Origin of the sequence: Nonomuraea sp. CA-218870 (assembly GCF_050936535.1) — a bacterium.
Lineage (GTDB): Bacteria > Actinomycetota > Actinomycetes > Streptosporangiales > Streptosporangiaceae > Nonomuraea > Nonomuraea corallina.
Window position 1 is genome coordinate 723,174 of record NZ_JBNJMN010000001.1, and the last position, 220,138, is coordinate 943,311.

At 71.3% G+C, this 220,138-nt stretch carries 216 protein-coding genes, 4 tRNA genes, 4 pseudogenes and 1 riboswitch (1 of these 225 running past the window's edge); of the genes and pseudogenes, 108 read left to right on the forward strand and 116 right to left on the reverse strand.

Translation table 11 applies throughout. The annotated features are described in order from the left end of the window. Both ACQEUU_RS03590 and ACQEUU_RS03595 read right to left on the reverse strand, forming a co-directional pair. Positions 1-2,205 carry the 5' portion of an AfsR/SARP family transcriptional regulator gene (locus ACQEUU_RS03590; RefSeq protein ID WP_433060210.1) on the reverse strand. It extends 783 nt beyond the left edge of the window, so 2,205 of the gene's 2,988 nt are visible here — the first part of the coding sequence; its start codon is at positions 2,203-2,205; its stop codon lies beyond the left edge, outside the window. Between the two features lie 283 nt (positions 2,206-2,488). After that, entirely contained in the window at positions 2,489-3,745 is a 1,257-nt protein-coding gene (locus ACQEUU_RS03595) for a pyridoxal phosphate-dependent aminotransferase (protein ID WP_433060212.1), read from the reverse strand. Positions 3,746-3,824: 79 nt separating this feature from the next. On the opposite strand from ACQEUU_RS03595, the gene ACQEUU_RS03600 reads away from it, so the two are divergent. The 3 genes from ACQEUU_RS03600 to ACQEUU_RS03610 are packed head-to-tail and all read left to right on the forward strand — an operon-like array spanning position 3,825 to position 6,482. Next, positions 3,825-4,760: a LysR family transcriptional regulator gene (locus ACQEUU_RS03600; RefSeq protein WP_433060215.1), complete on the forward strand. Its 936-nt coding sequence runs from the start codon at positions 3,825-3,827 to the stop codon at positions 4,758-4,760. A gap of 11 nt (positions 4,761-4,771) precedes the next feature. After that, positions 4,772-5,488, forward strand: a complete 717-nt coding sequence (locus ACQEUU_RS03605; protein WP_433060218.1) for a ribonuclease HII — start codon at positions 4,772-4,774, stop codon at positions 5,486-5,488. A 13-nt stretch (positions 5,489-5,501) separates the two neighbouring features. Further along, positions 5,502-6,482 (forward strand): LLM class flavin-dependent oxidoreductase, encoded by a 981-nt coding sequence (locus tag ACQEUU_RS03610; protein ID WP_433060221.1) that lies wholly within the window; start codon positions 5,502-5,504, stop codon positions 6,480-6,482. 34 nt (positions 6,483-6,516) lie between these two features. Here the strand turns inward: ACQEUU_RS03610 and ACQEUU_RS03615 are convergent, their stop codons facing one another. Both ACQEUU_RS03615 and ACQEUU_RS03620 read right to left on the reverse strand, forming a co-directional pair. Next, positions 6,517-6,903, reverse strand: coding sequence for an SCO5389 family protein (locus tag ACQEUU_RS03615; protein WP_270159384.1), 387 nt, complete (start codon positions 6,901-6,903; stop codon positions 6,517-6,519). Between the two features lie 89 nt (positions 6,904-6,992). Beyond that, a complete protein-coding gene (locus ACQEUU_RS03620; RefSeq protein ID WP_433060224.1) occupies positions 6,993-7,922 on the reverse strand; it encodes an ATP-binding protein in 930 nt (309 codons plus the stop codon). Between the two features lie 323 nt (positions 7,923-8,245). Here ACQEUU_RS03620 and ACQEUU_RS03625 point away from each other — a divergent pair, with 323 nt between their 5' ends. After that, positions 8,246-8,707, forward strand: coding sequence for an ATP-binding protein (locus ACQEUU_RS03625; RefSeq protein ID WP_433060226.1), 462 nt, complete (start codon positions 8,246-8,248; stop codon positions 8,705-8,707). A 32-nt stretch (positions 8,708-8,739) separates the two neighbouring features. Here the strand turns inward: ACQEUU_RS03625 and ACQEUU_RS03630 are convergent, their stop codons facing one another. Continuing rightward, positions 8,740-9,993: an LCP family protein gene (locus ACQEUU_RS03630; RefSeq protein ID WP_433060229.1), complete on the reverse strand. Its 1,254-nt coding sequence runs from the start codon at positions 9,991-9,993 to the stop codon at positions 8,740-8,742. 247 nt (positions 9,994-10,240) lie between these two features. Here ACQEUU_RS03630 and ACQEUU_RS03635 point away from each other — a divergent pair, with 247 nt between their 5' ends. Together ACQEUU_RS03635 and ACQEUU_RS03640 are read left to right on the forward strand one after the other, a co-directional pair. Next, entirely contained in the window at positions 10,241-10,963 is a 723-nt protein-coding gene (locus ACQEUU_RS03635; RefSeq protein ID WP_433060232.1) for a class I SAM-dependent methyltransferase, read from the forward strand. 40 nt (positions 10,964-11,003) lie between these two features. After that, positions 11,004-12,455, forward strand: a complete 1,452-nt coding sequence (locus tag ACQEUU_RS03640; RefSeq protein ID WP_433060235.1) for an MFS transporter — start codon at positions 11,004-11,006, stop codon at positions 12,453-12,455. Positions 12,456-12,469: 14 nt separating this feature from the next. Here the strand turns inward: ACQEUU_RS03640 and ACQEUU_RS03645 are convergent, their stop codons facing one another. After that, complete coding sequence (locus tag ACQEUU_RS03645; protein WP_433060238.1) at positions 12,470-12,880, reverse strand: RidA family protein; 411 nt, start codon at positions 12,878-12,880, stop codon at positions 12,470-12,472. A gap of 146 nt (positions 12,881-13,026) precedes the next feature. Further along, entirely contained in the window at positions 13,027-13,935 is a 909-nt protein-coding gene (locus ACQEUU_RS03650) for an NADP-dependent oxidoreductase (protein ID WP_433060241.1), read from the reverse strand. 112 nt (positions 13,936-14,047) lie between these two features. Here ACQEUU_RS03650 and ACQEUU_RS03655 point away from each other — a divergent pair, with 112 nt between their 5' ends. Further along, the gene (locus ACQEUU_RS03655) at positions 14,048-14,491 is read left to right on the forward strand and encodes a winged helix-turn-helix transcriptional regulator (protein ID WP_433060244.1); all 444 of its coding nucleotides are present in this window, start codon (positions 14,048-14,050) and stop codon (positions 14,489-14,491) included. Here ACQEUU_RS03655 and ACQEUU_RS03660 read toward each other — a convergent pair. Together ACQEUU_RS03660 and ACQEUU_RS03665 are read right to left on the reverse strand one after the other, a co-directional pair. Next, on the reverse strand, positions 14,484-14,684 hold the full coding sequence (locus tag ACQEUU_RS03660) for a hypothetical protein (protein ID WP_433060246.1): 201 nt from the start codon (positions 14,682-14,684) through the stop codon (positions 14,484-14,486). The two genes, ACQEUU_RS03655 and ACQEUU_RS03660, sit on opposite strands and share 8 nt — an antisense overlap. A gap of 288 nt (positions 14,685-14,972) precedes the next feature. Next, positions 14,973-15,842: a LysR family transcriptional regulator gene (locus ACQEUU_RS03665; RefSeq protein WP_433060248.1), complete on the reverse strand. Its 870-nt coding sequence runs from the start codon at positions 15,840-15,842 to the stop codon at positions 14,973-14,975. Between the two features lie 71 nt (positions 15,843-15,913). On the opposite strand from ACQEUU_RS03665, the gene dapA reads away from it, so the two are divergent. Continuing rightward, positions 15,914-16,792, forward strand: coding sequence for a 4-hydroxy-tetrahydrodipicolinate synthase (gene dapA, locus ACQEUU_RS03670; RefSeq protein WP_433060250.1), 879 nt, complete (start codon positions 15,914-15,916; stop codon positions 16,790-16,792). Here the strand turns inward: dapA and ACQEUU_RS03675 are convergent. Further along, positions 16,754-17,899, reverse strand: coding sequence for an FAD-dependent monooxygenase (locus ACQEUU_RS03675; protein ID WP_433060252.1), 1,146 nt, complete (start codon positions 17,897-17,899; stop codon positions 16,754-16,756). The two genes, dapA and ACQEUU_RS03675, sit on opposite strands and share 39 nt — an antisense overlap. A gap of 84 nt (positions 17,900-17,983) precedes the next feature. On the opposite strand from ACQEUU_RS03675, the gene ACQEUU_RS03680 reads away from it, so the two are divergent. Further along, complete coding sequence (locus ACQEUU_RS03680) at positions 17,984-18,448, forward strand: MarR family winged helix-turn-helix transcriptional regulator (RefSeq protein ID WP_433060254.1); 465 nt, start codon at positions 17,984-17,986, stop codon at positions 18,446-18,448. On the opposite strand, the pseudogene ACQEUU_RS03685 reads toward ACQEUU_RS03680, so the two are convergent. Beyond that, positions 18,435-20,559, reverse strand: a pseudogene (locus tag ACQEUU_RS03685) (AAA family ATPase); the annotation flags it as partial. The gene ACQEUU_RS03680 and the pseudogene ACQEUU_RS03685 sit on opposite strands and share 14 nt — an antisense overlap. A gap of 146 nt (positions 20,560-20,705) precedes the next feature. On the opposite strand from ACQEUU_RS03685, the gene ACQEUU_RS03690 reads away from it, so the two are divergent. Continuing rightward, positions 20,706-21,617 (forward strand): NADP-dependent oxidoreductase, encoded by a 912-nt coding sequence (locus ACQEUU_RS03690; protein WP_433071730.1) that lies wholly within the window; start codon positions 20,706-20,708, stop codon positions 21,615-21,617. Here the strand turns inward: ACQEUU_RS03690 and ACQEUU_RS03695 are convergent. Beyond that, positions 21,614-22,135, reverse strand: a complete 522-nt coding sequence (locus ACQEUU_RS03695) for a CGNR zinc finger domain-containing protein (RefSeq protein WP_433060257.1) — start codon at positions 22,133-22,135, stop codon at positions 21,614-21,616. The two genes, ACQEUU_RS03690 and ACQEUU_RS03695, sit on opposite strands and share 4 nt — an antisense overlap. Positions 22,136-22,228: 93 nt before the next feature. Between ACQEUU_RS03695 and ACQEUU_RS03700 the strand changes: the two genes are divergently transcribed. Continuing rightward, a complete protein-coding gene (locus tag ACQEUU_RS03700; RefSeq protein ID WP_433060260.1) occupies positions 22,229-23,086 on the forward strand; it encodes an alpha/beta fold hydrolase in 858 nt (285 codons plus the stop codon). A 5-nt stretch (positions 23,087-23,091) separates the two neighbouring features. Then, entirely contained in the window at positions 23,092-23,607 is a 516-nt protein-coding gene (locus ACQEUU_RS03705) for an HPP family protein (protein ID WP_433060263.1), read from the forward strand. Here ACQEUU_RS03705 and ACQEUU_RS03710 read toward each other — a convergent pair. Further along, a complete protein-coding gene (locus ACQEUU_RS03710; protein WP_433060266.1) occupies positions 23,595-24,509 on the reverse strand; it encodes an aminoglycoside phosphotransferase family protein in 915 nt (304 codons plus the stop codon). The two genes, ACQEUU_RS03705 and ACQEUU_RS03710, sit on opposite strands and share 13 nt — an antisense overlap. A 32-nt stretch (positions 24,510-24,541) precedes the next feature. Next, the gene (locus tag ACQEUU_RS03715; RefSeq protein ID WP_433060269.1) at positions 24,542-25,096 is read right to left on the reverse strand and encodes a TetR family transcriptional regulator; all 555 of its coding nucleotides are present in this window, start codon (positions 25,094-25,096) and stop codon (positions 24,542-24,544) included. A gap of 74 nt (positions 25,097-25,170) precedes the next feature. On the opposite strand from ACQEUU_RS03715, the gene ACQEUU_RS03720 reads away from it, so the two are divergent. Continuing rightward, positions 25,171-26,892, forward strand: coding sequence for an ABC transporter ATP-binding protein (locus ACQEUU_RS03720; RefSeq protein WP_433060272.1), 1,722 nt, complete (start codon positions 25,171-25,173; stop codon positions 26,890-26,892). Here the strand turns inward: ACQEUU_RS03720 and ACQEUU_RS03725 are convergent, their stop codons facing one another. Next, entirely contained in the window at positions 26,893-27,771 is an 879-nt protein-coding gene (locus ACQEUU_RS03725; RefSeq protein WP_433060275.1) for a 1,4-dihydroxy-2-naphthoyl-CoA synthase, read from the reverse strand. A gap of 43 nt (positions 27,772-27,814) precedes the next feature. Beyond that, a complete protein-coding gene (locus ACQEUU_RS03730) occupies positions 27,815-28,147 on the reverse strand; it encodes an ArsR/SmtB family transcription factor (RefSeq protein WP_148036039.1) in 333 nt (110 codons plus the stop codon). A gap of 89 nt (positions 28,148-28,236) precedes the next feature. Here ACQEUU_RS03730 and ACQEUU_RS03735 point away from each other — a divergent pair, with 89 nt between their 5' ends. Then, a complete protein-coding gene (locus tag ACQEUU_RS03735; RefSeq protein WP_433060279.1) occupies positions 28,237-28,407 on the forward strand; it encodes a DUF3073 domain-containing protein in 171 nt (56 codons plus the stop codon). On the opposite strand, the gene ACQEUU_RS03740 is transcribed toward ACQEUU_RS03735, so the two are convergent. After that, on the reverse strand, positions 28,370-29,653 hold the full coding sequence (locus ACQEUU_RS03740) for a cytochrome P450 (protein ID WP_433060282.1): 1,284 nt from the start codon (positions 29,651-29,653) through the stop codon (positions 28,370-28,372). The genes ACQEUU_RS03735 and ACQEUU_RS03740 overlap by 38 nt on opposite strands. Before the next feature lie 62 nt (positions 29,654-29,715). Between ACQEUU_RS03740 and ACQEUU_RS03745 the strand changes: the two genes are divergently transcribed. After that, the gene (locus ACQEUU_RS03745; RefSeq protein WP_433060285.1) at positions 29,716-30,300 is read left to right on the forward strand and encodes a TetR/AcrR family transcriptional regulator; all 585 of its coding nucleotides are present in this window, start codon (positions 29,716-29,718) and stop codon (positions 30,298-30,300) included. A gap of 132 nt (positions 30,301-30,432) precedes the next feature. On the opposite strand, the gene ACQEUU_RS03750 is transcribed toward ACQEUU_RS03745, so the two are convergent. Then, positions 30,433-30,909: a hypothetical protein gene (locus tag ACQEUU_RS03750; protein ID WP_433060288.1), complete on the reverse strand. Its 477-nt coding sequence runs from the start codon at positions 30,907-30,909 to the stop codon at positions 30,433-30,435. Positions 30,910-31,111: 202 nt separating this feature from the next. Here ACQEUU_RS03750 and ACQEUU_RS03755 point away from each other — a divergent pair, with 202 nt between their 5' ends. After that, positions 31,112-31,648 (forward strand): peptidylprolyl isomerase, encoded by a 537-nt coding sequence (locus ACQEUU_RS03755; RefSeq protein WP_433060291.1) that lies wholly within the window; start codon positions 31,112-31,114, stop codon positions 31,646-31,648. Positions 31,649-31,828: 180 nt separating this feature from the next. Then, positions 31,829-32,689 carry a rhomboid family intramembrane serine protease gene (locus ACQEUU_RS03760; protein WP_433060294.1) on the forward strand — a complete coding sequence of 287 codons (861 nt, stop codon included), beginning with the start codon at positions 31,829-31,831 and terminating at the stop codon, positions 32,687-32,689. Between the two features lie 33 nt (positions 32,690-32,722). Here the strand turns inward: ACQEUU_RS03760 and ACQEUU_RS03765 are convergent, their stop codons facing one another. Then, complete coding sequence (locus ACQEUU_RS03765; RefSeq protein WP_270157698.1) at positions 32,723-32,968, reverse strand: cell division protein CrgA; 246 nt, start codon at positions 32,966-32,968, stop codon at positions 32,723-32,725. Between the two features lie 250 nt (positions 32,969-33,218). Here ACQEUU_RS03765 and ACQEUU_RS03770 point away from each other — a divergent pair, with 250 nt between their 5' ends. Then, positions 33,219-33,788, forward strand: coding sequence for an anthranilate synthase component II (locus tag ACQEUU_RS03770; protein ID WP_433060297.1), 570 nt, complete (start codon positions 33,219-33,221; stop codon positions 33,786-33,788). A gap of 314 nt (positions 33,789-34,102) precedes the next feature. Here ACQEUU_RS03770 and pknB read toward each other — a convergent pair whose 3' ends face one another. The 7 genes from pknB to ACQEUU_RS03805 form a co-directional block, all read right to left on the reverse strand. Further along, positions 34,103-35,962: a Stk1 family PASTA domain-containing Ser/Thr kinase gene (pknB, locus tag ACQEUU_RS03775; RefSeq protein ID WP_433060300.1), complete on the reverse strand. Its 1,860-nt coding sequence runs from the start codon at positions 35,960-35,962 to the stop codon at positions 34,103-34,105. Positions 35,963-36,047: 85 nt separating this feature from the next. After that, positions 36,048-37,418 (reverse strand): protein kinase domain-containing protein, encoded by a 1,371-nt coding sequence (locus ACQEUU_RS03780; protein WP_433060302.1) that lies wholly within the window; start codon positions 37,416-37,418, stop codon positions 36,048-36,050. Positions 37,419-37,439: 21 nt separating this feature from the next. Continuing rightward, positions 37,440-38,897 (reverse strand): peptidoglycan D,D-transpeptidase FtsI family protein, encoded by a 1,458-nt coding sequence (locus ACQEUU_RS03785; protein ID WP_433060305.1) that lies wholly within the window; start codon positions 38,895-38,897, stop codon positions 37,440-37,442. After that, entirely contained in the window at positions 38,894-40,288 is a 1,395-nt protein-coding gene (locus tag ACQEUU_RS03790) for an FtsW/RodA/SpoVE family cell cycle protein (protein ID WP_433060308.1), read from the reverse strand. The genes ACQEUU_RS03785 and ACQEUU_RS03790 overlap by 4 nt, the downstream gene beginning before the upstream one ends. Further along, positions 40,289-41,566 (reverse strand): Stp1/IreP family PP2C-type Ser/Thr phosphatase, encoded by a 1,278-nt coding sequence (locus ACQEUU_RS03795; RefSeq protein WP_433060311.1) that lies wholly within the window; start codon positions 41,564-41,566, stop codon positions 40,289-40,291. After that, positions 41,563-42,033 carry an FHA domain-containing protein FhaB/FipA gene (locus tag ACQEUU_RS03800; protein WP_270157066.1) on the reverse strand — a complete coding sequence of 157 codons (471 nt, stop codon included), beginning with the start codon at positions 42,031-42,033 and terminating at the stop codon, positions 41,563-41,565. The genes ACQEUU_RS03795 and ACQEUU_RS03800 overlap by 4 nt, the downstream gene beginning before the upstream one ends. A gap of 17 nt (positions 42,034-42,050) precedes the next feature. After that, entirely contained in the window at positions 42,051-42,791 is a 741-nt protein-coding gene (locus tag ACQEUU_RS03805) for an FhaA domain-containing protein (protein ID WP_270157067.1), read from the reverse strand. Positions 42,792-42,991: 200 nt separating this feature from the next. On the opposite strand from ACQEUU_RS03805, the gene ACQEUU_RS03810 reads away from it, so the two are divergent. Further along, positions 42,992-43,074: transfer RNA gene (locus ACQEUU_RS03810), tRNA-Leu, on the forward strand. A 198-nt stretch (positions 43,075-43,272) separates the two neighbouring features. Here the strand turns inward: ACQEUU_RS03810 and ACQEUU_RS03815 are convergent. Further along, the gene (locus tag ACQEUU_RS03815) at positions 43,273-44,289 is read right to left on the reverse strand and encodes a hemolysin family protein (RefSeq protein WP_433060315.1); all 1,017 of its coding nucleotides are present in this window, start codon (positions 44,287-44,289) and stop codon (positions 43,273-43,275) included. After that, positions 44,286-45,641 carry a hemolysin family protein gene (locus tag ACQEUU_RS03820; protein WP_433060317.1) on the reverse strand — a complete coding sequence of 452 codons (1,356 nt, stop codon included), beginning with the start codon at positions 45,639-45,641 and terminating at the stop codon, positions 44,286-44,288. The genes ACQEUU_RS03815 and ACQEUU_RS03820 overlap by 4 nt, the downstream gene beginning before the upstream one ends. Positions 45,642-45,889: 248 nt before the next feature. Between ACQEUU_RS03820 and ACQEUU_RS03825 the strand changes: the two genes are divergently transcribed. Then, a complete protein-coding gene (locus ACQEUU_RS03825; RefSeq protein WP_433060320.1) occupies positions 45,890-47,104 on the forward strand; it encodes an LCP family protein in 1,215 nt (404 codons plus the stop codon). Between the two features lie 12 nt (positions 47,105-47,116). On the opposite strand, the gene ACQEUU_RS03830 is transcribed toward ACQEUU_RS03825, so the two are convergent. Further along, the gene (locus ACQEUU_RS03830; protein WP_433060323.1) at positions 47,117-47,761 is read right to left on the reverse strand and encodes a GOLPH3/VPS74 family protein; all 645 of its coding nucleotides are present in this window, start codon (positions 47,759-47,761) and stop codon (positions 47,117-47,119) included. A 22-nt stretch (positions 47,762-47,783) separates the two neighbouring features. On the opposite strand from ACQEUU_RS03830, the gene ACQEUU_RS03835 reads away from it, so the two are divergent. The 4 genes from ACQEUU_RS03835 to ACQEUU_RS03850 all read left to right on the forward strand — a co-directional run bounded on the left by ACQEUU_RS03835 (position 47,784) and on the right by ACQEUU_RS03850 (position 51,180). Continuing rightward, positions 47,784-48,389, forward strand: coding sequence for a TenA family protein (locus ACQEUU_RS03835; protein ID WP_433060326.1), 606 nt, complete (start codon positions 47,784-47,786; stop codon positions 48,387-48,389). A 21-nt stretch (positions 48,390-48,410) separates the two neighbouring features. Beyond that, a complete protein-coding gene (locus ACQEUU_RS03840; RefSeq protein ID WP_433060329.1) occupies positions 48,411-49,289 on the forward strand; it encodes an Fpg/Nei family DNA glycosylase in 879 nt (292 codons plus the stop codon). A 48-nt stretch (positions 49,290-49,337) separates the two neighbouring features. Beyond that, complete coding sequence (locus ACQEUU_RS03845) at positions 49,338-49,661, forward strand: rhodanese-like domain-containing protein (RefSeq protein WP_433060332.1); 324 nt, start codon at positions 49,338-49,340, stop codon at positions 49,659-49,661. A 72-nt stretch (positions 49,662-49,733) separates the two neighbouring features. Beyond that, a riboswitch (TPP riboswitch) is annotated at positions 49,734-49,846 on the forward strand. Further along, positions 49,837-51,180, forward strand: a complete 1,344-nt coding sequence (locus ACQEUU_RS03850) for a purine-cytosine permease family protein (protein ID WP_433060335.1) — start codon at positions 49,837-49,839, stop codon at positions 51,178-51,180. (Overlaps the previous riboswitch by 10 nt.) On the opposite strand, the gene ACQEUU_RS03855 is transcribed toward ACQEUU_RS03850, so the two are convergent. Beyond that, entirely contained in the window at positions 51,155-51,715 is a 561-nt protein-coding gene (locus ACQEUU_RS03855; protein WP_433060338.1) for a methylated-DNA--[protein]-cysteine S-methyltransferase, read from the reverse strand. The two genes, ACQEUU_RS03850 and ACQEUU_RS03855, sit on opposite strands and share 26 nt — an antisense overlap. A gap of 124 nt (positions 51,716-51,839) precedes the next feature. Between ACQEUU_RS03855 and ACQEUU_RS03860 the strand changes: the two genes are divergently transcribed. Next, positions 51,840-53,675: a PAS domain S-box protein gene (locus ACQEUU_RS03860; RefSeq protein ID WP_433071732.1), complete on the forward strand. Its 1,836-nt coding sequence runs from the start codon at positions 51,840-51,842 to the stop codon at positions 53,673-53,675. Between the two features lie 142 nt (positions 53,676-53,817). Beyond that, positions 53,818-54,249 (forward strand): ATP-binding protein, encoded by a 432-nt coding sequence (locus tag ACQEUU_RS03865; RefSeq protein ID WP_433060341.1) that lies wholly within the window; start codon positions 53,818-53,820, stop codon positions 54,247-54,249. On the opposite strand, the gene yidC is transcribed toward ACQEUU_RS03865, so the two are convergent. From yidC to ACQEUU_RS03880, 3 genes are read right to left on the reverse strand one after another with little or no spacing between them, the layout of a single operon-like run. Continuing rightward, on the reverse strand, positions 54,233-54,880 hold the full coding sequence (gene yidC, locus ACQEUU_RS03870; protein ID WP_433060344.1) for a membrane protein insertase YidC: 648 nt from the start codon (positions 54,878-54,880) through the stop codon (positions 54,233-54,235). The two genes, ACQEUU_RS03865 and yidC, sit on opposite strands and share 17 nt — an antisense overlap. A 47-nt stretch (positions 54,881-54,927) precedes the next feature. Then, positions 54,928-55,149: a DUF6412 domain-containing protein gene (locus tag ACQEUU_RS03875; RefSeq protein ID WP_433060347.1), complete on the reverse strand. Its 222-nt coding sequence runs from the start codon at positions 55,147-55,149 to the stop codon at positions 54,928-54,930. After that, positions 55,146-55,319 carry a hypothetical protein gene (locus ACQEUU_RS03880; RefSeq protein ID WP_433060350.1) on the reverse strand — a complete coding sequence of 58 codons (174 nt, stop codon included), beginning with the start codon at positions 55,317-55,319 and terminating at the stop codon, positions 55,146-55,148. The genes ACQEUU_RS03875 and ACQEUU_RS03880 overlap by 4 nt, the downstream gene beginning before the upstream one ends. Positions 55,320-55,413: 94 nt before the next feature. Here ACQEUU_RS03880 and ACQEUU_RS03885 point away from each other — a divergent pair, with 94 nt between their 5' ends. Together ACQEUU_RS03885 and ACQEUU_RS03890 are read left to right on the forward strand one after the other, a co-directional pair. Beyond that, a complete protein-coding gene (locus ACQEUU_RS03885; protein ID WP_433060353.1) occupies positions 55,414-56,112 on the forward strand; it encodes a response regulator transcription factor in 699 nt (232 codons plus the stop codon). Continuing rightward, positions 56,109-57,188 (forward strand): sensor histidine kinase, encoded by a 1,080-nt coding sequence (locus ACQEUU_RS03890; protein WP_433060356.1) that lies wholly within the window; start codon positions 56,109-56,111, stop codon positions 57,186-57,188. Before ACQEUU_RS03885 ends, ACQEUU_RS03890 begins: the two co-directional genes overlap by 4 nt. A 99-nt stretch (positions 57,189-57,287) precedes the next feature. Here the strand turns inward: ACQEUU_RS03890 and ACQEUU_RS03895 are convergent, their stop codons facing one another. Then, entirely contained in the window at positions 57,288-57,704 is a 417-nt protein-coding gene (locus ACQEUU_RS03895; RefSeq protein WP_433060359.1) for a hypothetical protein, read from the reverse strand. 249 nt (positions 57,705-57,953) lie between these two features. On the opposite strand from ACQEUU_RS03895, the gene ACQEUU_RS03900 reads away from it, so the two are divergent. The 3 genes and pseudogenes from ACQEUU_RS03900 to mptB form a co-directional block, all read left to right on the forward strand. Then, on the forward strand, positions 57,954-58,301 hold the full coding sequence (locus ACQEUU_RS03900) for an STAS domain-containing protein (protein WP_433060362.1): 348 nt from the start codon (positions 57,954-57,956) through the stop codon (positions 58,299-58,301). Further along, the gene (locus tag ACQEUU_RS03905) at positions 58,298-59,026 is read left to right on the forward strand and encodes a glycosyltransferase family 2 protein (protein WP_433060365.1); all 729 of its coding nucleotides are present in this window, start codon (positions 58,298-58,300) and stop codon (positions 59,024-59,026) included. The genes ACQEUU_RS03900 and ACQEUU_RS03905 overlap by 4 nt, the downstream gene beginning before the upstream one ends. A gap of 380 nt (positions 59,027-59,406) precedes the next feature. After that, positions 59,407-60,333: pseudogene (gene mptB / locus ACQEUU_RS03910) on the forward strand (polyprenol phosphomannose-dependent alpha 1,6 mannosyltransferase MptB); the annotation flags it as partial. Positions 60,334-60,601: 268 nt separating this feature from the next. Here the strand turns inward: mptB and ACQEUU_RS03915 are convergent. Then, a complete protein-coding gene (locus ACQEUU_RS03915) occupies positions 60,602-62,962 on the reverse strand; it encodes a hypothetical protein (RefSeq protein WP_433060368.1) in 2,361 nt (786 codons plus the stop codon). Between the two features lie 82 nt (positions 62,963-63,044). On the opposite strand from ACQEUU_RS03915, the gene ACQEUU_RS03920 reads away from it, so the two are divergent. Genes ACQEUU_RS03920 through serS form a run of 3 tightly spaced genes read left to right on the forward strand, consistent with a single transcriptional unit; the run spans position 63,045 to position 66,502 of the window. Then, the gene (locus ACQEUU_RS03920) at positions 63,045-64,274 is read left to right on the forward strand and encodes a glycosyltransferase 87 family protein (RefSeq protein WP_433060371.1); all 1,230 of its coding nucleotides are present in this window, start codon (positions 63,045-63,047) and stop codon (positions 64,272-64,274) included. 2 nt (positions 64,275-64,276) lie between these two features. Beyond that, on the forward strand, positions 64,277-65,197 hold the full coding sequence (pheA, locus tag ACQEUU_RS03925; protein ID WP_433060374.1) for a prephenate dehydratase: 921 nt from the start codon (positions 64,277-64,279) through the stop codon (positions 65,195-65,197). Positions 65,198-65,239: 42 nt separating this feature from the next. Continuing rightward, the gene (gene serS, locus ACQEUU_RS03930; RefSeq protein ID WP_433060377.1) at positions 65,240-66,502 is read left to right on the forward strand and encodes a serine--tRNA ligase; all 1,263 of its coding nucleotides are present in this window, start codon (positions 65,240-65,242) and stop codon (positions 66,500-66,502) included. On the opposite strand, the gene ACQEUU_RS03935 is transcribed toward serS, so the two are convergent. Both ACQEUU_RS03935 and ACQEUU_RS03940 read right to left on the reverse strand, forming a co-directional pair. Then, positions 66,466-67,875, reverse strand: a complete 1,410-nt coding sequence (locus tag ACQEUU_RS03935) for a hypothetical protein (protein WP_433060380.1) — start codon at positions 67,873-67,875, stop codon at positions 66,466-66,468. The genes serS and ACQEUU_RS03935 overlap by 37 nt on opposite strands. 188 nt (positions 67,876-68,063) lie before the next feature. After that, on the reverse strand, positions 68,064-68,267 hold the full coding sequence (locus tag ACQEUU_RS03940) for a cold-shock protein (RefSeq protein WP_101787411.1): 204 nt from the start codon (positions 68,265-68,267) through the stop codon (positions 68,064-68,066). A 221-nt stretch (positions 68,268-68,488) separates the two neighbouring features. On the opposite strand from ACQEUU_RS03940, the gene ACQEUU_RS03945 reads away from it, so the two are divergent. Beyond that, positions 68,489-69,295 (forward strand): HAD family hydrolase, encoded by an 807-nt coding sequence (locus tag ACQEUU_RS03945; protein WP_433060383.1) that lies wholly within the window; start codon positions 68,489-68,491, stop codon positions 69,293-69,295. Here ACQEUU_RS03945 and ACQEUU_RS03950 read toward each other — a convergent pair. Then, a complete protein-coding gene (locus ACQEUU_RS03950) occupies positions 69,286-69,798 on the reverse strand; it encodes a bacterial proteasome activator family protein (protein WP_433060386.1) in 513 nt (170 codons plus the stop codon). The two genes, ACQEUU_RS03945 and ACQEUU_RS03950, sit on opposite strands and share 10 nt — an antisense overlap. Before the next feature lie 5 nt (positions 69,799-69,803). Next, entirely contained in the window at positions 69,804-70,760 is a 957-nt protein-coding gene (locus tag ACQEUU_RS03955; RefSeq protein ID WP_433060389.1) for an NAD(P)H-quinone oxidoreductase, read from the reverse strand. A 114-nt stretch (positions 70,761-70,874) separates the two neighbouring features. Between ACQEUU_RS03955 and ACQEUU_RS03960 the strand changes: the two genes are divergently transcribed. After that, on the forward strand, positions 70,875-72,770 hold the full coding sequence (locus ACQEUU_RS03960; protein WP_433060392.1) for an AAA family ATPase: 1,896 nt from the start codon (positions 70,875-70,877) through the stop codon (positions 72,768-72,770). Between the two features lie 2 nt (positions 72,771-72,772). Here the strand turns inward: ACQEUU_RS03960 and ACQEUU_RS03965 are convergent. After that, positions 72,773-72,859, reverse strand: a tRNA-Ser gene (locus tag ACQEUU_RS03965). A gap of 51 nt (positions 72,860-72,910) precedes the next feature. Between ACQEUU_RS03965 and ACQEUU_RS03970 the strand changes: the two genes are divergently transcribed. After that, on the forward strand, positions 72,911-73,237 hold the full coding sequence (locus tag ACQEUU_RS03970; protein ID WP_433060395.1) for an STAS domain-containing protein: 327 nt from the start codon (positions 72,911-72,913) through the stop codon (positions 73,235-73,237). Here the strand turns inward: ACQEUU_RS03970 and ACQEUU_RS03975 are convergent. The 5 genes from ACQEUU_RS03975 to ACQEUU_RS03995 are packed head-to-tail and all read right to left on the reverse strand — an operon-like array spanning position 73,220 to position 77,304. After that, positions 73,220-74,065, reverse strand: a complete 846-nt coding sequence (locus tag ACQEUU_RS03975; RefSeq protein ID WP_433060398.1) for an NUDIX domain-containing protein — start codon at positions 74,063-74,065, stop codon at positions 73,220-73,222. The genes ACQEUU_RS03970 and ACQEUU_RS03975 overlap by 18 nt on opposite strands. Positions 74,066-74,077: 12 nt before the next feature. Next, positions 74,078-74,830, reverse strand: a complete 753-nt coding sequence (locus tag ACQEUU_RS03980) for a M15 family metallopeptidase (protein WP_433060401.1) — start codon at positions 74,828-74,830, stop codon at positions 74,078-74,080. A gap of 43 nt (positions 74,831-74,873) precedes the next feature. Then, positions 74,874-75,113: a hypothetical protein gene (locus ACQEUU_RS03985; RefSeq protein ID WP_433060404.1), complete on the reverse strand. Its 240-nt coding sequence runs from the start codon at positions 75,111-75,113 to the stop codon at positions 74,874-74,876. Then, positions 75,110-75,523 (reverse strand): hypothetical protein, encoded by a 414-nt coding sequence (locus tag ACQEUU_RS03990; RefSeq protein ID WP_433060406.1) that lies wholly within the window; start codon positions 75,521-75,523, stop codon positions 75,110-75,112. Before ACQEUU_RS03990 ends, ACQEUU_RS03985 begins: the two co-directional genes overlap by 4 nt. Continuing rightward, positions 75,520-77,304, reverse strand: coding sequence for an MDR family MFS transporter (locus tag ACQEUU_RS03995; RefSeq protein WP_433060409.1), 1,785 nt, complete (start codon positions 77,302-77,304; stop codon positions 75,520-75,522). Before ACQEUU_RS03995 ends, ACQEUU_RS03990 begins: the two co-directional genes overlap by 4 nt. Positions 77,305-77,383: 79 nt before the next feature. Here ACQEUU_RS03995 and ACQEUU_RS04000 point away from each other — a divergent pair, with 79 nt between their 5' ends. The 6 genes from ACQEUU_RS04000 (at position 77,384) to ACQEUU_RS04025 (ending at position 82,789) form a co-directional block, all read left to right on the forward strand. After that, a complete protein-coding gene (locus ACQEUU_RS04000; RefSeq protein WP_433060412.1) occupies positions 77,384-77,953 on the forward strand; it encodes a TetR/AcrR family transcriptional regulator in 570 nt (189 codons plus the stop codon). Positions 77,954-78,074: 121 nt separating this feature from the next. Beyond that, positions 78,075-79,157 carry a S1 family peptidase gene (locus tag ACQEUU_RS04005; RefSeq protein ID WP_433060414.1) on the forward strand — a complete coding sequence of 361 codons (1,083 nt, stop codon included), beginning with the start codon at positions 78,075-78,077 and terminating at the stop codon, positions 79,155-79,157. A 136-nt stretch (positions 79,158-79,293) separates the two neighbouring features. Beyond that, positions 79,294-79,971, forward strand: a complete 678-nt coding sequence (locus ACQEUU_RS04010; RefSeq protein WP_433060417.1) for a response regulator transcription factor — start codon at positions 79,294-79,296, stop codon at positions 79,969-79,971. Then, positions 79,968-81,332, forward strand: coding sequence for a sensor histidine kinase (locus ACQEUU_RS04015; RefSeq protein WP_433060420.1), 1,365 nt, complete (start codon positions 79,968-79,970; stop codon positions 81,330-81,332). The genes ACQEUU_RS04010 and ACQEUU_RS04015 overlap by 4 nt, the downstream gene beginning before the upstream one ends. A 71-nt stretch (positions 81,333-81,403) precedes the next feature. Further along, positions 81,404-82,420: a serine hydrolase domain-containing protein gene (locus tag ACQEUU_RS04020; RefSeq protein ID WP_433060423.1), complete on the forward strand. Its 1,017-nt coding sequence runs from the start codon at positions 81,404-81,406 to the stop codon at positions 82,418-82,420. Positions 82,421-82,540: 120 nt separating this feature from the next. Beyond that, the gene (locus ACQEUU_RS04025) at positions 82,541-82,789 is read left to right on the forward strand and encodes an SCO4226 family nickel-binding protein (protein WP_270152607.1); all 249 of its coding nucleotides are present in this window, start codon (positions 82,541-82,543) and stop codon (positions 82,787-82,789) included. Between the two features lie 12 nt (positions 82,790-82,801). On the opposite strand, the gene ACQEUU_RS04030 is transcribed toward ACQEUU_RS04025, so the two are convergent. Further along, entirely contained in the window at positions 82,802-83,215 is a 414-nt protein-coding gene (locus ACQEUU_RS04030) for a TIGR03668 family PPOX class F420-dependent oxidoreductase (protein ID WP_433060425.1), read from the reverse strand. Between the two features lie 324 nt (positions 83,216-83,539). Between ACQEUU_RS04030 and ACQEUU_RS04035 the strand changes: the two genes are divergently transcribed. Together ACQEUU_RS04035 and ACQEUU_RS04040 are read left to right on the forward strand one after the other, a co-directional pair. Continuing rightward, positions 83,540-83,902, forward strand: coding sequence for a hypothetical protein (locus tag ACQEUU_RS04035; protein ID WP_433060427.1), 363 nt, complete (start codon positions 83,540-83,542; stop codon positions 83,900-83,902). Positions 83,903-83,994: 92 nt separating this feature from the next. After that, positions 83,995-85,236 (forward strand): class I SAM-dependent methyltransferase, encoded by a 1,242-nt coding sequence (locus ACQEUU_RS04040; RefSeq protein ID WP_433060429.1) that lies wholly within the window; start codon positions 83,995-83,997, stop codon positions 85,234-85,236. 2 nt (positions 85,237-85,238) lie between these two features. On the opposite strand, the gene ACQEUU_RS04045 is transcribed toward ACQEUU_RS04040, so the two are convergent. From ACQEUU_RS04045 to ACQEUU_RS04055, 3 genes are all read right to left on the reverse strand, one after another. Next, entirely contained in the window at positions 85,239-85,802 is a 564-nt protein-coding gene (locus ACQEUU_RS04045) for an NUDIX domain-containing protein (protein WP_433060432.1), read from the reverse strand. Positions 85,803-85,864: 62 nt separating this feature from the next. Next, positions 85,865-86,146, reverse strand: coding sequence for a hypothetical protein (locus ACQEUU_RS04050; RefSeq protein WP_433060435.1), 282 nt, complete (start codon positions 86,144-86,146; stop codon positions 85,865-85,867). A 45-nt stretch (positions 86,147-86,191) separates the two neighbouring features. After that, positions 86,192-86,971, reverse strand: a complete 780-nt coding sequence (locus ACQEUU_RS04055; protein WP_433060438.1) for a hypothetical protein — start codon at positions 86,969-86,971, stop codon at positions 86,192-86,194. Between the two features lie 209 nt (positions 86,972-87,180). Here ACQEUU_RS04055 and ACQEUU_RS04060 point away from each other — a divergent pair, with 209 nt between their 5' ends. Then, positions 87,181-87,807, forward strand: a complete 627-nt coding sequence (locus ACQEUU_RS04060) for an NTF2-like N-terminal transpeptidase domain-containing protein (protein ID WP_433060441.1) — start codon at positions 87,181-87,183, stop codon at positions 87,805-87,807. Between the two features lie 358 nt (positions 87,808-88,165). Beyond that, positions 88,166-88,729, forward strand: a complete 564-nt coding sequence (locus tag ACQEUU_RS04065; protein ID WP_433060443.1) for a dihydrofolate reductase family protein — start codon at positions 88,166-88,168, stop codon at positions 88,727-88,729. Positions 88,730-89,580: 851 nt separating this feature from the next. On the opposite strand, the gene ACQEUU_RS04070 is transcribed toward ACQEUU_RS04065, so the two are convergent. Next, positions 89,581-90,372, reverse strand: coding sequence for a helix-turn-helix domain-containing protein (locus tag ACQEUU_RS04070; RefSeq protein WP_433060446.1), 792 nt, complete (start codon positions 90,370-90,372; stop codon positions 89,581-89,583). Positions 90,373-90,458: 86 nt separating this feature from the next. Between ACQEUU_RS04070 and ACQEUU_RS04075 the strand changes: the two genes are divergently transcribed. Further along, positions 90,459-90,893: a hypothetical protein gene (locus ACQEUU_RS04075; RefSeq protein WP_433060449.1), complete on the forward strand. Its 435-nt coding sequence runs from the start codon at positions 90,459-90,461 to the stop codon at positions 90,891-90,893. A gap of 886 nt (positions 90,894-91,779) precedes the next feature. Here ACQEUU_RS04075 and ACQEUU_RS04080 read toward each other — a convergent pair. Beyond that, entirely contained in the window at positions 91,780-92,259 is a 480-nt protein-coding gene (locus ACQEUU_RS04080; RefSeq protein ID WP_433060451.1) for a hypothetical protein, read from the reverse strand. A gap of 263 nt (positions 92,260-92,522) precedes the next feature. Here ACQEUU_RS04080 and ACQEUU_RS04085 point away from each other — a divergent pair, with 263 nt between their 5' ends. Together ACQEUU_RS04085 and ACQEUU_RS04090 are read left to right on the forward strand one after the other, a co-directional pair. Then, on the forward strand, positions 92,523-92,768 hold the full coding sequence (locus tag ACQEUU_RS04085) for a hypothetical protein (protein WP_433060453.1): 246 nt from the start codon (positions 92,523-92,525) through the stop codon (positions 92,766-92,768). An 82-nt stretch (positions 92,769-92,850) separates the two neighbouring features. Continuing rightward, positions 92,851-93,054, forward strand: a pseudogene (locus ACQEUU_RS04090) (tyrosine-type recombinase/integrase); the annotation flags it as partial. 173 nt (positions 93,055-93,227) lie between these two features. On the opposite strand, the gene ACQEUU_RS04095 reads toward ACQEUU_RS04090, so the two are convergent. Continuing rightward, positions 93,228-93,317: transfer RNA gene (locus tag ACQEUU_RS04095), tRNA-Ser, on the reverse strand. Positions 93,318-93,485: 168 nt separating this feature from the next. Next, on the reverse strand, positions 93,486-94,049 hold the full coding sequence (locus ACQEUU_RS04100; protein ID WP_433060455.1) for a YceI family protein: 564 nt from the start codon (positions 94,047-94,049) through the stop codon (positions 93,486-93,488). Positions 94,050-94,148: 99 nt separating this feature from the next. Between ACQEUU_RS04100 and ACQEUU_RS04105 the strand changes: the two genes are divergently transcribed. Next, on the forward strand, positions 94,149-94,679 hold the full coding sequence (locus tag ACQEUU_RS04105; protein ID WP_433060458.1) for a MarR family winged helix-turn-helix transcriptional regulator: 531 nt from the start codon (positions 94,149-94,151) through the stop codon (positions 94,677-94,679). On the opposite strand, the gene ACQEUU_RS04110 is transcribed toward ACQEUU_RS04105, so the two are convergent. Continuing rightward, the gene (locus tag ACQEUU_RS04110) at positions 94,642-95,145 is read right to left on the reverse strand and encodes a SigE family RNA polymerase sigma factor (protein WP_270152584.1); all 504 of its coding nucleotides are present in this window, start codon (positions 95,143-95,145) and stop codon (positions 94,642-94,644) included. The genes ACQEUU_RS04105 and ACQEUU_RS04110 overlap by 38 nt on opposite strands. Before the next feature lie 200 nt (positions 95,146-95,345). Between ACQEUU_RS04110 and ACQEUU_RS04115 the strand changes: the two genes are divergently transcribed. Further along, complete coding sequence (locus tag ACQEUU_RS04115) at positions 95,346-96,287, forward strand: hypothetical protein (protein ID WP_433060462.1); 942 nt, start codon at positions 95,346-95,348, stop codon at positions 96,285-96,287. 5 nt (positions 96,288-96,292) lie between these two features. Next, positions 96,293-97,084: a MauE/DoxX family redox-associated membrane protein gene (locus tag ACQEUU_RS04120; protein WP_433060465.1), complete on the forward strand. Its 792-nt coding sequence runs from the start codon at positions 96,293-96,295 to the stop codon at positions 97,082-97,084. A gap of 103 nt (positions 97,085-97,187) precedes the next feature. Here the strand turns inward: ACQEUU_RS04120 and ACQEUU_RS04125 are convergent, their stop codons facing one another. Continuing rightward, positions 97,188-98,360, reverse strand: coding sequence for an AAA family ATPase (locus ACQEUU_RS04125; protein ID WP_433060468.1), 1,173 nt, complete (start codon positions 98,358-98,360; stop codon positions 97,188-97,190). A 239-nt stretch (positions 98,361-98,599) separates the two neighbouring features. Here ACQEUU_RS04125 and ACQEUU_RS04130 point away from each other — a divergent pair, with 239 nt between their 5' ends. After that, positions 98,600-99,058, forward strand: coding sequence for a MaoC family dehydratase (locus ACQEUU_RS04130; RefSeq protein ID WP_433060470.1), 459 nt, complete (start codon positions 98,600-98,602; stop codon positions 99,056-99,058). Positions 99,059-99,122: 64 nt separating this feature from the next. On the opposite strand, the gene ACQEUU_RS04135 is transcribed toward ACQEUU_RS04130, so the two are convergent. The 6 genes from ACQEUU_RS04135 to ACQEUU_RS04160 form a co-directional block, all read right to left on the reverse strand. Beyond that, the gene (locus tag ACQEUU_RS04135; RefSeq protein ID WP_433060473.1) at positions 99,123-99,398 is read right to left on the reverse strand and encodes a hypothetical protein; all 276 of its coding nucleotides are present in this window, start codon (positions 99,396-99,398) and stop codon (positions 99,123-99,125) included. Further along, positions 99,395-100,948 (reverse strand): radical SAM protein, encoded by a 1,554-nt coding sequence (locus tag ACQEUU_RS04140; protein ID WP_433060476.1) that lies wholly within the window; start codon positions 100,946-100,948, stop codon positions 99,395-99,397. Before ACQEUU_RS04140 ends, ACQEUU_RS04135 begins: the two co-directional genes overlap by 4 nt. Beyond that, entirely contained in the window at positions 100,945-101,688 is a 744-nt protein-coding gene (locus ACQEUU_RS04145; protein WP_433060479.1) for a prolipoprotein diacylglyceryl transferase, read from the reverse strand. Before ACQEUU_RS04145 ends, ACQEUU_RS04140 begins: the two co-directional genes overlap by 4 nt. A gap of 105 nt (positions 101,689-101,793) precedes the next feature. After that, the gene (locus ACQEUU_RS04150; protein ID WP_433060482.1) at positions 101,794-102,105 is read right to left on the reverse strand and encodes a hypothetical protein; all 312 of its coding nucleotides are present in this window, start codon (positions 102,103-102,105) and stop codon (positions 101,794-101,796) included. A 10-nt stretch (positions 102,106-102,115) separates the two neighbouring features. Further along, positions 102,116-102,751, reverse strand: a complete 636-nt coding sequence (locus ACQEUU_RS04155) for a response regulator (RefSeq protein ID WP_433060485.1) — start codon at positions 102,749-102,751, stop codon at positions 102,116-102,118. Positions 102,752-102,786: 35 nt separating this feature from the next. Continuing rightward, positions 102,787-103,920: a sensor histidine kinase gene (locus ACQEUU_RS04160; protein ID WP_433060488.1), complete on the reverse strand. Its 1,134-nt coding sequence runs from the start codon at positions 103,918-103,920 to the stop codon at positions 102,787-102,789. Between the two features lie 131 nt (positions 103,921-104,051). Here ACQEUU_RS04160 and ACQEUU_RS04165 point away from each other — a divergent pair, with 131 nt between their 5' ends. Together ACQEUU_RS04165 and ACQEUU_RS04170 are read left to right on the forward strand one after the other, a co-directional pair. Beyond that, entirely contained in the window at positions 104,052-104,597 is a 546-nt protein-coding gene (locus tag ACQEUU_RS04165; RefSeq protein WP_433060491.1) for a hypothetical protein, read from the forward strand. 57 nt (positions 104,598-104,654) lie between these two features. Continuing rightward, a tRNA-Arg gene (locus ACQEUU_RS04170) sits at positions 104,655-104,727 on the forward strand. 107 nt (positions 104,728-104,834) lie between these two features. Here the strand turns inward: ACQEUU_RS04170 and ACQEUU_RS04175 are convergent. Continuing rightward, entirely contained in the window at positions 104,835-105,257 is a 423-nt protein-coding gene (locus ACQEUU_RS04175) for a hypothetical protein (RefSeq protein ID WP_433060494.1), read from the reverse strand. A gap of 61 nt (positions 105,258-105,318) precedes the next feature. Here ACQEUU_RS04175 and ACQEUU_RS04180 point away from each other — a divergent pair. Next, positions 105,319-105,794: pseudogene (locus ACQEUU_RS04180) on the forward strand (NUDIX hydrolase). 22 nt (positions 105,795-105,816) lie between these two features. Here the strand turns inward: ACQEUU_RS04180 and ACQEUU_RS04185 are convergent. Together ACQEUU_RS04185 and ACQEUU_RS04190 are read right to left on the reverse strand one after the other, a co-directional pair. After that, positions 105,817-106,449, reverse strand: a complete 633-nt coding sequence (locus tag ACQEUU_RS04185; protein WP_433060497.1) for a DUF6461 domain-containing protein — start codon at positions 106,447-106,449, stop codon at positions 105,817-105,819. Positions 106,450-106,489: 40 nt separating this feature from the next. Beyond that, entirely contained in the window at positions 106,490-106,831 is a 342-nt protein-coding gene (locus ACQEUU_RS04190) for a phosphohydrolase (RefSeq protein ID WP_433060500.1), read from the reverse strand. A 999-nt stretch (positions 106,832-107,830) separates the two neighbouring features. On the opposite strand from ACQEUU_RS04190, the gene ACQEUU_RS04195 reads away from it, so the two are divergent. The 4 genes from ACQEUU_RS04195 to ACQEUU_RS04210 all read left to right on the forward strand — a co-directional run bounded on the left by ACQEUU_RS04195 (position 107,831) and on the right by ACQEUU_RS04210 (position 113,943). After that, positions 107,831-110,644, forward strand: coding sequence for a BTAD domain-containing putative transcriptional regulator (locus ACQEUU_RS04195; protein WP_433060502.1), 2,814 nt, complete (start codon positions 107,831-107,833; stop codon positions 110,642-110,644). A gap of 466 nt (positions 110,645-111,110) precedes the next feature. Then, positions 111,111-111,647 (forward strand): TlpA family protein disulfide reductase, encoded by a 537-nt coding sequence (locus ACQEUU_RS04200; RefSeq protein WP_433060504.1) that lies wholly within the window; start codon positions 111,111-111,113, stop codon positions 111,645-111,647. After that, entirely contained in the window at positions 111,644-113,488 is a 1,845-nt protein-coding gene (locus ACQEUU_RS04205; protein ID WP_433060507.1) for an ABC transporter ATP-binding protein, read from the forward strand. The genes ACQEUU_RS04200 and ACQEUU_RS04205 overlap by 4 nt, the downstream gene beginning before the upstream one ends. Then, positions 113,485-113,943: a S26 family signal peptidase gene (locus ACQEUU_RS04210; protein WP_433060510.1), complete on the forward strand. Its 459-nt coding sequence runs from the start codon at positions 113,485-113,487 to the stop codon at positions 113,941-113,943. The genes ACQEUU_RS04205 and ACQEUU_RS04210 overlap by 4 nt, the downstream gene beginning before the upstream one ends. Here ACQEUU_RS04210 and ACQEUU_RS04215 read toward each other — a convergent pair. The 4 genes from ACQEUU_RS04215 to ACQEUU_RS04230 all read right to left on the reverse strand — a co-directional run bounded on the left by ACQEUU_RS04215 (position 113,933) and on the right by ACQEUU_RS04230 (position 116,852). Further along, positions 113,933-114,469, reverse strand: coding sequence for a MauE/DoxX family redox-associated membrane protein (locus tag ACQEUU_RS04215; protein WP_433060513.1), 537 nt, complete (start codon positions 114,467-114,469; stop codon positions 113,933-113,935). The two genes, ACQEUU_RS04210 and ACQEUU_RS04215, sit on opposite strands and share 11 nt — an antisense overlap. A gap of 171 nt (positions 114,470-114,640) precedes the next feature. After that, a complete protein-coding gene (locus ACQEUU_RS04220; RefSeq protein WP_433060516.1) occupies positions 114,641-115,792 on the reverse strand; it encodes an alpha/beta fold hydrolase in 1,152 nt (383 codons plus the stop codon). Then, positions 115,789-116,094: a hypothetical protein gene (locus tag ACQEUU_RS04225; RefSeq protein ID WP_433060519.1), complete on the reverse strand. Its 306-nt coding sequence runs from the start codon at positions 116,092-116,094 to the stop codon at positions 115,789-115,791. Before ACQEUU_RS04225 ends, ACQEUU_RS04220 begins: the two co-directional genes overlap by 4 nt. Before the next feature lie 143 nt (positions 116,095-116,237). After that, positions 116,238-116,852, reverse strand: a complete 615-nt coding sequence (locus ACQEUU_RS04230; protein ID WP_433060522.1) for a hypothetical protein — start codon at positions 116,850-116,852, stop codon at positions 116,238-116,240. A 172-nt stretch (positions 116,853-117,024) separates the two neighbouring features. On the opposite strand from ACQEUU_RS04230, the gene ACQEUU_RS04235 reads away from it, so the two are divergent. Next, a complete protein-coding gene (locus tag ACQEUU_RS04235; RefSeq protein WP_433060525.1) occupies positions 117,025-117,846 on the forward strand; it encodes an inositol monophosphatase family protein in 822 nt (273 codons plus the stop codon). A 31-nt stretch (positions 117,847-117,877) separates the two neighbouring features. Here the strand turns inward: ACQEUU_RS04235 and ACQEUU_RS04240 are convergent, their stop codons facing one another. Beyond that, entirely contained in the window at positions 117,878-118,540 is a 663-nt protein-coding gene (locus ACQEUU_RS04240) for a class I SAM-dependent methyltransferase (RefSeq protein WP_433060528.1), read from the reverse strand. 54 nt (positions 118,541-118,594) lie between these two features. Between ACQEUU_RS04240 and ACQEUU_RS04245 the strand changes: the two genes are divergently transcribed. Next, the gene (locus ACQEUU_RS04245) at positions 118,595-118,771 is read left to right on the forward strand and encodes a hypothetical protein (RefSeq protein ID WP_433060530.1); all 177 of its coding nucleotides are present in this window, start codon (positions 118,595-118,597) and stop codon (positions 118,769-118,771) included. Here the strand turns inward: ACQEUU_RS04245 and ACQEUU_RS04250 are convergent. Continuing rightward, positions 118,737-118,931, reverse strand: a complete 195-nt coding sequence (locus ACQEUU_RS04250) for a hypothetical protein (RefSeq protein ID WP_433060533.1) — start codon at positions 118,929-118,931, stop codon at positions 118,737-118,739. The genes ACQEUU_RS04245 and ACQEUU_RS04250 overlap by 35 nt on opposite strands. 415 nt (positions 118,932-119,346) lie before the next feature. On the opposite strand from ACQEUU_RS04250, the gene ACQEUU_RS04255 reads away from it, so the two are divergent. Together ACQEUU_RS04255 and ACQEUU_RS04260 are read left to right on the forward strand one after the other, a co-directional pair. Further along, the gene (locus tag ACQEUU_RS04255) at positions 119,347-121,503 is read left to right on the forward strand and encodes a DEAD/DEAH box helicase (RefSeq protein ID WP_433060536.1); all 2,157 of its coding nucleotides are present in this window, start codon (positions 119,347-119,349) and stop codon (positions 121,501-121,503) included. Positions 121,504-121,924: 421 nt separating this feature from the next. After that, positions 121,925-122,215 carry a YiaA/YiaB family inner membrane protein gene (locus tag ACQEUU_RS04260; protein WP_433060538.1) on the forward strand — a complete coding sequence of 97 codons (291 nt, stop codon included), beginning with the start codon at positions 121,925-121,927 and terminating at the stop codon, positions 122,213-122,215. A gap of 6 nt (positions 122,216-122,221) precedes the next feature. Here ACQEUU_RS04260 and ACQEUU_RS04265 read toward each other — a convergent pair whose 3' ends face one another. From ACQEUU_RS04265 to ACQEUU_RS04275, 3 genes are read right to left on the reverse strand one after another with little or no spacing between them, the layout of a single operon-like run. After that, on the reverse strand, positions 122,222-122,872 hold the full coding sequence (locus ACQEUU_RS04265; protein ID WP_433060541.1) for a response regulator: 651 nt from the start codon (positions 122,870-122,872) through the stop codon (positions 122,222-122,224). Further along, entirely contained in the window at positions 122,869-123,999 is a 1,131-nt protein-coding gene (gene macS / locus ACQEUU_RS04270; RefSeq protein ID WP_433060544.1) for a MacS family sensor histidine kinase, read from the reverse strand. The genes ACQEUU_RS04265 and macS overlap by 4 nt, the downstream gene beginning before the upstream one ends. Before the next feature lie 53 nt (positions 124,000-124,052). Then, positions 124,053-125,309 carry an MFS transporter gene (locus tag ACQEUU_RS04275; RefSeq protein WP_433060547.1) on the reverse strand — a complete coding sequence of 419 codons (1,257 nt, stop codon included), beginning with the start codon at positions 125,307-125,309 and terminating at the stop codon, positions 124,053-124,055. An 85-nt stretch (positions 125,310-125,394) separates the two neighbouring features. On the opposite strand from ACQEUU_RS04275, the gene ACQEUU_RS04280 reads away from it, so the two are divergent. Both ACQEUU_RS04280 and ACQEUU_RS04285 read left to right on the forward strand, forming a co-directional pair. Beyond that, positions 125,395-125,934 carry a CGNR zinc finger domain-containing protein gene (locus tag ACQEUU_RS04280; RefSeq protein WP_433060550.1) on the forward strand — a complete coding sequence of 180 codons (540 nt, stop codon included), beginning with the start codon at positions 125,395-125,397 and terminating at the stop codon, positions 125,932-125,934. Between the two features lie 118 nt (positions 125,935-126,052). Continuing rightward, complete coding sequence (locus ACQEUU_RS04285; RefSeq protein WP_433060553.1) at positions 126,053-126,529, forward strand: nitroreductase family deazaflavin-dependent oxidoreductase; 477 nt, start codon at positions 126,053-126,055, stop codon at positions 126,527-126,529. Here ACQEUU_RS04285 and ACQEUU_RS04290 read toward each other — a convergent pair. Beyond that, positions 126,479-127,468 (reverse strand): LLM class flavin-dependent oxidoreductase, encoded by a 990-nt coding sequence (locus ACQEUU_RS04290; RefSeq protein ID WP_433060556.1) that lies wholly within the window; start codon positions 127,466-127,468, stop codon positions 126,479-126,481. The genes ACQEUU_RS04285 and ACQEUU_RS04290 overlap by 51 nt on opposite strands. A 54-nt stretch (positions 127,469-127,522) precedes the next feature. Continuing rightward, positions 127,523-128,107: a TetR/AcrR family transcriptional regulator gene (locus ACQEUU_RS04295; RefSeq protein WP_433060559.1), complete on the reverse strand. Its 585-nt coding sequence runs from the start codon at positions 128,105-128,107 to the stop codon at positions 127,523-127,525. A gap of 52 nt (positions 128,108-128,159) precedes the next feature. Between ACQEUU_RS04295 and ACQEUU_RS04300 the strand changes: the two genes are divergently transcribed. Together ACQEUU_RS04300 and ACQEUU_RS04305 are read left to right on the forward strand one after the other, a co-directional pair. Then, entirely contained in the window at positions 128,160-128,882 is a 723-nt protein-coding gene (locus tag ACQEUU_RS04300) for a CPBP family glutamic-type intramembrane protease (protein ID WP_433060562.1), read from the forward strand. Between the two features lie 171 nt (positions 128,883-129,053). Continuing rightward, on the forward strand, positions 129,054-131,069 hold the full coding sequence (locus ACQEUU_RS04305; RefSeq protein WP_433060565.1) for a CehA/McbA family metallohydrolase: 2,016 nt from the start codon (positions 129,054-129,056) through the stop codon (positions 131,067-131,069). Here the strand turns inward: ACQEUU_RS04305 and ACQEUU_RS04310 are convergent. Together ACQEUU_RS04310 and ACQEUU_RS04315 are read right to left on the reverse strand one after the other, a co-directional pair. Beyond that, positions 131,066-131,260, reverse strand: coding sequence for a hypothetical protein (locus ACQEUU_RS04310; RefSeq protein ID WP_433060568.1), 195 nt, complete (start codon positions 131,258-131,260; stop codon positions 131,066-131,068). The genes ACQEUU_RS04305 and ACQEUU_RS04310 overlap by 4 nt on opposite strands. A gap of 31 nt (positions 131,261-131,291) precedes the next feature. Then, positions 131,292-131,759, reverse strand: coding sequence for a MarR family winged helix-turn-helix transcriptional regulator (locus ACQEUU_RS04315; protein ID WP_433060571.1), 468 nt, complete (start codon positions 131,757-131,759; stop codon positions 131,292-131,294). Positions 131,760-131,890: 131 nt separating this feature from the next. Between ACQEUU_RS04315 and ACQEUU_RS04320 the strand changes: the two genes are divergently transcribed. Beyond that, entirely contained in the window at positions 131,891-132,436 is a 546-nt protein-coding gene (locus tag ACQEUU_RS04320) for a hypothetical protein (RefSeq protein WP_433060574.1), read from the forward strand. Between the two features lie 65 nt (positions 132,437-132,501). Next, positions 132,502-133,794, forward strand: coding sequence for a TIGR04013 family B12-binding domain/radical SAM domain-containing protein (locus ACQEUU_RS04325; protein WP_433060577.1), 1,293 nt, complete (start codon positions 132,502-132,504; stop codon positions 133,792-133,794). On the opposite strand, the gene ACQEUU_RS04330 is transcribed toward ACQEUU_RS04325, so the two are convergent. Both ACQEUU_RS04330 and ACQEUU_RS04335 read right to left on the reverse strand, forming a co-directional pair. Beyond that, positions 133,791-134,057 carry a hypothetical protein gene (locus tag ACQEUU_RS04330; protein WP_433060580.1) on the reverse strand — a complete coding sequence of 89 codons (267 nt, stop codon included), beginning with the start codon at positions 134,055-134,057 and terminating at the stop codon, positions 133,791-133,793. The two genes, ACQEUU_RS04325 and ACQEUU_RS04330, sit on opposite strands and share 4 nt — an antisense overlap. Before the next feature lie 60 nt (positions 134,058-134,117). Further along, a complete protein-coding gene (locus ACQEUU_RS04335; protein ID WP_433060583.1) occupies positions 134,118-134,654 on the reverse strand; it encodes a VOC family protein in 537 nt (178 codons plus the stop codon). 35 nt (positions 134,655-134,689) lie between these two features. Here ACQEUU_RS04335 and ACQEUU_RS04340 point away from each other — a divergent pair, with 35 nt between their 5' ends. Both ACQEUU_RS04340 and ACQEUU_RS04345 read left to right on the forward strand, forming a co-directional pair. After that, positions 134,690-135,139 (forward strand): MarR family winged helix-turn-helix transcriptional regulator, encoded by a 450-nt coding sequence (locus ACQEUU_RS04340; RefSeq protein ID WP_433060586.1) that lies wholly within the window; start codon positions 134,690-134,692, stop codon positions 135,137-135,139. A gap of 59 nt (positions 135,140-135,198) precedes the next feature. Next, positions 135,199-135,384 (forward strand): hypothetical protein, encoded by a 186-nt coding sequence (locus ACQEUU_RS04345; RefSeq protein WP_270152514.1) that lies wholly within the window; start codon positions 135,199-135,201, stop codon positions 135,382-135,384. 57 nt (positions 135,385-135,441) lie between these two features. On the opposite strand, the gene ACQEUU_RS04350 is transcribed toward ACQEUU_RS04345, so the two are convergent. After that, entirely contained in the window at positions 135,442-136,662 is a 1,221-nt protein-coding gene (locus tag ACQEUU_RS04350) for a saccharopine dehydrogenase family protein (RefSeq protein WP_433060590.1), read from the reverse strand. Between the two features lie 84 nt (positions 136,663-136,746). Between ACQEUU_RS04350 and ACQEUU_RS04355 the strand changes: the two genes are divergently transcribed. The 4 genes from ACQEUU_RS04355 (at position 136,747) to ACQEUU_RS04370 (ending at position 140,932) form a co-directional block, all read left to right on the forward strand. Then, a complete protein-coding gene (locus ACQEUU_RS04355) occupies positions 136,747-137,454 on the forward strand; it encodes a TetR/AcrR family transcriptional regulator (protein WP_433060593.1) in 708 nt (235 codons plus the stop codon). Positions 137,455-137,508: 54 nt separating this feature from the next. Next, positions 137,509-138,222: a DUF998 domain-containing protein gene (locus ACQEUU_RS04360; RefSeq protein WP_433060596.1), complete on the forward strand. Its 714-nt coding sequence runs from the start codon at positions 137,509-137,511 to the stop codon at positions 138,220-138,222. A 62-nt stretch (positions 138,223-138,284) separates the two neighbouring features. Continuing rightward, positions 138,285-140,549, forward strand: coding sequence for a sensor histidine kinase (locus ACQEUU_RS04365; RefSeq protein WP_433060599.1), 2,265 nt, complete (start codon positions 138,285-138,287; stop codon positions 140,547-140,549). Continuing rightward, complete coding sequence (locus ACQEUU_RS04370; RefSeq protein WP_433060602.1) at positions 140,546-140,932, forward strand: DUF742 domain-containing protein; 387 nt, start codon at positions 140,546-140,548, stop codon at positions 140,930-140,932. The genes ACQEUU_RS04365 and ACQEUU_RS04370 overlap by 4 nt, the downstream gene beginning before the upstream one ends. On the opposite strand, the gene ACQEUU_RS04375 is transcribed toward ACQEUU_RS04370, so the two are convergent. The 5 genes from ACQEUU_RS04375 to ACQEUU_RS04395 all read right to left on the reverse strand — a co-directional run bounded on the left by ACQEUU_RS04375 (position 140,929) and on the right by ACQEUU_RS04395 (position 146,329). Beyond that, the gene (locus ACQEUU_RS04375; protein WP_433060605.1) at positions 140,929-141,501 is read right to left on the reverse strand and encodes a GTP-binding protein; all 573 of its coding nucleotides are present in this window, start codon (positions 141,499-141,501) and stop codon (positions 140,929-140,931) included. The genes ACQEUU_RS04370 and ACQEUU_RS04375 overlap by 4 nt on opposite strands. After that, complete coding sequence (locus ACQEUU_RS04380; protein WP_433060608.1) at positions 141,482-141,844, reverse strand: DUF742 domain-containing protein; 363 nt, start codon at positions 141,842-141,844, stop codon at positions 141,482-141,484. Before ACQEUU_RS04380 ends, ACQEUU_RS04375 begins: the two co-directional genes overlap by 20 nt. Next, positions 141,841-142,245 carry a roadblock/LC7 domain-containing protein gene (locus ACQEUU_RS04385; protein WP_148036208.1) on the reverse strand — a complete coding sequence of 135 codons (405 nt, stop codon included), beginning with the start codon at positions 142,243-142,245 and terminating at the stop codon, positions 141,841-141,843. Before ACQEUU_RS04385 ends, ACQEUU_RS04380 begins: the two co-directional genes overlap by 4 nt. After that, positions 142,242-144,392, reverse strand: coding sequence for a sensor histidine kinase (locus ACQEUU_RS04390; RefSeq protein ID WP_433060611.1), 2,151 nt, complete (start codon positions 144,390-144,392; stop codon positions 142,242-142,244). Before ACQEUU_RS04390 ends, ACQEUU_RS04385 begins: the two co-directional genes overlap by 4 nt. Positions 144,393-144,607: 215 nt before the next feature. Further along, positions 144,608-146,329, reverse strand: a complete 1,722-nt coding sequence (locus tag ACQEUU_RS04395; RefSeq protein ID WP_433060614.1) for an NAD(P)-binding protein — start codon at positions 146,327-146,329, stop codon at positions 144,608-144,610. A gap of 305 nt (positions 146,330-146,634) precedes the next feature. Between ACQEUU_RS04395 and ACQEUU_RS04400 the strand changes: the two genes are divergently transcribed. After that, positions 146,635-147,282, forward strand: a complete 648-nt coding sequence (locus ACQEUU_RS04400) for a hypothetical protein (RefSeq protein WP_433060617.1) — start codon at positions 146,635-146,637, stop codon at positions 147,280-147,282. Positions 147,283-147,326: 44 nt separating this feature from the next. Here the strand turns inward: ACQEUU_RS04400 and ACQEUU_RS04405 are convergent, their stop codons facing one another. From ACQEUU_RS04405 to wecB, 3 genes are all read right to left on the reverse strand, one after another. Next, a complete protein-coding gene (locus ACQEUU_RS04405) occupies positions 147,327-147,737 on the reverse strand; it encodes a DUF302 domain-containing protein (protein ID WP_433060620.1) in 411 nt (136 codons plus the stop codon). Positions 147,738-147,819: 82 nt separating this feature from the next. Next, on the reverse strand, positions 147,820-149,856 hold the full coding sequence (locus ACQEUU_RS04410; RefSeq protein WP_433060622.1) for a glycosyltransferase family protein: 2,037 nt from the start codon (positions 149,854-149,856) through the stop codon (positions 147,820-147,822). A gap of 66 nt (positions 149,857-149,922) precedes the next feature. After that, the gene (wecB, locus tag ACQEUU_RS04415) at positions 149,923-151,053 is read right to left on the reverse strand and encodes a non-hydrolyzing UDP-N-acetylglucosamine 2-epimerase (protein WP_433060625.1); all 1,131 of its coding nucleotides are present in this window, start codon (positions 151,051-151,053) and stop codon (positions 149,923-149,925) included. A gap of 182 nt (positions 151,054-151,235) precedes the next feature. Between wecB and ACQEUU_RS04420 the strand changes: the two genes are divergently transcribed. From ACQEUU_RS04420 to hisC, 6 genes are all read left to right on the forward strand, one after another. Beyond that, on the forward strand, positions 151,236-152,795 hold the full coding sequence (locus tag ACQEUU_RS04420) for a glycosyltransferase family 4 protein (protein WP_433060628.1): 1,560 nt from the start codon (positions 151,236-151,238) through the stop codon (positions 152,793-152,795). A 130-nt stretch (positions 152,796-152,925) separates the two neighbouring features. Further along, the gene (locus tag ACQEUU_RS04425) at positions 152,926-154,173 is read left to right on the forward strand and encodes a nucleotide sugar dehydrogenase (protein WP_270152489.1); all 1,248 of its coding nucleotides are present in this window, start codon (positions 152,926-152,928) and stop codon (positions 154,171-154,173) included. An 18-nt stretch (positions 154,174-154,191) separates the two neighbouring features. Beyond that, positions 154,192-155,280, forward strand: a complete 1,089-nt coding sequence (locus ACQEUU_RS04430) for a glycosyltransferase (RefSeq protein WP_433060632.1) — start codon at positions 154,192-154,194, stop codon at positions 155,278-155,280. Positions 155,281-155,298: 18 nt separating this feature from the next. Beyond that, positions 155,299-157,113: a DUF4434 domain-containing protein gene (locus tag ACQEUU_RS04435; protein WP_433060635.1), complete on the forward strand. Its 1,815-nt coding sequence runs from the start codon at positions 155,299-155,301 to the stop codon at positions 157,111-157,113. A gap of 26 nt (positions 157,114-157,139) precedes the next feature. Then, complete coding sequence (locus ACQEUU_RS04440) at positions 157,140-157,805, forward strand: NUDIX hydrolase (RefSeq protein ID WP_433060638.1); 666 nt, start codon at positions 157,140-157,142, stop codon at positions 157,803-157,805. A 47-nt stretch (positions 157,806-157,852) separates the two neighbouring features. Beyond that, complete coding sequence (hisC, locus tag ACQEUU_RS04445) at positions 157,853-158,914, forward strand: histidinol-phosphate transaminase (RefSeq protein WP_433060641.1); 1,062 nt, start codon at positions 157,853-157,855, stop codon at positions 158,912-158,914. Here the strand turns inward: hisC and ACQEUU_RS04450 are convergent. The 5 genes from ACQEUU_RS04450 to purD all read right to left on the reverse strand — a co-directional run bounded on the left by ACQEUU_RS04450 (position 158,901) and on the right by purD (position 165,023). Next, entirely contained in the window at positions 158,901-159,842 is a 942-nt protein-coding gene (locus ACQEUU_RS04450) for an EamA family transporter (protein ID WP_433060643.1), read from the reverse strand. The genes hisC and ACQEUU_RS04450 overlap by 14 nt on opposite strands. A 299-nt stretch (positions 159,843-160,141) precedes the next feature. Continuing rightward, positions 160,142-161,431, reverse strand: coding sequence for a GTP cyclohydrolase IIa (locus ACQEUU_RS04455; protein ID WP_433060646.1), 1,290 nt, complete (start codon positions 161,429-161,431; stop codon positions 160,142-160,144). Between the two features lie 201 nt (positions 161,432-161,632). Continuing rightward, positions 161,633-162,898 carry a UDP-N-acetylglucosamine 1-carboxyvinyltransferase gene (gene murA, locus ACQEUU_RS04460; protein WP_433060649.1) on the reverse strand — a complete coding sequence of 422 codons (1,266 nt, stop codon included), beginning with the start codon at positions 162,896-162,898 and terminating at the stop codon, positions 161,633-161,635. Positions 162,899-162,975: 77 nt separating this feature from the next. Beyond that, positions 162,976-163,812 (reverse strand): phosphoribosylaminoimidazolesuccinocarboxamide synthase, encoded by an 837-nt coding sequence (locus ACQEUU_RS04465; RefSeq protein ID WP_433060651.1) that lies wholly within the window; start codon positions 163,810-163,812, stop codon positions 162,976-162,978. Next, a complete protein-coding gene (gene purD / locus ACQEUU_RS04470; RefSeq protein WP_433060653.1) occupies positions 163,809-165,023 on the reverse strand; it encodes a phosphoribosylamine--glycine ligase in 1,215 nt (404 codons plus the stop codon). Before purD ends, ACQEUU_RS04465 begins: the two co-directional genes overlap by 4 nt. 505 nt (positions 165,024-165,528) lie before the next feature. Between purD and corA the strand changes: the two genes are divergently transcribed. Beyond that, positions 165,529-166,554 (forward strand): magnesium/cobalt transporter CorA, encoded by a 1,026-nt coding sequence (gene corA, locus ACQEUU_RS04475; protein ID WP_433060655.1) that lies wholly within the window; start codon positions 165,529-165,531, stop codon positions 166,552-166,554. Between the two features lies 1 nt (position 166,555). On the opposite strand, the gene ACQEUU_RS04480 is transcribed toward corA, so the two are convergent. Further along, a complete protein-coding gene (locus ACQEUU_RS04480) occupies positions 166,556-167,461 on the reverse strand; it encodes a glycerophosphodiester phosphodiesterase family protein (protein ID WP_433060657.1) in 906 nt (301 codons plus the stop codon). A 273-nt stretch (positions 167,462-167,734) separates the two neighbouring features. On the opposite strand from ACQEUU_RS04480, the gene ACQEUU_RS04485 reads away from it, so the two are divergent. Then, positions 167,735-168,292 carry a GNAT family N-acetyltransferase gene (locus tag ACQEUU_RS04485; protein WP_433060660.1) on the forward strand — a complete coding sequence of 186 codons (558 nt, stop codon included), beginning with the start codon at positions 167,735-167,737 and terminating at the stop codon, positions 168,290-168,292. Positions 168,293-168,296: 4 nt separating this feature from the next. Here ACQEUU_RS04485 and ACQEUU_RS04490 read toward each other — a convergent pair whose 3' ends face one another. Then, positions 168,297-168,668: a MerR family transcriptional regulator gene (locus tag ACQEUU_RS04490; RefSeq protein WP_433060663.1), complete on the reverse strand. Its 372-nt coding sequence runs from the start codon at positions 168,666-168,668 to the stop codon at positions 168,297-168,299. 148 nt (positions 168,669-168,816) lie between these two features. Here ACQEUU_RS04490 and ACQEUU_RS04495 point away from each other — a divergent pair, with 148 nt between their 5' ends. Then, positions 168,817-169,722, forward strand: a complete 906-nt coding sequence (locus ACQEUU_RS04495; protein WP_433060666.1) for an NADP-dependent oxidoreductase — start codon at positions 168,817-168,819, stop codon at positions 169,720-169,722. 60 nt (positions 169,723-169,782) lie between these two features. Here ACQEUU_RS04495 and ACQEUU_RS04500 read toward each other — a convergent pair whose 3' ends face one another. The 3 genes from ACQEUU_RS04500 to fbaA form a co-directional block, all read right to left on the reverse strand. Then, a complete protein-coding gene (locus tag ACQEUU_RS04500; RefSeq protein ID WP_433060669.1) occupies positions 169,783-171,066 on the reverse strand; it encodes an adenylosuccinate synthase in 1,284 nt (427 codons plus the stop codon). A 98-nt stretch (positions 171,067-171,164) separates the two neighbouring features. Continuing rightward, positions 171,165-171,575, reverse strand: a complete 411-nt coding sequence (locus ACQEUU_RS04505; protein WP_433060672.1) for a DUF3151 domain-containing protein — start codon at positions 171,573-171,575, stop codon at positions 171,165-171,167. 34 nt (positions 171,576-171,609) lie between these two features. Further along, positions 171,610-172,632: a class II fructose-bisphosphate aldolase gene (gene fbaA, locus ACQEUU_RS04510; protein WP_433060674.1), complete on the reverse strand. Its 1,023-nt coding sequence runs from the start codon at positions 172,630-172,632 to the stop codon at positions 171,610-171,612. Positions 172,633-172,785: 153 nt separating this feature from the next. On the opposite strand from fbaA, the gene ACQEUU_RS04515 reads away from it, so the two are divergent. Then, complete coding sequence (locus ACQEUU_RS04515) at positions 172,786-173,205, forward strand: hypothetical protein (RefSeq protein ID WP_433060677.1); 420 nt, start codon at positions 172,786-172,788, stop codon at positions 173,203-173,205. Here ACQEUU_RS04515 and pyrE read toward each other — a convergent pair. Further along, positions 173,180-173,713, reverse strand: coding sequence for an orotate phosphoribosyltransferase (gene pyrE / locus ACQEUU_RS04520; RefSeq protein ID WP_433060679.1), 534 nt, complete (start codon positions 173,711-173,713; stop codon positions 173,180-173,182). The genes ACQEUU_RS04515 and pyrE overlap by 26 nt on opposite strands. 109 nt (positions 173,714-173,822) lie before the next feature. On the opposite strand from pyrE, the gene ACQEUU_RS04525 reads away from it, so the two are divergent. After that, positions 173,823-176,864: a zf-HC2 domain-containing protein gene (locus ACQEUU_RS04525; RefSeq protein WP_433060682.1), complete on the forward strand. Its 3,042-nt coding sequence runs from the start codon at positions 173,823-173,825 to the stop codon at positions 176,862-176,864. 178 nt (positions 176,865-177,042) lie between these two features. Next, positions 177,043-178,611, forward strand: a complete 1,569-nt coding sequence (locus tag ACQEUU_RS04530; protein WP_433060685.1) for an NYN domain-containing protein — start codon at positions 177,043-177,045, stop codon at positions 178,609-178,611. A gap of 79 nt (positions 178,612-178,690) precedes the next feature. On the opposite strand, the gene ACQEUU_RS04535 is transcribed toward ACQEUU_RS04530, so the two are convergent. After that, positions 178,691-179,320, reverse strand: coding sequence for a response regulator (locus ACQEUU_RS04535; RefSeq protein WP_433060688.1), 630 nt, complete (start codon positions 179,318-179,320; stop codon positions 178,691-178,693). Positions 179,321-179,322: 2 nt separating this feature from the next. Next, entirely contained in the window at positions 179,323-183,495 is a 4,173-nt protein-coding gene (locus tag ACQEUU_RS04540) for a HAMP domain-containing protein (protein WP_433060690.1), read from the reverse strand. A gap of 384 nt (positions 183,496-183,879) precedes the next feature. On the opposite strand from ACQEUU_RS04540, the gene ACQEUU_RS04545 reads away from it, so the two are divergent. Then, positions 183,880-185,160 carry a PP2C family protein-serine/threonine phosphatase gene (locus tag ACQEUU_RS04545; protein ID WP_433060693.1) on the forward strand — a complete coding sequence of 427 codons (1,281 nt, stop codon included), beginning with the start codon at positions 183,880-183,882 and terminating at the stop codon, positions 185,158-185,160. On the opposite strand, the gene ACQEUU_RS04550 is transcribed toward ACQEUU_RS04545, so the two are convergent. Continuing rightward, on the reverse strand, positions 185,157-186,923 hold the full coding sequence (locus tag ACQEUU_RS04550) for a S9 family peptidase (protein ID WP_433060696.1): 1,767 nt from the start codon (positions 186,921-186,923) through the stop codon (positions 185,157-185,159). The two genes, ACQEUU_RS04545 and ACQEUU_RS04550, sit on opposite strands and share 4 nt — an antisense overlap. A 160-nt stretch (positions 186,924-187,083) precedes the next feature. Beyond that, complete coding sequence (locus tag ACQEUU_RS04555; RefSeq protein WP_433060699.1) at positions 187,084-188,016, reverse strand: putative RNA methyltransferase; 933 nt, start codon at positions 188,014-188,016, stop codon at positions 187,084-187,086. Positions 188,017-188,104: 88 nt separating this feature from the next. Here ACQEUU_RS04555 and ACQEUU_RS04560 point away from each other — a divergent pair, with 88 nt between their 5' ends. Genes ACQEUU_RS04560 through ACQEUU_RS04570 form a run of 3 tightly spaced genes read left to right on the forward strand, consistent with a single transcriptional unit; the run spans position 188,105 to position 191,026 of the window. Beyond that, positions 188,105-189,325, forward strand: coding sequence for an ABC transporter substrate-binding protein (locus ACQEUU_RS04560; protein ID WP_433060702.1), 1,221 nt, complete (start codon positions 188,105-188,107; stop codon positions 189,323-189,325). Positions 189,326-189,338: 13 nt separating this feature from the next. After that, the gene (locus tag ACQEUU_RS04565; protein ID WP_433060705.1) at positions 189,339-190,202 is read left to right on the forward strand and encodes a carbohydrate ABC transporter permease; all 864 of its coding nucleotides are present in this window, start codon (positions 189,339-189,341) and stop codon (positions 190,200-190,202) included. Then, on the forward strand, positions 190,202-191,026 hold the full coding sequence (locus ACQEUU_RS04570) for a carbohydrate ABC transporter permease (RefSeq protein WP_433060708.1): 825 nt from the start codon (positions 190,202-190,204) through the stop codon (positions 191,024-191,026). The genes ACQEUU_RS04565 and ACQEUU_RS04570 overlap by 1 nt, the downstream gene beginning before the upstream one ends. A 21-nt stretch (positions 191,027-191,047) precedes the next feature. Here ACQEUU_RS04570 and rho read toward each other — a convergent pair whose 3' ends face one another. After that, positions 191,048-192,121 (reverse strand): transcription termination factor Rho, encoded by a 1,074-nt coding sequence (gene rho / locus ACQEUU_RS04575; protein WP_433060710.1) that lies wholly within the window; start codon positions 192,119-192,121, stop codon positions 191,048-191,050. A gap of 332 nt (positions 192,122-192,453) precedes the next feature. On the opposite strand from rho, the gene ACQEUU_RS04580 reads away from it, so the two are divergent. Both ACQEUU_RS04580 and ACQEUU_RS04585 read left to right on the forward strand, forming a co-directional pair. Further along, positions 192,454-192,600 carry a hypothetical protein gene (locus ACQEUU_RS04580; RefSeq protein ID WP_433060713.1) on the forward strand — a complete coding sequence of 49 codons (147 nt, stop codon included), beginning with the start codon at positions 192,454-192,456 and terminating at the stop codon, positions 192,598-192,600. A 34-nt stretch (positions 192,601-192,634) separates the two neighbouring features. Continuing rightward, positions 192,635-193,378: an MBL fold metallo-hydrolase gene (locus ACQEUU_RS04585; protein ID WP_433060715.1), complete on the forward strand. Its 744-nt coding sequence runs from the start codon at positions 192,635-192,637 to the stop codon at positions 193,376-193,378. Positions 193,379-193,392: 14 nt separating this feature from the next. Here the strand turns inward: ACQEUU_RS04585 and ACQEUU_RS04590 are convergent, their stop codons facing one another. Beyond that, positions 193,393-195,294, reverse strand: coding sequence for a sensor histidine kinase (locus ACQEUU_RS04590; RefSeq protein WP_433060718.1), 1,902 nt, complete (start codon positions 195,292-195,294; stop codon positions 193,393-193,395). A gap of 102 nt (positions 195,295-195,396) precedes the next feature. Then, positions 195,397-195,864, reverse strand: coding sequence for a hypothetical protein (locus tag ACQEUU_RS04595; protein WP_433060721.1), 468 nt, complete (start codon positions 195,862-195,864; stop codon positions 195,397-195,399). Between the two features lie 75 nt (positions 195,865-195,939). Between ACQEUU_RS04595 and ACQEUU_RS04600 the strand changes: the two genes are divergently transcribed. Then, positions 195,940-196,467, forward strand: a complete 528-nt coding sequence (locus tag ACQEUU_RS04600) for a DUF6886 family protein (protein WP_433060724.1) — start codon at positions 195,940-195,942, stop codon at positions 196,465-196,467. Here ACQEUU_RS04600 and ACQEUU_RS04605 read toward each other — a convergent pair. The 5 genes from ACQEUU_RS04605 to ACQEUU_RS04625 form a co-directional block, all read right to left on the reverse strand. Then, complete coding sequence (locus ACQEUU_RS04605) at positions 196,433-197,404, reverse strand: ketopantoate reductase family protein (protein ID WP_433060727.1); 972 nt, start codon at positions 197,402-197,404, stop codon at positions 196,433-196,435. The genes ACQEUU_RS04600 and ACQEUU_RS04605 overlap by 35 nt on opposite strands. 39 nt (positions 197,405-197,443) lie before the next feature. Then, positions 197,444-198,169 carry a glycosyltransferase family 2 protein gene (locus ACQEUU_RS04610; protein ID WP_433060730.1) on the reverse strand — a complete coding sequence of 242 codons (726 nt, stop codon included), beginning with the start codon at positions 198,167-198,169 and terminating at the stop codon, positions 197,444-197,446. A gap of 188 nt (positions 198,170-198,357) precedes the next feature. Further along, on the reverse strand, positions 198,358-199,983 hold the full coding sequence (lysS, locus tag ACQEUU_RS04615; protein WP_433060732.1) for a lysine--tRNA ligase: 1,626 nt from the start codon (positions 199,981-199,983) through the stop codon (positions 198,358-198,360). Continuing rightward, positions 199,980-200,339: a DinB family protein gene (locus ACQEUU_RS04620; RefSeq protein ID WP_433060734.1), complete on the reverse strand. Its 360-nt coding sequence runs from the start codon at positions 200,337-200,339 to the stop codon at positions 199,980-199,982. Before ACQEUU_RS04620 ends, lysS begins: the two co-directional genes overlap by 4 nt. Positions 200,340-200,348: 9 nt before the next feature. Next, entirely contained in the window at positions 200,349-202,004 is a 1,656-nt protein-coding gene (locus ACQEUU_RS04625; protein WP_433060737.1) for a PQQ-dependent sugar dehydrogenase, read from the reverse strand. 372 nt (positions 202,005-202,376) lie between these two features. Here ACQEUU_RS04625 and ACQEUU_RS04630 point away from each other — a divergent pair, with 372 nt between their 5' ends. Continuing rightward, positions 202,377-203,255 carry a sulfotransferase family protein gene (locus ACQEUU_RS04630; protein ID WP_433060739.1) on the forward strand — a complete coding sequence of 293 codons (879 nt, stop codon included), beginning with the start codon at positions 202,377-202,379 and terminating at the stop codon, positions 203,253-203,255. A gap of 142 nt (positions 203,256-203,397) precedes the next feature. Continuing rightward, positions 203,398-203,826, forward strand: coding sequence for a hypothetical protein (locus ACQEUU_RS04635; protein WP_433060742.1), 429 nt, complete (start codon positions 203,398-203,400; stop codon positions 203,824-203,826). Here the strand turns inward: ACQEUU_RS04635 and ACQEUU_RS04640 are convergent. After that, entirely contained in the window at positions 203,816-205,525 is a 1,710-nt protein-coding gene (locus ACQEUU_RS04640; protein WP_433060745.1) for a hypothetical protein, read from the reverse strand. The two genes, ACQEUU_RS04635 and ACQEUU_RS04640, sit on opposite strands and share 11 nt — an antisense overlap. Before the next feature lie 257 nt (positions 205,526-205,782). Between ACQEUU_RS04640 and ACQEUU_RS04645 the strand changes: the two genes are divergently transcribed. Continuing rightward, positions 205,783-206,220: a YkvA family protein gene (locus ACQEUU_RS04645; protein WP_433060748.1), complete on the forward strand. Its 438-nt coding sequence runs from the start codon at positions 205,783-205,785 to the stop codon at positions 206,218-206,220. A 144-nt stretch (positions 206,221-206,364) separates the two neighbouring features. After that, positions 206,365-207,696, forward strand: a complete 1,332-nt coding sequence (locus ACQEUU_RS04650; RefSeq protein ID WP_433060751.1) for a chloride channel protein — start codon at positions 206,365-206,367, stop codon at positions 207,694-207,696. A gap of 175 nt (positions 207,697-207,871) precedes the next feature. Here ACQEUU_RS04650 and ACQEUU_RS04655 read toward each other — a convergent pair whose 3' ends face one another. Next, positions 207,872-209,002, reverse strand: a complete 1,131-nt coding sequence (locus ACQEUU_RS04655; RefSeq protein ID WP_433060753.1) for a helix-turn-helix domain-containing protein — start codon at positions 209,000-209,002, stop codon at positions 207,872-207,874. A 184-nt stretch (positions 209,003-209,186) separates the two neighbouring features. On the opposite strand from ACQEUU_RS04655, the gene ACQEUU_RS04660 reads away from it, so the two are divergent. Beyond that, a complete protein-coding gene (locus ACQEUU_RS04660) occupies positions 209,187-211,223 on the forward strand; it encodes a SufS family cysteine desulfurase (protein WP_433060755.1) in 2,037 nt (678 codons plus the stop codon). A gap of 861 nt (positions 211,224-212,084) precedes the next feature. Here the strand turns inward: ACQEUU_RS04660 and ACQEUU_RS04665 are convergent. After that, entirely contained in the window at positions 212,085-212,939 is an 855-nt protein-coding gene (locus tag ACQEUU_RS04665) for an HARBI1 family protein (protein WP_433060758.1), read from the reverse strand. A gap of 62 nt (positions 212,940-213,001) precedes the next feature. Here ACQEUU_RS04665 and ACQEUU_RS04670 point away from each other — a divergent pair, with 62 nt between their 5' ends. The 4 genes from ACQEUU_RS04670 to ACQEUU_RS04685 all read left to right on the forward strand — a co-directional run bounded on the left by ACQEUU_RS04670 (position 213,002) and on the right by ACQEUU_RS04685 (position 217,336). Next, positions 213,002-213,718 carry a Crp/Fnr family transcriptional regulator gene (locus tag ACQEUU_RS04670; RefSeq protein ID WP_433060760.1) on the forward strand — a complete coding sequence of 239 codons (717 nt, stop codon included), beginning with the start codon at positions 213,002-213,004 and terminating at the stop codon, positions 213,716-213,718. A 62-nt stretch (positions 213,719-213,780) separates the two neighbouring features. Further along, positions 213,781-214,482: a hypothetical protein gene (locus tag ACQEUU_RS04675; RefSeq protein ID WP_433060763.1), complete on the forward strand. Its 702-nt coding sequence runs from the start codon at positions 213,781-213,783 to the stop codon at positions 214,480-214,482. Next, on the forward strand, positions 214,479-216,581 hold the full coding sequence (locus ACQEUU_RS04680; protein ID WP_433060766.1) for a hypothetical protein: 2,103 nt from the start codon (positions 214,479-214,481) through the stop codon (positions 216,579-216,581). The genes ACQEUU_RS04675 and ACQEUU_RS04680 overlap by 4 nt, the downstream gene beginning before the upstream one ends. Beyond that, a complete protein-coding gene (locus tag ACQEUU_RS04685; RefSeq protein ID WP_433060769.1) occupies positions 216,569-217,336 on the forward strand; it encodes a hypothetical protein in 768 nt (255 codons plus the stop codon). The genes ACQEUU_RS04680 and ACQEUU_RS04685 overlap by 13 nt, the downstream gene beginning before the upstream one ends. On the opposite strand, the gene ACQEUU_RS04690 is transcribed toward ACQEUU_RS04685, so the two are convergent. Beyond that, positions 217,337-217,861: a hypothetical protein gene (locus tag ACQEUU_RS04690; RefSeq protein ID WP_433060771.1), complete on the reverse strand. Its 525-nt coding sequence runs from the start codon at positions 217,859-217,861 to the stop codon at positions 217,337-217,339. 352 nt (positions 217,862-218,213) lie between these two features. Beyond that, on the reverse strand, positions 218,214-219,437 hold the full coding sequence (locus tag ACQEUU_RS04695; protein WP_433060774.1) for a helix-turn-helix domain-containing protein: 1,224 nt from the start codon (positions 219,435-219,437) through the stop codon (positions 218,214-218,216). Between the two features lie 103 nt (positions 219,438-219,540). Here ACQEUU_RS04695 and ACQEUU_RS04700 point away from each other — a divergent pair, with 103 nt between their 5' ends. Together ACQEUU_RS04700 and ACQEUU_RS04705 are read left to right on the forward strand one after the other, a co-directional pair. Next, positions 219,541-219,801 carry a hypothetical protein gene (locus ACQEUU_RS04700; RefSeq protein ID WP_433060777.1) on the forward strand — a complete coding sequence of 87 codons (261 nt, stop codon included), beginning with the start codon at positions 219,541-219,543 and terminating at the stop codon, positions 219,799-219,801. 3 nt (positions 219,802-219,804) lie between these two features. Then, positions 219,805-220,086, forward strand: a complete 282-nt coding sequence (locus tag ACQEUU_RS04705; RefSeq protein WP_433060779.1) for a hypothetical protein — start codon at positions 219,805-219,807, stop codon at positions 220,084-220,086. Positions 220,087-220,138: the final 52 nt, after the last annotated feature.

Below are 220,138 nucleotides of genomic sequence, written 5' to 3' on the forward strand. Positions count from 1 at the left end.
GCCCTGGTCGCCCAGGCGGAGCGCGGTGGCCAGCACGGCGCGGGTGGCGTGGTCGAACTCGCGGGTGTGGGTGCCCGACTCCAGCAGTGGCTCCATGGCCACGAGCAGGTCGCCGGCGGGCAGCAGCTGGTCGCCGGCCCGGGCGGACGCGGCGGCCTGGTTGATCGAGGCGAACAGCGCGTCACCCTCGACGATCAGCCAGGCGACGGCCTCGTCGGCGGTGGAGAAGGCGCGCCCGCTGCCGACCACGACCAGGTTGTCGGAGATCATGCTGCCCTCGTAGGCGAGCCGGTGCGCCGACTGGGCCGAGGCCAGGTAGAAGCCGAGCAGGCGGCTGAGCGCCATGGTGCGCGCCTGCTGCCGTTCGGCCTTCTCCAGCTCCCTGCGGGCGAACAGCTTGAGCAGGTCGTGGTAGCGGTAGCGGCCGGGCGCGGGCGCCTCCACCAGGCTGGCGTCGACCAGCGACTCCAGCAGGTCCTCCGCCTCGAAGACGCTCATCGACAGCAGCGCGGCCGCGGCCCCGAGCGAGATGTCCGGCCCGGTGGGCAGCGACAGCAGCCGGAAGGCGCGCTGCTGGGCCGGGTCGAGCTGGCCGTAGCCCAGCGCGAACGTGGCCTCCACGGCCAGGTTGCCGACCCGCAGCTCGTCCAGCCGGCGCTGCTCGTCGGCCAGGCGGGGGACCAGCGAGGCCACGGTCCACGACGGGCGGGCGGCCAGCCGGGCCGCCACGATCCGCACCGCCAGCGGCAGGAAGCCGCAGACGGCCACCACGTCCATGGCGGCGCCGTGCTCGGCCGCCACCCGCTCGGGCCCGGCCACCGCGGCGAACAGCTGCAGAGCCTCGTCGGGCTCCATCACGTCCAGGTCCACCAGCTTGGCCGAGGGCAGGTCGGCGAGCTTGGACCGGCTGGTCACCAGCGCCGCGCAGCCCGGCGAGCCCGGCAGCAGCGGGCTCACCTGGTCGGCGTCGCGGGCGTTGTCGAGCAGCACCAGGATGCGCCGGTCGGCCAGGATCGACCGGTAGAGCGCGGCCCGGTCGGCCGGCGCCTCGGGGATCACGTCGGCGGGGATGCCCAGCGCGCGCAGGAACGAGCCCAGCGTCGAGGCCGGGTCGGCCGCCTCGTCGGTGTAGCCGCGCAGGTCGGCGTAGAGCTGGCCGTCGGGGAACAGGTGCCCGGTGGTGTGCGCCACGTGCACCGCCAGCGCGGTCTTGCCCACGCCGCCGATCCCGCAGATCGCCGCGACCGGCACGCCCTCGGCCGGTGACTGGGCCGACACCAGCGAGCGCAGCCGACCGGCGATCTCCTTGCGCCCGGTGAAGTCGTTCACCGCGGCCGGGAGCTGCGCGGGCCTGGGCAGGTCGGGCGCCGGCTCCTCCTCGGGCTCCTTCGCCTCCTCCTGCTCGGCCCTGGGAGGCGCGGACAGGCCCGGGTCGGCGGCCAGGATCCGCTGGTGCAGGGCCGTCAGCTCCTGCCCCGGCTCGACGCCCAGCTCGTGGACGAGCGCCTGGCGGGTCTCGGTGAAGACCGCCAGGGCGTCGCCCTGCCGACCGCACCGGTAGTAGGCGAGCATGAGCTGGGCCCGCAGCCGCTCGCGCAGCGGGTGGTCGGCCGTGAGCGCGACCAGCTCGGCCACCACCGAGGCGTGGTCGCCCAGCTCCAGGTCGAGGTCCATGAGCGTCTCGATGACGCCGAGCCGCCGCTCGACGAGCCGGTCGCGCTGGTGCTCGGCGAACGGGCCGACGGCCCCGGCCAGCGGCTCACCCTCGAACAGGGCGAGCCCGGCCCGCAGGCGCTCGGCGGCGACGGGCAGCCTGCCCGCGCGGCGGGCGGTCTCGGCCTCGGTCACGGACCGTTCGAACCGGGTCAGGTCGAGCGAGTCCGCCGGCAGCCGCAGCGCATAGCCCTTGCCGACGGAGGTCAGCAGCTCCGGGCGCGAGCGGGCGGGCCGCTCCGGCTCCAGCACCGTACGGAGGCGGGAGACGTAGGTGCGCAGCGCGCCCAGCGCGCGCGGCGGCGACTCCTCGCCCCAGACGGCGTCGATCATCTCGGCCGGGGTGACCGCCCGGCCTTCCCTGAGCAGCAGCATGCCGAGGATGGAGCGCTGCAACGGAGTGCCCAGGTCGAGCTCGTGTCCGTGGCGCCACGCACGGACCGGACCCAGCACGGCGAACCGCAGCCCGCTCTCGACGTCCTGACCAGCCATGCCGCCTGTCCCCACAGCAATGGATCGATTTGGTACCAAATGATAGATCCATCCTCAGCTCCGACCTAGGAAGGAGCCGATTCGGTGACCGTTCTGTTGATCCGGCATTGATTCCCCGTTGAGCGCCGCAGGCCACTCTCCAAGAGGTACGAGGTGTGGTCCGCGGGGGCGGCCACACCCGGAGCGCATATGAGCCGAGACGGCGAAGGCCCCGCCCTGGGGGGACAGGGCGGGGCCTTCGAGCTTCTCGGGGAGCTTGGCGGGATCGGGGTTTCGGCGGGGGTCAGACCAGGGCGGGGCGCTGGTCGGGCATGCTCAGGGACAGCTCCGTCAGGCCCAGGGCCAGGTGGTCCAGGCTGTCCTTGATCCACGGCAGGCGGAGAGGGTCGTCGCTGTCCAGCGCGGCCGTCCGCTGCTCGCTCGTCTCCCCGTACAGCAGGCTGACCGCGACGCGGACCCGGGCGGCCGCGGGGTCGTCGCCGAACGCGTGGCCGGGCAGCACGCCGATGCCGTACCTGTCGAGCAGCGTCCGCGCGACCTCCGCCGAACCGCTGAACCCCAGGTGGCCCAGGTCGGGGTAGAGGTAGAAGCCGCCCTGCGGGGCCGGCACGGACCCGCCGATCGCGACGAACCGGTCGCGGACCGCGCGCGCGACCGCGCCGTGCAGGCGGTTGCTGCGCGCGATGCGATCGGCGAGCTCGGGCGGGTCGGTGAAGGCGTACGCGGCCGCCTCCTGCACCGGCGCGGCCGGCGCCGACCAGATCTCGCTGGCCACGGCGAGCAGGCGCGCGCGCAGGTCGTCCGCGCCGTCGGGGAGCCTGGCCACGCCGATCCGCCAGCCGCCCAGGGCCAGGCTCTTGCTGAGCCCCGTGGTGACCAGCGTGCGCTCGGGCGCGAGGTCGGCCGGCGAGGTGTAAGCCAGGGCGGGATCGTGCAGCAGGTCGCGGTAGATCTCGTCGGAGATGATGTACAGGTCCAGCTCGCGGGCGACCTCCACCAGGCGGCCGATGGTCCGCCGCGGCGCGAGCAGCCCGGTGGGGTTGTCGGGCAGCGTCACCAGCACGGAGCGCACGGTCCTGCCCCGCGCGCGGGCGTCGCGCACGGCCTCGGCCACCCGGCCGGGGTCCGGCACGCCCCCTTCACCCGGGGGAGCGGGCACCAGGATCGGGCTGGAGCCGATCAGATCGGCCTGCGCGGCGTAGCTGACCCAGCTGGGCATGGGCAGGACGACGTCACCGCCGATCGCCAGCAGCAGCCCGTACAGCAGCGACTTGCTGCCGGGGCCGCAGACGACCAGTCCGGGGTCGGTTTCGAGCCCTCGCCGGGTCCAATAGCCCGCCGCCGCGGCGCGGAGCTCGGCTGTCCCGGCGACGGGGCCGTAGCCGTTGCGGTCGGAGGCGGCGACCAGCTTCCCGCGCAGCGCCGGGTGCACGGGCAGACCGGCCTCACCGAAGGCCAGGTTCAGCACGCGTTCGCCGGCGCGCCGTCTCCGCTCGATGTCCTCGTTCGCCGCCAGAGTGGCGGAGAGTGTCACTGCCATGTTTGTCACGTTCCCAGGGTGGTTGGATGAAGGCATCAGTACAAGCGAGGCTTGTTGTGGGTAGGCATAAGGAAGTCCGATGCTTGATTTGCGCCGCCTGATGTTGATCAGCGAGTTCGCCCGCCGGGGCAGCATCGCCGCGGCCGCCGAGTCCCTCGGCTACAGCCCGTCGGCGGTCTCCCAGCAGCTCGCGACGCTGGAACGGGAGACGGGCACCGCCCTCATCGACCGGACGGCGCGAAGTGCGGAACTGACCGACGCCGGTCGGCGGCTCGTGGCCCACGCGGAACGCATCCTTTCGATGGTCGAAGAGGCGGAATCGGACCTTTCGGCCCACGCGGGCAGCCCCGCCGGGCGTGTCGTCGTGACCGCCTTCCCCACAGCGGCGGTGGCATTCGCCCCGGCGCTCGCCCGCTCCCTCCGCCGCCACACCGAACTCACCCTCCGCCTGCGGCAGAGCAGGTCCGGCCGGGGAATGCGGGAGGTGCAGTCGGGCGAGGTGGACATCGCGCTGATCGACGACTGGTACGGGCGCGCCGCCGACAGCGACAACCTGCGCGTCTTCCCGCTGCTGTCCGACCCGCTCGTGCTCGTGGTGCCGCGCCGGCATCGGCTCGCCGACCCAGAGGTGCCGCTCGACCTGCGCGAACTGCGGGACGAGCCGTGGATGGCCACCCCGGACGGTGAGCCGTCCCGGCTGGCCACGGACCGGCTGCTGGTGGACGTCGGCGGCCCCAAGCCCGTCCCGTGGGAGTTCGAGGGCCTGGGGACCATCCTGTCCCTGGTCGCCAAGGGCATCGGCATCGCGGCCGTGCCCGCGCTCGCCCTCGCGGCCGGGGTGCGCGGGCTGGCGGTGCGCCGGTTCCCCGGCGACCCGGTGGGCCGCGAGGTGCTCGCGGTGGCCCGCGCCTCCAGCGTCAACCGGCCCTCGGTCTCGGTGACGCTGCGCGCCGTGCACGTCGCCGCCCGCCTGATCTCCGCCGACCTCGCCCCCGTACGCCTCGCGGCCCGGTAGCGTTCCTGGCCATGCCGCCCTCGTACGCGATCGAGCACCTGCTGCTGTCCCAGCCGAGCGTCCGCACGGTCGCGGGCGTGGACGAGGTGGGCCGGGGCGCCTGGGCCGGCCCGGTCACCGTGTGCGCCGTGGTGCCGGGCGACGGCGAGCCGCCCGGCCGGCTGACCGACTCCAAGCGGCTCTCCGCGGACAGGCGTGAGACCGTGGCGGCGGAGCTGCGGGCGTGGGCGGCGGGGGTCGGGTTCGGGGAGGCGTCCCACCTGGAGATCGACGAGCTGGGCATGACCGAGGCGCTGCGCCGGGCGGCCAGACGGGCCCTGGAGGCGCTCCCGGTCAGGCCGGACGCGGTCATCCTCGACGGCAAGCACGACTACATCGGCCCGCCCTGGCGGGTGCGGCTGGAGGTGCGGGGCGACGCGGCCAGCGTGTCGGTGGCCGCCGCGTCGGTCCTGGCCAAGGTGCGCAGGGACGCGTACATGGCCGGCCTCGGGTGCGCGGATCACGGGTGCGCGGGTCATGAGTGCGCGGGTCACGAGTTCGCGGAGTACGGGTTCGCGGAGAACGCTGGTTACCCGTCACCGCGGCACCAGGAGGCGCTGGCCAGGCTGGGCCCGACGCCCTGCCACCGGCTCTCCTGGTCCTATCTCGACGACCTGCCCGCGTGGCGGCACCTGAAGCGACACCGGGATCCGGCCGTGGGGGAAGGCCAGGTCAGCCTCTTCGGGTGACATCATCTGTGGGGTGCGCATCGGCGTCTTCCTCATCGCGGCCGGCTTCCCCGGCCGGGAGCCGGGGCGGGTCCTGGCGGACACCGTCGAGTTGATCGTGGCCGCGGAGCGGGCCGGGTTCGACGAGGCGTGGATCGCCGAGCACCACTTCATGTCCTACGGCCTGTGCCCGTCGCCCACCACGCTGGCCGCGGTCGCGGCCGGCAGGACCTCCCGCATCGGGCTCGGCACGGCGGTGAGCGTGCTGTCCACCCAGCACCCGATCGCGCTGGCCGAGCAGGCGGCCATGCTGCACCACCTGTCGGGCGGCCGGTTCACGCTGGGGGTCGGCAGGGGCGGCCCGTGGGTGGACGTGGAGGTGTTCGGCACCGGGCTGGCGCGGTTCGAGCGCGGCTTCCCCGAGTCGCTGGATCTGCTGGTCGCAGCCCTGTCGGGCGGCCCGGTCAAGGCCGAAGGGGAGTTCTTCGCGTTCCGCGAGGTGAGCGTGGTGCCGCCCGCGCGGATGCGGCCGGTCGTGGCCTGCACCTCCGCCGGCACCGCCGCGCTGGCGGCCGACCGGGGCCTGCCGATGCTGCTCGGCCTGCACGTCGGCGACGCGGAGAAGGCCGCCATGGTGCGCGGCTACGCCGTACGCGCCGGAGGGGCCGTACCCGGACACGTGGCGGCGGCGGTGGCGCACGTCGCCGACAGCACCGCGGAGGCGGTCGGGGAGCTGAGACGGGCGATGCCCGCCTGGCTGGAGCCGGGGCTCGCCGGTCACGTCGCGGTGGACGGCCGGCCGCGCCCGCCCAGGGACGTCGGCGCGTACGTGGACCTGCTGACCCGCATCCACCCGGTCGGCTCGGCCGGCCTGTGCGCCGAACGGCTGGCCCGCACGGCGCGGGAGACCGGCATCGAGCGGTTCCTGCTCATGGTCGAGGGCGCGGGGGACCCGGAGCGGGTGCTGGAGAACGTGCGGCGGCTGGGTGCGGAGGTGCTGCCCCGCCTCCGGTAGGCCACCCGCCCGCGGCGGGTGGCCGGGAGCGGAGCTAGCAGTCGACGAGCTCCGGCTTCTGGTTGAGGATCTGCGCCCGCGGCGTGACGAACTCGCGCAGGGCCTCGCCGGCGGAGGGCGCGAACACCGCCACCCGGTGGCAGTTCTGGAAGGCGAGCCGCACGCCGAAGTGGCGCTCCAGGGCGCCGCGCATGGCGTCGCTGGCCAGGCAGCGCAGGAGCTCCCCGCGCGCCTGCTCGTCCGGCGGCGGCACCTGGTTGTCCGCGAACTCGGCCCCGGACTCGTCTCGCTGCTCGACCAGCTCGCTGATCACCGACCAGGCGTAGGGCAGGGACTCGCGCACGCAGGCCACGAAGGCCGCGTCGTCGACGTCACCCGCGCGGGCCTGGTCGAGCAGATCGTTCGGAACGGTCAGCGACATGCTGTCTCCTTTCAAGAGAACATCGCCTTTCGACGCTAGGTGGTCATCCGGGAACCCTCCAGATGACCGGAGGGGGACAGTCGCGTGGGTCACGGGCCGTAGACGAACCCGGGGTCGATCTGTTCGGTCAGGTCGACGCCGGTCCTGGCGTTGGCCCACGCCCTGGCGTTGCGCAGGTGGAACTCGGCCGCCTGCCTGCCGAACCGCGCCCAGTCCTTCTCCTGCTCGTCGAGGCGCTTGAGCAGCACGGCGAGCGCGTCGGCGTTGCCGGGCTCCAGGTCGTCGAGGGCGAACCGGTGGCCCTGCTCCATCGCCCGTACGGCGGCGGAGTGCTCCATCCAGGTGAGGAGGTCGGGGCCGACGTGGGCGCGCAGGAACTCGACGTCGGACGGGCCGTGCACCTTGTTGCCGACGACGGCCAGGGCCACGCCGTAGTCGGCGGCGTGGTCGCGGTACTGCCGGTAGACGCCCACGCCCTGGCGGGTCGGCTCGGCGACCAGGAAGGTCAGGTCGAAGCGGGTGAACAGGCCGGAGGCGAACGAGTCGGAGCCGGCCGTCATGTCGACCACGACGTACTCGCCGGGGCCGTCGACCAGGTGGTTGAGCAGCAGCTCGACCGCGCCGACCTTGGAGTGGTAGCAGGCGACGCCGAGGTCGCCCTCCTCGAACGGCCCGGTGGCCATGAGCCGGATGCCCTCGGAGGTGGTGACCGCGTGCTCGTAGGCGGCGAGGTCGGGGAAGCGCAGCAGCCGGGAGCCGCGGCCGGGCGGGGTCGTCTTGACCATGACGTCGGCCGAGGGGATGCGCGGGTTGTCGCCGCGCAGCAGGTCCTTGATCTCGGCGAGGTGGGCGCCCAGCGGCTCGGGCGGCCGGTCGAGGCCGAGCACCAGCGCAAGGTGCTGGTTGATGTCGGCGTCGACGGCGACCACCGGGGCGCCCCGGCTCGCCAGGTGTCTCGCGAACAGCGCCGACAGCGTGGTCTTGCCGCTGCCTCCCTTGCCGACGAACGCCACTCTCACGGTTTGTCCCTCCTGATCACGATTATGAAAACCGTTTCCATTTCTGTGGCCCATCATGCCACAGCGGACGCGGGAGGGAAGGGGGAATCGCGGCCGTGTCCAGGCCCCTGAGATGCGGAAATAGTGTCAATAAGGTCGCGTTATCCCTCAATGCGCACACAACTGCTACGAAAACGTGTAACTTCCGCTGTGGTCCGGACGTCGGGGTGGTTCCGGCGCGACCGCTTTCACGGGGCGAAGGGGCAGGTCACGATGGCCCCATGCATGCGTCCATGGGGAGCGGGCAGCAAGGCAGCCGGGCCGAATCATGCCGGGAGTTGAGCATGGGCGAGGAGACAGCGCTACGCTGCCCGATCACCGCCGATCTTGCCCTGCTGCGCGAACACGTCCGCGCCTTCGCGGCGGCGGCGGGGCTCTCGGGCTCCCGGCTCGACGATCTGGTGATCGCGGTCAACGAGGCGGCCGACAACGTGCTCGAACACGGCGGCGGAGCCGGCACGCTCGACGCCCGCGCCGACGACCGGGGCATCTGGATCGACATCGAGGACTCGTCCGGCTCGCTGACGGCCGGCCACCTCTACCGTCAGGGAGCCGACCCGCCCCCCGCCGCCTCGCGCGGCTACGGCCTGTGGATCATCCGCAGGCTCTGCGACGAGGTCCTCGTCGAGCAGGCCGGTGACCGCTCCCTGCTGCGCATGAACATCCGCTTCCCCGCCCCGGACAAGACCGACGGCGACATCACGGGCCGCGCCGCCGACGCCCCGCCGGGCGCGTACCTGACCTGACCCTTCGCCATCCTTCGACGCGCTCGCGCCGCTCAGCCGCAGGTCTTGTCGAGAGTGACCGGGCCCTGCGGGGAGGTGGTCGTGGCCGGCGCGCTCCTGGCCTGGTTCGCGGGCCTGCGGGCCGGGGAGAGCGCCTCGGCCGCCTGGTGCCGGATGAACCGCCAGTCCGGATTGCTGGTGCTGATCAGCGGCGGGACGAAGTTGAGACTGCGGATCGGCTTGTCGCGCACCTTCTGCGCCAGCTCGACCAGCGCCGGGAGCAGGTCCTGGGGGACGTCCGTGGAGATCGCCCGCTTGGTGGCCGTGGCCAGGTTCTCGAAGCTGTTGAGCAGGGTGATCGGGTCGGCCTGCCTGGCCACCGCGTTGATCAGGCACTTCTGGCGGCCCATGCGCACGTAGTCGTCGCTGTCGGTGCGGGAGCGGCCGTACCAGAGCGCCTCCTCGCCGCTCAGCCGGCGGGTGCCCGCCTGCAGCAGGCCCTCGCGGTACTTGCCGTACACGATCGGCTCCTCGACGGTGATCCGCACGCCGCCCACGGCGTCGATCATCTCGGCGAAGCCATGCATGTCGATCATGGCGTAGTACCGGATCGGGATGCCGAGCACGCCGCCGACCGTCTGCTTGAGCAGGGCGGGGCCACGCTGCCTGTCCGGCACGCCCGGCACCACCTCGGGATGGTTCTCGGCGTACTGGAAGACCTCGTTGAGCAGGCCGGGGGAGTCCACGCCGTCGCCGGTGAAGCCGTACGGGAACCGGGCGCGGGCCGGGCCTGGCGGCATCGGCACCTCCTCCAGGTTGCGCGGCAGGCCGAGCAGCGTGGTCGCGCCCGTGGCGGTGTCCACGCTGGCCACGGTCATGCTGTCGGTGCGCACGCCGGGCCGGTTCGGCGCCGAGTCGGCCCCGACGAGCAGGAAGTTGACCCGCCGCGCGCCGCTCCACGGGTCCTCGGCCACGATCGGGCCTCCCAGGTTGCCGGCGAACAGGTGGTGCACCAGGTCGCGCGACACGTACGCGAGCCGCGCCGCGTACGCGGTCGGGGCCAGGACCAGCGCGCACAGCGCGACGGTGAGGCCGGCGGTGAGGGCACGCCCGGCCACGCCCGCCGCGGCGGGACGCACCAGCATGTAGGACCAGATGATCACGGTCGTCCAGGCGGTCGCGATGACGGCCAGGATGAGGGCAAGGCCGGTCATCCAGCCCGGCTGCACGGCCAGCGACAGCAGTTGGGTGCTGAACGCGGTGACCACGGTGAGGATCCCGGCGATCAGCAGGATCTGCACCGACATGAGAACGAACGCGGTGCGATGGCGATGCGTCGCCAGATGGGCGGTCCCCCACAGCAGGGCGGAGCCCAATGTCAGTCCGAGGCTCAGGCCGAGGCCGAAGCCGCGATTCCTACCAGTCATCCCTGGTCAAACCCCCCGCAGTGCGCAGATCCCACCAACGCTAATCCGGTCACCGGCTGATTCACCGTGTCGTGGGTCGAAGGCGAGTCAACATGAGCCAAGAGACTCTTTGCGTTATAACGTGAATGTGGGTAATCGACGTGGAAAGTACGGGTTAGATGCCCCCTGGGCGCTGGCCGGTCTCGTCCTCGGCGCGCTGCTCCTGCTCGCGCTCATGCTCGTCTCCTTCGCCTCCGACGTCGTCATGGCGGGCGTCGTCTTCCTCGCCGGCGCCTGCTACACGCTCGCCAGCGCCGCCAGCCACCTCCACACCAGCGTGCGCGGCAGGTTCGCCGTCTGGAAGGAGGAACTGGCCCGGCTCGACGGCCACGAGAACGTGCTCGACCTCGGCTGCGGGCGCGGCGCGGTGCTCCTGCTCGCCGCCGGACGGCTGACCTCCGGACACGCCACCGGCGTCCACGCGGGCCGCACCAGGGGCCGGTCCCGCTCCGACGAAGCCGTCACCCGCGCCAACGCCGCGGCCGAAGGCGTCCGCGACCGCGTCCACCAGATCACCGCCGACCTGCGCGACCTGCCCTTCGGCGACGAGGAGTTCGACGTCGTCCTGTCCGCCCTGGCCCTGCGCGACCTCCCCGGCGCCGCCGCCCGCGAACAGGCCGTGCGCGAGGCGTACCGGGTCGTCCGCCCCGGCGGCCTGCTCCTCGTCGCGGACCTCCAGCACACGCCCGCGTACGAGGCCGCGCTGCGCGGCCTCGGAGCCCGTGACGTACGCGCCCGCGACCTCGGCTGGCGGTACTGGTACGGCGGGCCATGGCGCCGGACCTGCATGGTCGAGGCGCGCAAACCCTAGGCGGGTTTGGCGGCTCGGCAGGGGGTAACCAGAGGTGTTCATGAGCGATGTCGAGACCGGCACAGTCACCACCAAGGTGCCCGCACGGCTGGATCGCCTCCCGTGGTCGCGCTGGCACTGGATGATCGTCATCGGGCTCGGCACCGTCTGGATCCTCGACGGGCTCGAAGTCACCATAGTCGGCAACCTCTCCGCCCAGCTGGCCAAACCCGGCAGCGGTCTCGACATCACCCAGGAGCAGGTCGCCGGCCTCGCCGCCGCGCTCTACGTCGCCGGAGCCTGCTCGGGAGCGCTGTTCTTCGGCTGGCTCACCGACAGGTTCGGCCGCAAGAAGCTGTTCATCATCACGCTGATCGTCTACCTGGCGGCCACGCTCGCCACCGCGTTCTCGTTCAGCGTGTGGTGGTTCTTCCTGTTCCGCTTCCTGACGGGGTTCGGCATCGGCGGCGAGTACGCGGCCATCAACTCCGCCATCGACGAGCTCATCCCCAGCCGGCACCGCGGCCGCATCGACATCCTCATCAACGGCAGCTACTGGCTCGGCGCGGCCGGAGGCGCGCTGCTGACCGTGCCGCTGCTGAACAACCTGCCCGTCAACATCGGCTGGCGCGTCGCCTTCGGGCTCGGCGTGGTCCTCGGGCTCGCCATCCTGCTCGTCCGCAGGCACGTACCGGAGAGCCCGCGCTGGCTGTTCATCCACGGGCGGGGCGACGAGGCGGAGGAGATCGTCCGCGGCGTCGAGGAGGAGGTGCGCCGCGAGACCCGGCAGGAACTGCCCGAGCCCGGTCAGTCCATGACCATCCACACGCGCAAGTCGATCGGGTTCATCCGCATCGCGCACACGATGGTGGCCCTCTACCCCACCCGGACGGTGCTGGGGCTGTCGCTCTTCATCGGGCAGGCGTTCCTCTACAACGCGATCACCTTCGGGTACGCGCAGATCCTGTCGACGTTCTTCCAGATCGACACCCACACCGGCTACTACTTCGCCGTCATCGCCGTCGGCAACTTCCTCGGCCCGCTCGTCCTCGGTCCGCTCTTCGACACCGTCGGGCGGGTCCCGATGATCTCGGCCACCTACATCGGCTCAGGGCTGCTGCTGCTGGGCACCGCCTGGATGTTCAACGAGGGCATGCTCACGGCCGTCACCCTGACCGCCTGCTGGTCGGTGGTGCTCTTCGTCGCCTCGGCGGGGGCCGCGTCGGCCTACCTCACGGTCAGCGAGATCTTCCCGATGGAGACCAGGGCGATGGCCATCGCCTTCTTCTTCGCCATCGGCACCGCGGCGGGCGGCATCGCCGGGCCGCTGATCTTCGCGAACCTGGTGGCCAGCGGCGTTCCCGGGGACACGGCGGTGGCCTTCGCCATCGGGGCCGTGCTCATGATCCTCGCGGGCATCGTGGAGCTGGTCTTCGGGGTGAAGGCGGAACGGCGGGGCCTCGAAGACATCGCCACCCCGCTGTCCGCCGCACGCCCGGAGCAGGCCACCTGACGGCGTCGACGGTCTCAGCCGGGCAGCGCGACAGTGAGGTCCACTTCGACGAGCTGCCCGGCGAAGCCGAGCCGGGCGACGCCCAGGAGGGTGCTGGCGGTGGTGAACGCCGGCGCGATGGGCGAGTCGCCGAGCCGCCGCCAGGCGGAGCCCAGCACCGTGCTCTCGGCGCTGACCACGTAGATCACGGAACGGACGACCTGCTCCGGCCGGGCCCCGATCGCGGCCAGCGCGGCGAGGGCGTTGGCCGCGACCTGGTCGATCTGGGCGTCCAGGTCTCCGGGACCGACGAGGGCGCCGGTCGGGTCGAGCGGGCACTGACCGGCGAGGTACGCCGTCCGTCCGGCCTCCACGACCGTGACGTGGTGGTAGCCGGGTGTCGGGTGGAGCTCGTCGGGGTTGATACGGGTGATCTTCGTCGTCATGCCGTCGAGTCTGACCGGCCCACCCCCGCCCCCGCATCCCGATATCCGCCGCCCGCGACCCACGCGAAGACCGTTCCGGCCGGTCGCCCTGCCTTCCGGGAGGACAGGACCGGTCTCCCCGGTGTGGGTCTCCGGGCGGGTGCCGGTCAGGGGCGCAGGACGTACCTGCCGCGTACGCCGCCCTTGGCGAGCGCGCGGTGGGCGGAGGCGACCTCGTCGAGCGGCACCACGGCGTGCACGCGCGCCGGAAGCCGGCCCTCGGCCGTGGCCTGGAGGATGCCCGCCAGCCGGGCGCCGTCGGGCCGCGCGATCAGCGCCCGGACCGTGATGCCGCGCTCCCCGGCCGGCTCCGCGCCCGGTTGCACGCCGACGAACAGGCCGCCGTCGCGGACCAGCGGGACGCCCGCCTCCTGGAGGGCCGCGGCGTCGGCCACCGCGTCCCAGCCGGGCGCCGGGCGGTCGGTGAAGCCCGCGCCGAGGCCGCGCACGAACTCCTCGTCCTGGGTCCTGGCCAGCCCAGTGACCCGCCAGCCGCGCTCGGCCGCGAGCACGGCGACGTTCGCGCCGAGCGCGCCCGCGGCGCCGGTCACCAGCAGGCTCCGGCCCTCGCCGTCGCCGAGCAGGTCGACGAGCTGGGCCGCGCCCACGCCGTTGAGCGGCACCGCGGCCGCGGTGGTCAGGTCGAGGCCGTCGGGCACGAGCGCGACGTCGGCCGCCGTCACGACGAGCTGTTCGGCGTAGGTGCCGAAGTCGCGGTCGAACCCGTCGATCAGGCCCGCGACCCGGCTGCCGACCGGCAGGTCGACGCCGGGCCCCGCCGCGGCGACGGTCCCGGCGAAGTCCCAGCCCAGACCGGTGTGGTGCGGCTGGTGGACCAGCCCGCGCCGGTGGAACAGCCCGGCGGCGACCGCCACGTCGACGGGGTTGACGGCGGCCCCGGCGATCGCGACGCGGACCTGGCCCGGCCCGGGTTCGGTGACGGGCACGTCGATGATCTCGATCGAGTCCGGGCCCCCGGGGACGCGGACGACGGCGGTGCGGAACGTGGTGGACATGGGTTCCTCCTGTGGTGAGATCCACGCTGTTGCACCACAATGGATGGGTAACTCTCCAACAGGAAGTACGCACTTCGAAGTGCGTAGGCCACCGAGCGGTAAGGAGCCACCGATGCCGACCATGACGGCGGCCGAGCGCCGGGCCCAGGAGAAGCGGGAGTACGACGCGTTCCTGGCGGGCTGTCCCAGCCGCCTGCTCCTGGACCGCGTCTCCGACAAGTGGGTGGCCCTGGTGCTGGCCGCGCTGGGCGAGGGCGGCCAGCGCCCCGGCGACACCCGCGCCGGGGCGCCGATGCGCTACTCCGAGCTGGCCCGCCGGCTGGCCGGGGTCAGCCAGAAGATGCTGACCCAGACGCTGCGCACCCTCGAACGCGACGGCCTGCTCACCCGTACGGTGACGCCCACCGTGCCCGTCACCGTCACCTACGAGCTGACCGGCCTCGGCCACTCGCTCCAGGGCCTCATGCGTGAGGTCAAGGCCTGGGCCGAGCGGCACATGGACGACGTGCTGGCCAACCGGGAGGAGTACGACTCCCGCGCCGGCGAGGTCAGGTGATCGTACGGCGGAAGACGACGGTGGCCGTGAAGCGGTCGCCGTCCTCCGGGTCCGGCTGGACCTTGGCGCTGATCACGTGCACTTCGGCGCCGGCGCCGAAGAACCGCTCCGCCAGGGGGTAGGCCGCGGCCTCGATGGCCGCCGGGGTCCGCTCGCTGACCGTCACGGACAGTTCGAAGGGGAAGGGGTCCATTCTCTGCATGTCACCTGCCTGAATGCTCGCGCCCGCTTCGGATCCCGCTACCCAGGCGGCCGGCTCTGACACGGCGCGAGGAGATCGAGTTCCAGAAGATCGCGGAAGGCTCGTTCGAGAGAGAACTCATCCCCATCACGGGCTAGGCGTCACTGCAGGTAATCAGCGGTGCGTGGTCGTTCTGCCGGAGGTTACGTGAGCGTTCTGCCGCACTGTTGGCGCTGACGACGTGCCGCGACTACGACGTCTGCTACCGGCCCGGCACCGTGGCCGTGCCGGACGTCGTACTCAGAGACCGAGTCCGGCGAGGGTCTCGTGGAAGGCGGTGATGGCCGCCTGGATCGCCGGATGCTCCCCGTACCCGCGCCTGAAGGCCGCCAGGGTGCGGCGGTGCAGGGGGAGCGGGGTGAGCCGGACGCCGGACGGCGGGGTGAGGGCCGCGAGGCGGGGCACCAGCGCCACGCCCTGCCCGGCGGCGGCGAAGGACAGCACGGTGTCGAAGTCGTCGAGGTGGTGGCGCACGTCCGGCTCGAACCCGGCCGCCTGACAGGCTCTGATCGTCATCGTGTGGCACAGGGTGCCGGGCGTGCCGGCGATCCACGGGTCGTCTGCGGCGGCGGCGATGGCGGGCCGGTCGGTGAGGTACATGGGCTCGGCGAACAGCGGCTCGGTCTCCAGGGCCGCGTCGGTGACCGGGGGCACGAAGTCGTACTCGTGCACGAGCGCGATGTCGAGTTCGCCGGCGCGCAGGGCGGCGGAGACGTCGGCCGGGTCGATCTCGGAGATCATCGGCGTCAGCGCCGGGTGGGCGGCGGCGAGCCGGGCCAGCGCCGGGGGCAGCAGGACGCGGGCGGCGGTGGGGAACGCGCCGACCCGCAGCGGCCCGGCGGGGCCTCCGCGGGCGGCGGCGAGCGCGGCGGAGGCGCGTTCGAGCTGTTCGAGCACGGCCTGCGCGTGCCCGACGAGCAGCCACCCGGCCGGGGTGAGCGTCACGGTGCGGCCGGTGCGCTCCAGCAGCGGCACGCCCGCCTCGCGTTCGAGTGCGCTGAGTTGCTGGGAGACCGCCGAGGGGGTGAACGCGGCGGCCTCGGCGACGGCCGCGATGGTGCCGCGCCGGGACAACTCGCGCAGGAGGTGCAGCTTGCGCGGGTCGAGCATCAGTCCATCTTACGGTGCAGCTTAGAAATGGTCGCTGGACCTTACGGATCGATCCGGGCGAGGCTGGGAACATGTTCACCGGAATCCATGTACCTCTGATCACTCCCTATGACGCCGAGGGCGAGGTGTCCTTCGACGCGCTCGGCAAGCTCGCCGATCACGTGCTCGGCCAGGGCGCCTCCGGCCTGGTCGCGCTGGGCACGACCGGCGAGGTCGCGGCCCTGACGCCGGACGAGCGCGACCGGGTGATCGAGACGTGCGCGGCCGCGTGCCGGGAGCGCGGGCTGCCGCTGACCGTCGGCGTCACCGGCAACGACACCCGCTCGGTCGGCCGGGCGCTCAGGGAACTGCCGGAGGGGGTCGCGGCGGCGCTCGTCACTGTGCCGTATTTACTGCGGCCGTCGGAGCGCGGCGTGATCGCGCACTTCGAGGCGCTGGCCGAGGAGACCCCGGTGCCGTTGATGATCTACCACATCCCCTACCGCACCGGGCAGGCGGTGAGCGCGGCGACCCTGCGGCGGCTCGGCGCCCACCCGCGGATCGCCGCCGTCAAGTACGCGGCGGGCGGCGTCGACCAGGACGCGGTGGACCTGCTCGGTGACCTGCCTGACGGGTTCGACGTGCTGGGCGGGGACGACGCGTTCGTCTCGCCGCTGCTGGCCCTGGGCGCGTCCGGCGGCGTCCTGGCCTCGGCTCACCTGGCCACCGGCGCGTTCGCCGAGCTGGCCGCGGCCTGGCGGGCCGGCGACGTGGCCCGGGGCAGGACGCTGGGGCATCGGCTGGCCCGGCTGTCGGCCGCGCTGTTCGCCGAGCCGAACCCGACGGTGATCAAGGGCGTGCTGCACGCCCGCGGCCTCATCCCCACCCCCGACGTGCGGCTGCCGCTGCTGCCCGCGAGCCGGGAGGCGGTGTCACAGGCTGACCTGGTGGCGGTACATCCAGGCCAGTGACTCCTGGTTCGCCTGGCGCTTGAGGATGATCGGCAGCAGCGCGTCCCTGAAGATCCGGCCGACCGGCCCGGCGGCCTTGCTGTTGCTGATCCTCCTGGCGTAGGCGACCACCCGCTCGGCGCGCTCGCGCCGCTCGCTCTCGTACCGGCCGAACGCCTCCCGATGGCCGGCGGCGTCGCGCAGGCAGCGGGCGAGCACCACGGCGTCCTCGACGGCCTGCGACGCGCCCTGCCCGGAACTGGGGGAGGTGGCGTGCGCGGCGTCGCCGGTCAGCACCACCCTGCCGCGGTGCCACACGGGCACCGGCGGCAGGTCGTGGATGGGGAACACCTGGCCCAGGTCGGCACGCCGGACCAGAGCGGCGGCGATGCCGGCGTCGTCCGCGAACGCCTCCTCCAGCACCGGCCGCCAGTCCGCCGGCTCGTCGCCGAGCGCGCGAGGCAGGTTCGCGAACCACCACGTCTCGCCGTCAGCGGTCACCGTGTAGCCGAAGAACGCCCGCTTGCCGAACACCATGTGGTAGACGCCGGGTTCGCCCTTGATAGAGGAGTCCTTGTAGATGCCGCCACAGTTGTACAGGCCGGTGTAGCGCGGTTCTGGCGCCTCGGGGTCGAGCAGCCGCCGGGTGCGCGAGTGCACGCCGTCGGCCGCGATCAGCAGGTCGCCGGTCGCGCTCGTGCCGTCCTCGTACCGGGCCACCACCTGGGAGCCGGTGTCGTCGAAGGAGACCAGGCGCTTGCCGTAGGCGATCGGGACGCCCCGTGCGGTGGCCGCGTCCCGCATGATCCGGTAGAGGTCCGAGCGCAGGATCGTGTGGCTCACCGTGCCGTCGTCCAGCGTCATCCCGTTGGGCACCCGGCCCAGGCGCTTGCCCGTGCCGCTCGACATGACCATGTCGGGCGTGGGGATGCCGGCGCGCGCCACCTCGTGGTGCAGGCCGAGCACGCGCAGCGCGGCCATCCCGTTGGAGGCGACGTTGAGGAACGCGCCCACGCCCTCGGCGCCGGCGCCGTACGCCTCGTAGATCTCGGCGTCGATGCCCACCTCGCGCAGCGCCATGGCGATGGCGGGGCCGCCGATCCCGCACCCTGTGATGAGAGCCTTCACCGTGATAACCTTTCGTTCGGTCGAACGAAATATATGTCGAGGCAGGATCGCATGTCCAGAGATGTTTCGGGCCATCGAAAGAAATTGCTCGACGCGCTGACCACGGCCGGGCGGGAGAACAGCAACGCCGCCGTCATGTACCACACGGCCATGGGCGAGCGGCTGGGCCTCGGCATGACCGAGGAGAAGACCCTCGACCTGCTGCAACGCCTAGGCCCGCTGACGGCGGGGGAGATCTGCCGGCACACCGGTCTGGCCCCCGCCACCGTCAGCAACCAGATCGACCGGCTGGAGGCCAAAGGGCTGGCCCGGCGGGCCCGCCACCCCAAGGACCGGCGCCGCGTCATCGTGGAGATCGACCAGGAGCGGCTGGCCGGCTTCGAGGAGCTGTTCATGCCGCTGGTGACCGGCCTGGCGGGCCTCTACGAGCGCTACACCGACGAGCAGCTGGAGCTCATCCTCGACTTCCTCGGCCGGGCCACGGCCATCCAGCGCGCCGCCACCGCCACCCTGGCCCGGCAGGAGACCCGGCCCGTCAGCGGTCCCTGATCGCGGTGCCGACGTCGCGGACCTGGTCCGCCAGCAGCCCCAGTGCGCCGACGGCCCGGCTCATCGGGTCGTCGGCGTCCCCGCCCAGCGCCTTGTCCCGCAGGTAGGCGGCCCTGATCGCGGCCCAGCGCGCCGCCTGCTCCGGGCCGAGGCGGCCGCGCAGCTCCGCCAGCTTGAGCAGGTTCGCCTCGGCGTCCGCGGTGAGCGTCTGCGCCTCGCCCAGGTAATGGTCGTCGATGAGCGCCTCCAGCTCCTCGTCGTTCATCGCCGGGACGATCCGCTCGGCCAGCTTGTTCATGTTCCGGTACGAGCCCTGCAGCCGGTACGGCGGCTCGGTGCGCGAGGCGTCGGCCTGGGCGGCGGAGGCGATGTAGGCCCGGTTGTTGGCCGGCACCACCTCCTGGACCCGCACCAGCTTGCGCAGCACGCTCAGCACCTGGTCCAGCTCGGGCTTGGTGTACGGGTGCGTGAGCTGGTCCGGCCGCACCGACGCGTCACCCCTGGCCAGCCGGACCAGCAGCTCCACGTCCGACCGGTCGCGGGCCGACAGCGGGGCGAGCACCGGGTTCGCCCGCCATGCACACGGCGAAACCGCTTGCCGCGCAGGTCGTAGGTGCGGGTCCGGCCGTTCCAGACGCCCTCAATACGCCGTTGCGCGTCGCAGAGCGAGATGAACTTCTGCAGCAGCTCGGGCGAGGTGTGCTGGATGTCGTCCAGGTACAGCAGGGTGTTGTTGCCCGCCTCCAGCGCGAACGAGATCTTCTCCACCTCCTGCCTGGCGGTCGCGTTCGGCGCCTCGGCCGGATCGAGCGAGGTCACGTCGTGGCCCAGCGCCGGCCCGTTCACCTTGACGAACAGCAGCCCGAGCCGGCTGGCCACGTACTCCATCAGCGTCGTCTTGCCGTAGCCGGGCGGCGAGATGAGCAGCAGCAGCCCCATCTGGTCGGTGCGCCTGCCCTCGCCCGCCGCGCCGAGCTGCTTGGCCAGGTTGCCGCCGATGAGCGGCAGGTACACCTCTGGTACGCGCGAAAGCCCGGCACCCGCTCGGCCGCGAAGCGCCGGACCCTGGACAGCAGCTCGTCCAGCCGGAGCTCCAGTTTCCTGTCGGCGATCCGCGGGTGCGACCCGAGCAGGCCCTCCACGGTGGCGGTGACGGGGGCGCCGGAGTCGTGCCTGGGCAGGTCGCACAGCAGGACGGCGACGGCCTCGGCCAGCTCAGGCCCCTGCGCGTACGCGCCGAGCCAGGCGTGGGCGAGCTGCAGCCGTTCCGGCAGCGGGACGGACGCGAGGTCGGACTCGAACGCGTGGGTCCCGGCCGGCCCGAGCGCGTGGTGGAACCCGTCCAGCAGGTCGCGCGCGGCCTTGCCGGTGACGAACCCGGCGGGCGTGCCGGCCAGCTCCTCCACCAGGTAGTCACCGGCCGCCGCGGCGTCGGCGTCGGCCAGGCCGACCGTCGCCAGGAAGGCGGCGATCAGCGCGCCCAGCTCGGCGGCGAGCGCGGTCAGGGCCGGTCCCGGGCCGAAGACCTCGCGGGCGCGCACCAGCGACACGGCCCTGGTGGCCAATGTTTTACGTGAAACCTCGTCCACCCCGTGCGCCCAGAACAGCTGCGCCGCGGCCCGCGCCTCCGGCGGGTGGCGCAGCAGCCCGGCGCCTTCGCGGAGCCGGACCAGCGCGTCGAGGATCGCGGCGGCGTCGTGGTCGTGCACGCCCCGCTCGTAGCCCTCGTCGTAGCGGGCCTCGGCGGCCTCCCGGACCAGGCGGGCCAGGTCGTCGCCGGGGGCGGCCCGGTCCAGCAGCGAGGCCGCGAGGTACTCGCCCCGGTAGACCTCGGGCGTCTCGGACACCAGGAGCTGGTCCCAGAAGGGCCGGGTGTCGGCGAACGAGACCGGCACGGGCGAGCGGAAGTCGGTGCCGGTGATGGCCAGCCGCATGGTGTCGTCGTGCGGCACCAGCGTGAGGTCGACGGGCTGGGTGTTCACCGCGAACCGGTGACGGCGCTTCTCGGTCTCGACCTCCTTGTCCTTGGCGATGCGCGACAGCTCGGTCTCCCGCTCGCGGGCGATGACCTCCAGCAGGCGGTCCTTCTCGATGCGCTCGGACTCGATGGCGCCTCCTCGCGCGCCATGCTCCGTCCCCCGGTGCCGTTCTGTCGGACTCTATACATGTAAAGCGCGAGTAAGAGGTTGCGGCTGGTCCGCGCGGTTGACCTCAAGCGCGGTTGAGGAAGCACGCTGGCCGCATGAGTGAAGAGACGATGCGGGCCGCCGCCTTCGCCGAGTTCGGCGGCCCCGAGGTGCTGAAGGTGATGCGGCTGCCGGCCCCGCAGGCCGGCCCCGGCCAGGTCCGGGTACGGGTGAAGACCGCCGGCGTGCAGCCGTTCGACGCCGCCGTGCGGGCCGGGTGGACCCCGCCGGGGCTGCCGGGTGGCCTGCCGCGCGTCCCCGGCAACGAGTTCGCGGGCGTGGTGGACCAGGTGGGGGCGGGAGTGACGGGGGTGGAGCCGGGCGCCGAGGTGCTCGGGTTCTCGGTGCTCAACTGCTACGCCGAGTACGTCGTCGTCGGCGCGGGCGACGTGACGCCCAGACCCGCCTCGATGCCGTGGGAGGTGGCCGGCGGGCTCACCGCGGGCGCGCAGACGGCCGAGCTGGCGCTCGACGGGATCGCCGTCGGCGCGGGCGACACCCTGCTGGTGCACGCCGCCGCCGGCGCGGTCGGCACCGCCGCCGTGCAGATCGCCAGGATGCGCGGCGCCACCGTGATCGGCACCGCCCGCGAGGCGAACCACCCCTACCTGCGCGAGCTCGGCGCCATCCCGGTCGCCTACGGCCCGGGCCTGGCGGACCGGGTGCGCGCCCTCGCACCCGACGGCGTGGACGCCGCGCTCGACGGCGCGGGCGGCGACGCCCTGGACGTGTCGCTGGAACTGGTCAAGGACCGCGGCCGCATCCTGACGCTGGTCGAGCACGGCAAGGCCGCCGACCTCGGCATCCAGGTCACCCGGGGCACGCGCAGCGCCGAGCGCCTGGCCCGCTACGCCGCCCTGTACGCCGAGGGCCGGCTCATCTTCCCGGTACGGCGCACGTACCCGCTGGAGGGCGCGGCGGACGCGCACCGCGAGATCGAGGCCCGCCACGGCCGGGGCAAGATCGTCCTTCTGGTCGGCTAGGAACGGGCGCGCTGCCGCTGGTTGAACCGGCCGACCTTGGCCCGGTTGCCGCACACGTCCATCGAGCACCAGCGGCGGCCGCCGTTCTTGCTCACGTCGTAGAACCACAGCACACAACGCGGGTTGGCGCACTTGCGCACCCGCTCAGGGCGGTCGCCGAGCACGCGGACCAGGTCGGCGGCCGCCACCCAGGCCGCGTGCCAGGCGGGATCGTCCAGGACGACGACCTCGTACGGCTGCGCGCCGCGCACCTGCGGCCGGCGGGCGCCGTGCGCCAGCACCGCGTTCAGCGGGCCTTCCTCGCCCCGCTCCAGCAGCGCGCGCATCGCGTCGCGGGCCCGGACCAGCCGGTCGCGGGCGCGCTCCGGGTCGTCGCGGCCCGGCAGGCCGTGATCGGCCAGCCAGGCCCGTACGCCGTCGGGGTCGTCGAACTGGTCGACCAGCGTGGCGTCGTCGATCCACACGGTGTCGACCAGGTCCAGCCCCACGGGTTCGGTCCTGAGCGGGCGGAGTCTCACGCTGATTAACCTCTGAAGTCCATTTGACCGGTTGCAGATCACCATGCTATCACTTAACCGTCTAAACCATTTTCACCGGTTAAGAGGTTCGCCATGGCCATGCGTTACCGCACCGTCCGCGTCGACGGGCTCGACGTCTTCTACCGGGAGGCGGGCGACCCGTCCGCGCCCACGCTCGTCCTGCTGCACGGCTTCCCGACCTCGTCCATCGCCTACCAGGAGCTGATCGGCGAGCTGTCGGACGAGTTCCACCTGATCGCACCCGACTACCCCGGGTTCGGGCACAGCTCGGCGCCGGCCGCCGACGACTTCGGCTACACCTTCGACCGGCTCGCCGACGTGGTGGACCGGACGCTGGACGCGCTCGGGCTCCGCCGGTACGCGCTCTACGTGCACGACTACGGCGCGCCGATCGGCTTCCGGCTCGCCGAACGGCACCCCGAACGGATCACCGGCATCGTCACGCAGAACGGCAACGCCTACGAGGAAGGACTGACCCCGTTCTGGGACCCGTTCCGCAAGCTCTGGGCCGACCCGCACGCCGACCCCTCGGCGCTGCGCGCCTTCTTCACCCGGGAGGCCACCCACTGGCAGTACACGCACGGCGTGCCCGACGCCGCGCTGGTCAACCCGGACAAGGAGCTGTTCGACCAGGCGCTGCTCGACCGGCCGGGCAACGACGCCGTCCAGCTCGCGCTCTTCCTGGACTACGCGGCCAACGTCGCCCTCTACCCGCGGTGGCAGCAGTACCTGCGCACCCACCGCCCGCCGGTGCTGGCCGTGTGGGGCCGCAACGACGAGATCTTCGGCCCGGCCGGCGCGCGGGCCTTCGCCGGCGACGTGCCGGACGCCCGCATCCACCTGCTCGACGCGGGCCACTTCCCGCTGGAGACCAGGCTCACCCAGATCGCGGCCCTGACCCGCGACTTCCTGCACAGCCTGTCGGACTGACCCCGATGACCCACTCCACCCCCACCGGCCCCTACCCGACGCCCGGTCCGGGGTCCGGTGGGCGCCGGGTCAAGGACGCGATGGTCGCCACGGTGGCGGCGCTGGCCGGGCTGCTGCTGCTCGCCGCCGTGGCCGGCGCGGTCGAACCCGGCCTGTTCGCGGTGCCGTTCGTGGCCAGCGCGGGGATCGTGGCGCTGGCCCCGGCGGCGCCGTTCGCGCAGCCCCGCAGCATCGTGCTCGGCCACGCCGTCGCGGCGGCGATCGCCCTGGCCGCCACCGCCGTGGCCGGCCCGTCGGTGTGGACGGCGGCCGTGGCCGCCGCCCTGTCGATCGCGCCCATGCTTCTCCTGCGCGCCCCGCACCCGCCCGCCGCGGCCACCGCGGCGCTGATCGGGCTCACCGCGCCGGACCCGGTCTACCTGCTCAACCCGGTGCTCACCGCCAGCGCCCTGGTGATCGCCGGCGGAGTGGCACTGGGCAGGGTGCTCCCGGGCCAGAGGTACCCGGCCTACTGGCGGTGAGTCATCGCCTCGGCGATGGCGAGCTGGATCTCGTTCAGCCGGATCTCACCGTCCTCGACGTCCCACAGCGAGTTCTGCAGCACCCGGCCGAGCGTCCATCCGGCCGCCCGCGCCGGGTCCAGCTCCAGCGCCTCCACCAGCAGGTCGAAGCGGCGCAGTACGCTCCCGCGTACGTCGCCGGAGGCCACCACCTCGCCCCACCGGTTGTCCAGCGCGGGCATCAGGTCGAACCCGGGGTCGCCGGCCAGCGGCTTCGGGTCGATCGCCAGCCACGGCTCCCGCCCGGCGGCCAGCACGTTGTCGTAGTGGAGATCCCAGTGGAGCAGCCGGTCGCCGGGCTCGGGGACGAGTTCGGCGACCGCCGCCGCGCACCGGCGCAGCCACGCCCGGTCCTCCTCCCGGGACACCTTCGCCAGCGCCCCGGGCACGTCCTCCAGCATCCGCCCGGCGAGGTCGCCGAGCCGCCGCAGCCCTGCGGGCGCGGGCCGCGCCACCAGCCGGGCCAGCAGCTCGGCGAGGATCTCCAACGCCTTCACCTCGTCCGGCACCGCCGACAGCGACCGGCTCTCGTCCAGCCGCTCCAGCAGCATCGTCCCGGTGGCCGGGTCGTGCTCCAGCAGCAGCACCGACCCGTCGCCGGCCCAGGCGCGCAGCCCCACGGGCTCGGTCGCGTTCTCGTCGGTGACGGGCTGCAGCTTGAGCGCGGCGGGCATGCCGTCGGCCCGCACCACGGGCAGCACCAGAGAGACCACCCCGTGCATGGGCCGGCCGTCGAGGCGCAGCCCCCACTCCTCCAGATAGCGCCCGGCCAGCGCGGGCAGCCCCGCCGACCAGGCCCGCCCCGCCTCGCCCTCCCACTTGACATGCGACTCGGTCAACGCCGGCGGCACCACGATCTCCATGCCACCAGTCTGGCCGCCGGGACAACCGGTTTTCACGGGGTCACGGCCTTGCGCAGGGAGTGCAGGCACAGCCGCAACGCCGTGTGCTTGGGCACGCACTGCTCCCGGGTGTGCTGCCAGGCCGCGTACAGCATGGCCCACAGCAAGCTGCCCACCCAGGCTGTCGACAGCGCGGGGTCGATGGTGCCGTCGGCGTGCCCGCGCTCGATGAGCCGGGTCAGCGCCTGATCCGCCTCGGTCTCCGAGTCCCAGCTCTCCCAGTCGGCCAGCTGCGGGTTCTCGAAGGCGAACAGGAAGCCGTCGCCCAGCTCGAAGTACTCCTGGCAGAGCCGGTCGAGCGCCTCGACGGCGGGGCCGTCGTCGAGGCGGGCCCGCTCTGTGGTGGTCGCCACCAGCTCCATGAGGTGCGCGCCGATCGCGCTCAGCAGGTCGGAGCGCTCGCGGAAGTAGCGGTGGACGGTCGTGCGGCCGACTCCGGCGGCGGCCGCCACGTCGGCCAGCGAGGCGGACGGGTTTCTGGCGAGGGTCGACACGGCCGCGTCGAGGATGGCGCGTCGTGTGCGTGCCCGGGTGCCCGTCTCGTCCATGGGCTTACGGTACAGGGGCCACCAGAGAGAAACTCATTTGACCGATTATGGAACATTGATGTTCCATGATGGGTATGAAAATTCCGGAATCCTGGCGCATCCTGTGGTCCTTCGCCCGGCCGCACGTCCGCACGCTCGCGTCCGGGCTGCTCCTGGCGCTGGTGGGCTCGGCGCTGGCCCTCGCCACGCCGATGATCACCAAGTGGGTGCTCGACGCGCTCGGGACCGGAGCCTCGCTCGCGGCGCCCGTCGGCGCGCTGCTGGCGCTGCTCGTGGTGGGCATCGTGGTCGGGCGCTGGCAGTGGGTCATGCTCGGCTCCCTGGGCGAGCGGGTGGTCCTGGAGGCGCGCGACTCGGTGGTGCGCCGCTTCCTGAGGGCCACGGTGCCCGCCGTCACCCGTCACCCGGCAGGTGAGCTGGTCACCCGTGTGACCTCCGACACCGTGCTGCTCAGAGAGGCCGCGACCTCCAGCGTGATCGGCCTGGTCAACGGCACCGTCATGCTGGTCGGCACGCTCGTCCTGATGGGCGTGCTCGACCTGGTCCTGCTCGCGGTCACGGTGGTGGCCGTGCTCGTGGTGATCGTGCTGTTCGCGCTGCTCATGCCCACGATCTCCAAGGCCCAGGAACGGGCGCAGGAGCATGTCGGGCGGCTCGGCGGCGTGCTGGAGGGCACGCTGCGGGCCATCAGGACCGTGAAGGCCAGCCGCGCCGAGGACCGCCAGGCGGACCGCATCCTGGCCGAGGCGCACGCCTCACGGGAGCAGGGCGTGCGCGCCGTCCGGGCCCAGGCCACGGCCTGGACCGTCGCCTGGGCCGGCATCCAGTTCGCGATCATCCTGATCCTCGGCATCGGCGCCTGGCGGGTGGGCGCGGGCCACATGGAGGTGTCGAGCCTGATCGCGTTCCTGCTCTACGCGTTCGGGCTGATGGACCCGATCATGGAGCTCAGCCAGAACACCACGGCCCTGCAGTCCGGCATCGCCGCGGCCGAGCGGCTCCGGGCGGTGGAGGCGATGCCGGCGGAGCCCGCCGGCCCCCTCGCCCCGGCGGCCGGCGGCGACCCCGAGGGGCCGGTGATCGAGCTGCGCGGCGTCACCGCCGTGTACGCGCCGGGCGCCGGACCGGCCGTGCGCGACGTCGAGCTGGCCGTCCCCAGGCGCGGCCACCTGGCCGTCGTGGGCGGTTCCGGCGCGGGCAAGACGACGCTGTTCTCGCTGATCCTCGGCTTCCTCGAACCTCGGGAAGGGGAACTGCTGCTCGACGGCCGTCCGTACGCCGCGTACAGCAGGGAGGACATCAGGTCCAGGCTCGCGTACGTCGAGCAGGACACCCCGCTGGTGCCGGGCACGATCCGGGAGAACCTGCTGTTCTCCAACCCCGCCGCCACGGCCGAGGAGGTCGCCGAGGTCCTGCGCGAGGTCCGGCTGGACCTCGCCGACCTGGACCGGCCGGTGTCGTCGGGACAGGTGTCGGGCGGCGAGCGCCAGCGCATCGCGCTCGCGCGGGCGCTGCTCCGCGCGCCGGACGTGCTCCTGCTGGACGAGGCCACCGCGCAGCTCGACGGACTCACCGAGGCCGCGGTCCAGGAGTGCGTGCGCCGCCAGGCCGCCAGAGGCGCCGTCGTCACCATCGCGCACCGGCTGTCCACCGTGATCGACGCCGACCAGATCGTGGTGATGGACGGCGGCCGGATCCGCGCCCGCGGCACGCACGGGCAGCTGCTGGCGTCGGACGAGCTCTACGGCGCGTTCGTGGCCGCGCTGCGCATCGCCGAGCCGGCCGGCGCCCGGTGATCAGTAGTGATAGGGGTACGGCGACCAGTCGGGCTCGCGCTTCTCCAGGAATGAGTCGCGTCCTTCGGCGGCCTCGTCGGTCATGTAGGCCAGCCTGGTCGCCTCGCCGGCGAACACCTGCTGGCCCACCAGCCCGTCGTCGATCAGGTTGAAGGAGAACTTGAGCATCCGCTGCGCCGTCGGCGACTTGGCGTTGATCTTGCGGGCCCACTCCAGGGCCGTGGCCTCCAGCTCCTCGTGCGGGACGACGGCGTTGACCATGCCCATCCGGTGGGCGTCGGCCGCGCTGTAGGTGTCGCCGAGGAAGAAGATCTCGCGGGCGAACTTCTGGCCCACCTGGCGCGCGAGGTAGGCGGAGCCGAAGCCGCCGTCGAAGCTCGCCACGTCGGCGTCGGTCTGCTTGAACCGGGCGTGCTCGGCGCTGGCGAGTGTGAGATCGGCCACCACGTGCAGGCTGTGGCCGCCGCCGGCCGCCCAGCCGGGCACCACGCAGACGACCACCTTGGGCATGAACCGGATCAGCCGCTGCACCTCCAGGATGTGCAGCCGTCCCGTCGAGGCGGAGCCGTCGGCGTACTGGTAGCCGTCCTTGCCGCGGATGCGCTGGTCACCGCCGGAGCAGAACGCCCAGCCGCCGTCCTTGGGCGAGGGGCCGTTGCCGGTCAGCAGCACGCATCCGACGTCGGTGGTCTGCCGGGCGTGGTCGAGCGCGCGGTAGAGCTCGTCGACGGTCTGCGGCCGGAAGGCGTTGCGCACCTCCGGGCGGTCGAACGCGATGCGCACCGTGCCCTGGTCGACGGCCCTGTGGTAGGTGATGTCGGTGAAGTCGAACCCCTCGACTTCCTGCCACGCCTTGGGATCGAACAGCTCGGAGACCATGGGCCGAAGCCTACCCGGTGGCGGCTCCGGCCCACGGGGCCGGTCAGGGGACCTCCGCGCGGAGCTCGGCGAGCAGCTGGCCCTGGTCGGCGAGCATGTCGGTCAGGATGCGGCGTGCGATGCGCAGCAGGTCGGCGAGCTCGGGGGTGGCCAGCGTGTAGACCACGGTGCTGCCCTCACGGATGGCGGTGACGATGCCCGCTCTGCGCAGGACCGCCAGCTGCTGGGAGAGACTCGACGCCTCGATGTCGATCTGGGCCAGGAGATCCCTGACGGGTAGTGGCCCCTCCTGGAGTAGCTCCAACACTCTGATGCGAGCGGGGTGGCCAAGTGTCCGGAACAAATCCGCCTTGGCCTGGTTGACCTCCACGTGCATAGTGACAGACTAATCCAGCGCAGTTGCATAATTCTTCAAGTCGTAACGTTGTCGGCTAGCATGGGCACCGGGGACTAGGGAGTTGAGCCATGGGCCGAGGAAGAGCCAAGGCGAAGCAGACGAAGGTCGCTCGCCAGCTGAAGTACACCAGTCATCACATCGACTACGACCGCCTCCGTGAGGAACTGGGCGCCGACGACCGGCGGGACGACAGGCACCCCGCTAGCTCGTCCGATCAAGAGATCGAGCGCGCGCAATAACGCGGGTCAGTCGTGCGGGAGTGAAGGTGACGTTGGTGAGCCGCCTGGGCTCCGGCGCCGGGTCCGGTGCCGTGAGGTCCAGGCGGTGCAACACTTCCCGGATGATCACTCGCATCTCCAGCAGGGCGAGCTGAGCCCCGACGCAGAAGCGCCTGCCGCCACCGAAAGGCATCCACGCCCTGCTCTGCTGCCCGTCGAGGAAGCGCTCCGGACGGAACTCCCCGGGTGACGGGAAGGCGACCGGGTCGTGGTGCACGAGCGGGATGAACGGTCCCGCGTACACCCCGGCGGGGATCTCGTGGCCGCCCAGCCGCAGCGGGGCGTCGAGCAGCCGGGGAGCCTCGTAGACGGCGGGTCTGACGCGCATCACCTCCTTGACCACCGCGTCGAGATACGGCTCGTCGTCAGGCAGCCGCTCCAGCACGTGCGGCAGCCTCAGCAGGCGTTCGAACGCCCAGGCCAGGCTGGTCGCCGTGGTCTCGTGGCCGGCGATCAGCAGGGTGACCAGCTCGTCGCGGATCTCCTCGTCGGTCAGGCCCGAGGCGAGAAGCCTGCTCAGCACGTCCGTGCCGTCCGTCTCGTCCCGCCGCCTGCGGGCGATCTCCTCGTACAGGATCGCGTCGACGCCCGCGCGCAGTTTCAGGAAACGCGCGTACGGCAGGAACGGCGCCGCGGCGGCGCGCTCGCGCAGGCGGGCAGGCAGCATGGCGACCGACATCGACCCGCCGAGCTGGATCAGGCGGGGGAGCAGGGCGCGCAGCCGGCTGAGGCGTTCGGCGTCGCGGATGCCGAAGACCAGCCTGATGATCACCTCCAGGGTGATCTCCTGCATGTGGTCGCGCAGCGCGATCGGCACGCCGAGCGGCCAGGTCGCGATCTTCTCGGCGGCGATGCCGGCGATCTCGTCGTGGTAGCCGGCGACCTGCCGGGCGCGCAGCGGCGGGGTGAGCGCCTTGCGGTGGCGTGACCAGGCGTCGCCGTCCAGTGTCAGCACCGAGTGGGCGCCGACCAGGGGCTCCAGGAAGTCGCGCCTGGCGGCGCCGGCCAGTCCGCCGCCCTGATCCGTGCGGAAGACCTCCTCCGCCAGCTCCGCCGTGGTCACGTACACCTCGGGCGGGAACCCGAAGTAGCGCACCGTGAAGATCGGTCCGTACCTGCGGTGCAGCCGGTCGAACGCGCCCGCCGGGTCGAGCATGAACCAGGCGGTCTGGGCGGCTGACGGCAGCCGGGGGCCGGGTGGGAGCATCGCTTACCTCTCAATACATACGTATGTCATAGACGCTTGTATATATGGATAGCATGGATGCCGTGTCACGGAAAGAGGTTCGCGAGCGGTTGCTCGCCGGCGCGGTGAGCTGCCTGCAGGAGAAGGGCTACGCCCGCACGACCGCGCGCGACCTGGTCGCGGCGTCGGGCACCAACCTCGCCTCGATCGGCTACCACTTCGGCGGCAAGGACGCCCTGCTCAACGAGGCCATCATCGCGTGCTTCGAGGCGTGGACCGTGCGGACCGAGCAGGCCGTCTTCGCCGACACTCTCGGCACGCCCCGCGAGCTGCTGGAGCGGGCCATGGCGGCGCTGGTGGACGTGTTCGGGGAGATGCGGCCGACGTTGATGGGCTGCGTCGAGGGCTACCCCGCGGCCCTGCGCGAGGAGGCGCTGCGCGAGCGCCTCGCCGGGGCGTACGAGCAGGCCCGCGAGGCCGGGGTCGCCATCCTGCGGCGGGCCGCCGCCGAGTCGGGGATAGAGCTGCCGGTCGCGCCAGAGGTGCTGATCTCCGTGGTGATCGCCATCTCCGACGGGTTGATGATCCAGTGGCTGCTCGATCCGGAGAGCACGCCCGACTCCCGCCAGGTCGTCGACGCGCTCGCCGCACTCTCCGCCGTCCTCTGAGCCGTGCGGAGGCGGTGCGGGCTCGGGCCGGGATGGCTCGGGTGAAATGTCGTGATGAATGTCACGTACGGCTGAGTGTCCGAAAACGCGTAAGGCGCGCCCCCGAAAACCGGGAGCGCGCCCTACCGCGCGTCATGGCATCTTGCGTGACGCCTCATCGGCCCTGTCGGACACCGACGAGGCCGCCGAGTCCGCGGACTGCGAGACCCGGTCGGATCTCTCGTGAGCCCAGCGGGACGCGTCGGACGCGGAGTCCTTCATGTGCTCCGTCCATTGCTGGGCGTTGCGCCGGTAGAACAGGACGCCCGCCGCGCCGATGGCCAGGCCGGACACCAGGATGAACATCGGCCAGCGCCGCGACTTCGCCGTGCGCCCGGGGTGCACCCGGACGGCGGCGTCGTTCAGCATGGAGCTGACCGCCGGGGCGAGCTGGACCTCGACCCGGTGGGCGGCGTTCTCCAGCCTGGGCGCCGCCCATCTCCGGGCGTCGTCGACGCTCTTGTAGGCGACCAGCTTGGCCTGGTCGGCCATCGGCGACACGCGCTGACCGGTCTTCACGGCCTGGGCCTTCACCCGGCCGGTCCACGTGGTGGGAACTGCTATGGCCACGCGACGTCGTCTTCTCAGTGTCAGGGACACGCCAACCTCCCTATCGTCAAACCTCCCCTGTCGTTGGGGCCCCGCGCGTGACCTGCCCGGTACGAAGCGGCTCAATCATGGCCCCTCGTGGGAGGATGGCGGTGGAGGCGATTGTCCATAGCCCTCAAAACACCACAAATCCATTCCACGCATAGAGGAAGGCCGCTGTCTCGTGGCTGAGAAGCTGATCGCAAACCTGCAGACCAACCGCGGTCTGATCAAGGTCGAGCTCTTTCCCAACCAGGCTCCCAAGACGGTCCGCAACTTCGTGGAGCTGGCCGAAGGCTCCCGCGAGTGGACCCACCCCGGCACCGGCGACAAGAGCGCCGACCGCTACTACGACGGCACGATCTTCCACCGTGTCATCCCCAACTTCATGATCCAGGGCGGCGACCCGCTGGGCGAGGGCTTCGGCGGTCCCGGCTACGAGTTCGACGACGAGATCCACCCCGACCTCTACTTCAACCGGCCCTACCTGCTGGCCATGGCCAACGCCGGCAAGCGGATGGGGAAGGGCACCAACGGGTCGCAGTTCTTCATCACGACCGTGCCGACCCCGCACCTCAACGGCCGTCACACCATCTTCGGGGAGGTCATCGAGGGGCAGGACGTCGTCGACGCCATCTCCAAGACCAAGACCGGCCGCAACGACAAGCCGGTCGACGAGGTCGTCCTGGAGTCGGTCACGATCGACCGCGTCCCGGCCTGACCCGCCGTCCGGCCTTCAGGGTCGCCGCGCCCGGGGAGCCCCGGGCGCGGCCCTGCGGGCCTGCGACTCCCGAACGCGGTCGCCGGGTGGACTCCTTGACGCGGCCGTGGGGCCCGGAGGCGGCCCTCGGCGTCCCGGTGGAGGGACGCGGCAACCGTCCACAGGCTTTAGGCTGCGGGCATGACCAGCCAGCCTCCCGTCCAGCCGCAACAGCCCGCGGAGGCGGTCCCCACGTGCTATCGGCACCCCGACAGGGAGACGTGGGTCCGCTGCCAGCGGTGTGACCGCCCCATCTGCCCCGACTGCATGCGCGACGCCTCCGTGGGGTTCCAGTGCCCCGAGTGCGTGGCCGAGGGCAACCGGGGGATCCGGCAGGCGAAGTCGACCTTCGGCGGCGCCGTGGTCCGCACCCCTTACGTCACGTGGACCATCCTCGCCCTCAACCTGGCCGTCTTCGCCGTCCAGTTCTTCGAGCCGGCCATCCAGAGCTACCTGGGCATGAACTCCGTGATGGTGGCCCTGGGCGACGAGTACTATCGGCTGATCACCGCCGCTTTCGTGCACGGCGGGATGTTCCACATCCTGTTCAACAGCTGGGCCCTCTACGTGATCGGGCCGTACCTGGAGCGGGCGTTCGGGCACGCCAGGTTCATCGCCCTCTACCTCGTGAGCGCGCTCGGCGGGTCGGTGCTCGGGCTGTGGATGGACGACCCGAGAGTCCTCACCGTGGGCGCCTCGGGGGCCATCTTCGGCCTGTTCGGCGCGGTGTTCGTGGTGGGCCGCCGACTCAACCTCGACGTGCGCGGCATCGCCGTGCTGATCGCGATCAACCTGGGCATCACCTTCATCGTGCCCGGCATCAGCTGGACCGGTCACATCGGCGGCCTGGTCACCGGGGCGGCCCTGGCGGCGGCGCTGGCCTACGCGCCCCGGGACAACCGCACCGTGTGGCAGGTGGCGGCCATCGCGGGGTTCGTGGTGCTGCTCGCCGTGCTCGTGGTCGTCAGGGTGCCCTTGATCACCTTGTCAGGTCTGAGCTGACGTCCCCAGCTGTGGAAAAGCTGTGGAAAAGAACTAGCGCCAGCGGGTGGAGAGCACCACACCGAAGATGATGAAAACGAACCCGATCAGCAGGTTCCAGTTCTGCAGATCGCCGATGAAGGGGGCTCGCGGCGCCACGTAGTAGGTGGCGATCCACAGGATGCCGATGAGCCACGCGGCGACCATCGTCGGCGCCAGCCAGCGAGGGCTGACCTTGACCTGCTGGGACTTCTGCGGCGGGGTGTAGACCGCCTTCTTGCGCGTCCTGGGCTTGGGCACTGGATAACTCCTGCTGGGGGCCTGGGCTTCCGGATCGTCCACAGGCTCTGCGTTAAAGGGTAGTGGTAGCGAGCCCCAGAATAGTCGCCACGCGCACGTGATGGCGATCCCCCACGGCCGGAGTCGTCCCGTTCACCCTGGTCGTGCCGTGGCACTGCTGCTGGTCGTACTGTGGTGTCCCGTGTTCCCGGTTGACCCGTGTTCCGCTCCCGGGGCCGGCAGTGACGCTCGACGAGGTGACGGTGCGCCGATGACCCGCGTGCTGGTCGTGGACAACCACGACAGTTTCGTGCACACCATCGTCCAGTACCTGAGGGTGCTGGGCGCGACCTGTGACGTCCGCCCCCGCGACGAGGTGCGGGTGAGCGACGCCGACGGCTTCGACGCCGTCCTCATCAGCCCCGGCCCCGGCGCCCCCGAGGACGCCGGCGTGAGCGTCCCGCTGGTCCACCACGCCGCCCGGCGCGGGCAGCCGCTGCTCGGCGTCTGCCTCGGCCACCAGGCGATCGCGCACGCCTACGGGGCCACCGTCGCCCGCGCTCCCGAACTGGTGCACGGCGGCACCAGCGCCGTCAGCCACGACGGCAGGGGAGTGTTCGCCACGCTGCCCTCGCCCGTGCGGATGACCCGCTACCACTCGCTGGCCGTGCTCCCGGAGACCGTCCCCGCGACGCTGGAGGTGACCGCCCGCACGGCCGACGGCGTCATCATGGGCCTGCGCCACCGGACCGCGCCGATCGAGGGCGTCCAGTTCCACCCCGAGTCGGTGCTCTCCGAGCACGGCCACCGACTGCTCGGCAACTGGCTGCACGGAATCTGACCGCTCGGGATCTGACCCTTCGGGACCTGACCCTCCGGGATCCGACCCTTCGGGACCTGACCCTTCGGGATCTGAGCGTCCGGCTACCGGCTGCCCGGGGCCCGGGCCGTTCGCCTGCGGCTCCGGAAACCCGCGAGATTCGCTGTAACGAATCAGAGCGTCACGGCGACAACCAGATGAGCGTCCCCGCCGTCGCCCCCGAGCGGCGGGGGCGCTCTTCGTCGTCCCCGGCCCCCGACGGCGCTCCCCGGACCCGGCGCTCAAGCGGAAGGGCCGCCATCCCCGGAAGGGATGACGGCCCGCGTCGAACCGGATCAGAGTCCGTCGCCTATCGGACTGTCCCCCGGCGGCTCATCGTCCGTCGGGAAGCCGTCGTCGTCGTCGGTCGGCTCGTCGGTCGGCACGTCCTCCGTCGGGAAGTCGTTCGTCGGCTCCTCGGTGGGCGACGGCGCGGCCGGGCCCTCCGACACGACGATCGTGACCGCGAGGTTGGGCTGCAGCTTGGCGCCCTCACCCGGGTTCTGCTGGATGACCGTGCCCTGGGCCTGGTCGCTCGGCTGGGTGACGACCTTGACCTTGAAGCCCGCGTCCTCCAGAGTGCTGCGGGCGTCCTCCTCGGTCATGCCCAGCACGCCCGGGACGGCGACGGCCTCCTTCGGGATGAACAGCGTGACCGTGGCGCCCTTGTTGACCGAGGCGCCCGCCTTGGGGTCGGTCTGGAAGACCTTGCCCTGCGCCCGGCTGGACGCCCGGGTCTTGACGGCACCGGTGAGCCCCAGCTCCGACAGCTTGGCGTTGGCCTCCTCCACGGTCAGCCCGATCAGGCCGGCGGGGACCTTCACCTTCTCCTGGCCCTTGGAGACGACCACGTTGACCGTGGCGCCCTTCTCCACCTCGGTGCCTTCGGCCGGGTCGGTCTCGATCACCGTGTCCTTGTCGAACTCGGCGCTGAACTCCTCGGTGACCTCCGCCTTCAGCCCGAGCTGCTTGAGCTGGCTCTCGGCGTACTCGCGCGTCTTCGACTCCAGCCCCGGCACCTTGACCGTGGTCGGCGTGGTGGGGCTGCCGCCGTTGCCGAACATGACGTAGCCCAGGCCGACGAAGGCGCCGATGACCAGCAGCGGGATGATGACCCACAGGGCGGTCTTGAGCGCGTTGCCGCCTCCGTTGTCGGCCCGCCGCCGCCCGCCGCGGCCGCCGCCCTGCTCGTACTCGTAGGCCGGGATGGCGTTGGTGCGCTGGGTGGCCGGGCCGGTGGCGGACTGCGTGGCCGTCATCATGCGGGTGCCTTGACCGTACTGGCCGGTCATGGCCATCGTCTGGGCGTCGACCGGCATGCCGGACATGGCCCGCTGGATGTCGGCGCGCATCTCGGTCGCGCTCTGGTAGCGGTGCGCCGGGTCCTTGGCCATGGCCTTGAGCACGATCGCGTCGGCCCACTGAGGGATCTCCGGGTCGATCTGCGACGGCGGGATCGGCTCCTCGCGGACGTGCTGGTAGGCGATCGCGACGGGGGAGTCGCCGGTGAACGGCGGCTGGCCGGTGAGCAGCTCGTAGAGCACGCAACCGGTCGAGTAGATGTCGCTGCGGGCGTCGACCCGCTCGCCGCGGGCCTGCTCCGGCGAGAGGTACTGGGCGGTGCCGATGACCTGCGCCGTCTGCGTCATCGTCGCGGCCGAGTCGGCCATCGCGCGGGCGATGCCGAAGTCCATCACCTTGACGTCGCCGGCAGTGGTGATCATCACGTTGGCCGGCTTGATGTCGCGGTGCACGATGCCGCCGCGGTGGCTGTAGTCGAGGGCGCGCAGGATGCCGTCGACCAGCTCGGTCGCGCGTTCCGGGATCAGTCGCCGGTCGGCGCGGAGCAGGTCGCGCAGCGTCCGGCCGTCGACGTACTCCATCACGATGTAGGGCACGGGCGTGCCGTCGGTGACATCCTCGCCGGTGTCGTAGACCGCGACCACGGCCGGGTGGTTCAGCGACGCCGCAGACTGGGCCTCACGGCGGAAACGGGCCTGGAAGGTGTGGTCACGGGCCAGGTCCGACCGGAGGGTCTTGATCGCGACGATCCGGTCCAGCCGGATGTCTCTGGCGCGATACACCTCGGCCATGCCGCCGCGCCCGACGACGCCGTCGAGCTCGTAGCGACCTCCGAGAAGCCGAGGCTGAGTCATTTCCTGCACTGTCCCTTACCGTTCATCTTGGTGCCGGCCTGCTCGGGGGGCGGCCGCCGGTGTCCATCATCGACCCGATGGCGCATCACGTCTCCTCCTTCGGCGGGTTCGAGTCACCCGGGTCCGGCGAGGCGGAAGGTGTCGGGGTCGTCGGCGTCGTGGTGGGGGTCGGGGTCGGCGTCGGGGTCGGGGTCGGGGTACGGGTCCTGGTCGGTTTCGGGCCGGGCGTCGGCCGCCTCGTCGGTGTTGCCGACTTGCTTACCGTAGCCGACGGCGAGGGTACCGGCCTTGCCGACTTGACCGTAATCACCGGAGGCCGACTGGTCTTGGCCCGGACGGGCGGCGGCTTCTGCCGGGGCGTGCCGGAGGCGGGCCGGGGAGGCCGCGTCGTCTCCGGCGCGACGGGCAGCGGGGCCTGCGCGCTGGGGACGAGCACCAGCGCGCCGAATCCCACCGCCGCGACGGTGCCGGCCGCCGCCGCGGTCGCCAGCACCCGGCCGACGCCGCGACGGCGCCGGCGCGGCGCCTTGCGCAGCTCGGTGACGGCGGACGCGCCCGAGGTCTCGGGCCCGCCCGGAGCGCGGTCCTCGTGCCGGCCGCGGATCGGGTAACCGGAGGGGTCGGTGAGCGAGCCGAGCGCGGTGTCGCCGGTCGACAGCGACTCGCGCAGCACGTACGCCCGATCGGCCAGCTCCAGCGCCGAGCGGGGACGCTGCGCGGGGTCCTTGGCCAGCAGCGCGTTCACCAGTTCGCGCACCGGGGCCGGCACGTCCACGCCCAGCGCCGGCGGCTGCTCGCTGAGGTGGTGCAGCGCGATCGCCACCGCGCTGTCGCCCTGGAACGGGGGCCGGCCGGACAGGCACTCGTAGGCCACCACGCCCAGCGAGTAGAGGTCGCTCGCGGGCGTCAGCGGCAGGCCCTGCGCCTGCTCGGGGCTGACGTACTGGGCGGTGCCGAGCACGGTGCCGGTCTGCGTCACCGGCGCGGCCTCCATGGCCCTGGCGATGCCGAAGTCGGTCACCTTGATCGTGCCTTCGGGCGTCACCAGCAGGTTGCCCGGCTTGATGTCGCGGTGGATCACGCCGGAGGAGTGGGCCGCGTGCAGCGCCCTGGCCGTCTGGTGGAGCACGTCGAGGGAGACCTCGGGGCCGAGCGCGCCGTTGCGGACCAGGATGGCCGACAGCGGCTCGCCGTGCACCAGCTCCATCACCAGGTAGGCCCTGTCGGCCTGCTCACCGTAGTCGAAGATCTGTGCGATGCCTGGGTCGGCCAGCCCGGCGGTGATGCGCGCCTCGTTGCGGAAGCGGCCGCGGAAGGCCGGGTCGGCGTGGATGTGGCTGTGGAGCACCTTGACGGCGACCTCGCGGCCGAGCAGCTCGTCGCGGGCACGCCAGACCTCCCCCATGCCGCCGGCGGCGATGCGGGAGAGGAGGAGATAGCGGTTACCGAGCCGCATGGTTCAGCACGTTACCGTCCATCACTTCAGCACCGCCTCCATCACTGCCTTGGCGATCGGCGCGGCCGTGCCGCCACCGGTGGCCTCTCCGCCGCCGCGCACGGCGCCGGACTCGACCATCACCGCCAGCGCGATCCTCGGCTCGTCCGCGGGTGCGAACGAGATGAACCAGGCGTGCGGTTGCTGGCCCTGAGCGGTCTCGGCGGTGCCGGTCTTTCCCGCTACTTGGACGCCGGAAATCTGCGCGCGGTTCGCGGTGCCGTTGGCCACGACGCTCACCATCATGTCGGTGAGCTCGTCGGCCGTCTCCTTGCTGACCGCCTCGGTGAACTCCTCGGGGTCGGTCTCGTCGATCGTGTCGCCGTTGGAGTCGGTGATCTTGTTGACCAGGTGGGGCTTCATGACCACGCCGTCGTTGGCGATGCCGGCCGCGATCATGGCCATCTGCAGCGGAGTCATCTGGTTGCTGCGCTGGCCGATGGAGGCCTGGGCGACCGCGGCAGCGTCCTCCTTGGGGCCGAAGTCGCTCTTGACCACCGACATCGGCACGGCCAGCGGCTCGCCGGCGCCGAACTTCTGCAACTGCTCGCGCATCGCCTCGTGGCCGAGATCGATGCCGATCTTGCCGAACGGGGTGTTGCAGGACCGCTCCAGCGCGAAACGGAGCGTCACCTGGCCGGAGCCGCACGCCGCGCCGCCGTAGTTGGGCAGGTCGGCGCTGGTGTTGGGCAGGTCGAGCACCTGCGGGGCGGGGACGGTGGTGTCGGCGCCGCGGCTGGAGTCGTCCTCCAGGAAGGCGGCGGCCGTCACGACCTTGAACGTCGAGCCCGGCGGGTAGGTGTTCGCGATCGTACGGTTGAGCAGCGGCTGGCTCTTGTCCTTGGCCAGCTCGTCGTAGCGCTTGAACACCTCGGCCTTGTCCGTGCCCGACAGCTCGGCCGGGTCGTAGGTGGGCAGCGAGACCATGGCGAGGATGCCGCCGGTCTTCGGGTCGAGGGCGACCACGGCGCCGCGCTTGCCGCTCTCGCGGAGGGCGTCGTAGGCGGCCTCCTGCGCCGCCGGGTGGATCGTCAGGTCGACGTTCGCGCCCCTGGGCGGCTCGCCGGTGAACAGGTCGATGCCGCGCTGCAGCAGCAGGTCGGCGCTGGAGCCGTCGAGCAGCTTGTTCTCGCTGCGCTCGATGGCGGACTCGCTCTCGGGCGAGAAGAAGCCGGTCACGTGCGCGTACACGCGGCCATCGGGGTACTCCCTGAGGAACTTGAAGTCGCCCTTGGTCTCCTTCGACTGGGCCAGGATGACCTTGCCGCCCGCGGTGATGCGCCCGCGCTGCACCGCGTACCGCTCGTAGAAGTTGCGCTGGTTGCGGGCGTCGTCGCTGAGGCTCGACGCGCGCACGCCCTGAAGGATGTTCACGTTGATCATCAGGAGCGCGAACATGGCCAGGCAGGCGACGGCCGCGCGCTTGATCGTCCGGTTCATCGCTGGAACACCTGCGTCATTCCTTCGTTCTGGATCGCCTGGGGCGGCGGCCTGCGCGCCGCGTCCGTCATGCGTACGAGCAGCGCGATGAGGATCCAGTTGGCCAGCAACGCCGAGCCACCCTGCGACATGAACGGGGTGACCAGGCCGGTCAGGGGGATGAGGTTCGTGACACCGCCGACGATGATGAAGATCTGCCAGGCCAGCAGGAACGACAGGCCGGCGGACAGCAGCTTGGTGAACGGGTCGCGGGCGGCGAGCGAGGCGCGCAGCCCGCGCTGGACGATCAGCGCGTAGATCATGAGGATCGCCATCAGGCCCGTCAGTCCGAGCTCCTCGCCGGTGGCGGCGAAGATGAAGTCGGAGAAGGCCAGCGGGATCAGCTCGGGGTGACCCTGGCCGAGCCCGGTGCCGAGGACGCCGCCAGAACCCATGGCGAACAGGCCCTGCATGAGCTGCTCGCTGCCGCCGACGGCGGTGTAGAGCTCGGGGTTGCCGGGGTCGAGATAGACCGCGAAGCGCTGCTGGACGTGACTGAAGACCATGCCGGCCAGGACCGCGCCGCCCAGGAAGAGCAGGATGCCGATGATCACCCAGGAGATGCGCTGGGTGGCGATGTAGAGCATCGCGATGAACGTGCCGAACAGCAGCAGCGAGGAGCCCAGGTCCTTCTGCAGGACGAGGATGCCCAGGCTGACGCCCCACGTGATGAGCACCGGGCCGAGGTCGCGCGCGCGCGGCAGGTCGATGAACAGCAGCCGCCGCCCGGCGAGCGCCAGCACGTCGCGCTTGGCCACGAGGTAGCCGGCGAAGAAGACGACCAGCGCCAGCTTGGCGAACTCGGCCGGCTGGAGCGAGAACACCCCCGGGACGCCGATCCAGATGCGGGCGCCGTTGAGCTCCTGGCCGAGGAACGGGATCAGCGGCGAGACCAGCAGGAAGAGCCCCGCCGCGCCGGCGGTGTAGGTGAGCCGCTGCAGGGCGCGGTGGTCACGCAGGAAGATCAGGGTGAGGCTGAACAGCACGATGCCGATGAGCGTCCACATCAGCTGCGTGTTGGGCGAGGCGAGCGTGGCGGACGGCAGGTCGGAGTCGGTCTCGGACAGCCGGAAGATCATCACCAGGCCGAGGCCGTTGACCAGCGTCACCAGCGGCAGGATCAGCGGGTCGGCCCACGGCGCGAACTTGGCGAGCACGAGGTAGGCGGCCAGCATCAGGCCGCCCAGGCTCAAGCCGTACGTCAGCATGCCCGAGGGGATCCCCCCGTCCATCGCGAGTCCGACGTTGGCGTAGGCGCCCATGGTGATCAGAACCGCGAACGCGAGCATGACGAGCTGGGCCATGCGTCGCTTGGCGGGCATGGGCACGGGGGCTGGGGCCACTTCGCTCATCTACTGGGGTTTCGTCCTTGTGGGAGTCGGGGATGGCGACGGGCTCGCGGAGGGGGTGGGTTCCGCGAACCTCATTGTATTGATCTTGGTGAGACCCTCGCCCACGTTGCCGACCTCGATGCCGTCCTTGACCAGTGCCTGGTCAGGCGGCGAGAGCCGGGACAGGGCCTTGCCGGTGTGGCGGGCCACCTTGAAGAACTGTACGGGGCCCACCTCCTGCTGGATGCCCTGGAAGACGACCACTTCGTCGGCCCAGGCTCCGACGAAGAACTGGTCCTGGGTCCACTTCCAACCGAAGTAACCGCCGACGCCCGCGGCGATGGCGGCCACGGACAGCACGGTGACCAGCACGGGCCACACCCGGCGACGCCTGCCCGACTTGCGGGACGCTCGCGCGACCGGCTCGTCGAAGTCGTCGTCGGCGATGGCCGGCTGGGGAGCGGTCACCGCGCCCGCTCGCCCCGGCGCCGACTCCTCGCCGGAGCCGCCGGCACGCAGCCGGGTCATCCCGGCGGCGCCGACGACGGCGGCCTCGAAGGGCGGCTGCTGCCCGTCGGTGATCTCCAGCACGTCGGCGATCACGCAGGTGATGTTGTCGGGCCCGCCGCCCCGGTTGGCCAGGTCGATGAGCTGGCGTACGGCCTCTTCGGGATCGTCGAGGTTGGTCAGCGTGGCGTGCAGGGTCTCCGCGCTCACCACCCCGGACAGCCCGTCGGAGCAGAGCAGGTAGCGATCGCCCACCTGCGCCTCGCGCAGCGTCAGGTCGGGGTCGACCTCACCGCTGCCGTCGAGCGCCCGCAGCAGGATCGAGCGCTGCGGATGGGTCGCGGCCTCCTCCGGGGTGATCCGCCCGTCGTCGACCAGTTGCTGTACGAGCGTGTGGTCATGGGTGATCTGGTAGAGCTCGCCGCGTCTGAGCAGGTAGGCGCGTGAGTCGCCGACGTGCACCAGCGCGACCTGGGTGCCGTTCCAGAGCATGGCGGTGAGTGTGGTGCCCATGCCTTTGAGGCTGGGATCCCGTCCCACCATCTCGTGCAGCTTGCGATTGGCGTCGCGTACCGCTGCCTCGATGGCGTTGAGCAGGTCACCCCCCTGCTGGGCCTCTTCGAGAGAGGCCATCGCGGCGATGGCGACGGAACTCGCCACCTCGCCGTGTGCGTGCCCGCCCATGCCGTCGGCGACGGCGAGCAGGCGGCCGCTGGCGTACGCCGAGTCCTCGTTTCCTTCACGGAGGAGGCCGACGTCCGAGCGGGCGGCGTAGCGGAGTGCGATGGTCATTTGCGCAATTCAATGACTGTCTTGCCGACACGGATCGGAACACCGAGCGGCACCGGGGTCGGGCGGGTGACTTTCGAGCGGTCGAGATACGTGCCGTTGGTAGAGCCGAGATCTTCCACGATCCACTGACCGTCCTGGGGAAAGAGCCGGGCGTGCCGGCTGGATGCGTAGTCGTCGCTGACTACCAGCGTGGCGTCGTTCGCCCGGCCAATGGTGATGGGCGTCTCCGTGAGATTAATGGTGGTGCCCTGCAGCGGACCACCTGTCACGATGAGCTGGCGGGGCTCTCCCTTCCTGCTCTTGGGCTTAGCCACGGGTTTGGCAGGTTTGGTCCCTGTCCCCGGGCCGGCCGGGGCCGTGCGTGACCCGAACAAGTCGGTCCGGATCACACCGACCGCGGCGATGACGAAGAACCACAGCACCGCCAGGAAGGCGAGCCGGATCAGCACCAGCGTGAGCTCGGACATGGACCGTTTGTCTACCTCTAATCGCGCCGGAACACCAGAGTCGTGCGTCCGAGCGTCACTCGCGTGCCGTTCTGGAGCTCGATTCTGCGTACCGGCTGGCCGTTGACGAAGGTGCCGTTGGTCGATCCGAGATCGACCAGGACGACTTGCTGACCCTCGACGCGCAGCTCCGCGTGGTGGCGGGACACGCCGGGGTCGACGAGACGAAGATCGCAGTCGGTGCCGCGCCCGAGCAGGGTCACCGGAGTGGTGAGCTCGTAGGAGCGGTCGCCCTGTGGATCGTCCTGAGTGCTGACGAGCAGCCGGGGCCGCCCGTTGAACGCGTTGGGCCGGGACGGGGGCAGGTCGCTGGACGGCTGGCGGATCTCGTCCTGCTCGACCGTGGCGCCGCGGATGACGCCCGACCTGATGCGGAACAACCCCACCGCCAGGTCGCCCGCCGTCTCGAATCGGACCCGGACCGGTCCCACGAAGGAGTAGCCCTGCTCCTTGGCGTACTCCCTGGCGAGGTTGGCCAGCTCGTGGCTGATGCTGTCGGCGTAGACCTCTAGCCGCTCGGCGTCGGTCGTGGACAGCTCCACCACGAAGTCGTTCGGGACGAGGGTACGGCCCTGGGCGACGATCGCCGCCCGCTCGTCCATCTCCCGCTGCACCGCGCTGGCGACCTCGACCGGCTGAAGGTCAGATTTGAACGCCCGCGCAAAGGCCCCCTCAACCAAGCCTTCGAGCCGTCGCTCGAAGCGCTGAAGGACTCCCACCGGGTACCTCCCTTCCTCCGTGCATATGATCGCGGCCCCCAGACGCCCACGACGCCCGGTCTCCGCTCGAACCACGAGACAGAGTTCCCCGGCGCCCTCCAAGCAGTCGCGCCCAGCTCCTCCGCTCACGTGTCTTATGCGATCGTATCCGGGTTCAGTACCAGTGGCTGTTCCGTGCTAATGTTTCTCCGCACCCACAAGGGCGGGTGGCGGAACGGCAGACGCGCACGGTTCAGGTCCGTGTGTCCGAAAGGACGTGAGGGTTCAAATCCCTCCTCGCCCACTCCGGTCACGCCGATGAAATCGGCAGACCAACACTGACGAAAGAGAGCCTCGGTTCGCAAGAGCCGGGGCTTCATCTTTTCCGTCCACTTCTCGCATTCGCTCGGCGAAGGGTACGCCCGGCCGGTTGCAACGCACTTTCACGTCGCTTCCGGCCGGGCGTTTCGCTGTGTTTTCAGTCACAGCGGACCCGGGGGTGTCAGGCCGCCAGCTTGCGGGTGTCCAGGAGCTGGCCCAGCAGGTCCGTGAGGCTCACCATGCCGACGGTCGCGCCCTCGCCGCCGATGACCAGCGCCAGATGCGCCCGCGCCTCCTGCAGCGCCGCCACGGCCTCGGGAACCTGCGTGGCGCTCTGCAGCTCCGGCACCGGCCGGGCCAGCTCGCCCGCCGTGCGTCCCGGCTGCAGCAGGGCGTCGCGGGCGTGCAGGACGCCCGTCACCTCGCCGCCGTCGCTCACGAGCAGCCGCAGGTGGCCGCTGCCGGCCGCCACGCGGCGGATCTCGGCCGTGTCGGCCGACGGAGGCACGGTGACGACCCGGTCGATCGGCACCATGAGGCGCTCGATGCCCGCCGCCTCGAACCGCAGCGCCCGGGTGAGCAGGTCGTGCTCCTCCCGGTCCAGCAGGCCCATCCGGCCGGACTCGCCGACCAGCATGGCGAGCTGGCGCGGCGTCCTGGTCGTGGCCAGTTCGTCGCGCGGCTGCACGCCGAAGAGCCGCAGCATCACGTTGGTCAGGCCGTTGAGCGTCGAGAGCAGCGGCAGCATCACCCAGGTGAAGGCCCGGAAGGGCAGGGTGAGCAGCAGCGCCGCGCGCTCGGGATGGGTCAGCGCCCACGACTTGGGCGCCATCTCGCCCACCACCATGTGCAGGAACGTCACCAGGGCCAGCGCGAGCGTGAGCGCGATCGGCACGCGCAGCGGCTCGGCCACGCCGATGGCCGCGAACACCGGCTCCAGATAGTGCTCGATGGCCGGCTCGGTCACGTACCCGAGGCCCAGCGTGCACAGCGTGATGCCGAGCTGGGCGCCGGCCAGCATGAGCGAGAGCTGGCGGCTGCCGCCCGCGGCGGACCTGGCCGCGATTCTGACGAGCCGGTTGCCGCCCGTCGCGATCTCCTCCAGGCGGTGCCGCCGTGAGGAGACGAAGGCGAACTCGGCCGCCACGAACAGCGCGTTGAACGCCAGCAGCGTCACACTGATCAGGATCATCGTCATCGGCTCGTCGCCTCCGCGGGCTGCTGGGCGGGCGTCAGACGCACCCATTCGGGCACGCGCCGGGTGATGGAGATCACGGTCAGCTCGGCCAGATGCCGGTTCCCGTCGTCCTCCTCGAACGGGTCGGCCTCCACGACCGTGGGCACCGTCACCGTGTCGCCGGGCTCGGGCATCCGCCCCAGCTCCGCCAGGATCAGGCCGCCCAGCGTGTCGTAGTCGTCGCTCTCCGGCAGCGCGATGCCGGTGGCCCGCTCGACCTCGTCGAGCCGCAGCCTGCCGGGCACCTCCCAGACGCCGCCGGGCTGCCGCACGGCGCCCACGGGGTCCGGGTCGTTCTCGTCGACCAGCTCGCCGACCAGCTCCTCCGCCAGGTCCTCGACGGTGATCACACCGGCCAGGCCGCCGTACTCGTCGATGACGCAGGCGATGTCGTCGTGGGCGACGCGCATGCGGTCGAGCACCGCCGGGAGAGGCAGCGAGTCGGGCACGAGCAGCGCCTGCCGGGTGATGTCGCCGACGGCGCCCTCCTCCATCCCGGAGGTCAGCAGCTCGCGCACGCCGGTCACACCCGCGACGTCGCCGTCGTCGCCGAGCACCGGGTAGCGGGTGTGCCCGCAGACCCGCATCGTCTCCACCAGCTCGGAGATCGGCTGGGCGGTGCGGAGCGTGACCACCCGCGGCCGCGGCACCATGATCTCCTCGGCCGTGTGGTCGCCGAACTCCAGGGCGCGCTCCAGCAGCTCCGACAGGCGCGGAGGCAGCTCGCCGGCCTCGGTGGACTCCTCGATGATCCGGGAGAGCTCCTCCGGGGTGGCGCCGTGCTCCACCTCCTCGACGGGCTCGATGCCCAGCTTCCTGAGCAGCCCGGTGGCGGCAGAGTCGAACAGCCGGATCACCGGGCCGACCACGGCCAGGTAGACGAGCGTCGATCCGGCCAGGAACTTGGCCAACGGCTCTGGCCTGGCGATGCCGAGGTTCTTCGGCGCCAGCTCACCGAGCACCATCTGGACCACGGTGGCCACGCCGACGCCGATGGCGACGGACAGCCCGGTGATCAGGCTGTCCGGGAGACCGGCGTCCGACAGCCAGGGCCGCACGAGCGCGGCGATGGCGGGCTCGGCCAGAAAACCGACCACGAGGGCGGTGACGGTGATGCCGAGCTGGGCGCCCGACAGCATGAACGACAGTCGAGAGGTCACCCGCAGCGCCTTCTCGGCGGCCTGGTCACCGGCCGCGGCCTGCTCGCGCAGGACGGCCCGGTCGGCGGCGACGAAGGCGAACTCCTGGGCGACGAAGTAGCCCGTCGCGGCAGTGAGCAGGAAGAGGGCCAGGATGCCCAGATAAGCGCTCACCGGCGCGAGCTCTCAGAGGTCCCCGTGCATGCGCACGGGCGGCTACTCCATGGGTCCGCAGTGGACACGATCATCCTTTCCATAGATGTGGTCCCTAAAGCTAACGATGCAGGTGCCTTCTGTGTTTCCGGTGGCCATATCCGCCGGGTTCTGCGTACTTTTCCGTGGGCGGAACATTGGCCGGTGCGCTGCACTGAACGACGTCTGCGACGTAGCGTCTATGTCAAGCGATGGGAAGAAGGAGCCAAGTGTCTGAGGACGACCGGACGCGGGCCATGCGCCCGCCTGGTGAGCGCCGTCCGCTGCCGCGAAAGGACGAGGGGCGGCGCTCGGCGGGGGCGCCCGCGCACCACTTCCCGCAGCCTCCCGCCTCATCGGCCGGCGACGAGCCGCCCCGGGCCGGCTCGCGCGTGTACGGCAGGCCGCGCTCCGGCGACAGCCCCGTCCGCCCGATGCGGCGCGGCTCCGAGCAGCAGCCCCCGCCCGGGCGGCGGCCGCGCAGGCGGATCAGGGGCGGCACCGTGCTCAAGATCCTGGGCGCGCTCCTGGCCGCGCTGGTGCTGCTCGCCGCCGGTCTGCTGTTCTGGATCGACGGCCGGCTGGGCGGGCTGCCCGCCGGGATCCTGGACGACTACGAGGGCCGCCCGGCCGACACCCCCGGCACCAACTGGCTCCTGGTCGGCTCCGACAGCCGCAAGGGCCTGTCCGCCCGCGAGCGCAGGAAGCTGGCCACCGGCAACAGCGGGGGCCAGCGGACCGACTCGATGATGCTGCTCCACCTGCCGGAGGGCGGCGACCGGCCGACGCTGGTCAGCCTGCCCCGCGACTCCGCCGTCACCATCCCCGGCAAGGGCCGCAACAAGCTCAACGCCGCCTACGCCATCGGCGGGCCCGAGCTCCTGGTCCGCACCGTCGAGACGGTCACCGGCATCCGCGTCGACAACTACATGGAGATCGGCTTCGCCGGCTTCGTCGACATCGTGGACGCCGTCGGCGGCGTCGACATCAACGTGCGCGCCGCGGTGAACGACCCCAAGGCGGGCCTGAAGCTCAAGAAGGGCACCCAGACCCTCACCGGCGCCCAGGCGCTCGGCTACGTCCGCACCCGCCAGGGCGGCGCGCTGCCCGACTACGAGCGCACCAAGCGCCAGCGACAGTTCCTCGGCGCGGTGGTGAAGAAGGCGGCCAGCCCCGGCACCCTGATCAACCCGTTCACCTCGATCCCGCTGGCGATGAGCGCGACCGAGGCGGTGGCGGTCGACGAGGACACCGGCGTGTTCGACATGCTCTCGCTGGGCCTGGCCATGGGCGACAACCCGGTGACCACGGTGGTGCCGTTCGGCGGCACCGAGGTCGTCGCCGGCGGCGAGGCCGTCAAGTGGGACAGGACCAAGGCCGTGGCCCTGTTCGACGCGCTGGCCGCCGACAAGCCGGTGCCGAAGGAGGTCGTCGACGCCGGCTAGCTCGGCGCCGTTTCAGCTCGACGCGGTGATGGCGGCCGTGGTGACGGCGATCGAGATGCCCGCGTTGATCGCGGCGATCGTCTGGGCCACGGCCTCCGCCTCCCAGGCGCCGGAGGCGATCTGCTTGACCCGCTCCTTGTCGGCGCCGGGGAACGCCTTGCGGTCGAGCTTGGCGGCGTGCATGACCGCGATGAGCACGGCGGTGCGCGGGTCCGGCTCGGCGCCGCCGAGCGCGGCGGCGACCCGCTCGCGCACCCGCGCCTCCACGGCGCCGTCGAGCTCGGGCCAGCGGGTGGTGCGGAAGATGCCGAACACCCGTACGCGCTCCTCGGCCAGCACGCCCGCGCCGGCGAGCCGGGTGAGCAGGCGGGTGCGGAGCTTGCCCGACTGGAGCTGCTGCACCCACCAGGCCGGCTTGCGCTCCTTGGGGCTGCCGGCGATGCGGGCGAGCGCGCCGTCGAGCTCGTCGTCGCCCATCGGCGCGGGGTCGAGGACCGTCACCTTCTTGTCGCGCAGCGCGATGCGCTCGCCGAGGGCCAGCTCCGCGAGCAGGGCGCCGGCCACGGCGGGGTCGAGCTGGATGGCGGAGAGCAACTGCCTGCCGTCGTCCTCGCCGAAGGCGAGAAGGAGGATCTCCTCCGCGATCGTCACACTCATCCTCTGACACTAACGTGCGAGCATGACCATCTCGGAAAAGTTGCACGTTATCGGCCGCCCCCTGCTCCAGGCTCAGCTGGAGCATCCGACGGTGACCGGCATCGGGCGGGGTGACCTGCCGGACCCGGTGTTCCGGTCGTGGCTGGAACAGGACTACCTGTACCTCCTGGACTACGTGCGGGTTTTCGCGAAGCTGGCCTGGCAGGCGCCCGACGCGCACGTGGGAGACCTCGTGGACCTGGCGCACTCGACGTACCACGAGGAGCTGGATCTGCACCGTTCGCTGTCGGCGGAGTTCGGCGCCGACCTGGAGGGGGCCGTGAAGGGGCCGGCGTGCGTGGCGTACACGGACTTCCTGCTGGAGGCGGCTTCCTCGTACGGAGAGGGGCTGGCGGCGCTGTACCCGTGCATGTGGGGCTACTCGACGCTGGGGCGGATCCTGGCGGAGAACCCGCCGGCCGAGCCGCGCTACCGGGCCTGGGTCGACACCTACGCCGACCCGGGGTTCGCGGCGCTGACCGAGCGGATCGCCCGGATGCTCGACGAGGCGGACCCCGACCCGGCCGTGGCCGAGGCGAGGTTCCGGGAGGGGATGGCGCACGAGCTGGCGTTCTGGGACGTGCCGTAGCGCCCGCGTAGGCTGGAGGGCATGCCGGAGCTTCCCGAGGTCGAGTCGCTCACCGCGTTCCTGCGCGAGCGGGCGGTCGGACGCGTGATCGCGGGCGTCGACGTGCCGGGCGTGCAGGCGCTCAAGACGTTCGACCCGCCGGTGAGCGCGCTGGGCGGGCTGGCCGTCACGGGCGTGACCAGACACGGCAAGTTCCTCGATCTCGACTGCGACGGCCTCCACCTCGTCATCCACCTGGCCCGGGCGGGCTGGCTGCGCTGGCGTGAGGACCTCTCGGGCGCCAGGCCGGTCCGTCCGGGCAAGGGCCCGCTGGCCGTACGGGTGCGGATGGCGGCCGACGCCGAGGGGCTCGCGCCGGGGTTCGAGCTGACGGAGGCGGGCACGCAGAAGCGCCTGGCCGTCTACGTGGTGAGGGACCCGGAGGAGGTGCCGGGGATCGCCGCGCTCGGGCCCGACCCGCTCGACCCGTCCTTCGACGTGGCCGCGCTCAAGCGGATCCTCGGCGGCAACCGCACCCAGGTCAAGGGCCTGCTGCGCGACCAGAAGGTCATCGCGGGCATCGGCAACGCCTACTCCGACGAGGTGCTGCACGCCGCGAGGATGTCACCGTTCAAGATCGCTTCGACGCTGACCGACGCGCAGGTCGCCGACCTGCACGAGGCGATCGTGACCACGCTGCGCGAGGCGGTCGAGCGGGCCCGCGGCCTGGCGGCCAAGGACCTCAAGGCGGAGAAGAAGTCGGGGCTGCGCGTGCACAACCGCGCCGGTCAGCCGTGTGACGTGTGCGGCGACACGATCCGCGAGGTGTCGTTCGCCGACTCCGCGCTGCAGTACTGTCCCACCTGCCAGACCGGCGGCAAGCCGCTGGCCGACCGCCGCATGTCCAGGCTGCTCAAGTAGGGTCGCGGCGTGTGCCGAGCACGGCGCGCGGCAGGGGAGAATGGGCCCATGACGGTTCCCGAGGTCGAGGTCCGCGACGTGCCCGAGGACGCCTACCTGCTCGACGTGCGCGAGCAGGACGAGTGGGTGGCGGGTCACGCGCCCGAGGCGGTCCACATCCCGATGACGCAGATCCAGGCGCGGGTCGAGGAGGTGCCGTCCGGCCGCCCCGTCTACGTCGTGTGCCGCGTCGGAGGCCGCTCGGCGCAGGTCGCGGCCTGGCTCAACCGGCTCGGCCGGGAGGCGATCAACGTCGCCGGCGGCATGCAGGCCTGGGAGTACGACAAGCGCCCCATGGTCAGCGAGACGAACCTGCCGCCCGTGGTCGCCTGACTCCGCCGCTGGCCCAAATCCGACCAATAGGGCATCATGGGGGCGCGTGCCGGAGGTGATCTCCGGCCGCGTTCGACCCACCGCGGGAGCTCGGGGCAACCGGGCTGAGAGGGCAGCTACCGCCGCTGCCGACCGCATGAACCTGTCCGGGTAATGCCGGCGTAGGGAGTGCGCGATGCCGCATGCCGTCCACGGCGACGAAGTTCCGCTGACCCTGGAGGGCACGCCGCCCAAGACCCTCGGCGTGCTCGACCAGGGCGCGCTCTGGGCCAACCTGGCGGTCAGCCTGCTGGGCTTCTCCGGGGCGCTGTTCCTGATCGACCCGCTCGGCGGCGCGCCGCTGTCGCTGACGGCCGCGCTGGCCGCCACCGTCGTCGGCAGCCTGATCGGCACGACCATGGTGGGCCTGGCGGCCATCCCCGGCACGCGGACCGGGCAGCCCGCGATGGTGCTGCTGCGCGGGCTGTTCGGGGCGCGGCTGTCGTACGTGCCGACCGGGCTCAACATCATCCAGATGGTCGGCTGGGGCGCGTTCGAGCTCTGGGTCATCGCCCAGGGCGCCCTGGCCATCTTCGGCGACACGGTCCCGTACCCGGTCTGGGTGATCGTCGCCGGGGTGATCACCACCGTGCTGAGCGTCTGGCCGCTGGGCGCCGTCCGGCTGATCAGGCGCTACATCACGGTCCTGGTGATCATCGCGATGGTCTGGTTCGCGGTGCAGTTCCTGGGCGACGCCCAGCCGCGGACCGGCGGGTCCTGGGAGGCGTTCGCCCCGGCCGTCGACTACGTGATCGCGCTGTCGGTGTCGTGGGTGCCGCTGGCCGCCGACTTCGCCCGCCACTCCAGGTCCAGCCGGGCGGCCTTCACCGGCGTGGTCGGCGGCTACACGCTCGCCCAGGTGGCCTGCCTGGCGCTGGGCGTGTACGCGGTCGCGATCGCCGGCGCGCAGGCGGTGGCGGCCGACAGCACCGCGGTGTTCGGGCCGTTCGTGGCGGCGCCGCTGGGCGCGCTGTTCTTCGCGGTCCTGGTGCTGCGCGAGGCCGACCAGTCGTTCGCCAACGTCTACTCGACGACCGTCTCGCTGCAGAACCTCATGCCGCGCGTCGACCGGCGGATCATCAGCACGGTCATCGGCCTGCTCACCATCGCCATCGCGCTGGTGGTGGACGTGACCTCCTACGGCGCGTTCCTGGGCGTGATCGGCGCGGTGTTCGTGCCCATGTTCGCGGTGCTGGCCGTCGACTACTTCCTGCTCGGCGGCTCGGCCCGGTGGAACACCGCCGCCGACGCCCCCGCCCGCTGGTCGATGCTGGCGCCGTGGGCGCTCGGGTTCGCCGCGTACTGGCTGACCACCTCCACCCCGACCGTCGCGCCCTGGGACGGCTTCTGGGCCGGGGTGCGCGAGGCCGTCGGCTTCACCAGGGAGCCGTGGATGAACGGCGCGCTCGGCGCGGCCATCGTCGCGGCCCTGGTGACGCTGCTGATCGGGCTGGTCAGGCGCCGCGCCGCTCGACGGTGAGCAGGTGCCGCCTCGCGGCGGCGCCGCCCGCGTAGTCGCCGGGCTCGTCGTCGTCGCGCACCACCCGGTGACACGGCACGATCACGCACACGGGGTTGGCGCCGAGCGCGTTGCCGACCGCGCGCAGCGCCCGCGGCCTGCCGATGAGCTCGCCGACGCGGGCCGGCGTCGTGGTCGTGCCGTACGGGATCGCCATCGTCTTCTGCAGCACCGTACGGGCGAACGGGGTGGCCAGGGACAGGTCGACCCGGGTGGAGAAGGCGCGCAGCCGGCCGGAGAAGTAGGCGTCGAGCTCGCGGCGCACCGGGTCGAGCCGCCGGGCGTCGTTGCCGATGAGCCTGCCCACCTGCTTGGCCACCCGTGCGAACACGACGTTCTCGTCCTCGTAGCTGCAGGAGACGAGGCCGCGGGCGGTGACCGCGAGCACCAGCCGGCCCACCGCGCCGTCGTAGGTGCCGAACGCGATGTCGGGCGGGCCGTCGCCGCGATAGGTGTCGGACGTCGCCCGCAGAAGGGCATCCAGGTCGCCCGACACGTCTTCACCTCCACCCGTACGAACAGCCGTGACCGCAGCGTATCGGACGGATCGCCCGACGCGGGCGCCACGCCGCGGGCACTATGGAGTCGTGGGGGACGCAAGGGCTGCGAGTGACGACGAGATGGTCCGGGCGGTGCTCGACAGCTCGCCCAACGCCGTGGTCGCGATCGACAGGGACCAGACGGTCCTGGTGTGGAACGCCGCCGCCGAGGCGCTCTTCGGCTGGCCCGCGGCCGACGTGCTGGGCCGCCGGGCGCCGATCGTGCCCGAGGAGCTGGCGGCCGAGCACCACGCGGCCCTGGAGCGCGTCCGCACCGGCGAGCAGGTGTCGCTGCGCACCAAGCGGGCGCGCGCCGACGGCGCCGTGCTGGACGTACGGGCCGACATCAGCGCGCTGCGGACGGGCTGCGCGACGGCCGGGTACGTCTGCGTCTACCACCTGGTGCGGGCCGGCAGCGCCGCCGAGCACCGGATGGCGCGCCGGGCCAGGCTGGTGCGCAGGCTCACCGACGTGGTCGGCGACATCAACGCCGAGCTGGAGCTGCCCGCCGTGCTCGACCGCATCTCGGCCAGCCTCACCGAGCTGACGGGGGCCGACGCGGGCGGGTTCGTGCTCATCGAGGGCGAGCGGTTGCGGCTGGTCAGCATCTACCGGCTGCCGCCGTCGCTGAAGGACGCCACCACCGACCTGCACACCAGCCTGGTCGGCACGCTGCTGCGCACCGGCAGGACCGTGCTGCTGGAGTCCGAGGGGATCGAGCGGCTGGTGTGGGCCGAGCTCAAGGGCCTGCACACCATCGCGCTCGGCCTGGCCGCCGTCGGCGGTCGCCCGTACGGCGCGCTCTACGCGCTGTTCACCAGGAGCAAGCCCGGCCACCTGGAGCTGGAGTTGCTGGAGCTGCTGGCCGGGCACGCCGGCATCGCGGTCGGCAACGCGGTCGCCTACCAGGAGGCGGTGCGGCAGCGGGCGCACGAGCGGGCCGTGTTCGACGCCAGCGCCGACGGCATCGCGGTGCTCGACGGCGACGGCCGGGTGCTGCGGTGGAACCCGGCGGCGGCCCGGCTCACCGCCGTCGCGGCCGAGGAGGTGACGGGCGGCCCGCCGCCGTTCCCGCTGCCCGGCCCCGGCGAGAAGGTCACCCACCAGCTGCCGGACGGGCGCTGGCTGGACGTGGTGTGCGCGCGCATCGAGGAGACCGGCGAGCTGGTCGTCGACTTCCGCGACGTCACGGCGGCCAAGGAGCTGGAGGAGGCCAAGGACCTGTTCCTGGCGACCACCAGCCACGAGCTGCGCACCCCGATCACGGTCGTCGGCGGCTTCGCCAGCACGCTCGACGCCCGGTGGGAGCAGCTTAGCGACGCCGAGCGCCGTTACGCCGTGCACGCGATCGCCGAGCGCTCCCGGTCGCTCGGCCGGCTCATGGACCACCTGCTGCTCGGCGCCAGGGCGGGAGCGGAGGAGCAGGTGGTCGGCGACGAGCCGTTCGACCTGGCCGAGCGGCTCAGGGCGGCCACGCTCGGCCTGCCGGTGCTGTCCGACAGGCACCGCATCGAGGTGGACATCGCCGCGGACCTGCCGCACGCGCTGGGCGATCCGCTGGCCACCGACATCGTGCTCGCCCAGCTTCTGGAGAACGCGTTCAAGTACTCGCCGCGGGGCGGGCTGATCAGCGTCGGAGCCTGGCACGAGGACGGCAGGGTGGTCGTGGTGGTCGACGACGAGGGCGTGGGGATCGCGCCGGCCCACCGGGAGCGGATCTTCGAACGGTTCGTCCAGGTGGAGACCGGCGACCGCAGGAGGTTCGGCGGCGTCGGGCTCGGGCTCTACATCGTGCGGAGTCTGGCCAGGGCCCAGGGCGGCGAGGTGAGCGCGCACCCGCGGCCCGCCGGTGGCACGCGGATGAAGCTCCAGCTCAGGTGCGCTTCTCCTATCCGATCCGACACACCGGTGCGGTAACGAGGTGGTCATGCTTGCGCTGATCTATCGTCCGATGTGTACAAGCTGTGATTGAGATGCGGTTTCTGGGATCGAGGAACGGGGCATTTCGGTCGTACCGGGGGTGCTTCCGCGGGGGGCACTGGGAGACGGGGAGGTGGGTGTGTCAAGCGTGGTGCTGCTGCCGTACGCGCCGTCCAGCGTCGCCGTCGCCCGCCAGCGTCTCAGCTCCGATCTCCACGACTGCGGGGTCTTCGGCGCCGCGATCGACGATGCCGTGCTGGTGGTGAGCGAGCTGCTCAGCAACGCGCTGCGACACGCGCACCCGCTGCCCTCGGGCATGGTGAAGGTGTCCTGGCTGCGCAGCGAGGACCACATCGAGGTGGCGGTCAGCGACGGGGGAGCGGCCACCGAGCCGAGGGCGGGCCGGCCTGCGCTGTCCTCGCTGGGCGGGCGCGGGCTGGGCATCGTCGAGTACGTGGCGGAGAGCTGGGGCGTGCGGCACGACGGCGACACGACGACCGTGTGGGCGATCCTGCCCGCGCCCAAGAAGAAGGTGAACGGGCAGGTTCACGCGCTCAAAGAGGCCGGGTAGCGAGCACGGCGCGCTCTCCCGTGGTCCACGCCGTGGACACCAGCAGGTAGAGCCCGGCGGCCAGGGGGAGCACGGCCGCGGCCACGAGCGAGCCGTAAGGGAGCAGCGGCGCGATCTTCCGCATGAGCTCCGGCTGGTCCTCCGTGAGCGACGACCGCACCGTACGGGACGACAGCCATGCCACCACGGCCATCAGGACGAGCACCAAAGCGAAGACCGAAAAGGGGCCGCTGGCCAGACCGTAATGCGCGATCACGGCGGCGACCTGCTGACCCAGCGGAGCCCCGAACAGGTCATGGCCCGCCAGCGCGGTCGGATGCGTGGCCACCCGCAACATCAGCCACAGGAACGGCAGCTGCGCCAGCCCCGGCAGGATCCCCGCCAGCGGCGAGCTGCCCTCCTTGGCGAACAGCGCGGACGTCTCCCTGGCCAGCCGCTCCGGGTCGCGCCCGAACCTCTTGCGCAGCTCGCGGAGCCTCGGCGCGAGGCGCTCCCTGAGCCTGGCGGCGCGCGCCTGGCGGACGGCCAGCGGCAGCAGCAGGAGCCGCACGGCCAGCGTGAACAGCACGATGCCGAGGGCGGCGTGGCCCCCGGACATGCCGACGATGAATGACACCAGTGAATCGATCATGAGCCCTTCTCCCGCGGAGACCTTCAGGGCTCGGGTCCGAGCCCCGCCTAGCCGGAAGCGGGGCGCGGTGAAGGAGCTCGCGGCCTGGGCCTGCCCGGCGCGCCGGGATCGCGCTGGCGCTGGAAGGCCGTGCGCCGCGCGTACACCAGGGGGAACCCGGAGGGCTCACCACCGCAGACCGGCAGCGGCCTGACCGCCCACGACAGGAGCAGCAGGACCGCCACCATGGTGACGGCGATGAGCCACGGATCGAACAGGAAGGCCGTCACCGGGAGGTCGAGGACTTACCGACCATCGTGACGACGATGAAGACCAGCAGCGCGACCACCCCGATGATCAGCGCGATCTTCAGCAGCCCCAGGACCATGGGGATGATGAAGGTGAACAGCACGAAGAGCGCCAGAGCGACGCCCGCCACGAGCATGATGACTCGACCCATGAGCCCACCGTACGTCGTGCCGGTCCCCCGCGCGATGCTTACCGTCCGATGACGTGATCGCCTCACCGGCGCCCCCGCGCCGTACGGTGAGGGCGTGAACACCCGCATCCTGGTGGTCGACGACGACCCGACCGTGTCCGAAGTGGTCGCCCGCTACCTGGAGCGCGACGGGCACGAGGTCGAGTGCGTGGGAGACGGCGCGGAGGCGCTGCGCCGCGCCCTGGCCAGCCCGCCCGACCTGATGGTGCTCGACCTGATGCTGCCCAAGCTCGACGGGCTGCAGGTGTGCAGGAAGCTCAGGGAGCGCTGGCCGGTTCCGGTGATCATGCTGACCGCGCTCGGCGAGGAGCTCGACCGGGTGGCCGGCCTGGAGACGGGCGCCGACGACTACGTGGTCAAGCCGTTCAGCCCTCGTGAGCTGGCCCTGCGCGTCAGATCGGTGCTGCGCCGGGCCCGCGGCGCCGCCGTCACCGGCGGCACCGGCGTGCTCCGCGACGCCGGCCTGGTGGTGGACGTGGGCGCCCACGAGGTGCGGCTGGACGGTGAGCCGGTCATGCTGACCGCCCGCGAGTTCGACCTGCTGGCCTACCTGATGCGCAACCCCAGGCAGGCGTTCAGCCGGGCCGCGCTGCTCGACCAGGTGTGGGGGTGGTCGTTCGGCGACTCCTCCACCGTGACCGTGCACGTCAGGCGGCTGCGGGAGAAGATCGAGCCCGACCCCACCGAGCCGCGCAGGATCGTCACCGTCTGGGGAGTCGGCTACCGGTACGAGCCGCTGGAGGGCGCGGCGTGACCCTGGGCGTGATCGTCGCGGTCACCGCCGGGCTGGGCCTGCTCGTGGCCGGCCTGGGGCTGGCCGTCATGTGGGTGCTGCGGACCCGCTCCATCGGCGTGATCATGGCGATCGTGGTGGTCGTCGCCGTGGCCGCCACCCTGGCCGGCGTGGTCGCGATCACGATGCGGATGATCATCGAGGGGCCGGCCAGGGACATCGTGCTCAGCGTGGTCGCCGTCGGCGGCCTCGTCGGGCTCGGCGTCGCCTTCGTGGTGGCCCGGCGGGTCGTGGCCGAGAGCAGGCGGCTGGTGGCCGCGGTCGACGAGCAGCCGTTCGCCGCGCCGCGCGGGCTGCCCGCCGAGCTCCAGTCCATCGCCGACGCGCTGGAGAAGGCGTACGCCCGCGAACGCGCCCTGGAAGGCGCCCGGCGCGAGCTCGTCGCCTGGGTCAGCCACGACCTGCGCACCCCGCTGGCCGGGATGCGGGCCATGGCGGAGGCACTGGAGGACGGCGTCGTCTCCGACCCCGAGACGGTCGGCCGCTACCACCGCCAGATCAAGCGGGAGGTGGAACGGCTGTCGGCCATGGTCGACGACCTGTTCGAGCTGTCGAGGATCCACGCCGGGGCGCTGCGGCTGTCACGGGCCAGGATCGGGCTCGCCGACCTGGTCGCCGACACGCTGGCCGGGGCCGAGCCGCTGGCCAGGGCGAAGGGCGTGCTGCTCACCGCCGAGGCGGCGGCCGTGCCGGTCGAGGCCGACGCGGGCGCGCTCGGACGGGCGCTGCGCAACCTCGTGGTCAACGCCATCGAGCACACGCCGCCGGACCTGCCCGTGGTGCTGCGGGCCGGGGCGTCGGACGGGACGGCCAGCCTGTCGGTCAGCGACTCCTGCGGCGGCATCCCGGACGAGGACCTGACGCGGGTGTTCGAGGTGGCCTTCCGCGGGGAGACAGCCCGGACCCCGACCTCGGACGGCGGGGCCGGGCTGGGGCTGGCGATCGCCGAGGGAATCGTACGGGCGCACGACGGGGTGATCGGGGTGGCGAACGAGGGCCGCGGGTGCCGGTTCGAGATCCGCCTGCCTCTCGCGTGACGCGCCGGGCCCTCGCGGGGCGGCGGTTCGGGACAGCGAGAGGTTCATGAGGCGTGGCGGCGCGGGGTCGCGGGCGGTCGGGCGGTGGACGGGCGGCTGTCAGGCGGGCCCCGGGGGGACCGTGGCCGGGAGGGAGGTTTCCGGGGTGGAGCCGAACGACTCCGACATCGCGCGAAATGTCGGGCAGGGCCAGCGCCACATGCAGCTCCGGCACCGCAGGATCGGGTGCGCGGCGTCGCTGGTGATGCCGCCCGCGTCACGCGGCTGGTGCAGGTCGAGCAGCCGCAGCCCCAGCTCGGAGAACATGAGCAGCTCGTCGCGCGCCCCGGTGAGGAAGTCGAGGTCCTCCACGGCCAGCCTGGTCTGTACGGGGACGTACCCCTCATGGTTGACCAGCCCGCGCAGCCGGGCGGCCTCGTCGTGCCACGAGGTCGCCTTCTCGCTGCGGAGGAGGATGGCCTCGAGCTGTTCGCGGACTCTCTGGCGCTGAGGGTCTTCCGGTCGGTCTGTGTTCATAGGTCATCGGGCCCGTGAGCTCGCCCAGCCTCCTCCTGCTGTGAAGTGGTGACCGGAGCGAGGCTCCGGCCCGCCCCCTCTCCGGGCGTCATGGTGGCACAACGTCAAGTCTCGCTTACTCTCCGTCCGCGCGGAGCCCAAACGGCCACTCTCGTCCACAGCTCGGGATCGGCCACCTCGATTCATGCCTTCAACCACGTATCGGCGTGACAACGTGACCCGGAGCCTCCACGCCGCTAGCCTGCCTGTGTGGAGCTCAAGGTCTCGACTCGATCACATGCCGGCCACGCACTCGTCGTGATCGCCGGTGAAATCGACCTCTATACGGCACCCCACCTGCAGTCGGAGTTCACCCGGCTGCTTCAGGAGGGGCCCGGCCGCGTGGTCATCGACATGTCCGCCGTGGATTTCTGCGACTCCACGGGGATGAACGTGCTGCTGTCCGCGCTCAAGCGGATGAAGGAGCGGGGCGGCACCCTGGAGGTGGCCTCGCCCCGTCCCGCGGTGCAGAAGATCCTGCAGGTCACCGGCCTCGACTCGGTCTTCACCGTGCATGACGAGGTGCCGCGGGAGTTTCTCATCGCCGAGCAGTCATGACGGCAGGCGACACCGCGGTCGTCATCCCGGCCAGGAACGAGGCCGATCGCATCGGCCTCACCGTGGCCTCGGCCCGCGGCCTGCCCGGCGTGGACCTGGTCGTGGTGGTCGACGACGGCTCGACCGACCAGACGGGCCGGGTCGCGCGCGCGGCGGGGGCCAAGGTGATGCGCCACAGCCGCAACCGCGGCAAGGCCGCCGCCATGGAGACCGGCGCCGAGGCCGTGCGCCTGCTCGACGACGGCGCCGCCCGCCACCTGCTCTTCCTGGACGCCGACCTGGCCGCCACGGCCGAGGCCGCCGCCGCGTTAGCCGAGCCCGTGCGCGCCGGTCTGGCCGACATGACCATCGCCGCCTTCACCAACCGGGTCAAGCTCGCCGGCCACGGCGTCGTCGTCCGGCTCTCCAGGGACGGCATCCGCCGCGCCACCGGATTCGAGGCCACCCAGCCGCTGAACGGTCAGCGCTGCCTCACCCGGGAGGCGTTCGAGGCGGCCCGCCCGCTGGCCCACGGCTTCGGCGTGGAGACGGCCCTGACCATCGACCTGATCCGCAAGGGGTTCCGCGTCGTGGAGGTCGAGGTGGACATGGCGCACCGGGCGACCGGCTCCGACTGGCGCTCCCAGGTCCACCGCGCCCGGCAGCTCCGCGACGTCGCGCTGGCGCTGGCCGTCCGCGAGCCCTTGGTGGCCGCGAACCTCGCCAAGCTCCGCCCTCGCCGCTGACGCCGGCCCGCACCCGAGCCTCGCGGGGCCGCGCCGCTGACGCTCACGCGCATCCGAGCCTCGCGGGGCCGCGCCGCTGACGCCCACCGGCTCCCGAGCCTCGCGGGGCCGCGCCGTCCGGCGTGTTTTCCACAGGGTGGGGACAGGCGGGCGGAGTGCCGCGGCGGGTGTGCTGGAATTTGCGGGTGACTTCCGAGACGCGGGTCAGCGCCCCCCACCGGCTCATGCGGCCCGCCCTGGCCTGCGTCGCCGCCTCGATCCTGCTGACGGTCCTGATCGGCGCGCTCGGCCCGTCCGCCATGGTCCCGGCCCTGTCCGGCCCCGGCTGGCAGCCGCCCTACTCCCTGGCCGCCGGCCCGCACCCCTACCTGGTCGTCGCCATGGCCGCCGCCGCCCTGACGCTCGGCGGGCTCGGCCTGCTCGCGGCGCTGGCGGTGCCGCCCGCGTCGTTCCCCGCCCGCCTGCCCCGGGCGCTCGTGCTGCTCGGCTGCCTGGCCGCCGTCCTGCTCGCCTTCCTGCCGCCGTCGGGCTCCGGCGACCATCTCAACTACGCGGGCTACGGCCGCCTGGCCTCCTTGGGCATCGATCCGTACACCCACGGCGCCGTCGACCTTCCCGGTGATCCGGTCACCGACGCCGTCGAGGCCCCGTGGCGCGAGGAGCCGACGGTCTACGGGCCGGTGGCCACCGCCCTGCACACCGCGGCGAGCTGGCTCGCCGGCGACTCCGTCCGCCTGACGATCTTCCTGCTGGCCCTGGTCAACGCCGCCGCGTTCATCGCCACCGGCCTGCTCATCGACCGCTTCACCCGGGACGACCCGGCCGCGCGGATGAGGGCCGCCCTGCTGTGGACGGCCAACCCGCTCCTGCTCTACCAGCTCGTCGCCGGCATGCACGTCGACACCCTGGCCATCGCCTGCATGGTGGCGGCCCTGCTGGCCGGGTCCCGGCCCGTCGTCGGAGGCGCTTGCCTCGGCCTGGGGGTCGCCGTCAAGCTCAACGCGGGCCTGGTCGCCCTCGGCCCCGCCTGGGAGCTGCGCCGCGACCCCCGCCGCCTGGCACTCGTGGCCGGGGTCGCCCTGGCGGTGACGGTCGCCGGCTACGCCGTCGCCGGCTTCGCCGCCCTGGCGCCGGTCACCCGCACCAGCAAGTCGATCTCCAACGCCTCGTTCTGGAAGCTCGTCCAGGGCTGGCTGCAGTCGGTCGTCGGCACGGGCAGCGCCTACCGCGGCGCGATCCAGATCGGCTCCCTGCTCCTGCTCGCCCTCATCGCCTGGTCGCTCTTCCGCCTGATCTCCCGCTCCCGCCGACCCGGGGCGCGGCCGGGCCCGCTTCTCGCCGCCCGCGGGGCTCCGGGGTCCGGCGACGACGCCGTGGTCGTGGCGGGGGTGATGGTGATCGCCTATCTGTTCGCCTCGCCGTACGTGCTGCCCTGGTACGACGGGCTGGCCTTCGGGGTGCTGGCGCTGGCGGCGGCCTCCGCCCTCGACCGGTTCATGGTGGCCCACCTGCTCGTGCTGTCGCTGGCCTACCTGCCGGCGCGGGTCGTCGGGCAGCCGCCCGAGCTGGGGTGGCTCATGACCGTGGTGCGGAGTCAGGTCGTCCCGTGGCTGCTGCTGGCGTTGACCGCGGGTCTGCTGGGCTGGGCGTGGCGAGCTGCAGCGCGCGTACGCACGACGCCAGCGTCAGCGGCACCGCCACCGTGAGGGCCATGGCCGGGATGGCGATGCCCGAGTCGTTCATCAGGAAGCCGACGAAGGCGCAGGTCAGCGCGCCGAAGAGGCCCGCGCGCAGGGTCGGCGCGAGCGCGTACGTCTGCCCGAGCGCCGACGCCCCCCAGCGCGACGGCCGCGCCAGCACTCTGAAAAGGAACACCAGGGCGACCAGCGAGAGCAGGGTGAGCGACCAGTTCCCCACGGTCACCCCCACCATGGCGCCGAACTTGCGGCCGACGACGGTCCACGCCTGGCCGTCGATGACCTGCTGCGCGAACGTGCCGAGATGGGTGCGCTCCCCGGCGGGCCGGAGCCAGTCGGCGTAGGAGATGGCGCCGATGATCGCGGCCCCCGCCAGCCCGACGACCGCCAGTTTGGCGATCGACACGCGGCCGCCGGAGAGCAGGATGAGGAAGACCGCCAGCCCGGCGACGAACGCCGGCACGCCGCCGAAGTCCGCCCCCCACGCCGGCGACCCGTCCGCGAACACCGCCAATCCGCCGTACAGCACGCACACCGTCAGCACCGCGGCCCGGGGCGCGCCCCTGCCGCGCAGCCATTGGGCGACGCCCGCCAGGCCGAGGACGGTGCCGGTGGCGTAGATGGCGAAGGCGATGTTGCTGAAGCCGTAGAACCGGCCGCCGGTCACGGGCTCGTACCCCGAGACGGCGTTCACCTGGAGGCTGGAGCCGGTCATGACGTCCACCAGCATCGCGACGGAGGTGACCAGCGCGACCACGGTGAGCGGGCCCAGCACGTGCGAGCGCCACGGACCGGCGAAGGCCAGGCCGGTGATGAGCCCGGCCATGGCGAGGATCGTGACGATGAGCGCGGCCATCGGCGCGGGCAGGCTCCACCACGGCACGAGCTGCGCCAGGAACGTGGAGACGGCGATGGAGCCGCTCAGCACGGAGACGACCTGCACCGCCACCAGCAGCCGCGACGCCGCCGCGAGGTCGAGCCGGGCCGGCCGTGACGCCTGGTCGAGCCCGCCGCCGGGCGTCTCCACCTGGCCTTCCGGAGCGCGCTTCCCGGTGTCCGGCGGGGCGTTCCCTCCGGCGGGGCGCGTGCCCGGCAGGCCCGCCGGGGCGGGCGTCCTGCGGCGGCGCAGGGCCAGCGCGGCGAAGGCGTAGAAGAGGAGCTGGACGGTGACGAAGACCGCGAAGAAGGGGCCGCGGACCTCGCGCAGCACCTGGCTGGCCAGGTCGGCGTCCGCCAGGCCGGCGACCGTCTCCCCGACGGTGGCGGCGGCCGGGCCGGCGGGCTGCCACGGCCGTCCCACGACCTGCCTCGGGGGTTCGAGGCCGGTCAGGCGGATGGCGGTGGCCGTGAGGTCCTGGATCGCCACCAGGGCGTCCTGGCGGGTCGAGCCGGCCGTGAGATGGCCGGGCGGGTAGGGGGCGCCCGAGGGGGAGGGGCCGGTGGCGATGGCGACGTGCAGGTGGGCGCCGGAGGAGACGTCGGAGATACCGGCCAGCAGCACGGAGACGCCGGGCGGGAGGGCGGCCAGGAACGCGCCGACGCGGCGGTCGGCCCGCGCCGCGGCCGCCTGGCGGACGTCCGGCGGCATGGCCGCGGGCACGCCGTACTCGTCCGAGGGCTGCGCGGCCCAGGCGGCGGCGAGGTCGGGGACGTCCATGACGATCAGCGCGTACGAGGAGAGGTCGCCCAGGCCGGCCGGGGTGTCGGCGTACGCGGTGACCCGCCCGGCCGTGTCGGCGGCGGCCAGGGCGGCGCCGGGGCCGACGGCCGCGACCCGGCCGCCGCCGTCCGCGACGGTCTGGGCCAGGGTGCCGAGCCGGGCGTCGTACCCGGTGGCGGTCTGGTGGTCCACCAGCTCCGCCCAGCCGGGCACGGTCGCGGAGCGGGCGGCGCCGGTGGGCCGTGGGGCGGGGGGCACGGGGCAGCCGCGGCCGGGGGTGCCGGCGCGCTGGCCCGCCGAGACGGTCAGCCAGCCGGCGGCGGGGCAGGTGACGCCCCGGTCGGGGGGCGGGACGGCGCGCGTGGACAGCGAGGCCGTGCCGCCCTGCCCGGCGAGCTTCCACAGGTTCGGCGTACGCGACGCGTCGAGATCGCTCCACTCGAGGCCGGGCACCCCGACGACGGCGACCCGCCCCTGAACGGCGGCGGAGGCCGGCGCGGGGACCGCGACGCCGAGCAGCGCGAGCACCCCGGCGACGACCAGCCCCACCCGTCCGGCGCCCAGAAGGGCCGATGTCATGGGGAAGCGCCGGTGCGGCATGGTGCTGAACCCCCTCAGTCGGCGCGCCCTTGGGACAACCGCCACGGTAGCCTCCCACAGCGTGACGGGTGTCGAGGCGCGGACGCGGCGGCGATGGTGGGCGTGGGCCCTGGCGGCGGCGATCGTCGCCGTGGGCGTGTGGCCGCTGGTCGAGCACTGGCTGACCAACCCCGACGACCAGCGCCTCGTCGATCTCGATGTCTACCGTACCGGCGGTCAGATGGTGCTGGAGGGCCGGCCGGTCTACGGGTTCTTCACGCCCGCGCCGCAGCTCCTGCCCTTCACCTACCCGCCGGTCGCGGCGCTGTTCGCGAGCGGGCTGGCGGCGATGTCGTGGGTGACCGCGCAGTGGGTGTGGACGGCGGGGATCTTCGCGGCGCTGGGGGTCGCGGTCGGGTTCGCGTTCCGCGACGCGCTGGGGCGGCACACGCCGTGGGTGTTCGCGTTCCTGATGGTGGCCTGCACGTTCCTGATGCCGATCCGCGACCAGGTGCGGTTCGGCCAGGTGGACATCCTGCTGGTGGCGCTCTGCCTGGCCGACTGCGTGGCACGGCGGCCGTGGTGGCCGCGCGGGTTCCTGATCGGGCTGGCCACGGCGGTCAAGCTGACGCCCGGCGTGTTCCTGATCTACCTGCTGGTGACGCGGCAGTGGCGGACGCTGTTCCTGGCCTCGCTGGTGACGGCGCTGCTGACGCTGCTGCCGTTCGCGGTGGTGCCGCAGGACGCGGTCGACTTCTGGTTCGGCGCGCTGCTGGACTCCGAGCGGCTGGGCTCGAACGCCGCCACCACCAACCAGTCCATCCGCGGCATGCTCATCCGCCTCTACCTGCCGGACGCGCTGACGACCGTGATCTGGCTGGCCGCGGTGGCGGTGGTCGGCTGGTACGGGTTCCGCGGCGCGCGCGACGCCTACCGCGCAGGCGACCAGCTGACGGCGGTGGCGCTGGTGGGCCTGATGGCGGTGCTGCTGTCGCCGGTGGCGTGGATCCACCATCTGGCCTGGGTGGTCGTGGTGCTGGGCGCGATCGCAGGAGACGGGCGCGACCCGGTGCGGCTGCGGGTGGCCGCGGGGGTGTGGCTGTACTACGTGGTGCCGGTGCCCTGGTGGGGCGTGGCGATCAGGGCGGCGGAGATCCCCGTCGTCAGTCCCGTGCTGGGCAAGATCGTGCAGAACGGCTTCGGCCTCGGCGCGATCGTCCTCGTCTGGCTGCTGGTCCACCGGTTGCCGGCGCGGCGTGCCGAGGAGTCCCGAATGCCCCACCTACCACGTCAACCTGCGGATACCCTGTAAGCATGTCCAGAATCGCGTACCTCGGCCCCGAGGGCACCTTCACCGAAGAGGCCCTGAGGCTCCTGGAGCCCGGAGCCGAGCGGCTGCCCAGCGCCACCGTCACCGCCGCGCTCAACGCGGTGCGCTCCGGCGACGCCGACGCCGCGGTGGTCCCGCTGGAGAACTCGCTCGAGGGCGGCATCACGACGACGCTGGACGAGTTCGCCTGGGGCGAGCCGCTGCTGATCACCGCCGAGCTGCTGCTGCCCGTGCGCTTCTCGCTGCTGGTCCGGCCCGACACCGGGCTCGCGCACATCAAGCGGGTCTACACCCACCCCGCCGCGATCACTCAGTGCCGCGGTTTCCTCAACCGCGAGCTGGCCGACGCGGTCGTGGTGTCCGCCCCGTCGACGGCGGCGGCGGCCCAGGAGGTGTCGCTGCCCGGCTCGCCGTACGACGCCGCGATCGCCGCCCGCATCGCGGGCGAGCACTACGGCCTGGTCGAGCTGATGGACGACGTCGGCGACCGGTCCGACACCGTGACGAGGTTCGTACGGGTGACCAGGCCGGGCGCGCTGCCCGAGCCGACCGGGAGCGACCGCACCACCCTGGTCGTCTTCCTGGCCGACGACCACCCGGGCGCGCTGCTGGAGATGCTGACCGAGTTCTCGGTGCGCGGCGTCAACCTGAGCCGCATCGAGTCCCGGCCCACCGGCCAGGGCATCGGCCGCTACTTCTTCCACTTCGACCTGGAGGGCCACGTCGCCGACGCCCGGGTGGGCGAGGCGATCGCCGGTCTTCACCGCATCTGCGGCGAGGTGCGCTTCCTCGGCAGCTATCCGCGCGCCGACGGGATGGCCCCGAGCGTCAAGCGCGGCACGACCGACCCCGACTTCGCCGGGGCGCAGGAGTGGCTCGACAGGATCCGTGCCGGTCGGGTGTGAAAGGGGGAGCGGTTCGCCGTCGCGCGCCGGTAGCCTTTCCTTGTGATCGACCTGCGTACCCTTCGTGAGGACCCCGACCGGCTCAGGGCGTCGCAGCGCGCCCGCGGTGAGGACGACTCGGTCGTCGACGCGCTGCTCGACCTGGACGAGCGCCGCCGATCCGCGCTGACCTCGTTCGAGTCCACGCGCGCCGAGCAGAAGAGTCTCGGCAAGCGGGTCTCCAGGGCGCAGGGCGAGGAGAAGGCCGCGCTGCTCCAGCGGGCCAAGGACCTCGCCGTCCAGGTGAGGTCCACCGAGGCGGAGGCCGAGAAGCTCGGCGCCGAGCTCGACGGGCTGCTCCAGACGGTGCCCAACGTCGTGGAGGCCGGCGCGCCCCCCGGCGGGGAGGACGACTACGTCGTCCTGGAGACCCACGGTGAGCCGCGCGTTTTCGACTTCGAGCCCAGGGACCATCTGGACCTGGGGGAGCGCCTCGACGCGATCGACATGGAGCGCGGCGCGAAGGTGTCCGGCTCGCGGTTCTTCTTCCTCAAGGGCCTGGGCGCCAGGTTGCAGCTCGGCCTGCTCAACATGGCCATGCAGCAGGCGATCGAGGCCGGCTTCGTGCCGATGATCACTCCCGTCCTGGTCAAGCCGGAGACCATGCAGGGCACCGGCTTCCACGTGGCGCACGACAAGGAGATCTACCGCCTGCCGGAGGACGACCTCTACCTGGTCGGCACCTCCGAGGTGTCGCTGGCCGGCTACCACGCGCAGGAGATCCTGCCCGCCGACCGGCTGCCGCTGCGCTACGCGGGCTGGTCGTCGTGCTTCCGCCGCGAGGCGGGCTCCTACGGCAAGGACACCCGGGGCATCATCAGGGTCCACCAGTTCGACAAGGTGGAGATGTTCTCCTACGTCCGGCCCGAGGACGCGGCGGCCGAGCACCTGCGGCTGCTGGAGTACGAACGCCAGATGATGGCCAAGATCGAGGTCCCCTACCGCGTGATCGACACGGCGGCGGGCGACCTCGGCATGTCGGCGGCCCGCAAGTTCGACTGCGAGGCGTGGATCCCGACCCAGGGCCGCTACCGTGAGCTGACCTCGACCTCCAACTGCACCGAGTTCCAGGCCCGCAGGCTGGGCGTGCGCTTCCGCGACAAGGACGGCAGACCGCAGTACGCGGCGACGCTCAACGGCACGCTGGCCACCACCCGGTGGATCGTCGCCATCCTGGAGAACCACCAGCAGGCCGACGGCTCCGTGGTGGTCCCCGAGGCGCTCCGCCCCTACGTGGGGCTGGACGTGCTGGAGCCGGTCAGGTAACCGCGTCGGCGCAGCATGGCCAGCCCGGCGACGGTGGTGACCGGTGCGGCGACGGCGGCCAGGGCGAGCGCGACCCCGTGGTCCAGCCAGCCCACGCTCCACGCCCTGAACGGCGCCGCCACGCATAGTCCGACCAGCACGCCCAGCGCCAGCGCGTCGGCCGTGCCCCGTGACCCGATGCCGCCGTCCGCCACCAGCGAGCAGGCCACGAAGACCGCGCAGATCAGCAGGACCGTGCCCAGCGCCCCGATGAGGAGGGGCGTCGGGCTCCACGCCCACGGCGGGTCCTGCTGCCATCCGAAGGCACGCCCGAACGGGATCGGCGCTGTTAGCAGGCCGCCGAGCCCGCCCAGCACGGCCGTGAGCCAGGCGCGGACGCGGGCCCGCCGCCCCGCCTGGACCGACAGGGCGAGCAGGGTGGCCCAGGCGGCGGCCAGCCCGGCGACCAGCATCTCGCCGCCGTCGTCGGCGGCCCTGCGGAGCGGGATCGCGGCCGACTCCAGCAGGCGGCCGTCACCGGTGTAGCCGAACCGCCGCCACGTCCCGTCGGCGGCCCGCACGGCGACGCCGTCGCGCCGGTTGGCCACGACCACGACGTGGCCGCCCGGCTGCTCCTGGACGACGAGCGACGAGGAGACGATGGGCTCCTCTCCGGGCCGCTCGCCGTCCAGCTCGCGTTCGAGCATCGTCACCCGGCCGGGAGGGATCTCCCAGTCGAGCGCCCAGGTGCGGCCCGCGTCGGCGGAGCGCACGACCCCCACGCGGCCGTCGAGGAGCCGGTAGCAGTGCTCGCGCAGGCAGGCGGCGCGCTGGCCGGCCCCGATCCCGGCGACCGGTGCCTCGACGCCGGTGGTGCGCGCGGGCCGGGGCGGGACGTACGGCACCCAGCTCGTGCCGCCGTCGCGCGACTCGTACGCGCTGTCGAGCACGATCGCGCCGTCCCTGAGCTCGACGACGCCGGCGCTGGGCCGGGCCGGGACGGCGGAGGTGGCGGTGACGGCGAGGACCGCCAGGGGGACGGCGGTGAGCACCCGCCAGCGCGCGGCCACCGCCTCCCTGCTGCGCTGCCGCACCCACCAGGCCAGGAGAAGCGCGGGGAGGGCCAGGAGGTCCCCAGGATCGGCCAGGACGCGCGAAGGCCCCGCCAGGGTGGTCCAGACCTGGGAGGCGGCCTCCGCGCCCGTCTGCGTGGTTTTGACGAGCGTGAAGAGCGCGCCGGTCAGGAGGGTCGCCGCGAGGTCGGCGCGGCGCGCCAGCAGGAGCGCCACCAGGGGCGGCGCGACGACGAGTCCCGCGACGTCACTCAGCTTGCCCGTGACGAGGCCGGGCCAGGCCTGCTTGAGTACGTGATCGTTGAGTAACAGCACGATCACGGAGACCACCGTTACGGGGTGGCATAACCAGGCGTACCTCATATATCGCTTGATGTGAAGAAAGGTGGAGAGGTTCGCCCGGCCTGTGAATCGAGTCACAGTCGTGACAACGTTCCGTCAAGGGCATAACAAACGCGAAAGGCCAGGGCCCGCTGGAAGCGGACCCTGGCCTGTCTCGCTGCTACAGGTCAGATGGAGCGGACCTGGGAGGCCTGCGGCCCCTTCTGGCCCTGCGTGATCTCGAACTCGACCCGCTGGCCGTCTTCAAGGCTGCGGTAGCCGTTGCCGACGATCTCGGAGAAGTGCACGAACACGTCCGGCGCGCCGCCGTCCGGGGCGATGAAGCCGAAGCCCTTCTCGGCATTGAACCACTTGACGGTTCCCTGAGCCATAAAAGCTCTCCCTCAGGATGTGAATCTATGGGACCCACACCTCGTGGATCCCGGTGTGTCGTACAGCAAGCACCCGGGGTGGCTCAGACAAAGTCATGCTGGTTTTCACTACGGGATAGCTAATACAACGCCTCCACATCTAACACCATTCTGGCGCGTTGGTGTTCCCGTCGAACGAAGATTTCTGGCTGGGCGCATCACCGGGCAAACTGGAACGTGTTATGCACAAGCTTCGCGCACCCCGTCTGGTGGCCACCGACCTGGACGGCACCGCCCTGCGTACGGACGGAACCGTGTCTCCCCGCACCGCCGCCGCGTTCGCCCGGGTCGAGCAGGCCGGGGCCATGCTGGTGTTCGTGACCGGCCGCCCGCCTCGGTGGATGCACACCGTGGCGGGCGCGGTGCGGCACCGCGGCCTCGCCGTCTGCGCCAACGGCGCGTTGATCTACGACCTCCACACCGAACGGATAGTGAAGTCTCACCTCATCGACTCGGAGGTGCTCGAAGAGGTCGTCGCTCAGCTTCGAGCGAACATCCCCGATCTGTCGTTCTCGGTCGAGTACGAGGGCGGCTTCGCGCGCGAGTCGGACTTCCGCGTGGGCACCTGGGACCGCAAGGCCGCCGACGGGGCGCGCGTCGGGTGGCACTCGCTCACCTCGCGCGCCTGCGTCAAGCTGCTGGCCCTGCACCCCGCGATGGGCCCCGACGAGCTCCACACCACCGTGCACGAGCTGGTGGGGCACCTGGTGACCGCCACCCACTCCAGCGGCCGCGCGCTCATCGAGATGAGCGCGCGCGGCGTCACCAAGGCCACGGCCCTGGCCACGCTGGCCGAGCGGCACGACATCGAACCGTCGGAGGTCGTGGCGTTCGGCGACATGCCGAACGACCTGCCCATGCTCGCCTGGGCAGGCACCTCCTACGCGGTGGCCAACGCGCACCCCGGCGTGCTGGCCGCGGTCGACCATGTGACCGCGGCCAACGACGACGACGGTGTCGCGCTGGTGCTGGAGAAGCTCTACAGGTAGGGCCCGGAGCCGCCCGGCGGGCGGTGGGGCTCGTCGGGCCGCCCCCCGGGCAGCGCCCTGCGCATCTGCTCCAGCTGGGCGCGGGCCGCCATCTGCTGGGCGAACAGCGTCGTCTGGATGCCGTGGAACAGCCCTTCGAGCCAGCCCACCAGCTGCGCGTGCGCCACCCTCAGCTCGGCGTCGCTGGGCGGGGCGCCGGTGTCCTCGGTGAAGGGCAGCGACAGCCGCTCCAGCTCCTCCACCAGCTCGGGCGCCAGGCCGTCCTCGAGCTCCTTGATGGAGGACTGGTGGATGTCCTTCAGCCGCTTGCGGCTGGCCTCGTCCAGAGGGGCGGCCCTGACCTCTTCCAGCAACTGACGGATCATGCTGCCGATGCGCATCACTTTCGCAGGCTGCTCGACCAGGCCGGCGACAGAGCGCTCGTCCTCGCCGTTATGACCCGGACCTTGGAAGTCGGGGCCCACCACCACGATGTGAGGGGAGTTGTTGTCCTCAGCATTCATAACTCTCACCGTACTAGCAGGATCTTCCCGACGTGACTACCGGAATCCAACATACGGTGAGCCTCGGCCGCGTCGGACATCGGCAGCTCGGCGAAGACGACCGGCCGCACCGCGCCGCCTTCCACCAGCGGCCAGACGTTCTCCACGACGCTGCGGACGATCGCGCCCTTCTCGTCCACCGGCCTGGCCCGCAGCGTGGTGCCGTGCACCGAGGCCCGCTTGGCCAGCAGCACGCCCAGGTCCAGCTCGGCCTTGCGGCCGCCCTGCATGCCGATGACCACGAGCCGCCCCCCGGTCCGGAGCGCCCGCAGGTTGCCGGCGAGGTAGGCGGCGCCCATGATGTCGAGGATCACGTCGGCCTTGACGCTCTCCGCGAAATCCTCCTCGCGGTAGTTCACGTACGCGTCGGCACCCAGCTCCTTGACCCGCTCGCCCTTGTCGGAGGAGCCGACCGTGACCACCACGTTCGCCCCGAACGCCTTGGCGAGCTGCACCGCGAACGTGCCGATGCCGCTCGCGCCGCCGTGCACCAGCAGGGTCTCGCCCTTGCGCAGCCGGCCCAGCATGAACACGTTGGACCAGACGGTGCACGCCACCTCGGGCAGTCCGGCGGCCTCCTCCAGCCGGACGCCCCGCGGCACCGGCATCACCTGCTGCCACGGCACGGCCACCCGCTCGGCGTAGCCGCCGCCGGCCAGCAGCGCGCACACCTCGTCGCCCACCGCGAACTGCTCGACCCCGTCGCCCACCTCCGCCACCACGCCGGAGACCTCCAGCCCCGGGTAGGGAGAGGCGCCCTGCGGCGGCTGGTAGTTGCCCTGGCGCTGCAGGACGTCCGCCCGGTTGACCGCCGAGGCGGCCACCTCGACCAGCACCTCGCCCCGCTCCGGACGGGGGTCGGGAACCTCGCGCCACTCCAGCACCTCTGGCCCGCCGCTGCGGGTGATCTCGATGGCTCGCATGCGCACCACCGTAACGGGGCAGAGAAGTTGTGGGTTGCCGGCGTTCCCCGCAGCGCTTGGCGTTAATCTGCAAGATATTTGCTGCCCCTTTAGACCCACCCGAGGGGGAACACGGTGGCACGACACGATCGAGAGGAATCTCTCGAGGAACAGCTCGCCTGGCTGGACGCCATCAAGGAGTCCGAGGAGGCGCCGGTCAAGGTGAGCGCCAAGACCGGCCCGGGAGTCCCGGCCGACGAGACCGTGGTCGTCTCGCCCTACCCCCAGGACCCGTGGGCGTCGGTGCCGCAGCACGACACGCCGACCCCGCCGCTGTTCCGCGCGGCGGTCGACTCGGTGTACGGGGCCGAGGCGGTGCCCACGTCCGAGAGCGAGGCGGGCGAGTGGCTCGACCGGGCGGCGGGCCGGGACGACGCGCCCGACGACGACGGCGCCGACGCCAGGCCGGCGATCGACGACGCGTTCCTGGCGCCGCTCAAGCCGCTGCCCCGGCCGGACGACACCGACAGCTACGCGCTGACGTCCTTCCCCGAGCCCGGGAAGCCGGAGCAGCGGGAGCAGCCGGAGGAGCAGACCGAGGAGAACCTCCCCTGGCCCGTTCCACCCGCCTGGGCCAGGGAGAAGCCGGCCGAGACCCGCACGGCCGAGGCGGGGGGCGCCGAGAGCGGGCCCGCCGACGAGCCCGAGGAGGCCGCGGAGCAGCCGCGCCCGACCTTCCCCGAGCCGCGCCCGTCCTTCGACTCCTTCGGTGAGACCCACCCGTCGTACGACGAACCCGGCCCGTCCTACGACGAGCCGAGCCCGCCGTTCGCCGAGCCGTCCCAGCGCGCCTTCACCAGCGGCCCGGAGCCCCGCACGTTCGACTTCACCGGCGGCCCGGAGCCCCGCACGTTCGACGAGCACCTCAGGTTCCAGGAGCCGGACGTCCCCGCCGAGCCGCGCACCCGGCCGGAGGACCCGCCGCCGCGCCACCGCCCGGCCCCGGTGCCCGTCTTCAACGCCCCGCCGAGACCGCCGCTGACCGGCAGGCCCAACGCCGAGAGCCTGGACCCCGACACGCTGCTGCGCGGCCGCCGCAACGCCCCGTCGAAGGGCTGGCGCCGCCTGGTCTACAAGGCGTCGGGGGGCTGGATCAAGCCGGGCGAGCCGCCGGAGGTCAGGCGCCGCCGCGCGCTGATGGCCCGGGCGCGCACCCCCGTCGCCACCGGCCACCACCGGGTCGCCGTGCTCAGCCTGAAGGGCGGCGTCGGCAAGACCACGACGACGGTCGGCCTGGGCGCCACGCTGGCCCAGATCCGCGGCGACCGGGTGATCGCCGTCGACGCCAACCCCGACCGTGGCACGCTCTCCGACAAGCTGCGGCTGGAGACCTCGGCCACGGTCCGCGACCTGCTCACGGAGCGCGACCAGGTCAAGAGGTACGTCGACATCAGGGCCTTCACCTCACAGGCGCCGTCGAGGCTGGAGGTGCTGGCCTCCGACCGTGACCCGTCGGTGTCGGAGGCGTTCAGCGGCGCCGACTACCAGGCCGTCTCCCAGGTGCTGGAGAACTTCTACTCGATCTGCATCACCGACTGCGGCACCGGCCTGCTGCACTCGGCCATGGGCGGCGTGCTCGGCCTGGCCGACCAGATCGTGCTGGTCAGCTCCCCGTCGGTCGACGGCGCGCGGGCGGCCTCGGCCACGCTCGACTGGCTGGAGGCCCACCACTACGAGAACCTCGTCCGCGAGGCCACCGTGGTCCTGTGCAGCGTCAGGCCGCGCTCGAAGTCGGCCGTCGACCTCAACAAGCTGGAGGGCCACTTCGCCGCCCGGTGCCGGGCCGTGGTGCGCGTGCCGTACGACCCCCATCTGGAGGAGGGCGCGGAGATCGACCTGGACCGGCTGCAGGAGGCCACCCGGGACGCTTACCTGCAGCTCGCGGCGAGCGTCGGGGACGGTTTCGCCGGCCCGGGGCGGGAGGGGGCGGTCTCAGGGCCGTCCGACGCGGGGAGCCGGCCGGGAAGGTGAAGCGGAGGGTGTGGGATTCGAACCCACGAGGCCATCGCTGACCTGGCCGCTTTCAAGGCGGCTGCACTCGTCCACTATGCGAACCCTCCCGTGCGGACACCACGATAGCGGCTGCCGTGGCGCCGGTGTACGTTCAGGAGGTGGCGGATCTCAAGATCGAGGTGGCGCGGGCAGCCCGCGCGGCCACCGTGCGCCTCCGGGGTGACCTGGACAAGCTGACGGCTCCGGATCTGAAGGCGCGGCTCGACGAGCTGGCCGCCGAGGGCCGGGTCGATGTGGTGATCGACGCGACGGGGCTGGAGTTCTGCGACTCGAGCGGCCTGTGGGTCCTCGTCGAGTATCAGCGCGCCGTGGGCGGGCGCGGCGGCACCCTCAGGCTCACGGGGGTGCACGGGGTCCTGCGGCGGGTGCTGGAGGTGACCGGGCTCAAGGCAGTCTTCGACGACGTGTTACCCGCCCAGCTGTGACAGCAGCCACTTCGGCCCCGTCGTGTCGGCTCCCAGCGCGGCGACCCGTTCCTTCAGCTCCCGGTCGGCGGTGACGACGAGCACGCGCTCCCACGGCTTGGCCCGGCGCACCACGTCGACGATCGCGTCGTCGCCGCTGCCGGCCGCCGCCACCACCTGGACGCCGGGGATGTGGGGTGTGGCCCTGGCGGCGCCCTCGACGACCGCCACCATGCGCGGATACCACTGGGCCAGCACCGGGTGGGCCAGTCGCAGCCCGGACACCGCCTCCAGCAGCCGGGTGGCGGCGCCCAGCCGGTCGCGCCACCAGCCGCGCTCGGCCCGCGCGCCGACGATGTTGGCCACGTCGAGCACCAGCGTCTCCGGGCTGATCGCGCCGCTGAGTGCGCCCCACGTCTCGGCGAACCCGGGGTGCAGCGTCCTGGCGGCCACCTCGCCCAGCGGGAGCCAGCGCAGCTCGTCGCTCTCGCCGTTGGCGCAGAACGCCGCCAGCCGCTCGGCCGACTCCGCGATCACCGTCTCGAACGCCCACCCGCCGTGGTCGTCGCGGTAGACGCCCTGCACCCGCAGCCGGTCCCCGGCCAGCGCCGCCTCCTCGCGGGCCTCGCGCAGCGCGGTGGCCACGGCGTCCTCGTGGCTGTCCCGCGCGCCTCCTGGCAACCCCCACGTGCCGCCGTGGTGGCTCCACGCGGACCGCTTCTGCATCAGCACGTGCGGCACCCCGGTGTCGTCGTGGTGCACGGCGAGCAGCCCCGAGGCGCCGTGCAGCCCCCAGTGGCGATGTCCTCGCCCGCACTCCGTCCAGCCGTCGCCGTCCCTGTCAGCCATGTCGTGATTCTCTCAGCCGCCGCCCTTGGAGAAATGCTGGTAGTCCTTGATGCCCGACCAGTAGCCGCCCCACTCCCAGCCCACCTGCTCGAACGCCCGCACCACCCGGTCACCCGGGTTGATCACGCCCTTGCCCTTCATCGGCCGCTCGGTGTACTTCTCCGCGTTGGCGTGGGCCGTCCGGCCGCTCGCCGTCACGTACGGGTTCTCCCGCGGGTTGATGTCGATGGCCTGGCCGTAGGCGTGCCTGGACCAGCCGCTCGACCCGGTGGCCCGGCGGCAGTTGAAGGCCGAGGTGTTGTCGGCGTCGATGGAGTCGAAGTCGTCGCCCTTGTAGACGTCGATCAGCTCCATCCGCCTGATCGGCCAGCGCCAGTCGTACAGCTTGCGGAAGACCGTGACGATGTCGTCGGTGACGTTCTTGCGCACGACCAGCTCGCCGGTGTGCGGCCTGTCGTCGAAGCCCCAGTAGGTCATCGTGATCAGCCGCAGGTCGCTGTAGGGGACCGGGCAGCCCTCCCGCCACGAGTGGCGCAGCTGGTCGCGGCTGACCCGGGTCACCTTGGCGGTGAACTCGGGCGGCTCGGTGGCCGTCGGCGACGGGCTCGCGGGCGGGGCGGACGTGGCGGGCGTCGTGGCGGCCGGCGTGGCGGCCGGCGTGGCCGGCGTGGCGGGCGGCGCCGGCTCGCCGGACGCGGCCGGGTCCCGCCCGCCGCACGCCACCGACGCGAGCACCACGAGCGCCAGGGTTGCGGCACGCTTCATCCCGCCACGATACGTCACGTTCCAGCAGCTCAGCAGGTACGACTCAGCTCTCGGCCGCGGGCCCACCCCGGGCGGTCAGCTCGCGCAGGGCGGAGGCCGCGTACCCGGCGAGTCCCAGGAACGACCCGCCGGCCAGGGCCCCGCCGACCCACAGGTCGTTCACGGTCGCGGCGGTGAGCTCGGCGCCCCTGGGCTGGTAGCCGACCACGAACGGGGCGGCGACGAGCCAGAGCCCGGTGACGAACAGCAGCGCGAGCGCGGTGACGCCCAGCCTGGCGCTCATCGCCCGTCCTCCGCTCCGACGCCGAGCGGCGTCGAGCCGTTGGGCCGCGGCTCGCGCCCGCTCGCGTCCAGGTCCTCGCGCAGCGCCTCCACCAGCGGCGCCAGCAGGGCGGCCAGCTCGCCGGACGAGGGCTGCGGCGCGGCGGGGGCGGGCTCCGGCTCCCGCCCGCGCTCGCGTACCTTCACCAGGCCCCGGGCGGCGAGGTCGGCGCGGATGGCGGCGGCGAAGGCGACGGCGCCGGTCAGGCCGGTCACGGTCACGGCGAGGCCGGTGAAGAACTCCGTCACGGTGGCGGAGTTCCAGGACGCGCCTTCGGGCTGGGTGCCCAGCGCGAACGGCGCGATCATCAGCCAGAGCCCGGCCAGGGCCGCCAGGGCGGCCAGCACGGCGCCGGCGAACTTGCGAGTCACTGCGGGATCCCTTCTGTCACGAGCGGCGGCGGGCTGTCACGAGCGGCGGCGGCGCGGCGCGCGACGAGCGCGCGCGAGGTGGGCCGCAGCACGTCCCGCGCCACGGCCCTGGCGCGTTCCCTCTCGGTACGGTCGTCCGGCGGCGCCATCCTGGCCACGGCGGTGAGCAGCGCCGACGGCCGGTCGCCGGCGTGCTCGACGCGCTGGGCGACGAGTTCGAGCAGCAGCCCGGCCAGCACCAGGTCGTCCTCGCTGAGCGGCGGGCCGGCGGGCGGGTGAGCGGCGCCGCCGCGCAGCGGCAGCTCCTTCAGGAAGATCACGGCCACGAAGCCGAGCAGGGCGATCGGGACGCCCACGAGGAAGACGGTCTCCAGGCCGCGGGTGAACGCCTCCAGCACGACGTGCTTGACCGGCTCGGGCAGCGCCTGGATCGCGTCGGGGCTGCCGAGCGCCGGCCGGTCGCCCGACGCGGCCATCCCGGCGTTGAGCCGGTTGGTCAGGATCGCGCCGAACCCGGCGACGCCGACGGCGCCGCCGAGCGAGCGGAAGAAGGACACGCCGGAGGTGGTGGAGGCCATGTCGCGGATCTCGGCGCCGTTCTGCGCGGCCAGGATCAGCATCTGCATGCTCAGGCCGAGCCCGGTGCCGAGCACCGCCAGGTCGAAGCCGATGAGCACCGGGCCGGAGTCGACGTGCAGGCGCGACAGCAGGAACAGCCCGACGGCGACCAGCAGCAGCCCGATCACCGGGAAGATCTTCCACCGGCCGGTCCTGGTGACGATCTTGCCGGAGACGACGCTCGACAGGAACAGCGTGACGACCATGGGCAGCGTCATCAGGCCGGAGTCCGTCGGGCTCATGCCCTGGACGACCTGCAGGTACTGCGGCATGTAGATCATCGCGCCGAACAACGCCACGCCGACGAAGAGCGAGGCGACGCTGGTCAGCACGAAGGTGCGGTTGCGGAACAGCCGGGGAGGCAGGATCGGGTCGCTCGCGGCGCGCTCGGCCGGCACGGCCAGGACCAGGGAGAGGAGGCTGATCGCGGCCAGGACGTAGGTCCACGGCGAGTGCCAGGCGAACTCGGTGCCGCCGAGGGTCAGCAGCAGCATGAGCGCGGTGGCGCCGGCGGTGATGGCGGTGGCGCCCCAGACGTCGACGCGGGTGTCGCGCTTGACGTGCGGCACCTTGAGCACCTTCTGGATCACGAAGGCGGCGATCACGGCGAGCGGCACGCCCACGTAGAAGCACCAGCGCCAGCCCAGCCATTCGGCGTCCACGAGGAACCCGCCGAGCAGCGGCCCGGCGACGGTGGAGACGCCGAAGACGGCGCCCATGTAGCCGGAGTAGCGGCCGCGCTCCCGCGGGGAGACGATGTCGCCCAGGATGACCTGGGCCAGGGCCGACAGGCCGCCCGCGCCGACGCCCTGCAGGGCGCGGCCGGCGATGAGCTGACCCATGTTCTGCGAGAGCCCGGCGGCGAGCGAGGCCGCGACGAACACCCCCAGCGCGACCAGGAAGAGGCGCTTGCGGCCGAACAGGTCGGACAGTTTGCCCCACAGCGGTGTGGACACCGTCATCGTCAGGATGGTCGCGGAGGCCACCCACGAGTACTGGTCCTGCCCGCCCAGCTCTCCGACGATCGTCGGCAGCGCGGTGCCCACCACCGACGTCGAGAGCATCGAGGTGAGCAGGGCGAGCATGAGCCCGGCCATGACTTCGAGGATCTCGCGGTGGGTGTACTGCTTCGGGGGGCTGGTGGCCGCCGGCTGGCCTGACAAGTCACCACATCCCCTCGCGTATCCTGACTAAGTATACGCTCGTTTACTAGCCGTAGGGCAAGCCGATATATTCCCGACCATGAGAGCTGAGGCCCGCCCCAGGGACCGTGCGGCCACCCGGCGGCGGCTGCTGGACGCCGCCAGAGCGCTGTTCGCCGAGCACGGCTACGAGCGCGTGACCGTCCGCATGATCGCCTCGGCGGCCGACGCCAACGTCGCTCTGGTGGGCCGCTACTTCGGGTCGAAGGCCGGCCTGTTCGGCGAGGTCCTGCGCGACGAGCCGACGCTCCAGGTGATCCTGGAGGGCGACCGGGAGGGCCTGCCGCGCCGGCTCGCCGAGTTCGCCGCCCGCCGCATGCACGCCGACCCCAAGAGCCGCATCCTGCGCGCCCTCGCGCACTCGGCCGACGACCCGGAGATCCAGGAGCTGGTACGGGAGCGCCTGCGGACGGCGTTCATCGCGCCGCTCGCCGAGTTCCTGGGCGACGATCCGGACGCGATGGCCAAGGCCCGCGCCGCGGCGGCGCTCCTCACCGGCATCAGCAACGTCCGCCGCGCGCTCGGCCCGGAGCCGCCCACCCCGGGGGACGTGGACCGCCTGACGGCAATGTTCACAGTTTGCCTCGATATTTCAGGACACGAACCATAAGACCGAAATAGGGCGCTTTTGGGTACGTGTCGCTTCCCGGCGCAGCCGTTAACTTGACAGCACCCCCCCTCAAGGAGTGCACATGTTGGGTAAGCGCTGTGCGCTGGCAGGAGCCACTATCGTGGCCTGCCTGGCATTCCCCTCCACCCCCGCCCTGGCCGAACCGGCTCCCGCGGGCGACCCGACCACCCCGCCGGCCGTCATCGACGCACTCGAACGCGACCTGGGCCTCACCGAGCAGCAGGTCGTCACCCGGCTGGCCAACGAGCAACGCGCCGCCGCCGCCGAAGCCGCGCTCAACGCCTCGTTAGGCGGCGACTCCTTCGCCGGCGCCTGGCTCAGCGCCGACGCCTCCAAGCTCATGGTCGCCACCACCGACGCCGCCGAGGCCAAGGCCATCGAGGCCAAGGGCGCCCAGCCGGTCGTCGTCTCCCGCACGCTGGGACAGCTGAACGCGGTCAAGGACCAGCTCGACCAGGCCGCCGCGAAGGGCAGGACCGCCGCCTCCCTCTGGTACGTGGACGTGACCACCAACAGCGTCGTCGTCCTGGCCGCCAGCCAGGAGGCCGGCGAGGCCCTCGCCGCCGCGGCGGGCGACAAGGACGCGGTCAAGGTCGCGGTCTCCACCGAGAGCCCGCAGCCGTTCATCGACATCATCGGCGGCTCCGCGTACTACATCGGCTCCAGCCGGTGCAGCGTCGGCTTCTCCGTCACCCGGGGCAGCACCCCCGGCTTCGTCACCGCCGGCCACTGCGGCCGCGCCGGCGCGCGCACCACGAACCCGACCGGCACCTTCCAGGGCTCGTCGTTCCCCGGCAACGACTACGCCTGGGTCGCCGCCACCGGCAACAACCCCACCCCGTACGTGCGCGGCTCCGGCGGCACGCTCGTGACCGTCCGCGGCTCCACGCAGGCGTCGGTCGGCGCGTCCATCTGCCGCTCCGGCTCCACCACCGGCTGGCGCTGCGGCACCATCCAGCAGCACAACGCCACCGTCCGCTACGCGCAGGGCGCCGTCTACGGCCTGACCCGCACCAGCGCGTGCGCCCAGCCGGGCGACTCCGGCGGCTCGTTCATCTCCGGCAACCAGGCCCAGGGCGTCACCTCCGGCGGCTCCGGCAACTGCAGCACCGGCGGCACGACGTACCACCAGCCCGTCAACGAGATCCTGTCGGCGTACGGCCTCACCTTGAGAACCGGCTGACCCTCGCCTGACCCCAGCGTGCCCGGCCCTCATATGGCCGGGCACGCTGCTTTGCCGGCCGCCCTGTCCGTCCTCCGGGCATGACCCCCCCCGATGATCGCAGTAGGATCTCCGCGGCCGTTCCCTGGAGGTTGCGTTGGCCGGTCACCAGATCCTCGCCGTCGACGACGACCCGGCGATCCTGCGGGCGTTGCGGCGCGGGCTGCGGCTGGAGGGGTTCGGCGTCGACACCGCCGACTCGGGGGCGGGCGCACTCGAACTCGTCGCCGTCCGCAGGCCGGACGCGGTCGTGCTCGACGTCTCCATGCCCGGCATGTCGGGCATCGAGGTGTGCGCCCGGCTGCGGGACGGCGGGACCGATGTGCCGGTGCTCATGCTGTCGGCCATGGACGAGGTGGCCGACCGGGTCGCGGGGCTCGCCGCGGGCGCCGACGACTACGTGGTCAAGCCGTTCGACCTCGCCGAGCTGGTGCTGCGGCTGCGCGCCCTGCTGCGTCGCGCCGGCCGCGCCCCCGGGGCGGCGGTACGGGTCGGGCCGCTGGTCGTCGAGCCCGCCGCGCGCCGGGTGACGATGCACGGCCGCGAGGTCGAGATGACCCGGCGCGAGTTCGACCTGCTGGAGGCGCTGGCGTTCAACGCCGGCCTGGTGCTCTCCCGCGAGGTGCTGCTGGAGCGGGTCTGGGGCTACGACTTCGACGTCACCGAGAACGCCGTCGACACCTTCGTCGGCTACCTCCGCCGCAAGCTGGGCGAGCCCCGGATGGTGCACACGGTCCGCGGCGTCGGCTTCGTCCTGCGGGAACCCGCGCCGTGAGGCTGTCCACCCGCTTCGCGCTCTGCCTGGCCGCGCTCGTCCCGCTCATGGTGTCGCTGGCCGGGCTGCTCGTGCTGGCCCTGGTCTCCGCCGACCTGCGCGCCGACCGCGACGAGCAGCTGCTGGCGCGGCTGCACGCGCTCCGGCCGATGGCAGCCTCGTACGCCTGGCGGGCCCGCGTCGCGCCGGCCGTGCCGCCGGACTTCCTGGAACGGCGGCTGGCCGTCGCGGCGGGCACCGGCGCGTACGTGCACGTCGGCGGCGCGCCGCCGCTGGCGATCGGTGACGTGCCCGAGCGCCCGCCCGCCGGCGACGGCCCGGCCGACCACGCCGAAGTGACCCGCGAGTGGCGGTACGTGGCCACCGACCTGGGGCGGCGGGGCAGCCGGTTATGGCTGTTCGAGCCGCGCGAACGGCTCGACACCCAGCTCGCGCTGCTCCGCAGGCGGGTGGGGACCGTCACCCTGATCGGCGCGGCGGCGGGCGCGGCGGCCGGGCTGGCGCTCGGGCGGTACGCGGTACGGCCGCTGGTCCGGCTCAGCCGGCAGGCCGCGGCCCTCGACACCCCGCCGGAGCCGTCCGCCAGGATCCGGCTGGACACCGGGTCCCGGGTCGGTGAGATCGACCACCTGGCCGGGGTGCTCAACGACCTGCTGGACCGGCGCGACGCCGCGGTGGCCCGCACCGGCGAGGCGCTCGACACCGCCCGCGCCTTCGCCGCCTCCGCCGCGCACGAGCTGCGCACCCCGCTCACCAGCATGGGCGCCAACCTCGCCCTGCTCGACCACCCCGGCCTCACCCCCGCCGACCGCGACGAGCTCGTCGCCGACCTGACCGCCGAGCACGCCCGGGTGCAGCGGCTCATCACCGTGCTCCGCCAGCTCGCCGCCGGAGAGCTGCTCGACCCCGCGACCTCCGCCCCGGCCGACCTCAGCGGCATCGTGCGCGAAGCCGCCGCCGCGGCCCGCCGCCGCCACCCGGGCACGACGATCGAGGAGTCCGTGGCGGACGGCGTGACCGTGCGCGGCTGGGCCGAAGGGCTCCGGCTGATCGCCGACAACCTGCTCGACAACGCCGTCAGGCACGGCGCGCCCCCGATCACCGTGCGGCTCGCCCGCGCCGGGGCCGCCGCCGTCCTCACCGTCGCCGACGGCGGCCCCGGCGTCCCGGCCGAGGACCGTGAGGCGGTGTTCGACCGGTTCCGCCGCCGTCCGGACAGCCCGGGCTCCGGGCTCGGCCTGACGCTCGTCCGCCAGCAGGCCGAGCTGCACGGCGGCGCCGCCCACGTGACCGGCTCCCGCTTCGAGATCCGGCTGCCCACGGCCGGCGGGACCGGCCGGGCCCGCTCGTGGCTGGAGTGACTGCCAGAGATTTGCCAAGAACACCCGCCACCATCGCGTCCTGTCCCTATCCACCCACTTCAGGAGGCGACGTGCGCGGCATCCTCATCGCGCTCACCCTGGCCGCTCCCGCGGCCCCGTCCGCCGACGTCATCCGGCCGTCCGCGGACCCGGTCAAGCTGGTCGACGCCCAGCGGCCGCTCTCGGTCACGTACACCTACCAGGGCGAGCGGCGCACCCTCGACGACTTCCTCACCCGTACGAAGACCAACGGCTTCCTCGTCCTGCGCGGCCAGAAGATCGTCCACGAGCGCTACACCGACGCGAACCGGGACACCCGGTTCCAGTCGTGGTCGATGGCCAAGTCCTTCACCTCGGCGGCGCTCGGCGTCGCGCTGCGGGAAGGGCACATCCGGTCACTCGACGAGCCCGTCACCAAGTACCTGCCCGAACTGCGCAGGTCGGGCTACAACGGCGTGTCCATCCGCAACCTGCTGCAGATGTCGTCCGGCACCGACTGGGACGAGCGCGAGGACGTCCCCCGGATGCAGATCGCCGCGAACAAGGGCCAGTCGCTCACCAGGATGGCCGCCCTCCAGCAGCCGGACTGGACCCCCGGGACCCAGTTCGAGTACAACAGCATGAACTCGTACGTCCTGGCCCGGGTGATCACCGAGGCGACGGGCACCCCGTACCACCGCTACGTCGAGAAGAAGATCTGGCAGCCCGCGGGCATGGCGGGCACGGCCCAGATCGCCGCCGACGGCAAGGGGGAGAGCCTCGGCTACTGCTGCTTCCAGGCCACCGACCACGACTACGCCCGCTTCGGCCTGCTCTACCTGCGTCAGGGCAAGGCCCACGGCAAGCAGGTGGTCCCGGCCTCCTGGGTGAAGTCGTCCACCACCCCGTCCAAGGTCAACCCGCGGTACGGGGCGCACTGGTGGCTGGGCGAGGGCCGGGACTTCATGGCCGCCGGCTTCGGCGGGCAGTACATCTACGTCTCGCCCGAGCACGACGTGGTGATCGTCAAGTCGACCACCTCGACCGGCGCGCACGACCAGGAGGAGGTGCTGGCCGCCTTCAGCGCGGTCGCCGCCGAGGTCTCCTGACGCCCGGCGGCTCGCCCACCCTGGGGGCGGGCCGTCCGGCTATTTTGGGCCCGCTTGGGTGCGCCGGCGTCGGAGGCGACCTTACGCTGAACGAAACGGCCCTGCCCGGGGGAGGCAGTGATGGCGAAGTTCATGGACGTCCATCGCGACATGATGGGCATCACCGACGAGCAGCTCGAAGACGCGCACATCGCCGACATCGCGATCCAGGACGAGGAGGGAGTGACCTTCGAGCACGCGTGGGCGGACCCGGACGACGGGATCGTCTACTGCCTGTCGGAGGCGCCGTCGGCGGACGCCGTCCGGCGCATCCACGAACGCGCCGGCCACCCGCCCGACGAGGTCCACCCCGTGCCGCTGGCCATCTGAGCCCGCCTGCCGTCAGCCCGCGTACCGCCACCCCGACCAGCGGGTGACCCGGACGATGATCACCGGCCCGGCCGGGCGGCGCTCGCGGTACTGCTCGTACTTGCGCGCGAGCGCGTCCAGCGCGGCGGCCCGGTCCGGGCCGTCCGCCACCACCACCGCGCTCCCGTCGGCCCGCACCCACCACAGCCGGGTCCAGTCGTTCTCGTAATGGTCCGCGAGCAGCGCGACCTCCGGGTTGTCGCCGATGTCGCGCAGCCGCCGCAGATCACCGGTCCGTTTCGGCTTGTGGTCCACGGCGGTCACTATCCGGTCGCCCTCGACCGCGAACGTGACGGGCACGAGCCGCGGCCGCCCTCCGGCCCCCACCGTCGCGAGCCGGGCGACCCGCGCGCCCGCGAACATCCGCCGCGCCGTCTCGGAATCCACCTTCTCAGCATTCCCCGAGCGGTCGGGGACCATCACCGTCACGTAAGCGTGCCGGATCGTCACGCCGGGTACGAACGCGCCATCTCTTAGGCGAGGAGGCGACACCATGATCCCCGGCTGCGGAAGCTGCGACTGCAACGACGTGATGTACGAAGGCACCCCGCCTCACTGGACGACGTTGCGCACCGAGTGACGGTCGGCGGAGGCCCCGCCGGACCACGAGCGGCGGGGCCCTTGCTGCTCATCCGATACGGTTTGCCCCATGATCGAGAAGTTCATCCGCATTCGCACGGCCTGAGACGGGTTGCCCGCGCTGATCACGCCGTGATCCCGGCACCGCCCCCCGAGTTCGCGGACAACCTGATGGGCCCCCTGGTGGCCTTCAACGTCGGTGACCCCGCCGCCGTCGGCGCAGGCCGGGCCAACTACCGCACCGCCACCCCGGAGCTGCTCGCCGAGCTCAAGGCCGCGACCACGGCCGACGTCACCGACGAGCAGTTCGTGGCCTTGCTCAACATCCGTCAGCCGGACGAGTCGCTCGGACAGGCTGATCACCCGGTGACCCGCCCCTCCACCGCACCGCGCCACGGCCGGTCGGTGGGGCGGCGGGTCGCTCAACTGATGTTCGTCCCGGGATCGCCCCGTTACTATCTCGGCATCGAGGCGAATTCTGATCTTCATGGCTGACAGGCCGGCGCACGGAAAGGCGGCCCCCCACCACGCGCACAGCAGGACGCCCGCCGTCCCCGGCCCTCTCCATCCGACGAGCGGAAGACATCATGAACATCACTGAGTGCACCGAGTGCCGCATCTGCGCGAACCGCACCCTGCTGCCCGTGCTCGACCTCGGCACGCAGGCGCTGACCGGGATCTTCCCCAGGTCACGCGAGGAGATCGTGCCATCGGCCCCGCTGGAACTGGTCAAGTGCTCCCCGGACGGCTGCGGGCTGGTCCAGATCCGGCACACGGTCGACCCGTCGCTCATGTACGGCGACCGGTACGGGTACCGCTCCGGCATCCGGCCCTTCATGATCAACTATTTACAGGGCAAGGCCGCCAGGCTCACCGGCATGGTCGACCTCGGCCCCGGCGACCTCGTCGTCGACATCGGCAGCAACGACTCGACCCTGCTGCAGGGCTTCCCCGCTGACGGCCCCACCCTCGTCGGCATCGACCCCACAGGCGAGAAGTGGCGCCGCTACTACCCGGACCACATCGACCTGATCCCCGACTTCTTCTCCAGGGAAGGACTCGCGGAACGGTACGGCGAGCGCAAGGCGAAGATCATCACGTCGATCGCGATGTTCTACGACCTGTCCGACCCGATGGGGTTCATGGCCGACATGCGCGACCTCCTCAGCGACGACGGCGTCTGGATGGTCGAGATGAGCGACCTCGGCTCCATGGTCAAGTCACTCGCCTACGACGCCATCTGCCAGGAACACCTGGAGTACTACTCGCTGGCCCAGATCGAGTGGATGGCCGAGCGCGTCGGCCTCACCGTGACGAGCGCCGAGATCACCGAAGTCAACGGCGGCAGCCTCTGCCTCACCCTCGTCAAGGACCCCTCCAGGCACCGGGTCGACGACGCCGCCATCGCCCAGGTCCGCCGCCGGGAAGCCGACCTCAAACTGGACACCTGGGCCACGTACGAGACCTTCGCCCGCCGCGTCCAGCACCACCGGGACGAACTACGCGCCTTCCTCGACGACTCCCGGGCCGCCGGCAGGCTCACGCTCGGGTACGGCGCGTCCACCAAGGGCAACGTGGTCCTGCAGTACTGCGGCATCGACGCCCGCGACCTGCCCTGCATCGGCGAGGTCAGCCCGGAGAAACACGGCTGCTTCACCCCCGGCACCGGCATCCCGATCGTGTCCGAGGAAGACGCCAAGGCGCGCCGCCCCGACCAGCTGCTGGTGCTGCCCTGGGTGCACCGGAAGGGGTTCGTCGAACGTGAGCAGCAGTTCCTCGCGGAAGGCGGCAAGCTGGTCTTCCCGCTCCCCGTCATCTCGTCGGTCTGACCTCAACCCCGCTCGTGCATGAGCAGCAGGAAATAGGCGGCCACGGTCGAGTCGTCCCGGATGCTCCCGTCCCGGATCATCTCCTCGAACTCCGACCGCGAGACCCACCGCTGGCGCATGTCCTGCTCCTCATGCTCCCGCCTTGGCACACCACGGCTCAGGCCGGTGGCCAGGAACGCGGTGAACGCCTGCCCGCTCGCGCCGTGCCAGCCGAACAGGCTGCCGAGCGGGGTCCACGAGGCCGCGGTCACGCCGGTCTCCTCGGCCAGTTCGGCGCGGGCGAGCTCCTCAGGCGTGCCGGCGCGGCCCTGCGGGAAGCTGCCCTGCGGGAACTCCCAGTAGCGCCCCTGTATCGGATACCGGTACTGCTCTACGAGGTGGAACCCGCCGTCCTCGGCGGCGATCACCACGGCGTAGTCGGGCCGGTCCACCACGGAGTAGATGCCGCGGCTGCCGTCAGGCCGCTCCACCACGTCCTCACGCAGCGACAACCACGGATTGCGGTACACCTCCTGGGAGGAGACCGTCCGGATCACGCCGGGCACCCGCTCCATGGGCTGGACCATCAGGACATCACCGTTCCTCGCTCGCCGGCCGTCTGTCTCTCCCCGCCTTGCGGCGCCCCCGGTCACGGTCGCGGACGGCCCCGGCTCCACGTGCCGAACGGCGGGGCGGGCCGGTCCATGAACTCCTTGAGCTGCTCGACCCTGCCGACGCAGCCGGGGCACACGTGCACCTCCACCGCCCTGGCGGTGGCCTCCGGCGTCGGCTCACGGAAGGTCCCGGAGATCGTCATGCCCAGCGGCAGATTGGTCTCCGGGTCCATCATGACCGTCATGACCTGCGCGGGAGTGAAGCCGAAGGTCTGCTTGCACAGGTGACACCGGCCGATCGTGGGGATCTCCTCCATGAACCGCCTCCTTCACCGCACCGTACAGCCCCGGCCCTTCCGGCGTCAGTCCTCGAGCTTGCTGGTGACCTGGCTCCTGGGCGGCGGCTTGATCGAGACCTTGGTGCCCCAGCCGGTGTAGCGGGTCTCCGTCACGATCGTCTTCTCCTCCCACGAGGGGAGGTTCGCGAGGTCCTTGGCCAGCCACGAGGTCTTCAGCTTGCTGGGCAGACCCTTGCGGTCGACCGTGAGGGTGTAGGTGATGACGGCGTCGGTCGAACGAATCAGCCCCAGCGTCTGGCGGAACCACGGAGAGATCTCGTACACCCGCTCCAAGGCGATCGTGCCCTGGTAGGTGGAGCCGCTGCGCTTACCGCGCTTCACCAGCTCCGCCAGCGTGGCGGGCTCCAGCGGGCTCACCAACTGGCCGAACCAGCTGCTGACGGTACCCGTGTTGAACAGGCTGATGGTCTTGTACCAGGTCTTGCCCTTGGGGAGGCTCTCGGCCAGGACCCCGCCCGAGCGCCACGCGTCCTTGCCTATGATGATCGTCCGCTCGGGCTTGGTGGTGTGCCCGTCGAACAGCGGCGAGGCGAACGTGCCTCGGATGTCGGAGGCGACGATGCCCTTCTTGCCGAACTTGACGACCCCGGTACGGCGCACCAGCGGGTCCTTGTTGATATCGCCGACGAACGCGCTCGCGTCGGTGAACCGGACCCCTTTCCCGGCCTTCAGCTGGGCCTTGAGCGCGGATACGGGGTTCTTGGCGGCGTTTTCGGCGGCCTGTGCGGGTAACGGCGCGAGCAGCAGCCCCGCGCCGGCCACAAGAGTGATCACGAGTTTCATGAGGGGCAATCCTGCCGGAAGATGATCACAGCCGCATGTCGTTCGATCCCCGCTCCGGACCAGCCGGGCTGCGATGGTGGCGTCCGCGGACGTCCGCCGAGGTTCGTTTGCGCAGGGCGCTGTTTGTGGCGGACGTTCCCGCTCGATGGCACAGGGGCGGTCGGGCTCGGGTGCTGAGTGTTGTGGCCCAGCTAATAGGATCGCCCGATATGCCCGCATTTTCTCGCCGGCGGCGACGGACAGCGATCACCATCGCCGTAGTTCTGACCGCCGTCCTCGGTTTGGGCATTGCCGTCTACCTGACGGTACGTACCAAAGGCTCGCCCCAGCAGACGGCGACCGCGTTCCTGACGGCCTGGCAGCGCGGCGACCTGCCCGCCATGAAAGCCCAGGTGCTGGAGCCGCCCCGAGACTTCGACGGCATCTACAACGCCTTCACCAAGGGCTCCCAGGCCAAGCGGATAACCATCCAGGACATCCGCGTCCGCCCCAAGGCCCACTTGAATTTCGGGGAGACCGCCACCTACTACGCCTCGTTCGCCGTCACCCTCGATGGACCGGTCCGCTACACCTATAACGGACAACTGGAGATCATCGACTTCGACCGCGCCTGGAAGGTGCACTGGTCCCCGACGGCGATCCACCCCGAACTGCAGGAGGTCGGCTACAGCGAGGTGCGGCAGATCCGCGTCGTACCCCAACGCGACGGCTCCTCCCGGCTCGTCCTTTTGGAAACACGTGCCAAGGGAGAGCAGGCAGGACGACTTTTCGCCGACGAAGGCCTCAAACTCGCGGCCATCCTGGCCGACTCAGCCCAACCTGGGGTCACTGGGTAGTCGTCACCACGAAGACCGGTTCACCGCGCGTCACCACACGCCGCCCTACCTCGCAGAGCAGGTGAACAGGCTCTCGGCGACCTGTGCGGGTAACGGCGCGAGCGGCAGGCCCGCGCCGGCCACAAGAGTGCTCACGAGCATGAGGGGCAATCCTGCCGAAGATGATCACAGCCGCATGTCGTTGGATCCCCGCCCCTTGAAGGGCCTCGACCCCATGACCTGATCACGCACCCAGCCAGTGGACCCGGCGCCGACGATTTCCGGGCGGCAGTGTCGTCTAAAGCATCAGGTACAGCCCACAGACGCTGCGGCCCGGGACACCCGTTCCCCGACGACTCGAGACCACGGAGTCCTGATCATGCGGAAGCTGATAGCGACGGTATTCAACTACTCCCTCGACGGCCTGCTCGCCGACGAGGGCACCGAGTTTTCGACGTTCTGCTTCGCCCTGCCCGAGAACCGCGACCCCGATGACCCGGCGCACCTCGACTTTCTCCGGGGTGCGTACGCGCACCTCATGGGCCGTACCGCCTACGAGAGCATCGCCGGGGCCATGACAACGTCCACCGACCACCCGTTCGCCGACATCCTGAACGCCGGACGTAAGATCGTCTTCTCCCGGACCCTGAAGACGGCCGACTGGAGCAACACCACCATCGCCTCCGGTGACACGACAGAAGAGATCGACAAGCTCAGATTTGGCGGCGACGGCCACATCGTGGTCTGGGGCGGCGTCGGCCTCTGGCGATCGCTCATGCGGCTCGACCTGATCGACGAGCTCCAGGTGAGCATGTTTCCCTACGTCGCGGGCGAGGGCACCCGGCTGTTCGACGGCGTCCCCAAGTCCTACCAGCTCGAACTGGTCTCCAGCACCGCCTCCAGCAACGGGATCGTCTATCTGCAGTACCGGCGACACCGCTGACCCGGCGATCGGCCATGCGGCAGTCACACGAGCGCCGCTGATGTTCGGCAGAAGTCCTGTGACCCCAACGCCACCCCACCAGCGACACCGGCGGCATCGCCGCGCACAACACGGTTGCGGCGATCCGCACACCTGTGGAGTGACGTGTATCCACACCGCTGATGCGCGATGCGGAGGAGCGGCTGGCGTCCGCTCTGGGGAACCCCGTAGCCGTTGCAACGGTGACTACCTGAAGATCAAAAAGGCCCTCTCCCCATACTCGGAAGAGGGCCTTTCGTCTGCGGAGGATCGGGGATTTGAACCCCGGATGGGCGGTAAACCCAAACCGCATTAGCAGCTCGGAGGACGACCGTCCCAGGGCGTTCAACCTGGACCGACACCACTGGGACGCTCATCCTGGGACGGGGTGGTACGGCGCGGAACTGCAACCCAAACTGCAACCCGTAAGCGATCTTAGGTCGGCGCGGAAGCTGGCAGCAGCCCAACTGGTCACGGTTTTACAGCGCGTGACCGTTCCGCAACCACATGAGCTTCTACCTGGGGCGGAACCGTATAGGCATGTCGCGCTTCCCCGTGTTGTCCAGGAGCTGAGTGAGCGTCTCTCGGTCCACGAGGGCAGTGTACGGACAGCGCAGGCTGACATCGAGGCGCTCTCCGCACGCTCGGCTCTTCTTGGGTCCGGGCTCTGCTGGAAGGATCCTCCAACCCAGATAACGATGACACTTGCTCCCGTGAGCTGATCCGCCTGCTGCTGTCTCGCTCGCTTCGTCACTCAAACGTCGATGGCACCCGCTCAACCTTCGCTGTCACAGGACAATAGGACCCGGGCTGCTCGATAGGACCCGCGCCGCTCACCAGGCCGCGCCACGTTCCCGCAGGATGCGTGCCGAGGTCTCGTCGGCGGGCAGGAACGCCTCCAGTCGCAGCTCGGCCAGCGTCACGTCCACAGCCGTCGCGAACGACGTCAGTGTGGTGATGAGCCGCAGCTCCCCCTCCGGCACGCGCAACCGCAGCGGCACGGCGAAGCCGAGGTGCATGGCGGGCGCCTCGAACCCCGGGAGATAACCGTCCAGTTCGGCGACGAACGCCTCCAGCTCCGGATCAGGGCCGCGGCCGAGTTGATCACGCAGGCTGCCGGTGATGTGCCGGCCCCACTCGGCCAGGTTCGCCACCCGGCCTGCCATCCCGTCGGGGTGCAACGCCAGACGCAGTACGTTGACCGGAGGCTTCAGCAGCTCTGGCGCCGCGCCCTCGCACAGCACCCCGAAGGCCGCGTTGGCGGCGACCAGGAGGCCGTGCGGCCGGACGACGACCGCGGGACAGGGCAGGTGGCCGTCGAGGATGCGGTCCAGCGCCTCGCGCACCGGGCCGAGGTGGGGTGCGTCCAGCGACGACTCGGCGTAAACAGGCGCGTACCCGGCGGCCAGCAGGAACGCGTTCCGCTCCCGCAGCGACAGCCCGAGCGACTCGGCCAGCCGCACCACCATGGCCCGCCCCGGCCGCGAACGCCCCTGCTCAAGAAAGCTCAGGTGGCGCTGCGTCGTGTCCGCCCTGATGGCCAGGTCGAGCTGGCTGACACGGCGATGCGTACGCCAGCGGCGCAGCTCGCGCGCGAAGTGATTGGGCTCAGCCGACACCGTCATGAACCCATTCATACTGGACGGCGTGCGCCGCGCCATTCCCTGCGGGGAATCGCGACCCCGCACCCGTCCGGCGCACACTTCCGGTCATGAGCAACACCAATGAGATCAAGGAATGGGCCGCCCGCTACGTCGCCCAGTGGAACGAACCCGACCCGGACCGGCGCGCCGCCCTCATCCGGGAGTTGTGGGCGCCCGACGGCGTCCAGGTGCTGGTCGATCCACCGCAGGCGGTGCGCGAGGAGGCAGCGAGACTGGCGTTCCCGGTGCCGCCGCTGGAGGCACATGGCCACGACGGTCTGGACGCCAGGGTACGGCGGGCCTACGAGATGTTCGTCGCGCCGGGGGAGCACGTCTTCGAGGCGGACGGGGAGCCGTTCGCGCTGCTGCCCGGCCTGATCGCCGTGCGCTGGTCGATGGTGTCGGTCAGCACCGGCGAGGCCGTCGGCGGAGGCCTCGACCTCCTGGCCCTGGACGACGAGGGCCGCATCCGTACCGACCACCAGTTCATCGGCAGGAGCTGACAGCGCCGCCGCCGCACCCCTGCCGGGCGGACGAGAAGGTACGGCGGCGTCGCGCGCCTGCGCCGCCCAGAGGGCAAGCCCGGCCTCGCCTCGGCGCCGCACCCCGCGACCACCTCTGGGCCCGCTGTGCACCCGCTCCCATCCGGCGGCGAAAAGCGTTAGAAACTTAATTAAGTTCCTCGCTCTCGGCATTCGTCAGGGCGAGGCCCTCGGGCTCCGCTGGTCGTACATCAACCTGGAAACCGGAGAGGTGCGAGCGTGGTTCCAGATTCAGCAGTCAGAATGGCAGCACGGCTGCGGCGATCCGCACGCCTGCGGAGAGAAGTGGCATCGCAAGGCGTGCAGGAAGAACTGCAAGGAACACCGGCACGAGAGCGACTGCCGGCCGACCTGTAAGAAGCGCGCTCACCGCTGCTGCAAGCGCCCGTGCCCGAAGGACTGCACGAGCCACGCCGACAAGTGCCCGCAGCGCAGCGGCGGCGGCCTCGTCTTTCGGCAGCGCAAGGGCAAGAGCAGGCTCACGCTTCAGTGCCCTCCGGCTCTTCTGGCCCTCCTGCGCGCGCACTCGCCCTGAGGGCAACTGCAACCCGAACTGCAACCCTGCTGTCCACAGAGATCAAAAAGGCCCTCTCCCCGGTGCTCGGGAAGAGGGCCTTTCATCTGCGAGGATCGGGGATTTGAACCCCGGATGGGCGGTAAACCCAAACCGCATTAGCAGCTCGGAGCCTGTGTGTCCCTATCGGTTCCACCTGGACCACCTGGCCGCGTTGGTCTCCATGGGACGGCTATGTACGAGACGGGATTGCAACTAGAACTGCAACTAGACCGGCCCCCACTGCCGCCTGATGGCCAAGCGCGTAGTGACGGCCATCAATGCAGCCATCGCTCATCGCCGACCCACCGAGTCGACACGCGCGTGCTCGCTGCTCGACTCATGGAGACGGCTTCTCAGACATTCTCGGTGCGTGACGATGGCATGGCTGCCAGGGCCGTCGGCGCTCCTGACATCCATGACCACGCCGTCGCCTTCCGGGCTGAGGACGGTGGGCGTACCGCAGAAGTCGCATTGCCACTGAAAGCTGTGAAGGTCCTGAGATCGAATCGTCAGACGCACCCACGCCGGTGGACTCCATCGACGGATCTCTTGCACCACGGCGTCCATCTCCATCCCGACAGCCGGATACTCGCCAAGCCCCGCTCGGCCGGCGCCGGAGGGACTGTCGATCGCCGCACCGTCGATCGACGCACCGATGCCCTCGTGACCGAGGATCTCCACCATCACGCCCCACGGGTGTTGCTGGGTCACTCGGACCCGGACCAGTTGACCAGGGACCAGGTCGGCTCCTGCGGCGTCGAATCGCTGCACGAGATCATTGTGTCGCAGGGGTGAGCCGACGGTTTTACAGCGCGTGACCGTTGCGGCTGAGATGCGGCCTTCCACCTGCGGCATGACCGTGTCTCATCAAGATGCGAACCATGATCATTGCACGTACATTGCACAGGAAGTGCACCGTACCGACCTTGTCGTGATCGCTTGCCTCTGCTTATGTGTTCGGAGTGAATCGTGGTTCCGATATAGGCGGGCGTCTCGAACCTGTTCCGGCGAAGGTTAACCCGGCGGGTGGGAGGATGAACTACATCCCACTGCTCCTTGCCTTAGGCGCGGTCCCCCTTCTGCTTGCCAACTGGTTCATCGCTGCCGCGATCCTTGGACACGACTGCACCCTTTTATACGAGGGCGGCAACATTACGGAATGTGCTGGCGGGCTGTCAGAGGAAGAGATGACCGCCACATCGGGACTGATCGCGCTGGTGCTACTTGTTGTCCAGATAGGGCTGATCGTCCTAGTGCGCCGGCGCACCCGCGGATCGTAGCGAGGCCGCATGAACGGCGACGCACTGGACGAGCCACCGTGAAACACAGGATGCCGAGCGGAAGAAGGCGGGAGACCGATGGGAAGAGCACGACCTGGTCTTCGCGACCAAGTACGGCACCGCCGTCGAACGTACCGAGGACTGGAAGGCCTGGAAGGCGATCCTCAAGCAGGCCGGCGTCCGGGACGTCCGGGTCCACGACGCCCGGCACACCGCCGCGACGCTCCTCATCGAGCAGGGTGTGAACATCCGCGTGGCAAGCAAGTTCTCGGTCACACCCGCGTGACGACCACCGAGCGCTACACCCACGTATCCACACCGCTGATGCGCGATGCGGGGGAACGGCTCGCGTCCGCTCTCTGGGGAAACCCGTAGCCGTTGCAACTAGGACTGCAACTATGACGCCCCTGAAGATCAAAAGGCCCTCTCCCCATCCAGGGAAAGAGGGCCTTCGAAGAGCGGAGGATCGGGGATTTGAACCCCGGATGGGCGGTAAACCCAAACCGCATTAGCAGTGCGGCGCCATAGACCTGACTAGGCGAATCCTCCTGGTAGCCGTGTGGCCAGGGTTAGCGTACCGGCCTTCGGCCCAGGCGGCAAAGCGGTTGTCGTGGTCGTCTGTGGCGAGTCATCCACACCTTGTGGGTAACCGGCTGTGGAAAAGGGCCCGCCCCTGGTCGAGGCGGGCTCCGGGCTGTGGATAACTGTGGGCAAAGGTCAGGCGGCCGGGTTGGCCTCGCCCTCGATCTCGATCTTGACGGTCTTGCCGACCAGGACGCCGCCGGTCTCCAGGGCCTGGTTCCAGGTCAGGCCGAAGGCCTCGCGGTCGACCTCCGTGGTGATCGAGAAGCCCCACACCGGCTGGCCCCACGGGTTGGTGCCGGCGCCGCCGTACTCGACCTTGAGCTCGACTTCCTTGGTGACGTCGCGGACCGTCAGGTCGCCGACGACGGTGAACTCGTCGCCGCCGGCCGCGACGACGCGCTTGCTCTTGAAGGTGATCTGGGGGAACTTCTCGACGGAGAGGAAGTCGTCGCTGCGCAGGTGGCCGTCGCGGTCGGCGACGCCGGTGCTGATGCTCTCGGTCTTGATCGTGAGCTCGGCGGTCGACTGCAGGAGGTCCTCGGCGATCGTGACGGTGCCGGAGAAGTCCGAGAAGTTGCCGCGGACCTTGCTGACCATCATGTGCTTGACGACGAAGCCGATGCGGGTGTGGGCGACGTCGAGGGCGTAGGTGCCCGGGGCGGGGATGGTCAGGCCGTTCCAGGTACGAGTGCTCATGAGGATTCCTTCGGACAGGAGAGCTTGTTGTGCGGACAGTTGCAACAACAAACATCTACACGAGGAATATTCCCTCCGTCAACTATCGTCATCTACAGTATGACGGTGACCAACATGAACGACCCTCGGCTGACGGCCATCGGGCTGCTGGCGGAGGTGTACGCCGGACTGACGGCCAGGATGCAGGCGGTGTTCAACGCCGCCGGGCTGTCGGAGATCGACTTCGAGACGCTGATCAGGCTCGGTCGCTCGCCCCGGCACGCGCTGCGCATGACCGACCTGGCGGCTCAGACCGGCCTGTCCACGAGCGGGGTGACCCGTGTCGTCGACCGTTTGGAACGTGACGGCCTGGTCATCCGCGAAGCGTGCGCCACCGACCGCCGCGCCTCGTACGCCACCCTCACCCCGGCCGGTCTGGCGAAGCTGGACGAGGTGCTGCCCCAGCATCTGGCGGACGTCGACGAGCTTTTCACCGGCCCGCTTCCCGAGGAGGAGCTGATGGCGTTCCTTGCCACGCTCCGCAAGATCAGGAGCGTCGTACGGCCCTGCGCGACGGCCGGAGCCGAAGACACGGCGGGAGCCGAGACCGGGGCTACAGCGGCGGCCGGAGAGGTGACAGCTCGGTCCTGAGCTTGGCCATCGCCCGCGACACCGTGCTCTTCACCGTGCCGACGCTGATGCCGAGCCTGTTGGCGATCTCCGGTTCGGTCATGTCCTCGTAGTAACGCAGCACGATCGCGGCCCGCATGCGGTCGGGCAGCCCCTGCAACGCCTGCTCCAGCCGCTCGTGCAGCTCGCCGGAGGCGGCTTCCGCCCCGGTGGCCATGTCGGGCAGGTCGTCCGAGGGGTATTCTTCCAGCTTCCGCCGCCGCCACTGCGAGATGTTGATGTTGACCATGGCTCGCCGCACGTACCCGTCCAGGGCGGCTCTGTCCTGGATGCGATCCCAGGCCAGGTATGTCTTGGTGAGCGCGTTCTGCAGCAGGTCCTCCGCGTCCAGCGGGTGTCCGGTGAGCTGTCTGGCGGCACGGAGCAGCGCCGGCCCGCGCGCTCGCACGTACTCGCGGAACTCCTCTTCCCACCTGGCCGTCTGCATCGTGGCCAGAATCGCAGGCCCGCGGCCTGATCAGGCTGAACCGCAAATCAGGTTTCGGCCCGCCGACGATAAAGGTCCGTCAAGGTCGGTGGCGGAATGTGCGACGCCGGATGTCATCTCCTTCACCGGGGGATGCGTATTTTGCTCTCCTCTGCGGCATGTGGCACGACCTCTCCTTCAACCGTGTGACCCTATGAGTCATGGCGTATCCGAGCGTTGACCGCAGGCGGACGCTGGCCGCGGCGGTGCTGGGCCGCGAGCCGGGCTTTCCGGGGCAGACGGCCGGGGGAGCGCCGCTCCGCGCGGTCACCGGCCAGATCCGCGACATCAGCCCGCACCTCGTCCTCGTCGAGACCCCCGAGGGCGCGGACGAGCGGCTGGTGATCGCGCCCTGGGCGAAGGCCTGGCACGGCGGCGACGTCGCGCCCGCCGACCTGCCCCTCGGGGCCAGGGTCGTCATGCGTACGCGCGAGGGCCGCGTGGTCGAGCACATCTGGGCCGAGACGCTCCGCATCACCGGCACGATCAGGTCCTTGGAAGGCCGCAAGGACGTGCGGGTCGAGCTCGACTGCGGGCCGCACCGGGGCCGCCGGACCATCGTCATCCCGTACCGCGCGACCGGCAGGCTGCGGGTGCGCCACCCGCAGTTCGAGCCGGGCTACCTGTTCGACGCGATCGGGATCAGGAAGGACGGGGCGGCGCTGGCCATGCTGCCCGCCACCTCCCAGCCCGCCTACCCGGCGCGCTCGGTCCCGCCGCCGCCGCCCGCCTACGGCGGCACGACCGCCCGGATCTCCGGCACCGTCACCTGGTCCGACGCCTTCGACGAGGACGAGCGGGGGGCCTCCTATCCCATGGTGGAGCGCTCGGACGCCGGCTGTCCGGACGCCGGGGTGTCGTGCGCGGGCCTGCCGTACCTCGCGCTCGGCTCGTTGCTGCAGGTGCACAACGTCTGCACCGGCCGCTCGGCGAACGTGCCGATCGTCGCGTGCGGATGCGTCGCCGGCCGTTTCTGTGACCGCTGCGTAGAGTGCGACACCTCCCCGCGCGGGCGGATCGCCGAGCTGTCGCCGCTCACGTACGTGGAGCTCGGCGGAGACCTGGTCAAGGGCTGTTTCAACGCGCAGATCGGATTGGGGTGAGGGACGTGCTGGCATCGCAGCTGCCGGTTCTGATCGTGCTGCTGTGTCTCGGCGCGGCGGCGAAGGTCGCGGTCAGCCGGTCCGGCAGGGAGCCGACCGCGCTGGCCAGGCTCGGGCCGGCCGTGCTGGTGCCCGCCCGCTTCCAGGCCCCGGCGCTGCTGGTCTGCGCGGCGGGCGAGCTGGCGCTGGCGGCCGGGCTGCTGCGCACCACGCACCCGGTCGTCCGCTGGGCGACGGTCGCGTTCTTCTCCATGTCCACGTACGTGCTCCTGGAGTTGCGCCGGCGCCGGCCGGACGCGGGGTGCGGGTGCTTCGGCGAGGTCAGCTCGGCGCCGGTCGAGGTACGGTCGATCGCCAGGACGACGGTGCTGGCCGGTCTGGCCGCGCTGTCGGTGTGGGCGCCGGTGCCCGGCTGGGTGGCGTTCGCCCAGCCTTCGTGGGGGTTCCTGCTGGCCGGGCTGGTGGTGCTGGCCGTGCTCTCGCCCGAGATCGAGGAGCTGGTCGAGCGGGTGCGGCACCGGGCCCCGTGCGAGCAGCGCCCGGGGCCCGCCGAGGGGGTCACGCTGGCGCGGCTACGGGCGAGCGGCGCGTGGCGGGCCCAGCGGGAGCGGCTCGCCTCGCCGGAGCCGTACGACAGCTGGCGGGAGCTGTGCTGGCGGTTCTTCGTCTTCAAGAACCACGAGCAGGACGACGTGGTGTTCGCCGTCTTCCTGGCCGGCCGCAGACCGGCCGTGAGGATGGCGGTGGTCGCCGCGGACAGCGAGTCTCTGCCCTCGTATACGCCAGTATCGGCCTGACGCTAGAGAGGGCTAGATCTCCCTCGACGGGCATGACGATTTAACTCTATTGGGCTATCTAGCTTCCCCTCTAGACAACCCAATAGAGGACTAGGGGTGCCGTCTAGATCGGTTGGGCACGCAGGAACCTCCCGAAGTGCGGCACGGTGAACGCGATCAGCCCGCGCTCGGCGCTGTAGATCAGGCCCTTCTTGATCAGGCTGTCGCGGGCGGGGGACAGGCTCGACGGCTTGCGGCCCAGCGCCTCGGCCACCTCGGCGGTCGCCACCGGCTCGTCGCCGATCTCGGCCATGGCCCGCATGTAGTCGCGCTCGGCCGGGGTCGCGCGCTCGTAGCGGCTGCCGAAGAAGCCCACCGCCAGCTCCTCCTCGGCCTCCGGCGCCGAGACGCGGACGTCGTCGAGCGTGATCGGGCTGCGCGGCGCGAGGTCCCAGGCGACCTTGCCGTAGGCCTGCACGAAGTAGGGGTAGCCCTCGGCCGCGTCGTAGAGGGCGTCGAGCGCCTCCTGGGTGAACTCGACGTCCTCCTCGCGGGCGGGCAGCATGAGCGCCAGGTCGGCGGCCTCGCGGTCGAGCTTGTCGATGCGGGCGTAGCGGAACAGCCGCTCGGAGTAGCTCTTGCTGGCCGACAGCACGCTCGGCAGGTGGGGCAGCCCGGCGCCGACCACGATCAGCGGTCCGCCGCTCTGGGACAGCTCGTGGCAGGCGGCGCACAGGGCGGAGATGTCGGCGGGCTGGACGTCCTGCATCTCGTCGATGAACAGCGCGATGCCCACGCCCAGGTCGGTCGCCACCCCGGCGGCGTCGACGAACAGCTCGGTGAGGTCGATCTCCAGGTCGCCGGAGTCGGCCCGGCCGCGCGTGGCCGGCACCTCGATGCCGGGCGACCAGTGGGAGGTGCCCTTGGCGGCGGACGGGTCGCGCATCGCGAACGCCTTCAGCACGCCGAGGAACTCCTCGATGCGCTCCGGCGCGCGGTGGCGCGGGGCCAGCTCGCGGATCGCCATGTGGAGGGCGGCGGCGACGGGCCTGCGGATCGACTGGTCGGGCCTGGCCTCGATCTTGCCGGTGCCCCACAGCCGCTGGATGGCCATCGAACGGAACGTGTTGAGCAGCACGGTCTTGCCGACGCCGCGCAGGCCGGTGACGACCATGCTCCGCTCGGGACGTCCGCGGGCCACCCGCTCCAGCACGACCTCGAACTGCTGCAGCTCACGGTCGCGCCCGGCGAGCTCCGGCGGACGCTGTCCGGCTCCGGGGGCGTAGGGATTGCGCACGGGGTCCACGCTCTCCGACTTTATTGCGCCATATAGCGGCCGTCTTAGATTCGGGAAGAAAGCGCGACGGCGTGTCCGGGCGGGAGGCATCGCGAGCACCGTCATCGGACACACCCCCTTCCACCAGGCCGAACCTCTGTTCGACTCGCGTGCCTACGACTGTAGCGCGGACTCGAACAGGTGCGCGATGTTTTCAGGTAAAGATCTTCGCAACGGCCCGGCTGATAACGTTCGCCCTCATGCGGACCTTCGCGAACATCCAGGAACTCAAGGACGGCGTCGGCGAGACGTTCGGCCCCACCGAGTGGCGCACGATCACCCAGGACCGGGTGAACCTGTTCGCCGACGCCACCGACGACCACCAGTGGATCCACGTCGACGTGGAACGGGCCAAAGAGGGCCCGTTCGGCGGCACGATCGCGCACGGCTACCTGAGCCTGTCGCTGCTGCCGTCGTTCATGTTCGAGCTGATCCGCGTCGAGGGCATCCAGATGGGCGTCAACTTCGGCCTGAACAAGGTCCGCTTCCCCCGCCCCGTCCCGGTCGGCTCGCGCGTCCGCGCCGTCGCCGAGCTGACCAGCGTCAAGGGCACCCCGGCGGGATACCTGTCCGCGCTCAAGATGACGGTCGAGGTCGAGGGCGAGCGCCGCCCCGCCTGCGTCGCCGAAACCCTTTCCCTGTACGTGCCCGCCGAGTAGTGCCCCCTCCAGCGGTCCCTGGATTCGTGGACTGTTCCGCGGAACTCGACGGGTGACGCTCGCGTCAGGTGAAGGACAGCACGATCGCCGTCACCGCCGCCAGCGCGAGCACCCCCAGGTAGGCCAGCACCAGCCGGGTGTCCCGGAGCAGGCACTTGCTCCGGGTCAGCCCGGCCCGCCGGGCCTTCCAGTACCCCGCGAACCCCAGCCCGGCGAAGGCCAGCAGCGCCCACGGCCCGAACAGCCAGGCGAGCAGCGCGATCGTCGCGTACACACACAACCGGAGCGGATCGTACGGCTCGCGATCACTTCGAGGCGGCGGGCTGTGAGGAGCGGTCACAGGATCACCTCCAGCGGCAGCCGCGTCCGCTGCTCGGAGGCCACCGCCGACAGCCGCTGCGCCGAAAGCTGCGGCCACGCCTGCACCGCGCAGAACGGCGCGCACTGGTCCTGGGCCGCCCGCGTGCCGACGTGCACGCAACACTGCGTGAGCCGCTCCTCGATCATGGTCGAGATGTCCATGAACGGCTTGATCGTGATCCGGACCACCCGCTCGCCCATCATCCGGCGCAGCTTTCCGCGCCGGCCGGGCAGGGCCGACGAGGCCAGGGTGAGCAGGGTGGAGACTCCGAGGTCGCAGTTCTCGCAGATGTCGCGCCACAGGTCGCCGATCCGCGGGTGCGACAGCGACGACTGCTCCGACAGCAGGCCGAGCAGCGACTCCTGCACCGCCAGGCGCAGCTCGCGGGGGATCTCGCTGTCGGCGATGCGGTTGGAGACCAGGCCGAGGTTCTCCTTGAGCCGGTCGTGACCGATCAGCGCCGTCAGCGAACGCCACTGACCGGAGTCGTCGCGGATGAGGTAGCCGACCGAGCAGCAGTGCGGGTGCGAGCACGGCAGCGCGGTCAGGTCACGCCACGTCACCAGCCCGCCGGTCTGCGGGCCGAGCCGCTTGAGCACGCCCGTGTGGGTCAGCCGGTCCATCGGGTCGATCGCCCCCGACCTGCCGGAGCCGAACTGCGGCTGCAACGACACCCCGCCCACGAACGGCGTGTCGAGCGCCACCCGGACGACGTCGCCGATCTCGCCGTCGTTCACGCCGAGCGCCGCCGTCATCACCAGCGTGGTGAAGATCTCCCGTGCCGAGAGCCGCTCCACCGCCTGCCGCTTGAGCCTGCGCAGATCACCGCCGCGGTGGTGCCTGGACGCCTCGGCCGAGGAGCCGTCGTACTGCAGGTAGACCTCCACCCGCTCGCGATGCTCGGTGAGCAGGTCGAGCAGGGCGTCGTCACGGGCGATCAGCACGCCGTTGGTGTTGATCAGGATGCGCGTGACCGGGCGCCCGGCCAGCTCGCGCAGCAGCGTCTCCAGCTCGGGGTGCAGGGTCGGCTCGCCGCCGCTCAGCATGAGCACGTCGAGCCTGCCGTTCTCCCTGGCCAGCCGCTGGTCCACGTTCGCCAGCACCTCGGCGACCGGCACCACGCCGCTCAGCTCGGGCGAGCTGACGGCGAAGCACGTGGGGCAGCGCAGGTTGCACGCCTCCGCGATGTCCTCCAGCAGGATGCACGTGTGCTGCGTCTGCAGCTCGGGGAGCCCTTTCAGGTACGCGGCGGGCACCGGGTCGAAGTTGCCCGCGAGGTCCGGCACGTGCTGCTTGGTCGGAGCGGTCCATTCCTCCAGATAGGCCAGGATCTCCGGGTCCTCGTCGTAGAGGGTGCGGACCAGCCCGTGCTCCCGGCAGCCGCGCTCCAGCCACACCCTGCCGTCGCGCACCGCCAGATAGCCGCTCAGCCGCTCGACCCGGTCGAGGTCGCGGCCGTGGCAGTGCGGGCAGAACGCGTTCACGTAACGGACGATACGGTCGCCTCTCAGCCCCATCCCCGTGCTCATGTCATCACCTTCCGCTCGAAGAGGGCATCGTAGTAACCGCGCCGCCACCCGTACCCGAGCCTCAGCCCGAGCAGCAGCATCCCAGGCAGGAGGAAGCACTGCGGGCCCGTCAGCCCCAGCCACAGCACGTCGTTCGCCCTGGTGAACTCCACCAGGAACCGGAAGCCCGCGTACGTCGCGACGTACAGCGTGAACAGCTCGCCCGGCCGGGTCAGCCGTCCGCGCGCCCACACCAGCGCGGCGAACGCGGCCAGGTGGAAGACGATCTCGTACAGGAATGACGGATGCATCGCCTGACCCGCCAGGCAGCCGGGGCAGTCGGGCGTGCCCGCCGGGGCGTGGATCCCCCACGGCAGGTCCGTCGGCCGGCCCGGCGCCTCCGTCAGGTGACAGCCGATCCGGCCCACTGCCATGCCGAGCGCCACCGCCGGCGCGAACAGGTCACCCGTCCGCTCCCGGTAGCCGATGATCCGCTTGGCGACCAGGACCCCGAGGTACGCGCCGGTCAGCCCGCCCAGCACGCTGCGCGACCCGTACAGCCACAGGTGCCGCAGGTCGAACGTCTCCAGCCAGCCGGCCAGGCGCATGCCGATGGCGCCGCCGACCAGCGCGCCGGTGACAGCCACCAGCGACTGCTCGTGCAGCGCGCCCCTTCTGCGGGCCTCCAGGAAGAACACCACCGAGGCGACCGCGACGCCGAGGCCGACGAAGATCTCGTGCAACGGCATGTCACGCGCCATGACCGAATCGATGCCCAGAGGAGTGCTGCCCCGGTGGTGTCGTCATCTTCTCCCTCTCGACCGCCGGACAGGCTGGGGACCCGCCGGTGGACGCCCGCCTGACGCTCAGGCGTACAGCCCCGGGTTGAGCCCCGTGCACCAGCCGGCCGACACGATGGACACCAACGCCCAGCCGATCATCAACCCCAGGCCCAGCCCTTTGGCCCACGGCGTGCGCAGCAGCAGCAGACCCACCCCGCCTCCGATCGCGCCCAGGAACAGGAGGCCCGCGGCCACGGCCAGCACCGCCGGGGTGGCCCACGACACGGCGACGAACCCCACCACGACGTTGAACACGACATAGGCGAAGATCCCGACGGCCGCGAGACCCACGACCACACCGGTGGACCGGGGCTGCTGAGGCGGTGGCATGCTCACGGCGCCCACCTTACGGTGCCGCGTCCCCCGAGTAATAGATGGCCGCCTGCACCCGGCTCTTCAGGCCCAGCTTGCCGAGGACCCGGCTGACGTGCGTCTTCGTCGTGGCCTCCGCCATGTCGAGCGCCTTGGCGATCTCCGCGTTGGACAGCCCTCGCCCGATGCACGCCAGCACCTCCCTCTCCCGGGGCGTCAACGTCTTAGGATCGACCGGCTCCCGCCGCGCGGGCGCCTGCTCCGCGAACGCCCTGATCAGCTTGCGCGTCACCCCCGGCGAGATCAGCCCGTCGCCCGCGGCCACCAGCCGCACCGCGTCGACCAGGCCGTCCGCGTCGGTGTTCTTCAACAGGAACCCGGCGGCGCCGGCCCGCAGCGCGCCGAACACGTACTCGTCCACATCGAACGTCGTCAGGACCAGCACGTCGGTGATCCCCGCCAGCTCGGCGGCGGCGGAGATCCCGTCCATCCGCGGCATCCGGATGTCCATCAGCACCACGTCGGGCCGCAGCTCGCGCGCCATGGCGACCGCCTCCACCCCGTCGGCCGCCTCCCCGACCACCTCGATGTCGCCGGCCCCGTCGAGGATCAGCACGATCCCGGCCCGCACGGCCGCGTGGTCGTCAGCCACCAGCACCTTGATGCCCACTCAACCCACCTCGTCTTTCCCTCGTCGGCGGGGGATCACGTGGCCTGCCCTTCCGGCGCCGGGAGCGTGGCCGCGACCCGCCAGCCGTTCTCGTGCGGGCCCGCCTCGAACGTCCCGCCCACGAGGCTGGCCCGCTCCTTCATCCCCACCAGCCCCGCGCCGGCCCCCGGCAGCCGCCGGTCCCGCTCGCCCATCGGGTTGTCCACGGTGATCGACACCTGGTCGTCCTCGTACGCCAGCCGAACCCTGGCCGGCGGGTCGCCGTGTTTGAGCGCGTTGGTCAACGCCTCCTGGAGGATCCGGAAGGCCGCCAGATCGACCGGCACGGACAGGTCGCGAGGCCGCCCGTCGACGCGCAGCTCGGTGGTCAGGCCGGCCTGCCGCGACCGCTCCACCAGGCCCTCGGCATCCCGCAGCCGATGGCGCATCGCCTCACCCTCGTCGCCTTCCTGCCGGAGCAGCCCGATCATGGAACGCATCTCGGCCATGCCCTTCACGCTGTTCTCCCGTACGGACTCCATGATCGTCCGCACGGTCGCCTGGTCGAGATCCTTGCGGGACAGCGCGGCGGTGGACTGGATGGCGATGGCGCTGAAATGGTTGGCGATCATGTCGTGCAGCTCGCGCGCCATCCGCGTCCGCTCCGCCGTGACGGCCGCCTGACGGTCGAGCTCCGCCAGCCGCGCCACCTGCTCGGCCCTGGCCCGCTCGGCCGCCGCCTGGTCGCGGTGCTGGCGCAGGATCTGGGCCGTGGTCACCGGAGTGACCAGGATCAGCCCCACCTGGACCATGTTGAGCGCGAGCGCCCGCCAGTCGGACCACAGGAACCCCGTCACCGCCCCGAACCCCACAGCCGTCACCGCGGTGATCGCGAGCAGCCAGCGGGAGAACCGGGCCGGCCCGTAGAGCGCGGCGGCGTACAGATTGTCGGTGTAGACCAGCATCGTCCCCAGAGACGGCCCCACCAGCACGTCCATGACGAACCCCACCGTGCCCAGCCCCAGCGACCCGAGCGGCGACCGGTAGCGCAGCAGCACGGCCAGGCACGTGATCGCCAACGGGATGACCAGCACCCAGTCGGGCACGCCGCGCTCGATGCGGGCCCCGGCCCCGATCAGGACCAGCCCCACGAGGAAGGCCAGGCCGGCCCACAACGGCACGCGGTTCATGCCCACATCCCACCACCTCGCGCGACCGGGTGGATCCTTCGCGGGGCCGCCTGTGGATACACACTTCGATGTATCCACAGGCCGTTCCCCGAGAGGATGTTTCTGCCACAGGGAACGCCAGACTGGACAGTGTGATCGTCGCCGTCATCATCGCCTGCGAGATCGGGTTCTGGGTCCTGCTCGGCCTCGGACTCGCCTCCCGCTACCTCTGGAACCGCCGCGCCCTCAGCACCGCCCTCCTGGTCAGCGTCCCCCTGCTGGACGTGATCCTGCTCGCGGCGGCGGTCATCGACATGCGCGGCGGCGCGACGGCGGACTTCAAGCACGGCCTCGCGGCCGCGTACCTCGCCTACTCGATCATGTTCGGCCACAGCACACTCAAATGGGCCGACGCCAGATTCCACCACCGCTTCGGCGGCGGCCCCCCGCCCCCACGCCCGCCCAAGCGCGGCCCGGCCAGAACCCGTTACGAGTGGATCTTCTGGCTGCGGATCGTCCTCGCGTACGGCCTCGCCTGGGGGGTCGTGCTGATCCTGGGACTGCTCGTCGGGGCTCCGGAGCGCATGGGACCGCTGTACGAGTTCCTCGGGCAGGCGGCCAAAGTCCCGCTGATCGCCCTCATCTGGCCGGTCAGCCAGACGATCTGGCCCGGGAAGGAGGAGCCCATGCGGTCATGATTGCCGTAACTGGTTCGAGGTACGGCTCAAGACCCGCTATGCTTGCTTACGCAGCGAGCGGCCGTAGCTCAATGGATAGAGCATCTGACTACGGATCAGAAGGTTAGGGGTTCGAGTCCTCTCGGCCGCGCATCAGGTCAAAGGCCCTCCGGGATCATCTCGGAGGGCCTTTTTCGTGGCCGTACAGCAGCGTTGTACAGCAACGCAGCCCGACACAGCCGATCCCCGGCGGTCAGATCAAGCCGACGGGACGCTGGCCTCTACTGAGGCGTCGTCGTGGCTCTCTCGTAGGCGGCGTGCCCAATCCGCGGGGAAGACCTGCTCAAGCCGCTCTCTGCTGGTCTCCAACAGCCTCTCCTTCGCCAAGGGGAGGAGGGCGCCGTCCTGGACGGCCTTGTGATTCTCGGGCGCAGGGCAGATCAGGACGGCGAGGATCCGGCACCCTCGTTGGAGCTCCTCGATCCCCGTCGTGTGGATCATGCTCTTGATGGGCTCCCACGCCGTTCTTACGGCAAGACCCACCAACGCATCGAGCAGAACACCGCGCCCCTCGGCCTTCCGGGACTGCAGGATGAGCGGCGACGTCCTGGCCGCCCAGATCCGCAACGCCATGGTCCTGTACCGACCCATCAGCAAGCTCGACAACGTCGGAATCCGCACGCACCACCTACGCCGACAGCTTCGAGAAGGTCTGGGACCAGGCCAAGCCGGTGGAACCGTGATGGCGCGACGCATCGACTTCTACGACGACCCCGACGCCCCAAGCCCAACAGCCTGGTTCCGTCCGTGAACGTCATCGTCACCAACGAGGCCGGCGACCTGCCGATGATCCGCCGTACCGACAACGACAACTGGGCCGTCCCGTGCGGCGCGATCGACCTGGGCGAGTCCATCCCTCAGGCGGCCGTACGGGAGACGCTGGAGGAAACCGGCATCCTGTGCGAGATCACCGGCCTGGTCGGCACCTACAGCGACCCCCGCCACGTCATCCTCTACACCAGCAACGGCGAGGCCCGCCAGGAGTTCTCCCTCGTCCTCACCGGCCGGGCCATCAGCGGCGAGCCAACCCCGAGCAGCGAATCCCGAGAAGTCCGCTGGGTGCCCCGCAACCAGGTGGCGAACCTGAGGATGGACCGCTCGATGCGCATGCGGATCGAGCACTATCTCGCGGGCACGGGCCTTCCTCACATCGGCTGAGTGCTCGCCGAGCACGGCCACCTCAGCGAGACAAGGGCCTGATCCGCGAGTGCTGCGCCAGGAACCAGTCAGTGGCGATGTCGGTTCGCGTGAGGCGTCCGATCAGGGCCAAGGCCGAGCTGATGCTTTCCGTCTCGTCGTCGCCGCTCCGGAAAGCCAGGCCCTCCATCAGAGGGTCGAGCGCATGCGGATCCTCACCAAGCCGCTCCTCCGGCCAGGTCGGATCGAAGGAGACGACCGTTCGCCCGTCCCGGGCGTAGTCAAAGTAGGCGCGGCCATGTATGTCCATTCGGAGCCCGACGGCCTCACGACCGCCTTCGCTGATGGAGCGCACGTCCTCGCCGCCGCTGTGCCCAGGCACCATGCTGATCCAGCCGTTGACCTCCGCAACCCACGTGGACCCGTCGTTGTTGTTGTGATCGAGGATGTCGCTCAGGTAGCACGCGGTGCGGGTGTCAAGGTCCCAGCCGTAGACCGCTGCGAGGGCGTCGAGGTCCGCGCCCTTGATCCACATGGCGCTGAATCCCAGCATCCACAGGTCCGGGTCATCCAGCTCTTCGGTGAAGATCGTCGAGACCAGAAGGTCGTGCAGATAGGATGAGGACCGCATGGCCGCCTCTCGGAGGAAGGCGCGTCTCGGGATTTCCTTCAGCATTCGCGCCAGGGGCATGCTAGCCGTTGCAGAGGCAGATTGATCACGACCACTGACCGGCGCCCGCCTGCCGTACATCGGCCAGCGCCGCCTCCACCGCCCGCACCGACGACACGATGCACGGCGTCGCATCGCTGATCGACCGGCTCACCACATGCTCGGGACCGTAGCGGGAGTGGATCTCCGCCAGCCGGTCCCGTACATCCGAATGCCGGCCATCCGGGTCCGTGGTCATGTCGCAGTACGTCAGCGCCCGAGCCAGGTCCGGCCGCTCCTGGTCGAACTCCCGGGCCAGCACGTCGAGCAGGTTCCGCTGCCGGGCCTCGTTGTCCGCGCACGAGTGATAGGCCACCAGGCGGCACAGCCGCTCATCGGCCTGGACCACATCGCGCAGGTACCGTGCGCCGTCGAGGCGAGGTGCTCTTCGAGAGCTATCTCGGGGAGCGCCAGGCTGTGGCCGGTGTGGTCGGCTATCGCTTTCAGCACGGTTGTTCACTTACAGCATGAGGGGGCTGACCTTGCCGATCAACCCGTACGCCTGCCCTGACGTCTGCACAGTCCCTCGTTGATCCTCATCTCCTGGACCGTCCCGTCCAGCAGGGCGAGAACAGGACGCGATCTTGCTAACGCTGTTGCTGACAACGTCCCTGGACGCCGGTGTACGCCCACGGAACCCAATCAAGCTGAAGATGCCGTTGAGCAGGCGCTTCTAACGGTCGCCAGCCGGAGGCAGTTCGACTCCCGCGCGTCCGGCCGGGGCGGAGAATTCCTGCCGGAGCCAGTTCTATCAGCTGTTCGGCCTGCCTGAGCGTTTCTGACAGGCCGTCGGGGGCCTCGACGCTGGAGGCCGAGAACCGTTGCCCCGTCACGGGTTACCGTGATGATGGCTTGGTGGTGGCCGCGCGCCCTGAGGTAGGGCGCGAAGGCGTCATTCCCGTCGTCGAAGCGCAACTCGTCGAGGGACCTGTCGTCTGCATCGTTCGCGATGTCCAGGACATGGACCCGCATGAAAACGTGGAACCGTTCGTCACCGGGACACGTAGACGTCAAGGCATAGCGACACGTATCCAGCGTAGATCTTCGCCTTGTGATGGATTGGTTAGGCCGTCTTCCAGTCCTATCAGGATGACATCTTGCTGTGCGCACCGGGCGGATCTTCTGGCCGGATCCAGTGTCCCGGCCGGGCGGCCCATCGTTGAGTCCGTGATGCACGCGGGCAGCCCCCTCGAACAGCTCCGCCGCCCGCCGCCTCGTACGCGGCCGAGAGCCGCCGTTGCGGGCTAGGGTGACGGGTGACCGTCGACCGAGCGGGGGTTCTGTCCGGCGGGCGTTTCGCGGTCATGCGCGCGAGTGCTGTGCGCGACACGCGGAAGGGGGCGTGATCGTGGAGTTCAAGGTTCTGGGTCCGTTGCGGGTCCGGTCCGGTGACGTCGTCCCGGCCTTGGGGCCGCGTAAGCAGCGGCTCCTGCTCGCGGTGCTGCTCGGTCACCCGCATGGCAGCCTCTCCGCCGACTACCTGGGCGACGCGCTGTGGGGCCCCGCGCCTCCGCCTTCAGCGGCGGCCAACCTGCGGCTGTACACGCGTGGCCTGCGCACGATCCTGGGAGCGGACCGGATTCTGCGTGAGGGTGGCGCCGGTTACCGGCTCGACGTCGACTGCGCCGAGGTCGACGCCTGCCGGTTCGTGGCTCTGGTACGGGACGGTCAGGAGGCGTTGACGGCGGAGGATCCCGTCAGGGCCCGGCCGGTGCTCGGTGCGGCGCTGGAGCTGTGGCAGGGACCTCCGTTCGCGGATCTCGCCGCCGAGTCCGCCCTTGGCGAGGAGCGGTCCCGCCTGGAGGAATGGCACCTGGTCGCCCTGGAACAGCGGATAGAGGCGGACCTGCGCCTGGGGGAGGACGCCTCTCTGGTGGCCGAGCTCTCCGCCCTGGTGAACCGGCATGCTTTCCGTGAGCGGCTGTGGTCGCATCTGATGCTCGCTCTCTACCGGTCGGGCCGGCGGGCGGACGCTCTGCGGACTTATCGGCGGGCGCGCCGCGTCCTCATCGACGAGCTGGGCCTGGAGCCGGGCGAGGAGCTGCGTTCCCTGGAAAGGGCCATCCTCGTCTCCGATCCGGAGCTCAACCGGTCGCGACGGGCGGACGGCCCGGATCTTCATCGGTCGCGATGGACGGACACTACCGAGCTTCCGGCTCGGCCATCGGTGCCGGCCCAGTTACCGGGCGGCCCGCTCGGATTCGTGGGACGCGACGACGAGATCCGGCGTCTGGACGAGATCACGGCGGCCGCCGGGGTGGTCGCCGTGGTGGGTCCCGGGGGTGTGGGGAAGACGGCCTTGGCGGTCCGGTGGGGTCAGCTCTCCCGCCACCTGTTCGCCGACGGGCAGCTCTTCGTGGACCTGAGGGGGTTCGGGCCCGAGACGCCGCTGCATCCGGGGCTGGTGCTGGAGCGCTTCCTGCGGGCCCTGGACGTCCCGCCAGGGCGGATCCCCGCCGAGACGGAGGAGCGGGCAGCGGTGTTCCGGTCGCTGATGGCCGATCGGCGGATGCTGGTCGTGCTGGACAACGCCGCCTCGGCCGGCCAGGTGCGCGCGCTGCTCCCAGGGGCCGGGCGGAGCCTGACCCTGGTCACCAGCCGGCTTCGCCTGGATGGTCTCGCCACGACGCACGGTGTGCCGCGGATCTCGCTCGGGCCGCTGCCGATGGCCGACGCCGTCGCCCTCATCCGGGAACGGCTGCCTCACCACGGGAGGGTCGCGGGCGCGGAGAAGTTGGCCGAGCTGTGCGACCGGATCCCCCTGGCCCTGCGGATCGCCGCCTCGCGCCTGGAGATGTCGACCTACGATTCGGCCGTCGCCGAGCTGGTGGCGGAGATGACCGACGAGCGCGTACGTCTGGACAGGCTGGCCGTCGACGAGGACGAGATCTCGGTACGCGCCGTTCTGCGCGCCTCGCTCCGCCCGCTGAACGAGCCTGTCCGCAGGATGTTCCGGCTCCTCGGACTCCACCCCGGCCCCAAGCCGTCCCTGGCGGTCGCCGCCGCCCTGGTGGGCGGGACGGCCGGCGAGACCCGGGAACTCCTCGGACGGCTCGTCTCCGCCCACCTGCTCCAGCCGGTGTCCGGCGACCACTACGTGATGCACGAGCTGGTACGGATCTACGCCCACGAGCGGTGCCTGGCCGAGGAGAGCGCGGACCAGCGGGACCAGGCCATGACCGCCATGCTTACCTGGTACCGCGACGCCGCGAACGCGGCCGACCGGGTGCTCCGGCCGAAGGAACGGCCCAACTTCGGCTTCCCGACCCGGCCCATGTACTTCGCCGACGACAATGCGGCTCTGGCCTGGTTCGACGCCGACGCCGCGAACCTGAACGCCGCCGTACAGGGTGCGGCGCGTTCACATCCGGCGCTGGCCTGGCAGATCGTGGCGGCCATGTACAGCTGGCTGCAGCGGCGCCACCACACGAGGCAGTGGGCCGACCTGCACACCGTCGCGGCGGAGGCGGCCGTGAGGGCCGCGGACCCCGTAGGAGAGGCGATGATCGTGGGCCGGCTCGCCGTCATCCACAGCCTGATGGGCCACACCGAACGCGCCGTGGCGGCCTGCCGCCGAGCGCACCGGCTCCGGCTCGGGCTCGGGGACACCTTGGGCGCGGCCACGGCCCTGCTCAACCTCGGCGCCGTGTACATCAACGCCCGCCGCTCGGAGGAGGCCATCCGGTGGCTTGAGGAGGCGGCCGGCCTGGGTGCGTCCCTGGAGGGCGCCCATCACTTCCACGCCCTGCTGTACAGCAACCTGGGCGAGGCCCACCACCTCGTCGGGCGGCTCGACCAGGCGATGAGCCACTATCGGACGGCGCTGGAGATCAGTGAGACGGGCTGCGGCGACCGGGACATCGCCCAGATCCTGGTCAGCATGAGCGCGCTCCACCGCGACATGGGCGCGTACGAGAGTTCGGTGTCGTGTGGCGAGCGCGCTCTGGCGCTCGCGGTCCGCACAGGTGACACCCTGCTGCGCGCGGGAGCGCACGTGGCGCTCGGTCTCGCCCACGGCGCGCGGGAGCGCACCGAGGAGGCGACGGCCCACCTCGAAGCCGCGCTGGCCGTTTACGAGGAGCTCGGGCACGACGAGGCCGGAGCGGTCCGCGATCACCTCGACCGGCTCGGTGCGCGCCTGCCCGGTGAGTCTCCCCGGTAGGGGATGCGGTCCTCCCATATACGGGATATATACGAGGACTATCTCCGCCGATGCCACGATCTCAGTGGCCAACGCACTACGGGGGAGTTCGTCTTTCCGTGGCCGTGGCATCCGTCCGTCCGACGCCGCGCGGCCCATGCTGTCGCGGTTCGTCGAACCAACAGCAGAGAAAGGCACGACAGGTCATGACCAGAATTGCCGAAAAGGTGGCCGATCGTCTCCTCGGCGTATTCGCGCCGGCCGTCACAGCGAAGGCCGACCTGTGCTCCTGCAGCGGATCGGGCTGGTACTGGGGCGCGGCCTGCGACACCGGAGGGTGGTACTACAAGTGGCGCTGCAACGGCTGCCACTGGGTCCGTAGGTGTGAGAAGAGATATCACTGACCGAATTCCGGGACGGCGACCGGACCATGGTCGCCGTCCCGGACCAGCCATTCCGTCACTTCGACAAGGATGAGAGACATCGCATGACGCCGTATCTGCTCGCGGGCGTGGTTCTCGTCGGGCTGATCGGAGCCCTCAACCTGATCCTCACGTTCGGCGTCATCCGGCGACTGAGGGAGCACGACAGAGCGCTGGCCGGGCATCCGGCCCCGGACCAGGTCCTCCGCATCGGCGACGCCGTCGGGGATTTCGCCGCGGTGACTGTGGACGGTGACCCGCTGACCCGCGCTCATCTCACGGGCCGGACCGCGGTGGGATTCTTCTCCACGACCTGTGCGCCGTGCCTGGAACGCCTTCCCGAGTTCGTGGACTACGCCCGTGCCTTCCCCGGCGGCCGCGACCAGGTGCTCGTCGTCGTGGTCACCCGGCAGCCGGAGGAGGCGCAGGACTTCGTCGGTCAGGCGCGATCGGTGGCGCGAGTCGTGGTGGAGCGGTTCGACGGGCCGATCGCCACCGCCTTCGCGGTCACGGCGTTCCCCACTCTCGCGTTGGTGGACGAGGGCACGACCGTGGCCGGCGGGACCACGCTTGAGGACCTGACCGCCAAGACCCCCGCATGACGGCCGCCCCCGCTCGTCGGGCGCACCTGTCCGGACTGGCCGCGGCGGTGGCGCTGGCGGTGCGGGCGGCGCCCGGCCATCTCGCGCTCGAACTCGTGACGACGCTGGTCGGCGCCGCTCTGCCGGTGACGGCGGCCTGGCTCACCAAGCTGGTGCTGGAGCAGGTGGTGGCAGCCGGACCGGCCCCGTCCCTGGGGCGCCTCGCCCTCGGCCTGGCCCTCGTCGGCGCGGCCGCGGCGGCGTTGCCCCAGATCACCCAGTACGTCCGTAGCGAGCTGCGGAGGCGGGTGGGGTTGCTCACGCAGGACCGGCTTTATACGGCGGTCAACACCTTTCCCGGCCTGAGCCGATTCGAGGAGCCGCGCTTCCTGGACCGGCTCAGGCTCGCCGAGCAGGCGGCCGACGACGCCCCTGCCGCGCTGGTGCTGGGCGCCTCCGGGCTGTTCCAGTCACTGGCCACCGGGCTCGGCTTCCTCGCCTCGCTGTACGTGCTCAGTCCCGTCATGGCACTGCTGGTGGTCGCGGCCGCGGTGCCCGCGCTGCTGGCGGAGCTCGCGCTGTCGCGGCGCCGGGCCACGATGATGTGGCGGATCGGGCCCGTCGAACGCCGACGGCTGTTCTACTCCGCCCTGCTGTGCGATCCTCGGGCGGCCAAGGAGGTGCGCCTGTTCGGCCTGGGCGACTTCCTCCGGGAACGGATGCTCGGGCAACTGCGCACCGCGCATTCCGCGCAGCGCGGGACGGACCGCCGCGAGGCCGCGGTCCAGAGCGGGCTGGGGCTGCTGGGCGCCGTGGTGGCCGGCGCCGGACTGGTCTGGGCTGTGCTGGCGGCCGGCCGGGGCGCCCTGACGGCGGGCGACATCATGATGTTCGTGGCGGCGGTGGCCGGCGTGCAGGCGGCGCTGACCGGCCTGATCCAGCAGCTGGCCCGCGTACACCAGGAACTCCTGCTCTTCGACCACTACCTGCTGGTGGTGCGCGCGGCGCCGGACCTGCCGATCGCCGACCCGCCGGCTCGGCTCCCCGCCCTGCGCCGCGGCATCGAGTTCCGGGACGTGTGGTTCCGCTACTCCGACGAGCACGACTGGGTGCTGCGCGGTGTCAGTTTCACGATCCCCCACGGGCAGTCGATCGGGCTGGTGGGCATCAACGGCGCGGGCAAGAGCACGCTCGTCAAGCTGCTGTGCCGGCTGTACGACCCGACGCGGGGCGCCATCCTGTGGGACGGGGTGGACCTGCGCCAGGTGTCGCCGGCCACCTTGCGTGAGCGGGTCGGCGCGGTCTTCCAGGACTACATGGCCTACGACCTCACCGTCCGGGAGAACATCGGCGTCGGCGACCTGGACGCGCTGCACGATCAGTCCAGGATCGGGGACGCCGCCCGTCGCGCCGGGATCGACCACCTGGTGGCATCGCTGCCCCGGGGGTACGACACCCTGCTCAGCAGGATGTTCCCGCAGGATCCGGACGGCGACGGCTCGGGAAGCGGTGTCACCCTCTCGGGCGGCCAATGGCAGCGGCTGGCTCTGGCCAGAGCGTTCCTGCGGGAGAACCGGGACCTGCTCATCCTCGACGAGCCGAGCTCGGGCCTGGACGCCGAGGCCGAGGCACGGATACACGCGAGCATCGGCGCGTACCGCGGAGACCGTACCAGCCTGCTGGTGTCCCACCGCCTGGGGACGCTGCGCGACGTCGATCGCCTCGTCGTGCTCGGGGACGGCGTGGTGACGGAGACGGGGACGCACGCCGAGCTCATGGAACGGCGGGGCGGCTACGCCCGGCTGTTCTCCCTGCAAGCCAGGGGGTACGCCGACGAGTCGGCCGCGGCGGCGCCGGGATGACCGCGGTCGTGCTGGCGGCCTGCGGCGCGCTGGTCGCGCTCTGGCTCTGGGTACGCCGGCGGCTGGTCGTGGTCACGGTCGAGGGGCCCAGCATGGAGCCGGCCCTCCGGGACGGGGACAGGGTGCTGGTGCGCCGGGTGCCGCTGCCGGAGGTCCGCGCCGGGCAGGTGATGGTGGCACGCAGGCCGTCCCCACCCGGTCAGCCGGAAGACGCAGGGCCCTGGCTGGTCAAGCGGGTGGTCGCGGTGGGAGGGGATCCGGTGCCCGCGGAGGTGCGGGCGGCCGTCGACGCGCGCGACGACCGCGTACCTCATGGATGTCTGGTGGTGCTGGGCGACAACCGGGCGCGGAGCGCCGACTCCCGGCACTGGGGGTACATCACCGCCGAGCACCTGCTCGGCGTGGTGCACCGCGGCATGTCGCCGGGAACGCCGGGCGGACCCGTCAACGCCTGACGTCGACGGGACGGAAGAGCTCGGCGATGTCGTCGAGGCGTACGACGATCAGCACGCAGACCGCCGCCGCCGCGGCGGCGATCACCATCCCCGGGACCTCGACGCCGCCCGGCGTCCCGGCGAACGCCGCACCCATTGCCGCCAGAGCCGCCACGATCAACACCAGGTTGCGGACCACGTGATGCCTCCCGACGGGCGTCTCCGAGGCGCCGAAACAGTGACAGGGCGCCGCCTTCTCCCGCCTCAGGGCACGCACCAGCGCGTAACCGAACCCACCGAGCGTGACCGCCGCCAGGGCGAACCCTGCGGGCGCGGTGACCGGTACGGCGACCAGCACCACGATCGCCGCCTCCGCCACCACGGCGAGCAGACCGAGCCGTCGTGCCCGCCCCGGGTCCACGGCCAGCAACGTGCCGGTGGCCGTGATGAACTCCCGGAACGCCTGACGGCTGCGCACCTTGCCGGCCAGGGAGACCAGGAAGATCCCCACCACCAGCAGTTGACCCCAAACCACCACATAGCCCATAACGACGACTCCGTATCAGGGGCGGTCATCCCAGCCCTCATTATCGGCCTGGGCATCGCAGGTGGTCTGACTGCCCCAGGATCCGTGCGTGCCAGGACCGTTCGGCTGGTGGTAGGCGCGAAAGCGGCCCCCGAGCGCTACTCGGGGGCCGCGGGTTCGGTCTCGGCGGGGTCAGGACACGGGTGAGGTCGCCCAGTGGTTCGCGTCGGCCGGCCAGTTCTGCGACGGCGTCTGCTTCCTGGGCGCGCTCTCCTGGAGGGTGCCCACCGCGCATCGGGTGCCGTGCGGCGGCACCTTCAGCGAGATCAGGTACTCGTCGAAGATGTCCGTCTGGCACTTGTCCTTGCCGTAGATGCGGTGCCCCCAGCCCTCGTAGGTGAGCAGCACCGCCTTGGACCCGAGCTGGCGGGCCGCGTTGGCGGACCAGATCCACGGGGTGGCCGGGTCGTGCAGGGAGTTGCCGAGCAGCAGCGGGGCGTCGCCCGTGTACCGCAGCGCGTGCGGCGGGTTGGTGGTCGGGTGGTTCATGCAGATCGGCAGATCTTCGATCGGGTACGGGTGATACCGCGTGTCAGGTGCGAGCGTGTTGGAGACGCGCATGAGGGCGGCGTACTCCGCGTAGTTGCGCACCCGGAGGTCGTAGTCCTGGCAGAGCACCAGGGTCGGCAGGTGGGCGACGTCACCTTCCACGGGCTGCCGGCCGGGCAGCGGCGGGATCCACGACGGCGGCGGCCCGCCGTCCAGCCAGTTGATCACTTCGCTCAGCAGGTGCCAGGCGGGTCCTTCGGTGCCCAGGGCGGCGTTGTGGATGACCTGCACCTCGGTCATCGGCTGGCCCGTGCTGGGGTATTTCAGCTCGCCGCGCTGCGCCTTCTCCCGCAGGTCCTTCCAGATCGCGCGGATGTCGCGTCCGTGCAGGACGCAGCTGGGCTCCTGCTCGCACCAGCCGACGAACTGGTCGAAGGCCTCCTCGATGGCGATCGCCTCGGTGGACAGGAACCCCGCTACGCCGAGGCTGTGGTCCATGTTGCTGTCGAGGCCCAGGGCCCGGACGCGGCCGGGGAACAGCTCGGCGTACATCTGGCCGATCAGCGTGCCGTACGAGATGCCGTAGTAGGTGAGCTTCTCCTCACCGAGCGCGGCGCGCAGCGCGTCCAGGTCGCGGGCGACGTCGGCGGAGTCGACGTGGTCGTACAGCGGGCCGGTACGGGCGCGGCAGTCGGCGTGCAGTTGTCTGGTGAAGGTGTTCCAGGCGTCGTAGTCCGCCTGGCTTCTCATGACGGTGTGCGGCATCCGGTTGTACACCGACGCCGAGCAGATCACCGGGTTGCTGCGGCCAACCCCCCGCGGGTCGAAGCCGACGATGTCGAAGTGCCGGCGCAGTTCCTCGCGGCCGGGTCCGTGGCCTTGCGCCGGGCGACGGCGATGTCGACCTTGGCCCCGTCCGGCTTCGACCAGTCGATGGGCACGGTCAGCGTGCCGCAGTCGGCGGCGGGCTCCTCCTCGCAGGGCGTCCAGGCGATGGTCTGCGGAGTCGTCCCGTCGGTGTCCGCGTCGGCCGCCGAGACGGGTAAGACCGTCATGATCGCCAGGAAGGCGGCGAACCAGGTGGCTCTCTTTCTCACTATGCCCCCGAAACCAGTTGATCTTTGTGGAGCGTGCCACGCTAGCAAAATCGCCCGCTATTCACCGGAAAGATATGAAGAATGGCGATAATTGCCGATCTGATTCGGTGACTCCTGGCGAAGACCCGGCGGTTCGGGCGCCGTCAGACCAGGCCCTGGACGTCGGAGCGGAGCTTGCCGCCCTGGCGGAAGAACTCGGCCAGGGCGAGCACGCCCACGCTCACGATCGGCGCCCACCTGTAGTTTTCCACGGCGGACACCCCCGCTCCCTGGAGCGGGGTGCCGGCGACCAGGGTGTGCAGGACCCACGCGTCCACCGCCGGGATCGCGGCGACGCACATCAGGAGGACGCCGATCACGGTGAGCCTCGTGGCGTTCTTGGGCGCGAAGGGATCATGCTCGCGGAAACTGCGCATCAGCAGGAGAAGCAGCACCGCGACGGCGCAGAGCACCGACATGAGCAGCAACTCGGGCAGGATCAGAAGGAAGCTCTGCCACGGGCTGGGCTCGGTGATGGTCAGCGTGGCGTCGAAGGCGGGCTCCACCAGGCTGACCGTCCCCGGAGGGCCGGTGCGCGCGGGCGTCGGATCGCCGGCGGTGGCACCGGTCGCGTGGGGGTTGACGGAGACGTGGCGCGTGTCGGCCCTGGAGTCGCCGAATATGCCGAAGAAGCTGGTCAGAAGCATGACGAGAGCGAGACCGAGTCCTGCCCACGCGTGCCACTCAAGGACGCGGATGCTCCCCGGCGGTCTGGTCATGGCCGGCCTCCTCGCTGGGACGTCGATCCTCGCCACAACGATAATCGATAAACTCTGGGAGGCCAAGACCAGGTGAGTGGCCTGGTCCGAGCTCGGCGAACGGGCTCGCCTACCCTGGGGACCAGGCCGCCGACCGGCCGTTCACCTCGATCCGGGAGCTCAGCGAACCCGTATGACCACCGACGTCCTCACCCTGCTGCCCATCGCCGAACGCGCCGCCACCGTCGCCGCCGACCTCGTCCGTACGAAGGCGCCCGGCGTCGTCACCGCCAAGGGCGACCGCGACATGGTCACCGAAGTGGACTACGCGGTCGAGCAGGCCGTGCGTGACTTCCTCACCCGTGAGACCCCCGAGATCGCCTTTCTCGGGGAGGAGGAGGGTCTCACCGGAGCCGGCAGGGGTCTCACGTGGGTGCTCGACCCCGTCGACGGCACCGCGAACTTCGTGCACCGCATTCCGCTCTGCGCCGTCTCCCTCGGCCTCGTCGACGGGAACGTCCCCACGCTCGGCGTCATCGACCTGCCGTTCCTCGGCACCCGCTACACCGCCGCGCAAGGGGCGGGCGCCCGCGCCGACGGCACCGTGATCCACGCCGGTGACACCCGCGACCTGGGCGAGGCCATCGTCTCCGTCGGCGACTACGCCGTGGGCGTCGGCGCGCGGGAACTCAACCGTCCCCGGCTCGCCCTCACCCAGGCGCTGGCCGCCCGCGTCCAGCGCGTCCGCATGTTCGGCTCCGCCGCCATAGACCTGGCCTGGGTCGCCGACGGCAGGATCGACGCCCTGGTCATGCTCAACAACAACCCCTGGGACACCGCCGCCGGCGTCGTCATCGCCCGCGAGGCCGGAGCCGTGGTCGTCGATCTCGACGGGAGCGCCCACACCATGGACTCCCGGGCCACCATCGCCGTCGCCCCCGGGGTCGTCACCGCCCTGATGGAGCTCATCACCGAGACGCTCGATGCCGCCGAGCGCGCTGGGAGCCCTTCCTGAGGCGACGTCCTTGCTGGGCGCCGTCGGGGCCTCAGCGGCGTGGCGGGTCGGCCTCCTTGCCGGCCAGCAGGAACACCCGGGGAAAACCGCGCCGCTCGTCCTGCTCGCCGGGGAACACCACCCGGGCCGTCTCGACGACGCCCCGCTCGCGCAGCATGCCGGAGATCAGGTCCGTGGACCATCGGTAGGCCCGCGTGACGGCGTGGTCGTACGGCTCGGCCGGCCGCGCGGGATCGTCGGTCGCGGAGAAGGAGAGCAGCAGCCGCCCGCCGGGCGCGAGCACACGGGCGAACTCGTCGAACACCTCGGGCAGCCGCCCCGGCGGGGTGTGGATGATCGAGTGGTGGCTGAAGACCCCGCCGACGCCCCCGCCCGGGAGGTCCAGGGCGGACATGGAGCCGGTCTCGAAGGGGATGCCCGGGTGTTCGAGCCGGGCCAGTTCGATCATCCGCGGCGACAGGTCGATCCCGAACGCCGGTCCGCGCGCGTGCAGGTACGCCGTGTAGTGTCCCGGCCCGCAGCCGAGGTCGGCGATCGGCCCGGCGTCCGCGGCCCTCACCAGGTCGGCGAAGGTGTCGATGACGGCCCGGTCCAGCGGCTTGTCGGCCAGGTGGTCGCGGAAGAGCGCGCTGTACTCGGCCGCCCTCGCGTCGTAGGCGGTGCGGGTCGTTTCGAGGAAGCCGGCTTCGGTCATAGTGGGCCAACCTAGCCTGCGAAGGACGCCACCGCGGGCTCGTAGGATCGCGCCATGAAGGTCATCGGTGTCCCCGTCCAGGTGTGGGGCGCGATCGCGCTGGTCCTGGCCGTGGTGTGGGTGGTGGTGTGGCCGCAGCGCCACGATCGTCACCACCGGCTGACCACCCGCTCCGCGCCGGAAGGGCCGCGGGTGATCAGGAGTGGGCGGCGCGGATCTCCGTCACGGTGAACGCGTCGACGATGTGCCGGTTCTGCACCAGGAAGCCGACCACGCCCGCCACCGCCTCCACGGCCAGGGCGGCTCTCACCTGGGCGCTCAGGAGGTAGACGAGGGGGGTCGACGGCTGGGTGAGCATCAGGGCCCGGTCGTGGCGGTGGACGTCCTGCAACGCCCTGATCGGGATCGGCCGCTCCGTGGTGAACCAGGCCGCGACGTCCCACAGCGGCAGGGCCGCGTCGACGTCGGCGGTGGCGTAGTAGCAGGTGACGCAGCCGTTGCCGGCGTGCTCACCGTGCGGGCAGGTCCACTGGGCCAGGTCGGCCCGGCTCTGGTCACGCGTGCTCAGGATCGCCGCCTCGGTGACCCGGCGGCGCGGAGGCCTGGACCGGTCCTCCCATGGAGAGAATGAGTCGTTGCCGATGATCGGATCCCCTTCCGTGGCCCCGTCCCGATACGTCGAAATCTAGTCTCGTTACCCTGCCCGCACCCGTACAAGCGGCAGGAGTCGCGGCACATCATGATCTGACAGGCGGATCGACGGGCTCGCTCCGCGGTCCGTGAGTCCGGGGGATACCTTCGACTCCATGGGATCGCCGTCCGCCGGGGATGTCCGGGACCTGTTACGACGCGCGCGACGGCTGCTGGGCGACGCCCGGGAGCTGATCGCCGAGCACGACCGGGCGGTGGCCGAGGCCCGGGCCGCGCTCGAACCGCTGCGCGTGCGGCAGGTCAGGGCGGAGCTCGGCGCCATGCCCGTCTCCCGGCTGAAGGACGTCACCAGCGGCCGGCTGCGGTTCGGGGCGCTGCGGGACGCCGGTTACGCCACGGTGCTCAGCGTCCTGGAGGCGACCCCGTACGAGCTGCAGAAGGTCCCCGGCGTGGGGCAGCAGACGCGGGGGCAGGCGCAGAAGGCGGCGGAGCAGCTCGCGCGAGCCGTGCGGCAGTCCGGCACCGTCCACATCGACGTCGACCACCGGGACGCGGAGACCACCCGGCTGCTCGTCGCGCTGTCCCGGCTGGTCGCCGTCGGCCCCGAGCTGGTGCGGGCCCGGCGTACGGCCCTGGAGGTCGTGCGGCGGCTGGGCGCGCTGATCCCGCGGGCCCGCCCGCTCAGCTCCTGGCCGCGCAGGCTCCTGTCCGGAAGCCGCCGCCTCGGCCGCGCGGCCGAGGCGGCGACGCAGGTCGCCGGTCTGCTCAGGTACGAGACCGAGACCAGGTTGCTGATCGCCCAGGCCACGACGGACCTGCTGCGCCCGCCACCCGGCGGCGCTCTGGCGTGGATCGACTTCGAGCTCCGCGCCGCCGACTACTACAACCTGCTGGCGGAGCTGTCGGCCGTGGCGCCGTCGGACCAGGCCGCGGCCGAGGGCTTCCTGCCGGAGGACCTGGCCGGGCGGGTCAGGGCGCAGGAGCTCGACGACACCCTGCGGCGGGTGTCGCTCCGCGGCTATCAGGCGTTCGGCGCGCGGTTCGCGCTGGCCCAGCGCCGGGTGATCCTCGGTGACGACATGGGGCTGGGCAAGACGATCCAGGCGATCGCCGTGCTCGCGCACCTGCACGCGCGGGGCGTGACGCGTTCGCTGGTGGTCTGCCCGGCGAGCGTGCTCGTCAACTGGCTGCGCGAGATCGAGGGCCGCAGTTCGCTCCAGGTCTACAGGCTGCACGGCGATGACCGCCTTCTGGCCCGCGACGCGTGGCTCGCACGGGGCGGTGTCGCCGTCACCACGTACGACGGGCTGCACGCTTTGGACCCCGTGCCCCAGGTCGGGGCGCTCGTCGTCGACGAGGCGCACTATGTGAAGAACCCCAGGGCCCGCCGCTCCAAGGCTGTCGCCCGGTGGTGCGAGCACGTCGAGACGGTGCTGTTCATGACGGGCACGCCGATGGAGAACCGCCTCGACGAGTTCCGCGCCCTGGTGGACCGTCTCCGGCCGGGGTTGCTGGACGGCCGGGTCGAGCCGGCCGGCGGGGCGGAGGGGTTCCGGCGGGCCGTCGCGCCCGTCTATCTGCGCCGCAACCAGCAGGACGTGGTGACGGAGCTGCCCGATCTGGTCCACAGCGACGAGTGGGAGGAGTTCAGCGCGGCCGACGCCGCCGCCTACCGGGAAGCGGTGGAGGCCGGGGCTTTCATGGCGATGCGCCGCGCGGCCTACGCGGCGCCGGAGAAGTCCGCCAAGCTGGAACGGCTGCGTGAGCTGGTCGACGCGGCGGCCGGGGCCGGGCTGAAGGTCGTGGTGTTCTCCTACTTCCGCGAGGTGCTCGCCGCCGTCGGCGGCGCGCTCGGCGCGCCGGTTCACGGGCCGCTCGACGGCGGTCTGACGCCGGAACGCCGTCAGGAGGTGGTCGACGCCTTCTCGGGGGTCCGGGGCCACGCGGTGCTGCTCGCGCAGATCCAGGCGGGCGGGGTCGGGCTCAACCTCCAGGCGGCCTCCGTCGTGATCCTGTGCGAGCCGCAGGTCAAGCCGACGCTGGAGAGCCAGGCCGTGGCCCGGGCCTATCGGATCGGGCAGGTACGGCGCGTGCAGGTGCACCGCCTGCTGACGCCCGACAGCATGGACGAGCGACTGCTGGCGATCATGCAGTCCAAGTCCGCGTTGTTCGACGCCTACGCCAGGCGCAGCCACCTCGCCGAGTCGACGCCCGACGCCGTCGACGTCTCCGGTGAGGCGTTGGCCGAGCAGATCGTACGGGAGGAACGCGAACGCCTCGCCGCCATGAAGCCTGACGAGAATCTCGCCTGACGCGCGGCCACGGCCCGCCACCGTTGTGCCGCTGTGGAAGGGGTCCCGATCTCCGCCGAGTCGCCCGCCCCGAGCAGCGCGCCCCACCGAACCCGCCCCGGAGCCCACCGAGGAACCGGTAGGGGAGGAAACGGAGACGCCCGACTCCGGTTCCTACCGGTATTCGTTCACCCACGTCGGCGCCGGCGCGTACGCCTGCTCCGTGGAAGGCCGTCTCCATTCGCAACAACTACCGGGTGGACTCCTTCGGCAACCACGCCTGGCTGATCGCCGACCACGCCGCCAACTGCGTCCAGATCTTCGGCCTGTCCGGCGGCGGCGCGACCATCACCGTCTCCTGACGCCCACGACGGGGAACCTCTCAGAGGAATTGAGTACGCGTACTCAGGCGGACGTCCGGCCCGTGCCGGACCCTTGGCGCATGACCAAACCAGTCCAGCCCACCATGACGGCCGCCTACTACGCGCAATGTGTCATCTCGTTCGCCGTGGCGATCGGGAGCGTGGCGATCGGCCTGATCTTCCTCCCGGTCAACCCCTGGGTCCGCGCGTTCCTGGCGGTCGCGGTGCTCTACACGGTGACGTCCGCGTTCGGTCTGGCGAAGTGCGTGCGGGACCGGCAGGAGACCGCCAACATGTCGAGCCGGGTCGACCAGGCGCGGCTGGACAAGCTGCTCTCCGAGCACGACCCGTACAAGGTCGACAGCATCTGAGCCGGTCTACGCCTGGTCGAGGCCGCGTTCGATCGCGTAACGGACGAGTTGCACCCGGTTGTGGAGGTGGAGCTTGTTCAGGGTGTTCTGCACGTGGTTCTGCACGGTGCGGTGGCTGAGGACGAGCCGCTCGGCGATCTGCCGGTACGACAGGCCCTTGGCGACCAGGCGGAGCACCTCGGTCTCGCGGTCGGTGAGGCGCGGGCCGTCGTCGGCGGGCCGCTGGGTGGCGAGACGCCGGTACTCGCCGAGCACCAGGCCCGCCAGGCCCGGCGTGAAGACCGGCTCCCCTTCGGCCGTGCGCCGGACGGCGTCGAGGAACTCCTCCCGGCCGGCCGACTTGACGAGGTAGCCGGAGGCGCCGGCCTTGACGGCTTCGAGCACGTCCTCGTGCTCGCCGCTCGCCGACAGCACCAGGACGCGGGGCGGAGGGTCGGCCGCCGCGAGCCCTCTGGCCACCTCCACCCCCGGCAGGTCAGGCAGCCTCAGGTCGAGGACGACCACCTCGGGGCGCACGGCGGCGGCGACGCGGAGCGCCTGGCGGCCCTCGCCCGTGGCCGCCACCACCTCGTGCCCGGCGTCCTCCAGGTCGCGGGCCACCGCGTCCCGCCACATCGGGTGGTCGTCCACCACCATCACCCGCAGTGCCCCGGTCATGCGCCAACTGTAGACGGGCGGGCGGGGACGACGAGTTCGATCTCGGTCCCTTCGCCGGGCGCGGAGGTGAGGGTCACGGTGCCGCCCAGGCCGGTGATCCGGCCCTTGATGGACTGGGCGATGCCGAGCCTGCCCTCCGCCTCGGCCTCCTGGAGGCGTCCGGCGGGAATGCCGGGGCCCTCGTCGCGCACGGTGATGGTGATCAGGTCGCCGTCGTGCTCCGCCAGGACCCAGGCCCGCGCGTTCTCGCCGCAGTGCCGCCGGACGTTGTCGAGCGCCGCGCCCACGGCCGCGACCAGCTCCCGGGCCTGGCCCGCGGGGAGCGGCAGCGGGGTCGCGGGCGCCGAGACGGTGACGGCCGGCGTGGTGAACCGGCGTAACCGGGCCCCCACGTCGACGAGGCCGGCGCTGTCCTGCTCCGCCGTGGCCGGGCCGCTGCGGATCAGCTCCCGTACCGCGGCCTCCTGCTCTCCGGCGAGCCGGCCCAGCTCGGCGGCCTCCCCGCCGATCTCCTGCCCCCGGCGCTGCACCAGCGCCAGGACCTGCAGGACCGAGTCGTGGATGCCGCGCGCGAGCCGCTCGCGCTCCCGGTTGGCCGCCTCGATCTCCACGGCCCGTTGCAGCCGTTCCTCCGCCTGCTTGGTCAGCCGGGCGACGTGGCCGACGACGGCGCCGGCGAGGATCAGCAGGACGGCGCCGTTGATCGGAACGGACAGGATGGACTCGTCGAGGCCGCGTATCCACAGGTCGGCGAGCGACAGGACGACGGCCGTGACCGTCCCGGCCCGCCGTCCGCCGTGGACGGCCCAGGCGAGCACGGGCCCGCCGACCCAGGTGGCCGTCACCGGCATCAGACCCGCCCGGCCGGCCTCGGAGCCCTGGACGTACGCGGAGGCGAGGAGGCAGCCGAGGGTTACGAGCACGTCCACGACGAGGAGCGCGCGGCTCCTCCTCACGGAGTACGCGACGGTGGTGGCCGCCGTCCAGACCGCCATCACGCCGAGGACGAGCCAGCCCGCGACGGGACGCTCGTAGCCGCCGGAGGTCGCCAGCAGCAGCGCGGCGTAGCCCAGGGAGGCGACGCGGTAGACCGCGATCGCCCGCCAGAACGACCCTTCGATCCCCATGACGCCCCATCGCTCGACCGGAGTCCGACTCTACGGCCGCTCCGTCGGATGGATCATCCGCCTGGGAGGAGAAGGTCCCGATGGGGGGTCCCGGCGGCGGCCGACAGGTCGGTACGGAGCGCGTACCGGAGGAAGGCCGCCATCACCGCCAGGGCGAGCACCGTGGCGACGGCGAACGCCGTGCGCACCCCCCACACCTCCGCGATCAGCCCGGCCACGGCGGCCCCCGGCGGCAGGACGCCCCAGCTGATGACGCGTGAGGCCGCGTACACCCGGCCCAGCAGCTCGGGCGGGGAGAGGTTCTGGCGGATGGTGGCCACGAGGATGCGCCAGACGCTCGCGCCCGCTCCCGCGACCACCGCGCCCGCGGCGACCGCCCAGGCGGAGGCGCCGACGGCGACCGGCAGGACGAGCAGCACGGTGCCGGCGGCGTCGGCGATGAGCAGGGTGGTCACGCCGAACCGGCGTCGCAGCGGCTCCACGACCATGGACGCGAGCAGGCCGCCGACCGCCATGGCGGTGAGCAGCAGGCCGTACTGGGCGGTGCTGAGGCCGAGCGGTCCCGGGGCGACCGCGTACACGACGAGCAGGGCCGTGGCCGCGGCCCAGACGACGTTCATCACGGCGGTGTAGAGGGTGAGGGTGCGCACCACCGGCTGCCGCCACAGGTGGCGCAGCCCCGCGACCAGGGCGCCTCGCCGGGGCTCTGTCACGTCCGGACCGGCCGGCCCGGGGGAGAGGGTCATGGCGAGGATGCCCGCGACCGCCAGGACGTAGAGGACGGCGCCCGCGCCGGTGGCCAGAGCGAGGGTGGTCGCGGCGAGGAGGCCGGCGAGGGGCGGGCCGGCGAGCTGGTTGGTGACGTTGATCGTGGCCTCGACGCGGGCGTTGGCGCGGTTGCGGGCCTCGGGGGCGACGACGCGCGGGATGGTCGAGGTCAGCGCCGTGTCGACGAGGGTCTCGGCGACGCCGAGCAGGACGGCGGCGAGGAGGATCAGCGGGATCGAGAGGGCGCCCGTCAGGTGGGCGGCGGTCAGGCCCGCCAGCACCGCCGCGCGGGCCAGGCTGACGCCGGTGAGGAGGGCGCGCCGCTCGACGCGGTCCACGATCCAGCCCGCGTGCAGGCCGAAGAGGGGCCAGGCCAGGGTGAGCGCGGTCGTCACGGCGGCGACCTCGCCGGGTGAGGCGCCGATGGCGAGCGCCAGCAGGGGGAGCACGAACAGGGCCATGCCGTCGGCGAGGTTGGAGGCCCCGGTGCCGAACCACAGCCCGTTGAACGACCGGCCCAGCGACGTGGGGAGCAGACGCATCGGTCACACCTTTCAAAGACCGTTGAACGGTAAGACCGTTGAGTCTCACCTGTCAATAACGGTTGATTGGTGAGATAGTGGAGGCATGACCGAGGTGGAACTGGTCGGCAACGCGCTCTGCCTGGACTTCGCCAACACCGTCAACGCCCGCCCCGTCGCGGCGCGCGACTGGCTGGCGACGTCCGAGCAGGCCCTGGCCTGGGCACGCGCCGCCGGTCTGCCCATCGAGGACACGGCGGGCCTGGCGGAGGCGAGGGAGCTGCGGGAGGCGGTGTTCCGGATCTTCGAGGCGCTCGCCAACGACGGGCCGCCGCCGCGGGCGGACCTCGACGCGGTGCTGGCCGTCCACGCCGAGGGAGCCGCCAGGGCCCGGCTGGAACCGGCCGGCGGGGCTTACGGGCTGCGCTGGGAGGGCCCTCGTACGATGCGCGTGCTGATGTGGGAGGTGGCGGCGTCGGCGGTCGAGCTCCTCACGCACGGGCCGCTGGACCGGCTCGGCGCCTGCCCGTCCTGCGTGTGGCTGTTCCTGGACACGAGCAGGAACCGGCGGCGCCGCTGGTGCAGCATGACGACCTGCGGCAGCCGCGACAAGTCCCGCCGCTACTACGCCACCCGCTCGGCATAGGCGGCCCCGGCTGCGGCTGGGGCCGGTCCAGGTCGAACGGCGTCACCACCGCCGTCCCATAGGCCCGGGCGCCCGTGGTCTTGACCTCGACCCTGGTCGACGTTCCACACTTGCCCGCATGGACGACGTGATCGACAGCCCGACGGGCTGGGTGGCCGAGCATATCCGCCGCTATGTGGAGACCGACGGGGAGAGCGGGCACCTGTACAGGGGGTTGCCCACGCTGCTGCTCACCACCCGGGGCAGGAAGTCGGGGCGGCTGCGCCGCACGGCGCTGATCTACGGGCGGGACGGCGACCGCTATCTGCTCGTCGCCTCCAACGGCGGATCCGCCGGGCACCCTTCCTGGTATCTCAACCTGACCGCCGACCCGGAGGTCGCCGTACAGGTGCGGGCCGACAGGTTCGCCGCCCGCGCCCGCACCGCCACCGAGGAGGAGAAGAAGGAGCTGTGGCCGGGGATGGTCGCGGTGTTCCCGACGTACGACGCCTACCAGTCCAGAACGGACCGGGACATCCCGCTGGTGATCCTGGAGCGGGTGCCGTCAGGCGGGGACGAGGCCCTGGACGTCGGCGAGCAGCTCGAAGGAGCGTAGCCACGCCTCGCGGTCGGGGGCGGCCGACACCGCGATGAGCTCGTCGGCGCGGGCATGCCGGGCGAACCGGTCCAGGTACTCCTTGACCTCGCCGGGCGTGCCGACGGCCGAGTAGGTGGTCATCTGGAGGATCTGCTGCCCGGCCGGCGACTCCAGGATGGCGTCCGCCTCCTCGGCGGTGAACTCGCGGTCGCGGCCCAGGAGCAGGCTCACCCGGTTGCGCTTGGCGGCCAGGAACTGTTCCTCCGCCTTCTCCCGGGTCTCGGCGGTGATCACGTTCACGCCGGCGATCACGTACGGCTCGGCGAGCTGCGCGGACGGCTTGAACTCGCGCCGGTAGAGCGCGACCGCCTCCTCCAGCGCCGCGGGCGCGAAGTGCGAGGCGAACGCGTACGGCAGCCCGAGCATGGCGGCGAGCTGGGCGCCGAACAGCGACGACCCGAGGATGTACAGCGGCACGTCGGTGCCCTTGCCCGGGGTGGCGTCCACGCCGGGGATGCGGGAGTCGCCGGTCAGGTAGCCCTGGAGCTCCAGCACGTCCTGCGGGAAGCTGTCGGCCGAGGCGGGGGTGCGGCGCAGCGCCCGCATGGTCACCTGGTCGCTGCCGGGCGCCCGGCCGAGCCCCAGGTCGATCCGGCCGGGGTGCAGCGTGGCGAGCGTGCCGTACTGTTCGGCGATGGTGAGCGGGGAGTGGTTCGGCAGCATGACGCCGCCCGCGCCCAGCCGGATCGTGCTCGTGTGCGCGGCCACGTGCGCGATCAGCACGCTGGTGGCCGAGGACGCGATCGACGGCATGTTGTGGTGCTCGGCGTACCAGATGCGGCTGTAGCCCCACTGCTCGGCTCGCCGCGCCAGCTCCACGCTGCCCGCGAAGCTGTCGGCCGCGGTCTCTCCCTTGCCGATGTACGCGAGATCGAGAATGGAGAGAGGCAGAGCCATGGGACATACCTTTCGTTCGTGGGCGCACGAAAGGTAACCGTGGCCGGTATCCCGTTATTTCCGGCCCAGAGCGTTGACCCATAGGCGCACGATGGCCTCCCGGCGCCCCGGATCGTCGAGCAGGGCGCCGTGGCCCTGCGCCTCGACGCCCTGCACCGCGAGCAGCGCGGTGACGTCGGGGTCGTCGGCGCCGAGCCTGCGCAGTTCGCCCGCCAGGGCGGAGGCCAGGGCGCGTTCGGTCTCCCGGAAGAGGGCGACCAGTTCGGGAGTGCGGGGGGCCTGGTCGAACAGGAGCCGGTGCAGCCGGGGCCGGTCCTCGTGCAGGGCGGCCACGCAGGCCACCAGGTCGGTCACCAGCCGGGCCAGGTCGGGCGGCTGCTCCGCGGCCCGTTCGAACACCCGCATGACCTCGCGGGCGGCCGCGTTGAGGTGCCGGTCGGCCAGGGCGAGCAGGAGCGCGTCCTTGTTCGGGAAGTACTGGTAGAGCGAGCCGACGGACACTCCCGCCCGATCGGCGATCTTGTTCGTGGTGGTGGCGGCGTAGCCGTGCCGCTGGAAAAGCTGAGCAGCGGCCTCCAGGATCGCCTCCACCGTCTCGCGTGAGCGCTGCTGGCGGGGGGTCTTGCGGGGGGTGACCACGGGCGCTCCGATGCGAGTACCAAAACCTGAAGTTTACTCGCATTATGGCCTGGTGCTCCCCGACCTGCTCGCCTACACCGTCCGCGTCCTGCCGGGCCTCCTCCTCATCGGCGCCTGCTTCGCCCTGGCCCGCGAGCCGTTGCTGCGCATCGTGGCGCTGGTGCTCGGCTTCGTGCTGATCCGCGACGCCATGACGCCGCTCGGCTTCTGGCGCGTCGGCACGGCCGGGCCGGTGCCGTGGCTGCGCTTCACCGACGCCCCCGGGATCCTGCTGGTGTTCGGCGCCGCCACGCTGGCGCTGACCGCCACCGTGCTGCGCCTGGACGACGACCTGCGGGCCCTTGTGCGCTGGGGCCGTCCGGTCACCGCGATCCCCGGCCTGGCGGGCGGCGCGCTGATAGCGGCCCCGGTGCTCCTCCTGTCGCTCTCCACCCCGGTGGCCGAACGCGGCGGGCCGGTCGCCGCGAGCCTGCTGCCCGCGCTGCTGTTCTTCGCCCTGGCCGGGAACCTGGCCGAGGAGGTGCTCTTCAGGGGCTTCCTGCAAGGCCATCTGGAGCGCTCGGGGCCAGGCCCGGTGCGCGCGGCCCTGCTGTCGGCGGTCATGTTCGCCGCCTGCCATGCCTACCTCGCCTCGACGGTGACCGACCTCGGCTGGCCGTTGCCGGTCTTCACCCTCTACGAGGGCCTGATCTGTGCTTTCCTCCGGCTCCGCCACGGCGTCGTCGCCGCCGCCCTGGCCCACGGCGTGGCCATCTTCCTCCTGTCGGCCGGGTAGCATCCGCCTTGTGAACCGTCGCATCGTCGCCCTGCTCGTCATCATCGGGATGATCGGGATGAGCGGGCTGGCCGTGGTCGTGTCGGCCGTGCAGTCGGGGGGTGGGTGGTAGGGGGCCCTGACGGGGCCCGCGATTCGTGACACGATATCGGTGACTTCGAGGAGTGTCCGATGTGTGACGATCCGCTGCTTCCCGAGACCGTCTCCCGCGCGCTGGCCGACTATCGAGCCCTTCGTGACCGGCACGGCGTCCTCTGGGGCGAGGAGTCCCTGTCGTACGTGGTCCAGGCGCGGGCCACTCTCTTTCTCGAACAGCACCACGACTACTGGGGCACCGGCATGCGGCAGCTCGCCGAGCGCCTGCCCGGGGCGTCGCAGGACGAGATCGACGACCGGATGGGCGAGGTGGACCCCGACCTGCTGGTCCGCGACGCGCTCGGCGGCGAGCTGATCGCCGCCCTGCCCGCGCTGCGGCTGCGGCCCGGGGGCGTCGCGCTGGAGGCCCGCGCGCGGGTGATCCTCGGCGACGCGCCGGTCCGTACGTGGCTGCTGCTGGACTCGAGCCGGGACGAGCCGGCCACGGTGGTCGTCGACGGGGAGCCGTACGAGCTTCCGCCCCGCGGCGCGAGGATCGTCGGCGTGTGCCGTGAGGTCGTCGCCGACGGGGGCCCGGTCGACCTGGCGCCGCTGACCAGGCGGGCGCCGGCGGCCGCGGTGCGGCTGCGCGCCGGGTTCCCGTGCCGGTGGAGCGTGACGTCGGCCGGCGGGCAGGGCTGGTATCCCCAGGGCCGCCCGCCCAAGGCCGACGGGCACGGCACCCCCTACTTCCACGGCGACGACCTCGTGGTGGCGGTGCCGGCCGAGCCGATCAGGGTGACGGTGACCCGCGGCATGGAGTACACCACCGCCGAGGCCGAGCTGACCCCGGCGGCCGGCGCGGAGACCGTGGTCGAGCTGACCCCCGAGCGGCTGTACGACGCGGCGGCCCACGGCTGGTACGGCGGCGACATGCACGTCCACCTCAACTGGATGGGCGAGGAGCCCGCCGCGCCCGAGCTGGCCGCGCTCGCCCAGCACGGCGAGGACCTGCACGTGCTGAACCTGGTCGCGGGGAACGTGGCGAGCGCGCGGGTCTACGACCGTGAGGCGCTCGAACACTGGGTGGGCCGCGACCTGCCGTGGTCGGACGAGCGCCACCTGGCCAGGATCGGCGTCGAGTACCGCAACGACCTGGTGGGCCACGTCGGCGCGTTCGGGCTGCGGGGACTGCCGGAGCGCTTCCACACCGGCTTCTCCGGCGACGTCGACTGGCCCCCCAACGCGGTCGCCTGCGAGGAACTGCACCGGCTGGGCGCCGTGCTCGGCTACGGCCACCCGTTCCACCTGCCGGTCTCCGACACCGACCCGCCGGAGAAGGCGGTGGCGCGCGGGCGCAACTGCTCGGCCAGGGAGATCGTCGCGGACGCCGCGCTCGGCCTGATCGACACGCTGGACGTGCTCAACCACTCCTCGATCACCGCGACGGCCACGGTCTACCGCCGCCTGATCGGCGCGGGCAACCGGCTGACCGTGACCGCCGGCACCGACGCGGTGCTGTCGTTCTGCCACCGCGGCACCTCGTCAGGCCCGCCCGGATGGGAGCGCGTGTACGCCCGGGTGGACGGCCCGCTGACCGCCGAGTCGTTCGCCGAGGCGATCCTCATGGGCCGCACCTTCGCCACCACCGGCCCGTGGCTCGGGCTGAGCGTGAACGGCCACGCCCCCGGCGACACGCTGGACCTGGCGCCGGGTGAGCGGGTGGAGGTCACGGTCACGTCGGTCGGCCCCGAGGTCGGGAACCTGGAGATCCGCACCGCCGACGGCGTGCTGGCCCAGGGGCCGCCCGGCCGCCTGACGGCCGTGCTGGAGGCGGGCGAGCCGACGTACGTGGTCGCGGTCGCCACCGGAGGGCCGCACCCGCGCAGCTTCCACACCGGCGGGGCGTACGCGCACACGAGCCCCGTCTACCTGAACGTGGCGGGCACGCACGTGGCGCGGCAGGAGGACGTGCTGTGGTGTCTCGACTGGCTGGACCGGCTGGAGGCGGTGCTGCGCGAGTCGGGCGTCTTCGCCGCCCAGGACCAGTACGACGACCACGTGGCGCTCTACGACCGCGCCCGCCAGGTCTATCGGGCCAGGCTGGGCTAGCTGAGGCAGAGCTCGGCGGCGGTGGCGGGGGCCGTGTCGTCGTCGAGGCCCTCCAGCAGGATGGCGGCCAGGCTGCGGCGCTGGGCGGCCGTGAGGGTCATGGGCAGCACGATCGGCATCAGCTCGATCGCGCCGGCCGGCAGGTGACGGACATGGCAGGGGACGAGAGAGATCGGGGAGGTGTGGAACACCCCGTCACTATCGCAGGCGCGACCGACAAGATCAGGTCGTTTTCAGGCCGTCCTCGATCCGCGCCCTGAAGGGTCGGCGGTCGAGCGCGTCCAGCGCGGCGCGGACCACTTCGGCCAGCGGCACGGGCAGTTCGGCGTCGAGGTCCGCGACGGCTCGCTCGGTGGCGTCCCATTCGGCCTGGATGTCCGGCAGCGCCCCGAGCGCCCTGTCGGTCAGGTGGACGATGCGGCGGCGGGCGTCGGCGCCCTTCTCCAGGGACACCCAGCCCGACCGGCGCATCTGGGCCACGGTCTGGCTGGCGGCGGAGTGGGTGACGCCGATGGCCCCGGCCAGGTCGTGGATGGCCATCGGGCCCCGCGCGGCCAGGAGTCGCACGACGGGGGAGAAACGCGGCCGGTAGTCGGGCAGGCCCCGGTCGGCGTAGTGCCCGGCGATGGCGCCGTCCATCACTTCGCTCAGGTGGCGGAGCAGGGTGCCCAGCGTGAAGTTCTCTGTCATGACGTCCACTAATATAACAGCACTGTCAGATATTGGGGGAACGCGATGATGCTCGACGTGGGCGACGGCAACCACGTGCACTGGGAGCTCCACGGCGCGCCCGGCGGGAAGTGCGGGTCAGCGAGATCGTCATGGCGGGCGTGGCGACCACCCGCCGGTCCGAGGTCGAGTGGATCACCGAGGGCGTGGGGCGCTACTTCCCCCAGGAGTGGGAACGGTTCCGCGACGCGGTCCCGGCGGACCTGCGCGGCGAGCGGCTCGTCGACGCCTACGCCCGGCTCCTCGCCGACCCCGACCCGGCCGTCCGCGAGAAGGCCGCCCGCGACTGGTGCGACTGGGAGGACTCGCACGTACGGGTCCACGCCGATCACCGGCCCGACCCGCGCTACGCCGACCCGGTGTTCCGGATGCGGTTCGCGCGGCTGGTCACCCACTACTGGCGCCACCACGCGTGGCTGGAGGACGGCGAGATCCTGGCCGGGGTGGAGAAGCTGGGCCACGTGCCGGGCGTGCTGGTCCACGGCCGGATCGACCTGAGCAGCCCGCTGCGGACCGCCTGGGAGCTGTCGAAGGCCTGGCCCGGCTGCGACCTGGTGATCGTGGAGGAGGCCGGTCACGGCACCGGCGGCGGCATGGGCGACGCCCTGAAGGCGGCGACCCGGCGCTTCGCCCCCTGAACCCGCCCAAGGGGCCCGGACCACGGCGGCGTCCGGGCCGGTCGTCGTCGGCTACGCTGCACGGCGTGGCGCTCGCTGTTGACGTGGTGGTCCGATATCGCAAAGCCGTGACCTACGGCGTGCACGCGCTGCTCGCCGCGCTGGAGACCGCCGAGGTCGAGCACGGCCTGAGCCTCGGCACCACCGTCGAGGAGACGGCGGCGCACATCGCCGGCAGCCGGGCCGATCGGGTGCTGGTGCTGTGGTCGTTCTACTCGCCCGACGCCGACGCGATGGCCGCCGAGCTGGCCGCCGTGCGGGCGCTGGCCGACCGCGACGGCGTCCTGCACATCGCCGGCGGCGTGCACGCCACCGCCGAGCCGCAGCAGGTCATCGACGCCGGGTGGGACCTGGCGGGCATCGGCGAGGGCGAGTCGACGATCGTCTCGCTGGTCACCGCGCTGCGCTGCGGCGACCCGCTCACGGACGTCCCCGGGCTCGCGCTCAGGGACGCCGACGGGGTGGCGCTGCGCACCCGGGCGGCGCCCCAGCTCCCGCTGGACGCGTTCCCGTCGTTCCCGGCGCGGCGCGGCCGGTTCGGGCCGATCGAGATCACCCGCGGGTGCCGCTACACCTGTCGTTTCTGTCAGACGCCGTTCATGTTCGGCGGCCAGTTCCGTCACCGGTCGGTGGTGAGCGTGCGCGAGCACGTGCGGGCGATGGCCGGCCACGGGCTGCGCGACGTCCGGTTCATCACGCCGACCTCGCTCTCGTACGGGTCGCCCGGCCCTGATCCCGATCTGGACGCGGTGGAGGAACTGCTGGCCGGGGTCAAGGAGGAACTGCCGCCGCACGGCCGGGTGTTCTTCGGCAGCTTCCCCTCCGAGGTGCGGCCCGAGCATGTCACGCCCGAGGCGATGCGGCTGCTCAAGCGCTACGTGGCGAACGACAACCTGATCATCGGCGCGCAGTCGGGCTCCGACCGGGTGCTGGCGGCCTCGGGGCGCGGACACGACACCTCGCCGGTACGGGACGCGGTGCGGATCGCGGTGGAGCACGGCTTCCGGCCGAACGTCGACTTCATCTTCGGCATGCCGGGCGAGGAGGCCGAGGACCAGGAGGCGTCGCTGAAGCTGGCCGCCGACCTGGCCGAGCTGGGGGCGCGAATCCACACCCACACGTTCATGCCGCTGCCGGGCACCCCGTGGCGGGACGCCGAGCCCGCGTTCGTCCCGCTGGCCACGGTGCGCGAGCTGGACCGGCTGGCCCGGCGTGGCGACGCCTACGGCCACTGGCGCAAGCAGGCCGAGCACGCCGCCAGGCTGGCCGAGGCCGCCAAGGCCTACCCGCGCAGGGCTCGCCGGCGCAGGACGGGTTAGCGTTCGTCGTCGTCCGGGTCGTAGGAGGGCCCCTGGTCGTCGGGGAGCAGCTCCTCCAGGACGCGGTTCACGGCGTCGCCCAGCGGGCGGAACGCGTCGGTGAGGGCGTTCGCCAGCGGCCCGAGGATGTCGGTCACCTCGCGCAGCAGGTCGTCGCTCTTGTCTTCGGGAGGCGACCAGCGCATGGCGTCGGCGCTCAGCGTCTCCCATTCGTCGACGACGCCGTCGATGGCGTCGAGCACGTGGTCAGGATCCCTCGGCATGACGTTCTCCAGGAGAGGAACCGGTCACTGACCACGGTAACCCGGTCGCGCCCGGTTCGGTCAGGCCGGAATGGACACGCCGACGCCGCCGCGCGTGCGGGCGCCGAACCGTTCCTTGGCGGCGGCCAGGTCGAGCGGCAGGATGCGGGCGCGGGCGGCGAGCAGCTCGTCGTCGATCATGGCGGCGGGCACCAGCCAGGAGACCTCGAACTCCAGCCCGTCGGGGTCGCGCGCGTACAGGGCCTTGGTGGTGGCGTGGTCGGAGGCGCCGACCAGCGCGCCGAGCTCGGTCAGCTTGGCCGCGACGCGCTCCAGCTCGTCGAGCGTGTCGACCTCCCAGGCCAGGTGGTAGAGCCCGACGGCGGTGCGCCCGGCGGGTGAGGGCGCGGCGGCCGCGCCGATCTGGAACAGCCCGAGGTCGTGGTCGTTGGTCGAGCCTTCGGCCTGGAGGAACGCGGCGCCGGGCAGCTCCATGACCGGCTCGAAGCCGAGGGCCTCGCGGTAGAAGGCGACGCTGCGCGTGACGTCGCGCACGTACAGGACCGCGTGGTTGAGCCGCTGGACGGGCATGGTGATCTCCTCTTGGGCTGGATTCACCACAAGTATATGAGAGTTCAAGTAAATTGTCAGATGTGACCCGATGGCTGGACGACGACGAGCAGCGCGCCTGGCGGAGCTTCCTGGTGGCGACCCAGCGCGTGCACGAGGCCCTCGACCGGCAGTTGCAGCGCGACGCCGGGATGCCGCACGCCTACTACATGATCCTGGTGGCCCTGTCCGAGGCACCGGAGCGGGCGCTGCGGATGAGCGAGCTGGCCGCGAAGGCGCAGAGCTCGCAGAGCCGGCTCTCGCACGCGGTGGCCCGGCTGGAGGAGCGCGGCTGGGTCCGCCGCGACCGCTGCCCCGAGGACCGGCGCGGCAACGTCGCGGTGCTCACCGACGCGGGCTTCGCGGCGCTGGAGGAGGCCGCGCCGGGCCACGTCGAGGAGGTGCGCCGCGTCCTGTTCGACGTGCTCACGCCCGAGCAGGTCCGCGACCTGCACGAGATCTGCGCCACGGTACGGGACACGCTGGAGCGGTAGCCGGAAACTGTCGGTGCCACGTCGTAGCGTGGCCCCGGTAGTCGTATGAGGAGATGGGGATGTCCGAAGAAGACGCGCTGTTCCGCACGGTCCACGGCATCGCGGGCCGGTTGGCGGGCCGGCCGGTGCCCGTGGTGATCGACGCGCTGGTGCGGCAGCTTCCCCCGGCCCCCGGCATCACCGGCGACGACATCAGACGCATCGCCGAGGAGATCAGCGTGGGGCGCGACCCGTCCGGCCTGTGACGCGGGACGCGCTCCCCGGCCCCGCGGCCGGGGAGCGCGTCTTCCACCGAGTGCCGATCACTGCTCGCGCAGGCCCCAGGGGGATCCGTGCTCCACGAGCAGGTCCAGGAAGGGGCGCGGGGCGAACGCCTCGGGGCCGAGCACGCCCTCGCCCTGCCAGGCGCCGGTGGCGATCAGCTCCAGGGCGACGACGGGGTTGACGGCGGTCTGCCAGACCACGGCCTGCGAGCCGTACTCCCGCATCGACCACTGGTTGTCCACCACGTGGTAGAGGTACACCTCGCGCGGCCGGCCGTCCTTGACGCCCTTCACCCAGGTGCCGGCGCAGGTCTTGCCGTGCATCCGGTCGCCCAGCTCGCCCGGGTCGGGCAGCACGGCGGCCACCACGTCCCGCGGCGAGACGCGGGCGGGGCCGCGGTCGGTCAGCACGGTGACCGGCCGGGTGCCGTCGAGGCCCAGCTCGTGCAGGGTCTTGAGCCGGGAGATGAAGTCCTCGCCCAGCCCGTACTTGAAGGTGACCCGCCCGGCGTCCACCCAGCGGGGCACCAGCAGCACCTCCTCGTGCTCGACGTTCACGCACTCGATCGGGCCGATGCCCTCGGGGAAGTCGAACACTTCCGGCTCGCTGAACGGCTCGGTGGTGAACCAGCCGCGGTCGCGCTCGTAGACGAGCGGCGGGTTGAGGCACTCCTCGATCGTGGTCCAGATGGAGAACGACGGGGCGAACTCGTAGCCGTCGACGGTGAGGTTGGCGCCGTCGCGGACGCCGATCTCCTCGATCTCGTCGAACAGCTCGTCGGCGGCGTAGCGGGCGAACACGTCCGACAGGCCGGGCTCGACGCCCATCCCGACGAGCGCGAGCCGCCCGGCCCGCCGCCAGTCGTCGTCGCGGGCGAACTGCTCGTCGCCGAGCTTGACGCCGACCTTCTCGTACGGGCGCTCGGGGTGCGGCTTCGACATGGACATCGCCATGTCGAGGTAGTGCGCCCCGCCCGCGAGCGCCGCCTCGAACAGCGGCATCACGAAGCGGGGGTCGGTGGCGTTGAGCAGCACGTCGCACCGGTGGTCGAGAAGCAGGTCGATGACCGCCGACCGGTCGGAGGCGTCGACCTGGACCGCGGTGAAACGGGTCTCGCGGGGGTCGAGCGCGGCGACGGCCGCTTGCGCCCTGGACAGGTCGTAGTCAGCGACCACCATATGGTCGAAGAACGCGCGGCGGGTGGCGATGCGGGTGACGGCGGTGCCCACACCGCCGGCGCCCACGAGCAGAATACGCATGATCACTCCTGGTGACAGGGGGGTGCGGGTCCAGGAAATGCCATTAAGCTGGTCAACGTCAATGGTGTTGGCATAAGGAGGGGCATGCCGAAGCGCGTGGTGCCCGACGCGGCGCGGCGGCGGCGCCGGCCCACCCGCCAGGGCCGGGTGCTGAGCCACGACCTGATCATCGACACCGCGCTGCGCATGCTCAGGGAGCACGGCGCGGCCGGTCTGACGGCCAGGCGGCTGGGGCTGGCGCTGGGCGCCGACGCCAGCACCGTCTACCGCTACTTCCGCGGCATGGACGACCTGACCCTGGCCATCGCCGACGCGCTGTTCGCGGCCGCGCTGGAGGGCTGGCGGGCGACCGGCGACTGGCTGGCCGACCTGCGGGCCCTGGGGCTGAGCATCTACCGGGCCTACCTGGCGCACCCGCAGGCGGCCGTGCTGACCGCGAGCCGGGTGGCGGGCCGCCCGCACGAGGTGGCGGTGGACGAGACGATCCTCGGCATCCTGCGCGCCGCCGGCTTCCCCGATGCCGACGCGGTGCGGGTCTACCACGCGTTCATCGACCAGAGCCTGGCCTTCGCCGTCCTCGACGCCGCCTCGCTCGCGCTGCCCGAGGCGACGAGGAGGGCCGACGAGCAGGTCTGGCAGGAGACCTACGCCCGGCTCCCGGCCGTCACCCACCCGCACATCGCCGCCACGGCGCCCCTCCTGGTGGCCAGGATGAACGACAGCGGCTACCCGGCGGCGCTGGACATGCTCCTCGACAGCGCGGCCCGGCAACTCAGGGATCGATCAGGGTGAGGTAGGGGACGACGCCGGATGTCCCCGGGCCGCGTCGGGGGAAGACTCGGTGCCATGACCACAGTGACCGAGGGAAGCTCCGCGCCGGCTCTCACCGGAGGCGGCCGGTTCTCCCTGGGCCCGAGGGCCTATCCGATCGTCGCGCTCGCGGCGTTGACGACCGGTGTGTCCGGCGTGGTGGCCGCGCAGTTCGGCTCCGGCCCGTACCTGGACCCGCTGAACGCGACCGTGAGCGAGTACGCCGTGGCGAGCCGCGGGGGCGTCACGGAGTTCGCGATGGCGGCGGTCGCCCTCGGCTCGCTGGCGCTGCTGGCGGGGCTGCGGTCCGTGAGGGCTCCGGTCAGGGGGATGCCGGAGGGGCTGCTCATGGTGTGGTCGGGGGCGCTGCTGGTGGCGGCGGCGGTCCCGACCACACCGTTCGGCGACGACCCGACGGTCGCGGCCCAGATCCACCGGTACGTGTCGATCGCGGCGTTCGTCAGCCTGCCGGCGGCGGGGGCGCTGCTGGTGCCCCGGCTGGCCCGCGACCGGGTGTGGCGGCCGGTGGCCAGGACCGTCGAGTGGGTGGCCCTGGCGGGCGGGATCGGGCTGCTGGCGATCACGTACGTGGCGCTGCCGGGGGAGCGGGTCATGATCGGACTGGTGGAGCGGGCGCTGCTGGGCGCGGAGGTGGCATTGCTGGCAGTGCTGGCGATCTGGCTGCTTCGCGTGGCCTGGATGGGTACCGTCGTCAAATTTCCGACATATCACAGATTTATCGCTAGTTGATCTTTTCTCGGCCTCGATGAGTGCTATTCTCTCCCGCGATCTTCTATCCGGGAGCAGGTGTCATGGCATCGGGCAGATCCATCCGATTCAAGATCTCGGCGCTGCTCGTCATCCCGCTGGTCTCCCTGGTCGCGCTCTGGGGGTTCGCCGCGAGCACGACGTCAAGGGAGGCGCTCAACCTCCTCAAGGTCGAGACCTTCTGGACGGGGATCGTCGATCACGCCGACTTCCTGGTGGTCAACCTCCAGGCCGAGCGCCTGGCCTCCGCCGAGCTGCTGGCCGGCACCACGACCGACGCCAAGAAGCTGGCCGAGGCCCGCGCCAAGGTGGACGAGGTCAAGCAGCGGCTGGTGGACGGCGCGACGGCCGAGGACACCCAGGCCTCGCTCGACGACGCCATGAAGGCGCGGCTCGCCGAGGTACTCAAGGTCCTCGACCGGCTGCCCGAGATCCGGAGCGAGGTCGACGGCCGGCAGCTCGCCCCGCACACCCTGATCAGCGAGTACGCCACCATCCCGGACACCATCGACCGGCTCTACTCGGCCATGACCGTCAGCACCGACGTCGAGCTGGCCCGCCAGGCCCAGGGCCTGATCATGGCCGCGCAGGTGCGCGAGCTGCTCAGCCGCGAGCACGCCCTGATCGTCGCCGGCAACTCCGCCGTGGACGGCGACGGCTGGACCATGACCGAGATCCACATGCTGGCCGGCATCGACGGCGCGCGCACGTACCTCTTCCCCAAGGCCCTGGCCAACCTGGACGCCGAGATGCGCGCCCCGCTCGAGAGCATGGCCGCCGGCGGCGCCTACGGGACCATGGAGCGGGCGCTGCGGTCCTACGTCGGCGGCCAGCCGGTCGACCTGCGGCTGTGGCGGGGCGCGGTCGAACCGGTGCTGGAGGACTTCACCCAGGGCCTCTACCGGGCCGGCGACATCCTGCTGGCCCGGATGGAGCCCGCCGGCATGGCCATCATCGTGCGCGCCGCCGTCGCGGGCGCGCTCGGCCTAGTCGCCGTCATCCTCTCCATCGTGGTCTCGGTACGGGTCGGCCGGCGGATCTCCCGCGAGCTGGCGGCGCTGCGCGGCTCCGCCGGGGAGCTGGCCGAGGTGCGCCTGCCGTGCGTGGTCGGCAAGCTGCGCCGCGGCGAGCAGGTGGACCCCGCCGCCGAGGTGCCCCCGATCCGGGTGGACGCGGGCGCCACCGGCGAGGTGGCCGACCTGGCGGCCGCGTTCGACAGCGTGCGGGCCACCGCCGTCGACGCCGCCGTGGAACAGGCCCGGCTGCGCGAGGGCGTGGCCGAGGCGCTGCGCAACCTGGCCAGGCGCAGCCAGTCGCTGGTCCAGCGCCAGCTCAAGCTGCTGGACGAGATGCAGCGGGAGACCGAGGAGCCGGAGGCGCTGGAGCGCCTGTTCAGGCTCGACCACCTGACCACCCGGATGCGCCGGCACGCCGAGGGCCTGGTGCTGCTGTCCGGCGGCACGGTCGGCCGGCGCTGGCGCGGCGTGATCGGCGTGGAGGAGGTGCTGAGCGGGGCCGCCGCCCAGGTCGAGGAGTACACCCGGGTGCGCGTCTACCCGATGCCGGAGTGCGGCGTCGGGGGCGAGGCGGTGGCCGACCTCATGCACCTGTTCGCCGAGCTGATCGAGAACGCGGCCGCCTTCTCCGCGTCCGGCAGCGAGGTGTCGATCCGCGGCGATCTGGTCGGCAGGGGCTTCGCCGTCGAGATCGAGGACCGCGGGCTGGGCATGACGGACGAGGCCAGGGAGGCCGTCAACCGGCGGCTGGCCGGCCCGCCCGAGTTCGACCCGGCGCGGACCGAGCAGCTCGGCTTCGCGGTGGTCGGCATGCTGGCGGCCAGGCACGGGGTGAGCGTCACGCTCAAGCCGTCGCCGTACGGGGGGACCACGGTGATCGTGCTGGTGCCCGCGCACCTGATCCAGCCGATGCCCGCGATCCGGCCCCCCGAGCCGCCCGAGCTGGAGTCCGTCGCGGTGTCGGCCGCCGGCAGGGAGGCGCCGCCGGAGGGCGGCTCACCCTCGGACGTCCGGCTCGCCCGCAGCTCCGGACCCGGCGGGCTGCCGCGCCGGGTCCGGACCAGCAAGCGCGCCCCCGAGCAGGCCCATGACTCCGGCCTGCCGCGCCGGGTGCGGACCAGCAAGCGCGTCCCGGGGCCGGCGCCCCAGGCCGACGCGCCGGCCGCCGGGCAGCAGGCCCCGGCGGCGCCGGAACGCTCGCCGGAGGAGACCAGGGCGCTGCTCTCCTCGCTCCAGTCGGGCTGGCAGCGCGGACGTCAGGACAGTGACCAGGACGGGGGGACGCCATCGTGAGTCGGGAGCACGAGTGGGTCGACGAGGAGGCCGGGCCGGTCGTGCGCCCGTACGCGGTGACCCGCGGACGCACCAGGCCCGCGGCCAAGGCGCTGTCCACCGGGCTCGACATGCTGGCCACCGTGTCGCTCACCGGCCGGCCCGCGCCGCCGAAGGCCGAGCTGGGCGTCCAGCACCGCCGGCTGCTGGGCTGCCTGGTCCAGCACGCCAGGCCGGTCGCCGAGGTCGCGGCCGAGCTGGACCTGCCGGTGGCGGTGGTCAGGGTGCTGCTCGGCGACCTGCTCGACTACGGCCTGGTGGCGGTGAAGGCGCCGCGGTCCAAGGCCGCGACGCCTTCGGAGAGCCTGCTGCGTGAAGTGATCAACGGCCTGCGCGCGCTCTAGCCGGTCGTGGTCAGCGTGCGGAGCGAGTGCTCCACGAGCGTGATCATGACTTCCTTGGCCGAGGTGCGCCGCCGCACGTCGCACAGCATCACGGGCACGTCGTCGTCCAGGTCGAGGGCGATGCGCACGTCGTCCACGCTGTGCTGGTCGGCGCCGTCGAAGCAGTTGACCGCCACCACGAACGGGGTGCCGCGCTGCTCGAAGTAGTCGACCGAGGGGAAGCAGTCGGTCAGCCGCCGGGTGTCGGCGATCACGACCGCGCCCAGCGCGCCGTAGGACAGCTCGTCCCACATGAACCAGAACCGCTCCTGCCCGGGGGTGCCGAACAGGTAGACGACCAGCCCTTCCCGGATCGTGATGCGGCCGAAGTCCATCGCCACGGTCGTGGTGGTCTTGGCCTCGACGCCGTCGAGGTCGTCGACGCCGACCCCGCGGTCGGACAGCACCTCTTCCGTGCGCAGCGGCCTGATCTCGCTGATCGACCCCACCAGGGTGGTCTTGCCCACGCCGAAGCCGCCCGCTATGAGGATCTTGAGCGCGACGGGGTCCTCAGAGAGCACGGAGTCCATTGATCACTTCCTTGAGAATGCCCTCACTCGGGCGCGATCCCGCCGTTGAGGGGGCCGACACCGAGATGAGGCCTTGGTCACGCATGTCGCCCAGGAGCACCCGGACGACGCCGACAGGCAGGTCGACCTCGACGGCCACGTCGGCCACCGAGATCGGGGTGCGAGCCGCCCTCAGGATGAGCGACTGCTCGGGGGAGAGGTCGTCCGGAGCGTCCCCCACGGCGCGGACGGTCGCGACGAGGTCGAGACTGTCCCCCGACGACCTCGTACGACCTCGGATGAGGGCGTAGGGCCGCACGATCGGCCCCGCGTCCTCGTCCAGCCACTGCGGGGTATCGCTCATGGCATCGCTCGGGGGTTGGTCGTGATGTGCTGGCCCACCCGCTTGACCAGCATCGCCATCTCGTAGGCGATGTGGCCCACGTCGACGTTGGCGTCGGCGAGCACGGCCAGGCACGTGCCCTGGCCGGCGGCCGTGACGAACAGGAACGCCGACTCCATCTCCACGATGGTCTGGCGTACGTCACCGCCGCCGAAGTGGCGGCCGGTGCCCCGGGCCAGGCTCTGGAAACCGGCGGCCACGGCGGACAGATGCTCGGCGTCCTCGCGGGTCAGTCCCTTGGAGTAGCCGACGGCCAGGCCGTCGGTCGACAGGATGACCGCCTGCCTGACGGCGCCCACCCGGGTCGTCAGGTCGTCAAGGAGCCAGTTCAGCTCACCGGTGTTGGTCGTCGGCACGCTCATGCCTCCCCCTCCTCATCAGCTTCTTCTCGGGCGCGCTGGGTTCCCCGCTGGAACGCGGAGAACAGGTCGCGCACCTCGTCGGGAGAGCGTTCGTTCTTTCGCTCAGGCTCCGGCTCGGACGGCTGGCCGTCTTGGAGCCGGGATGACATTCGGGATGACTTTTGGGATGACTCTCGGGATGACTTTCGGGATGACAATGTGGCCTGCCGGACCCGCCTTGGCAAGCCGGCGTGCGTGCCGCTCACGACCGCCAGGGCCTTCCTTCTGGTCCGGCTCGGCAGCGAAGGCAGCCCGTCGTCCGCGGCGGCGGGCAGTTCCCGCTGGTCGGAGACGAGCTTGTCCGGCACGAACACGATGGCGGTGGTGCCGCCGAACGGTGATCGCCGGAGCAGCACCTTGATGGAGTGCCGCTGCGCCAGCTTGGCGACGACGAACAGGCCGAGCCTGTCGCTGTCGGCCAGGTCGAACTCCGGAGGGTCCGACAGCATGCGGTTGTAGGCGTCGTACTCCTCCTGCTGCAGCCCGAGCCCGCGGTCCTCCACCTCGACGGAGTAGCCGTTGCTGACGCGGTCGCCGCGGACCTGGACCGCGGTGTCGGGCGGCGAGTAGATCGTGGCGTTCTCCACCAGCTCGGCGATCAGGTGGGTGAGGTCGGCGGCGGCCAGGCCGTCGATCGCGCTGCCGGGCATGCTCGCCACGTCCACCCGGGTGTAGTCCTCCACCTCGGCGATGGCCGCCCGGACGATGTCGATCGCCGGCACCGGCTTGCGCCAGGCCCGCCCGGGAGCCGAGCCGGACAGGATGATCAGGCTTTCGGCGTGCCGCCGCATGCGGGTGGTGAGATGGTCGAGCCGGAAGAGCTCCTCCAACTGGTCGGGGTCGTGGGTGCGCCGCTGCATGGCGTCGAGCACCGACAGCTGGCGGTGCAGCAGCCCCTGCTTGCGCCTGGCGAGGTTGAGGAAGACCTGGCCGAGCCCGCGGCGCAGCGCCGCCTGGCCGACGGCGGCGCGCACCGCCGTGGCCTGGACCGCGCCGAACGCGCCCGCGACGTCGCTGATCTCCGCGGAGCCGCTGACCTGGATCGGCTTGGCCTCCTCGGCGACGTCGACCTCCTCGCCCCGGCTGAGCCGCCTGATCAGCTCGGGCAGGCGGCGCTCGGACAGCTCGACGGCGGCCGAGCGCAGCCCGGCCAGCTCGGCGCCGAGCCGGCGGCCGAAGCGCACCGAGATGATGATGGAGGCCAGCACGGCGACCAGGCCGACGCCGCCGGCGACGCCGATCTGGACCTGGGTGGCGGTGGCCGCGTCGGCGGCCCTGCCGCCCAGCTGCGCGGCCGTCCGGGCGCTGATCGCGTCGAGCTGGGCGATCACCTTGCCGGTGGCGTCGTTCCAGCTCGTGGTGTCGGGGGGCGGCGCGCCGCTCCTGATGATCCTGGCCTCCATGGTGGCGAAGGTCAGGAACGCCTCGCTCTTGAAGAGCTCCTCGTACGGCCGGCGCAGCTCGACGTCGAGGCTCGCCTGACCGCGCGCGTGCAGGAACTTCCTGGAGGAGGCGTACTCGGTGAACGCGGCCGCCTCGGGCTCGGTGATCCGGCCGTCGAGCTGGGCGGCGCGGATGAGGGCGTGCTCCCTGAGCAGGAACTCGTGCGCGTTGCTCATCGTCTGCAGCGCGGCGACCTGCTGGTAGACGGCCAGTTCGGGGGCGGGGGCGAGGTGGTCGTAGAACCGGTACATGGCGTCGAGCACCCGGTTGTACTCGTTGAGGCCGAGCATCCTGGTGCTGAAGCCGCCGTCGACGCCGGTGCGGATGGCGGGCAGCCGGGACAGCTCGGCCTGCAGGGTGCTCAGCGGGGTGCGCAGGCCGTCGGTGAGGTCGACGTCGGCCTCGGCGATGGCCTCGCGGAAGGTGTTGAGCGCGGCGTCGGTGCGCCCGCGCTGCTCGCCGAGGTCGACGCTGGGCCTACCGTCGGTGAGTTTGATCAGCGTGCGCTCCCGCTCGGCCTGGAGTTCGAGGCCCAGGTCGGTGGAGGTGACGCCGACCGTCCGGTAGAGGGTGTCGCCGCGCAGCAACGACCAGCCGTCGCTCACGGTGAGGTTGAGCACGAAGCCCCAGAGCGCGCTCAAGGACAGGAGGGGTAACAGCAGCAATAAGAAGATCTTGAACCGAATTGACCGGTTTTGCGAGCCCATGTCCCAACCTCGGAGTCGAGGGCATTTTCACAACCTCTGTGTGAATACACCTCCGGAAGATCGCACAGGAGACTAGCACCGATTAAGCATCCACCGCAGTGGGAGCAACAGGGATGTTCAACGCGATTACCGATGTAAGCCTCAAGAAGGACACGAGGGTATGACCGCCCGCCTCACCCCGCCAGTTCCCGCACGGCCCGGCAGGCGGCGGTGACGGCCGCGTCCGCCCTGGCGGCGGGCGCCGAGTCCGACCCGGCCAGGGCGATCCTGCCGAACCGCCTGCGCGCCGTCTCGGCCGGCGACGGCCCGTCGGGGTGGAACGCGTGCCAGGGACGGCAGTATTCGGGCGAGAACCCATGGCCCCACCGGTAGATCGCGACCGCCTCGACGTCCCTGCCGGGATCGAACCCGGCCGGCCCGAGCAGCCGCGCGAGCTGGTCACGCGCCGAGAACTCCAGCGTCTCGTACGGGGTGCGCAGCAGCGCCTGACGCCCGGCGGCCGATCCTTCGGCCGGGCCCAGCTCCGACCGGCAGGGCGCGGCCACCAGGCGCGCCGTGACGCCGTCGCCGGAGTGGCGGACCAGCTCGCTCAGGCTCCAGTACGCCCCGGTCCAGCGGGTGCGGGCGACGCCGAGCCTCCGCCAGGCGTCCCCGCTCCGCAGCCGCACCACGGCCTCCACCAGCGGCGTCTTGACCGCCGCGCGCAGCGCCTCGCGCTGGTCGCCGGGCAGATCGGGGACGAGGTGCGGGACGACCGCGTGCCAGCAGGCCAGGATCACCGCCCCGGCGCCGACGGACCTGACCTCGTGGCCGTCGAAGTAGCCGACGGTGGCGGAGGCCGCGGTCTCGGCCGGGCCGTCGTTGCGCACGGAGACCACCGGGCTGGACAGCCGCAGCCGGACCTTGCGGCCCAGCCCGTCCAGCATCGCCAGGACCAGCCCGTGCAGCCCGCCGGGCAGGTGCGCGACCCGGCCGGCCGTGCCCCACTCCTTGGCGACCGTGGGCGCGTTGAACGGTGAGGGCTTGCCCGCGTCCAGGCCGAGCCCGGCGAACCCGGGACAGCCGAGCCCCCAGGCGTCCACCGCCCCCAGTGCGCGGGCGTCGTACCCCCAGGCGGCGCTGGGCATGGTCCGGCAGAACCGCTCCGCGTCCGGGTGCACCCCCAGCGTCTCCAGCAGGTAGCGGGAGTAGGTGAGCCCGGCCAGGCGCTCCTGCTTGTCCTCGGGCGAGAGGCCGGGGAACGGGTCGGGCCCGCCCGCGTACAGGCGGAGCAGGTCCGCCCTGGCGTCGTCGGCGACGGGCAGCCGGCCGATCCACCCGTCCGCGGGCGCGCCGGTGTTCACCAGCGTCTCGACGGGGAACGTCTCGCGGTCGCACATCACGCTGTCGTCGGCGCCGCACTCCTGGCAGGGGGTCGCCGCGAGGCCCAGCCGGTCGAGCAGCTCGCCGAACTCGGGGGTCCAGGTCGCGGGCGCCGCCGTCCAGCCGGAGCCGGGACGCTGCGCGTGGCCGCCGGCGGCCTCGTGGTTGTCGAGGATCAGCACCCGCGCGCGCGGGTGGCGGCGCAGCCACTCGTGGGCGGCGGTCACCCCGCTCAGCCCGGCGCCGACCACGACCAGGTCGTAGGACTCCCCGGTCGGCACGGGCGGGTCCGCGTGCTGCCAGAAGCGGCCGTCCCGCAGCGCGTGGAGCACGCTGAGCGCCTGGGAGGTGCCGCCGTGGAACCCGGACGCCGCCGGGGCCGACGCGGCGGCGTAGGCCGTCCCTGCCAGTTCCGGGACGCCCACGGCCGCGACCCCCGCCGTCACCGCCACCCCGTCGAAGAAGTCGCGGCGTGAGATGGCGCGCCGCATGCCCAGTTCGCGTCCCGCCGCCGAACGGCCGATGTCCCCCATGCGGCGATCATCAGTACTCGCCGGAAAAGGCCGTGCGAGGCGCGCGGCGGGTGGGCGAGACTTTGCGCTCCCCTGTTACGGGGAATGCCGTAGGAGAAATGCCGACGAACCTTCGCGTGCGGGCGCGTACCAGGATGTAACCGCTGCTCGGCGGGGGTTGTGAGGGTTTCCCGCCGAACCTGTCGAACCTATGGATAACGCCGTTGCCGCCGCCTGGGAGCCGCGTTTCCCTTAACGTCTTCCCGATGCCGTAGAAGTGAAATGGAGAATTCATGCTTAAGGCATTTTCCGCGGTTTTTCTCAGCATGACGGTCATAGCGGGCTGCGCTTCCGAGAAGACCGCCCCGCAGGCGCCCGCCGCGTCCGCCCAGCCGCCACAGCCCGCGCCCGCCGAGGCGGCCAAGCTCCGCTCCGCGCTCCTCCAGGTGCCCAAGGGCATGGAGGTCGCGTACGGCCCGGAGATCGGCACCTACGGAACGCTCCGGTTCACCAAGCAGAGCCTGGACGCCATCCGCGAGTCCAAGCTGGAGCACCCCGAGTGCGCCGGCGCCACCCAGCTCGACGCCGCCAGGCCGGAGATCGCCAAGGCCCCGGCGGCCGTGGTCAAGTTCACCTCGGCCCGGGGCGTGATCACCCAGTCCGTGATGGCGCTCCCGCCCGAGGCCTTCCCCGGCCCGCTGCCCGACCAGTGCGACGCCTACAGCGCCCAGGTACGCGGCATGGAGGTCGTCTACCGCACCCGCGACCTGGCCCTGCCGCGTCAGGGCGACGAGTCGCGCGCCTACCTCACCACCGCCTCCGGCGGCGAACGGCAGGCCCAGATCGGCACGGTCACGATCAGGCGCGGCGGCTTCGTCATGAGCCTCATGGTCGTCGGCCAGGAGGTCAAGCGCGCCGGTCTGCTGGAGCTCAGCCGGCTCGCCGACCAGAACCTCTCCAAGGCCGCCGTCTGAACCGCGGAGGTCCGGCCGGCGGGCGGGAGCCCGGCCCGTCCCCCCTACGCGGGGGCGAGGGCCGCCGCCTGCCGGCAGATCTTCTCGGTGGTGTCCTCCAGGACCTGCGCGGCGGTGGCCCCCTCCCGCTCCAGCCCGTGGCGGCGCACCAGCCAGTCGGCCGTGTTGTACGTCAGCCGCACGGCGTCCGCGTCCTCCCACACGAGGATCTTGGACGGCAGGTCGATGGCCTCGGTGCGGCGTTCGGCGATCAGGTCGGTCCCGACGGTGGGGTCGCCGAAGAGCACCAGGGTGGTCGGCGGCAGCTCCCTGCCGGCCCGCACCGCGTTCTCCGTGTGGTCCACCCGCGCGAACACGTGGAATCCCACCGCGGCCACCGCCGCGCACACGTCGTCCACCGTCTTGTCGAAGTCCTGGTGACCGGTGATCGTCACCAGGCCGGAGTCATGCCTCATCCGGCCACCATAGGCACGCGCGCCGCGCCACGCCCGCAACACGCCGCCGGGCCTCGACGCGGCTCGGCGCCCAGCTCGGCGCCTAGATCAGCACGTGGTCGTCGGGACGGCCGACGAAGGAGAACTGGGCGTTCCTGGTCAGCTTGATGTGGTCGGCCTGCCAGGTGTGCATCGCGGCGTCGGCGCTGCGCCAGTAGACGAAGTTGAACCGGTCCGCCGAGTAGATCTTGACGCCGTCCTCCTTGAGGCGGCGGACCAGGTGGGTGTCCTCGCCCCGGGTCAGGTCGGGGAAGCGGTAGGTGCGGAACATGTCCGCCGTGCCGAGGAACGTCCCGCCCTGCACCAGGAACGAGTAGCGGTGCTCCAGGCCCGGCAGGCGGAGCATGGTGGTGTTGGAGCCCTCGAAGTACGCGTAGTGGGCGCCCTTGCCGACGAGCTGCGCGTCGGTGTAGTCGAAGGCCCGCACCAGGTCCGACAGGTAGTGCTCGCCGTAGAGGTTGTCGTCGTCCATCTTGGCGATCAGCTCGCCCTCGGCGGCCTCGATGCCCAGGTTCATGCAGGCGCCCAGGGACAGCCCCGGGTCGGCCGGGAGCACGGTCACGTCCGTGACGCCCGCCATGCGGGCCTTGTCGGCCACCACGATCGGGTCGATGTCGAGGCCGTGCAGCACCATGACGAGCTGGAGCGGCCGGTGGATCTGCTTGGCCACCGACGAGATCGCGTGCTCGATCTGGGAGGCGCGGTTGGTCGGCAGCACCACCGAGATCGACCGCGACCGCGGCGTCACCGGCCGGCCGAGCAGCCGGAGCATCTGGTCCACCCGGTGCGTGAACAGGTGCTTGTCGAACACCTCCCGCATGGCCAGGTGACCCATCCGGGCGCGCAGCTCGGGGCTGTTGATCAGGTGCAGGACCTGGTTGTACGACTCGATCGGCTCGCGGGCGACGGGGATCAGCTCGCCGAACGTCTCCTCGATCGCCCGCGACCAGCCCGTCACCACCGGGGTCGCGCAGGCCGACAGCTCGAACACGCGGCGCGCGCACATGGTCGGCGAGTCGAGCACCGAGTTGACGTTCAGGAAGACCTTGTACATCCGGTACGCGGCGAGCATCTGGTCGTAGGGCAGCTCGCCCACGATGTGCGGGCGGTACTTCTCCGGCCAGGCGTACTTCTCGTCGACCTCGCCGTTGCGGGCGAAGATGTGCAGGCCGAGCTCGCGCACCGGGTCGAGCACCGTCTCCATCTGCTCGCGCCGCTCGGGGTGCTTGTCGCGGAAGTACATGCCGGCGAAGACCACGTCGTGCAGCCGGCCCTCGCGCTGCTGGACCGGGTTGTGCACGCGTGGCTGGGCGGCGAACTGGAGCACGTCCACCCGGTCGTGTCCCAGAACTTCCCGATATTTCGGCAGCATGTCGCCGTCGCACGTGAACACGTAGTCGAACAGCTTGGCCGTGTCGATGAAGAAGTCGAAGTTCGGCGGGTCCTCCTTGTTCCAGAAGACCGTCGGGATGCCCTCCTGGCGGCACCAGGCGACCAGCTCGCGCAGCGGCTCCTTGGGCGCGTTGGTGCCGGTCATCTGGTAGCGCCAGCGGCCCTGGTTGCCGTGCCAGGCCGACTCGCAGAACAGCAGGTCGGGCCGCTTCTCCGCGAAGATCTCCGGCCAGTCCTTGAGCCCGAACTCGATCTGGTCCCACTCGTAGCGGAAGGCCATCCTGGAGAAGTCGTCCAGGATCACCGCGACCTTCAGGTCCGGGCGGTTCACCGGGCCGGCCGGCCACTTGACCGCGGGCACCTTGACCTCGGGCGGCCGCTTGCCGGCCAGTTCGACGGCCTCGGTGACCGGGACGGGCGGCTTGGGCGCGCGCTGCCTGGAGCGGACGGCCTCCAGCACCTTGCCCGGGCTCTTCGAGCCGATGGCCTCGCCCAGCTTGAAGGTCCGCTTGGCCTGGGTCGCCTCCAGCTTCCACGTGGCGTAGGCGGCCTTGGCCTCCGCGATCTCCAGCCGGCGGCGCAGCTCCCGGACCTCCGTCTCGTAGCGCTCGACGACCTTGCGCTCCTCGGGCAGCCAGTTCACCGGTCCGAGGCGCTGGAACGTGGGCTCTTCAGGGGTTTCGGCCATGACTATCGCCTATCGCTGGTGCGGAGGTATGTCATAGTACGGCGAGATCCGTACCGAATCTGGGGATTACTCGGAACGGGTCCCCTGGGCCGCGGGCGAGAGGTTGTCCCCCTTCAGCCACGCGGAGATCACCCGGGCGATGCGCGGCCCCGCGGCGCCGTCCCACAGCGGGGGCAGCTCGCCCGAAGGCGTGGCCGCGCCGTCGGCCAGCGCCTTCTCCGCGGCCGCCGGCAGCAGGGCGGGGGTGACCAGCCGGTTCGTGCCGTGCGTGATCGTGATCGGCCGCTCGGTGTTGGGGCGCACGGTCAGGCAGGGCACGCCCAGCACGGTCGTCTCCTCCTGTACGCCGCCGGAGTCGGTGACGACCAGCGCGGCGCCCCGGACCAGTGAGAGGAAGTCCACATAGCCCAGCGGGTCCACCACGCGCACCGACGGGCCGTCCACGAGCCCGGCCTCGGCCAGGCGGGTGCGGCCGCGCGGGTGGACCGGCACCACGACCGGGACGTGCGCGGCCACGCCGAGCACCGCCGAGACCAGCTCCCGGGCCGCCTCCGGGGTGTCGACGTTGGCCGGGCGGTGCAGCGTCGCGACCGCGTACCGCTCCGGCAGGCCCAGCCGGGCGACCACCGGGGCCGGGTCGAGCGACGGCAGCGCCGAGAACAGGCTGTCGATCATCGGGTTGCCCACCAGGTGCGCCTTCGAGGCGGGCACGCCCTCGGCCGCCAGATGGGACAGCGCGTCGGGGGAGGTGGCGAAGAGCAGGTCGGAGAGCGCGTCGGTGACGATCCGGTTGACCTCTTCCGGCATGCTCCGGTCGAACGAGCGCAGCCCCGCCTCGACGTGCGCGGTCTTGATGCCGAGCTTGGCGCAGACGAGGATCGCGGCCAGCGTCGAGTTCACGTCGCCGTAGACGACCACCAGGTCGGGGTGGTGCTCCTGGAAGGTCTCCTCCAGGCCCACGAGCAGGGTCGCCGTCTGCTTGGCGTGACTGCCCGAGCCCACCCCCAGGTTCGCCACCGGGTCCGGCAGGCCGAGGTCGGCGAAGAACACGTCGGACATCAGCGTGTCGTAGTGCTGGCCGGTGTGGATGATGCCCTGCCGCACGCCGAGCTCGCCGAGTGCACGCACCACCGGGGCCGCTTTCACGAAATTGGGACGAGCGCCCAGAACGTGCAGGACCAGGGGGTTCTCCCTCATTGACCTCGCCTTTCATAGCGGAAGGGAAAAAACGTTGCCTATGGTACGGTCACCGCGTGGCATCCGACGCCAGTCCCCGAGACTCCTCTCCGCGTTCCGCTGGGGTGTCCGCGAAGTCCGCCCGTGCCGGCGTCGGTGGACTTCTGAAGGGCTTCATCCAGCATCCGATCATCGTCTCCCGCGTGGTCGTGACCAAGGTCAGGGCCGACCCGGTGCGCGTCGCCCAGGCGGCCGCCGACGCCATGCCGCCGCGGCTGCGCCCGGTCATCGGCAAGGTCGCCTGGCCCGCCGCCCGCCGCGCCCGCCGCGTCGTGCGCAAGCTCGGCATGCGCATGATCAGGGCGCCGTGGAACGAGGCCAAGGAGCACTGGGACGCCGGCCGGGTCAGCATGGCCGCCGACGTGCTGGAACCCTTCACCAAATACCCGTTCGTCAAGCGCCGGGCCGCCTACTACCGCGGCGAGCTGGCCGCGATCAGCCCCGACCCGATCCCGCCCGGCCGCAAGACCGCCGTCGTGGACCGGGTCGCCGGGCGCGTGCTCCATCTCATCACGAACTCGCTCCCGTACACCCAGGCCGGCTACACGGTCAGGACCCACCGCATCGTCACCGCGCAGAAGGCGGCGGGGCTCGACCCGCACGTGGTCACGAGCTGGGGCTACCCCATGCTCCAGGGCCACGCGGACGCGCCCCCGTACGAGGAGCTGGACGGCATCCCCTACTACCGCCTGCTGCCCGACGGGCGCGGCGAGGTGCCGTTCGAGATGCACGGCCGCATGGTCAAGGGCGCCGACGCGGTCACCGGGCTCGTCACCGAGCTGCGCCCGCAGATCCTGCACGCCGCCACCGACCACCGCAACGGTGCGGTCGCGCACGCCGTGCGCGACCGCACCGGCATCCCGTTCGTGTACGAGGTACGCGGGTTCCTGGAGGAGACCTGGGCCTCCCGCGACCCCAAGCGGGTGGGCAGCCAGCGCCACGTGCTCCAGCGCGAGCGCGAGGCGTTCCTGATGCGCGAGGCCGACGCGGTCGTCACGCTGGCCGAGACCATGGCCACCGAGATCGTCGAGCGGGGCGTCCCGCGCGAGCGGATCCACCTCGCGCCCAACGCCGTCGACGACTCGCTGCTCACCGCCCACTACGACGGCGCCTCGTTCCGCCGGGCCATGGGCATCGGGGAGCGCGAGATCGTGGTCGGCTCGGTGTCCAGCATCGTGGCCTACGAGGGCTTCGCCACCCTGCTGCGGGCCGCGGCGCTGCTGCGCGACGAGGGCAGGCCGGTGCGGGTGCTCATCGTCGGCGACGGCACCGAGCGCGAAGCCCTGCTGGAGCTGGTCGCCGAGCTGGGGCTGTCGAGCGCGATCCTGCCCGGCAGGGTCGGGCCCGAGGAGGCCCTGCAGGCCCAGGACGCCATCGACATCTTCGTCTGCCCCCGCGAGGACCTGCGGGTGACCAGGCTCGTCACGCCGCTCAAGCCCGTGGAGGCGATGGCGCTGGGCAAGCCGGTCGTGCTGAGCGACCTGCCGGCCCTGTCGGAGCTGGTCGGCACCGACGGCGCCGGCCTGCTGGTGCCGCCCGGGGATCCGGCCGAGCTGGCCAAGGCGCTCGACGGGCTGGCCCAGGACCCCGCCAGGCGGGCCGCGATGGGCGAGGCGGGCCGCGCCGAGGTCGCAGCCAAGCGCACCTGGGGCCGCGTGGCCGAGACTTACCAAGCGCTGTACCGGACCCTTGCCGAACAATGACCTTCTCTTGGGCTGCCGGTTCTGACGGGTTCCGTCGCATTAGGCGTGAGCTAGGTGGACTTGAGATAACCTTTGCGACCATGAAGTGTTGTTTCCGGCTCCCAAAGGCACCGCTGTGACAGAAATCGACTTGGCTGTCATCGGTCTCGGCTACGTCGGCATGCCCCTCGCCAAGGAGGCGGTGGCCGCCGGGCTGAAGGTCGTGGGCCTCGACGTCGACCCCCGGAAGGTCGACGCCCTGAAGGCCGGGCAGTCCTACATCGATGACCTGACCGACGCCGACCTCGAGCACATGCTGGCCAACGGGTTCAGCGCCACGCTCGACGAGGCGATCCTGGCCGAGAGCAGCACGATCGTCATCTGCGTGCCCACGCCCCTGGACGAGGACCACCGGCCGGACCTGTCCGCGGTGGAGAGCGCCAGCAAGGCCGTGGCCCGCAACCTGCGCGAGGGCACGCTCGTCGTGCTGGAGTCCACCACCTGGCCCGGCACCACCGACGAACTGGTCCGGCCGCTGCTCGAAACCTCGGGGCTCACCGCCGGCGACGCGTTCCACCTGGCCTTCTCGCCCGAGCGCATCGACCCCGGCAACCCCAAGTACGGACTGCGCAACACCCCCAAGGTCGTCGGCGGCTACACGCCTACCTGCCGCGACCGGGCCACCGCCTTCTACGGCCGCTTCATCGAGCAGGTCGTGCCGGTCAGCAGCACCCGCGAGGCCGAGATGGCCAAGCTGCTGGAGAACACCTACCGGCACGTCAACATCGCGCTGGTCAACGAGATGGCCATCTTCTGCGACGAACTCGGCATCGACCTGTGGGAGGCCATCGAGGCGGCCGCCACCAAGCCGTTCGGGTTCCACAAGTTCCTGCCGGGGCCCGGCGTCGGCGGCCACTGCATCCCGGTCGATCCCTCGTACCTGTCCTACACCGTGCGCAAGCTCGGGTACCCGTTCAGGTTCGTGGAGCTGGCCCAGGAGATCAACGAGCGGATGCCGTCCTACGTGGTGGCCCGCGTGCAACGTCTGCTCAACAGAGAGAAAAAGGCGGTGAACGGCGCCAGAGTCGTTATGCTCGGCGTCACCTACAAACCGGACATCGCCGACGAACGTGAGACCCCGGCCCTGCCCGTGGCGCGCGCGCTGCTGGAGCTGGGCGCCGATCTCTCGTTCGCGGACCCGCATGTCAAGGAGTGGTCAGTCGATGGCACGCCCGTGCGGCGTGAGGAAGATCTGGCCGAGGCCGTCGCCGCCGCCGACGTGACGGTGCTGCTGCAACAGCACGCCGCGTTCGACCTGGGGATGGTCGAGGCCAAGGCCAGGCTCGTGCTCGACACCCGCGGTGTGCTCACCGAGGGTGAACGCGTCGAGCGGCTGTAGCGACCGGAGGCAACGCGCGTGCACGTGCTCGTCATGACGGTGGTGCATAACCCCGAGGACGCGAGGATCCTGCACCGGCAGATCCGCGCCCTCGTGGATGCCGGTCATGAGGTCACGTACGCCGCCTCCTACACCGGGCACGGGGTCGTCCCGCGTCCCTGGGTGACGGGCGTCGATCTGCCCCGGGCCGTGCAGCGTAAACGGATCTCCGCCGTGTGGGCCGCGCGCAGGCTGTTCAAGCGCATGCGGCGGCAGGTCGACCTGGTCCTCATCCACGACCCCGAGCTGCTGTTCGCGGTGTGGGGGGTGCGCAACCGGCCGCCGGTGGTGTGGGACGTGCACGAGGACACCCCGGCCACCCTCTCGCTCAAGCCGTGGCTGCCGTCCCTGCTGCGCCCGCCCGTACGGTTCCTCGCCCGGATGCTGGAGAGCACCGCCGAGAGCAACCTCCACCTGCTGCTGGCCGAGACCGCGTACGCGGGCCGGTTCAAGCACGCCCACCTCATCGTGCCCAACGAGACGTGGGTGCCCGACTCGGTGACGCCGCCCGGCGACGACCGGGTCGTCTACCTGGGCTGGCTGTCCAGGGCCAGGGGCGTGCTGGAGGCGATCGAGGTGGCGCGGCTGCTCCAGCCCTACCGGGTGGCCGTCGAGCTGATCGGCTACGCCGACCCGCAGAGCCGGCCGATGCTCAACCAGGCCGTCGCCGAGGGCCTGCTGGAGTGGCGCGACTTCATGCCGAACGACGAGGCGCTCAAACGGCTCGACGGCGCGCTGGCCGGGCTGTCGCTGCTGCACGACGAGCCGAACTACCGCCACTCCATGCCCACCAAGATCATCGAATACATGGCGCACGGCATCCCCGTCATCACCACCCCGTCCCCCCGCGCCGTCGAGCTGGTCGAGCGCTACGAGAGCGGCGTCGTGGTGCCGTGGCAGGACCCGAAGGCGGTGGCGCAGGCCGTGCTGACCCTCAGGGACGAGGTGCGCGAACGACGCGCCCAGGGCGCCCGCGGCTACGCCGCCGCCCGCGCCAACCACCACTGGCCCAATTCGGCCAGGCGATTCGTCGCCCAGCTCGAAGCCTGGGCCGGGGTGAAGCGGTAGAGCGGTGGGTTCCTGAACGTGCGCTGGCTCCTCGTCCTCCTGGGCGCCGCGGTCCTGGCCGCCGTCGCGGCCGTGGTCGTCGTCCTGCCCGTCGACGACGCCGAACCCGTCAATACCACCTCCCAGGCCACGTCCACATCCACGCCCACATCGACGCCGGCCCCCACCCGCGCCGAGCCGACGCCGATGGTGAGCGAGTTCACCGACCCCTGTGGAACGTTCGAGACCCAGGAGAAGGCTCCCTACGCCGTCACCGGCTACTGGATCACCCCCACGTCCAACCCGTGCACCTGGCGCAGCCAGCTCCAGCAGATCCACCGCGTCGGCGGCGACACCGTCATCAGGATCGGCTACGGCCTGCAGTACCGCACGGTCGACGGCAAGGGGCGCGTCAAGACCCGCGACGGCGAGGTCGACTCCCTCTACGAGGCGTGCGAGGAGGACGGGGTCACCTGCCACGAGTCCGCCGAGCGCGACCTCAAGGAGGCGCACCCCGACAACCGCATCGGGCGCGTGTACGTCTACCGCACCGACGAGTCGTTCGGCGACAACCTGTTCCGGTGCCGGCCCATGGAACGCAGGATCGACGGCGGCAAGCGCACCTACTTCCGCCTCATCGCCCCGCCGGACGGCTCCGACGACCCGACCTGCGACTTCTCCAAGGGAGCCACGTACGACCTGATCCTCATCGCCGGCTCACCCGAGGACAGCCTGACCAAGCTGCTCGACCTCGGCGACCAGTTCGGCGTGCAGGTCTTCCCCGCGCTGCCGCTGGCTCCGCGCGACCCCGACAGCCCGATCAGGGCCAACCGCAAGCACATCGGCACGCTCACCACGGTCACCCGCCGCATCCTGCAGGACTACGGCGCGCGCTTCGCCGACCGGCAGTCGCTCGGCGGCGTCTATCAGCCGTTCGAGGTGCAGATGTCCGACACCCTGGCCGGCAATCCCACCCTTGAGGTGTACGCCGACCAGCACCGCATCGTCGCCCAGGAACTGCCCGGCAAGCCCATCCTGATCAGCCCCTACCTCGACGCCCGCAAGCGTGTCCCCTTCGGCCAGACCCCCGCGCAGGTCGCCGAGGGGTTCAAGGCGCTGGCGCGCACCGGCGTCGGCATCATCGCCCCGCAGGACAGCCGCGGCACCGGCAAGGTCGGCCTCTACTGGCCCGACGAGCGCGGCGACGAGGTGGACGAGCGGCTGCGCCCCGTCGTCGGCGAGAGCACCTACGGGACCGCCTACCACGGCTCCACCCGCGACTACTACCGCGAGATGGCGGAGGCGCGCGAGGAGATGATCGAAGGCGGCCGGGACGTGCAGCTCTGGGCCAACGTCGAAGCCTTCGAGCCGTCGGGCGATGAGCCCTGCGCCACCCACGGCACCCGCGGCAAGACCGACAAGAAGCGGCTCGACCAGGCGGTCGCCATGGCGGGCCGCTACGTCCAGAAGATCGTCTCGTACATGTGGAGCGACTTCATGACCTGCGGCTCGCCGTCGGTGGAGTCGGAGATCATGCGCGACTGGCAGCGGCCGATCGCGGTCGACGCCATCCGCCGCGCCCGCGCCCCCGAGGACGGGGTCGAGGTGCGCGGCTACAACCTCAAGGACGGCACCGTCACCGTCACCTGGTCGGGCGGCACGGCCGACCTGGTCGTCTCCGAGGTGGGCTGGCTGGACGAGGACCCCCTGGACGAGCTGCCCGAGCACATGCAGACGGCCTGGGTGCCCTTCGACTGGGGCCAGGTGCCCGAAGGGGAGTGGGTCCGCATCACCGTCAAGCTCCCCTCCGGCCAGTCGACCACCGAACCCCTGCACGTCCGCATCGACACCTGATCCTCGACAGCGTGTAACGTGCCTGCATGGTCCCGCGCATTCCGGTCAGCGTCGACCTGGTCGTGCTCACGGTCCGTAACGGGGCGCTCAGCGCGCTGGTGTGGCGCCGCGACAACCCGCCCTTCCTGCGCCGCTGGTCGCTGTCGGGCGGGTTCATCCAGCTCGACGAGGACCTTCCCGCGGCCGCCCAGCGCATCCTGGCCGAGCGCGCCGGCCTCCCCGGCGCGCCCGTCCACCTGGAGCAGCTCCAGACCTACGGCTACCCCGACCGGGACCCCCGCCAGCGCGTGCTCAGCGTCGCCTACCTCGGCCTCGCCCCCGACCTGCCCGCCTCGGAGAAGGCCCACATGAGCTGGCAGCCGGTCGGCTCGCTCGCCGTCATGGCCTTCGACCACCGCCGCATCATGCTCGACGGGGTCGAGCGGGCCAGGGCCAAGCTGGAGTACACCCCGCTGGGCGCCGCCTTCTGCCCGCCGGAGTTCACGGTGGCGGACCTGCGGAAGGTGTACGAGATCGTCTGGGGTCGCGCCCTCGACCCGCGCAACTTCCACCGCAAGGTGACCAAGGCGGAGGGCTTCCTGGTCGAGACCGGCGCCACCACGACCCGCGACGGCGGCCGCCCCGCCAAGCTCTACCGCCGCGGCCCGGCCGAGCTGCTGCATCCCCCGATGCTCCGCTCGCTCAAGGAGTGACCAGGGCCTCGCGGCGGTTTCAGGTGGGGCTGGCCTATCGTATGGACATGCCTCGTTTCCGCCCGATCCTCGACACCATGCCCGCCTACAAGCCGGGCAAGGCCGTCACGACCTCCGACGGCCGGTCGTACAAGCTGTCGTCCAACGAGTCGCCCTACGAGCCGCTGCCGTCCGTCGTGGCGGCCATCGCCGAGGGGGCGCGGCTCGTCAACCGCTACCCCGATCCGGGTGCGGTCGAGCTGACCGAGGCGCTCGCCGGCCGGCTCGGGGTGCCGGCGGAGCACCTCGCGCTCGGCGCGGGCTCGGTGACGGTGGCGCAGCAGCTGTTCGAGAGCGTCGGCGACCCGGGCGTCGAGGTGGTCTACGCGTGGCGGTCGTTCGAGGCGTACCCGCTCCTCGCCGACCTGGCCGGCGTGACGTCCGTACGGGTGCCGCTGGCGGGGGAGGACCACGACCTCGACGCCATGGCCGAGGCGATCACCGACAGGACCCGCATGGTGTTCGTGTGCAACCCGAACAACCCGACGGGCACCGCGATCCGTGAGCGGGAGCTGGTGGCGTTCCTGGACCGGGTGCCGGAGGACGTGCTGGTGGTGCTGGACGAGGCCTACCGCGAGTACGTCCGCGACGAGTCGGTGCCCGACGGCCTCACCCTCTACCGCGACCGGCCGAACGTCTGCGTGCTGCGGACGTTCTCCAAGGCGTACGGGCTCGCGGGTCTGCGCGTCGGCTATCTGGTCGGCCACGAGCCGGTGGCCGCCGCCGTACGCAAGACGATCGTCCCGTTCGCGGTCAACCAGCTCGCCCAGGTGGCCGCCGTGGCGTCGCTGGCGGCGGAGGGTGAGCTGCTGGAGCGGGTCGAGCGGGTGGTCAAGGAGCGCACCCGGGTCCGCGAGGCGCTGATCGCCCAGGGCTGGGAGGTGCCGCCTACGGAGGCCAACTTCGTCTGGCTGCGGCTGGGCGAGCGCACGATGGACTTCGCCGCGGCCTGCGCGGTCGAGGGCGTGGCCGTCCGGCCGTTCGCGGGCGAGGGCGCCCGGGTCTCCATCGGCGACCCGGAGGCCAACGACGCCTTCCTGGCCGCCGCGGCCGGCTTCAGGACGTCGTAGTCACGGTCCCGGCCGGCTCGGGGATCTTGGGGCGTCGCCGTTCGGTCGACACGACCAGGGCGACGCCCACCAGGATCACCAGGCCGCCCAGCAGGAGCTGCACGGTCACCTGCTCCTGCAGCACGAGCACGCCGAGGATCACCGCCACGACCGGGTTCACGTACGCGTACGTCGACACGAGCGAGATCGGCGCGTTGCCCAGGAGCCAGGTGTAGGCGGTGAAGCCCACGAGCGAGCCGATCAGCACGAGATACGCGAGCGCGGCCCACGATCGGCCGGAGACGAGCGCGGGGTCGAAGCTCTCGCCCGACACGGCGCCGACGACGATCATGCCGAGGCCGCCGACGGCCATCTCGACGGTGCTGGCGGCGAACGTGTCGGCCGGCATCGCGATCCGTCCCGACAGGAACGAGCCGACGGACCAGGACGCGGAGGCGATCAGGATGACCACGATCCCGGTCACGCTGCCTTCGGCGCCGCCGCTGAGCGACACGGCCGCCACGCCGGCGAACCCGACCAGCACCCCGGCCAGCGTGAGCACCTGGGGCCGGTCCCGTACCGCGATCCTGAACATCACCAGCCAGAGCGGCACGGACGCCACGAGCAGCGCGGCCAGACCGGTGGAGATGTGCTGCTCGGCGACGGCCACCATGCCGTTGCCGCCGGTCAGCAGCAGGAGCCCGACGACCGCCGCGCCGGCGAACTGGCGGCGCGTCATCCGGAAGACCCCGGGGCCCTTCCTGATCAGCAGGAACGCTCCGAGAAGCAGCGCGGCGGTGAGGAAGCGCAGGGCGCCGCTGAGCATGGGCGGCATGGTCTCGATGGCGATGGCGATGCCCAGGTAGGTGGAGCCCCAGACTACGTAGACGATGCCCAGCGCCACCCAGACGAGGACGGAAATCCGCCTGTCAGGTGTGTCAGCTGTCATGACTCATGACGATAGCGTCCGGGGCCGACAGAACGCTCGCCGGTATCAGACGTTGAGATGCGGGGGCGCGGGCGCTGCCGTAAAGGCCCTGAAACGATTGGCGCCCCCGTCCGAATACCATCGATCGGGGGCGACGGACTTCATACCCGTCTCAAGACGCCGCCAACCGTGAATTCACCGGAAGTCAACCCAGAGTCTCTGAATCCGTGTCCAGAACCCGGGGCACGACCCGCCGCGAAGCCCAAACCCCGCCCACGAACCCCCGCCGCCCAGGCAAGGCGGCGAGGGCGCGGTGGTGCTCAGCGGGGTCCCAGTTTCTCCACGATCAGGCGGTACAGCTGGCGCGGGCGGCCCGGCTGCGGTGTGCGGTTAGGCGGCAACGGCCACGCGAGTCCCTCGTCAACCAGCGTGCGCAGCAGCCGCCGCGCCGTCCGCGGCGTCACCCCCAGCATCTTCCCGGCGCCCTCGGCGTCGACCACGGTGTCGCCGCCCTCCAGCTTGGCCGCCAGCCGCGACAGCACCTCCACGCCCTTCGGCTTGAGCGCGGCCGCGCCCGCCGGCGGCATCCGGGGCGCAGGGATGAGCGCCCGGCCCTCGCGGTCCACCGCGAACCCCTGGGCCTGCTTGCCCGCCTGCGTGCGCGCCAGCGCGGCCCGTGCGTGCGACTCGGCGTCGTGCGTGGTGCGTCCCATGCCCACGCCCACCTCGACCGCCAGCCCCAGCTCGTCGCGGATCCTGGCGGCGAACGGCAGCACCCGGAACCCGTCGGTGGCCGCCGCGATCGAGCCCCTGGTGGCGGTCACCAGGTAGCTGTGGTCGTCGATGGGCCAGACCGTGGCGTTGATCCGGTTGGACTCCTGGACGAGCAGCCGGTGCAGCGACAGCCGCAGCTCGTCGCGCCAGTAGCGGGGCGCCGCCCGCCGTACCGGCTCGCGCAGCGTCGGCACCTCCACCAGCACGACCGTGAGCTGCGACTCCTCCAGCCGGTGGTGCGCGCCGAGCAGCGCGGCGGTGTGCAGGGCCGTGCGGATGGCCGCCGACGTCGGCCGGACCCTGATGACCGGCACGCCGGCCGCCTGCAGGCGCTCGGCCACGGCGGGCAGGCAGGTCAGCGCCCCCGTCGTCGTGCCCTGGCGGGTGAGCCGCTCATGGTAGGCGGCGATCGTGCCGGTCGCGCCCGGCTCGTCGCGGCTGTGCACGTCCGCCGCGGGGATGCCGAGGTCGGTGTACGCCTCCTCGACGTCGGCCCGGCTCACCACGTCCACGCTCACCCGCTGCGGGTCGAACCGCGGGTCGAGCGCCGCCTTGGCCAGCGCCGCCATCATCGCCGCCCCGCCGACCTGGACATAGGTGGCCGGCATGGTCAGCACGCCGGAACGCCTGGCCAGGTCGTAGGGCACCGGGCTGGCGAACAGACAGGCGTCCACCCCGGGCCCCAGCCGTGTCACCTTGTCGGGCGCCTCCTGTTCGTCACGATAGGCGGCGGCCACCAGGCGGCACGGAAGCGGCGCTGCTGCGTGCCCCATCAACATGACCCGCTCGACCAGGTCATGAGGTCCGACCACGCCAATGGTGAGATCCGGTGTCATAGCGCCCGCGCGTGACACCCGGGAAGTTTCTTCCGCCCTCTCGGCCAATGTTCGTCCCATCCTGCGATCCGTTGCAGTGCTCTCTTTTGGAACGATCGCTCGCGAGGGCCGTAATGTCACGCCCGACTTTTCCGGAAAGCTGTTCTGGTTGACCGCCCGAGAAGGTATATCAGCAGCTCAGCGCCGGATTCTCAAGGATTTTCAGGGTTCAGAAATCTCTCGTGTAATGTCCGCGCCGAGCGCGCGCATTCGCGGCGCGAGATGTGCGTGTCCGCGATCGATGAGGTATCCCGAGTCGATGACGGTCTCGCCTTTGGCCGCCAGTCCGGCGAGCACCAGTGCTATACCCGAACGCAGATCGTGAGCGGTTACGTGAGTTCCGGTCAGCGGCGTCGCGCCGCGCACGATGGCCCGGCTGCCCGCGACCTCCACGTTGGCGCCCATCTTGTTGAGCTCGGCGGCCAGCGCGAAGCGGCCGTCGAAGATCCGCTCGTGGATGTAGCTCGTGCCGCCCGCCAGCGCGGCCACCGTCATCATCGGCGACTGCAGGTCGGTGGCGAAGCCGGGATAGGTGTCGGTGATGATGTTGATCGGCCGCAGCGGCCGGTCGCAGCGCACCTGCAGCACCGCGCCCTGCCGGACGAAGTCGACCCCCATCTGCTCCAGCTTGTAGCGCACCACCCCCAGGTCGAGGCCGGTGCCGACGAGGCTGACCTCACCTTGTGTGATGGCGGCGGCCATGGCGAACACGCCCGCGTCGAGCCGGTCGGGCATCACGGTGTGCTCGACGGCGTGCAGCTCCTCCACGCCCTCGACGGTGATGAAGCCGGTGCCGCCGCCGCTGATGCGCGCGCCCATCTTGGTCAGCATCTCGATGACGTCGAGGACCTCCGGCTCCAGCGCAGCGTTCTCGATGACCGTGGTGCCCTTGGCCAGGGCGGCGGCCATGATGAGGTTCTCGGTGCCGGTGTGGGAGGGGGTGTCGAGATAGAGGGTGGAGCCGGTCAGCCCGGAGGCCTTGACGTGGATGACGGTCTCGCCCTCGTCGACCACCGCGCCCAGGCGCTTGTAGCCGAGATAGTGGAAGTCGAGGTTGCGGCTGCCGAGGTTGCAGCCGCCCACCCCTTCCACGATCGCCTCGCCCAGCCGGTGGAGCAGGGCGGGGGTGAACAGCACCGAGCCCCGGAACCGGCGGGCGATCTCGGCGGGCAGCACGGGGCTGTCCAGCCGGGAGGCGTCGATGACGAGCGTGCGCTCGGACTCGTGCAGCTTGACGCGGGCGCCCACGGCCGTGGCCAGCTCGACGGCGCGGCGCACGTCCTCGATGATCGGCACGTTGCGCAGGACGGTGCGGCCGTGGGCCGTGAGCAGCGCCGCGCCGATCATGGGCAGCACGGCGTTCTTGGCGCCCTGGATGAAGGCGGTTCCACGCAGGGGGTTGCCACCGCGCACGCGGTAACGGACCATTCGGGCGGCTCCTTGTGGTTCAACGTGAGGCTCGGCCCGGCCAACAGTAGCCGGTAACACCACTTGACCCTGCCGAATCATCCTGTAAAGGCGACTCCCGTGAGCCGCTCATATGCTTCTCGGTATCGCCGGCGGGTGCGCTCGACCACGGCGTCGGGCAGAACAGGCGGAGGAGTGCCGGAGTCTTTGTCCCATCCGGATTCCGGCGAATTTAGCCAATCACGGACAAATTGCTTGTCATAGGACGGCTGCGAACGGCCCGGCCGCCATTGGTCGGCCGGCCAGAACCGCGACGAGTCGGGCGTGAGCACCTCGTCCCCCAGCGTCAGCACACCGTCGGCGTCCCGGCCCAGCTCGATCTTGGTATCGGCGACGATGATGCCGCGCTCGCGGGCGATCTCCGCGCCCCGCGCGTAGACGGCTAGCGTGACGCGGCGCAGCTCCGCCGCCGTCTCCTCGCCCACCTCGGCGACCACCCGCTCGTACGGGATCGGCTCGTCGTGCTGACCCGCGGGCGCCTTCGTGGACGGCGTGAAGATCGGCTCTGGCAGCCGCGACCCGTCCTGGAGGCCCGGCGGCAGCGCGATGCCCGACACCGCGCCGGTCGCGTGGTACTCGGCCAGCCCGCCCCCCGTCAGGTAGCCCCTGGCCACGCACTCGATCGGCACCATGGTCAGCGGCTTCACCAGCACGCTGCGCGCGTCGGGCCCCGGGGACAGCACGTGGTTGGGCACCACGTCGCGCAACTGGTCGAACCACCACAGCGAGAGCTGGGTGAGGACCGCCCCCTTGTCGGGGATCTCGGGCTCCAGCACGTGGTCGAAGGCCGAGATCCGGTCGGAGGCGACCATGAGCAGCGCCCCCTCGTCCGTCACGTACAGCTCGCGGACCTTGCCGGAGTGCAGGTGTCTCATCGGGCGATGTCCGTCCGGTAGTGAGCGCCGCGCATCCGGATCCGCCCGGCCAGCTCGTACGCGTGAGCGCGCGCGCTCTCCTGGTCGGGGCCGGTGCCGACGACGTTCAGCACCCGGCCGCCGGCGGAGACCGGCTCGCCGTCGCGCAGCGTCGTCCCGGCGTGGAGCACGTACGCGCCGGTGGTGGGCTCCAGCCCGGCGATCGCGTCGCCCTTGACCGGGGCGGCGGGATAGCCCTCGGCCGCGACGACCACGCACACCGCCGACCCCGGCCGGAACACCGGGTCGAGCCCCAGCTCGCCGGTCGCGCAGGCCATCAGCAGCCCGCCCAGCGGCGTCTCCAGCCGGTCGAGCAGCACCTGCGTCTCCGGGTCGCCGAACCGGGCGTTGAACTCCACCACCTTCGGCCCCTTGGCGGTCAGCGCCAGCCCCACGTAGAGCACTCCCTGGTAGGGCAGCCCGCGCCGGGCCAGCTCCGCGATCGTCGGGTGGACGACCTCGCGCATCACCTGCTCGGTCAGCCCTTCGGGGATCCACGGCAACGGGGTGTAGGCGCCCATCCCGCCGGTGTTGGGGCCCGCGTCGCCGTCGTAGGCCCGCTTGAAGTCCTGGGCCGGCTGGAGCGGCACCGCCGTGCTCCCGTCGCAGAGCGCGAACAGCGACACCTCGGGCCCGTCGAGGAACTCCTCGATCACCACCCGGCCGCACGCCCGCGCGTGGCGCAGCGCCTCCTCCAGGTCGTCGGTGACGACGACGCCCTTGCCGGCGGCCAGGCCGTCGTCCTTGACCACGTACGGGGCGCCGAACTCGGCGCACGCGGCCGCGGCCTCCTCGGCGCTCTCGCACACCCGCGCCTCGGCCGTCGGCACCCCGGCGGCCCGCATGATCTCCTTGGCGAACGCCTTGGACCCCTCGATCATCGCCGCCTGCCTGGACGGGCCGAAGCAGGCGATGCCGGCCTCCCGCACCGCGTCGGCCACCCCGGCGACCAGCGGCGCCTCCGGCCCCACGACCACGAGATCCACCCCCAGCCGCTTGGCCAGCCCGGCGACGGCCTGAGGGTCGGCCGGATCGACGGCATGCAGCTGGGCGACCTGCCCGATCCCCGGGTTGCCCGGGGCGCCGTGCACCTCGACGACCTGCGGATCCAGCCCGAGCGAACGGCAGAGGGCGTGCTCCCGCCCTCCGGAACCAATAACGAGTACGCGCACCCGCCCATTCTCGCAGCCCCCGCGCCCGTCCACCTCCAGGGCCCCGGCCGCGCCCGCGAAGGGACGGAGGCGAGGGGAGGTTGGAAGCCGCGGGGGAGGGCAGGAGCCCCGCTGCCGGGAAATGCCGGAACGGTTCTGGATGTTTTGGCGACGACCGGCGGTTGCGGTGACCGCTCGACGAGTACAGTCAGGTTGGTTCCCCGGCCCGTGATAAATTGGGGCGGCTTTATGGCGTCTCGTGTGATTGGAGGTGGTCCGGGATGAATCCTGGTGATCCCAGCAGTACGTGCTCGATCACGTACCTGCCGTATTCCCCTGACCACTCCAATCCGGCAGCCTGATCATGCCTCCACGCATTCCTTCTTGATTTAAGAGGTGATGCCGCATCACGCGTGGAGCGTGCGAGGTCGGGCGGAAAGGGACTGCCATGCGCTCGTCCACGCTTTTCCGTCGCATCAACCGTCACCCCGTTCAGCCGCACCACCCGCGCCCGCGTCACCAGCCGGTGAGTGAGGCGCGCGTGCCGCCCGTCGACTCCCTCGTGGATCACGCCGCGTACGTCGAGGGCGAGAAGACCCGGGCCGCGGGCATCGTCGAGTCACTGGAGCTGGTCCGCCGGCACAACAGGCACACCGAGGGCGCGAAGGCGTTCGTCTGGGTGGGCCTGCACGAGCCGGCCGCGCCGGAGGTCGAGTGGCTGGCCGAGGTCTTCGGACTCCATCCGCTCGCCGTCGAGGACGCCGTCAAGGCCCACCAGCGCCCCAAGGTGGAGCGCTACGGCGACTCGCTGTTCATGGTGCTCAAGACGATCGCGTACCTGGACCACGCCGAGCCGACCGGCGAGATCATCGCCACGGGCGAGATAATGATCTTCCTCGGCCCCGACTTCGTGGTCACCGTGCGCCACGGCGAGCACTGCCCGCTGTCGGAGGTGCGCGAGCGCATCGAGGACAGCCGTGAGCTGCTGGCGCGCGGACCGGCGGGCGTGCTGCACGCGATCGCCGACCACGTCGTCGACCGCTACCTCCAGGTCGCCGACCTCATGCAGCTGGAGCTGGAGGACGTCGAGGCCACGGTGTTCGCCGACGTCAGCTCCCGCGACATCAACCGGATCTACCAGCTCAAGCGCGAGATGCTCGACCTGAAGCGGGCGGTCACCCCGTTGCAGGCGCCGCTGGCCGCGCTGCCGCAGCGGCGGGTCGTCCCGTCGGAGATGCGCGAGTACTTCCGCGACGTCGGCGACCACCTGTCGCGCGTGTGCGAGCAGGTGGAGTCGTCCAACGAGCTGTGCAGCTCGATCCTGCAGGCGGCGCTGGCCCGTTCGAACGCGCTGGCCAACGAGGACATGCGCAAGATCTCGTCCTGGGTCGCCATCATGGCGGTGCCGACGATGATCGCCGGGATCTACGGCATGAACTTCGACCTCATGCCCGAGACCCGGATGGCGTGGGGCTACCCGGCCGTGCTGGCCGTGATGGTCACGGTGTGCGTGCTGCTGCACCGCGGCTTCCGCCGCAACGGCTGGCTCTGAGTCACACGCCGACCGGCCTGAGCGGGCCGACGGGCTCGGGCAGATCGAGCCCGCGCTCGCGCCACAGCTCGCGCATCCGGTCGGGATAGTCGGTGACGATCCCGGAGACGCCGAGGTCGAGCATGCGGGCGCCGAGCGCGGTGTCGTTGACGGTCCAGACGGCGACGTCGAGCCCCGCCGCGGCGGCCTGGGACATAAGCCGCTCGTCCACCATCACGTGCTCGGGCGAGAGCGTGGTGGCGCCGGCGGCGCGGGCGGCCGCGGGCGGGTCGTCGCCGAGCGGGCCGTTCCAGTCGAGGGTGTCGAGCTCGATCAGCGCGAAGCGCCGGATCCCGGGCGCGAGCTCGGCCACGCGCGAGATGATCCGCCAGTCGAAGCTGAGGATCGCCGCGTTGTGCAGCCTGCCGTGCCGGTCGAGCTCGTCGAGCACCAGCTCGGCGAACTCCTCGGGGCCGGCCGACAGCGTGGGCCTGGTCGGGTCGGACTTCAGCTCGACGTGCAGCCGTACGCCGCCCGCCTCGTAGGCGTTGACCAGCCCCAGCACGGCTCCGAGCGTGGGCATGCGGGTGTCGGGCATCGCCACCTGGGTCAGCGCGAACGGGTCCTGCGGATGGCGGGGGAAGCGCACCCCCACGTCGAGCGTGCGCAACTGCGCGAGGGTGAGCGAGTTGATCGGTTTTCCGACGTACGGGAAAGCCGGGTCGTCCGGGGTGACCGGGCGCGTGTCGGCGCTGGTGACGGCGGAGACCGTGAGGTCGTGCGTCAGCACGAGCCGGCGGTCGGCGGTGAGCGCGACGTCGAGCTCCAGGGCGTGGACGCCGAGCTCCATCGTCCGGCTCATGCCGGGCAGCGTGTTCTCCGGCCAGAGGCCCCGCGCTCCCCGATGACCATGTATCTCAACGCGCACACGGGGACCCTACAGGGATCAGGCCCTCTTGAGCGGGTGCCACGCCGTGTCCTTTTTATACCGATTGCAGCGAAGCTGCCGTTGATGGAAGTCTCAGATGTAGACGATCCGGTGTTATTCCGGCACAGCCGAATCTGATCGATCTTTGGCAATAAATGCGACGGTAGTGCAATAAACTCAGCAACCATGACAAGTAGGCTCAAAACCACTCAGGCTGACACAGTACGGGCCTGGGTGGACGGGTGGGCCGTCTCCCGCGGCACCCCACCGCCGGTGACCGAGCCCTGGGGGCTCCGGGTGGACGTGGGACTGCCGGACCACGTCGTCCGTCACGTCGTTCCCGCCCCGACACCCGCCCTCGTCCAGCGGCTGACGTCCATGATCACCGTGCCGGGCACCTGGCTCAAGCTCTGCGCCCCGGCCGAACTGATCGCCCCCTGGCTCCCGTCCGGCTGGACGATCGACCCTCCCGAGTACCTGATGACCGGCCCCCTGACCGCCGAACCGGTGGCCGTGCCGGACGGCTACACGCTGGCCGTCACCACCCGGTCCGGCGTCACCGCCGCCCGCCTGCTCACGGCCGCGGGCGAGGTCGCCGCCCGCGGCCAGATCGCCAACGCCGGCTGGGCGGCCGTGGTGGACCAGGTGGAGACCGCCGCCGCCCACCGCCGCCGCGGCCTGGGCAGCGTCGTCATGAGGACGCTCGCGGCGACCGCCGTCTCCCGCGGCGCCACCACGGGGGTCCTGCTGGCCACCCCGGAGGGCAGGAGCCTGTACGAGAGCCTCGGCTGGCGGCTCTGCTCGCCCATGACGGCCGCCGTGCTGCGGTGATCCCTCACCGCGGGTGAGAGCAGGGGGAGTCAGGGTCCCGCGTGGCGGCGATCAGGTCGTCGAGCCGGTCGCGCACGGCCAGCAGGTCGGTGATCCGCTGGTCGATGCGGACCCGCTCGGCCGCCATCTGGCCCAGGAGCGCCGGGGGCGCCTGCTCCGCCCCCGAGTCCACACACGGCAGCACCTCGCGGACCACTCTGCTCGGCAGGCCCGCGGCGTACAGCTGCTGGATCAGCCGGACCCGGTCCACGGCGGTGCCGGGGTAGTGCCGCTGGCCGCCGGCGCTGCGGTCCGCCTGGAGCAGGCCCTGCTCCTCGTAGTAGCGCAGCGCCCGGACGCTCACTCCCGCCTTCTCGGCGACCTCACCGATGCGCACCCGTCCTCCTCCATCGGGCGGCCCCGCCCGACTTGCACCTGACGTCAACGTCAGATTTTAGCGTGGGTAGAGCCGGCATCCGCCGGGCATCCACCCCACGAGATCCCGCGTACGGCCGCCCCGGGCCGCCGCGGAAGGGAAGAACGACATGCGCGCAGTCCGCTATCACGAGTACGGCGGTGTGGAGACCCTGGTGGTCGAGCAGGTGCCGGACCCGCATCCCGGGCCCGGCGAGATCCGCGTCCGCGTCGCGGCGGCCGGAGTCAACCCCGTCGACTGGAAGGTGCGTTCCGGTGCGGTGCGCGAGGTGCTCCCCGTGGACCTCCCCGCCATTCCCGGACGCGACGCCGCCGGCGTGGTGGACGAGCTCGGTGAGGGCGTGCGGGGGGCGCGCGTCGGCGACCGCGTCTTCGGGCTGGGCGGCGTGACCGGCGCGACGGCGGAGCTGGCCGTGCTCTCGGCCTGGGCCCACGCGCCCGGCGCCTGGACCGATGAGGAGGCCGGAGGCGCCGGACTGGCATCCGTGACCGCGATGGGCGGGCTGAAGGCGCTCGGACCCCTGCCGGGGCGCACCCTGCTGATCGAGGGCGCCGCCGGAGGCGTGGGCAGCGCCGCGGTCGAGATCGCGGCCGCCCGGGGCGCCACCGTGATCGGGACGGCCGGCGAGCGCAACCATGAGTTCCTCGCCTCGCTCGGCGCCGTACCCACCACCTACGGCGCCGGACTCGCCGAGCGCCTCGCCACCCTGGCTCCGGACGGTGTCGACCTCGCCCTCGACACGGCGGCCTCCGGGTCCCTGGCCGACCTCGTCGCGATCGTGGGCGACCCCGCCCGCGTGGCGACGGTCGCCGACCACGCCAACGCCCAGCGCCTGGGCGTGCGGCTGGCGAACGCCGAGAACGACTTCACCCTGCTGGCCGAAGCGGGCGAACTCGGCCGGCAGGGCCGCTACACCCCGCGCGTCGAGCGGACCTACCCGCTCGAACGGATCGCGGAAGCGCACGCGTACGCCGAGCGCGGACACACGCGGGGAAAGATCGTGGTCCGCGTCTGAGCTCGCCCGCCGGCCGCGGGAAGCCCGCACCTCCGGGCCTGAAGAGACGGGATGCGGGCGTCAGATCAGCGAACGGATCACCAGGGTCTGGTCGCGGCCGGGGCCCACGCCGATGGCGGAGATGGGCGCGCCGCTCATCTCCTCCAGCGCGCGCACGTACGCCTGCGCGTTCGGCGGCAGATCCTCGAACGTCTTCGCTTCCGAGATGTCCTCCTGCCAGCCGGGCAGCTCCTCGTAGATCGGCTTGGCGTGGTGGAACTCCGTCTGCGTCATCGGAATCTCGTGGTGCCGCGTCCCGTCGACGTCGTACGCCACGCACACCGGGATCCGCTCCAGCCCCGACAGCACGTCCAGCTTGGTGAGGAAGAAGTCGGTGACGCCGTTGATCCGGGTCGCGTAGCGGGCGATCACCGCGTCGAACCAGCCGCAGCGCCGGTTGCGGCCGGTCGTGACGCCGTACTCGCCGCCCGTCTGGCGCAGCCACTCGCCCATCTCGTCCTCCAGCTCCGTCGGGAACGGGCCGGAGCCGACACGGGTGGTGTAGGCCTTGAGGATGCCGATCACGCGGGTGAGCCGGTTCGGCGGGATGCCGGCGCCGGCGCACGCGCCGCCCGAGGTGGGCGAGGAGGAGGTGACGAACGGGTAGGTGCCGTGGTCGATGTCGAGGAGCGTGCCCTGGCCGCCTTCCAGCAGCACGAACTTGCCCTCGTCCAGCGCCTTGCTCAGCACCAGCGAGGTGTCGGCGATGTGCGGCTTGAGCCGCTCCGCGTAGCCGAGATACTCCTCCACCACCGCGTCGGCCTCGATGCCGCGCCGGTTGTAGAGCTTGGTGAGCACCTGGTTCTTCTCGCCCAGCGCCACCTCGATCTTCTTGGCCAGGATGCCCGGGTCGAGCAGGTCCTGCACCCGCACGCCGACCCGATAGATCTTGTCGCCGTAGGCCGGGCCGATGCCGCGGCCGGTCGTACCGATCTTGGCCTTGCCCAGATAGCGCTCGGTAACCTTGTCGAGCGCCTTGTGGTGGGGCATGATCAGGTGCGCGTTGGCGGAGATGAGCAGCCGCTCGGCGGAGATCCCCCGCGCGGCCAGCCCGTCGATCTCGCCCAGCAGCACCGCCGGGTCGATCACGACGCCGTTGCCGATCACCGGCACCACGTGTGGCGACAGGATGCCCGTGGGCAGCAGGTGAAGCGCGTATTTCTGGTCGCCGATGACCACGGTGTGGCCCGCGTTGTTGCCACCCTGATAACGGACGACGTAGTCGACGTCGCCACCGAGCAGGTCGGTGGCCTTGCCCTTGCCCTCATCGCCCCACTGGGCACCCACGAGAACGGCAGCCGGCATGGTGAAGTCTCCCGAACACAAAACGAAACCCCTGGCGCAAGCGCGACAGGGGCTCTTGCGTAGAGAGACTACCCGAGTGGGGCTAATCGCCCCAAGACCTACCCCTTGGTCAGCGCGTCATAGCCGGTCTCGGTGCTGTCCTTGAGGAACTGCAGGCAGCGCTCCGCCTCGTCCTTCTCGCCGATGGCCAGCGCGGCCCTGCTCAGCGCGTACAGGCAGCGCAGGAAGCCGCGGTTGGGCTCATGTTCCCACGGGATCGGCCCATGGCCCTTCCACCCACTGCGGCGCAGATGGTCGAGGCCGCGATGGTAGCCCGTGCGGGCGAAGGCGTAGGAGGTGACGGCGTGACCCTGAGCGAAGGACTCCTCCGCCAGCGCCGCCCACGCCGCCGGGTAGGCGGGGAAGCGGGCGGCGACGTCGGAGACCTTGGCGCCGGACTCGAGGGCCTCCCTGGCCTCGGGCGTGTCCGGCAGTTCGGTCGGGGGCGGCCCGGCGAGAAGGTTATCCATAGGACAAGTCATACCCGCCGGGCCGTCGTCGTGGCTAGGTGAGCTTCGTCCCGCTGCTCTTGAGGTGTTCGCACGCCTCGGTGACGCGGGCGGCCATGCCCGCCTCGGCCGACTTGCCCCACGAGCGCGGGTCGTACGACTTCTTCTTGCCGACGTCGCCGTCGACCTTCAGCACGCCGTCGTAGTTGCGGAACATGTGGTCGGCGACCGGCCGGGTGAAGGCGTACTGCGTGTCGGTGTCGATGTTCATCTTGACGACCCCGTACGAGATCGCCTCGTGGATCTCCTCGAGCAGGGAGCCGGAGCCGCCGTGGAAGACCAGGTCGAACGGCTTGTCCTTGCCGAACTTGGCGCCGACCGCCTCCTGGATCTCCTTGAGCACGCTCGGCCGCAGCTTGACGTGGCCGGGCTTGTAGACGCCGTGGACGTTGCCGAACGTGGCGGCGAGCATGTAGCGGCCCTGGTCGCCCACGCCGACCGCCTCGGCGGTGGCCAGCGCGTCGCCGGCCGTGGTGTAGAGCTTCTCGTTCATCTCGCCGACGACGCCGTCCTCCTCGCCGCCGACCACGCCGATCTCCATCTCCATGATGATCCGGGCGCGGGCGCACTTGTCGAGGAGCTCCTTGGCGATCTCCAGGTTCTCCTCCAGGGGTACGGCGGAGCCGTCCCACATGTGGGACTGGAAGAGCGGGTCGAGGCCCCTGGACACGCGCTCCAGGGAGATGTCGACGAGCGGGCGCATGAAGCCGTCGAGCTTGTCCTTGGGGCAGTGGTCGGTGTGCAGCGCCACCGTGACCGGATACTTGGCGGCCACCACCCGGGCGTACTCGGCGAGCGCCGTCGCACCGGTCACCATGTCCTTGACCGTCGAGCCGGAGAGGTAGTCGGCGCCACCCGTGGACACCTGGATGATGCCGTCGCTCTCCGCTTCGGCGAACCCGCGCAGCGCGGCGTTCAGCGTCTGGGACGAGGTCACGTTGATCGCCGGATAGGCGAACCCGCCTGCCTTGGCTCGATCGAGCATCTCGGCGTAGACCTCAGGAGTCGCGATGGGCATGAGTTATCTCCCTAGAAGTAACGGCTTCGCGCTGTTCAGTATCCCGGTTCTCGTACCCGTGGTGGTAGAGGCGACGCCCCCACCGGCTCCGCGGCCGCGCGAAGATGCCGATCGGATCGGGAAAGCGCGCTTACCATTGGATAGTCTCCTGGCGTGGGACGCCACAGGTCGGATCCGATGGGCCTCGCCCGCCTGGCGCTCGCCGTCCTGGCGGTGGGTGCTCTGGTGGTGCTGCTGGTCATCGGCGGGCGGGCCTTGTTCGACTCGCTCGACACCAGCGACGCGGCGCCCGTGCGCCCGTCGTCCACGCCCACGACCAGTGCGCCGGCCGCGACCGTGCGCATCGAGTGCGTGGCCGACGTCTGCCCGCTCGTGACCGTGCGCGTCCCCGGCGGCGACGTGCTCCAGCACCGCGACATGACCCGGGGCGAGGAGGTCAGCTACTTCGAGCCCGAGCTCGACGTGGTGCTCTCCGACGCCGCCACCGTACGCGTCACCGAGAACGGGCGGCCCCGGCCGCAGGGCGAGCCGGGGGAGCGCGAGGCGTTCACAGTCCGAGATCCTGAAGAGTGAACGCGCAGCGGTAGTCGAGCCCCTCCTCCGCCATCCTCGCGGCGGCGCCCCGGTCGACGATCGTGGCCACCGCGACCACCTCGGCCCCCTCCTCGCGCAGCGCCTCCACGGCGGTCAGCGGAGACGAGCCGGTCGTCGAGGTGTCCTCGACCACGAGCACCCGGCGGCCCTTCACGTCGGGGCCCTCGATCCGGCGCTGCATCCCGTGAGCCTTCTGGGCCTTGCGCACCACGAACGCGTCCAGCGAGCGCCCGCGCGCCGCCGCGGCGTGCAGCATGGCGGTCGCCACCGGGTCGGCCCCGAGCGTGAGCCCGCCCACGGCGTCGTAACCGAGATCGGCCGTCAGATCCAGCAGCACGCCGCCGACCAGCGGGGCCGCCACGCCGTCGAGGGTGATGCGGCGCAGGTCGAGATAGAAGTCGGCCTCCCGCCCGGAGGAGAGCACCACCCGGCCGTGCACGACGGCCTTCTTCTTGATCTCGGCCAGCAGGCTGTCGCGGTCACTCATGGCCTCAGCTTAGGGCCCTCACCCGACGGCAAAGAGGCGTGCCCGGTTTAGCCATGGGCGGCAGTGCGGAATGACTCCACGGGCAACGTTTCGTAACTGCGAGGTCACTATGAGCGTGGAATCACCGCAGAGCGACGCACACCTTCTGCATGCCGTCAGAACGGGTGATGCCACGGCATACGGGCAGCTCCACGAGCGCCACGTCACTGCCGCCCGCACCCTGGCCGCGCAGCTCGTGGCGGACGAGGCGGAGATCGGCGACGTCGTCGCCGCATCGTTCGCCCGCGTCCTCGACCAGGTCAGCCGCGGCGGCGGACCGGCGGCGGCCTTCCGCCCCTTCCTGCTCGCCACGGTCCGGCGCACGGTCGCCTACCGCACCCGCGCGACCTCCGGCATCGACCTGTTCGACCCGGCCGACGACCCGGCGACGGTGCGGCTGGAAGGATCGCTGATCGCGCAGGCCTACCTGGCGCTGCCGGAACGCCGGCAGGCGGTGCTCTGGCACACCGAGGTGGAGAACGCCAGGCCCGCCGACGTGGCGCCGCTGCTCGGGCTGTCGGCCAACGGGGTCGCCGCGCTGGCCTACCGGGCGCGCGAGGGCCTGCGGCAGGCCTACCTGCGGACCTATCTGACGGGCGGGCCGCCGTCCGAGTGCAGGACGGTGATCGGCAGACTCGGCGCCTACGTGCGGGGCGGGCTGACCCGGCGCGACACCCGCGCGGTGGACGAGCACGTAGGCGACTGTCCCAACTGCCACACCGTCCTGCGGGAGCTGACCGACGTCACCCGCGGGCTGCGGGCCGTCGTCGGGCCCCTCGTGCTCGGCGCCGCCGCCGGCGGCTACCTGGCGGCCATGTCCCGGCCCGCCCCCGCGGCTGTGCCCGGCCGCGTGCTCGGCTGGATGCGGCGCAGGTCGGTACGGCAGGTCCTGGTGGCGGGCGGCGCGCTGACCGTGATGACCGTGGCGGCGGCCTTCGCGGTGGCGTCGGGCCGGGACCTCGGGGCGCGGCCCCCGGTGTCCCACCCCCGCCCGTCCGCCGACCGCGTCGTCCCCGACCCCGGCGGCGCTCCCACCCCGGCCTCCACCGGCCCGGGCGGGGCGAAGCCCGGCACCCCCACATCGGACCCACCCGCCTCCGGCCCGCGCGAACAGCGCTCCGGCGCACCGGCATCGTCGGACGCGGACGAGCGGCCCGAAACCGACCGCAGGCCGGACGCCGTCAGCGAGCGGGCACGCATCCCCCCGGCCCTCGTCCCACCCCACCCAACCCCCTCCCACAACCGCGCCGCCGCCCCGGACCGCCAACACGCGAACAAAGGCCCCACCCCACCGAATCGGGAGCACACCGGCGCACCGAGTCGTGAGCGCACGGGATCCAACCGGGAACGCACTGACGGGCCCGGACGCGACCGGGCGGACTCACCGAGCCGGGAGCGGGCTGGTGGCCCGGGTCGCGCGGGAGTGAGGTCACCGGATCGGAAACGGGCTGGTGGCCCGTGGCGCGGGCGGGTGGAGTCCGATGGCCGGGAGCGGGCTGGTGGCCCGGGACGTGAGGGAGTGGGATCGCCGGGCCGGGAACGCGATGATGTGCCCGGGCGTGAGCGGGTGGGGCCGGCGGATCGGGAGCGGGCTGATGCGCCGGGGCGCGAGCGGGGGCCGGGCCGGAAGCGTGTCGGTTCCTCGGTGAGAAGGCCCGGCGGGTCCGCGCCCGGCGAACCGGAGAGGGAGCGCGGGCGGTCGCGGATGCGCGGGCCGGAAGGGGCGGTCGGTGAGCGCCGGACCGGTGAAGCGCGGCTGCGGGCCTCCGTCGCGGTGATGGGCTCGCTGGTACGGGGCGAGCAGGGCGTCGTGGCACTGCGCGCCCGCAACACCGGCGAGGCCCCGACCCGCGACGTCTACGCCGCCATCGAGCTGCCTCCCGGTGTCACCCTCGCCCCTTCGGCGGGCCCGGTCGCGGAGACCCCCTGGCCCCGGAGGCGAGGCCCGGTCCGGTGGGCCATGGCGGCCACGGACCCCACCACCGGAACGCGCCGCGCCGCAGCCGCGGATCCGCCGCGAACGCTCGAAACGCGGGCTGCCGGGACACCCGAGGCCGCCGGGTGGCGGTGCAGGCCGGTGAGGGGCGGGGCCCGATGCGCCAGGCAGCCGCTGGCCCCGGGCGAGGCGGCGGCGGCCTTCCTGCGGGTGCAGGTCGCGCGGGACGCGCCCGTCGGGGCAGGGCCGAGACTCCGGGTCGAGGCGGGGGCGCTGCGGCTGAGCGGCCGGGCCTCGGCGGGCGTGCGGGAGTCCGGGGCTCCGGCGAGGTTCGCCGCTGACGGGAAGGTGACGGTCAGAGCGGTCGGGAACGCCCTGCTGACCTGCCCGGTCCGGCGTCGGGGGTGCACGGAGCCGGAGCGGCGCGACGGCGGGCGGTCGCCGGCGCGGCCGCTCGACGCCGACCGGTCACCGAGGACCGACGCCTCCAGCGCCGCCCGGCTCTCCCTGCCCGAGGGCGGCAGCGTGCTGTGGGCGGGCCTCTACTGGTCGGCCACCGCCGAACGAGCCGGGCCGATCAGGCTGAGACCGCCCGGCAGAGGTCGCTACGTGACCGTGCGGCCCAGCCGGGTCACCTGGCGGAAGCTGCCCCATGGCCCCGCCTACCAGGCGGTGGCCGACGTGACCGGGCTGGTGGCGGGCGCGGCCAAGAGCGGGGCGTGGTGGGCCGCCGACCCGCCGCTGGGCGGGCGGGGCCACGCGGGGTGGAGCCTCGTGGTCGTCACCACCGACCCGGCGGCCCCGTACGGGAACGCGCTGGTCGTCGACGCCGCGCGGGTCGTCGGCGGCGGCGCGCCGGTGCTGCGGGTGCCGCTCGACGGGCTCGAACCCGCCGGCGCGCCCGCCCGGGTGGAGCTGGTCGCCTGGGCGGGGGACGGCGGTGTGAGGGGTGACCGGGTGTCGCTCGGCTCCGGCCCGCTGGCGCCGCAGGGGGGCGGGCGCGACGCGGGCGACGTCTTCGACGGTTCGGCCAACGGCGCTTCCGGCGTGACGTCCGGCGTCGACGTGGACACGTTCAGCGCCTTTTTGCGTGCCCGTCCCAGGCTGACGATCATGGGAGGCGGGGACGTGGCGCTGTTCGGGGTCGCGGCCGTCAGCGTGCGTACGCGCTCGTGACGGCGAACGTGACAAACTGGTACGGTTCGCCTGACGGATCTGGCTTGACGCCGGTCGGGGGGCGAATCGTCAGGATTAACCCCCGAGCGATCACCCGCTTTCATTACCCTGGGACAGGGCCGCCGAGTCCGGCTCTGATGGTGCAGAGCCAGCACGTCGGACCACCACGAAAGGGGCGGTGTCAGTGGATCGCTGCGCGCTGTTCGTCGACGCCGGCTATCTGCTGGCAGACGGCGCGATGGCCGTGCATGGCACCCGCCATCGGGAGTCGGTGTCGTGGGACTATCCCGGCCTTCTGCAACTGCTGTCAAGCCTGTCCCGCGAGCGCACCGGCCTGCCGCTGCTGCGCTGTTACTGGTACGAGGCCACGATCGAGGGCCGCCGCACCCCCGAGCACGACCTGCTGGCCGACATCCCCGGCCTCAAGCTCCGCCTGTCCCGCATCCGTCCGGGCCGTCGTGAGGGCGTCGACGCGCAGGTCCACCGCGACCTGATGACGCTGGCCCGCAACAGCGCCGTCTGCGACGCGGTCGTGGTGAGCGGCGACGAGGATCTCACCCAGGTCGTCTGCGACGCGCAGGACCTCGGCGTCCGGCTGACCGTGGTGCACATCTCCGCCGACGGGGGCTGGGCCGCCTCCCGCACCCTGCGCCAGGAGTGCGACGACCTCATCGAGCTGGGCGCCGCCCATCTGCGGCCGTACGTGTCGCTGGCGACCGGGGCGTCCGAGGCCGTCAACGGCCACCAGGCGATCAGCAACGGCCACGGCGCCCACGCGCTGCCTCCGGGGTCCTCGTCGTCGCTGCAGTCGTCGGCGACCGGCACCCTGTCAGGGGCGACCGGCTCCCTGCAGTCGGCTGCCCCGGGCACCTACGCCACCGGCAGCCACACCCCGGGCACCCACACGACCGGCAGCCACACCCCGGGCACCTATGCCACAGAGAGTCACACGGGCAGTCACACGACCAGCAGTCACGCCACTGGCACCCATACCACCGGCAGTCACGCCACGAGCAGCCACGCCACGAGCAGCCACGTCACGGGTGGTCATGCCGGCAGCCATGCCACAGGCAGCCATACCGCGGGGGGCCACGCCGCAGGAAGTCATGCAACCGGCAGCCACACCTCGGGCGGCCACACCGCAGGCGGTCACGCCACGGGCGGCCACGGCACTGGCAGTCACAGCACCGACAGTCATGCAACCGGCAGTCACGCCACGGGCAGCCATGCCGCGCCGTCGCGTTCCTCCGCCGCCGGTCAGTCGCCGGCCGCGCACAGCCGCGCCCAGTCGCAGCCGCCGGTGCTGCCCACCTACACCTTCCCCGCCGACCCACCCGCGCAGCAGCAGCCGGCCGCGCCGATGCCGCAGCAGTCACCGGCCACAGGGCAGTTCTCCTCCCCGTCGAGCGCGGGCGGCTACCAGCAGCTGGGCCCCTACACGGGTCCGCAGCCCGCGCCGGTGGCGCCGCAGCCGGCCGCGACCTCGTCCTCCTCGGGCGCCACGACGCTGGCCGACGCGGTCAAGGCCGCCCACCGCGAGGGGCACGACTTCGGTGAGTCCGTGGCCCGTGACGCCCCCGCCCTCTGGCTGGAGGCGGTGCTGGCGCGCAAGCCCCGGATGCCGTCCGACCTGGAGGCCAGGCTGCTGCAGGGTTCGTCGCTGCCCATCGACTTCCTGCTGCACGACGAGGTGCGTCACGCCCTGCGCAGGGGCTTCTGGGACGCCCTGGAGCGAGCCCGCAGCTGACCCGCCCGCGCACGACACCCCGGAGCCTTTCGCCACCGGGCCGGACGCCTCAAGGCCATACGCCTCAAGGCCGTACGCCTCAGGAGAGGGCGTCGAAGCCGGCGCGGAGCTGGGTGACGCGGTCCGCCAGGTCGGTGAGGGGGGCCGACAGGCTCTGATCCTTGGACTTGCCGGCGAGCTCCCGTACGCGGGCCAGTTCGTCCTCGACCGCTGTCAGGCGGCGGGACAGCTCGGGCAGGACCGCTCCCTGGTCGCCCACGCCGGCCGGGAGTTCGTGGCCGAGGCGCTCACGCAGCATCGCCGCCTGCTCGGCCAGGCGCTTGTGCATGTTGTAGAGCTCGGCGAACACCGACACCTTGGCCCGCAGCACCCACGGGTCGAACGGCTTGGTCAGGTAGTCGACCGCGCCCGCGGCGTAGCCGCGGAAGGCGTAGTCGGGGGCGCTGTCGGCCACGGTCAGGAAGATGATCGGGATGTTCCTGGTCCGCTCGCGGCGCTTGATGTGGGCGGCCGTCTCGAAGCCGTCCATGCCGGGCATCCGCACGTCCAGCAGGATCAGCGCGAACTCGGTGTTGAGCAGCGCCTTCAGCGCCTCCTCGCCCGACCTGGCGCGGACGGGCACCAGGTCGAGGGAGCTGAGGATCGCCTCCAGCGCGATGAGGTTCTCCTCGCGGTCGTCGACCAGGAGGATCTTGGCCCTGTCAGGCATGGTCATGAACCTTCCGCGGGCGAGTCGGAGGTGCGGCCTCGGCTGAGCCACCCGCGCAGCCGTTCGAGCAGGCGGTCGACGTCGACGGGCTTGGGCACGTAGTCGGAGGCGCCGGAGGCGATGCTCTTCTCCCGGTCGCCGCGCATCACCTTGGCCGTGAGCGCGATGATCGGCAGGTCGGCGAACTGCGGCATGCGCCGGATGGCGGAGGTCGTCGCCCAGCCGTCCATCTCCGGCATCATGATGTCCATCAGCACGAGCGCGACGTCCTCGTTCCGTTCGAGTTGTTCGATCCCCTCGCGGCCGTTCTCAGCGTAGACGACCGTGGCGCCGTGCCGTTCCAGCACGCTCGTCAGTGCGAAGACGTTGCGGATGTCGTCGTCGACGATCAGGATCTTGGCGCCGCTGAGCGGGTCGTCGCCCTGCCACTGGCTGGTCTCGACGGGGGCCTCGACCAGTTCGGGCAGCGGCAGGTCGAGCGGCAGACCGGGCGGCTCGGGGATGGTGGCCGGCTCCTCGATCGAGGCGGTGACGACCTGCTGGCCGCTGTTGCGCGCGCCCTCCGCGCTGACGGGCAGCGGGCCGGTGTAGGTGGCCGGCAGGTAGAGGGTGAAGGTGCTGCCCTGGCCGAGCTCGCTCTCGACGTGGATCTCGCCGCCGAGCAGGCGGGCGATCGACCGGCAGATGGACAGGCCCAGACCGGTGCCGCCGTACTTGCGGCTGGTGGTGCCGTCGGCCTGGCGGAACGCCTCGAAGATGACCTCGCGCTTGTCCGGCGCGATGCCGATGCCGGTGTCGATGACCTGGAAGGCGAGCAGGTCGTGGGTGATGTGCAGCGAGTCGTCGTCGAAGTCGACGTCCGGCGACGCCGGGACGACGCGCAGCTTCACCTCGCCCTTGGGGGTGAACTTGACCGCGTTGGACAGCAGGTTGCGCAGCACCTGCTGGAGCCGCTGCTCGTCGGCGCGGAGCTCCTGCGGCACGTCCGGGTCGATCTCGACGGCGAAGGCGAGCCCCTTGTCGGCGGCCAGCGGCGCGAACGCCGCCTCCAGCAGGTCGATGATCTTGGGCAGCGACACCTGCGTCGGGTGGATGTCCATCCGGCCGGCCTCGACCTTGGACAGGTCGAGCATGTCGTTGATGAGCTGGAGCAGTGCCGAGCCGGCGCCGTGGATGGTGCGGGCGAACTCGACCTGCTGCGGGGTCAGGTTGCCCTCGGCGTTCTCGGTGAGCAGCTTGGCCAGCACGAGCAGGCTGTTGAGCGGGGTGCGCAGCTCGTGGGACATGTTGGCGAGGAACTCGTTCTTGTAGCGGGAGGACACGGCGAGCTGCTCGGCGCGCTCCTCCAGGGTGCGGCGGGCCTGCTCGATCTGGAAGTTCTGGATCTCGATCGCGCGGTTCTGCTTGGCCAGCAGCGCCGCCTTGTCCTCCAGCTCGGCGTTGGACCGGCGCAGCTCCTCCTGCTGGCGCTGCAGCTCGTCGGAGCGCTCCTGCAGCTCGCGGGTGAGGCGCTGGGACTCGGTCAGCAGGTCCTCGGTGCGGGAGTTGGCGATGATCGTGTTCATGGTGACGCCGATGTTCTCCACGAGCTGCGTCAGGAAGTCCAGGTGGACCTCGCCGAACGGGCTGAAGGAGGCCAGCTCCAGCACGCCGAGGACGCGGTTCTCGAACAGGATCGGCAGCACCACGATCTGCGCGGGAGTCGACTGGCTGAGTCCGCTGTCGATGGTGATGAACTTCGGCGGCACGTCGTCCAGGACGATGTGCCGGCCCTCGGCCGCGGCCTGGCCGACGATGCCCTCGCCGAACGCGAACCGCGCCCGCGGCCCCCGGTCGGGCCGGACGCCGTAGCCGCCGATCAGCAGCAGCTCGCGCTCGCTCTCCGGGTCGACCGCGTAGAAGGCGCCGTACCGCGCCGACACGAGCGGCGTCAGCTCGCTCATCGTCAGCTTGGCCACCTCGAACAGGTCGCGGTGGCCCTGCATGAGCCGGGAGATGCGGGCCAGGTTGGACTTGAGCCAGTCCTGCTCCTGGTTGGCCTGGGTGGTCTCGCGGAGGTTGGCCACCATCGAGTTGATGTTGTCCTTCAGCTCCGCCAGCTCGCCCTGCGCCTCGACGGCGATCGAGCGGGTCAGGTCGCCGCGGGCCACGCCGCTGGTCACGGTGGCGATGGCGCGCACCTGGGTGGTCAGGTTGCCGGCCAGCTCGTTGACGCTCTCGGTGAGCCGCTTCCAGGTGCCCTCGACGCCCTCGACCCGGGCCTGCCCGCCGAGCCGCCCTTCGGAGCCGACCTCACGGGCGACGCGGGTGACCTCGGAGGCGAACGAGGAGAGCTGGTCGACCATCCGGTTGATGGTGGTCTTCAGCGCCAGGATCTCACCCTGCGCGTCGACGTCGATCTTGAGGGTGAGGTCGCCGTTGGCGACCGCGGTGGTCACCTCGGCGATGTTGCGGACCTGGTACGTCAGGTTGTTGGCCATGAAGTTGACGTTGTCGGTGAGGTCTCTCCAGACGCCCGACACGCCCTGGACGCGGGCCTGGCCGCCGAGCTGCCCCTGGGTGCCGACCTCGCGGGCGACGCGGGTGACCTCGTCGGCGAACGACGAGAGCTGGTCGACCATCGTGTTGAGGGTGTCCTTGAGCTGGAGGATCTCGCCCTGCGCGTCGACGGTGATCTTCTTGGAGAGGTTGCCCTGGGCCACCGCGGAGGAGACGGCGGCGATCTGCCGCACCTGCGAGGTGAGGTTGTTGGCCATCGAGTTGACGTTGTCGGTGAGGTCCTTCCAGACCCCGGACACGCCGCGTACCTGGGCCTGGCCGCCGAGCTGGCCCTCCGTGCCGACCTCGCGGGCGACGCGGGTGACCTCGGAGGCGAACGAGGAAAGCTGGTCGACCATGGTGTTCATGGTCGACTTGAGCTCCAGGATCTCGCCCTGCGCGTCGACGTCGATCTTGCGGGTGAGGTCGCCGTTGGCGACCGCGGTGGTCACCTGGGCGATGTTGCGGACCTGGTACGTCAGGTTGCGCGCCATGGAGTTGACGTTGTCGGTGAGGTCCTTCCAGACGCCCGACACGCCCTTGACCTCGGCCCGGCCGCCGAGCTTGCCTTCGGTGCCGACCTCGCGGGCGACGCGGGTGACCTCGTCGGCGAACGACGAGAGCTGGTCGACCATCGTGTTGAGGGTGTCCTTGAGCTGGAGGATCTCGCCCTGCGCGTCGACCGTGATCTTCTTGGACAGGTTGCCCTGGGCCACCGCCGTCGCGACGGTGGCGATGCTGCGCACCTGCGAGGTCAGGTTGTTGGCCATGAAGTTGACGTTGTCGGTGAGGTCCTTCCAGACGCCCGACACGCCCGTCACCTGGGCCTGGCCGCCGAGCTGGCCTTCGGTGCCGACCTCGCGGGCGACGCGGGTGACCTCCTCGGCGAACCCGGAGAGCTGGTCGACCATCGTGTTGACGGTGTTCTTCAGCTCGAACATCTCGCCCACCGCGTCGACCGTCACCTTGCGGCTCAGGTCGCCCTTGGCCACCGCGGTCGTCACCACCGCGATGTCGCGTACCTGCGCCGCCACGCGGGACGACATGGTGTTGACCGCCTCGGTGAGGTCGCGCCAGCTCCCGGACATGCCGCGCAGGTTGGCGCTGCCGCCCAGCCGGCCCTCGGTGCCGGCCTCCCTGGCCACCCGGGTCACCTCGGAGTTGAACAGCGCGAGCTGGTCGACCATGCCGTTGATCGCCTTGCCCAGGCGGCGCACCTCGCCGCGGGCCGACCGGTCGAGGTCGATCCGCCGGGACAGGTCGCCCTTCGCCACGGCGTCGATCACGTCGGCCGCGCCGCTCACCGGGCTCACCAGCGCGTCGATCAGCATGTTGACCGACTCCACGCTCTCGGCCCAGGCCCCCACCCCGGGCCCGGGCGTCAGCCGCTCGCCGAACCGGCCCTCCTTGACCACTTCCCTGCGCACCCTGGTCAGCTCGTTGGCGAGGTGTTCGCGGCGGTCGGCCACCTCGTTGAGCAGCAGCCGCACCTCGCTGAGGATTCCAGGGGGCGCGTACGGTACGCGACGCCGGAAGTCACCGTCACGCCATGAGAACAGAGTCTCCAGAATGGGGACGAGATCCGACTCCGTGTATGTCCTCTCCTCGGGACTTGGCGCGGCCTTGGCCGTGGTCATGGGGCCTCCTTCACTCACCGGTGACTTCGGCGAGTGATTCAAGTCTGTCACGATGAGTAGCTCTTAGTCCCGTCCTTGGATTTACCCCAAGTCACCGGGAAGTGTGGTAGGCACGTGGGGATGACTGCTTCTCCCCATGCCGTGCTAGCTGCGACGTTCGCGGCGGGCGAGTCGGCTGTGACCGACGCCATGAGGTTCACGCGCGAGGTGATGACCGCGTGGGCCACCGGCGGCATGCTCCATGTCGCCGAGCAGGTGGCGGGAGACCTCGCGGGGCAGGTGATAGATGAGCCATTTGAAATGCTTTGGCGTCACTTGGGTAGTTCTGTTCAGGTCGAGGTGAAGCAGCGGCACACATCACAGGGGGATCAGAAAGCTCCTTCCGTGCACGTCGACGAGTGGGGGATCACCTTCGCGGGCGACTCCCGTGTCCATTGGGCCAGACTCACGCTACCCGGCTCCCACGACAGCGCGGGAGCCGTCGAGTGGAAGCAGAGCGGACGCGGGCCCCACTGGCTGGGGTTCCTGGCCGACGCCAGCGACCTGCTCGCGGGCACCCTCGACCCCGACATGGTCCCCGCCATCATCGCCCAGATCGTGGTGCCGCGGCTGAGCCACTGGTGCGCCGTCTACACGGCCGACACCGCCTCCTCGCCGCTGCGCCTGGCCTACCTGTGGCACGCCGACGAGGCCAGGATCGACGGGCTGCGCGAGCAACTCGCCGACATGGACGTCGCCTCCGTCGGCACCCGGATGAGCTCCACCTTCCACCTGGGCGACAACGAGGTGCTCGCGGTCCCTCTCACGGCCCGCGGACGCAGTCTCGGCGTGATGTGCCTGGGCCGGCCCGACCGGTTCCCCGACGAGGCCATCCAGCTCGCCGAGGACATCGGCAGGCGCGCGGCCCTGGCCGCCGACAACGCCCGCGTCTACGCCCAGCAGGCCGCCGCCAACCGCGCCCTGCAGCGCAGCCTCCTGCCGCCCAACGAGCCCGAGGTGCCCGGCCTCGACTACGGCGTGGTCTACGAGCCCGCCGGTGAGGCCAACGAAGTGGGCGGCGACTTCTACGACCTGTTCAAGGCCGGCGACGACTCGTGGCGCTTCGCGATCGGCGACGTCTGCGGCACCGGCCCCGAGGCGGCCGCGGTCACCGGCCTGGCACGGCACACGCTCCGCCTGCTCGCCCGCGAGGGCTACGGGGTCGCGGCGGTGCTCGGCCGGCTCAACCAGGCCATCCTCGAAGAGGGGGAGCGGGCCCGGTTCCTCACCCTGCTGCACGGCGACATCACCCCTGCCGACAACGGCCTGGAGGTGCGCCTGGTCTCGGCCGGCCACCCGGAGGCGCTGCGGCTCAAACCGAGCGGCGTCGTCGAGCCGGTCACCACCCCGCAGTCGCTGCTGGGCGTCTTCCCCGAGGTGCTCTTCGAGGCCGACACCGTCCACCTGGAGCCGGGCGACGTGCTGCTCGCGGTCACCGACGGCGTCACCGAGCGCCGCTCGGGCGGGCGGCTGCTCGACGACGAGGGCGGGCTGGCCAAGATGCTCGCCGAGTGCGCGGGCCTGTCGGCCAGGGCCGTGGCCGAACGCATCCGCAGGAGCGCGGCCGACTTCGCCACCGAGCCCAGCGCCGACGACCTGGCGATCCTGGTGCTGCGCGCCCGCTAGCGCCGGCCCACGTGCTTGCGGGCGAAGTCCAGCTGCAGGGCGGTCTGCGCGATCCGCTCGGCGACCACGAGGTTCCCCCGTACGGCGTCGTAGGTGTAGACCTCGTGCTGGCAGCCGTGCTGTTCGAGCTGGGCCACGTACTTCTGGATCTGGCGGGGCGGGCAGCGGGTGTCGTTCTCGCCGACCATGATCAGCACCGGGCTCTTCACCTGGTCGACGTAGGTGATGGGGGAGCTGGTCGCGTAGCGCTCCGGCTGCTCGTCGGGTGAGCCGCCGAGCAGCGCGCGGTGGTAGGCGCGCATGCTCTCGGCCTCGTCCTCGTACGAGATCCGGTGGCAGGCGATGGGCACGCCGGCGATGCCGGCGGCCCACTGGCCCGGCTGCGTGCCGAGACCGAGCAGCGTGAGATAGCCGCCCCAGGCGGTGCCCGCCAGCACGAGCCGGTCGGGGTCGGCGATGCCGGCGTCGACCACGGCGGCCCGCACCGCGGTCACGTCGGCCAGCTCGATCTGGCCGACGTCGCCGTGCAGCGCGTCGCGCCAGGCCGAGCCGTAGCCGGTCGAGCCGCGGTAGTTGACCCGGACGACCGCGAAGCCGGCGTCCACCCAGGCGGCCACCTCGGGGGAGAACGAGTCGCGGTCGTGGCTCGTCGGGCCGTTGTGCAGGAGGAACACCGCGGGGAACGGGGCGGTGCCGTTCTCCGGGCGGGAGATCAGCGTGTGGATGCGCCCGCCGGGTCCCTCGACGTCGAGGTCCTCCACGGGCACGCTCGGCGGGGCGGCCGGGCCGGCGGCGTTGAGCACGACCTGGCCGCTGGTCGAGCGGATGACGGGCGGGCGGGACGCGCTCGACCAGGAGTACTCCACATGGCCGCCGGGGCGCGGGCGCGCCTCCTCGATGACGCCGTGCGGCGTCTCGATGGGCGTCAGCCCGCCGCCCGCCAGGTCGTAGCGGTGGAGGTGGCTGCGGGCCCGGTGGCCGCGCAGGATCAGCAGGCCGCGGCCGTCGTGGTACCACTCGGCCGTCATCTCGCCGTCGTCCTTCAGCCAGATCTCCCGGCGGGCGCCCGACACCGGGTCCCAGACCAGCGGCTCGCGGCGGCGGCGGCGCTCGTGCAGGGCGAGCAGGCGGGAGTCGCCGGGCACCGGGGCGAAACCGAGGCCGGCCACGCCCTTGCCGGGACCGTCGTACAGCTCGTCGACCACCTCGCCCGATGGGCGCACGACGCGCAGCGCGGGGTGGCGGACGTCGCCGTACTCGCCGTGGTTGATCGCGATCAGCTCACCATCCATGGACATGCCGGCCACCCAGGCGGCCTCGCCGTGCTCGTACAGCAGCTCCGCCCGCCCGCCCTCGCGCACCAGGCAGACGCGGAAGGCGCCGTCGGCCGCGAGGCTGATCGCGACCGGGCCGGTGGAGGAGAGCGCGATCCCGGGCGTCTGCCCGGCGGGGATGTCGGGGGCGACCGGCTCGTCGGGGCCGCCGGCGAACGGCTGGCGCAGCCACCTGCCGAGCTCGTCGCCGTCGGTGTCGGCGAACCAGTAGATCCACCGGCCGGTGGGGTCGATCGCGGCGTGGGCGGTGCCGGCGGGCCGGTCGGTGACCTGGCGGACAGCGCCGCTCGCGCGGTCCCAGGCGTAGACCTCCCACGTGCCGCTGGCGTTGGAGCGGTAGATCGAGCGGTTCGGGGCCAGGGGCGCGTACGAGGGCAGCGACATGCGCGACGCGCGGAACCTGGCCTGCCAGCGTTCCTCCGCCTTCATCCGCCGCACTCCCCTTCCGCGGGCGCCCTGGCCGTCCTCCTCGGCGGCCGGGTTGCCGTCCAGTATTACGCCTGAGTCGTGGAAATACCTCGGAAATGTGGGGGAATTTGGTGCGAAACGCCCCAAGAGCCACACCAGCCTCAGATGTCAGTCAAGGCGGCTATCTTGCGTCAGGTGTCACTTCGAAGGTAGATAGATGAAACTCCGCCCTCGTTGTCACCTTTTCCTGCTTTTTCGCGATAGAGGGGGCGAAAACCCTCGATATCCCCTCGGTCAGCTCCTCCTCTTCCACGTGCCACGCGCTCGGCCCCATCGCCACCACGGCCCGCACCTCGTCAGGCCCGAGCGCCATCCCGAACCTCACCACCCGCCGCTCCACCTCGGTGAACCCCTCCAGGCTGCGCGCCACCCGCCTGTCCTTGTCGGCGTCGACGGACAGCAGTCCGAGCTCCTCCACCAACGGGCTCAGGTGGCCCGGCGCCGGGGTCACCACGACGACGCGCCCGCCGGGCCGCAGGATCCGCCGGAACTCGGGCCCGTTCCTGGGTGCGAACACGTTCATGACCACATCGGCGACCCCGCCCTTGATCGGCAGGCGCCGCCACACGTCGGCCACGAACGCCCCCACCCCGGGGTGAGCCCGCGCGGCCCGCCGCACGGCGTGCTTGGACACGTCGAACGCCATCACGATCCCGCGCCCGGCCGCGTCGAGCACGGCCGCCGAGTAGTGACCGGTCCCGGCGCCGGCGTCCACGATGACCGGCGCGGTCCTGCGAACAGCACCACCGTACGCTTTCTCACCGCCGTCGTCAGCCGTCCGTGAAAACGATTCGACGCGACCGGCCAGAACCGCCTCCGCCAGCGCCCGCTCCAGCGGCGCGTAGTGACCGGCGGCCAGGAAGGCGGCACGCGCGGCGACCATCTCCGCGCTGTCGGCGGTGCCGGGCGGGCGCGAGCCGACGAGCAGGCTCACGTACCCCTGCCTGGCCACGTCGAAGGAGTGGCCGCGCGGGCAGCGCAGCGCGCCGGGGTCGAGCCGCAGCGGCTCCTCGCAGACGGGGCAGGCGAGGTGTTCGACGATGTCGGCCAGCATGCGGCCCATTGTCCCGCGCCTCCTGTCGTCCTGACATGAAGGGCATCCGGCGGGGCAGGGAACCGCATCCCCCCATAGGAGGCATGTCGTGAAGCCCACCGCCCTCGCCCTCTCGGTGGTCCTGCTGGCCGGCGGCTGCGCCACCCAGACCGGGGACGGGCGGGTGGAGCTGGAGTTCTTCCAGTTCAAGCCCGAGGCGATCGAGACCTTCGACCGCATCATCGAGGAGTTCGAGCGCGGCCACCCGCACATCGACGTGACCCAGAACCACATGCCGACCGCCGAGAACGCCATCAGGACCCGCCTGGTGAAGAACGACATCCCGGACGTCATCGCGCTGAACGGCAACGGCGTCTTCGGCGAGCTGGCCTCGGCCGGCGTCTTCCACGACTTCTCCGGCGAACCGGCCGCCCGCGGCGTCAGCCCGCCGATCCAGCGCATACTCGACGACCTCGGCGTCCACCGGGAAAGCGAGGTCAACGGGCTGCCGTTCGCCTCCAACGCGAGCGGGGTCATCTACAACAAGGACCTGTTCCGGCAGCACGGCGTCGAGCCGCCGCGGACCTGGACGGAGCTGCGCGCCGCGGCCGAAACGTTTCGCGCGGCCGGGGTGGACCCGTTCTACCTGACGCTGGCCGACGCCTGGACCACGCTGCCCACGTTCAACGCCCTCGCCGCGAACCTGCCGCCCCCGGACTTCTTCGACCGGCGCGAGGCCGGCCGCGTCACCTTCGCGCAGGCGTACCCGCCCGTGGTCTCCAAGCTCGGCGAGCTGTTCCGGTACGGGCAGCGGGACCGGCTCTCGCGCGGCTACGACGACGGCAACCAGGCCTTCGCCCAGGGCAAGGCGGCCATGTACCTGCAGGGCAGCTTCGCGCTTTCGGCGATCAAGCAGTTCGAGCCGGCCTTCGAGCTCGGCACGTTCGCGCTGCCCGCCACGGACGACCCGGAGGCGACCCGGCTGGTGTCGGGCGTGGACGTGGCGCTGACCATGGGCCGCGAGCCGGAGCACCCGGAGGAGTCGATGGCCTTCATCTCCTACCTGATGCGTCCTGAGGTGATGGAGGCCTACGCCGAGGAGCAGCTCGCGGTGCCGCCGACCGAGGGCGGCGCCTCCGGGGACCCGGCGCTCGCGGGCGTCATGCCGTACTTCGAGCGGGGCGAGCTGACCGGCTACGCCGACCACCGCATCCCGCTGACCATCCAGCTGGAGCAGTACCTGCAGCAGTACGTGATCGACGGCGACCAGGACGCGTTCCTGCGGACGCTGGACGCCGAGTGGGACAAGGTCGCCGCCCGGCGATCGTGACAGAGGACTCCCCATGACGAGAACCGCCAGGGCCTTCTACTGGATGGTCATCCCCGCGCTCGTGCTGTTCGCGGTCTTCCACACCGTGCCGGTGCTGCAGGGCTTCTACTACAGCCTCACCGACTCGCCCGGGTACGGCGACCACGCGTTCGTGGGGCTGAGGAACTACCTCAACCTCCTCAGGGACGACCGGGTACTCGACGCCTACGTGTTCACGTTCCAGTTCGCGATCGTGGCCACGTTCCTCACCAACGCGATCGCGCTGGCCATCGCGCTCGGGCTTAACGCGCGCATCAGGTTACGCACCACGCTGCGCGGCGTGTTCTTCATCCCGAACGTGCTGGCGATCCTCATCGTCGGCTACATCTTCAACTACCTGTTCGCCAACGCGCTGCCGGCCGTCGCGCAGGCGCTCGGCATCACGGCGCTGAGCTCCAACATCCTGGTCAACCCCGACCTGGCCTGGCTGGGGATCGTGGTCGTGGCCGTCTGGCAGGCGGTCGCGTTCAACGTCATCATCTATCTGGCGGGCCTGCAGACGATCCCGGGCGACGTCCGCGAGGCCGCGACGGTGGACGGCGCGGGGGCCTGGCGGCAGTTCAGGTCCATCGTGTTCCCGCTGATCGCGCCGTTCTTCACGATCAACATGGTGCTGTCGCTGAAGAACTTCCTGCAGGTCTTCGACCACATCGTGGCCCTGACCAACGGCGGTCCCGGCACCGCGACCACCTCGGTCTCCCTGCTGATCTACCAGGGCGGCCTGGAGGGCGGCGAGTACGCCTACCAGACCGCCAACGCCGTCGTCTACTTCCTCGTCATCGTCGCGGTCTCCGTCTTCCAGCTACGGGTCCTGCAACGCCGGGAGATGAGTGCCTGATGGTACGTCGCAAAGGTGTGAACTGGTGGCTGACCGCCCTCCTGGCGGCCTGCTCGCTGACGGTCCTGGTGCCGCTGTACTTCACGGTGGTCACCGCGCTGAAACAGCCGGCCGAGCTCGCCGGGGCCGGCTTCGACCTGCCGGCAGACCCCCAGTGGGGCAACTTCGCCGAGGCGTGGCGGCTGACGAACTATCCGCAGGCCGCGCTGAACAGCGCCCTGATCACCGTCGGCGCGGTGCTGCTGACCCTGCTGACCAACTCGCTCGTGGCCTACGCCATCGCCCGCAACCTGCACAGCAGGTTGTTCAGAGGGCTCTACTTCTACTTCGTCTCGGCGCTGTTCGTGCCGTTCCCGATCATCATGCTGCCGGTCATCAAACAGACCTCGGCCCTGGGCCTGGACAACCAGCTCGGACTGATCTTCCTGTACGTGGTGTACGGGCTCGCGTTCAACATCTTCCTGTACGTGGGATACATCAAGTCGATCCCCCGGTCGCTGGAGGAGGCGGCCCGCACGGACGGGGCGGGCACCTGGACCGTGTTCTGGCGGGTGATCTTCCCGCTGCTGGCGCCGATGAACGCCACGGTCGGCATCCTCACGTTCCTGTGGGCGTGGAACGACTTCCTGCTGCCGCTGGTCGTGCTGTCCAGCCCGAGCGCCCGTACGCTGCCGCTGGTGCAGTACGTGTTCCAGAACCAGTTCAGCTCCGACTACACGACGGCCTTCGCGTCCTATCTGATGGCGCTGGCCCCGGCGCTGCTGGTCTACCTGTTCGCCCAGCGGTGGGTGATCTCCGGCGTGCTGCGGGGCGCCGTCAAGTAGGGCCGGCAAGTGGGCCCGCTGTCAGACGGTGGCGGCGGCGCGGACGAGGAACTCGGCGTTGGACGGCGTCTCGCGGAGCTTGCCGACGAGCATCTCGGTGCCCTGGTGGCGCTCCAGGCCGCTGAGCGAGCGGCGCAGCCGCCAGACCACCTGCCGCTCGCGCGCGGGCAGCAGGATCTCCTCCCGGCGGGTGCCGGAGGCGTCCAGGTCCACGGCCGGGAACACGCGGCGCTCGGCCAGGTCGCGCACCAGGTGCAGCTCCATGTTGCCGGTGCCCTTGAACTCCTCGTACAGGCTGTTGTCCAGCCGCGAGCCGGTGTCCACGAGAGCGGTGGCGAGGATGGTGAGGGAGCCGCCGCCGGCCACGTTGCGCGCGGCGCCGAAGAACCGCTTGGGCGGGTAGAGCGCGGCGGCGTCGAGGCCGCCGCTGAGCGTCTTGCCGTTGCCGGGCGCGGTGTTGTTGTAGGCGCGGGCCAGCCGGGTCAGCGAGTCGAGCAGGAGGACGACGTCGCGGCCCTGCTCGACCAGGCGCTTGGCGCGCTCGACGGCCAGCTCGGCGATCGCGGTGTGGTCGCGGTCGGGATGGTCGAAGGTGGAGGCGAAGATCTCGCCCTGGACGCCGGCGCGCATCTCGGTGACCTCCTCCGGCCGCTCCCCGACCAGCAGGACCATGAGGTGCGCCTCGGGGTGGTTGCGGGAGACGGCCGTGGCCAGGGCCTGCAGGACCATGGTCTTGCCCGCCTTGGGCGGGGCGACGATCAGCCCGCGCTGGCCCTTGCCGATGGGCGCGAACAGGTCGATGACCCGGGTGCTGAGCGTCTCGGTCTCCAGGCGGAGCCGCTCGTCGGGATGGACGGGCGTCAGGTCGGCGAACCGCGGCCGGTCCCGCCAGTGGCTCTCGCCGTTGACGGCCTCGACCTTGACGATCGTGCCGCGGTCGACCTGGGCGGTGACGTGGTCGCCGGGCCGGAGCCCGAGCCGCCCGGCCCGGTCGGTGCTGAACCGCAGGTCACCGTTCGAGGGAAGGTGGTGGGCGCGGATGAATGCGGATTTGTCCCGCACGTCCAGCAACCCGCCGATGACGTGAACAGACATGAAAGACCTCTTTGAGGGCATGCCGGAGAGAGAACCACCGGCGTGTGGAGGAACCCGGGCCCACGCGAAGGAGGGGAACGCCGGGAGAAAGGAGAGCGGCGGAGCTGGAGCTCGACGCCACCGGCAACGTACCACACGTCGCTGTCCATGCAACGCCTAGCCCTCTTGGGCTATTCCCGGGGCATTCTCGTGTCTTCGCGCGTGAAACGCGTGGTGGACCGTAACAATGTTCTTCTCGCCGTCCTGTCCGATCCGGACATGGATTCCGCAAGCGCCCTGCAGGACCTTTGCAATGACGGCGAGGTTCCATACAGGCAGACGATCCTTGGGGGATGACCATGAACAGCACCCGCTGCCCGCGATGCCACAACGAGCTCGACGAGGGCCCGATCATGTACCGGTGCGGCACCTGCCGGCGCGCGGTCTTCGCCGCCGACCTCGAGAACGAGTTCGTCCCGCGCGAGCCCGTGGCCGCCTAGTCCGCACCTGGTCTGGGCGCCTAGTCTGGACTTCGTGCCCCACCAACCGTTACTCGTGGCCGGCGTCGAGGTGACGCCTCTCTGTGACGCCGTCGGCCCCATGGGCGAGGCGATCCGACGCCCGCTCGCCGAGATGTTCCCGGGAGCCGGCCTTCCCGAAGAGCCGTGGATCCTGCACTTCCACTGCTACCTGATCCGTGACCGCGCGGGCCGGCTGACCCTGGTCGACACCGGCATCGGCGGCGTCGACTCGCCGGCGTCCAGCTGGGCGCCGGTGCCCGGTGCGCTGGTCCGGGAGCTGGCCGCCGCGGGCGCCGACCCCGCCGACGTCAGCACCGTGATCCTCACCCATCTGCACTCCGACCACGCCGGCGGAGCCGTCGCGGACGGCCGGCCGCTGTTCGAGAACGCCCGGTACGTGCTCCAGAACGCCGAGCTGGAGGCCGCCGCCGGCGCCGTGCGCGACCAGGTGATCGACGTGATCAAGGGCCAGCTCCACGTCGTCGACGGCGACGCCGAGGTCGCGCCCGGCCTGCGGGTCCATCTGACCCCGGGCCACACGCCCGGCCACCAGATCGCGCGGGCCGGCGAGCTGGCGATGACCGGCGACCTCGTGCTGCACCCCGCGCAGCTGGCCGACCCCGCCGTGCGCTACCTCTACGACGACGACCAGGAACGCGCCGCCGCCACCCGGGCGGAGGTGCTGGCGTCGCTGCGGGCCGAGGGCGGCGCGCTGCTGGCCACCTGCCACTTCGAGGACCCGTTCGTCCGCCTCTGACCGCGGGACGGCGGCTATCGTCCCGCGAGCACCGGCTGGTCGGCCAGCAGGCTCTCGGGCAGCATCACCCGCGCGGTCAGCCCGCCGTACGGCGACGGGGCGAGCGTCACCTTGATGCCGTGGCGGGCCGCCAGCCGGCCCACCACGAACAGGCCCAGCCGGTCGCTCTGAGCGAGATCGAACTCCGGCTTCTCCGCCAGCCGCTCGTTGAGCTGGTCGAGCTCCTCGCGCGGCAGGCCGAGCCCGCGGTCCTCGACCTCGACCGTGAGGCCGTGCGGCGTGGACGTGGTGCGCAGGTCGACGCGGGTGCGCGGCGGCGAGAACAGCGTCGCGTTCTCGACCAGCTCGGCCATCAGGTGGGCCACGTCGGTCACGGCCGTGCCCACCAGCGAGATCGGCGGCGGCTGCAGCACCTCGACCCGCTGATACTCCTCGACCTCCGCCACGGCCGCCCGCAGCACGTCGACGATCGGCACCGGGTTGCGCCAGCCGCGGCCGGGCTGCTGGTCGGACAGGATGATCAGACTCTCGGCGTGGCGGCGCATGCGGGTGGTCAGGTGGTCGAGCTTGAACAGATCCTCCAGCATCACCGGGTCCTCGGTGCCCCGCTCCATCCCGTCGAGCTGCATGAGCTGGCGGTGCAGCAGCGACTGGTTGCGCCGGGCGAGGTTGACGAAGACCTGGTTGACGCCGTGGCGCAGGCCGGCTTGGCTGAGCGCCGCGTCCACGGCCGTGCGCTGCACGTCGTTGAACGCCTGCACGATGTCGTGCACCTCGGCCGTCTCCGCCTTGACCGCCAGCGGCTCCACCCCGGCCCCGGCGGGCGGCTTGCCCCCGGCCCGCAGCTGCTCGACCAGCGCGGGCAGGCGCACCTGCGCCAGGTGGGTGGCGGCGTCGCGGAGCCCGGCGAGCTCACGTACCAGCCGCTTGCGGAAGCGAAGTGACAGCAGGATCGAGGCGAGCACCGCGACCAGGCCCACCCCGCCCGCGACAGTGATCTTCATGAGGATGCCGGTGGCCGCGGGCGCCACCCGCTGGGCGTAGAGCGCGTCGGCGGCGCGCTGGCGGGCCTCGACGGCCTTCCACATGTTGTTGGCGTCGATCGGCCAGGTGGCGGCGTCGGCGGGCAGGTCACCGACGACGGCCTGCCCGCGCAGCGTGTCCTCGGCCTCCAGGAACTCCTGGTACATGGTGGAGCTGATCAGCGCCTGGTACGGGGCGCGCAGCTCGCCGTCGAGCTGGGACAGCGCCTGGGAGTAGAGCAGCCGCCTGGTGGCCGCCCACTCGGCGAACGCCTCGCGCTCCGCGCTGGTCACCCGGCCCCTGCCGAGCACCACGGAGATCATCGCGCGCTCCCTGGAGAGCATCTCCTTGGCCTCGACCAGCATGGCCAGCGCCCGCCCGTTGCGGTGGAGGCTCAGGTCGGGGACCAGCACCAGGGCGTCGTACATGCGGAAGGAGGCGTCGATGATCTGGTTGTAGCCGTTGATCAGGTCGAGCGGCGAGGGGGCGGGCCCGTCGACGTCGCGGCGGATCTGGGTGAGCCGGTCGAGCTGCCGGAACAGCAGGTCGAGCTGCGCGTTGATCGCGGGGGTCAGGTCATCCTGCCGCCCGGCCAGCTCGCGCAGGCCCTCGGCCGCCTTGTCGGTCAGCGTGCGCTGCACGAACAGCGTCTCGGGGTTGCGCTTGGCGATGACGAACTGGATCGACGACAGCCGTTCGTTCTGCAGGTGAGTCGTCAGCTCGCTCGACGGCTGCGCCAGGTTGGTGCTCAGCCTGTCGGTCTCCAGCATCCGGATGCCGTCGCCCGCCGTCAGAGCGGCCGCGAAGGCCCAGAGCCCCACCAGGGAGGTCAGCGGGACGAGCAGGAGGATGAGCAGTTTGATCGCGATGGGGCGGCCACGCGTGGGGGGCATGCGACCTCCGGAGGCAGGTGCGGGCGCCTCGCAGAGTACACCCCCGTACGAGCCGGGGTCATGCGCCGGCGCGGGGGCTCCACGCCCCCGCGCCAGGGGCGTTCATCGCCGGCTTTCCTCGGTGCCGCGGGCGACCAGCCGGTCGTCGGCGGTCACGGCCGGGGCGGTGGTAGTGGTGGTGCGGTCGTCGGCGGCGTGCCTCGCCACCCGATCCGTCGCGGCCTGCTCCTTCGCGGCGTCCTTCGCGGCCTGCTCCTTCGCCGCCTGCTCCTTCTCCAGCCGCTCCTGCAGCCGGCGCTTCTCGTTCTCCAGCTCCGCCACCCGCTGGGAGGCGTCGGCCCGGACGCCACGCAGGGCGCGGCGGCGCCTGGCGGACCTGCGCGAGCCGAGGGCGATCAGCCACAGCCCGAGCAGGAGCACGGTCGCGGCGGCGGCGCCCGCGACGAACATCTCGACGTGGTTCGGCTGGAAGACGTAGCCGAAGACGTCGTACGTGGTGCCTTCTTCGGCGAAGACGAGGATGGCCCCGCCGACTCCGAGGATCACCAGTAACAGCCCCAGGAAGATCATCTGTACTCATCCCTTCTCGTCAAGCGCGACCTCTCACTGCCCCGATGGAGTCGGGATATGCGCGACGATGGTGGTATGAGGCCCGATCCCGGCGAGGTGCTGCATTTCTCGGAGGACCCGACGATCGAGCGGTTCGTCCCCCACGTCGCCCCCACCTCCAGGGTGACCGAGCCGTACGTGTGGGCGGTCGGACCGGACCGGTGCCCCGACTACTGGTTCCCCCGCGCCTGCCCGCGGGCGATGGCCTGGACGGGACCGCGGACCACCGCCGAGGACGCGGCCCGGATCATCGGCGCGGGCTGCGGCGAGCGCGTGCACGCCATCGAGTACGGCTGGCTGAAGCCGATGCTGGGGGCGGAGCTCTACGCCTACCGGTTCGCCGCCGTCGACTTCACGCCCATCGGGGACCCGCCGCACGCCATGGTGTCGACCACGCCCGTGACGCCGCTCGGGCCGCCCGAGCGGGTGGGCGACCTGGTCGAGCTGCACGAACGGGCGGGCATCCAGCTGCGGGTGCTCGACGGACTCTGGCCGTTCTGGGACGAGGTGGTCGCCAGCAGTCTGGAGTTCAGCGGGATCCGGATGCGGAACGCCCGCCGATGAGCCCGGTCAGCTCCGCCACGGTCATCGACCCCGGCGGCCGCCGTTCGCGGGCGAACCGGTTGGCCTCGCGCTGCAGCACCTCGTTGACCGGGGTCGGGAGGCCCAGCTCGCGCCCCAGCAGGACGATCTCGCCGTTGAGGTAGTCGGCCTCGATCGAGCCCACGCCCCTGGCCAGGCTCTGCCAGGACGAGCCGCCGCCGCGCGCCTCGCCGCCGATCGGGCGCATGTCCACCCGGTCGCCGCGCAGCTCACGCTCCTCCCGCGGAGTGGAGTACGGGATGCCGGCCTCCTCCAGCACCGCGGTGCCCTCGGCCCTGGCGTGCTCCCGCACGGCCTGGGCGCCGGGCGCGGGCCCGCACAGCGCCTCGACGGCGTTGGCCAGGTTGCTCAGCAGCTTGCCGTACTTCCACCGCATGACCTCGGTGGAGGTCAGCGCGACGAAGTGGCTGCGGCCGAGGTCGGTGGCGATCTGCTTGGCCAGTTCGTCGGCGCCGCCGGGGTAGCAGCCGACGTGCAGCAGCCCGGAGCGCGGCCAGCCGTAGGCCGCCACCACGCCGGGCTCGGTGTGGAGGGCCGGCAGCCACACGCACATGCCGTAGACCTTCGCGAAGCGGCGCAGCGCGGCCGGCTCGTTCGCCACCCCGTTCTGCGCGCACACCACCGGCAGGTGGCGGGGCCACGGGTCGAGCGCGGCCACCGTGTCCTGCGACTTGGTGGCCACGACCAGCACGTCGCCGTCGCGCGCCGGCACCGGGCCGTCGGTCGCCGGGATGTCGAGGACCTGGTCGGAGTCGGGAGTGACCAGGCGCAGGCCGCGCTCGCGCAGCGCCTCGTAGTGAGCCCCGCGGGCGACGAGAAGCACGTCGTGCCCGCCCTGGTGGAGCCGCGCTCCGATGGTGCCGCCGACCGCGCCGGCGCCGATCACGATGTAACGCATGGTTAGACAGTGTCACCCTTCACTTGGCGAGGTCACCTTTCACTTGGCGAGCGCCACCTGGGTCCGAGGGACGGCGGAGGCGCGAAATCGCTCCCGGAGGATGGTCTTCAGCACCCGCCAGCCGTCGCGCAGCGCGTGCAGGTTGCTCTCACCGTGGATGCGGCAGCGCTCGTGGCTTGGCACCTCGCGGACGGTCAGCCCGGCCCTGGCGGCGCGGATGTTCATCAGGGTCTCGATCTCGAAGCCGTCGCAGTCGAGGGCGAGCGCGTCCAGATGGCGGGCCCAGAACGCGTTGTAGCCGTAGCACAGGTCGGTGTAGCGCGTCCCGTACAGCAGGTTGGTCAGGATCGTGAGGGCGCGGTTGCCGAGGGAGCGCAGCGGGCTGAGGTCGTCGGAGCCGCCGCCGGGCGCGTAGCGTGAGCCCTTGGCGAAGTCGGCGCCGCCGGTGAGCGCGATCACGAACGAGTGGATCTCGCGGCCGTCGGTCGAGCCGTCGGCGTCCATCATGACGATGATGTCGCCCTTGGCCGCCGCGGCGCCCTCGATCAGGGCGTTCCCCTTGCCGCGCCGGGTCTGGGTCACCACGCGCAGGTCGGGGCGCAGGCGCCGGGCGACCGCCACCGTGTCGTCGGCCGAGTCGCCGTCGACGAGGATCACCTCGTCGATCCAGACCGGTAGGGTGGCGAACACGTGGGGAAGGTTGTCTGCCTCGTTCAGCGCCGGGACGATGACGCTGACGGTGACGGGGGCGTGCTGCTCGTTCATGCGGCCAAAGATCCCTCCACGCGCATGCAAAACACTTGCTGACGCCTTGCAGTGTTCGCGCGTCTGCGTGTCGCCGACCATCCTGTGACCTGGGAACATACACCGATAAAAGCCGTCTTACGGGCGATCGTCCGGTCCGGTCATGAAGTCTTGACAAGCAGCCGTCCCCTGTGCTTCGGCGGGGACCTTCAGGCGCCGACCAGCTTCCGCACCCGATCGGCGCCCACAGCCAGCAGCAGCGTCGGCAGCCGGGGCCCGGTCTCGCGGCCCACCAGCAGCCGGTAGAGCAGCGCGAAGAACTCCCGCTGCGCCGCCTTCACCTCCGGCGTCGGCTTCGCGTCCGCCGCCAGCCCGGCCCGCAGCTTCGGCACCCCGTACACCAGCGTGGTCAGCCCTTCCAGCGACCAGTGCTCGTCCAGGCCCTCGGTCAGCATGCGCAGCGACTCGCGCGGGTCCTCGCCGAGCGAGCCCAGCAGCTCCTCGTCGGGCGACTCGCGCACCCGCGTGCGCTGCTCGGCGGGCACGTGCGTGTCGATCCACGCCTGCGCCCGGTCCAGCCTCGGCCGGACCTCGTCCAGCGCGGCGACGCCGTCGAGGTCGCCGAGGATCCGCCCGATCTGGCCGGTGTCGCCGGTCGTGACGTCCGCGATGGAGGCGAGAGTCCGGTACGGAACGGGCCGGGGGGTGGCGGGCAGCGGGCCGCGCGAGGTGCGCACGGCCCTGGCGTGCGCGGCCAGCTCGGCGGGCTGCGCCGCGTCCTCGGCCACCTTGCGGCCGAGCGCGTCCCACTCGTCGTAGAGCCGCTGGATCTCCTGGTCGAAGGCGACCTTGAAGGACTGGGACGGCTTGCGGCGCGCGTACAGCCAGCGCAGCACCGGCGCCTCCATGATGCGCAGCGCGTCGGCCGGGGTCGGCACGTCGCCCTTCGAACTGCTCATCTTGGCCATGCCGGTGATGCCGACGAACGCGTACATCGGCCCGATCGGCCGCTCTCCGCCGAACACCGGGCCGACGATCTCCCCGCCGACCACCCAGGCCGAGCCGGGCGAGTGATGGTCGACGCCCGACGGCTCGAACACCACGCCCTCGTACGCCCAGCGCATCGGCCAGTCGACCTTCCACACCAGCTTGCCGCGGTCGTGCTCGGCCAGCCGCACCGTCTCGCCGAACCCGCACGCGCAGGTGTAGGCCAGCTCGGTGGTGTCGTCGTCGTAGGCGGTGACCGTGGTCAGGTCGCGCTCGCACATCTCGCAGTACGGGCGATACGGGAAATAGGCCGCACCCGGCCGCTCCTCGCCCTGCTTGGTGCGGTAGCGGGCCAGCACCGCGTCGATGCCCGCGCGCTCGCGCAGGGCGGTCAGGATCTGCTCGCGGTAGGCGCCCGAGGTGTACTGCTCGGTCTGGCTGATGCCGCGGTAGTCGACGCCCAGCTCCTCCAGCGCCTCGATCATGGGCGCCTTGAAGTGGTCGGCCCACGACGCGTGGTCACTGCCCGGAGGCGCGGGCACCGAGCTGAGCGGCTTGCCGACGTGCTCGGCCCACGACGGGTCGACGCCCGCCGGCACCCTGCGGAACCTGTCGTAGTCGTCCCACGACAGCAGGTGCACGCACGCGTGCCCGCGCCTGCGGATCTCGTCGGCCACCAGGTGAGGGGTCATCACCTCGCGCAGGTTGCCCAGGTGGATCGGCCCTGACGGGCTGAGGCCCGAGGCGCACACGATGGGCTCGCCGGGCGCGCGGCGCTCCGCCTCGGCGATCACCTCATCGGCGAATCGGGACACCCAGTCGGTCTCCGTACTGTCAGCCACGCTCATCGCGCCATTCTGGCGGTTCGCCGGGGCCGAGGCCAACGCGCCCGCCAGGTGGCGAACGCCTCCTCGGCCGAGGCGGTGTCCACGTCGTCGAAGTCGACGTCCTGGCGGGTGTCCTTGCCCCACAGCCGCGGCACGTCCTCGCCGTCGATGATCTGGCGGAACCAGGCCCGCTCGACGTGCGCCATGTGCCTGACCAGGCCGAGCAGGGACATGTTCGACGGCGGCACGGCCCGCTCGCGCAACTGCTCCTCGCTCAGCCCGGCGCACTTGGCGGCGAGCGTCTCGCGCTCCCAGTCGAGGAAGCTGTAGAGCAGCGCCCGTTCGTCACCGGTGAAGATCGGAGGTGTGCGGTCCATCCCGGCAAGCTAGCGCACCGCGCACGCGTAGCCGGTGGGGACCCCGGTGCCGTCGGGGCGACTGGCCTGGAAGCCGAACGTGGTGCTCTGGCCGGGAGCCAGGGCGCCGTTGTAGGGGGCGTTCTCGAAGACCGCGCCGGACCCGGCGGCGTTCCACGAGCCGGTGATCTGGTGCCCGGCGGGCAGGGTGACCGTGACCCGCCAGCCGGTGACGGGCGACGTCCCGGTGTTGGTCACCGTGACCGGCTGGACGACGTAACCGGTGGCCCACTGCGTCTGGACGGTGGCCACCGCGGTGCACCCGCCTGTGGCGTCGCCCGGGGCGGTGGTGACGGTGACCGTGCCGGAGACGAGGGAGAGGTTGCCCGCCGCGTCGCGGGCGCGGACCTGGAAGCGGTACGTGCTCTGCGGCGTCAGTCCGGTGGCCGTGAACGTCGTGGTCGCGGAGGTGCCCACCCGGTCGAACGAGCCGCCCGACGAGCCCGGCGCGCGCAGCACGTCGTAACCGGTGACGCCGGTGTCGTCGGTGGAGGCGGCCCACGTCAGGGTGGTCGCGGTGGCCGTCGTGCCCGTCGCGGTCGGGTTCCCCGGCGCGGTCGGCGGGGTGATGTCGCCCCCGGTCGAGGCCGGAGGGACGCGGATGATCCGGTCGTCCTGGGCGGTCGGCGTGCCGCGGCCGTCGCGGTTGCTGGTCGCCACCCAGAGCCGGCCGTCGGGGCCCACCTCGACCGTGCGCAGCCTGCCGTACTCCGAGACGAACTCGGCCTGCGGGGTGCCCGCCGTGCCGTCCTCGTTCAGCGGCACCGCCCACACCCGCTGGCCGCGCAGCGCCGCCGCGAACAGCGTGCCGTTCGCGTACGCCAGACCGCTCGGCGACGCCTGCGACGTCGCCCAGGTGACGATCGGGGCGCGGAAGGAGCCGTTGCCGCAGGAACCTTCGCAGGTGGGCCAGCCGTAGTTGCCGCCCGCGACGATCCGGTTGATCTCGTCCCAGGTGTTCTGGCCGAACTCGGTGGCGTACATCCTGCCCTGCTCGTCCCAGGCCAGGCCCTGGACGTTGCGGTGGCCGTAGCTCCAGACCCGGGAGCCGGAGAACGGGTTGTCGGCGGGGATCGCGCCGGTGGGCGTGATGCGCAGGATCTTCCCCGCGAGGCTGTTCAGATTCTGCGCGTTCGCGGTGGCGCCCGCGTCGCCGGTGGCCACGTACAGCATGCCGTCGGGACCGAACGCGATGCGGCCGCCGTCGTGGACCGTCGCGCTGGGGACTCCCGAGAGGATCACCGTCTGCGTCTGCGGCGCGCTGAGCTGGAACCTGACCAGGCGGTTGTCGCCGGCGGTGCTGGTGAAGTACGCGTACACCCAGCCGTCCCTGACCGCGAGGCCGAGCAGGCCGCTCTCGCCCGAGGCGCTCACCCCGGAGACCGTGGCGACCTGGACGGGCGCCTGACCGGGGCGTACCTGCGAGATCCGCCCGGTGTCGCGCTCGGCCACCAGCCCGCTGCCGTCGGGCAGGAACGCCAGCCCCCACGGCACCCGCAGCCCTGTGACGGACACCTCCGCCCGGTCGAAGTCGAATCCGCCCAGGACCTGGGCCCGCGCGCCGGGGGCGAGGACGACCAGGGCGGACAGCACCATGAGCAGGGCGGTGACGAGACGGGCGCGCATGCCGGGGCTCCTCGTACGGAATCGGCGCTTGCGGACCCCCGCACCGTAGGCACGGGCACGGCCGAACCTCAACGAGCATCACCGGGGCGAGCCTGTGACCTGGGAGGCGGCGCCGGTGAGGGGTGAAACTTTCAGGTCGGCCCCCGGCGGCGGGCGTGAGGTCCGCGCGTGCGGGCTGCCTGGCAGTTTCCTGGGAGTCGTGGCCGTTCGGATGCCCGGTGTGTATGGGAGGGATACGTTGTCTGCACCCTCAACCCCCAGGTAAGGGCCTCGCATCGCCTTTGTAACGGTATGCCCGTTAAGTTACGTTTGTCTGACTCGGCCCACCTGGGGGAGCGGGAAGCACGCGGACGGAAAGGCAGCAAGTCGCGCATGAGCGTGGTGAAAACCGGCATCAGGCGGAGAGTTCGGCTTCTGGGCCAGGCGCTGCGCCCGCCGAAGCCGTTGAAGTTCCAGGAAGCCAACAGGCCCGCCGAATCCCCGCGACCACCCAAACGCGTGCAGGTCGTCGACTACAGCGTCCCGATCATGCCCCGGCAGGTCCCCTCCCCGGTGTTCGTGATCGCGCCCGTGCGCTCCGGCTCCACGCTGCTGCGCACCCTCCTGAACAGCCACTCCCGCATCCGCGCCCCGCACGAACTCCACCTGCGCACCCTGCGGGTCCAGCCGACCCCCGGCTTCTCCGAGGAGTCCATGCTGGAGCTCGGCCTGGACCAGGTGGAGCTGGAGCACGTCCTCTGGGACCGCATCCTGCACCTGGAGCTGCAGCGCAGCGGCAAGGACCTCATCGTCGACAAGACCCCGGGCAACGTCTTCATCTGGGAACGGCTGAAGTACGCCTGGCCCGACGCCCGCTTCCTCTTCCTGCTGCGCCACCCCGAAGGCGTCGTCTCCTCGCTGGAGAACCGCAAGGGCAACACGGCCACCCGGGAAGCCCTGGAGGCCAACGCGGTGAAGTACTTCAAGCCCCTGGAGAAGGCCCGCCGCACCCTCGACGGCCTGACGCTCCGGTACGAGGAACTGACCGCGGAGCCCGAACGGGTCACCCGCGAGGTCTGCGACTACCTGGGCGTGGCCTGGGAGCCGGGCATGCTCGACTACGGCAGGCACGACCACGGCCGCTTCCTGCCGAACCTGGGCGACCGCAGCGACACCATCAAGTCCGGCAGGATCCAGCCCGCCCGCACCTTCACCGGCGCCAAGCTCTCGCCGCAACTCGCCAAGTACGCCGCCGCCTGGGGTTACGGCTGACACTGCCAGAGCGAGCACCAGCCCCTCCGGTGACCGGCGTGTCCGCCGGACCCGATCAGCCCTGGCCCAGGCGCTGCTGCGGCTGGTCGGGCAGCGGGACCTGGCCCGGATCAGCGTCTCGGACGTCGCCGAGGACGCCGGCGTGAGCCGTTCCGCCTTCTACGACCACTACCGGGACGTCCACGAGCTGGCCGAGGACGCCTGCACGGCGATGATCGACGACCTGATCGAGTCCCTGCCCGGGCCCGCCCTGGACTCGCCCGACCTGGTACGCGAGGCGACCGCGTCCCTGGAGACGTTCTTCGGCAGCCTGGCCGGTCACGCGGGGCTCTACCGCGCGCTGCTCGGACCGCAGGGCAGCGCGCGCGTCGCGGGCCACGTCCGCCGCCGGCGCGCTCATGGGCGTGGCCGCGGACTGGCTCGACGACGGCTGCCCCCGCCCGCCGGCGGAGATGGCCGGGGTGACCTGGCCGCTGCTGAACGCGTACTACCGCATCAACGAAAGCACGGGCGGATGAGAGCCGCGCGATCCCCGCTGCGCGCCCCGCAGTCGGTCACCGCTACAGCCTGAGCGTCCTCCTCGACGTGCCCGGGAACACGACCACCAGGTGCTCCTCCCCCGCATCGCGGACCCGCACGTAGACCCGGAGCCGGTAGCGGCCCTTCCCCTCGATCGCCAGGTTCGGCATCGGCGCGCCCGCGCCCACCTCGCCGTCGCCCATCTCCGGCACGGTGAGCCGGCCGGCGGGGCTGACGATCGGCACCTCGGTGACCTGATCCCACCCGGCCGTCCGCCGCGGCGGCGCGGTGCGCAGGGCCTTCACGGTGAGGCACAGGTCGACGACGTCCTCGACGTGCCCGATGAGCGCCGCGCTGCGGGCCACCCCGATGCCGGTGCTGCTTTCGTACACCCTCTCCGTCGCCTGCCCGGCCGCCTTCCCGGCCGCTTCGTCCGCGGGGTCGTGGACCAGATAGCCGGCGTCGCCGTCGACGAACAGGAAGTAGGTGGCCGTGGCCTGGACGACCCCCTTCGTCCGGGGCCACGGGTCGCGGCACCTCGCGTTCTGCTCGGCGACGTAGGCGTCGTTCGCCGCCTCCGACTGCCTGGTGGACCGCAGCAGGTCGGGATGGGTCGCGCCGACGATCTCCGGGCAGACGTGGACGAGGTCCCACGGGTCCGCGCCCCCCGCGGGCCGCTCGCTCCCGGCCCGCGTCAGGATCGCCTCCTGCTCGTCGCGGTCCTTCGCCTGGCACAGCGCCCGCCCGTACGCGAGAACCTCCTGGTCCGACAGGCTGGCCGGGAACATGGGCGAAACCCCGCCGTCGCGGCTGCGCGCCCGGCAGAGGAACGCGGCGTCGCGTTCCTCTGGTTTCAGGTCGCCGAACGCGGGCCGGTCGTAGCAGTCCCTCGACCAGCCGCTGTAGGTGAGGTGCGGGGTCCGCTCCGGTTCGAGCATGCCGATGATCGGCAGTACGACCACGGCCGCCACCGCGACGCGGACCGCGCGGTGCCGCGCGGGCGAAAGATCGGCCAGACGGTCGCCGGTGGGCAGTTCACGGGCGGTCGCCGCCATCCACACGGCGCTGACCAGCCCTGCCGTGTCCACGATGACGGGCATCAACACACCGCGGCCGAAGATCTCTTCGACGAGAAGATTGAGCGGGATGACCAGCGCGTAGAGGCCCACCGACAGCCATCCCGCGGTCAGTGTCCCGCGGCTCCACAGGCCGTCGCGCCACTGGCCGACGACCGTGATGACGATCGCCGCCGCTCCGGCCAGCACCAGGCCCGGCCCGATGACGTCGCCGAAACCGAGCTCCGGCAGGTCGAGCCGGTCGAGCAGCTCGTCGGACATCGCGGCCAGCTCGACCGCGAACAACGCCGCCGCAACCGCGCGCAGCACGCGGGACCGCCAGCGGATGACGAGCAGGTAGAGGACGTCGATCGCGGCCCACAACACGAGCTGGAACGCCGCGTCGACCACGGCGGGGAGCGGCGCGATCGGCAACCACAGCACGACGGTGTACGCCACCGCCAGATACAGCAGCCGGCGCAGCGCCTTCTCCCGGCGATCCAGCCGGCCCGGCGCGGGGGCGCGCAGGATCAGCCACAGCAGCGCGGCCTTCACCACGGCGACCACGAGCAGCGCCACCACCGTCAGGGTGTCGAACCCGTCAGGCGCGTAGAACTCCAGATGAACCGGCGGCGACCACGCGACGGCCGTCCAGAGCCAGGCGTCGCCGATCACCAGTCCCGCGACCGCGGCCACGAGAACCAGACCGACTACACCAATCCTGATAAACCGCCATAAGCCATCCGGAAGCACGAGACGCGATCTTAGCGCGGCACCGGAGGGCACAGTGGAACATGCGATTCCTCCAGATCCCGCGCTCTGCGACGCCGGGCGTCCAGGACGTCGCAGGCGGCGTGGCCAGGGAAGAAACGCCGCACGAGGTCGGGTTGTGCGAGGCGGACGGCTCTCCGCCGGCCCTCACTGTGCCCCGATATACGGGAAAGCGAGCAGACATGACCGGATCGTGGGGATGGGATCTGCTGATCGGGACCATGGCCGCCCTCCTGGTCGCCTGGCTGGCGCTGATCGGCACCCTGGTGATCATCCGCCCCCGAGGCAACCTCCTGCGCGAGGCGCTCCGGCTCCTGCCGGACGTGCTGCGCCTGATCCGCCGCCTGGCCGCCGACCCCGACCTGCCGCGCGGCGTACGCGTACGGCTGGCGCTCCTGCTCGCCTACCTGGCCCTGCCCCTGGACCTGGTGCCCGACTTCATCCCCGTCCTGGGCCAGGCCGACGACGTCATCATCGTCACCCTGGTGCTGCGCTCGGTGGTCCGCCGCGCCGGCTCGCAGGCGCTCCGCCGGCACTGGCCGGGCACCGACGACGGCCTCGCCGCCCTGACCCGCCTGACCGGAGCCGGCGAACCACCCGCCACGCCCGCTCCCAGGTGACGACCACGTACCTGGCATAGACCCGCCGAGCTCACGCGCGATCCATCAACAATGCGTAAAGAGGCAGGGACGGTAAGCGACCTTGGGGAAGTTCACTATGGGCGCCGACCTGGCCGCCGAGACCTGAGTGCGAGGAGAATTCCGGTGGGCCACTCCGACGACGCGCGCGGCTGGCCAAGCGTCAAAGACCTCTGCCGCATCAGCGCCGCGGCCCTCGCCGGCGGCTGCGCCATCGGTCTCGTCGGCGGGCTCTTCCGGTGGCTGCTGGCCGCGGCCGACGACCACCGCGACCGGTTGCTCGCCTGGGTCCGTCTCGATCCCTCATGGCGATGGGCCGTGGCCGTCCTCGGCGCGGCGGCGGCGGTGGCCCTCGCCCGCCACATCGTTCGCTGGGTGCCGCAGGCCGCGGGCAGCGGCGTCCAGCGCGTCGAGGCCGAGCTGCGGGAGGAGATCGCCCCGGTCGGCATCAGGTTGGTCGCCGCCAAGTTCGTCGGCGGGCTCCTGTCGCTGGGTGCGGGCATGGCGCTCGGCAGGGAGGGTCCCACGGTGCAGATGGGGGCGTCGTTCGGCGCCGACGCCGGGCACCGTTTCGGTGCGAGCGCCCACGACGTACGGACGATCTCCGCGGGGGCCGCAGGAGCGGGCTTGGCGGTGGCGTTCGGCGCGCCGATGGGTGGCGCGATGTTCGTGTTCGAGGAGGTCGCGCGGGCGTTCCGCCTCCGGCTGGCGCTGGCGACGTTCGTCGCGGTCTCCTCGGCGGTGGCCGTTTCGTGGCTGCTTCTCGGCACCGAGCCCATCTTCTCGCTTCCGGCGCCGGTCAGCGCGCCGTCGATGGCGTCACTTCCGGTATATGCCGTTCTGGGGCTCCTGCTGGGCGCGGCGGGAGTGGCCTACAACAAACTCGTGATCTTCCTGCTGAATGTCGCGGACGCGGCGCCACGCCTGGTTCCGGAGGCGAAAGCGGCCATCGTGGGCGGCATGGTCGGCCTGCTCGGTCTCGCGGCCCCCGAGCTGATCGGCGGCGGCGACGTGCTGAACCAGGAGATCCTCAACGAGCAGGTGACGCTCGGCTACCTCGCCCTGATCCTCCTCGTCCGCTGGCTCCTCGGCCCGCTGTGCTACTCGGTGAGCACGCCCGGCGGCCTCTTCGCCCCGCTGCTGGCCGTCGGAGCCGCCGCCGGCGCGCTGTTCGCCTGGCCGCTACAGGAGTTTTTCCCGGCACTCGGCATCTCCCTGACCGCCGCGGCCATCGTCGGCATGTCCACGTTCTTCGCGGCGGTCGTCCGCGCGCCCTTCACCGGCGTCATCCTGATCGTCGAAATGACGGCCACGACCGCCCTCGTCGTCCCCATGATCATCGCTGCGGCCGGCGCGCTGCTGAGCGCGACGGTGCTGCACGGTCCCCCGGTGTACGACACCCTCCGCCATCGGATGGAGGCGGCCCAGCACCCCGGGTCCCGAACCCCGGAACCCTGACGGCCGCTCACGGCGTGGTGAAGATCTGGATGGCGGAAGAGGGGTGGGTGTGATCACCTCACCGGCCCTGCCCGAGGGGCAGGACGCCTGGGTGCATGCCGGAGACGTCGCCGTAGAACGATGGCGGCGGAACCGTCACCGCGTCGCCCTACGGTCAGGTCCCGACGTTGGTGAATCAAGCGGTGATCCGGGTCATCCGCCGAAGCGCCCCCCGGGTCGACTCGCAGTCCATCGCCCGCAGCCGGGCCAGCACCGGTCCGGCGTCCGCGTTGAATCGCAGCTCCTCCGGGCAGCTCGCGACGATCCGCCACAACTGCGCCATGGCCGCGCTCGAGTCGCCGTCCATCGCGTGCGCGGTGGCCACGGCCAGCAGGTGCCGCGCCTGGCGGTCCTTGTCGGGGAGGCGGCCGGCGTCGACGCCCGCCGCGAGGCGGATCGCCTGCGCGTACCGGCCCAGCCGGACCGCGACCGCGACTCGGTGCAGGTCCACCTCCAGCGCGAACTCCGGGCCCAGCCGGTCGCCGATCCTACGGGCGCGGTTCAGCAGCTCCTCGGTTCGCAGCACGTCGTTCTCCTCGGCGGCGGCGAGCGCGGCCGTCAGATAGCAGAGCCCGGTGACCTCCAGCGACTCGGGCCGCTCGTCGATCACGGCCAGGCACAGCCGGCGCGCGTCGGCGTACCGGCCGAGCGAGACGAGCACGCCCGCCACCTCAGCCCTCGTGATCGCCGAACCCGCCGAGGATGCCACCGCGCGATCGGCGGCGACCAGGGCCAGCGCGTGCTGGCCGCAGCTTCGCAGCAGCGCCGCGAACAGCTGGTACACCTGAGTGAGGCCGGCCGTACCGGCTTCCCGGTCCGCGCCGGTGGCGACCCTGGCCGACAGGTCGGCCATCGACAGCAGCGGCGGCAGACGGCGCCGCGTCTCGGTGTAGCGGTGGGGCGAGCGCTGCCAGATCTCCCAGGCCGTCATCACGTGGCGCTGCACCCGCAGCACGCTCTCGGTCGCCTCGCCGGTGAACCGGCCGGGCAGCAGCAGCGCGTTCCCGACCTCGTCGGATTCGCCGTGGTCGCAGGCGGGCGGGAGTCTCGTCCGGCCGCCGACGAATTCGGAGAGATCCTCGACATGGAGCACTTCGGCGATCCGCATGATGGTCGACAGCCGATCCAGGGGTTTCACCCCGTTCTCGACCAGGCGGAGCCATTCCTCGCTGCAGCCGACCAGGTCGGCCAGAATTCTCCGGGTAAGGCCGCGCGAACGGCGCCTGGCCATGATCCGCGCGCCGTCAACCAAGAAATCGCCGACCATGCCGCCACATTAAGTGAGGAATTCGAGGCCCTCGGTGGCCGGAAATGACGGCAACTCCTTGCCGCTCCACCTTCCTGAGATGTGGGTTACGCTGAAGAGTCAGCCATGACGCAACTCCAGTTGGATCTAGCTGGCCGGGCTCCGCCGACACTGCCGCTACACCATTCGGCAGGAGGAGACCACGATGGCGATCGACGTCGAGTCGATTCGGAAGGAATTCCCGTTCTTCGAAACCGCCCTTGACGGTTCCCGTCCACCTGTGTATCTCGACAGCGCCGCCACCACGCAGAAACCCGCCGTTGTCCTGAGCGCGTTGAACCACTACTACATCCGCACCAATGCGAATGTGCACCGTGGCGTGTACCGGCTGGCCGTACAGGCGACCGACCTGTACGAAGAAGCGCGAAGCAAGATCGCCGCGTTCGTGCGCGCACCGCGAGCCGAGGAGATCGTGTTCACCAAGAACGCGACCGAGGCCGTCAACCTGCTGGCCAACTCGTTCATCTGGGCGGACGGACGGCTCCGCGTCGGTCCCGGCGACGAGATCGTCCTGACCGAGATGGAGCACCACTCCAACCTCATCCCCTGGCGGCTGCTGGCCGAGCGGGTGGGCGCGAAGGTCAGATATCTGGGCATCACCGACGACGGCCGTCTGGACCTCTCCGACCTGAGCGAGAAGCTCAACGAGCGGACCAAGGTCGTGACGGTCGTGCACGCGTCGAACATCCTGGGCACGGTGAACCCGATCGCGACGATCGCCGCCCGCGCGCACGAGGTCGGCGCCCTGATGGTTGTCGACGCGGCACAGTCGGTCCCGCACCTCGGCATCGACGTCACCGCGCTGGGAGCCGACTTCGTCACGTTCTCCGGCCACAAGATGTGCGGCCCCACCGGAATCGGCGCCCTATGGGGCAGGTACGAACTGCTGGAAGAGCTCCCGCCCTTCCTCGGCGGCGGCGAGATGATCGAGCACGTCGCGGTGGACGCCATGCACTACGCCGCGCCCCCGCTCAAGTTCGAGGCCGGCACACCCCCGGTCGCGCAGGCTGTCGGCCTTGGCGCCGCCTGCGACTTCCTGAGCAACATCGGCATGGACGCGATAGCCGCCCATGACCAGGCCCTGATCGAGTACGCCCTGGACCGGCTCGGCGACGTTTCCGGCATCCGCTTCATCGGCCCGACCGACACCGCGAACCGGCTGCCGCTCCTGTCGTTCGTGGTGGACAGCATCCCGCTCCAGCGCATGCGCGCGAGTCTGGACGAGGCGGGCATCGCCGTCCGGTCCGGCAACCACTGCGCGCAGCTCGCGTGCAGCCGATTCGGCGTCCCCGCCGCGATCCGGGCCTCGTTCTACCTGTACAACTCCCCCGACGAGGTCGACATCCTCGCCGAGACCCTCGAAACGGCTACGAGGTCCCGGGCCGCCGTGACCGCGGACACCTCCTTCGATGTCAGCCTGGTACGGCCGTACCAGGACATCCTGCTCCCGTCGATCTTCCAGCCGTGGGCGGAGTACATGGTCGAGGCGCTGGCGCCGGCCCCCGGCACCAAGGCGCTCGACGTCGGCACCGGCCCCGGCACCGTCGCCCGGGTGCTGGCCAAGGCAATCGGCCCCACCGGCGCCGTGGTCGGCACCGACCTCAACCCCGCCATGCTCGCCCTCGCCGCTGAACTGCCTGCCCTCGACGGCGCCCCCATCCAGTACGTGGAATGCGGTGCCAGCCCGCTGCACGTCTCCGACCAAGCGTTCGACCTGATCACCATGCAGCAGGTCCTGCAGTTCGTTCCCGATCGCGGTGCGGCGCTGGCCGAGATGCGGCGGGCCGCCCGCCCCGGGGCGCGGATCGCCATCGCCACGTGGCAGCCGCTGCACCGCAACCCCCTCTTCCGCGCGCTGCACGACGCCGTCGCCACCGTCCTCGGCCCCGACAAGGCGGACCTCTTCGAGGAACCGTGGTCCCTGCCCGGGACCGAGGTCGCCGTGCTGGCGAAGGAGGCCGGTTTCGTCGACATCGAACTCCGCGAATGGACGCTGCCGGCCACCCTTCCCGGGGGGCCTGACGCGATCTGCTGCCTGTTCGACTTCTCCGCGGTCAGACCGTACATCGGTTCTCGTCGCACCGACCTCGCGGAAGCCGTACGCGCGAATCTGGCGCACTGCACGGATGAGACCGGCGTCCACTCGGAGACCGCGGTGACCCTGGTGACCGCCCGAGCCTGACCGCCGCTCTTCCCCCGAAGGCCACTTCCCGCCGGGAGGTGGCCTTTCGGCTCCCCGGCCCACGAGTTCGCCATGCCCGACCCAACGGCCCACTCGGGCCAGGGCGCGCCAGCGCAAGAGATCCGCGACTTGCGAGCGGAATGCGGGTCTGATCGGTGACCCACCCCGCGTGATGTCCCCAAGCTCGGCTAGGGCGCGTGAGCACCGTAGTCACTGCTGTCGGGGTGGCGGGATTCGAACCCACGACCTCTTCGTCCCGAAGCAACTCGATCGCGTATTCGAGTTGCCCTCGCTGGCCCTATGACCTGCGGTGAGGGTGCGCGGGCGTACGCCGACGTTCGTGATCGGCCATGGCGATTGTCACTCAGACCGTCACTCGGCAAACCTCTGCGGCCGCTGCGGCCGTGCACCATCGGATTGCTCTTCGTCGGCGCCAAGCGCCGGCGCTTCGCGCTGCTGAGCCCGGCCTTCCATAGGCCAGCACGCTCATCCGAAGGAAAGCCGTCCAGGCATCGATCAGGCGTTGGCCTGACTTGCATGTGAACACCCGACCGACGACGCCCTCTCCGTTGGGGGACTCTGGCGGCTTGTCCACTAAGCCGGTTCCGAGCTGAGCGGACCAAGTGGCCGGTGTGCCCGCGGGGCATCGCTCTGCCGTCATCTATGGCATGCCTGGATGGTGACGATCCGGGCGAGAGGGCCATAGCGCGAGGGAAGTCCCCGACCTTCCCGTTGATAGATCTTCCTCCAAGTGTCATATTCCCATGTGGGCCCGTACAAGGAGGTGCATGTGGCAGAAACGCAGCCTTCGAATTCTTTTGCTGCAAGGACCTTTCTTTGGCGCCTGCCAGTGAGTCGTTCTCAGTAACCGAAGATCGCGTTGTGTGATGCCGATATGGTCCAATCGTGCTCGCGGTGCAGCAGCACGAGTGCGGCTCGGACGATCTGCCCGATGCGCCAGGGGTCCAGGCTGACTCGGCGCAGGGCCTTGAAGGTGACGGTGAGCAGGGCGTTCGCACGTTCGCCGACGCCGCGCAGGCCCCGCAGCACCTTGTTGTAGGTGTGCTGGTCGTCGCTGAGCCGGGCCTGGCCGCGCTTCTTCTTCACCGGCACCCGGATGACGTCGGCGGCGCCTTCATATCCCAGGTCGGCCAGGGTCGGCAGCATGTCCCGCGCGGCGGCCAGAGTGGCGATGATGCCGTGGGTGCGAGCGCAGGTCATGTCATGTTCGCGGCCGGGGCGTACGTCGGAGACCCACAACGGCCAGCCGTCCGGGGCGGAGATCACCTGGACGTTGCCGCCGTGGTGCTTGTGTTTGCCGGACCACCACAGGTCCGCGCCGTTCGGGCCTGGGGTGGCGACGCGGTCGGTGGCAATGACGATGCCGTCGAGGTTGACGTGCGTCAGGCCTGTGCCGGCTGCGTTGTCGAGCACCTGGCGCAGGCCGGGGGCGTGCATTGCCAGGACGTCGATGCCTTCGTGCAGGTAGCGGTAGGCGGTCTTGCGGCTGATGTGGTGGTCGGTGGCCAGTTGCTTGATGCGGGTGTTGTCGAGGAACCATCGAAGGATCAAGACGGCCTGGGCGAAGCAGCCCAGCGCCCGGCGTCCTTTGCGGGTGCCGCGACGGCGGCGTTCGGTGTGCAGCAGGGCGGCCAGGAACAGCACGGTCTCGCGACGTACGTCGAGGGTCGCGGTGTATGTGACACTAGTGGGCACGTGAAGCCTCTGGTTCTGAAGTTGATCTCTAGTCAAGACCACTTCTACCAGGGGCTTTACGCTTGTTGATCACCAGCGCGGCTGGCCGGGCCCAAGAAGATCACGCAGAGCAACGGATCGTTACCGACAACGGCTCAGTCCCTGTTCGCGATAGATTGCTTGCTCTTGGGGTAATTGTCGGCTTTCAGGCTGACCACACCCTGATTCGTCAGGGGGATGACGATCGCTCAGTCTTCATCTTGCTCAGATCGGTCGCCAAGGTAACCGCGCGAGCAGAGAACGGATCGGAAGCACTGCTAGCCGTGCGGGTGAGTGGTGACATCGTCGGGGAGATGGCGACCCTCGACCAGATGCCTCGCTCGGCGACTGTAACCACCTGTGGAAGATCCATAATCTGTGTGGTCAAGGGCGCGGTATTCGTCGATTTCATGGCTCGCCACGCCGTGGTCGGCGTGGCGATGAGTCAGTTGATCGGGGATCGGCTCCGCTGGGCCAACCAGAGACGGCTGGATTTCGTCGGCTACGGTGCCGACGTCTGCCTGGCCAGACTTCTCTTGGCACTCGCGCAGAGGCACGGCGCCTATACGCGGCAAGGGTTGGATGTCGGGGTCGCCCTGACCCAGGCAGAGCTTGGGGGACTGATCGGCGCAAAAGAAGGAACGGTCCAAAAGGCTATGCGCGGGCTGCGCAGCAGGGGCTTGGTCCACCACTCTCAACAGCGGATTGCCATCACGGACGTGCGGCGTCTGACTCGGTTTGCAGAAATCGACCCGTATTAATTCGGGTTGAGATGCGCCAACAGGCTTCATGGTGGATGTCCACAGACGCGAGGAGGAGCAGGATGGAAGAGCACCGGATCATGCTTGTTGCCGATGTCGAGGACTACAGCAGTAGAAATGGCCACGACCAGGCGAAACTGCAGGCCGCCCTTGTAGGTGCACTCGATCACGCCGGCCGTGCAGCGAAGCTGGGAATCCTCGGCTGGGATCGCCAGAAGCAAGGCGACGGCCAGTTCGTAGTCCTACCGCCTAGGACCGACCCGGTGTCTGTGCTGAGTCCGTTCGTCAAGGCTCTATCGAAATACCTGCGACACAAGCAGACGGCGACGTTCCGCATCCGCGTCAGATTGGCTATCCACGAGGGGCCGATTCAACTCGACGGAGCCAACGGATATCCAGGTGATCACGCGGTGCAGCCGAACCGGATGGTCGGTGCACAGCCACTCCGAGCCGCACTCGCCGCCTGCCCCGAGGCATACCTAGGGGTGATCGTCTCCGAGCGCATATTCACGGACTACATAGGGCAGCGACCGGGCAGCCCACGACGTGATCGGTTCCGCCGAGTAGATGTTGAAGAGAAGAAAAACCGGTACGTGGGCTATATCCATGTGCCAGGCCACAACGTTCACGCTGTAGATATTTCGTCGACGATCCCACCCGGGCCAGACATCGAGCGCACGCTGCCAGTTCTCAACATCAGTGGCGCAGGGGCCAACGTGGCGATGTACGGCGACCAGACCAATCACCAGACGTTCGGGCGATGAATGAGGAACAGGCTCCCGAAGAGAGGGAGCGCCCATCCGAGCCGTCGCCACAAGCTGATACTTCCAGTGAAGATGCTCCTGCATCTCCCGAGGACGATTTCGACTCGCTGTCGCCCGAGGACCAAGAGGAACATCGCCGGTTCCGTCTGAGCGGGTTGGCCTCAGGGGGAGCATTTTATGGCGTATCGGGCCAAGGCGCCAACGTTGCCGTCGCAGGCGCTCAGTACAACTATCAGCAGTTCAATGTCAACGCTAGGCCGACGCGGCTCGTTACGCCGTTGACTCCAGAGCGGGTGTGCGCCATTCGTGACTGCACGGTGACGACCGTGTCGAGAGCACAACTCGCCGATCGCTTGCCCCACAACCTAGTGATGTCGCTCAAAGGATCTCCGGAAAGCGGGCGGCGTACCACCGCTTATGCCGCCCTGCTCGACTGGATCGGTGATCAGGAGGACCCCTCGCTGGCCCTAATCAACGGGGACGTGGCGCTAAGCGAGCTGACGAGCAAGGATTTGGCTGGCGCGCGGGGACTCGTCCTGGAACCGAGCGATGACGATTGGGCGGGGGCTTCGCATGAAATGCTCGCCCATCTGCGGTCTATCGCTTACGAGGCGGACTGCCGGATCGTGGTGCTTCTCGCCAGGACGGGGACTGGAGGAGAGTCCCTGGTCGTTCACGATCCTCCGCTGCCCACAGACGTGTTCCGAGCGTGGATCGAGTACCGGCTGGGAGGGTCACACGCTTGGAAGAGGGAGGGTTTCGACGCGCACGAGCCTCAGCTGACGGAGATGCTGGACGGATGCTCTCCGGGCTGGGCCGAGGAGAGGGCTCAAGAGGTCGTCTACGGATTGCGACGTGGACTTCAGCTGGACGAACTCCTCGAAAGCCTTGAAAAACCGGTGAGGGAGCGACTCCAGCAGGCGTTCGCCGCAAGAGATTTGAAGGAGTCATCTTTCAGCAGATGCTTCCTGATCAGCAGCGGTGTCTTCCACGATCTCACTGAGCCGATCGCGTCGCGAGCCGCTCTCCGGCTGGAGGAGCTTATCCGCGGCCAGGAGAACGAGAGGACCCGACCTGGACCACCCGTCTGGGAACCTCTTCAGTCCCTGCTTGTCTATGAGGGCATGCGGACGGAGCCGCGTTTGGTTCCAGGGGACGGGCATCGCATTCGGCTGCGGCGAGACGTGAGAGAACAGGTGCTGCAGGTCGCGTGGGAAGAGGTGCCGGCACTGCGCGGCATCTTGCATGAATGGTTACGCGAGTTCACCAATCATAAGGACGCGCGGGTGGCGACCCGCGCGGCGCAGGCGGTGGCTCAGCTGGCGGTCTGCGACTTCGACGGGGTGAAATCCGAGTTCCTGGAACCCTGGTCCGAGGCTGGTTATGGCGGCAGCTACCTGGCGAAGGCGACGCTCGAGGCGGCATGGTCCCTCAACCCGGACCTGGCCCAGCGCACGCACTGGCTGTTGGAAAATTGGTCCAGAGGCAACTACCGACGGCGAATGACCGCAGCGATAGCGTACGGCTCGCAGATCGGTGTGCAGGCGATCGACAAGGCCCTGCCGTCCTTCAAGCGCGTGGTCCAGCACTCCTTGAGCAACCACCTGCACGCTCTGGTTGCGGGGGCCATCGCCGAGGTGTACGTCGAGACGACTGCTGAGCAGATCCTGCGAGAGTTGCGGGGATGGACCACCTCTGACTCATACGGCCTGCGCCGGACATCGGCCCTTGCTCCCGGACGTCTTGCCTGCCTCCCACCGGAAGTGTTTCCGGGGCGCCTAGCTTTGGCCGAGAACACGATGCATGGTGAGGTAGCTGCTCTGCTCTGCCATGCACTCGACTGTTCTCGGCCCGCGCCATCGGGGCCCGACCGACGAACGCCGCCGGTGTGGGATCTTCTCGCGCGATGGGCGGGAGAAACTCGCTGTCAGCGGGTAATGGAAGAGATCTTCACCATGGTCGGAACCCATTATCGCCACCTTCGAATGCCGCTTCTCTTCCATCTGCGTGCCTGGCGAGCGAAAGGAATCGTCACGGCTGAGCGGCGACTGGTCCTCCATGACATGCTGAAACGAGGTGGCCATCCATGTTCTGGCTGATTCGGCAGTTCAATATCGCGAATTCGGAGGACGATATGGACGTGACCGAACTGGAGTTCGAGACGCCCGCTCTGGGGGATGGCTTTACCTTTCACGTGATGATCCGCTGCACACCAGTGGCAGGCGGAAGAAGGCGCCAAGGTGGCATATGGGGCGACGTTAAGGAAGAGCGGGCGCAGGCCCACGAGGTGGCCAGGCAAGTCGTACGGGAGGTGTGTCGCCGCTACTCAGCGTTCAGCCCAAGAGAGGCGGAAGTTGAGACGAGCAAAAGCATCTTGTCCGCGTTCGCGACGCACTCCACGCTTAGGAACCGCTGGTCGGTGCAGGTGTACGTCAATGTGAGCGAGGACGTCCGCAGTCTCCAACGCGAGGCCCAGATCCGGCAACATAAGATCGTTTCGGATGCGGAAGAGGACGCTCTCCGACTCCGAAAGGTTCAGGAGCTCGCGGAGATCAGTGGGGGCTTCCTCTCCTCGGCGACAGGTCACTGGATCACTCGCTATGCTGTACGGCTCGCTCAGCACCCAGAAGAGGCCGGCGACGTTGTGGCCCAATTGCTCGACGAGCGTCAGGAGCGCGCCGAGCGTCTAGTCAAGCTCGTTAACGAGATGGCCGACGCGCATCAGCAGGCGGGTATTTTCGAGCTGGTGATTGCGAGCGAAGGGGCGCTGCGGCACGCGCTCAAGCAACTCGGCGTCGACGTTCCACCTTTGGAGTCTGACTCCATCTTCGCAGACGCAGAATTCCTCCCCTGATTACTTGGCTAGGGCAGCTACGGCCATCCAGAGGATGACAGACACACATGCCAGACCCATCCAGGGCAGGGCACGCCGGACACGGTGGTGCTTTTGAAGCGCCACCGTCGTGAGCACCTCGATAAGGAGCTGTATCTCTTCTAGTTGCTTGCCTACGGACGCAGGCGGCCGGTCGATCTTGCCCGGCCGCACTAGTCCGAAACGGTTCGTGCCGTACGGCTCCCTCAAATCCGGACGGAGCGCTAGGGCCAGATGGTAGCCCGCGATGAAGAAGCCGGCGCAGAAGGAGGATAGAAGTACAGCGGCCCCGATCGCACTCACCGGGCCAGCGGTCCAGAGCGGCACCATCCCGCCCACCTGCGTGGCGGCGAGCGCCGCCACGCCCAGGTGAATGGTCACCATTGTCGTCACCTTGGCCTCGGCCTGCTGTACATAGCCAGTGAAGGTACCCAGACTCGTGAGGGCGACGGTCAGTGCTTCGGCGCGGGTCAGGCTGTTGTTGACGGGCATTGCACTCCAATCCACGATGTCTACTGGATAAGTTGACCCCGGCATTGGCGTGCTTCACCCGTATTTCTCCGGCTGACGATCGCCGATTGATGCGTGTGATCGTCAGTGCAGCGCGTCACCGCAACTTGGGCACCGGGACACCGGACTCCGGGACGCTGACCTGCGCAAGGGCGGGTGAGAAACGCTCCCCGCAGCCGTCATTTCACGAGGGCTGAAACACTGAGGGACGCGGCCCCGTCGAGTGGCAAGTATTTCAGCCATATCCAGGGGACATCATGGCAACACTGTCCCCGGGCTTTCCCCGGTTTCCGCAGCCGTTTCTGCATATCAGGGGTTGGTGAGGGACAGCGAGGACAGTAGAGACACCTCACTGGTGCGAGGGTACGAGCGATTCCTTAATGGCCCGTGCGCCGGAAGCGCCGATTGACCCGAGGTGGTGGGCGGTGCGGCGGAGTTCGGTCACGGCGTAGGCGTTGAGCGCTATGGCGTCCGGAGCGACGCTCAGGGCGGTGGCAACTGCGGCTTCAGCGTCGCCCTGCATAGCCTGGGCACGTGCGAGACAGGCTCCGTACCAGGCCCTGTCGCGGTGGTAGTGGCCGGGCAGAGTGGAAAGGCCGCGTTCCAGATAGTCGGTGGCACGGCGGCCGTCGCCGAGTTCCAGTTCGGCCATGCCGCGTTGCATGAGAAACCAGCCCTCGTCGTAGAAGTACATCCAGGGCGGCTCCTCCTCGGGGTGTTCGGCGGCGGCTCGGATGAGGTGTTCGGCTTCGGCGAGCTGGGTGCGGGCCTGGTTGGCTTCGCCCATCTGGGCGTGGCCTCGGCCGGCCATCTGGGAGGCCATGCCCTGCACGCCGTACGTGGTGCGGCCGTCGTGCCAGCGGGAGGCTTGCGCCAGGCGGACACAGAGGTGTGGGTCGCCGAGGCTCCAGGCTTGGTGGGCGCGCATGTTCAGGGTGGTCGAGGCGAGGCAGGCATCGCCGGCCTCGATGGCCCAGGCGTGAACGCGGTCGTACCAGGCCAGGGCGGCGGCGTGCTGGCGGGAGTCGTGGCACATCCAGGCGATGAATTGGGCGTACTGAGCCAGCACGGCGACGGCCCGGTCGGCGAGTTGGCCGCGGGCGCCTCGGGCCAGGTCGGCGACGGTGGACAGTTGGGCGTGGACGAGGGGCAGCAAGGGGCGGCTGCCGATGGTGTCCTCGACGCGGCGATGCTCGGCCAGGCAGTGTTCCAGCCATTGCACGGTGGCCACGTCGACGCGGCCCGGCTGCTCGATGGCGCGGGTGATGCGCTCGTACAGGTCCGCGTCCGGAGCCAGCGAGGGCAGGGCCAGCGCGGGAACCGGCGTGGTGGTCGTGCCGAAGAGCTGGTCCTCGGCCACTTCGAAGACCGCGCAGTAGAGCCGGGTGTAGAAGGCGTCCGGCCGGTGCTCGCCGGTCTCATGGCCCCGGATGCGCCGGATGAGACTGTCCACCTCCGGCAGAGGCTTGTCAGCGACGCGGGCCAGTTCGCGGGCCAGGCCGCGCTGTGACCAGCCGCGCGTTTTGCGGGCCGCGAGCAGGCGGGCTGCCCACAGCGGGGTGGGCTCGTTCATCCGGCACACCTCCAAGGGGAAGGAGCGGACACGGGGCGGACATCCCAGGTCACCGCTCGGTGTCCTCTGTTGAGCTGTTACCGCCTGTAGCTGGGATGTATGCATGTTCAGCGACAGCGACGGCTTCTACGCATGGACGGCCAGCGACGAGTCCGGCCGTGGCTCCTGTGGCATCACGGGCCGGCCCGAGCGAGCCGTCGCGTTGCTGGCCCGGTCGCTCGGCGAGCTGGCTCCGGGAGCGACGGGCACGGTCCGCCTGGTGCGCCTGGACCGGCTGGCGCGACGTCCCTCCTACATCTACGGCCCGACCGTGCTGTGCTTGCGGCGCACGGATCAGGCCGTCGTGATCGTCGCGGGTGACTGAGGCGTGCAGGAGTGGGAGCCGTACGTGCAGTACGGCATGCTGCTGCGGATGCGGGAGACCTCGTGCTGCGGGGAGTACGAGTGGTGCTGTGAGGGCGGCCTGTACTTCGTGCGCCGCAACGGCGACGGGTACGAGACGACGCCGCGGAGCCGCTATGCCCAGGCCCGGCCCGTCTGGGAAGGCCTCATCCGCAATCATCGGCACACCTCCCAGCGTCAGAGAGACGGCAAGCCGACCAGCTCAGGCTGCGACAGAGCACGCCCCTCTGCCGGGAAGAGCCGATAGACCGCCTCACGGACCACCTCGTCTCACACCGTGCGACGAACTCCTCGGGAGT

What these genes read in the sequence shown, in the direction of transcription:
- ACQEUU_RS03625 (WP_433060226.1), top strand. Translation starts at nt 8,246, where the DNA reads ATGGGCGAGGAGACAGCGCTACGCTGCCCGATCACCGCCGATCTTGCC.
- ACQEUU_RS03690 (WP_433071730.1), top strand. Translation starts at nt 20,706, where the DNA reads ATGCGGGCCGCCGCCTTCGCCGAGTTCGGCGGCCCCGAGGTGCTGAAG.
- pheA (WP_433060374.1), top strand. Translation starts at nt 64,277, where the DNA reads ATGTCCAGAATCGCGTACCTCGGCCCCGAGGGCACCTTCACCGAAGAG.
- ACQEUU_RS04700 (WP_433060777.1), top strand. Translation starts at nt 219,541, where the DNA reads ATGTTCAGCGACAGCGACGGCTTCTACGCATGGACGGCCAGCGACGAG.
- ACQEUU_RS04205 (WP_433060507.1), top strand. Translation starts at nt 111,644, where the DNA reads ATGACGGCCGCCCCCGCTCGTCGGGCGCACCTGTCCGGACTGGCCGCG.
- ACQEUU_RS04495 (WP_433060666.1), top strand. Translation starts at nt 168,817, where the DNA reads ATGCGCGCAGTCCGCTATCACGAGTACGGCGGTGTGGAGACCCTGGTG.
- ACQEUU_RS04230 (WP_433060522.1), bottom strand. Translation starts at nt 116,852, where the DNA reads ATGACCAGACCGCCGGGGAGCATCCGCGTCCTTGAGTGGCACGCGTGG.
- ACQEUU_RS04380 (WP_433060608.1), bottom strand. Translation starts at nt 141,844, where the DNA reads ATGAGCGATACCCCGCAGTGGCTGGACGAGGACGCGGGGCCGATCGTG.
- ACQEUU_RS04465 (WP_433060651.1), bottom strand. Translation starts at nt 163,812, where the DNA reads ATGAGACACCTGCACTCCGGCAAGGTCCGCGAGCTGTACGTGACGGAC.
- ACQEUU_RS04215 (WP_433060513.1), bottom strand. Translation starts at nt 114,469, where the DNA reads ATGGGCTATGTGGTGGTTTGGGGTCAACTGCTGGTGGTGGGGATCTTC.
- ACQEUU_RS03640 (WP_433060235.1), top strand. Translation starts at nt 11,004, where the DNA reads ATGAGCGATGTCGAGACCGGCACAGTCACCACCAAGGTGCCCGCACGG.
- ACQEUU_RS03800 (WP_270157066.1), bottom strand. Translation starts at nt 42,033, where the DNA reads ATGTCCGAGCTCACGCTGGTGCTGATCCGGCTCGCCTTCCTGGCGGTG.
- ACQEUU_RS04140 (WP_433060476.1), bottom strand. Translation starts at nt 100,948, where the DNA reads ATGAGCACGGGGATGGGGCTGAGAGGCGACCGTATCGTCCGTTACGTG.
- ACQEUU_RS04065 (WP_433060443.1), top strand. Translation starts at nt 88,166, where the DNA reads ATGCGGAAGCTGATAGCGACGGTATTCAACTACTCCCTCGACGGCCTG.
- ACQEUU_RS04410 (WP_433060622.1), bottom strand. Translation starts at nt 149,856, where the DNA reads ATGGCCGAAACCCCTGAAGAGCCCACGTTCCAGCGCCTCGGACCGGTG.
- ACQEUU_RS04160 (WP_433060488.1), bottom strand. Translation starts at nt 103,920, where the DNA reads ATGAACCGCGTGCCGTTGTGGGCCGGCCTGGCCTTCCTCGTGGGGCTG.
- ACQEUU_RS03665 (WP_433060248.1), bottom strand. Translation starts at nt 15,842, where the DNA reads ATGCTCGACCCGCGCAAGCTGCACCTCCTGCGCGAGTTGTCCCGGCGC.
- ACQEUU_RS03835 (WP_433060326.1), top strand. Translation starts at nt 47,784, where the DNA reads ATGACCATCTCGGAAAAGTTGCACGTTATCGGCCGCCCCCTGCTCCAG.
- ACQEUU_RS03720 (WP_433060272.1), top strand. Translation starts at nt 25,171, where the DNA reads ATGAAAATTCCGGAATCCTGGCGCATCCTGTGGTCCTTCGCCCGGCCG.
- ACQEUU_RS04555 (WP_433060699.1), bottom strand. Translation starts at nt 188,016, where the DNA reads ATGCTGGCCGACATCGTCGAACACCTCGCCTGCCCCGTCTGCGAGGAG.
- ACQEUU_RS03985 (WP_433060404.1), bottom strand. Translation starts at nt 75,113, where the DNA reads ATGAGCGCCAGGCTGGGCGTCACCGCGCTCGCGCTGCTGTTCGTCACC.
- ACQEUU_RS03950 (WP_433060386.1), bottom strand. Translation starts at nt 69,798, where the DNA reads ATGAATGCTGAGGACAACAACTCCCCTCACATCGTGGTGGTGGGCCCC.
- ACQEUU_RS03895 (WP_433060359.1), bottom strand. Translation starts at nt 57,704, where the DNA reads ATGAACACAGACCGACCGGAAGACCCTCAGCGCCAGAGAGTCCGCGAA.
- ACQEUU_RS03725 (WP_433060275.1), bottom strand. Translation starts at nt 27,771, where the DNA reads ATGGTCTCCGAGCTGTTCGATCCCAAGGCGTGGCAGGAAGTCGAGGGG.
- ACQEUU_RS04040 (WP_433060429.1), top strand. Translation starts at nt 83,995, where the DNA reads ATGAACATCACTGAGTGCACCGAGTGCCGCATCTGCGCGAACCGCACC.
- ACQEUU_RS04540 (WP_433060690.1), bottom strand. Translation starts at nt 183,495, where the DNA reads ATGACCACGGCCAAGGCCGCGCCAAGTCCCGAGGAGAGGACATACACG.
- ACQEUU_RS03740 (WP_433060282.1), bottom strand. Translation starts at nt 29,653, where the DNA reads ATGCTCCCACCCGGCCCCCGGCTGCCGTCAGCCGCCCAGACCGCCTGG.
- ACQEUU_RS03600 (WP_433060215.1), top strand. Translation starts at nt 3,825, where the DNA reads ATGCTTGATTTGCGCCGCCTGATGTTGATCAGCGAGTTCGCCCGCCGG.
- ACQEUU_RS03840 (WP_433060329.1), top strand. Translation starts at nt 48,411, where the DNA reads ATGCCGGAGCTTCCCGAGGTCGAGTCGCTCACCGCGTTCCTGCGCGAG.
- ACQEUU_RS03945 (WP_433060383.1), top strand. Translation starts at nt 68,489, where the DNA reads ATGCACAAGCTTCGCGCACCCCGTCTGGTGGCCACCGACCTGGACGGC.
- ACQEUU_RS03715 (WP_433060269.1), bottom strand. Translation starts at nt 25,096, where the DNA reads ATGGACGAGACGGGCACCCGGGCACGCACACGACGCGCCATCCTCGAC.
- ACQEUU_RS04645 (WP_433060748.1), top strand. Translation starts at nt 205,783, where the DNA reads ATGACCGGATCGTGGGGATGGGATCTGCTGATCGGGACCATGGCCGCC.
- ACQEUU_RS04600 (WP_433060724.1), top strand. Translation starts at nt 195,940, where the DNA reads ATGAGGCCCGATCCCGGCGAGGTGCTGCATTTCTCGGAGGACCCGACG.
- ACQEUU_RS04315 (WP_433060571.1), bottom strand. Translation starts at nt 131,759, where the DNA reads ATGACAGAGAACTTCACGCTGGGCACCCTGCTCCGCCACCTGAGCGAA.
- ACQEUU_RS04330 (WP_433060580.1), bottom strand. Translation starts at nt 134,057, where the DNA reads ATGCCGAGGGATCCTGACCACGTGCTCGACGCCATCGACGGCGTCGTC.
- rho (WP_433060710.1), bottom strand. Translation starts at nt 192,121, where the DNA reads ATGTCTGTTCACGTCATCGGCGGGTTGCTGGACGTGCGGGACAAATCC.
- ACQEUU_RS04365 (WP_433060599.1), top strand. Translation starts at nt 138,285, where the DNA reads ATGGCATCGGGCAGATCCATCCGATTCAAGATCTCGGCGCTGCTCGTC.
- ACQEUU_RS04240 (WP_433060528.1), bottom strand. Translation starts at nt 118,540, where the DNA reads ATGACCGAAGCCGGCTTCCTCGAAACGACCCGCACCGCCTACGACGCG.
- ACQEUU_RS04625 (WP_433060737.1), bottom strand. Translation starts at nt 202,004, where the DNA reads ATGCGCGCCCGTCTCGTCACCGCCCTGCTCATGGTGCTGTCCGCCCTG.
- ACQEUU_RS03770 (WP_433060297.1), top strand. Translation starts at nt 33,219, where the DNA reads ATGACCCGCGTGCTGGTCGTGGACAACCACGACAGTTTCGTGCACACC.
- ACQEUU_RS03980 (WP_433060401.1), bottom strand. Translation starts at nt 74,830, where the DNA reads ATGAAGCGTGCCGCAACCCTGGCGCTCGTGGTGCTCGCGTCGGTGGCG.
- ACQEUU_RS03655 (WP_433060244.1), top strand. Translation starts at nt 14,048, where the DNA reads ATGCCGACCATGACGGCGGCCGAGCGCCGGGCCCAGGAGAAGCGGGAG.
- ACQEUU_RS04185 (WP_433060497.1), bottom strand. Translation starts at nt 106,449, where the DNA reads ATGCTGAAGGAAATCCCGAGACGCGCCTTCCTCCGAGAGGCGGCCATG.
- hisC (WP_433060641.1), top strand. Translation starts at nt 157,853, where the DNA reads ATGCCTCGTTTCCGCCCGATCCTCGACACCATGCCCGCCTACAAGCCG.
- ACQEUU_RS03785 (WP_433060305.1), bottom strand. Translation starts at nt 38,897, where the DNA reads ATGAACCGGACGATCAAGCGCGCGGCCGTCGCCTGCCTGGCCATGTTC.
- ACQEUU_RS04085 (WP_433060453.1), top strand. Translation starts at nt 92,523, where the DNA reads ATGAACTACATCCCACTGCTCCTTGCCTTAGGCGCGGTCCCCCTTCTG.
- ACQEUU_RS04450 (WP_433060643.1), bottom strand. Translation starts at nt 159,842, where the DNA reads ATGACAGCTGACACACCTGACAGGCGGATTTCCGTCCTCGTCTGGGTG.
- ACQEUU_RS04590 (WP_433060718.1), bottom strand. Translation starts at nt 195,294, where the DNA reads ATGCCCCCCACGCGTGGCCGCCCCATCGCGATCAAACTGCTCATCCTC.
- ACQEUU_RS04630 (WP_433060739.1), top strand. Translation starts at nt 202,377, where the DNA reads ATGAGCGTGGTGAAAACCGGCATCAGGCGGAGAGTTCGGCTTCTGGGC.
- ACQEUU_RS04100 (WP_433060455.1), bottom strand. Translation starts at nt 94,049, where the DNA reads ATGAGCACTCGTACCTGGAACGGCCTGACCATCCCCGCCCCGGGCACC.
- ACQEUU_RS04305 (WP_433060565.1), top strand. Translation starts at nt 129,054, where the DNA reads ATGTGTGACGATCCGCTGCTTCCCGAGACCGTCTCCCGCGCGCTGGCC.
- ACQEUU_RS04105 (WP_433060458.1), top strand. Translation starts at nt 94,149, where the DNA reads ATGACGGTGACCAACATGAACGACCCTCGGCTGACGGCCATCGGGCTG.
- ACQEUU_RS03845 (WP_433060332.1), top strand. Translation starts at nt 49,338, where the DNA reads ATGACGGTTCCCGAGGTCGAGGTCCGCGACGTGCCCGAGGACGCCTAC.
- ACQEUU_RS03975 (WP_433060398.1), bottom strand. Translation starts at nt 74,065, where the DNA reads ATGGCTGACAGGGACGGCGACGGCTGGACGGAGTGCGGGCGAGGACAT.
- ACQEUU_RS04355 (WP_433060593.1), top strand. Translation starts at nt 136,747, where the DNA reads ATGCCGAAGCGCGTGGTGCCCGACGCGGCGCGGCGGCGGCGCCGGCCC.
- ACQEUU_RS03595 (WP_433060212.1), bottom strand. Translation starts at nt 3,745, where the DNA reads ATGGCAGTGACACTCTCCGCCACTCTGGCGGCGAACGAGGACATCGAG.
- ACQEUU_RS04115 (WP_433060462.1), top strand. Translation starts at nt 95,346, where the DNA reads ATGGCGTATCCGAGCGTTGACCGCAGGCGGACGCTGGCCGCGGCGGTG.
- ACQEUU_RS03700 (WP_433060260.1), top strand. Translation starts at nt 22,229, where the DNA reads ATGGCCATGCGTTACCGCACCGTCCGCGTCGACGGGCTCGACGTCTTC.
- ACQEUU_RS04685 (WP_433060769.1), top strand. Translation starts at nt 216,569, where the DNA reads ATGTTCTGGCTGATTCGGCAGTTCAATATCGCGAATTCGGAGGACGAT.
- ACQEUU_RS03880 (WP_433060350.1), bottom strand. Translation starts at nt 55,319, where the DNA reads ATGGGTCGAGTCATCATGCTCGTGGCGGGCGTCGCTCTGGCGCTCTTC.
- ACQEUU_RS03780 (WP_433060302.1), bottom strand. Translation starts at nt 37,418, where the DNA reads ATGCGGCTCGGTAACCGCTATCTCCTCCTCTCCCGCATCGCCGCCGGC.
- murA (WP_433060649.1), bottom strand. Translation starts at nt 162,898, where the DNA reads ATGGTCCGTTACCGCGTGCGCGGTGGCAACCCCCTGCGTGGAACCGCC.
- ACQEUU_RS04255 (WP_433060536.1), top strand. Translation starts at nt 119,347, where the DNA reads ATGGGATCGCCGTCCGCCGGGGATGTCCGGGACCTGTTACGACGCGCG.
- ACQEUU_RS03760 (WP_433060294.1), top strand. Translation starts at nt 31,829, where the DNA reads ATGACCAGCCAGCCTCCCGTCCAGCCGCAACAGCCCGCGGAGGCGGTC.
- ACQEUU_RS04680 (WP_433060766.1), top strand. Translation starts at nt 214,479, where the DNA reads ATGAATGAGGAACAGGCTCCCGAAGAGAGGGAGCGCCCATCCGAGCCG.
- fbaA (WP_433060674.1), bottom strand. Translation starts at nt 172,632, where the DNA reads ATGCCCATCGCGACTCCTGAGGTCTACGCCGAGATGCTCGATCGAGCC.
- ACQEUU_RS03815 (WP_433060315.1), bottom strand. Translation starts at nt 44,289, where the DNA reads ATGACGATGATCCTGATCAGTGTGACGCTGCTGGCGTTCAACGCGCTG.
- ACQEUU_RS04045 (WP_433060432.1), bottom strand. Translation starts at nt 85,802, where the DNA reads ATGGTCCAGCCCATGGAGCGGGTGCCCGGCGTGATCCGGACGGTCTCC.
- ACQEUU_RS04260 (WP_433060538.1), top strand. Translation starts at nt 121,925, where the DNA reads ATGACCAAACCAGTCCAGCCCACCATGACGGCCGCCTACTACGCGCAA.
- ACQEUU_RS04395 (WP_433060614.1), bottom strand. Translation starts at nt 146,329, where the DNA reads ATGGGGGACATCGGCCGTTCGGCGGCGGGACGCGAACTGGGCATGCGG.
- ACQEUU_RS03705 (WP_433060263.1), top strand. Translation starts at nt 23,092, where the DNA reads ATGACCCACTCCACCCCCACCGGCCCCTACCCGACGCCCGGTCCGGGG.
- ACQEUU_RS04605 (WP_433060727.1), bottom strand. Translation starts at nt 197,404, where the DNA reads ATGCGTTACATCGTGATCGGCGCCGGCGCGGTCGGCGGCACCATCGGA.
- ACQEUU_RS04110 (WP_270152584.1), bottom strand. Translation starts at nt 95,145, where the DNA reads ATGCAGACGGCCAGGTGGGAAGAGGAGTTCCGCGAGTACGTGCGAGCG.
- ACQEUU_RS04660 (WP_433060755.1), top strand. Translation starts at nt 209,187, where the DNA reads ATGGCGATCGACGTCGAGTCGATTCGGAAGGAATTCCCGTTCTTCGAA.
- ACQEUU_RS03735 (WP_433060279.1), top strand. Translation starts at nt 28,237, where the DNA reads ATGGGCCGAGGAAGAGCCAAGGCGAAGCAGACGAAGGTCGCTCGCCAG.
- ACQEUU_RS04500 (WP_433060669.1), bottom strand. Translation starts at nt 171,066, where the DNA reads ATGCCGGCTGCCGTTCTCGTGGGTGCCCAGTGGGGCGATGAGGGCAAG.
- ACQEUU_RS04200 (WP_433060504.1), top strand. Translation starts at nt 111,111, where the DNA reads ATGACGCCGTATCTGCTCGCGGGCGTGGTTCTCGTCGGGCTGATCGGA.
- ACQEUU_RS04050 (WP_433060435.1), bottom strand. Translation starts at nt 86,146, where the DNA reads ATGGAGGAGATCCCCACGATCGGCCGGTGTCACCTGTGCAAGCAGACC.
- ACQEUU_RS04290 (WP_433060556.1), bottom strand. Translation starts at nt 127,468, where the DNA reads ATGGCTCTGCCTCTCTCCATTCTCGATCTCGCGTACATCGGCAAGGGA.
- wecB (WP_433060625.1), bottom strand. Translation starts at nt 151,053, where the DNA reads ATGAGGGAGAACCCCCTGGTCCTGCACGTTCTGGGCGCTCGTCCCAAT.
- ACQEUU_RS04025 (WP_270152607.1), top strand. Translation starts at nt 82,541, where the DNA reads ATGGCGAAGTTCATGGACGTCCATCGCGACATGATGGGCATCACCGAC.
- ACQEUU_RS04525 (WP_433060682.1), top strand. Translation starts at nt 173,823, where the DNA reads ATGAGCGTGGAATCACCGCAGAGCGACGCACACCTTCTGCATGCCGTC.
- ACQEUU_RS03860 (WP_433071732.1), top strand. Translation starts at nt 51,840, where the DNA reads ATGGTCCGGGCGGTGCTCGACAGCTCGCCCAACGCCGTGGTCGCGATC.
- ACQEUU_RS04535 (WP_433060688.1), bottom strand. Translation starts at nt 179,320, where the DNA reads ATGCCTGACAGGGCCAAGATCCTCCTGGTCGACGACCGCGAGGAGAAC.
- ACQEUU_RS03605 (WP_433060218.1), top strand. Translation starts at nt 4,772, where the DNA reads ATGCCGCCCTCGTACGCGATCGAGCACCTGCTGCTGTCCCAGCCGAGC.
- ACQEUU_RS04550 (WP_433060696.1), bottom strand. Translation starts at nt 186,923, where the DNA reads ATGAAGGCGGAGGAACGCTGGCAGGCCAGGTTCCGCGCGTCGCGCATG.
- ACQEUU_RS03650 (WP_433060241.1), bottom strand. Translation starts at nt 13,935, where the DNA reads ATGTCCACCACGTTCCGCACCGCCGTCGTCCGCGTCCCCGGGGGCCCG.
- lysS (WP_433060732.1), bottom strand. Translation starts at nt 199,983, where the DNA reads ATGAGCGTGGCTGACAGTACGGAGACCGACTGGGTGTCCCGATTCGCC.
- ACQEUU_RS03730 (WP_148036039.1), bottom strand. Translation starts at nt 28,147, where the DNA reads ATGCACGTGGAGGTCAACCAGGCCAAGGCGGATTTGTTCCGGACACTT.
- ACQEUU_RS03630 (WP_433060229.1), bottom strand. Translation starts at nt 9,993, where the DNA reads ATGTCGGTGCAGATCCTGCTGATCGCCGGGATCCTCACCGTGGTCACC.
- ACQEUU_RS04275 (WP_433060547.1), bottom strand. Translation starts at nt 125,309, where the DNA reads ATGCGTCTGCTCCCCACGTCGCTGGGCCGGTCGTTCAACGGGCTGTGG.
- ACQEUU_RS04280 (WP_433060550.1), top strand. Translation starts at nt 125,395, where the DNA reads ATGACCGAGGTGGAACTGGTCGGCAACGCGCTCTGCCTGGACTTCGCC.
- ACQEUU_RS04570 (WP_433060708.1), top strand. Translation starts at nt 190,202, where the DNA reads ATGGTACGTCGCAAAGGTGTGAACTGGTGGCTGACCGCCCTCCTGGCG.
- ACQEUU_RS04440 (WP_433060638.1), top strand. Translation starts at nt 157,140, where the DNA reads ATGGTCCCGCGCATTCCGGTCAGCGTCGACCTGGTCGTGCTCACGGTC.
- ACQEUU_RS04400 (WP_433060617.1), top strand. Translation starts at nt 146,635, where the DNA reads ATGACGGTCATAGCGGGCTGCGCTTCCGAGAAGACCGCCCCGCAGGCG.
- ACQEUU_RS04055 (WP_433060438.1), bottom strand. Translation starts at nt 86,971, where the DNA reads ATGAAACTCGTGATCACTCTTGTGGCCGGCGCGGGGCTGCTGCTCGCG.
- ACQEUU_RS04455 (WP_433060646.1), bottom strand. Translation starts at nt 161,431, where the DNA reads ATGACACCGGATCTCACCATTGGCGTGGTCGGACCTCATGACCTGGTC.
- ACQEUU_RS04145 (WP_433060479.1), bottom strand. Translation starts at nt 101,688, where the DNA reads ATGGCGCGTGACATGCCGTTGCACGAGATCTTCGTCGGCCTCGGCGTC.
- yidC (WP_433060344.1), bottom strand. Translation starts at nt 54,880, where the DNA reads ATGATCGATTCACTGGTGTCATTCATCGTCGGCATGTCCGGGGGCCAC.
- pknB (WP_433060300.1), bottom strand. Translation starts at nt 35,962, where the DNA reads ATGACTCAGCCTCGGCTTCTCGGAGGTCGCTACGAGCTCGACGGCGTC.
- ACQEUU_RS04320 (WP_433060574.1), top strand. Translation starts at nt 131,891, where the DNA reads ATGGCGGGCGTGGCGACCACCCGCCGGTCCGAGGTCGAGTGGATCACC.
- ACQEUU_RS04580 (WP_433060713.1), top strand. Translation starts at nt 192,454, where the DNA reads ATGACCATGAACAGCACCCGCTGCCCGCGATGCCACAACGAGCTCGAC.
- ACQEUU_RS03795 (WP_433060311.1), bottom strand. Translation starts at nt 41,566, where the DNA reads ATGACCATCGCACTCCGCTACGCCGCCCGCTCGGACGTCGGCCTCCTC.
- ACQEUU_RS04130 (WP_433060470.1), top strand. Translation starts at nt 98,600, where the DNA reads ATGCGGACCTTCGCGAACATCCAGGAACTCAAGGACGGCGTCGGCGAG.
- ACQEUU_RS04565 (WP_433060705.1), top strand. Translation starts at nt 189,339, where the DNA reads ATGACGAGAACCGCCAGGGCCTTCTACTGGATGGTCATCCCCGCGCTC.
- ACQEUU_RS03830 (WP_433060323.1), bottom strand. Translation starts at nt 47,761, where the DNA reads ATGAGTGTGACGATCGCGGAGGAGATCCTCCTTCTCGCCTTCGGCGAG.
- ACQEUU_RS04285 (WP_433060553.1), top strand. Translation starts at nt 126,053, where the DNA reads ATGGACGACGTGATCGACAGCCCGACGGGCTGGGTGGCCGAGCATATC.
- ACQEUU_RS04060 (WP_433060441.1), top strand. Translation starts at nt 87,181, where the DNA reads ATGCCCGCATTTTCTCGCCGGCGGCGACGGACAGCGATCACCATCGCC.
- ACQEUU_RS03660 (WP_433060246.1), bottom strand. Translation starts at nt 14,684, where the DNA reads ATGGACCCCTTCCCCTTCGAACTGTCCGTGACGGTCAGCGAGCGGACC.
- ACQEUU_RS04695 (WP_433060774.1), bottom strand. Translation starts at nt 219,437, where the DNA reads ATGAACGAGCCCACCCCGCTGTGGGCAGCCCGCCTGCTCGCGGCCCGC.
- ACQEUU_RS04405 (WP_433060620.1), bottom strand. Translation starts at nt 147,737, where the DNA reads ATGAGGCATGACTCCGGCCTGGTGACGATCACCGGTCACCAGGACTTC.
- ACQEUU_RS04265 (WP_433060541.1), bottom strand. Translation starts at nt 122,872, where the DNA reads ATGACCGGGGCACTGCGGGTGATGGTGGTGGACGACCACCCGATGTGG.
- ACQEUU_RS04235 (WP_433060525.1), top strand. Translation starts at nt 117,025, where the DNA reads ATGACCACCGACGTCCTCACCCTGCTGCCCATCGCCGAACGCGCCGCC.
- ACQEUU_RS03710 (WP_433060266.1), bottom strand. Translation starts at nt 24,509, where the DNA reads ATGGAGATCGTGGTGCCGCCGGCGTTGACCGAGTCGCATGTCAAGTGG.
- ACQEUU_RS04385 (WP_148036208.1), bottom strand. Translation starts at nt 142,245, where the DNA reads ATGAGCGTGCCGACGACCAACACCGGTGAGCTGAACTGGCTCCTTGAC.
- pyrE (WP_433060679.1), bottom strand. Translation starts at nt 173,713, where the DNA reads ATGAGTGACCGCGACAGCCTGCTGGCCGAGATCAAGAAGAAGGCCGTC.
- ACQEUU_RS04375 (WP_433060605.1), bottom strand. Translation starts at nt 141,501, where the DNA reads ATGGACTCCGTGCTCTCTGAGGACCCCGTCGCGCTCAAGATCCTCATA.
- ACQEUU_RS04610 (WP_433060730.1), bottom strand. Translation starts at nt 198,169, where the DNA reads ATGAACGAGCAGCACGCCCCCGTCACCGTCAGCGTCATCGTCCCGGCG.
- ACQEUU_RS03615 (WP_270159384.1), bottom strand. Translation starts at nt 6,903, where the DNA reads ATGTCGCTGACCGTTCCGAACGATCTGCTCGACCAGGCCCGCGCGGGT.
- ACQEUU_RS03940 (WP_101787411.1), bottom strand. Translation starts at nt 68,267, where the DNA reads ATGGCTCAGGGAACCGTCAAGTGGTTCAATGCCGAGAAGGGCTTCGGC.
- ACQEUU_RS04360 (WP_433060596.1), top strand. Translation starts at nt 137,509, where the DNA reads ATGACCACAGTGACCGAGGGAAGCTCCGCGCCGGCTCTCACCGGAGGC.
- ACQEUU_RS03915 (WP_433060368.1), bottom strand. Translation starts at nt 62,962, where the DNA reads ATGACATCGGCCCTTCTGGGCGCCGGACGGGTGGGGCTGGTCGTCGCC.
- macS (WP_433060544.1), bottom strand. Translation starts at nt 123,999, where the DNA reads ATGGGGATCGAAGGGTCGTTCTGGCGGGCGATCGCGGTCTACCGCGTC.
- ACQEUU_RS03645 (WP_433060238.1), bottom strand. Translation starts at nt 12,880, where the DNA reads ATGACGACGAAGATCACCCGTATCAACCCCGACGAGCTCCACCCGACA.
- ACQEUU_RS04000 (WP_433060412.1), top strand. Translation starts at nt 77,384, where the DNA reads ATGAGAGCTGAGGCCCGCCCCAGGGACCGTGCGGCCACCCGGCGGCGG.
- ACQEUU_RS04075 (WP_433060449.1), top strand. Translation starts at nt 90,459, where the DNA reads ATGAGCAACACCAATGAGATCAAGGAATGGGCCGCCCGCTACGTCGCC.
- ACQEUU_RS04350 (WP_433060590.1), bottom strand. Translation starts at nt 136,662, where the DNA reads ATGCGTATTCTGCTCGTGGGCGCCGGCGGTGTGGGCACCGCCGTCACC.
- ACQEUU_RS04620 (WP_433060734.1), bottom strand. Translation starts at nt 200,339, where the DNA reads ATGGACCGCACACCTCCGATCTTCACCGGTGACGAACGGGCGCTGCTC.
- ACQEUU_RS04675 (WP_433060763.1), top strand. Translation starts at nt 213,781, where the DNA reads ATGGAAGAGCACCGGATCATGCTTGTTGCCGATGTCGAGGACTACAGC.
- ACQEUU_RS03955 (WP_433060389.1), bottom strand. Translation starts at nt 70,760, where the DNA reads ATGCGAGCCATCGAGATCACCCGCAGCGGCGGGCCAGAGGTGCTGGAG.
- ACQEUU_RS04595 (WP_433060721.1), bottom strand. Translation starts at nt 195,864, where the DNA reads ATGATCTTCCTGGGGCTGTTACTGGTGATCCTCGGAGTCGGCGGGGCC.
- ACQEUU_RS03850 (WP_433060335.1), top strand. Translation starts at nt 49,837, where the DNA reads ATGCCGCATGCCGTCCACGGCGACGAAGTTCCGCTGACCCTGGAGGGC.
- ACQEUU_RS03790 (WP_433060308.1), bottom strand. Translation starts at nt 40,288, where the DNA reads ATGAGCGAAGTGGCCCCAGCCCCCGTGCCCATGCCCGCCAAGCGACGC.
- ACQEUU_RS04210 (WP_433060510.1), top strand. Translation starts at nt 113,485, where the DNA reads ATGACCGCGGTCGTGCTGGCGGCCTGCGGCGCGCTGGTCGCGCTCTGG.
- ACQEUU_RS03905 (WP_433060365.1), top strand. Translation starts at nt 58,298, where the DNA reads ATGACGGCAGGCGACACCGCGGTCGTCATCCCGGCCAGGAACGAGGCC.
- ACQEUU_RS04245 (WP_433060530.1), top strand. Translation starts at nt 118,595, where the DNA reads ATGAAGGTCATCGGTGTCCCCGTCCAGGTGTGGGGCGCGATCGCGCTG.
- dapA (WP_433060250.1), top strand. Translation starts at nt 15,914, where the DNA reads ATGTTCACCGGAATCCATGTACCTCTGATCACTCCCTATGACGCCGAG.
- ACQEUU_RS04345 (WP_270152514.1), top strand. Translation starts at nt 135,199, where the DNA reads ATGTCCGAAGAAGACGCGCTGTTCCGCACGGTCCACGGCATCGCGGGC.
- ACQEUU_RS04070 (WP_433060446.1), bottom strand. Translation starts at nt 90,372, where the DNA reads ATGACGGTGTCGGCTGAGCCCAATCACTTCGCGCGCGAGCTGCGCCGC.
- ACQEUU_RS04505 (WP_433060672.1), bottom strand. Translation starts at nt 171,575, where the DNA reads ATGGATAACCTTCTCGCCGGGCCGCCCCCGACCGAACTGCCGGACACG.
- ACQEUU_RS04655 (WP_433060753.1), bottom strand. Translation starts at nt 209,002, where the DNA reads ATGGTCGGCGATTTCTTGGTTGACGGCGCGCGGATCATGGCCAGGCGC.